Source organism: Cardinium endosymbiont cBtQ1 of Bemisia tabaci (assembly GCF_000689375.1).
Lineage (GTDB): Bacteria > Bacteroidota > Bacteroidia > Cytophagales > Amoebophilaceae > Cardinium.
Genome location: NZ_CBQZ010000001.1, coordinates 57,672 through 288,357, shown reverse-complemented (window position 1 = coordinate 288,357; position 230,686 = coordinate 57,672). Strand labels below are relative to the sequence as shown.

The window sequence follows — 230,686 nt, the reverse complement described above, 5'->3', positions numbered from 1 at the left end:
TACCTATTTCCTTTATTCACTGGAATATCTTCAGCCTCATGCACCCCCTCATGGATAGACTGCATACCATATCTGGTTAACTGATTACAAGAAGTACACCATACAATAAAGCAAGATATTACCGATAGGGCATGAGAAAATTTTTTATACAATTGCAATATACCTATGTTGTGTATGGTCGTTTATTTGTAATAAATGAATGCTTCAATTTTATAAAAATAAAATCGTAAAGTCAATAGATTAACGCTAATCTAAGACGAATTATAGTGGACCGAAAAATTCTAATCTGTCATTCAAATATACAAATGAGCCTTACGTACAAAAAATAGCATTTTGATTTTGATTTTGACTAAAAGTAGCGTAAATTTGTGAGCTAAGTAATTTTTTAGTTATTCAGCCAATTAAACTCTTTTCTTTTAAGCAGTCGTAAAAGTATGGGTATAGTAGATACGAACAGTCATAAAGATTTTTTATTTACGCTGTTAGATGGCACTTCTTTTCATCTTTGTAGTGGCATTCGCCAGGTAGTTTTGGTGGTGAATACGGCTTCGCGCTGTGGATTTGCCCGTCAATTTGATGGCTTACAAAAGCTGCATGACCGGTACCATGTCGATGGTTTTACAGTGCTTGGGGTATCTTCTCAAAGTTTTGGCAAGCAAGAATTTGAAAAGCCTTGTGATATAGGAAGTGCTATACAAAAAGAATGGGGTCCCCTTACTTTTCCGATTACCCAGCTAACAGCTGTTCGTGGGAAATCCATTCATCCATTCTACGCATGGGCCGCTACACAAGTTTCTTGGTGCGGACGGCCAAAATGGAACTTTCATAAATATTTGATAGGAAAAGAAGGCCAATGCATTACGTGGTTTGCCTCTGCAACGGATCCTGTAGCCCCAAAAGTCATAGAAGCAGTAGAGGCTGCACTAAGTGCCGCGTAGCTTGCAACTTTCTTTAAGCCATTTACCTGATTATCCGTTTTCTAAATGTTAAATATATATTTTAATGGACTCTTTGAGCCATATCTTTAAATAGGAATGCAACCATTGTATTATTTATTTAATGTAGGCAAAACAAAAAACTTGGAGTTTTAAATAAAAAAACATATTGTTCTTTTATAGTCTAATTATATAGTCAAGTAATCATTAAAAAATTACTAAAAGTAAAAAAATATGAACGATATGCATCTACAAACCGATAAGACCAGTCTAGACAGCACTAAAACTACTTTTTTTCGTGGTATTTTTGCTTACTTTTTCCCTCAAAAACTTTTTTCTACTTCTTTTTTAATAGGACTGTGCAGCAGTTGCTTACTGTTTAGCACAGGATTTGGATGCAGCAGAAAAAATAGAAATGCACCTAAGTTAGAAAAAGTTTTTCCCAAATCCAATACAAGCAACCACTTTTCTGACCCATTACCATTAAGATTAAGAAGGGAAGTAGACCCGCTATGGGCACCGCTATTACCCTCACAAAGCGTTAAGCGATTACATGTGAAGGACGCACTTACTAAGCAGGAGCCTAGTGGTACCAAACCTACTAGTATAGCATTGGCGCAACCAAACCTATTGGAAAATAGGCTGCAAAAAGCACCATTACCCTCTAAAGATAGTTCAACTAGCTTACCCGTACCTCCATTATCCCTAGAGCAGAAAGATAACCTAATAGTCCTGTTGGCCTTAGAAGAAACTCTATCATCACCTGAGACAGGTGTAGTTGCTAAAGATGATATTAGGACTATTAAGCCAGAGAATACAAACTTACTATCACAGATAAAACCAGGAGGGACTTGTCCTAATATTACTAGTCAAGCTTTGGATGTATATAATATATCCTATACTGATATAGCACTTCACGAGGATATATCAAAAATCGTTAAGTATATAGAAAATTTTATAAGCAATCAAAAAGTCATAGAAAAAATGGAAGAAAACATCTTAGCTCCATTACTACATAGACAAAAAATTGATATAATCCCAATTTCTAAAAATTCACTACAAAAGGAATTCCTGTCAAAGTTGTCAACGTTAACATTGAAAGAAATAAAAGCATTGAAATCAGCATTAAAATTAGAAAGAAGTTATCAGAAAGGCAATGCAGATAAGCCAAATCATGATCTTACTACGCTGACTAAACAAAGCTATTGAATATATTGAATATTTGGGCCGTACCATACAAGAAAATATAGATTGTCAAGAACAAAAACAAAATTGTATCAAATTTATAGAGTGTACCAGAGAACAGGTATCGATTAGTGAGTATATAAAATTAAACAATATAAAAAGAACGTTCTTGGACTTAAAGTCTAAAGCAAGTCACGAACTAAATCTGATGAAAGAATTTAAGACACAATGCATAAACAACAAAAAATTCTTGATAGATATCTTAATGAACATAGAGAAAATAGATAGTCGGTTTAATAATATTAAATCTCAGATGAATCAAGTAAATTTCATGATTGATTTTAATACATTGAAAAATATGATAGCTAATAAGGGCCTCTATCGAAAGGATTGTAAATTTGAACCCAAAACAGAAGAGGAACTCAATCAGGAAGTCGATAAGATTAATTCCTTAATAAACAAGTGTATAACTTGTTTAAAAGAATTAGAGGAAAAAACCATAAACGATATTACACGGACTCATTTGGATAATCGTACAGCAACCAATAGTCTAGAAATGCGATTAAACACTCAAGCAGCGATGACAGAGAGATATAAAAACAACATACTACATTCAAGAAAGAGGATTTCCCAGAAAACAGAAGACTATAAAGAAGAATTAAAAAAGATGGATCCATTAGGAGATGAATAAGCGTAGCCTTAACAAGGCAATTTAGGTACAGTAGTTTAAATGTAATCCTAAAATTGGTAAATTTGTACAAATAAAAATAAAGACTATTATAAACCTACACCAAAAAATAATAAAACCGAAATTAGGATTGTTGGAGTTAGCCAAAATGTTAGGCAATATATCATGGGCCTGTTAAAACATCCAGAATTGAGGGTACTATATAAACAGTATTAAACAAACAGATCATAACCAAGCGGAATTGTATCATACATCGCCTACAACAATTCAAATGTATCATTTAATCCATTGGCTTTGCTCGAGCGAATGACAAACTGTTCCGGTTGACCAGTAGAAGGAGGCATATCCGCATCCATAAATTTCATGTATCGGCCCATAAATTGCAGATGAACCTGATCTAATGCACCATTCCGATGTTTGGCGATAATAACCTCTGCCAAACCCTGTGTAGGATTGCCTAACTCATCCTCTGTTAATCCATAATACTCTGGTCTATATAAAAACAAAACCAGATCTGCATCCTGTTCAATCGAACCAGATTCACGTAAATCAGATAATTGAGGCCGTTTGCTGCCTCCACGGGTTTCTACCGCTCGACTTAATTGTGAAAGTGCCACCACCGCAATATCCAATTCTTTGGCTATGCTTTTAAGGGCACGTGAAATTGAAGCAATCTCTTGCTCACGATTGCCTCCCCCCCTATGGGCATCGCCAGACATGAGCTGTAAGTAGTCAATAACCACTAGCTGAATATTATGCTTGGCCTTAAGTCTTCTGCACTTGGTACGCAATTCAAAAACGGATAGTGCAGGCGTATCATCTACATAAATCGGGGCATTGGAAAGTGCAGCGGTCTTATGCAGCAATTGTTCCCACTCATGATCCATTAACTTACCTTGTTTTATTTTTTCACCCGCTAGCTCTGCCTCAGATGAGATCAATCGATTTACCAATTGTAATGCCCCCATCTCTAAAGAAAAAATAGCTACAGGGGTCTTATAGTCTATAGCTGCATTGCGTAAAGCAGAAAGTACAAAAGCAGTTTTACCCATACCAGGCCTAGCGGCAATAATAATTAAATCAAACTTTTGCCAACCAGAGGTAACACGATCTAAAGCAGTAAACCCAGTGGGGATACCGGTAAGTCCATTGGCAGATGTACGACGATTGGACAAACTATCAAAAGCTTCTACCAATAATGAACGCATTTCTAGATAGCGTTTGCGAATATTTCCATCAGAAACCTCAAATAGTGCCTGTTCGGTACGATCTAATGTATTGAACACATCCATCGTAGGATCGTAGGCATACTTCTGAACCATAATAGAAATTTCTATTAACCTTCTGCGCATGGCATATTCTAAAATAGCTCTAGCATGAAATTCGATATTGGCCGAAGAACTAATACGTGTGGTTAGGTAACTTACATAATAGCTCCCCCCTACTGCAGCTAATTTACCATCTTTACGCAATTGATTGACTACTGTAAGCATATCTACCGGTTCTGAGTCATTAAACAGTCGTACGATGGCTCGATAGATTTCTTGATGAGATTCTTTATAGAAACTCTCAGGTCGTAAAAGATCAATAACACTGACTAGGGACTCTTTTTCCAGCATCAACGCACCTAATACGCCTTCTTCTAAATCTAAAGCGTGGGGAGGATATTTTGCATTGACCGCGACTGTGTCAGGGGTAGAAAGACTAGATGGTTCTACTTCTAAGTTTTTAGTATACGTGGTCATAATAGATGATACTTAAACCAGCCCAAAACTAGGCATGACAGATGATTGGATTATTTGCTAAAGCTCTTATTTTCACGGTTTTAATCATATGTGCCAACCCACTGGCACGCTGAAATCCGATCAATGCATTTATCCCAATTGCTTCTATAAAATAGAGATCTGCCTCTATAATATCTTGCAGAAATTGGCCAGATAATACCTTCAATAACAAACTAATTAACCCTTTTGTAATAGCCGTATTGCTATCGGCTTGAAAAAATAGTCGTTCTGCGATAAGTTTATCGGCTACCCATACCTTAGACATACAGCCTTGTACCAAATAGTGGTCTGTCTTATACAAGGGATCCATAGGGGCCAATGTATCGCCTAAATCAATAAGATAGTCTAGCATAGCGACTCTATCACCGGAGAAAGTGCTAAAGGCATCTATGATTTGGTCTTGATGTTGACGAATGGTCTTACCTACTATTTTTACCATATGAACGGTTTCCTTTATGAATAATTTGTTGCAATATCTCTAAAAATAGGTCAATTTCTTCAATGGTATTATAGACCGCAAAAGAAATTCGGACTAGACCGTCTATCCCAAATCTTTGCATAAGTGGCTGCGTACAACAATGGCCTGTACGAACCGCAATACCTTCGGCATCTAAAAATAGACCTACATCTAAATGGTGCATATTGGTCAAATTAAAGGCAATAATAGCTACTTTATGGCTAGCCGTCCCCACCAATCTTACTTCTGGCATACGCGCCAAAGCAGCCAATGCGTAGGCAAGCAAGCTTTCTTCATGGACAGCTAGTTTGGCATAGCCTATACTTGAAATAAACTTGAGGGCTTCTGAAAAAGAGATAATCGAAGCCAATGGTGGTGTCCCTGTTTCAAATTTATAAGGAGGATCATGATAGCGCACTTCTGTTAGGCTAACTTGTTGGACCATCCCGCCACCTGTTTGATAGGGCGGCATCTTTTCTAACCACTTTTTTTTCCCATATAGAATGCCTAACCCAGTTAGACCATAGACCTTATGGGCAGAAAAGACAAAAAAGTCACAATCTAGGTCGGTAACATTAATGGGCATATGGGCCACGGCCTGTGCACCATCAATGACGACAATGGCACCTTCTTGATGTGCTTGGTCTATAATGGTTTTAATGGGATTAATGGTGCCCAACGTATTGGACACATAGGTTAGTGCAACGATTTTGGTCCGGGGGGAAAAGGTACAATGGGTTAGATCCAATTGTCCTGTATCATCTATAGGAATCACCTTTAAAGTAGCTTTTTGCCGTTTGCAAAGCAATTGCCAAGGAATAAGGTTGGCATGATGCTCCATTTCAGAAATGACTACTTCATCGCCTTCACCCACTGCCATCGTTCCATAAGTGGATGCAATTAAGTTGATACCTTCTGTAGTACCTGAAGTAAAAACAATATTTTCTACCTCAGGGGCATGTACAAATTTTTGCACCGCAGATCGGGTTTGCTCTAAAGCGGTAGTGGCGCGAGCAGCTAAGGCATGCATCCCACGGTGGATATTGGCATTATACTCCTGATAAAAACGGCAGGCAGTATCTATAACTAAAAAAGGCTTATGAACGGTAGCAGCATTGTCAAAATAGACCAGGGGTTTGTTATAAACTTGCTGATTTAGAATAGGGAAAAAAGCCCTAATTTGATCTATATCTAAGGGACGAGCAGCAAACATCGGGAGCAATTTAGTAGGTTAATAGGCAAAATATACTACAATTTTACAAGCTTTGCTACGAGCTTACCGTATACATAATCTTGTAATATGGGTAAAGAAACAGAACCAATGATGGTGCTACCAAACGCTTCCAATAATAATCTTTTGGCTAAAGGAGCTGCTATGCCACGTGATTGCAAATAGAATAGTTGTGCAGGATCCAATTGTCCAGTCGTTGCACCATGGGAACATTTCACATCATCTGCATAGATTTCCAATTGTGGTTTGGCGTAATGGCGGGCCGCATCGGATAGAATAAGGGCATTATTGGTTTGATAAGCATTGGTTTGCTGTGCGGCAGGTGTGAGGTAAATTTTACCACTGAAACTGCCTGTTGACTGACCAGCTAAGATGGATTTATAATGTTGTTGGCTAAAGCTATGGGGTTCACTATGAATCACTTGGATTTGGTGCGCTACTTTTTCTTTTACACCAAGCGTTGATAAACCATATAGCATAGTACGGGCATGACTGCCATTGATCTGCGCTTTAAGGTGCATGCGCAACATACCAGTATCAAAGGCAAATGTATGATGGGTAAAGGTGGTATGGGCTTTTTGATTGCAATAGAGGCTATTGACTTGATAACAAGATGGGGAATCTGTATAAAGGGTATGATACGATAGATGGGCCCTTTCTTCTAATAAAATATGGGTAAAATGGTTGACCAAAGCATAGGGATTATGCGATAAGGTATACCAATTTTCTATTATAGTTGCTTTACTGGCTTGGCTTAAGCTAATCATCAGCTGAGGTACTACATGGCGGGCAGAATCGGTCACAATATGTTGCAGGACAATCACTTTTTGTATATCTTCTGTAACCTCCAGTAGATAGCTTTCTTGAGACAACATTCTATTCAATAGGACAAATAGATCATCACTGGACCGAATATCATCCATATAGGCCGTCAGTACCTCTTTCTGTTTTAGCAGTGGCAGATCTAGTAACTTGTGCAACTCCACGCCCTGAGGGAGGCCATGCAAATCCGCGTATATTCCATCTACAAAAGTCAGGGTTACGGTTTGAATTACATCAGTATATCCACCCACTTCCACTGGGGAACAAGCTTGCTTAGATATAGGATACCCGTAGGGCTGATGGATGCATAACTCAACGATTTCACCCAGGTTGTTATAATGTTCTCTTTGGCTGGCTATAAAATCAGGCTGATTGAGCCTATGAAATGCCCATAGTCTTTCTGAATAGAAAGGATCGGTAAGAGAAAATTTTTTAAAAATATCTGTCAACCAATTTGTAAATGCCTTCATAGATGGTAATTAGGTGAGTTGTGCAATCCAGCTATATCCTTCTTTCTCCAATCGTTTGGCAAGTGTACAATCACCGGATTGTATAATGGTTCCATCATAGAAAATATGGACAAAATCTGGAACCACATGATCCAATAGCCTTTGGTAATGGGTAATCAAGACCATCGCATTGGTTGGACTACGCAACTGATTAATGGCTTCTGATACAATGGTTAACGCATCAATATCTAGACCAGAATCAGTCTCATCCAGGATAGCCAAAGAAGGCGCTAAGAGCGCCATTTGCAACATTTCATTTCTTTTTTTTTCGCCTCCTGAAAAACCTTCATTGAGTGAACGCTGTACCAAGGTATCATCCATACGGAGTAGTTTCCGCTTCTCTTTTAAAAGTTCTAGAAAAGCAACGGCATCTAAAGGGGGTAAGGCGTTCTGTTTCCTTATTTGATTGATGGCTGTTTTTAAAAAATTAGTAGTCGTTACACCGGGAATTTCAACCGGATATTGGAAAGCTAAAAAAAGACCAAGTGCCGCTCTGGCTTCTGGCGTTAGCTGCAATAGATCCTGACCATGTAGCAGTATACTGCCTTGTGTAACTTCATACCCAGCTTTACCAGCTAAAACAGCTGCTAAGGTACTTTTACCTGCACCATTAGGTCCCATAATAGCATGTATCTGACCTGCGCTTACTTGAAGGTTTACGCCATTTAGTACTTTTTTACCCTCTATGTTTACATGTAAATTTGCTATGGTGAGCATGGTCTATTATCCTACTGGTTTAAAAGTAAATGGTATGGTCGCTTCCTAGACTTAACTTAAAGCTACCATCTAGGGAATCTATAAAAGATTTAGCCAATTTGATTATAAATAGTCGGCCCTGAAATATTATTTTTGAATAAATTTATTGAATGGATCTTTTTTTACAATATTTATGGTTTAGCAGGCGCTCTATTTTTCCTACCCAAGATATAGGTATAACTGGTTTTGGATTAAGAATTTTAATTATATAGGTTTTAATTTATGTGATTGTGAGTGTGTTAAGAATAACTTTCTTGTAATCAGTCGTAGGTTATGAGCAATAGCACATAAAATAACGTTAAGTTTATCTCCTAGAATACCTTTCAAATAGTTAACAGATAATTTACCATCGGATTTCATATGACCAATATGCGGTTCAATAGAAGAATCTTCTTTTTATTAGCTTTTTTTTAGTGCAGGCGTTATTCCCCTTTTAGAACCACTTATAAATATATTACATTCACTAACAGGTATATTATTACCCCGGTAGGCTTTATCTACAAAAGCATACTTTACTTTGGTACCAGATAATTGCTCGGCTTGTAATAAACTCTTCTGCAAAGTATGGCCATCGTAAGCATTAGGATGTATTGCTTCTGTTGAAACAATTAAACCTTTTTTATGCGTTACTGTAAATTGTACCTTGCAACCAAACTCATAAGGATGTTTAGACTTACCTTTACTTACACAGTAGACGGATGGTTCATGGATGCTATAAATTTTATCTTTACTTTTTTTGTATTGGTTTATAAGTTTTTTACTTATAGATAGTAGATTGGTAAATTGATTCCGTATTAGATCATCAGAGGATTGTATAGAACGTTCTACATCTCTGACTACTCTACCAAGATAGGTTTTTAATGTTTTAATGCCTTTAGATAAACGTTTATACTGTTTAGCATGAGCATAGCAATCAACTTTACGTTTGATAGATAGACCTAAACGCTGATAAGTTTGACGCAGTTTAATACCTGTTTTCTTGGCTATACTGACCAATTTTTCTCTGGATTTATTAAGCAAAGAAGAGTCAGTTGGGTAACGGATATTTTTCTCCATTACAGTAGTATCAGCTATAACTTTTTCAAGTTCTTTTCGGGTCAGTACTTTTTTTTTAGCGCTAAGTCTATAGTCATAGATAAAATCTTATTGAGACCTTCTTGACCTAATCTATGGCGCCAACGGGTCAATGAACTGGGGTTACAAGGCATCTTAAACTGAAAATAATCATATCCACAAAAGTATTGCCAATAAGGGTTTTCTACCCATCTAACCACTACTTGTTCATCAGAAATATTATACATATGACTGATAATGAGAAGACCTATAATTAAACGAATAGGCAAAGGAGGTTGACCAGGTCCATAGCTAAAACCGCGGTCTAAATCTGATGATAAGGAGTGAAAAGGAATCGAATCAGATAACTGGAATAATGGATGTTTCGGGTTGAGAAAACTAGATAAGCGTTGCTCAAACAAACGCTCAAGGCTATTATTTATTTTCTTAGATTTCATCCTTATTTTGCAAGCTTTTTATACAAAACAACCTAAAAACTGGTTATTAACCATATATAAATTTAACCATTTATTTGCTGATTAACAAATAATTATATGGTATTTCAGGGCCGACTAAATAGTATATAGATTGAAATGACGCAAAATAGTTATGAAAAAATAGCAACCAAGCTACAGGAGCGATTGCGCTAGACCATGCACTTTGCGTTCATTCATTACACAGCCATCAGATCTGCTTCTTTTATGGTTAAAAGATGATTGATTTTATCAATGTAGCCATCTGTAAGATCTTGTAATTTTTTTTCTGCCCTTTTTATAGCATCTTCTGGTATACCATCCTTTTGGGTAGCTTTTAATATTTCTTTATAATCACGGCGAAGATTTCTAATCACTACTCTTCCTTTTTCTGCTTCACTTTTAATGAGTTTTACCAAGGTCTTGCGTCTTTCTTCAGAAGGAGGTGGCAAGGTAACCATTACCATACGTCCATCATTTCTGGTAGAAAATCCAAGTTGACTTTCTGCAATCGCTTTTTCTATATGGGGAATCGTACTTTGTTCCCATGGTTGAACAGTCAAAGTACGCGGATCAATGGTAGCAATCGAAGCCAATTGGTGCAATAAGGTTGGCTGGCCATGATAGCTTACCATCAAATGGTGTAACATAGTAGGAAGTGCGCGTCCAGCATTAATTTTTGCAAAAGCATCTTGTGCATGTATATAAGCTTTATCCATATTACACGCAGCTTGATCTAAATGTTTTTGAATCATTTCCATAAATTAGTAATATATATAAGAAAAATTACCTGGATAGGCCATTGAACCTGTTACCTTACGACTAGCCATTTATTTGAATAAGAACAACAAGGTTATACTATTTTTGTTATAGGATGTAACCATTTAAATGCTACATCTCATCTACATCCATCCCTTCTTCATTTTCTCGTAGATCTATTATTTCTAAGTCTCCATGGCCAACCATATCAAATGTAAAGTAAGCATCTGGTAAGGGAATATTCACAGAAAAACTACAAACTGTACAAATATACCTTGTTTCTTCGTTTTGTACTACTTCCCATCTATGAATTTGTGTGGTAGTACGATCGATCTCCAATGTAATACTTTTACAGCTGCTATCTTCATGAAGAGGCGTTAACTGGACTATGTCTCGCATGATATTTTTGGCTTTATGTACGATACGTTCCCCGACATAAACAGATAAATAGCCTTCTTGATAGAGATTATATAATTCAGCAAAATTCAGATCAGAATCTGTTTTAGTATATTCGCTAATGGTGACTTCTTTTAACGCTTTATCGTATACCCAGACCGTCTCTCCATCTGTTATAGTTTCTTTTTGTTCATAGGATAATCTATATTGTGGCCCTCGAGCAGTGATGCACATTTTAGCATGGCTAATCGTCTCCTCTTCTGGATACTGAATGGTCAAATTATAGGTTGCACTAAAGTTCTCTAGGCTTTGGTAGTAAGCAGAAGTTTTACTTAGAATTTCAAGTGCTTTTTCATCTACTGCTGGAAAAATAGGGAGTATTGAGATAAACCAACCTAACAGCGAGCTAAATAGCTTTACTACTAGAAAGTGACAACGCTTAATGATTTGCATAACCATTCATATAATATATTACTTTAATAAGTATACTAAAAAAGAATAGATCACGAAAAATTAAATAGATTATACTATGCTCTACACGATCCTGCGGAATATTCCAATGGGAAGTCCCTAATTGGCTCTGGCATAAGCGTCTTGAAGGTACTTGGGCACCTCCAACAAGCGCCCAATAGTTGTCTTGCTAAAATTAGTTTATGTAGAGATCTTAATAAAGATAAGCCACTATGTAATAGATCCATACTACTTCATCATAGGATGGAGGAGTATCTAACAATGATATGGACTCTCTTAAGCAATTGCCCAAAATAGATACCAAACAAGTGAAAGATAAAAGCAATGGATATAAAGATTAATGCTAAACGCTAAGTTATAGAAATATTTTAAGTGATTTAAACGCCAATCAACAGATTGCTCATTTTAAAAATTTTGCTTGTCTTCTGACGCAGAAGTGCGTAACTTATACAGAAAATTCTATAGAAGGAACCAAATGATTATTATAATTCTTTTTGATGGATGGCGCTATATAATACCTCATAACATTCAGGATGACTGTTCCAGTTAGCCGCATCAAACGGGGTTCTTCCATATTTATTTTTGACCATGATCTGAATACCTTCACTGGCTACCAATAGTTCAACGAGCTTTAAATGACCTTTAGATGCTGCATAATATAATGGCGTATTGCCATGATGGTTTGTGATGTTGATATTAATGCTTTTATTTGCTAGCAATGCATTAAGTACTTCTAAATGGCCCTCAAATGCAGCATAATGCAATGGCGTATTTTCATATTTATCTTTGATATTCACATCAATATTTATATGTTTTAGCAATAGCTCTGCCATCTCTAAACAGCCGTTGCATGATGCATAATGAAGGGGAGCATAGCTATCTTTATCTATTACATTTACATCAATAGTGGTTGATTCTTCTAACAATACTTTAATCAACGCTACATGCTCCTCAGAAACGGCATAATGTATAGCAGTGTCATAATGGTTATTTTTTGCATTTACATCCATTTTTTTATTCTGCAACAATAGTCTAACCTGTTGCACATCACCTTTAAAAACTGCCAAATGAAGTGGCGTGTTTCCATGGCCATCTCTTTTATTTATATCAATATTTAAATTTTGTTTCGCCATTTGCTCTCGCATATATTTTTGATTTAAAGAAGTTTTGCCAGTATAGTAACCTGGTTGAGCCATTTAAAACATGTTAAAAGCAACCAACTAAAACTGCGTCCATTTTACTGAATTGGAAAAAACAATTTTATTTGCTGGATGGCTTTAAATTTAATAAATTTTTGTAAATTCTAATTTAGATGTGATTCCATTGCCCCTTTAGATGTGATTCCATTCCCCCTATCAAGGGGGTACCTATCTAGCCGTTTTACGGTAATAGGTCTTCAATGCTTGTTGGGCTGCAGTAGTTAATGCCTCTGCTATTTCAGAACCCAAATACTTATTTGCCAGCTTAACATCCACAATAAGGGTTTCCTGAGCCATATACTTTACTTCTTCCAGCATAATATAACCTTCCGAGTGACGTAAGTCATAGAGCCGTTCGGCTAATTTGATAAAAAGAACAGAAAGCTGTATATGATCTTTTTTAATAGCTTCTTTTAAATGATTCTGAACATAAAACAACGAAGGATGGTCTAAATCTTTCCGTTTATCTACGCTTAAAACATTTAATACAAAAGCATAAACACCTAAGTTGTATGATCCTTGATATAAGAAAGTGGTACACAGGTATGGCGGACCAATTCATATAACAAAGAAGCATAAATCACTTTAGGTGAATGGAAAACCCATTCTACTACCAATTTGGCAATACCTACTACACGTACATAAAACAATTGACCTGAGAAATGGCGTTTAAAGCCGAAAGACTGCCTGAGTAATAAAAGTAGATTTGAAATTGTTTTAGCATCAATAGGGTCTACTTCATGGGCAAATTTGCAGACATAGTCATGGAACTGCATTAATACCATCATAGAATCAGCCTGCTCTTTAGAGGTAACAGGCGTCTCTGAGGTGAGGCAATCTATAGGCAGCTTGACCATCATCTTATCACGAATTGCTGCTCCATCAATAGGAAGTACCAACAGCATGGCTTGTTGCTTCCTATTAAAAGGATATTCCAAATAGCCATAATGCGCACGAATCATACTGGATATGGTTTCTTGTTGTAGATCTATAGATATTGGTACTTCTTGGTGATTTTCATAGCTCATTACACCCATTCTATCATCATACAAAGGCTTGACCTTGGGAAGTATATCAGAAGTGATTGCACCATTACGAATGACTAGTCCAATAGCCTGAAAAAGCATAGAGGTAGGATGGCCATCGCCTATAGGATCTGATTGCTTAAACTGCAAAGCAGTCGCATGCAGTTGTATGCCAACCATGGGTGCACTGACACCATCTAACTTTCCACTCACCCGTAAGACAGCCTGCACCAATGAGTAGATAACTTGATGAATATCACATATAATATAAGAAAATGGTGCGCTATTTCTCCCTTTTATTTGCTCTACAAACATGGTAGGTGGATCATCAACCTCTTGGCACAACACAAATTCTACTTGATCAATCAATTTATCTAAGCTAATTTTAGTAAGCTTCAAAAGCGCATGGTCCTTAGCCTTTTCTCTTTTATTGAAATAGGCCACCCAGCCATAAAGTTTATTTATAATACTCTGAAAATCTTGCTTATAAAGAGGCATATTGCTATCTAAAAAGGAGATAGACTCCTCCATTTTACGCACTGCTTTTCCTAAAATAGAACCATAGCCTTTAGGCGCACTACAACTTGTAAAGGGAACCATAGCTGCGTCATAAAGTGCTTCCTTAAGTTTTTGAGCAGTTCGCATTTTTTCTCTATCCTTGAGATAGTCTACCTGTTGAAAAGAGGTATGCATTTTAACTTTAAGGTTAATAAAAATGGCGAAAATAAGTAATCCTAATCCCAAACAGAGCAACAGTAGCCACGCAACGGCTAATGGAGATAGGACCAGCACTAATGGCTGGGTAGGATAGAAAATACTCAAGTAGATAGCTATGCATAACGTGACTGTTAGAACAGTCAGACCAAGATATAGTGGAAGAACGAATAAGGTTACCACCAAATGGGCCAAAAATAAACCTAAATTTAAGAGTAAAGTGGTTTTATGCCACCAATGCCAAAGCACATTGATAGGCAAACAAAAAGATAACCCGATTAGCCAAAATAGCGCAACCATCCAACCTGGAATAGGTGTTATTTTTTTAGAGAGAAACGTACTATACCCTAAAAAGCAAGCACCTACTAATAGTTGTGGTATCAGCCAACAGCTATGGTCGGTAATAGAGGCTATAAAGTAAGCCAGCAAATTAGTAATGACTACATAAATCCCCATCCATGTGAGGGTTGCATGGCTAGGTTGAAGCTTAGCTAAAGTATCTTTCATATGCATGAACCCATTTTTAATCGCTTCTTTTCGTGCTGCCTTTTTACGCATATGCACTTGTTGCATTTGCTTAGATGCATCATCCGTCAGTGGCTGAACCCAGCCTGCACCATCTGGTTGTTTGAATAGATAATGCGCAGCCATCATAGCTATACCATTGGCTAACATGCAAATAAAAGAACCATTGATACCCGTTGTGGGTTCAATCCATTGGTTCCAAGCCAAAATAGATAGTATACCTGTTACCATACCGATCAAAGCCGTACGAGATGTCCCCCGAAAGCCCAAAACAGCTAATACAAAAGGAGCAGTTGCTATAGGAAGCGAGAAGTCTAAACTTAATTTGAGCAAATTCAATAGATCATTACAATAAAAAGTCAACAACATGGCCAATAGACCAATTATTACACTGGTCCATGTAGCCAATCGGAGCTGGTGAGTATAAGGCGGTTGCTTGGGACCGCGTATACTTTGCAGCATATCATGGCTAATCATAATAGCGCAGGCATTGAGTTTAGAATCAGCTGTAGACATAGCCATGGCTAGTAAACTGATGAAAACCATTCCTTTAAAAATAGGTGGTACATTAGCCATGATATGTCCCCAAATAGCTGGTACTGATAATTCTGGTGCACTTACAAAGACAAATAGACCAATTAGAATAATAAAAATGGTGATAATAAAACTGAAAAGAGTAGAATAGAAAAAAACTTTTCTAGCCTGAATCGAGTTGGCAGACATATAGATGCGCTGCATAGTTGGAGGTTCTATATAACCCATTAAAAAACTGAGCAAAAGACATCCCATAGCTACTAAATTTGTATCAAAATGAAATAATCTACTAAATTGAAATTTTTCCTGGCTTTGTAAAAAAGGAATGATTTCTAGAATTGATTTACCTGTGCTTTTAAAAATAAACCATGCTAAAATAGGAATGATGACGGTAAAAGTTATGAATTGCAATAAGTCTGTAAAAACAACTGCACGAATACCGCCGAAACTAGAATAAAGGATAAGGATTAGGGAAACTACAATGGTAATCGCTTTAGGAGACACGCCATCTAAACACATATTGATGGACAAAGACATGGCACTGATTTGCGCAGCAATCATAGCAATCGCATCGCAAATGCCAGATAATGCTGTAATCATGCGTGGATATTTTCCATATACGCTACCCATCGTTTCTGGCATAGAAAGGTGATACATAAACCGACCCATATATAAGGCCAACCTACTGATAATATAAAGATCAAATCCAGCCAAAAGCGTCAAGATGATCCAGTAAAGGCCAAGATTGTGGACTTGCTGTACAGAACGTATCAAACCGCCCCCTCAATAAGCAGTAGCTAATACAGTAGCCACTAAAGTAGCGGTGGCAAATTGTTTATCACCTATAGCATATTGCCGAAAAGAGGTAATTTTTCGACTAAAGTAAATACCTACTACTAAAGTTAGTATAAACGTCAGTTTTGGATTAGAAATTAAGAAAAGAGTATAAAAAGCTCCTTTGTGTTTTAAATTTGTGGGATTGAAAAATAATCATAAAAACCAAAGGAGCCGGATATGAATGTATCAAAATTAGTTGAAATATATTACGCTGTTGATGAATTTCTTATAAAATTTATGCCTTATATGGAATCACATTTGTTACCTACTTCAGATAGAAAACCTACTAGAACATGTTCACTGACTTTGAGCGAAATAATGACAATATTAATTGCTTTTCATGTAATTGGCTTTAGAAATTTTAAGTTGTATTATATTCATTTACAACAATTTCATTCTAATGACTTTTGCAAGTTAGTAAGCTATAGTAGATTTATATCCCTAGTTCAAAGAACAGTAGTTCCATTTTACTTTTTTTCTCAAAGTCTTTCTAAAACGAGAACAGGCTGTTATTTTATGGATTCAACCGCTATAAAGGTTTGTAATATAAAAAGAGCTTATGCTCATAAGTATTAGACAATTGCTAGTAAAGGTAAAACTACTACTGGATGGTTTTACGGAATCAAATTAAACTTGATTGTCAATGATTTAGGAGAAATTATGAATTTTTCTCTTACTACAGGTAAGTCCAATGATAGATGGCCAGTAGAAAACTTATGTAAAAATTTGATCGGAAAAGTATTTGCTGATAAAGGCTACTTGAGTAAAGAATTATTTGAAAAACTTATGGGAAAAGGCATAGAACTGATTACTCAAATCAGAAAAAATATGAAAAATGCTTTCATGCCTATCTGGGATAAGCTAATGCTTCGAAAGAGATCTATCATTGAAACCATTATCGATCAGCTTAAAAATATTAGTCAGATAGAACACTCCAGGCATAGAAGTATACCTAATTTTATTGTCAATTTAATAGCTGGTATTACAGCTTATTCACTAAAAGAGAAAAAACCGGCTATAGCTAATATATATACAACTGGTTTACAATAAGTCTAATCCGAAACTGACGTTATAAGAAAAGAAACCACCATGTAAAATGGTATGTTTAGAAATGGTGCCATATCTCAATTGATTACAAATTAGTACTATAAAACATATTTTATACGAATTATAAATACCAATTTGTATATATACAATACGTTGTTCATTTTTGATAAAAAATAGACCTAAATAAGACATTTTTGTTATTATTTTATATTCCTAGAGATAAAATTATTTTTAACAGGCCAATGTTTCATCGGGCCTGAAATACCATATAATTATTTGTTAACCAATAAAAAATTATTAAATTTGTATTGATTAATCACCAAGTTTTGAGTTGTTTTATATAAAAATTTTGCAAAATAATGCAGTCAATCAACCACTCAATAAAACTGTTTTATTTTTCTGATATAAAAAAAACTCTATTTTTATAGAAGGAATTATTTGGAGTGGTGGCCGAGTGGCTTAAGGTGCCCGCCTGGAAAGTGGGTGTACCCCTAAAAGGGTACCGGGGGTTCGAATCCCCCCTACTCCACCCCTGTATTACAACCTTTATTAGCCGCTATGAAAATAATCGAACAAAGTTCTTCCAGCTATATCAATTACATAAATGACACCACCCATTTTTCACAAAAAGGACACGAACAAGTGGTCTATTTTCAAGACCAAGCAACCGGTTTGCAAGCAATTGTTGCGGTACATGATACTACATTAGGACCTGCTGTTGGAGGAGTACGTTTTTTTGAATACCAAGATGAAAAGGAGGCCCTCAAGGATGTACTCCGTCTTTCCCGGGGCATGACCTACAAAGCATCTATAGCTGGGTTAGACGTCGGTGGTGGTAAAACAGTACTGATGAAGCAAAAAGGGACTGAATTAACTGAACCATTGCTCCGTAAATATGGCGATTTTATCGATCGGCTAGGTGGCCATTACATTACTGCACCTGACTACAATACCACCATGGAACATATGGTATATATTGCCAAATCAACCCGCCACGTTGTAGGCCTTCCACTCGCATTAGGTGGTAGTGGTGATCCTTCAGAACATACCGCCTATGGCGTCTATATTGCCATGAAAGCAGCTGCAAAAAAAATTTTTGGTACAGATAGCTTAGCTGGGAAAAAAATTGGTATAGCGGGGGTAGGTAAGGTTGGCCATTGCTTGGCACAATTATTATGCCAAGCGCAAGCGGTTCTCTATGTAGCTGATATCTGCCCTAATCGGCTTCAAGCGATAGCAGCAGCCTGTAAGGTAGAAGTAGTAGCTATTGAACGTTTGCACAACTGGCCTTTAGACATATATGCCCCATGTGCCTTAGGCGCAGTTTTAAATAGTGAAACCATTCCAATGCTGAATTGTGCCGCTGTGGTCGGTGGAGCCAATAATCAACTAGCTAATCAAGAGAGAGATGGAAAATGGTTGCTTGAAAAAGGTATTGTATATGTACCAGATTTCTTGGCCAATGCAGGTGGATTAATTAACGCGGTTACGGAATTAAAAACAACTTCTCCAGATTTGGTCAAGCAACGTATAGAGCAGCTTTATACCATCTGCCTTGATGTATTAAATCAAGCTGCAGAAACCACACGTCCTACACAAGAAATCGCACAAGAGATGGCTATAGCACGCATCGAAAAGATAAAGAACGCCCAACTGTGTCGATAAAGCAGCTGAATTACAATGGAAAATTTTCTTATTCCTAGACGCTTTGTTCGTATAAAAGCATTACAAAATCTTTATGCATATACGATTGCAAAACAAGTCCATGAAAAAGAGGCTATAGAACAGATAAAAAAAGATTTTGTATGGGATTGCTTTCTAGATGAGCCTAGTCGAAAGGAACAGTTAACCAAAGCAGCAACCAGAGCAGTTGGCCTTTTTCAAGCAGCAATAGCCACTGCGTTACCTACCCATACTTTTGTCTATAAAGAGAATAAAGAAATTGCCGAATCGGTATATAAGCAGCTTTCTTACTATGTAGAAGCATTAAAAAAAGACCAAACTTTTTTACAGCATGGATTTAACCAGTCAAAGGAATACATCTACCTAATTCTTCTCTATACTTTGTTATTACTGGTAGAATGGTACAAATTGGCCAAAGTCGTACATCCTTCATCCGAAGAAGCCGATCATTCACTTAAAAAGCAACTGGCACAAAATTCTTTGTTAGAAGAGTTGTATCACAACAGCAAATGGATCAAGATAATCTATAAAAATGGCATCAGCTGGGCTCAGGATCAAGATCAAGTACAAAATTGGTATAGACAATTTATTCAATCCGAAGAAGCACCAAAAACCTATCTATTACATCCAAATAATAGTATAAAAATTTTGGAGTACGTTGTCCAGCATATTATATTTAGGGAAGGGCCAATAAACGATTTTTTGGCTATGAAAGACCTCTACTGGGACGAGCATAAGGGGATAGTAAAGAAAATTTTAATCCATATCTTTAAAATGCTTTCTACAAAAGACTTTGCTGCGTTTACGCTGTTTTGGGATAATCTAGAAGAGAAATGGGCAACAGAATCAGAATTTTACAGCCGTATTTTGACCATCGTCATAGAGAACCACATCCGTTATGAAGAGATGATTGGTGCCCAAACTCAAAAGTGGGATAAGGACCGTATCCTATTAACAGATAAGTTGATACTCAAATTGGCCTTAGCAGAACTGATTGAATGTAAAGAAATACCTTTTAAGGTATCTATAAATGAGTATATTGAGATAGCTAAATGGTACGGCAGTGCTAAAAGTGGTGCTTTTATAAATGGTGTATTAGAAGGTATTTTAAAAAAAAACCATAATTAAAAATAAAATATTCAACCATTTAAATGATCCAGTCATGGTAAAAAGAACTGAAAATTTAGTCATCCTTGGCTTAGGTTTTTGCTTAGGTGCTTTTGTAGGCATTCTTTCTGCACCTACAAAAGGATCAGTAGCTAGGGACGGTATGATATACAACTTAAAATCATGCAAAAGAAAGTTGCAAGCTTTTATTCTAAAGGTCGTAAGGGATAAAAATGATATAGCTAACAAAGCTAAAACCAGTGGCAAAGAAGTGATTACGGATGTAGTTACTGCTGCCCAAGAGATTTTAAAAGAATTGGACTTGCTTGCAACGGAACTAGAACAAAAAAACCAGTAGCAACCAGGTAAGATGGCTGTTGATCTGGAGGGACGATTCGGAAAGCAAAAGTCCTTATATTGGGTATAGTTAAGAAAATTTATTGGCTTCAGTTTGGCTAACCTCCTGAAGGTAAGGCCATATGCGTTATGGCCCACTATAAATTTTTAGACCAGGTTAAAGCTTTTTTACTACCTGGCTTTAGAAAAATAAATGGTATATCTAATTTTTTGATCTTTGGGTAGTAACGCAATGGATTGGCTTGTTTGGTATAGATGACCAAGTTTTTAACACGCCATACTTTAAGTATAATGGCCATATTATGAAGTAGGTTTTCATCTATCAATAGGTAGTCTACGTCCAGCTTAGCCCCACGCCATCCGTGCCAATCAGACGGAATGGTATGAAGGGTAAGGATTACTTTTTTGTACCAAGTAGCTATGATACCCGCAGTATAATGCTGTAATATACTGTTGTTGGATGGTGGCTCATCATGGCGTAACGATCTGATCCCATCTTTTAAAGTAAAAGATAGTTGATGATTGTTGTAGCAAGTTATCTTACATTTTTTTTGGGCTGCTATAATTGTTTTGATATGGTATACACTATATAATGTTGCGCAAAGGCTGGTTATAATAAGATATATAAGATTTTTATATTGAAAGAAAAGCCAAATCGAAAGCAGCACAATATACAGTAGGCAAACAGTCCGCCTATTTGTATAGCAGAATGTAAGCGTACCCATGGGCCATTTTGCCAACCAATAGACCAGTGCATTGGTTGTAAAAATTAATTTTTCAAGGGTAAAACCAAGTAATGTATTAAGGATAGGGCAATGACTACTTACTAAAAATGCCAAACCAACCATTAGAATGGCAAAAATAGCAGGTACGACCAGCCAATTGGCAATAATAAAATAAAGCGGAAACTGCTTAAAGTAATATAGAATCAGTGGTAATGTACTCACTTGTGCCGTAATAGATAAGGTAGTAGCCGTCCATATTTGCCGTAGGCAATAATGTTCAAGTATTATAAGGCGATGGAGCAGAGGCTGGAGATACAGTATGCCTATCGTTGCCAAGTAGGAAAGTTGAAATGCGCAGTTGAATAATAAAGATGGATCCCATAATAATAAGACAAAAGCAGAAGCAAATAATCCATTGTAACGATTAGATCCTCTACCGCTTAGTAAGCCTATTCTAGCAATAGTAATCATAATCGTTGCACGCAGTATGGGTGGTGCAAAATGACAAAGCCAACTATATAGCCAAAGCAAGAGAAGTGTACAAAGATCTGGTAGGATAAAAAAGCTTACATACCTACATATATATTTAAAAATAATTTTTAGCAGCATGTACAACATACCTACATGCAACCCAGAAATGGCCAATACATGAATGGTACCTGTATCGGCATAGGCTTTTTGTAATCCTGGATCTAAAGTTTCTTTTGCACCCCATAGAAGCGCGGAGATGAGTGCGATGGCTTGATCGTCTTGTAGTTGCTCGTGGAGTCTTTTACTACACCATTCTATGATCATAGCCCTCCAGTTACCATCTTGATTGAATACCTCGGTAGTTAGTACCTTAAAATCTCGATCGATCTGTTTTAAAATATGACGATGTCTAAAAGGATGATAGAAGGCGCTATCATCCTTTTCTAGTTGGATGCGATCAAGTAATAGAATCCGATCGGGTCTCCCATGAATTAGTAACTTATCTCTTTGTTTAGGAATATAATCAGATGATTTAGAAAAATACAATTGTATAGATCCCCTACTATTGTGCCAACCGGAATGGTCTTTTATATGGGTTATAAAGGCTTTACATCTAAATGGAGCATACACTTTTTTAATACAAACGGTATACCCTTCTATCTCTTGGTGAACCTCCATCCACCGCATTGCTTTTCTTTGTTGTGCGGTCTGTAACAATAGATTGCTATAGCCTACTAAAAAAATAAGCAGTAGTCCTATAAAGTTTAACCATTTAAAAGTAGTGACACGAACATGTAGCGCAGCCATCCAATATAGTACACCCAGTGTCAGCAAAAGCAAAAGTGTAGTAAATAAGTCTGTTGGGTAATAGATAGCCAATATAATGCCACCTATATAAAAACATATGAGGCGGAAGAGTGGTAACACAGTAGCGGTTAACATGTATTGATTAATATGTAGAACGCAAGATTTAATCTAAACTAACCTCAACTCGGGATTAGCTTATGAAAAAATATGTTTAAAAAGCTCCTTTGTCTTTTAAATTTTAAGTTGAAAATAAAAACCAAATTAACAAAGGAACTAATGTTGATGTTAAATTAGTCGGCCCTGAAATATTATTTTTGAATAAATTTATTGAATGGATCTTTTTTTACAATATTTATGGTTTAGCAGGCGCTCTATTTTTCCTACCCAAGATATAGGTATAACTGGTTTTGGATTAAGAATTTTAATTATATAGGTTTTAATTTATGTGATTGTGAGTGTGTTAAGAATAACTTTCTTGTAATCAGTCGTAGGTTATGAGCAATAGCACATAAAATAACGTTAAGTTTATCTCCTATATAGTGTCGTCATAAGAAGTTAGCCCATAGATGGATACATCTAATTTGGACAGCTGCCAAGAATGATGCTGTGTTTTTTGCATACCTAGTGGAGATTCCTCTCCATTGCTTAATTTTGAGAAACATATTTTCAACAAGATGTCGGAATTTATATAGATTTTTGTCAAAATCACGCTTTATTTTTCTGTTTTTTTTGGGAGGGATAACAGGAACAATACCTTTTTCTCTAGCATATTTAATGATTTTATCGGTATCATAGGCTCGGTCTGCTAACAAATGCTTTGGAGTTATCCCTTCAATAAGATATGTAGATTGGCTACAATCAGCTCTGGTACCTTCTGTGATAATAGCTCTGACCGGCATACCAGACGCATCCACGGCCAAATGTAGCTTCGTATTAAGCCCCCTTTTGTTCGACTCATAAATTGGTTTCCTCCTTTCGCACCCGTTCCATGCATATGTACTTTTATATAAGTAGAATCAATCATAAGCCATTTAAAATCAGGATTATTAATTAGTCTCTCTAAGATCCTTTCCCATATACCATTATCTCTCCAGCGAGAAAATCTACGATGGGTGTTTTTCCAATCCCCATAGCTAGATGGAAGATCACGCCAAGGAGATCCTGTACGTAAAATCCAAAATACTGCATTAATAAACAGCCTATTATCTTTGGCAACAGCTCCCCAACCTCCTTGTTGACCTGGAAGTAGAGGTGATAAAATAGACCATACTTTGTCTGAAATATCATGACGGTGAATCCATTTAGACATCTTAGGAATATAATTGATCTTATTAATCTAAAAATATAATAAACGTGAGTTTCGGATTAGACTTATTGTAAACCAGTTGTATATATATTATCTATAGCCGGTTTTTTCTCTTTTAGTGAATAAGCTGTAATACCAGCTATTAAATTGACAATAAAATTAGGTATACTTCTATGCCTGGAGTGTTCTATCTGACTAATATTTTTAAGCTGATCGATAATGGTTTCAATGATAGATCTCTTTCGAAGCATTAGCCTATCCCAGATAGGCATGAAAGCATTTTTCATATTTTTTCTGATTTGAGTAATCAGTTCTATGCCTTTTCCCATAAGTTTTTCAAATAATTCTTTACTCAAGTAGCCTTTATCAGCAAATACTTTTCCGATCAAATTTTTACATAAGTTTTCTACTGGCCATCTATCATTGGACTTACCTGTAGTAAGAGAAAAATTCATAATTTCTCCTAAATCATTGACAATCAAGTTTAATTTGATTCCGTAAAACCATCCAGTAGTAGTTTTACCTTTACTAGCAATTGTCTTAAATACTTTATGAGCATAAGCTCTTTTTATATTACAAACCTTTATAGCGGTTGAATCCATAAAATAACAGCCTGTTCTCGTTTTAGAAAGACTTTGAAGAAAAAAAGTAAAATGGAACTACTGTTCTTTGAACTAGGGATATAAATCTACTATAGCTTACTAACTTGACAAAAGTCATTAGAATGAAATTGTTGTAAATGAATATAATACAACTTAAAATTTCTAAAGCCAATTACATGAAAAGCAATTAATATTGTCATTATTTCGCTCAAAATCAGTGAACATGTTCTAGTAGGTTTTCTATCTGAAGTAGGTAACAAATGTGATTCCATATAAGGCATAAATTTTATAAGAAATTCATCAACAGCGTAATATATTTCAACTAATTTTGATACATTCATATCCGGCTCCTTTGGTTTTTATGATTATTTTTCAATCCCACAAATTTAAAACACAAAGGAGCTTTTTATACTCTTTTCTTAATTTCTAATCCAAAACTGACGTTAATACGAACTACAAACCTAATATACAAAATATTTCATGACGACACTATCTAGAATACCTTTCAAATAGTTAACAGATAATTTACCATCGGATTTCATATGACCAATATGCGGTTCAATAGAAGATCTTCTTTTTATTAGCTTTTTTTAGTAGCAGGCGTTATTCCCCTTTTAGAACCACTTATAAATATATTACATTCACTAACAGGTATATTATTACCCCGGTAGGCTTTATCTACAAAAGCATACTTTACTTTGGTACCAGATAATTGCTCGGCTTGTAATAAACTCTTCTGCAAAGTATGGCCATCGTAAGCATTAGGATGTATTGCTTCTGTTGAAACAATTAAACCTTTTTTATGCGTTACTGTAAATTGTACCTTGCAACCAAACTCATAAGGATGTTTAGACTTACCTTTACTTACACAGTAGACGGATGGTTCATGGATGCTATAAATTTTATCTTTACTTTTTTTGTATTGGTTTATAAGTTTTTTACTTATAGATAGTAGATTGGTAAATTGATTCCGTATTAGATCATCAGAGGATTGTATAGAACGTTCTACATCTCTGACTACTCTACCAAGATAGGTTTTTAATGTTTTAATGCCTTTAGATAAACGTTTATACTGTTTAGCATGAGCATAGCAATCAACTTTACGTTTGATAGATAGACCTAAACGCTGATAAGTTTGACGCAGTTTAATACCTGTTTTCTTGGCTATACTGACCAATTTTTCTCTGGATTTATTAAGCAAAGAAGAGTCAGTTGGGTAACGGATATTTTTCTCCATTACAGTAGTATCAGCTATAACTTTTTCAAGTTCTTTTCGGGTCAGTACTTTTTTTTTAGCGCTAAGTCTATAGTCATAGATAAAATCTTATTGAGACCTTCTTGACCTAATCTATGGCGCCAACGGGTCAATGAACTGGGGTTACAAGGCATCTTAAACTGAAAATAATCATATCCACAAAAGTATTGCCAATAAGGGTTTTCTACCCATCTAACCACTACTTGTTCATCAGAAATATTATACATATGACTGATAATGAGAAGACCTATAATTAAACGAATAGGCAAAGGAGGTTGACCAGGTCCATAGCTAAAACCGCGGTCTAAATCTGATGATAAGGAGTGAAAAGGAATCGAATCAGATAACTGGAATAATGGATGTTTCGGGTTGAGAAAACTAGATAAGCGTTGCTCAAACAAACGCTCAAGGCTATTATTTATTTTCTTAGATTTCATCCTTATTTTGCAAGCTTTTTATACAAAACAACCTAAAAACTGGTTATTAACCATATATAAATTTAACCATTTATTTGCTGATTAACAAATAATTATATGGTATTTCAGGGCCGACTAGATAAGCGTTGCTCAAACAGATGAGCAAGACTATTATTTATTATAGCCTATCTTATTGTCTATAATTTATACAATAGATTGAATATCAGAGTTAGATAAGCCAGTAAGAATCGTAATCTCTTCCATAGAGTAGCCTTTTAGAAGCATAGCCCTAGCTATAGAAAGAGCTTTCTCTTTTTCTCCCTCTTGTCTACCTTTTTGTTCACCTTCTCTTCTATATTTTTCTACTGTATTGGCTTCTATTCTCAACCATTTCAAGTGATCTTCATAAGCCATTCTTTCTTCATCCGTCAAGTTTAGCGTATCTAAAACGTGTAATGCTTTTTTCAGGGTATGGATGGCCAACGGTCCTGGTAAGTTATCCTTATTCAGCAAATCATGACGCGTAAGAAAGGCAGTCCAAATATCTAAAGAAGTTTTGATCTTTTTCAATAAACTATTTAGATCTTCCTCTGGATCTTTACTGAACTTGGTTAGCTCTATAGTATGTAACTCTAAATCCCTCAAATAGGGTAATCCCTTCTCTTGTTCTGTAATACGGAATATATTATGATACTTTGGATTATCTGTTATAGATACAAAGTTAAGTATATGAATACCTATCGCTTTATTTAACGTAGAATAATCCTGAGAAACCTTTAATTGATCTGTATACAACTTAGCCCAATAATACAAAGCTCGTTTATCATAATCTGCTTCATCAGTAATTTGGATTTCTATATTAAACCTTTTTCCTGTTTCACTAATTGCTTTAATATCTAGGATAGATAGTTTATCTGTTCTAAAGTTTTTTGGGTTATAAGGGTTTAATAGCGTAACATCTACTACTTGATCTTCTTTTGAAACCGTTGCGTTTATCAAAGCAATCAATAGATCTTTATTTTCCTCTACTCCAAATATTTTTTTAAAGGCTAAATCTACTTTGGGCGTAATCTTTTCCATAAATCACTTTTATCTATTGGTTAATCAGCATAGCTATATACTATATTATGCTGCTTTATCTTTAAGTTGTTCGCATGATGGATTAAACATTTCTTCTAATCCATAACTTGCTAAATTTCTATAGATAAAATAAAAACCTATACGAATCACAGAAATAATAAAATAAATATATTTATATTTGTTTTGCTACTCAAGGGGCTTATTTATTTTCATCATATCCATCAGTTTATTGATATCTTGTATGATGTTTGATGTCGATAACGCATTATTTTCACTTTTTGCTTCGTTTAAATATGATTCTAAATCACGTTGCCCTATTTTCCCACTTGTGTTGTTTATATCATCGTTGATTTGCTTATAAAACTGAATAACCCTCCAGCATGAACCGTGTTCCTTCTTTACTATAACTTTTAGGTCCCTTAATTTTTCTTTTTGTTCATCTGTCAACTGACCATCATTATCTTTTTTACGTATGTCTATTATCATATTTATACGATCTTCTATTGTCTTTAGCATCTTGTCAATACCCAATTTTTTTATATCGGGTATATGTTTATGTACATTCGCTACATTTGATTGAAAATCTAACGTAAACAATTTTATAGGTTCTATAGCCTCTCTTTTTGAGCTTGGCCTGATATTTGGTATTTGTTTTGCTTCTGTTTTCTCAAGAATGATTGATCTACTTGAACATTGAACCGCTTCACCATTATCTGCATGATGCTTAGCCATTGTCGATGTACTATGTGATTCCACTCTCTTTTCTCTATGATCTAATGATCCTAGTTTGGTGAGGCATTCTTTCAAACAGGCTTCCATTTCAAACGCCTCTTGCATCGTTATATCTATAGTTTTTAAGATAGCTTGGTCTTTTAATTTATTTTGCTGGCATGCTTGGTGGTTATTTAATATGCGATCACTATGCATTGGTTTTTTAGTACTTTTAAATTTAGAGGGGATCGTTTCTTTACATGAACGTCCTGTTAAAAGTAGTGTAGCACAACAAAAGAGGGCCTTCCTTAATAAACATTTCATTATAGTTTTTATTTTGTTTTTAGTATACTAACTCGTTCGCTTCTTTTCCCCATTACAATTCTGTAGTCTGCTCTTCATTTATCTCTGCATAGATATGTTCTTCAGGCTGCTCTTTACCTATGGTTGCATAGGAATGATCTTGCATATGCCTATCTTTATTTATCTGGTTATCTTTTATATTTGCATCAATAGGCTCTGCATAGATCGCTTCCTTTTTGTTGTTGTCCGATGGTACTGCATCGATAGGATTGTTATAGGTTCCATCAAATGGTGGATTTGGTATAGATGACATCCCTTGGGATAATAGCCTTCGTACTGCTTGAGAATTACTTTCTAGTTTCTTAAAGGCATCTTCTAGCGCAGCGAGTTTCTCAATCGTTTCTTGTTTTTTTTCTGGGCTAGATATAATGGAGCTATACGCGCTATCTGGTTGTAGTGCTTTTTGATGAGATGACGATAGAGTCTTCGATGTACACGCATTGCCATTTAGTATTAGCACGGAGCTACTGGTTAGCAACCATTTTACCGTATGGGTTGTTTTGTTTTTTATGAATTGCATATGGGTGTTTTTTTTATTTCTAGGTAATTGCTGTTAATTTGATTAATTAATCGGATTAAGATTAAGTGTTGTGGTATTGAAAATGGTACGCAAATTCTGATTTATATCCAAATATATGATAGGGCTTATTTCTATTTTTTTCTAGATCGGTTTATTGTATTTCATGAGGATAGCATAGAGGAGTAACTACAGCCATTTGGGATATCACTGAAAATGTTTTTTTTTCCATCTTCTATGTGACCAAAGCCAACAGTCTGGATTTCGCAGAATATCTGCTTCGAGCTTTTTAGTATAACGTTCTGCAATCTCTTGAACCGGTAGTTGGGCAGGTGTTTCTGCTAATAATATAGGTCTTACTCGATATTTTCCCCGTTTGCTTCGCTCTGTTTGAATGTAAAAAATGGGATGGTTATACTTTTGGGCCAATTTGGCAGCAGTTAAGGTAACAGTGGTCGGTTGGGCTAAGAAGGTAGTATTGCAACTGTTTCGTTTATGAAGTGGAGCTTGGTCTATTAAAAGTGTAGTAGCCTGAGGAGGTCCTTTGTAGGTAGTCAGATGTCTGAATAGGGAAACCATAGGCATGGCTTTTCGTTGAAAACGGCTTCTTATATGCAGTGCCATACGATCTATGCCTTTATGGTGCAAGGGTTGATAGCCTGCATGTATGGTATAAGATGTCTGTAATGCAAGGAGGTTTGCAGCCCATTCCCAATTGCCAAAATGACCCGAAACCAATATAATCGATCGATTTCGCTTATAGAATTGTTCTATAGCTTCTATATCCTCAAGGGTAATGTGTTGTAAAAGCTGTTGAGACGTTATCGTGCAAGCTTTTATTTGTTCTAATAGTAGATCACATAGAGATCGGTAAAATCGTTTTTCTATTTGTTTACGTTCATGAACCGTTTTAGTAGGAAAGGCATGCATTAAATTTTGTACGACTACTTTTTTTCTATAACGGATCAGGTAGTAGACTATTATATAGCATAAATCTGATAAACAATACAATAGAGAAAGCGGTAAAAAAGAAAGTAGATAACATAAAGCGTATACAATAGACATGCCCAAAGGGAAAATTTTGGAAAGTAATTATCCGTTAATCAAATAACCTCAATTCTGGATAGGGGTTAGCAATTAAAAAAATTTAAATTTTTTTGTGTTTTAAATTTGAAAATGAAAAGAATAAACAAATTACCGAGGAAACTGATCATGAATATATCAAAATTAGTTAAAATATACGGTATTTCAATTTCATATAGACAAATAGCAGAATTATGTCTGCTGATGAACAAAATGGATTAAAGAGTTAAATTATAGGATAATGCATAGAAGCAAATTATATTTATCATATTTTTAATGCTTAAACCTTTTTTCAACCAAAAACCAATGACGATACCTTCCTTACCTAAGGATTACAATTTTTTAGAACGAGAAAAACATTGGCAGCGCTTTTGGGAAGCAAAAGCCTTATATAGCTGGGACCCCACATTACCTCGTGCAGATACTTTTGTCGTAGACACTCCCCCCCCTACTATTTCTGGGCAACTGCACATAGGCCATATTTGTAGCTATACACAAGCAGATTTTATGGTCCGATTTCAACGCATGTTGGGTAAAAATATTTTTTATCCCATGGGATTTGATGACAACGGTTTACCTACGGAACGATTGGTAGAAAAACAAAAAGGGGTCCGTGCAGCCCATATGGATAGAGCTACTTTTATAAAATTATGTGAGGAAGTAGTCGTTGAGGAGGAAGAAAAGTTTAGACGTATTTTTAAATCCATAGCCCTTTCTGTTGACTGGAGCTTAGAATATCAGACCATTAGTCCACTTTCTCGTAAGCTTGCACAGCTTTCTTTTTTAGCACTTTTTGAAAAAGGTGCGCTATACCGTAGGGCACAGCCTATGTGGTGGGATCCAGTAGATGGTACCGCTTTGGCACAAGCTGATATGGAAGACAAAACGCGCATGGCCTATATGAATGACATTCTATTTGTTCATGAAACAACTCAAACACCTCTTCCTATTGCTACTACTCGACCAGAATTGTTGCCAGCTTGCGTCGCTGTATTTTACCATCCGGATGACTTGCGTTACCAACATTTAGCCCATACCTATGCGATTACGCCTATATTTAATATCAGGGTCCCTATTTTATCAGATGAACTGGTACAACCCAATAAGGGAACAGGTTTGGTAATGTGCTGCACCTTTGGAGACCAAACAGATGTAGTATGGTGGAAAAAACATCAACTCCCTACTGCCATTATTTTGAATAAACAAGGTAGGATAACCCATGCTGGTCCATTAGAAGGGTTAAAAGTAACAACAGCGCGTGAAAAAATTATTCAAATCTTAAAAGAACAGGCACTTTTGGTCAAACAAACTGCCATACATCAATCTGTAAAATGCGCAGAACGTTCTGGTGCGCCTTTAGAAATCCTTACTACCCCCCAATGGTTTGTACGAACCATTGAGCATAAAGCAGCCCTTTTAGCTAAGATCAATCAACTAAAATGGCATCCTGCTGCGATGCAGCATAGACTGGAAGAGTGGATCAATGGTATTGCTTGGGATTGGTGCATTAGCCGTCAACGTTATTTTGGCGTTCCTTTTCCTGTTTGGTATTCTAAAAGATCTGGTGAAGAAGGGAAAATATTGCTACCCAGATTAGACGAATTACCTGTAGATCCACTTGAGAATCTACCCATGCGCTATACAAGGGAAGAGGTAGAACCAGACTATGATGTAATGGATACTTGGGCAACCAGTAGTATTTCGCCACAGCTTTCTTCCCATGCGATTCATAAAGACTTCAGTGTAGACTATAAGAGGCATCAGCAGTTGTTTCCAATGGATTTGCGGCCTCAAGCCCATGAAATTATACGTACTTGGGCTTTTTATACTTTACTCAAGTCTCATTTGCATGAAGACAGTCTTCCTTGGAAAAACATTATGATCAATGGATGGTGCCTGGCGCCAGACAAACAAAAAATGTCTAAATCTAAAGGCAATGTGCTCCTTCCTGAAAAGTTGTTGGAAACATATGGGGCTGATGTAACCCGCTATTGGGCCGCCAATGCCCGTTTGGGAGTAGATACTTGCTACTCTGACCATGTGATGAAAAATGGGAAACGGCTGGTTACTAAATTGTGGAATGCTGGTAAGTTCCTCTTGAGCCATTTTGATAAAGTAGATGCATTACATCAGCCACTGTCGTTTAATCTATTAAAAATTACCCATACCTTAGATCAATGGCTCTTGCAATCACTAGCCGCCTTGACTGAAAAGGTCTATCTACATTGGCTGGCCTATCGGTATGCAGAGGCTATAGAGTGCGTAGAAAAATTCTTTTGGTCTGTTTTTTGTGATGATTATATCGAAATTAGTAAAACTAGGGTCTACGATACCACGGAGCAAGATAATCAAGGTCAGATTAGTGCCATTATAACCCTTTACCATGTCTTTTATGGTCTATTACAACTTTTTGCACCTATTTTGCCCCACATTACGGAAGAACTTTCCCATGGACTTTATCCACACAAAGGCTCTATACACCAAAGAGGCAATTGGCCTAAATGGCCATTAGAGCTTTCTTTAAGTCAAATGCAGCTGGATCAAGTAGCGCACCTTAGAGAAATCATTAGATTGGTACGCAAAGCCAAAGCAGATGGTAAGCTTTCTATAAAAGCGCCAATCCAGTTACTAACCATTCGGGGTATGGCTTTAGAAGAAGATTTAAAGAAAGAGCTAAAAGCCGTTACAACTGCTACAGACATAGTATTTAGTGATGCAATATTGGATCATACGGGCCTACAAGTAGTAGGCAAACAATGTATGATATGGATCATCTGGAGCTAACCAATCTATAGCTGATTCCTCTATGTCACCTCAAGGTTTATATGTACCGCAACCAACCTATACCATTGATCTCAATACAAGAAAACAGTCATGCAGCCATCTATCTGCATATTCCATTTTGTAAACAAGCATGCCACTATTGTGCCTTTCATTTTAGCACAAATTTAAAGCTTAAATCATTGGTAATAACAAGTATGCTTAAAGAAATTAAGCTGCGTCAGAATGATTTACAAGGTATGCCCATTACCAGCATTTATTTTGGGGGAGGTACGCCTTCTTTATTGTCCCTTCCAGAAATAGACCAACTATTGAATCAACTGGTACTATATTTTCCTATAGCGCCATCAGCAGAGGTTACTTTAGAGGCAAATCCTGATGACATCACTTTAGAAAAATTGCAAGGATGGCACCATATGGGTATCAATAGACTTAGTATAGGGATACAGTCTTTTAATGATACTGTATTGCGTTATATGAATAGAGCTCATACGGGTGCAATGGCACAAAGAAGTATAGCATGGGCACGTGCTGCTGGTTTTAATAATTTAAACATAGACCTTATGTATGGGCTTTCTGTTACTACTACACAGGATTGGTCTGCCGACTTAAGGCAAGTCCTACTGCTGGAACCAGAGCATATTTCTGCCTATTGTTTAACCATTAAACCCAAAACCGTATTAGGTTATTGGCATCAAAAAGGCATTATGGTTGAAGCAGATGAAACACTAACGGTAGAACAGTTTGAGTGGACAGTAGAAACTTTATGTAAACAGGGATATCTGCACTATGAAATTTCTAATTTCTGCAAGCCGGAAAGATATTCTAGACACAATACTAACTACTGGAAATCAGGTCCATATATAGGTATAGGACCTGGTGCACATAGCTATAATCGGTTACAAAGACAATCGAATATTGACCATAATGCACTTTATGTTAAGGCGATTGAATATGGAAAGCTTCCCTATACCGAAGAAATATTAACAATTGCTAATCATGTAAATGAATACATTATGACCAATATTAGAACCTGCTGGGGATGTGATTTTGATTGGATTTATAAAAAATATGCTATTGACTTGATGTATATACAAAAAGATTATTTAAAAAAAATTATACTACGTGGATTGGGCTATATGAACGACCATACACTTTATTTAACAAATAGTGGTAAATTGCTAGCGGATCAAATAGCTAGTGATCTTTTTGTGGAGGATTGATGGTTGAGATGGCATCATCAATCTAATTTTTATCGTTAGATCAATAAGGGTAATATTCATTTTCAATGCGCACTTATTCTAGAATTTTAGATTACGCAGGGCCTTGGAGAAGATGCGCTTTGTATTATTTTTTTGCCATCCTGCTGTCCATTTTTTTTGGATTAGCTACCTATGGTTTAGTGATTCCTTTGCTTAAAATACTATTTAACCAAGAAGAGTTAAACCGTTTATTGCTGGATCAGCAATGTTTCCCAAAACCATACCTCGATATACATTATTTAACCAAATTATTTAATTATTGCTTTATAAGCATCATTATACATCAAGGTAAAATACATGCACTTTTTTGGTTGGCATTTTTATTTATGTTGTCTAACGCAATTAGTGGGTTTTTCAGGTATATAGCAGATGTTACCATGGCTAAAATACGGATAAATCTGGTGCATAATTTACGTTTGGCACTCTTTAAACACATCTTAGTCCTGCCTACACAATACTTTACCCATCAAAAGAAAGGAGATCTAATAGCACGTATTACTGTTGATATTCAGGAAATAGAACATGTAATATCAGATACTTTACGGGTATTTTTAAAAGAACCGACTCAACTCTTTTGCTACATAGCTGTGCTATTTTACATATCGCCAAAACTTAGTCTATTTACCCTACTCTTTTTACCGATTGCTGGATGGGCCATAGCTGAAATTATACAATCCTTGCGTAAATGGACCGATCAAACCCAAAAATCACTGGGCAACTTAATGAATGTAACTGAAGAGACGATAAGCGGTATGCAGGTTATAAAAAATTTTGGGGCCCAGAAATATGCTGTTGATCAGTTTAAGAAAGAAGCGAAGTGGTATGTCGGTACCCATATAGGAGTAGCTAAAAAAAGCTATATGATTGTGCCTATATCTGCATCATTGAGTGTGGGAGCAGTTTCCATTATACTTGCCTACGGTGGCCATTTGCTTCTTTTAGATCGTAGCATGCTTACACCCAGTACCTTTATTGCATACATTATTATTTGTTCCCAAACACTTATACCTATTAAAATGCTTGCAAGATGTATCGGCCATATTCAAAGAGGTATGGCTGCTGGAAGACGTATTTTCGATTTACTAGATGAAAAATCTGAGTCGAAAAAAAATTTAAGAACCCATCCCGCTACTACATTCAAAAGTACGATCACTTTTAAGGATGTTTCTTTTGCTTATAAGGATGCAAAAAAGGTTTTACATCGGGTCAACTTTACGATTCAAAAAGGTGAAACAGTTGCATTGGTTGGTGCTTCTGGATCTGGGAAATCCACTCTTTTATCCCTGCTATCGGGCCTTTATCAGCCAAATCAAGGAGCTATTGAAATAGACGATCTACCTATTTCCCATATTAATGAACCATCGTTACATCGTTTAATAGGCATTGTTGCGCAAGAATCTATTTTATTTCACGATACAATCTTTAATAATATTACCCTCAATAGACCAGGATTTAGCAAGACAGAGGTGATAGAAGCGGCTCGAATAGCTTGTGCACACCATTTTATTATGAGTTTACCCCAAGCATATGATACCATTATTGGAGAAAATGGAAACAAACTCTCTGGTGGTCAAAAACAATGTATTTGTATTGCAAGAGCCATATTAGGCCATCCACCTATCTTAGTTTTAGATGAAGCAACTTCAGCTTTAGATACTGCTTCTGAACGAAGGCTACAACAAAGTCTTGAATTATTTATTAAAAATAAAACCTCTATTGTGGTAGCCCATAGGTTAAGTACCATTTGTCATGCTGATAAAATTATTGTATTAGAGCAAGGCGAAATAGTAGAAGAGGGTACTCCTGCAACGTTATTAACACAAGAAGGACTTTGTAAAAAATTATTTTTAGGGCAAAAACATTAAATAACCTAAACTCTGGATTATAGTTGTTGTAAACCAGTCGTCTATATTAGTTATAGAAGGTTTTCTCTCTTTTAGCCCATAAGCTGTAATACCAGCTATTAAATTGAGACCGTTGCAATAGGTTTTTAGATTTTAGTATAAAAAAGTAATTGTTAATTTTATTAAAAGTTTAACTTGTAATTATTGTTTAGGTTTTGTAATAAAAATTTTATGATATTATTATGTCAATCAAAGTGAGCGGTCAGTTAAGTTTATCAGATATATCAGCTAGTCGTCGTAAATGCAAGCATACCTTTTTTGATCAAATCAATAATCTGATTAACTGGTCATTAGTAGAAAAAGAACTGCGTATTTATTATCCTAAAGGTTTACGTTTATCAGGCAAGCCTGCTTATAGTCCCCTTCTTTTGTTTAAAATGCTATTGCTTGAGCAGTGGTATGGGTTGAGCGATTACCAAGTCGAAGAGGAAGTAAATGATCGTATTACTTTTAGCAGGTTTTGTGGTATATCGATGGATAATTCCGTACCAGATCATAGTGTATTAAGCAGATTTAGGACTGCTCTTACAGAAAAGAAAGCTTTAGATAGATTGTTGAAAATCATAAATGATCAACTATCTAACCATGGTGTTCTGGTTCAGCATGGTGCAGTTATTGACGCCTCTATCACCCCTACTCCTAGACGTCCCAAAGGTAAAAAGAGCTATGATTTGCGTGAGGATGGTACTATATCGGTATCCCATAGTTATCAAAAAGGGGTAGATCAAGAAGCTAGTTGGACCAAAAAAGGTCATGATCTTTACTATGGCTATAAACGCCATGTCCTTGTAGAAAGTAAAGAAGGTTTAGTGCTGGCAGTCACGACTACAAAAGCATCTAGTCATGATGGTGCCCATTTACCTATATTATTGGATAAAGTATCTCTAAAAGACAGGAAGCAGGCTCTATGGAGATAAAGGCTATAGCGGTTTGCCCAACGAAACTTTACTAAAAAACAAGAAATTAAAATCAGCTATTCAAAAGAAAGGTAATAGAAATCATCCCTTATCACCTGCTGCTAAACGGTTTAATAAATTTGTATCTAAGACGCGCTATAAAGTAGAAAGAGTATTTGGAAGTATTAAGAGGTGGTTCCGTAGTTCAGGAGCTAGGTATATAGGCCTTGATAAAACCCATAAGCAACATGTTATGGAATCTATAGCCTATAATTTATATAGAGCTCCAAATATCATTTTAAAGGGTTTTTAGGGGGATGGTATATCTAAAATATACAAATATTAACTTGAAAATCAATAAATAATGAAATTTATGCATCCTTAACCATAAAAACTACAAAAAATACAACTACAACCTTATCAAAAATTATAATAACTATCTATAACAACGGTCTCATAATGCTACTGTTCCTAATCAACTCAAGAAACCAACACAAAAGCCAACTATGATATGGGTATCTCGTCTATTTTATGGTATTCATGAACTGCACCTGAAATTTAAAAGGTATATAAAAAAGTATGTAATTAACTTAAAGAAGGTAACTAAACAGATTATAAACGTCAGTTTTGGATTAGAAATTAAGAAAAGAGTATAAAAAGCTCCTTTGTGTTTTAAATTTGTGGGATTGAAAAATAATCATAAAAACCAAAGGAGCCGGATATGAATGTATCAAAATTAGTTGAAATATATTACGCTGTTGATGAATTTCTTATAAAATTTATGCCTTATATGGAATCATATTTGTTACCTACTTCAGATAGAAAACCTACTAGAACATGTTCACTGACTTTGAGCGAAATAATGACAATATTAATTGCTTTTCATGTAATTGGCTTTAGAAATTTTAAGTTGTATTATATTCATTTACAACAATTTCATTCTAATGACTTTTGCAAGTTAGTAAGCTATAGTAGATTTATATCCCTAGTTCAAAGAACAGTAGTTCCATTTTACTTTTTTTCTCAAAGTCTTTCTAAAACGAGAACAGGCTGTTATTTTATGGATTCAACCGCTATAAAGGTTTGTAATATAAAAAGAGCTTATGCTCATAAAGTATTTAAGACAATTGCTAGTAAAGGTAAAACTACTACTGGATGGTTTTACGGAATCAAATTAAACTTGATTGTCAAATGATTTAGGAGAAATTATGAATTTTTCTCTTACTACAGGTAAGTCCAATGATAGATGGCCAGTAGAAAACTTATGTAAAAATTTGATCGGAAAAGTATTTGCTGATAAAGGCTACTTGAGTAAAGAATTATTTGAAAAACTTATGGGAAAAGGCATAGAACTGATTACTCAAATCAGAAAAAATATGAAAAATGCTTTCATGCCTATCTGGGATAGGCTAATGCTTCGAAAGAGATCTATCATTGAAACCATTATCGATCAGCTTAAAAATATTAGTCAGATAGAACACTCCAGGCATAGAAGTATACCTAATTTTATTGTCAATTTAATAGCTGGTATTACAGCTTATTCACTAAAAGAGAAAAAACCGGCTATAGATAATATATATACAACTGGTTTACAATAAGTCTAATCCGAAACTCACGTTATAACTACATTATCAATACTTCTTCCTTTGCCATTCATAGGGATCTCTATTTAAAAAAGTATTTGTAGATTTGCATGAGGCATCATATATACAGCATGGATATTTTACTTTGCAACCCAACCGTAGCAGTCTAAGAAATTTTGAATAGCTCATATACAACAGCTATTTTACATTCATTAATTTTTATTTTAATCTTGCAGATCAACGATTTTATAGCACTATACCAAAAACAAAAAGTAGTTACCAAACTTACAGACTACCTAAAAGAAGATCCAAAAGATAAAGCCCTCCATCTATATGGCATACAAGGCAGCTTGGATGCTGTATTAATTGCCGCGCTGCACCAAAGTTCTGCCCATTTACAATTAGTGGTAGTTGAAGATAAAGAAGAAGCACTGGCTATGTATGGAGACTTAAAAAACTTATTGCCCAGCTGCTCTGTGCTGCGCTTACCCAGTTTAGAAGAACATAAGGATAAGTATAAAACGATTCAACAGAAACGATCGGCCATCATAGATGCTATAAACGAAAGCAAATTTGCACCATTGATCGTCACACATATCGCCGCACTGCTGGAAAAGATCTTAGACCCATCTCTAGTAGCCACTATGTCTTACAAGATAGCAGTAAATCAAACGCTGTCGATGCAAAGCTTGGAAAGCATGCTTAAACAAAAAGGATTTATAAAGGTAGATTTTGTATACCACACAGGTCAATTTGCCATACGTGGTGGCATTATTGATATATATACGGTCAACCAATCATTCCCTTATCGAATAGAACTATGGGGAGATCAAGTTTCCACCATCCGTATTTTTGATCCCAAAGACCAAAAATCTTTTAAACAAACCAATGTGGCAACGATTGTATCCAACCCAGAAACGAGAACGGAAAAACCATTGCGCTACACTTCTTTTGCAGCTTGTTTACCAACAGGTAGCTCCATTTGGCTAAAAAACAAAGCAAAAATACTGGCACAGCCATCTGGCCCAGATATTCCATCAGGCCCTTCCCATAGTCTAGAAACAATAGAAAGTTTTACAGCATCTATGCTACCCTTTCATCAAATTTTATTTGGATCGGTCACATCTGTTATAGGAGATAACGATCTTACACTACACTACAATACTGAAAAACAACCTCATTTTCAAAAAAAATTTAACCTTCTAGCAGCTGACCTCAATAAAAGAAATCAGCAAAACTACCATGTATGTATTACAGCTGCTTCTGAAGGGCAACTTGCACGACTGAAAACTATTTTAGCAGACACCTCTCCTACAACAACTTTTACACCATTGTTGGTCAGTTTACGGGAAGGGTACATAGATCATACAGGCAAAATAGTCTGCTATAGTGATCATGAAATTTTTAATAGATACTATAGGTACCAACCACCCAAATCCCATGCTACAACAGAAGCTTTACTAGCCGATGCATGCAGGAAACTAGAAATTGGTGATTATGTGGTGCATAGTGACTATGGCATTGGCCGATTTTCTGGCTTACATGCCTTAAACATCCATACACAGAAGCAAGAAGCCATCCGACTGATTTATAAAAACAATGATATAGTCTACGTAAACGTACACGAACTATACAAGATCAGCAAATATACTAGCAAGGATGGCACAACACCTCATATGCATACATTAGGGACCGCTGCCTGGCAACGTAAAAAAAACAGTGTTAAAAAACAGATCAAAGACATTGCCAAGGAACTCATTACACTCTATGCAGAACGAAAAAAAACGAAAGGGTTTGCTTTTGGCAAAAATAGTGTACTAGATGGTGCACTAGCGGCTTCTTTCTGCTATGAAGAAACGCCCGATCAAGCTATAGCCATTGATGCAGTAAAGGAAGACATGGAACGCCCCACCCCTATGGATCGACTGGTGTGTGGCGATGTAGGATTTGGGAAAACAGAAATAGCCATTCGTGCAGCTTTTAAAGCAGCAGCAGATGGCAAGCAAGTGGCTGTACTGGTGCCCACTACTATTTTAGCACTACAACACTATAACGCTTTTATCAACAGACTCGCTGATTTACCCGTTCACGTTGGCTACATCAACCGGTTTAAAACCAAACAAGAAATTCAGCAAACGCTTGCCGATACGGCTTCTGGCAAGGTGGATATTCTTATTGGTACACACAAACTGCTGACGAATAGTGTACAATTTAAAGATTTAGGGTTGTTGATTATTGACGAGGAACAAAAATTTGGTGTAAGTGCGAAAGAAAAATTGAAAAAAATTCGTTTGAATGTAGACACACTCACCTTAACGGCTACACCTATTCCACGCACCCTTCATTTTTCACTGATGGGCGCTAGAGATTTAAGTATACTGCGTACCCCTCCTAACCATAGACTGGCTATCCAAACAAAGGTGCACCGCTTCGATTTTAAAATCATCCAAGCAGCCATAGAAGATGAAATGGCCCGTGGAGGACAAATTTTTTTTGTACACAATAGGGTAAGCAATATCGAGACTATAGCACAAAATTTATCAGACTTATTGCCAACCGCACGCATCTGTATAGCCCATGGTCAAATGGCCGGATCTATGCTAGAGGAAAAAATACTACAGTTTATGGTAGGCCGGTACGACATACTAGTAGCCACCAATATTATAGAATCTGGAATGGATATACCTAATGTAAATACCATTATCATCAATGATAGCCATCTTTTTGGCCTTGCTGATTTACATCAAATGCGTGGAAGAGTAGGTCGTTCTAATGTGCAAGCTTTTTGCTATTTATTGATTCCTGAAGATACAACCCTTAGGCCAGAAGCAAAATTACGACTAGCTGCATTAGAAGAATGTTCTGCATTAGGAGATGGCTTTAAACTGGCTATGAGGGATCTAGACATACGTGGCGCAGGGGATCTACTAGGTGCAGCACAAAGTGGCTTTATATCAGATATTGGTTTTGATACGTATTGTAAAATACTAGAAGAAACAGTAGAAGAGGTAAAACATACTGATTTTCAAACATTGTTTCCCCAAGAAACCAAAAGGGTATACAACGAATGCTCCGTTGAAACAGACTGTGAAGCACTTTTACCACCTGAATATGTGGCTAGTACAACGCAACGGATCACACTTTACACCAGGCTTAATGGGCTTAAAAACATCGATCAATTAACTGAATTTAAAGAAGAGTTAATCGATAGATTTGGTCCATTACCTAGCGCTACAGAAACTTTATTGGAAACCGTACAACTGCGATGGGAAGCAGAACGAATTGGATTTCAAAAAATTTCATTTAAAGGCCAATGCCTATATTGCTACTTAGGAGCTGATTTTCATAAAATGAATTTGAATATGTGGGAAAATATTATGGACTATATGCAACAACATCCAGCTTATTGCCAGCTAAAAAAAATGGGTCAAAACTTGATACTGACGCTTACTGCAGATTTGGATAGTGTCCTTTCAGCAAGAAATCTACTGGCCACTATAGCCATTCCTTAAAATTATAGTAGACTGAAAAAGATAAAAATCAATCATTCTATTGCCCCTATAATTTGGATTGTCTACTTTACACATGGATAGAAGAATTTTTAAAGCATGAAAAGCCCTACAACTGATTCAAAAGCAGTCTACCTTCCTTCTGATGCCATTCAAAGAAGAGCCTACATTGCATCATTGGATGAATATCTAAAAATATATAACGCCTCCGTTAAGGATCCAGCGAAGTTTTGGGAAAAAGTAGCTACAGCGTTTTTTTGGAAAACGAAACCAGCGGGTCCATTTCTTAACTATAATTTTGACCCAAACGAGGGAAATATTTTTATAAAATGGATGGAAGGTGCTACCACCAACATTTGCTATAACCTAGTAGACAAACCCATTCAGGATGGCTATGGAGATAAGATCGCCTATTATTGGGAAGGAAATGAGCCAGGTGAACAAAAGCAAATCACCTATCAAGCCCTGCTAAAGGCTATTTGTAAATGTGCCAATGTTTTAAAGGATCGGGGGATAAAAAAAGGAGACCGGGTAGCCATTTATATGCCGAATACGATAGAGGCCATAGTAGCTATGTTAAGTTGTGCGCGGATTGGTGCGGTCCATGTTGTTGTTTTTGCAGGATTCTCAGCAAACGCACTAGCAGAACGAATCATAGCGGCACAAGCAAAACTCTTGATAACCGCTGATGGAACATTTCGGGGCACAAAGTTTATTGCCCTCAAATCAATTGCAACCCAAGCATTGATACAATGTAAGGCAGCTGCTCACCCACTGAACCATTGTATCGTGTTGAATCGCTTGCAAACTACCCAACACATACCTGAGATTCCTTGGGATGACGCTATAGATTGCGCTTGGGAGAAATTGATGGCTGCTGCCTCAGAAGTATGTACACCTGAATGGGTGGATGGCGAAGATCCCCTATTTATACTTTATACAAGTGGTTCCACTGGCAAACCAAAAGGGATACTCCATACAACAGCCGGATACCTGTTATATACTGCAACGGTATTTAAATATGCCTTTGACTACCATCCAGAAGATATATTTTTCTGTTCTGGAGATTTAGGCTGGATTACAGGTCATACTTTTAATGTTTATGGTGCACTGGCCTGTAAAAGCACTTCTGTTGTATTTGACGGTATTCCAACTTATCCAGACGGAGGGCGCTTCTGGGATTTGATTGATCGGTATAAGGTAACGACATTTTATACAGCTCCTACAGCGATTCGAACCCTTATGCAACTGCCCGTTTCATATGTAACAAAATATAATAGAGCCTCCTTGCGCATACTGGGTTCAGTGGGTGAACCGATTGATCCTTCATCCTGGCGCTGGTTTTACGAAGTAGTGGGATCAAGTCGCTGTCCCATCATTGATACCTTTTGGCAGACAGAAACAGGCGCACCCATTATTTGCCCACTTCCTGGGTCTACACCATTGAAGCCTGGCTCTGCTACACTCCCTTTTTGGGGCATTGTGCCCACCATCGTTGATGAAGATGGTATTGAAATTATAGGTAGAGGAAAAGGCCATCTGGTGATCAAAAATCCCTGGCCAGGAATGGCACGGACCATTGATGGGGATCATCAGCGGTTTCAAGCCACCTATTTTGAGCCATACCATGGGTATTACTATACAGGCGATGGTGCAGAACGTGATGCAGATGGCTATTTTTGGATAACAGGTAGAACAGATGATATGCTGAATTGCTCCGGTCACTTGATATCAACCGCTGAAATTGAATCTGTATTGATGCAACATCCCTCAATAGCAGAAGTGGCTGCCGTCTCTGCCCTTCATGCTATAAAAGGTGAATCCATCCATTGTTTTATTGTCTTAAAACAGGAACAGCTATACAATCATGTAATGGAATCTGAGATCAAAGCCATCATTCGAAAGCAAATAGGGGCCTTTGCCGTTCCGGATCTGGTACAACCTGTACCGGCACTTCCTAAAGTGGGTTCTGGCAAAATAATGCGTCGACTGCTCAGAAAAATAGTACGAGAAGAAGTGCATTTAGGAGATACTTCCACACTAGTAGACCCCAATATTATTGATCAGATACGCGCACTTATTTTACATAAGGCCAAGACGCTGTAACGACCCCATAGGGGCAATCCTATCTATTTTGTATTTTTGTATAGCTTTTAGCAAATTTTCATCTATCCTACTCAAAAGACTTGGATAGATTATTATATAGCAACATGACCCTATACAGATGGAACAAAACACATTTATCTCTAAAAATTATTCTGCTGAAAAAAGCCTACCTAAACCGCTTGGTACGCACAATTCTCAGTTGCCTAGAAAGCTATATATAGAAAGCTACGGCTGTCAAATGAACTTTTCTGATAGTGAAATCGTGGCTTCTATTATGGCCCAACAAGGCTTTATTTTTACAAATCAGCATCATGAAGCAGACCTTATTCTGATCAACACATGTGCCATTCGGGATAAAGCAGAACAAACCATCCGCAATAGGCTATTGCTTTTTAACCAACAAAAAATAAACCAACCAGATCTTATTGTAGGTATATTAGGGTGTATGGCAGAACGGCTTAAAACGCAATTACTAGAAGAAGAAAAAGTAGTTGATTTGGTAGTAGGTCCAGATGGCTACAGAGATCTTCCCCGACTTATTAGTCAAGTAGATCAAGGGTATAAAGCAGTCAATACTTTTCTATCTAAAGAAGAAACCTATGCCGATATTGCCCCTATTCGCTTACACTCCAGTGGGGTAACCGCTTTTATCTCTATTATGAGAGGGTGCAACAATATGTGCTCTTTTTGTATTGTTCCCTTTACCCGAGGGCGCGAAAGAAGTAGAGATCCCTATTCTATAGTCCAAGAAGCCAAAAAATTATTTGAAATAGGCTATAAGGAGATTACGCTTCTAGGACAAAATGTAGACTCCTATAGCTGGCATCCATCTCTCGCATCAGCTACTGACCCACTATTGAATAGAACCAACGATCAGGTGATCCACTTTTCCCAATTACTAGCTATGGTGGCTGAAATTGACCCCACCTTAAGGGTACGTTTTTCTACCTCTCATCCCAAGGATATGAGCGATGAAGTGTTGTATACCATGAAACGTTATCCCAATATCTGTAAGCACATTCACCTTCCTGTGCAAAGTGGCAATAGCCGCATCTTAGCGCTCATGAACCGCACCTATGATCGAACATGGTATCTTGAAAGAATTCAGGCCATTAGAACTATTTTAGGTCCATCTTGTGCCATTTCCTCTGATATGATTGCAGGATTTTGCTCCGAAACAGAAGAAGAACATAACGATACACTCTCTTTAATGGATGAGGTTCAATATGACTTTTCTTTTATGTTTTATTATTCCCAGCGTCCAGGTACATTGGCGGCTAGAAAATACCCAGACGATGTATCAGAAACCATCAAAAAGCGTAGATTAAGTGAAATTATAGCCAAGCAACGTGCACAGGCCTTAATGCACAATCAAAAAAGTATAGATCAAGTTTACGAAGTGTTGATTGAAAAACGTTCCAAGAAATCGGAAGCATTTTTGCAAGGTAGAACCAGTCAAAATAAGATTGTTGTCTTCCCTACAGGGAACTATACAATAGGTAATTATGTAAATGTACAGATTACAAATTGCAATGCAGCTACTTTATTTGGCACAGTAGTATCTCTATAAGATTATGAAAGAAGATCTTCAATACATCAAGCAACGGTTTAATATTATTGGCAATGCACCATTGTTGAATAGAGCGGTTGAGGTAGCCATACAGGTAGCTTCTACTGACTTATCTGTTTTAATTATGGGTGAAAGTGGTACTGGAAAAGAATCTTTTTCAAAAATTATTCATGGACTCAGTCCCTTCCGACATGGTAAATTTATAGCTATTAACTGTGGAGCCATTCCAGAAGGCACAATAGACGCTGAACTTTTTGGCCATGAAAAAGGTTCCTTTACAGGTGCATTAGAAAGCCGAAAAGGCTACTTTGAAGAAGCCAATGGGGGTACCATCTTTCTAGATGAAATAGGTGAAATGCCTTTGGGGACCCAAACCAGACTTTTACGGGTATTAGAATATGGAGAATATATAAAAGTAGGTGGCGCTAGTGTACAAAAAACCAAAGTGCGTGTAGTGGCTGCTACCCATGTAGACTTAGTCCATGCCATTCAACAGCGTAAATTTCGAGAAGACTTGTATTACAGACTCAATACTGTTCCCATTACCATACCCCCTCTCCGTGAACGAGGTGCAGATATTATACAATTGTTTCACAAATTTTCTAGTGATTTTGCTATCAAGTATCGCACTAAACCAATAGAAATCAGTACAGAAGCAAAAGATATTTTATGTACCTACCCATTTCCAGGTAATATCCGTCAATTAAAAAATATTGTAGAACAAATGGCACTTCTTGAAGAAGTAGTAATGGTCACACCAGAGGTATTGGCAAAGTATTTACCAAAAGTACAAAACCATACCTTACCGGTACTTTATAAAAAATGGAACAATAATGAGCTACTTGAAAAAGAATATATTTATCCTATTTTATTTGATTTGAAAAGAGATATCGCAGAATTAAAAGCGTTACTATTTAATTTAATGGGGTCTGGTGCTATAAATCACCCTATTATAAAAGAAGACACACGCCTATTCAGCACCCATAGTGACGCAAAAAATATAGCCAAACAGATCCATCTATTAGAAATAGCACAATCTTTTAAAGAAGATCGCCTAAATTGCACAGACGCATCCCATAAAACAGAAAACCTATCCATTGAAGCCCAAGAACAGGCTTTAATTCGTAGATCCCTGCAAAAAAACCATGGAAATCGTAAAAATGCAGCTGATGATTTAGGGATTTCTGAAAGAACGCTTTATCGAAAAATTAAACAATATGAGATTGAAGAGTTCAATGTTAAACCGTAACCTATACTTTCTATTTAGCCTATTTTGGCTGCATGGTTGTGGTCTTTTTACTTTCTCAGGGGTTTCACTCCCTGGTGATATACAAACTTTTTCTATTCAGGAGTTTTATACAGAGACATCAGATGGACCAACAGATTTACCAAAAAAGCTTACTGAAGCACTTGAATCAAAGATATTACGGCTAACGTCCTTAACCAAACAAGATAAAGATGGTGACATCCAGTACGAAGGGGTGATTAAGTCCTTTTCATATCGTACAACTTTCAGTACCAAAAGCGAGGATAAAGATAATCCTAAAGAAATACAACGCCTAACCATAACCGTAGAAGTTTCCTTCATCAATCCTTCTGATGAAACATCCTCTTTTAATAAAAAATCATTTTCAGCCAGTGCTGATATGCTTTCTACTGAAAATCATAATGAAAAAGAAAATCAATTGATTAAAGAAATCTTCCGTCAACTAGTGGATGATATTTGTAACAAATCCATAGATAATTGGTAAACTTTAAACTGTTTTTACCATGCAAGTTCAAAGACTATTAAAATTACTGAGGCATCCTGCAACATTTTCGCCAGCAGATATACGCGATTTAGAAGCCCTCATCCAAAGCTACCCTTACTTTTACTTAGCCTATGCATTGCTTGCCAAAGCAAGTTATAGACAAGAGAAAGATGTAGAAAAGTATGTGGTTCAGAGGGCTGCTACCTATGCGATTGATCGTACACAATTGCGCAAATGGTTAGAAAACAAACTTTCTATACCTCCAATAGCCAGGAACGCCAATGATAAGGCTATGCAACAAACTGCCACTACTGCTAATAACTATTTAGCAATAATTGCTAAAAAATCCCTTAAAAAGGGTACAAATGAAAATAGCATTAAGCAGTTCAATGTTATTGATACTATTTTAAATAAAAATTTACAGTTTGACCCCTTTCTAGAAGTCACACCATTAAAAGAGGAAGGCTGTATAGATCTTTGTGCACAAGCCACTACTTTAGATGATCGTTTTGCAACTGAAACATTAGCTAAAATAATGGTCCAACAAAAAAAATATAAACGTGCCATTGAAATTTATAACCATTTAATGGCAAAGCATCCTGAAAAAAAATCGTATATTGAGGATATCATTTCTAGCTTAAAAAATGATCTTTAGCTATGTCTATATTCAATCTGCTTACTATATTTATTATTATCGTAGCCATCCTATTGATTGGTGTTATTTTACTGCAAGAGCCTAAAGAACGGATCACACCTTCAGGTGGAAGCGCAGCTTCTATACACCGCATTGGAATCAATCAAAAAGCAGATTTTTTAGAAAAATCTACTTGGGTACTAGTAGGCCTATTGCTTTTTTTAACGCTATTATCTTCTATTTTTCTCAAAAATGCACCACTATCGAACAAGAGTCCTAATTTAGCCAAAGCACAGAGCAAAGAAGCATCAAATAGCGCTATTGCGCCAAGTAGTACGGATGAAGTAGCTACGGCCCATGTAGATCAGCAATCTGGATGCAAGGAAAGAGCTTCCTCTCCTTAGCGCTAATGGTAAAGGTATAAAAGTGGGTATTGTTTTTCACAGTAAAAATAGTTACGCAACTAAAAGCAATGAAGATAAGAAAATCCATATTGGCCTTTTTTTTTCTAGCCTATACATCGGTGGCATATCCATCAAGCGCTGTTGGGTTGGCTACAGGGCCATCTTTGGGTATAGCTGGATTTTATACCACCTTCAAAGAAAAAAATTTAAAAATTTCTATAGACAATCTAGCACTGCAGATAGGATGGTTTGCACAGTTAGATCTTTGGCTTTTATATGCTAAATTAGATGGATTGTTTGTATTAGATTGGTATAGATTGCCGAATACAGAAGATTCTAATTGCTTCAAATATATTCAGGCACCTTTAACAATTGGCATGCCTGTTTTTAATGTATTCCGTCCTCATATTGGTCTTATTTTTCGAATACCTTTAGGCGAGCTATACAAGAATGAGAAATTTAAAGCTAATAAGCTTATAGAAAGCTATAAGAAAAAGATCAATGGCTATACATTAGGCATAGGGATAGCTTTAGGCGATTTTTTAATAGATATTGATTTTGAATTGGGACAATCAAGACTAGACAAAAAGTCTATAAGTTCTAGACTAGCTGATCGAGATAGAGGTTATAGACCTAAGCAACTTGCATTAAAGATACATTACAACTTACTGGGCTAATAAAAAAATCGCCATCTAACATATACCTTTACAAGCCTGGAGCGCCTGGTTGGCTGCTTCTACTAATTCTTCTACGATGTTTGCATTTAAATACTTTTTCCCAAGTTCAACATCTATTGTAAGCGTTTCTTGAGCCATATGCTTTACTTCTTCTAAAGAAGTATAGTCTTTAGCATGACGTAAATCATAAAGTCGTTCAGCAAATTTAATACAAGGTATAAAAAGTTGTTCTCTGTTGATGATCCGTTTAAGGCGACTACCTATATAAAGTCCACATGGCTCCATATCTTGGCGCTTATTGACAGAGATAATATTTTCTATAAAGGAATAAACGTCTATACTATAATTGGCTTTAACATAAGGAAGTGGTAAGCCTCCATAACGTACCAAGCCATAAAGTAAACTAAAATAAACTGGTTTAGGTTGATAAGGTACCCACTTTGCTACTAATTCAGCAATACCTAATGCACGGACATAGAATAATTGTCCTGACGCATGACGCCTAAAACCATAACAACGCCTTATCAATAAAAAAAGTTCATCTAATACAGTCGGACGCATATCAGCCAGTGTGCAAAGACTGTTATAAGCCTTCTTTAAAACGATCATAGATATCTTGAGTTCCTTAGAGCCAATAAAAGTACTTGAAGGTATTATAGCAGCAATCATTTTATCCCGCACAGCAGCTACGTTACAAGGAAGTACTACAAGCATAGGTTTTTTAGGAGAAGTTGGAAACTGTAAATAACCATAATGGGTACGAACAATCTGCTGTATATTACGCTTTTCTATGTTAGCCCATTCTGATTCTTTTTGAACTACACTATGCCAATTGAATTGACTATCTCCCGCAATATTTTGATAACAATTTTTAATTTTAGGTAACGCTTCTTCAGGAATAGCCCCATGACCAATTACTAGGGCTATAGCAGGAAACCGCACATCTGTAGTAGATTTATCTTCAGAAAATCGTGCCAACTCATATTCTAAATAAGTAGTATAGCATTGAATGCTTACAAACCCATTTGAAGTATCTAAACTAGCCATGCTTAGTAGAACAGATGTCAATAAGGAAACTACCTGGTTTACATCACATATAATTTTTTCAGGCAGTTTATCATCTTTAGACCCTATCATGAACTTCGGAATAGTATGCTGCTTACATTCCAATTCTAATCCAACCTCTAGTTTTTGAATTAGCTCATCAAAGCTAACTTTACTTGGTATCAAGATAACATTATTTCTAGATCTAGCTCGTTGCTTTAAAAAAATGTCCCAAATAACAAAATTATTTATAATAAGATTTAAATCTTCCTTATAAATTGGCCTATTGTCTAAATAGGCAATAAATTTTGTTATCCCTTTCATCATCTGATCTATAACAACATCCGCTTCTTTTGGATCATCACGAATGGTTTCTAGATTGGAGTTTAAAGAAAATTCAGTTTGGTTTATTTCCTGTTCTTTAATTTGTTTTTCTTTTAAATAATTTGAATAATCTGTATAGTTAGCTAATTTGTGTTTTTGATAAACGATAATGAAAAAAAGTATTAAGCTTAAGCCCACCAAACATATTAAAAAATTAGACGATTTCAATAATAGATCCGTACCTCTACAATATATGGCGTAAACAATCACCAATAACATAAAGGCTACAAGCTGTCCACTTATACGCAAGGGTAAGATAAATAAAGTTACAGCCAAATGGGCTATAGATAAGGCCAATATAAAGGCTAATGAACCGTGGAGTGTCCCTGACCAATGCCAAAGCACATTTACAGGAAAACAAAAAAGTACACTTAGCAACCAAACTAGCGCCATTTTGGCGGATAATTTTTTTTTGTAGGAATTATTTGTAGGAATTAATTGCATAACCTATGAGCGAAAGACCTGTAACAAATTGAAGTAGATACCAATAGACAGGACCGACATGTATATACGTTAATATAGTAGTCAATATAACATAACATCCTGTAAATCCTATGATCGCGTTATTTGGCTTAATTTTTACCAATTCTTCTTTCTTAAAAAAAGAAGAATTCAATAATAAAAACATGCATACCAAAATAAAAGATAGAGTACGAAAGAACATTTCTAATCTTTTAGCTATAAAAAAACCATCTAAAACGAAAGCATTATACTAAATTGCTCGGATAACAGAAAAAACTTTGAAAATGGTGGGTTAAATACCCAATAGAACTAAAGACGCTAAGAACTATGAAACAATCGATTAGGTAATGGTTAATTATCAGATTATCAGATTTACACACTAGTTAAAAAAATATTAATTACTGATGCTAAAATATACCACTTTTTATTCGCTTATTCAAATTTATTGGGCATAAAAAGGCCATATACCATACAGAAAGATATAAAATACAAACAACTATAACAAGCGGATACTTGTTTACTTTTAAAAAATATATTTCATATATTTGTAGGTGCACATCACACACCTACTGTCCGGTAGTGTAATGGTAACACGTCTGGTTTTGGTCCAGAAGACTCTAGGTTCGAGTCCTAGCCGGACAGCTTTTAAAACAATCATTTACAAACTTAAAAAATAACTTTAAGATGTTTGGTTTGAAGTATCATTGTGGATTAATAAGATTAGGGGTTTCTTTTTTTATATTATTAACGTATTGTAATATAGCGGTAGCAGATAAGACAAAAAGTAAAAAGAAAGAAGTAGCGGTTGTATCTCCTACCATACAAAAAAAACCTAACACAAATGGCACTAATACCATTAGCAAAACTAAGTTGCAACATGAGCTAGAAGCAGAAAATGCACTTGAGCGGGCACGCTTAGAAAAACAACTTTCAGCTATTATTGCTCAAATTGAACAGCTACGTCTTAAGAAGGAGCATCAACGGCTAAACAAGGAAATAGAAAATGAAAATGTGCGCTGCGCACATGATAAAGCTATGCTTTTGTTAAATATGGAGCAAGAAAGGCTTACTATTGAGCTAGGATTGGCGCAAGCTAGGTGTATGAAAGAAATGGAACCGTATCATACCCAGTTAACTGAAATAGATAAAAAAATACAATTAGAAAAAGGCCAAGCACAGCTGCTGCAAGAGACCAGCCATCGGTTAAAAGCAGAAATAGAGGTTTTAGAAGCGACAAATACTCGGCATAAATACATTCAAAAAAAACCTATTTACTTAAAAGACCCATTTATCAAGCAAAGCAATACTTTAGTGCTTTCTGATCGATGTATTGAGTTAAATGGTACCATTACACCTTGGAAAGCAAACTATATTGTAGATCAAATTCATTATTTTAATAACCAAAACAAAGAATATCCTATATTTCTTGTTATTGGCTACTCTCCAGGAGGATATGTAACTGCAGGCTACAATATTTTACAAGCTATAGAGTATAGTAAAGCACCTGTTTACGTAGTCGTAAAATCATTGGCTGCTTCTATGGCAGCTATAATTACTACACTAGCTACTAAGTCTTATGCTTATCCAAATGCTACTATTTTACATCATCAACCTGGTATTTTATTCATGCATCCTCATAGTAATCTCAGAGCAGCAAAAGAAACTTATATGGATTTACATGAAACATGGAAGCGTTTAGGAGGCAGGGTAGCTAAAAAAATGGGGATATCTCTTGAAGCATTCAATAAAAAGCTCTATGAAAAATCTATGTATGGAGATTGGGAAGAGCATGGTGACCGCGCCAAAAAGCTTAAATGGGTGGATTATGTAATCAATGGCATCCAAAATAGTGCCATTAGCAGTTTACCTGATTCATCTGACTATACTTTTGAACAATTCATAAAACACTTTTATAATTCTAATGCAACAAAAGGAATAGAGCCCTCTCCAGAAGAGATCGCATACAATAGACTCGCTCCTCACGATCTAAACTATTCCTACAGACCTGATCACAAAGCTCAGATAATGGATAAATAATACGTTTTATCCATATAGGTGGTATGGCTATTTTTTAGCAGCTAGTCTGCCATAAGTAAATGCCTGTTGGCGTTTATCCTCTCTGGCCAATGTAAAAACTAAATTTAATAAACTAAAACTATAAACGATCAAATAACTAAAGTTCGAAATGATATTATTTGTATATCTATCCTTTCATTCAAATAATTCTAAGTGCATATAATATTCGAATTTTACTGTCGTAGCTACTTGTATATTCTTTCTATAGTTTATTTTGTATATTATACTAGTTCCTTTAGCAATTTATTCCACATGCACAATGCCATTTTATGCATTTTTTCTTATAGCATTATCCTTTTTGCTATTCGTTTTAGTAATTGCTTTCTATTTGAATCTACCTGCTAGTTCATTAGAGGAAGATGACGTAGATAACACGCAATTTCTACATGAAATTAAAGCGATTGAACAATCTATCAAAAGTAAACAAGCATACATAAAAAATATATTAAAGTTTATTTCTATAAAAGAAAAATTAGCTAAACTGATACCAAGTGATGCAGTAATTGGATTTACAGGATGTTATATTATACTTACCACCGTATTAGATTGTATCAATGAGCAGACTATTATTTACTGGTATATATTACAGTTTCTTGTAGGTACCGCTCTTGTAACCTATGCAATAGCGCCAAAAAGTAAAAAACCAGGTTGGAAAATTGGTCTGTTTTGGCTAGTATCCTCTGTTTTTTGTCTTCCTATAAATGTATTATGGCATTGGACAAAGTTGCAAGACCCCCAATTTGCACTAACTCTATCTATAGCACATTTATCCACAACCTTATTTGTATTGCCCCTTTATATAAGCATAAAGCTAGTAGCTGGTGTATTGTGCATCATTTTCTATGCAATGTATAACATAGGCTTAAATACCCTATTGTCATTAAATGATTCTTTATTATATCTACTACTGTTTGGCCTAATCGTTTTTTATATTATCATTTACCATAAGCGCCAAATAACTTCTTATAAAATTTACAACCGTTACGTTAAAAACTACCTAATTCGAGAAGAAAAAAGGCAAGATGAAACTATAAACCCTAATCTAAATGTAGACTCAGCAGCTATTCCTAAAAACAGAAAAAAGTTTGGATCTTTTGTAGAAAAAGGGATGCAAGATGCTACCGAACTTATTTCATACCTAGACAATCGACCCTTTTACAAGCAAGACCTTGAAAGCATTATCAACAATTTTATGACTTTTACTGCTTTTTTAAAACAACGTGCCAGATATATAGAGCACATATTATTAACGCCAAATGAAATTGCTATAGATGAATTGATTGCTAAACTAGAGGCTGTGCTAGAAACTAAAGGACCACCAACTCCAAAGCTAGCTATAGAAATAAAAGACAATACCATTCCTAAAAGAATTACATGTGATATCAATCATATGATTCAATCATTAGTTCCCACTATTTTACACACTGCTAACCTTGATGGTTCAAAAAGTGAACGCATAAGAATGCAATTATATACCACTCAATTAAAATATACGCAAAAGAATACACGAACAGGCACATCCCACTCAGAAATGAACTTTCCAGCTATAGCATTGGTAATCAGCAACGCTACTACTCCTTTAATGATGTTACCCAAAATTAAAAATCATTATGAAGATATTACAGAAGGTAGAGACCTGAAGTGGCACAATAGTCATACAAATGCAGAACATATACATGTAGAAAAACGTGTAATAGAACGAGCCATTCGTGCGCACTACGGCTACCTACGCTTTCCCATTGCTAGGAAAAGACCTATGCTAATGGTAGTGCCTCATAATGTAGTAAATGTTAGAGATGCAATGATTTCTAATATAGGCCCTTTAAATGCACCGATAACCCAAAAAGAAATTGATCAATCCATAGAGGTATTTGTTAAATCGTACAATCAAATATTAGAAATATCTGAAGCACGTAGAGCAGTAATTGATGAAATAGTCCTATTAACAAGGCGGTGCTATGGTTTTCAGCGCCATTCATCTGGGCAATTATTGTATGTCCGTTCGATAGGCATTGCACAGTTGGTTGCAGAATGGATCCGGTTCTATCCAGAACCTGTTTATGTTACTTTACTATATGGTTTAGTCCATTATGCAGATTTACCTCTTTCTTATATTAAAGCCAATTATGATCTGAACATATACTCTTTCGTAGAGAACGTTTTAGCAGTAAATGATCGACAAAGTATGGAACCATGTGGACTTTATATCAAGAATTCGTTTAAACAAGTAATCAACCGAGAACAACTTTTTATACTTTGTATTAAACTGGCTGAACGGCTTTATGACCTACGACATGCTAAAAGCTATATGTATTTAGATGAGTTAAAATGCATGGCTCAAGAAACGCTTACCATAGATATTGAACTAGCAAAGAAATATTTAAATGCTAAAATTGTAGAAGCATTAACAATCGCAGCAGAACAGGCCATAGAGATTTGCAAAGAAAATAATGGTTAACTACTTTATTATCAATAACTTTCCTAAAAGGATACTTTTAATCAGCTCAAATATCAATTTTATTGAATACAATCGCGGATAAGATCCTGAATCCCGACTTGCAATTGAATAGTTGGTTTCCAACCTAGTGTTTCTTTAATTTTTCTCGCATCAAGTGCATAACGTCTATCTTGCCCTATTCTTTCAGAAGTAAAATAAATAAGGGAAGTATAAGATTTTCCATATAATGGTTTTAATTGATCCAGTATTTGGCAAATCATAGATGCGATTTGAAGATTAGTTTGCTCTTCATGGCCACCAATATTATATGATTGGCCACTTTGCCCTTTATGAAAAAGGCAATCAATAGCTCTACAATGGTCTTCCACATGTAGCCAATCTCGAATGCTACTTCCATCTCCATGCAATGGAATAGACTGCTTTTGTAATGCATTTTTCAATACCATGGGAATCAATTTTTCTGGATGTTGATACCGTCCATAATTATTGGTTGATCGGGTAATAACTGTACGGAGCCCATAAGTATGGTTATAAGACTTTACCAAACATTCTGCTGCTGCCTTACTAGCACTATAGGGATTACTTGGTGCGAGCATAGCGGACTCTGTAAACGGTTTATTATGTGCATCTAATGAACCATACACTTCATCTGTAGAAACATATACAAACTGATGATTAGGATTTTGTGACTGATTTGGTCCTTTAAACCAATGGTTATAAGCTGCATGCAACAGCACACCCGTTCCTTCTATATTGGTCTTTATAAAAAGAAAAGGATCGAGAATCGATCTATCTACATGTGATTCAGCAGCGAAGTGAATCACACCATCGAAGTTAAATTTTTGAAACAAGGCTTCAACCAATAAAAAATTGGCAATATCTCCTTCCACAAAATAATAATTTGGTTTTTCTTCAAGTGCAAAAGACCTACGGGCTGAGTAGGTCAACTTATCTAGGTTAACAATATAATAATTAGGGTATTTTGCCAAAAACAATTGAATACAGTGTGCACCTATAAAACCAGCTCCACCCGTTATTAATAACTTTTGCATAGATATAGGTACTTTCAAGGTAATACAAATACCTACCATACCCATATAAAACTATGCTTTAAAGGGCATAGATAGGAATAGAAAAACGATTTATTAGGTAAACGTTACACCAAATAGTGGCGGATTTATATACTTAAGCCAGAAGCGGAGTAGGAGGGATTCGAACCCCCGGTACCTCACGATACATCCGTTTTCGAGACGGATACCTTAAACCACTCAGACACTACTCCAAAAACCATACGCATAAAGTAATGAAAGGATGTTTTGGCTTATTTACTTAACTATGGTTTTAGCGAATTGTATCACTGCATGCAAAACAGCAGGGTGTTCAAGCATGGATTTATACTTTGGAACCGGTATCTTCAAAACATGGGTACTATGAAAAGCGTCTTTGATCAAAACTCTTTTGAAATTGCACTTGGCCTTAGGGAGCATATTAAACGCATGTTGGCTATAAAGGGGAATTTGCATATCATGGTACTGGTTAAGGTGTTTTTTACCCACTACAAAAAAAGTATACATATCATTTAAAGCCTTAAAACGATAGCGTTTTCGACTGGTTAGCAACGCACTAAAATCAGTTTGCCCACCTCCTATGGCCAGTATAGGAATAGGTACATTGGGAAGTGATTTTTTGACCTCACGTAAAAAAGCACTACCCTCTATCAAATCTTTACCACCAGGGAAAAGACATACTGATTGATTGTCTTGTACATTTAAGATAAGTTGCTTTTCAAGATCGGTTTGAGCATAACCAAGATCAAGCGAGAGTTCACGTAGATCATTCAAAACAGGAACTGTCAAATGGTGTGCAAGCATTTCCGCATCTACCCTAGCTCCAGGAACGCCTTCCCATGGCGTAGCTAAGGCCACCAGCCCTTTTATATTAAGGTGTTCATATTTTCTCAGGAAAGCATATGCACGGAGACCACCTTGACTATGACCTATCAAGATAATAGACTTTTGCGCTAAATCTTCTACCTTAGTAGAAAGCTCTTCAAAATTAATTGCACTTTGTTCTTCTATAGAAAGGCTTATACTCTTCATACCTTCCACACTGCTCAAAGCCACGACAGAAACAGCAGGAAAAGCTTGTTCAAGCTTCTCTTTCATCGTATTAAAAGAGGCCGCATGATTGCCCAATCCATGAAATAAGATGATCAATGTATTCGACTGCCTTTTATCCAATTTTCCTTGAACAAAATTTGGAAATAAGAATAAAAAAAAGAGAACTAACGGAAATCTATAAAAGATGTAAGACATAGGTTGATCAACATTAATTTACAAACGTCAGATTATCGCAATAAAAATAAATTTAAAAAATAATAGGCATAATCAATAACAGCAAATGTTCTTGCTTATTTTGTGATTTAGGAAATATTAAAACTGCTTTATTAGCCCCCCAGAAAAAGAATTCCACTTCCTCTGTGAGGATACTAGCGAGCATATCTAATAAAAGCTTTGCATTAAATCCTATTTCTAGCGGCAAGCCTTCGTATATACAAATAAGATTTTCTTTTGCTTCATTAGAGAAATCCAAATCCTCTGCTGAAATAGTCAATTCATTGGTAGTAAGGATCAATTTTACTTGATGGGTAGCTTTATTGGCATAAATAGCAACCCGCTTAAGGGCACTTACCAATGCAGGTTTATTTACAGTAAGTTTACTAGTATGCTCCTTAGGTATCACGTTTTCATAGTCTGGGTATCTTTCATCGACTAACCTAGTGACCACACTAATATTATCGATACTAAATTGGATTTTATGCCGATCAAAAGTAAAGCCTACCTGCTTATCTCTACTACTTATTAGGCCATTTAAAAGCATCAATGCCTTTTTGGGTACAATAATTGGACTTTGTGCAGATACGGTCAGATCTTCACGAAGATAACGAACCAACCGATGACCATCGGTGGCCACAAAAGTAGCCATAGCCTGCGTAAATTCCATATATACACCTGACATAGCAGGTTTTAATTCATCATTACTAGTTGCAAATAGAGTTTTTTGCAAAATGTTTTTCAATACATCCACTTCTACATCTAAAACTATACCATCCTCTAAACCAGCTAGTTGAGGAAAATCATTCGCACTCTCTCCTGCCAATTTATAGTGGCCATTATCTGATTGAATAGAAACTGTATAAGACTTGGGATTAATTTCTAACTTAATAGGCTGTTCTGGCAGGTTCTTAACCGTATCGAGCAACATACGAGCAGGTATGGCTACGCTTACTTGTGCATCCGATTGAATCGTTAAAGCAGCACTAATAGAAGTTTGCAAATCTGATGCTGTAACAACTAAATGATTATGCGTTATCTGAAAAAGAAAATTTTCTAAGATTGGAACAACTGGATTACGGGTGATAACCCCACTAATGGCCGTTAGCTGCTGTGAAAGCAAAGCTGATGATACCGTGAACTCCATAATTACTTTTTTATTTTTCTGATTTAAACGTGGGAATGATACTGGTACCTAAAGAGACGTTTACACATTTTTTAAACATTTTATCTGTTTGCCCAATAGCCAAATCCACGTGGATATCTAAAATTATAGAGAAAGCTTCTATTTCTGTATTTCAGAAATATTATTATAATGTTATTTTAGCTAGATTAAAGTTAAACCTATGCAATTTAATAAAAAAACTTAAAAAGATTTATCGTTTCTCTGCCTTTTCTAATAGAATAAATTCATAATCATAAGGGTTTTTATGATCTGCTTTAAAAGAACTGATGATACGTTGAACCCATTCCTCCCCTATCAAAGGGAAATAGGTATCTCCTGATACCATCAGATGGATTTTTGTTAGGTAAATTTTATGGGCTAAAGGCAAGGTTTGTTCGTAAATTTTTCCCCCTCCTATGACAAATAATTCCAACGCACCTTGCCCTTTTGCTAAGCTTATTGCTTCCTGAATACTACGTACTACATGATAACCCACAACAGACCGATCCATTTTTGTACTAACTACTATACTAATCCGACCGGGTAAAATACGACCAATAGAGTGAAAAGTATGGCTACCCATTAGCAAGTGATGTCCTAATGTTTTTTTTTTAAACTCTTTTAAATCAGCAGGAAGATGCCAAGGAAGGCTATTTTGATTGCCAATAACCCTATTTAAAGACATCGCCACAATAATAGATATAATCATAATGTATCACAAAGAAATATACTTCAATAAAAAAAGGGATTTATTTTGACTTATTCAATAAATACCACTATATTTGTGTAGAAAATAGATTGTATATAATACAATGGGGGATTAGCTCAGCTGGCTAGAGCACTTGCTTTGCAAGCAAGGGGTCATCGGTTCGAATCCGATATTCTCCACTTATAAGGACTGGTACATATTTTATCAGTTTACAAAAAATGCTAAATTATGCACTGAAAGTGCTATTTAGCACTACGCTGCTATAAAAAATCTATTCATTAATCAACACAATAAAGCTTTAAAGTAATTTTGCATTAAGTGTGGCACACAATTTGACGCTGGCCTCTAGTCATGCTATATGATAAAAGTACGATCGCATATTGAACGGAAGCTATTGCAACAGGCAGGCCATATTGTGGCACTTTGTCATGATGTTTTAAAAAATACCATCCAACCAGGTGTTAGTAGCCTAGCCTTAGACGCCATAGTAGAGAAAATCATTCGAAGCAACGGTGCAGATCCTGTATTCAAAGGGTACCTTGGCTTTCCGAATGCTACTTGTATCTCTGTTAACAATAGCGTAGTACATGGTATACCCAACAATCAACTATTGGAGGAGGGCGACATTGTTTCCATCGACATAGGTGTAAAGTATAAAGGGTACATTGGAGACAGTGCTTGGACCTACCCTGTAGGAAATATTTCTGATAAGAAAAAATTTTTATTGGTCCACACTGAAAAAGCTTTATGGGAAGGATTACGCGTCATTAAAGCAGGTACTCATCTATCTACTATTTCTCATGCCATAGGTCAATATGCTACACAACATAAACTAAGCATTGTAAAAGAATTGGGTGGACATGGCGTAGGCACCAGGCTTCACGAACCACCTAAAATTCCAAACTATGGGCAACCTAACCAGGGACCTATTTTAAAAGCTGGTATGGTATTGGCTATAGAACCTATATGCAATTTGGGCCATTCAGCCATTAAAACTTTACAAGATGGTTGGACCATTGTTACCAAAGATGGAAAAGATTCAGCCCACTTTGAACATACCATTGCTGTTGAAGAAGAAGGATATACTATTTTAACTACTTTAATGCAAGACTCCGTTTAACACGGGTACAAATTTTAAGATAAATCATCAAACTTTCACCCTTACGGATCGGATATATCCAACTAGTTGACCCAATATTAGTCCATCAATTGAGCCATCCTTCCGAATGGTTCCTTAACCGTTTTCTATATTAAGCATTATACGCACTAAATAAAATCATGAGGCAGAAGCGCAAACGTTTCGAGGCAAACAAATGGTTGAAACATCTTATAGAGCCAAGACATCCGATTTATAATACTATTAAAGGAAAATGGAATGATTTATATTTTCAAAACAAGCATCCTATTACTGTAGAAATAGGTTGTGGCCATGGTGCCTATACCATAGGACTGGCTAAAATATTTCCAGAAAGAAATTTTATAGGGATTGACATTAAAGGAGACCGGCTGTGGAAAGGTGGAGAAGAGGCCAAAACATATGGCTTAAAAAACGTTGCCTTTCTACGTACACAGGTAACCCACCTTTTGGATTTTTTTGCAGAAAATGAAGTGGCTGAGATTTGGATTACGTTTCCAGATCCTAGACCTAAAACTAGGGATATAAAACGTAGACTAACCAGTATTCGTTTTTTAAACCTATATAAAGCCATACTTATACAAAATGGACCTATTCACCTAAAAACAGATAGCAACTTACTGTTTAACCATACATTAGATTTACTCCAAGAAAAGGGGATAGAACCCCTTAACTATACGACAAATCTATATCGTTCTTCATTAATAGATCACCATTTTGGTATTCAAACTACTTATGAAAAGCGATTCATAGCACAAGGGATGCAGATCTATTATCTATGTTTTATGTTAAAATAACGTCAATTAGGGATTAACTTCTTAGTGGGACTAAACATCTAGTGAGCATTAACTGTAGATAAAAGAGATCTATGAAAAGTATGTATATTGTATCATATAATTATATTATATGGCTGTGATTAGAAATCAATAGATATAAATTATATATGGAAAGGATTACGCCTAAAGTAGATCTAGCGTTCAAGAAAATATTTGGAGTAGAGGAAAACAAAGATCTATTGATTGCGTTAATAAACGCAACGGTTTCAAAAGAAGATCAAGTAGTAGATGTTACGCTATTAAACCCTTATAACCCAAAAAACTTTAGAACAGATAAACTATCCATCCTAGATATTAAAGCAATTAGTGAAAAAGGTAAAAGGTTTAATATAGAAATCCAAATTACTGATGAAGCAGATTATGATAAACGTGCTTTATATTATTGGGCTAAGTTGTATACAGATCAATTAAAGGTTTCTCAGGATTATTCTACATTAAATAAAGCGATAGGTATTCATATACTTAACTTTGTATCTATAACAGATAATCAGAAGTATCATAATGTGTTTCGTATAACAGAACAAGAAAGCGGGTTACCCTATTTTAGGGATTTAGAATTACATACTATAGAGCTAACCAAGTTCAGTAAAGATCCAGAGGAAGATCTAAATAGTTTATTGAAAAAGATTAAAACCTCTTTAGACATTTGGACGGCCTTTCTTACGCGTCATGATTTGCTGAATAAGGATAACCTACCAGGACCGTTGGCCATCCATACCCTGAAAAAGGCATTGCACATTTTAGATACGCTAAACTTGACCGATGAAGAAAGAATGGCTTATGAAGATCACTTGAAATAGTTGAGAATAGAAGCCAATACAGTAGAAAAATATAGAAGAGAAGGTGAACAAAAAGGTAGATTAGAAGGAGAGCAAAAAGGGAGACAAGAAGGGATCCGAATAGGACAAGAAAAAGGAATTTTAATAGGACAAGAAAAAGGTAAGATAGAGGGAAAGATGGAAATCGCTAAATCTATGCTTTTACAAGGTTACTCCATTGAAGATATCGTGCTTATTACTGGTTACTGATATTCAAAATATTAAATAAAACAAACAGAGTTGTATTTCATGGTTCTACAATCTTTTCATTTGATAATGAAAAGATTGATTACTCTATTTTTTTATTAATTTTGTTCCTAATAACCTGAACTCTGGATTAGATTTTCATATTTGCGTATAAAGAAGCTCCTTTGAGTTTTAAATTTAGGTGATTGAAAATTACCTCTAAAAACTAAAGGAGCCAATTATGAATGTAGACAAATTAGTAGAAATATATTATATGGTAGATGAGTTTTTAATAAAATTTATGCCTTATATGGAGAAAAAGCTGTTAACAGAGCCCACAAGAAAACCCACTAGAACTTGTTCTCTTAACTTAAGCGAAATAATGACTATACTAATTGCTTTTCATCTAATAGGTTTTAGAAATTTTAAGATGTATTATATTCATTTAGAGCAATTTCACTCAAGTGAGTTTAGAACATTAGTGAGCTATAATAGATTCATATCACTAGTAAAAAGAACGTTAGTTCCTATGTATTTCTTTACGCATAGTCTTTCTAAGACAAGAACAGGTTGTTATTTTATAGATTCAACAGCCATTAAAGTTTGTAAGGTACAAAGGGCTTGTTCTAACAAAGTATTTAAATCAATAGCTACTAAAGGTAAAACAACGACTGGCTGGTTTTTTGGGTTCAAGTTACATTTGATTGTAAATGATTTAGGTGAAATTATGAATTTTACACTTACCCCAGGTAGGGTCAACGATAGATTCCCTGCAAAAAGTTTATGCAAAAATTTAATCGGTAAAGTATTCTCGGATAAAGGCTATATCAGCAAAGAATTATTTGAAAAACTTATGGAAAAAGGAATAGAGCTCATTACCCATATCAAGAAAAATATGAAAAATGCTTTTATGACATTATGGGATAAATTAATGCTTCGAAAGAGATCCATCATTGAAACCATCATCGATCAGCTTAAAAATATTAGCCAAATAGAACACTCTAGACACAGAAGCATACCTAATTTTATTGTCAATTTAATAGCTGGTATTACTGCTTATGGGCTAAAAGAGAAAAAACCGGCTATAGCTAATATATATACAACTGGTTTACAATAATTCTAATCCAGAGTTCAGGTTACTAACGTTAATTCTTCTTTCAATAAATCTAAAACTATCTTAGTCTTCTCTACTGAGCTAAATTTTCTGACCTTTTTTTTCCCCATTTGATAAAATCCATTTTGAAATAATAAAACTACTAAACTAGGAAACATTTTAAGTCATTTCTTGTCCAGTTTTTTCGGTCCACTATACTACATAAGAGGTAATCCTGTTATTTGTATAGATAAAACCTTGTTTTGTGCTGTGCTATAAAATATAGAAAAAAATTGTATAGGGATTCAAAATGGCATTATCAATGCTAAAAATTTTTATATATACTTGAAATAAATAATCTGAGACCGTTGCAATAGACTTTTAAGATTTGTATTAAACAAGTACTTTTATATTTATGAAATAGTTAATTTTTAGTTTTTATATGAAAGTTTTTATTTAGTTTTTTGATGATATAGTTATGGCAATAAAAACAAGTAGCCAGTTATCTTTTGGAGATATATCAGCTAGTCTCCGTAAATGCAAGCATACTTTTTTTAATCAAATAAATAATCTAATTAATTGGTCATCAGTAGAAAAAGAGCTTTGTATTTATTATCCGAAAGGCTTACGTTTGTCAGGCAAACCTGCCTATAGTCCCCTTCTTTTATTTAAAATGCTTTTGCTTGAACAGTGGTATGGATTAAGTGACTACCAAGTCGAAGAAGAGGTAAATGATCGTATTACATTTAGCAGGTTTTGTGGTATATCGATGGATAATTCAGTTCCAGATCATAGTGTATTAAGCAGATTTAGGACTGCTCTTACGGAAAAGAAGGCTTTAGATAGGTTATTAACAATAATTAATAATCAGTTATCGAGTCATGGTGTACTGGTTCAACATGGTGCAGTTATTGACGCCTCTATAACGCCTACTTCTAGAGGTCCCAAAGGTAAAAAAAGCTATAATTTGCATGAAGATGGTACTATATCGGTATCCCATAGTTATCAAAAAGGGGTAGATCAAGAAGCTAGTTGGACCAAAAAAGGTCATGATCTTTACTATGGCTATAAACGCCATGTCCTTGTAGAAAGTAAAGAAGGTTTAGTGCTGGCAGTCAGTACCACAAAGGCATCTAATCATGATGGTGCCCATTTACCCATATTATTGGATAAAGTATCCTTAAAAGCAGGCAGCAGGCTCTATGGAGATAAAGGCTATAGCGGGTTACCGAACGAAACTTTATTAAAGAAAAAAAGCTTAAAATCAGCTATTCAAAAGAAAGCTACTAAAAACCATCCCTTATCACCTACTGCTAAACGTTTCAATAAATTGGTATCCAAGACGCGCTATAAAGTAGAGCGGGTATTTGGTAATATTAAGCGTTGGTTCCGTAGTGCAGGAGCTCGTTATATAGGACTGGAAAAAACCCATACGCAACATGTTATGGAAGCTATAGCCTATAATTTATATAGGGCCCCAAATATCATTTTAAAGGGTTTTTAGGGGGATGGTATATCTAAAATGAACAAAAATTAACTTGAAAATCAATAAATAATGATTTTTATGCATCCTTAACCATAAAAACCACAAAAAATAACACTAGAAACTTATCAAAAATTACAATAACTATCTATTGCAACGGTCTCAATCTATGGGTGGAAAAATTATTATAGGACTAGATCCTGGAAGTCTGATTATGGGCTTTGGTATTATTCAAGAATCAGCAATAGGTAGCGCTATAAAACTAATAGACTATGGTATTTTGGAGTTAAAAAAATACAAAGGACATATGTTACGAATGCGTCATATCTATTTACACATGGTAGGATTGTTCCAAAAACATACGCCAGATGCAGTAGCTATTGAGTCAATTTTTTATGGATCGAATGTACAATCTATGCTTAAGTTAGGAAGGGCACAAGGAGTAGCGATTGCAGCAGCTTTAGCTTGTGACATGCCTATTACAGAATATGCGCCACGTAAGGTAAAACAAGCGGTTACAGGAAACGGTAATGCGTCTAAGGAACAAGTCGCTGCTATGGTGGGCCATCTCCTTAACTTACCCATTCCATCTACTTTTTTAGATGCTTCAGATGCACTAGCAGTAGCTTTATGCCATAGCCAACAACGTCTATCTTCTACTGCTAAGCCCAAAACCTGGTCTCAATTTATAACCGCACATCCCAATCGCAAGTTATCTGTTTGTTGAGTGTTAACTGGCTGTCCATGCAATATTTTTATTTGATTGATATAGGAAACAAAATTTATAAAAATTTGTTTGATTTTTAGGTCCACTATAAAAAAACAGTACTAATTTTTCAGTACACTATACTGAACCAACTTTTTAGCAACACTATAAAAATTCCCTTAGCGTGCTTTATTTTCCGTTTCCTGACATGACCCCATTTATATTACTATTTCTTTTTTTGTATTTACCTGATTTATAATATTGTTACAAATTGTTTTCATTTCATCAACTACTTGATTTACAACACGTATTTTAAGTATTTCCCCTAATGGAATATAAAAATCTAATGTTTCTTGAGCTATTTTTTTTTGCTTATCAAATGATTGAAATTCAATAGTTTGTAGGTTATGTAACCGGTCAGCTAGTTTTACCATAACTACTCTTATATCTTTATAATCAGATATTTTATCTTTATTTTCTTTTTCTGTAAGCTTTATTTTTTTCGATGATATACAATCCATATTTGTAACCTTGTCAACTATATAAGCTACTTCTTTCCCATATTGATAAGCTATTTGATATAAACAGAATGGTGTGTCTTCTATCGTATCATGGAGTAAAGCTGCAATGATAGCATCCGGATCATTAGTCATCTTTAATAAAATGGTAGCCACTACCAATGGATGTGTGTAAAACAATTCACCTGATTTTCTAAACTGACCTTTATGTATTTTCTTAATTTGTTGTATAGTATTTTGAACAAAAGTTACATCTAAATTCGTTTTTTCTTCTAGTTGAGATAAAAAATACTTTTCTAAAACTAGAGATGATTCAGTTTCTAATGGACCTTCCAATAAAGATAAAGTATCTATTATTTTAGGGCGAATAGATTGTAAATCTATTGGTATTATATACACCACCTGGATATCTGATTCAGTGGTTATGGTTGTGCAATAGCCATAGTGCGCATGTATTATGCGTTGATTTTTATATTCAATTAGCTGAGTTATATCTTTAGGAATGCTAATTTCTAATATATTTCTATCTACCGTATAAGTAGGTTTTATCTTTACAAGATTTTGTGTTGTAGAAAGTATAAAGCCAATTGCCGGAACTATTTTTTTATAGTTTCGGTTGGTTACTACATGTAATGGATAACACAATGTAGTTTCTTGCAAAGATAACGTAAGTAAAAAACCTTTCGATTCTTTTTGTAAATCATTTAGTTTATTTAGAAGTAATTGAATAATTTGCTCACTATCACAATATATAGACTCATATTTTGTTCTGATGTAAACTTGTATTTTTTCTTCTAATCCTAGTGGTTTAAGTGATGCAGCTAGTTTAGTAAACAGTTGATTAATTTCTATAGAGCTTACACTAAGCCGTAAATAGTCTATATTGCTATAGACCTGATTTTTATAGTAGGAAGTAAAAGAATCTAGTTGCTCAATAGATTTCTGTATATAAGGATTTTCTTGAATCGATTGTCTTGATATGTTATTGATAACATTCTTTACACAGTTAAAATAATCTATTGGACTAAAAAAATACTTTTCCTGTAATAGTTGATGTTGTATATTATGTAAATAGTCTAATTCATTTAATCTACAGGTATGGTTTATTTGCTGTTGTTGCGCATATAGTTTTACTATTTTCTTTCGTTTCCTGTAAGAAAAATTAAAAGCAACAAGTAACGACATCGTAAATTGATAACCAACTAGATAATACGAATTATTATAAATATTCCATTGCATAGTACCAAAATGACCCTTAAATATCAACCATCCAACTATAATACTCAACGGCATTAGCCATATCATATTTAAATAATCTATCAATGAGATAAAAAAGATAAGAGAGAGTAGCATCTGTATAACCCATATTATATTTCCTTTAGTAGCTAACACCATGATTGTATTAAAAAATGGTAAACAGTAAGAAACGGTAAAAAGAAAAAATAGTGAAAGATATTTATCTTGAATATTTTGAGGCCACTTATCTTTTATGATTAAAAAGAAGCAAAAAATAATACCTGAAGATAGTAAACTAAGCAAGAGCGTTTGATTAGATGTTATAGCTTGTTGATCAATAAAATTGGGTATAAGAAGATTGCATCCACACAATATTCCAGATAATACATAAGGGGATCCATATTTTTGCACATTATGCTTTATATAAAATAGAATCGTATAAAAATTAAGTATATCTTTGGTTAGTATTTGAAATAAACCAACACTAGTTGGTTTAAACTTTATTATAAATGTATTTACAAAACGGTCCATTACTTCCCATCTTTTGTATGTACACAAGTGAACTAAAAAGAAAATAAATCCGCTACTCAAAGTAGTGATGGGTATAGAGAGTATATTGTATATAGTAGGCAGTAGACTGTTAGAAAATATAAAAATTAATACTGAAGTAATTAGGGAAGCTATAAAAGCTTTTTTATTGGCTTTAAGACCCATAATAGCTGATATAAATGGTACCAGGAGCATTGGTGCTATTAGTTCCAATGCTTTAAATCCCAAATAAGGAATATGAATCATTTTTAATGCTATAAATATTGCTAAAAACCCTGTTAGTAAGGTAGTATATCTTACCCAATAACATTCATTAAAAGTTGTTAATCTTTTTTTACATAAAGGGCTAATTACGTCATGTATCAAAGTTACTCCTGCTATATGAATATAAGAGTCAGCACTGGACATTATAATAGCTAATAAACCAGCTATAGCTAATCCTTTTATCCCTGCTGGTAATAATTCTTGAATGATATGTGGTACAACTATATTGGGTTTTATGGAAGGGTATAAAACGAGTCCTCCTAACCCAATAAGCATAACCAGGAAGCGGAAAGTAGGATCAAACAAGGCAACAATCATATACTTTCTACACAATTGAAGTTTGCTTTTAGCCATAAGCATCCTTTGCACCACCGCAGGATCTACCATACCTATTTGCAATAACCATATCATAAAATAGATTGTGTAACGATAAAATCTTTCATGCCCTAAGATCAAAAATTTTTCTGATGGTACTTTTGTAAATAGTGCTTCTATACTTCCTACATGATATACTACATGATAAGTAATAAGAGGAACAGCAACGATAAATATGAAAAACTGTACCATATCTGTTATGGTAACTGCTTTAATACCCCCTATTGATGTATATAATATTGTAATAAAACCTCCTATTAAAATAGACCAAGTAGAATGTATACCTAGTAAAGGTTCACTAGATAGTGTCGTCATGAAATATTTTATATATTAGGTTTGTAGTTCGTATTATATTTTTAGATTAATAAGATCAATTATATTCCTAAGATGTCTAAATGGATTCACCGTCATGATATTTCAGACAAAGTATGGTCTATTTTATCACCTCTACTTCCAGGTCAACAAGGAGGTTGGGGAGCTGTTGCCAAAGATAATAGGCTGTTTATTAATGCAGTATTTTGGATTTTACGTACAGGATCTCCTTGGCGTGATCTTCCATCTAGCTATGGGGATTGGAAAAACACCCATCGTAGATTTTCTCGCTGGAGAGATAATGGTATATGGGAAAGGATCTTAGAGAGACTAATTAATAATCCTGATTTTAAATGGCTTATGATTGATTCTACTTATATAAAAGTACATATGCATGGAACGGGTGCGAAAGGAGGAAACCAATCTATGAGTCGAACAAAAGGGGGCTTAATACGAAGCTACATTTGGCCGTGGATGCGTCTGGTATGCCGGTCAGAGCTATTATCACAGAAGGTACCAGAGCTGATTGTAGCCAATCTACATATCTTATTGAAGGGATAACTCCAAAGCATTTGTTAGCAGACCGCGCCTATGATACCGATAAAATCATTAAATATGCTAGAGAAAAAGGTATTGTTCCTGTTATCCCTCCCAAAAAAAACAGAAAAATAAAGCGTGATTTTGACAAAAATCTATATAAATTCCGACATCTTGTTGAAAATATGTTTCTCAAAATTAAGCAATGGAGAGGAATCTCCACTAGGTATGCAAAAAACACAGCATCATTCTTGGCAGCTGTCCAAATTAGATGTATCCATCTATGGGCTAACTTCTTATGACGACACTATATAATTATCCCGATAGCTGTTAACTGGATACTGGTATGTATAATCGAGTTCAAAATACTTAAAACCCCGCTAATGATTCTAGCGAATCTACCATAAATCCCCATAATTTCTGCAAAGGTCAAATATTTATCAAAGTAGACCATTTTAGGCACAATAAAGACTGCCCTGATTATATACGCTATGGGAAGAGAAGCTATAGAAATATTAACGATAATACCCTTATTGAATACAGCTGAAGCATCGCTCAATATGCTTCCTGCACCTATATCAGTAGCTAAATAAGTAGCAACTAGTGGAATAAGACCATACATTTTATGTGCAATAGTATATTCTTCTATAGTTTTAGAATTTTTTCCTGCAAAGAGTCCTATTAAAAAAGTAACCAATAAAAAAATATATATGATACTGTGATCTAAATCTATGTAATTCATATTGGTTCATTTTAGTTTTTATACTTAATATTTAATAACCATATATAAATAATATCATCATTAAAAAATTTGGAAAAATATTAATATAAATATCTATAAATCAATAATAATTGAAATGATTTTTATCTCATACTTTATGTTTAATTTAAATAAACTTAATTAGTATTATATTAGTATAATTAATTTTTATAAAAAAACAATATAATTCGTATGGCTCTTTTATATACTATTAATGGAATATCAGGTACTCCTAGACAAGAAGTAACAGATTGTATAGCGCAATATTTTGAGAAAAAGGGTAAACAAATAACGCTTATATCTGATCCGAAGGGGTCTAACTATGGAAAACTAATTAACAACATAGTTCTTCATCATAATATTTTTTTATCTTCTTTTACAGAAGCTTTACTTTATCTTACTTGTAGCAAAGAAATATTTGATAAAGTTGATTGGAGTAAAGATTCCATAGTAGTTTCTAAAGGTTATTTTTTAGAAACATTTGGTTATCAAAATCAAATATCTGATTGGGATCTGGAAGATGCTAGGAAGTTCTTTTTTCTATTCGCTAAACATATGCTAAACATATAAGGTATACTTATCCCTTGGTTTCTATTATACTTACGGAAGATTACACAGCAGCGGAAAAACGCGCTGAAACCAAATTTGAATACAAGAATAATCCAGAAAAATACTTAAATGATTCAAATCGATTTTTGCGCATTAAACAACATCCTATTATTCAAGAAATAGGTATCGAAGTGGTTAATGTAAAAATAAAAAGTAGAGATCCAAGGAAAGTTTTTCAAGAAGAAATAGAACCTATTTTATAGGGCTCTATCGGATCTTTCGCGTCTATAGTTGATTTTGTATATTCCTCCCCCTTATCCGAAATTTTGGTATTATGCGACCATAAGTTTATAAAAGTTCTTAAAAGTATAGGCCTGTTTTTTAGATGGACCAGCGGGAGAAAATGAACAAAAAATTAGGGTTTCACTCACATTCCGCACCAGATAAAAATATTCTTCGCATGAAAAATGTTGAGTTCATTTATTTTCTTTTTTTTGTAATTTTTGGAATGTTTTATTGTATTTGGTTAAGCTGTATAATGACTTAACAACTGTATTTATTGATTGTAAACCAATATTTTTATCTTTTTTTCCAAAAAGGACAGACTTCTCCCCTAAAAAACTACACATTTGTTTTTAATCCATAAATAGCCATGGCTTTTGGTCCAAAATAGCTTATAATCTGTTTAGTTACCTTCTTTAAGTTAATTACATACTTTTTTATATACCCTTTAAATTTCAGGTGCAGTTCATGAATACCATAAAATAGACGAGATACCCATATCATAGTTGGCTTTTGTGTTGGTTTCTTGAGTTGATTAGGAACAGTAGCATTATGCTGTACCAAAGATTGATGTAACCAAAGCTCACTAAAGCTGTAGACCATTAGACATAGCGTCATAACCATCATTAAGGCTTGTATACGACTTGCTTTTTTTAGAAAAACAGAAGATACCTCAAATGCATTTCCTTTAATAAACCTAAATCCTTGTTCTGTTTTGTACTGATCTTTATACTCTAGTAATATGTCATGATCTGTTAAAACTTTGTTATCCAGTTCATTGGTAGCTAAAATAAATCTTCCCTGTTGGGCTTTTAATAGATCTATTTTGGATCTATTGGGTACCATTTCAATAGACAAATTATAGCCTATGATGGTAGGTTGAGCACCTTGCTTAGGCCTGCCTTGGCCATTATATTTAGTAATTTCTTTCACTTGAGTGATGAGCAATTCATGATATTTAATCGATTTACTGATAAAAGTAAGTGCTTTTTCTCCATCAGGTTTACATGAAAATAATTGATTTTCAAATTTATCAATAACTTTACGCATACTATCGTATTCATTATCAATCTTACGCTCCAATGTAGCTACTTCTTTATTATAAGATTGTTCTGAGTATACTAATAACCAGCGTTGGTCTACACCCTTGTATACTTGTCTAAAGGAGCTAATTTTGTATCCGTTCTCCAATATTTGCCACGTGATATCTTTGTCACTTTTTTGTAGATAGACTTTAGATTGGTTAATACTACCAGGAACCCTTGAAAGCCAATGGATAGCTGGATTTTCTATAACACACTTTTCATACATAGCACTATCTGATACAAATAAAAAAGCAGGAGCTGCTTTGAGTTGTTTACAAAATGCGCTCATCCGTTTAGCTGATTGTTGTAAAATAATTTTATCAGAAGCGTTCCCTTTGTGGGCTTCCATCCAAATAGGAAAAGATTTTGCCCCTGTAGTAGCTATATTAAGCACCATTTGTTTTAAATCTGGCCTTCCATCTTTGGAATAACCATGGCTAATTTTAAATTCATTAGTTTGATTATCACTTTTTGAATCTAATGTTGGATGGTCATATTCTCCAAAAACAGTTAAGGTAGTTGTATCTAAACGGGCGGTTTTACCCAATAAGTTAAATGCTGTACCAATCTCAAAAGCTACTTCTGAAAAAAGATTAGTGGGACCATAATCTGAAATAGCATCTAAACATCGACCTAAAGCATGGTCATTAAACATATCTGATCTAACATCAGGTCGAAATAACTTATCAACTGGTTTATTGGATAAGAATTCGGGGAACATATAAAGACGATCGTCCATAAAGCCTAAGCCATTTAGTATCATTGCAGATACACGCTCACCCATAGTTAGCTTAGCTCCTTTTTCTTGGGAGACTGGAAGACGTGCATCTATTTTTGACATCAAGCCAATTTTATCTATTACACTGGAAATGATACCTAAATGATCTAGTACTAAGCTCCCTACAATTTGATCTTCTTGTAACATTACTAAATACTCCTAAAATAAACAAAAGAAGTTTAAACCTAATATCTTACAAAATTTTAATCTAATCTAAAATACAATACTGGTGCGGAATGTGAGTGATTAAGTCCTTCTTGATCTAATCTATGTCGCCAACGGGTCAATGAGCTAGGGTTACAAGGTACCTTAAACTGAAAATAATCATATCCACAAAAGTATTGCCAATAAGGATTTTCTACCCATCTAATCACTACTTGTTCATCAGAAATGTTATACATATGACTGATAATGAGAAGACCTATAATTAAACGAATAGGCAAAGGAGGCTGACCAGGACCATAGCTAAAATCCCGGTCTAAATCTGATGCTAAGGCGTGCCAAGGAATCGAATCAGACAACTGGAATAAAGAATGTTTGGAGTTAAGAAAACTAGATAAGCGCTGCTCAAACAGACGAGCAAGACTATTATTTATTTTCTTAGATTTCATCCTTATTTTGCAAGTTTTTTATACAAAACAACTCTAAAACTGGTGATTAACTAATACAAATTTAGAAACTTATTTGCTGATTAACAAATAATTATATAGTATTTCAGGGACGACTATTTACTCCTCCTTATGGTGTGCCTTTTGTTCTTTCAACTAATCTTCCATCAGGAAATTGTATGGGAGCTTTTAGCCATCTTTCTATATATAATATTACCCATTTCGTATTTGTATGCTTCCTAACCGCCTTAATGATAAGTTCATGATCAATATTATCAAATAAACCTTTGATATCAAATTCTAGTACAAAATTATATTTCCAGCATCTACTACGTGTTATTCCAACTGCGTCAAGTGCTGACTTGTTTGGTCTGTAACTATACGAATTCTCATAAAAATGAGGTTCCAATTCTGGTTCAAATACTAACTTGACTACCATCTGAGCAATTCTATCACTTACAGTCGGAACACCTAGGATTCTTTCACCTCCATCTTTCTTTAATATAGGTACTGCTTTTACTGCTGCAGGATAATAACTACCAGAGGATAGTCTGTTCCATATCTTGTATAAATTGTTCTTTAAATTATTATCAAATTCTCTTATTGTTTGACTATCAATGCTGCTAGAACCAGCATTTGATTTAACTAGTTTATAAGCTTGTAGCACTAAGTGCTTGTTAATAGTAAACGGTTTTTTCTTTACCAAAATTTCCTCCTCTTACGAGTTGTTTAATGTTAATGACTGCTTAAGCTCAATCCATTCGCTCCATTCCCATTACAGAAACTTCTTCACTACTACGGATTGATCCGACCCAGTTTCTTGCATCGGTACTCTGTCCCTTATAGTGTTTGCTATTTGGGGGGCTCCATTAGCATCAAGATGACTGGTTCTCGCAGTTCCTCATATAACCCAAAATTAGAATCATGCTCTCTTTATGCCGGATACCGTCTATACCAGTAATCAGGTAACTTATAGACTTATCATGGAACCGCATTCTATTCCATTTTTGATATCTTGTATGTTCTTCTCGACACGTCAACAAGAGTTCAGTTTCATTCATCTTTCTAATCCACACCTGCTGAATTTATTTCCAGCTTTTCCTTTTGCGCTCAGCACCATCACTCTTAATGACAGCCGACTAAGGTGGTTTGAGACCTGATCCTGAAATCCGATCTCGAAGGGCCTTCCTTCATCTTATATGAAGCTTTTATTATCACTTACTTTTTTTTTCATGTAATACTTATCTACGACACACAATGCGACAGAACCTCTATGATTTAGGCAATCGCTTATAAAATGCGAAACATCCAGAACTTTTTATATAAGTAATATCTAGATAATTTTTTAACATAGCGCTGTCTTTTTTATATAAAATAAAAAAACAAGGCTTATCAATAGGACCTTCTAATAGCCAATTTATATCGACTACCCGCAAGCTTTTCGGTAAGTCAGCATAGAAAAGAGGGGCGGCTGATTTAAAACCAACGGTGGCAAGATATAAACTTTTTCCTTTACAGGCTTTACAAAAATCAACCATTGGTTTTTGGGTATAAGCTTCTACTTTAGGTGCTATACGGATCAAGAATAATGCCAATGTGCAAATATTGACTAACGCAAAGTTACTTATAAAGGGAATAAAACGGAATTGTACAAGAAAATAGTAGGCGGTCCCTATACCTATGGTATAGATAATACCTGGGATACTATCCCAGTAGTTCCATATAACCGATAGCTGTAGTGCGTCTTTTATAGTTTGATTTTGTACAAGACTGATCCATAAGGTTTTATGTAACATCATCCATGGTATAAGCGCTAAAACGCTCCCTATGATTACTCCAATCACTAAAAAAGCCATACCTGAATGGCTATATTGCCTATTGTATATCTGTTGGTGCAAAAACTCAGTTGCAAAAAATATTATGGGGAAATAGGACATAGCACTATAATGCACAATTTTTGTACCAACTAAGGTAAAAATAAGTAACACAACGGCTAATAAAGCTTGCATATTGGCTGCAAAATAACTGTCTTGAATCAATCGTTTTTGTTTTAAAATAAATATCGCAAATAGAGCACTTGGAAAACATCCAAAAAAAAGTACTAAATAATGATAGTACCAAGGTTGGTCATGGGTATCAACCGGTTGATGATAGAGCAATAGATGGTAATCCCAAAATTCTTTAATAAACGTGCATCCATTAGAGCAAATCTCTGGAATAAGCCAACAGGACAGAACCATTGTAGCAATCAATAGCGCTACAACCAATGATTTGAAGGAAACCATACTTCTCTTAAACCAAGTGTAAGATAATCCTAGCGTGGCCAATGGTATGATCAGAGCCATAGGTCCTTTGGTTAATAGTGCACAACCTATAGCTAAACCCGAACCGCCATACAACCATGGATTAGATGGCATCATGCTATGAGATAAAAAATAGATGGCGAGTAGCAAAAAGTAATTAAAAAAAGGATCTATAATAGCTGATTTAAAATAAAAGTGAGGCAAAAAAGAAGTTGCGTACAAGCACATCCATAGAAAGCCAAACCATTGATCTTTGTATTGCTTACCTATATAGTATAGGGTTACAAGGGTTAATAGTCCACAGACCAAATTAGGGAAACGGGCTCCTAGCTCATTAATACCCCAAAAATGCATAGAAACTGCTTGTAACCAAAAGAAAAAAGGTGGTTTTTCATAGAGTGGCTCAAAATTAAAAGTCACTTGACCATAGTGCCCCGTACGTATCATTTCTCTGGTAATTTCGGCAAAATAGAGTTCATCTAAATCAAATAGATGGACCTCCCTTATACCGAGTGCAAAAATGCATCCAAAGCCAATTAGAAAATAAAAAACGATACTATTTTTTAATTGGAAACCTTTTCCCATGGGGGTACAACAAAAAATAGATAGAACGGTCCAACCAACTTGGCCCATTATAATCCATAACATAGATGCATGTCACTACAGCAGCAATCGTACCAATCCAAGCACCTACATAAACATCTGTATAAAAATGTTGACAAAGATAAATTCTTGAATAGACAACCATTAGGGCTATTCCTAACAAAATTAGACTATAAAAAAAATTTTTGCTACTAGACAATAGTTGTAGTACAGATATCAAGGAAAAGATGGTAGCAGCATGACCTGAAGGAAAACTAAAATCTGTTGGTAGCGATACCCCATCTACTAAGTGTAGTGATACATCTACAGGAAGCAAAGCGATAGGTCTTAATTGATCTCTAAAAAAAAGACGTTTTAATAGTTGTACCACTATAGTCATCATGACAAAACTTCCTCCTATAACCATAGTCTTTCTACAAGTTGCATGTAATAAAGTTACTATACATAGCAAAGATAGATAGGTAATTCCATCACCCAACCAAGTAAAATAAGGCGCTATACAATCTAGCATAGGATGATGCCACTGTTTAAGCAAAATAAAAAAAGCAACTTTATCCCATACAAAAAGTGGAAAAACACCGATAACCAATAAAGCAGTAATCAGGTAAAAAAATAAGCTATTTTCATACCAAATTATTTTAATGATTTTTATTTTTTCCATGCCATTTTTTTTGAAACGGTAGCAGTAAAATTAGGTAAAAACCTAAATGAAAAATAAGCTGTAAAAGTAACAGAATAGTATACTACTGATGATGCCAATCTAACGCTTACCTTTGATTTTAATAGTTTTTTACAGCTTGTTGTCTGGCATATTGCATCTAACTAATTACTCATAGAAACTAAAAACTCTTCATTATTACGTGTACCCCTCATTTTCTTAAGTAAGAAATCCATAGCTTCTGTAGAACTCATATCTGCCATAATGTTGCGCAATATCCAAATTCGTGCCAATTCCTCTTTACCTATTAACAACTCTTCATGTCTTGTTCCAGAAGCAGGTACATCAATAGCTGGATAGATACGTTTATTGACTAATTTTCGATCCAGTTGTAGTTCCATATTACCCGTACCCTTGAACTCTTCAAAAATTACCTCATCCATTTTAGATCCTGTATCAATAAGTGCTGTAGCCAAAATGGTCAACGAACCGCCATGCTCTACATTACGAGCTGCACCAAAAAATCGCTGGGGTTTATGCAGTGCATTGGCATCAATACCACCAGAAAGTACTTTACCAGAAGAAGGACTAACCGTATTATGTGCCCGAGCCAATCGGGTAATAGAATCCAAGAGAATAACTACATCACGACCACATTCTACCATCCTCTTTGCTTTTTCTAAAACAATATTAGAAACTTTTACATGCCGTTCAGCTTGTTCATCAAAAGTCGAAGCGATCACTTCTGCTTGCACATTTCTGGACATATCTGTCACTTCTTCAGGACGTTCACCAATTAAAAGAACAATTAAATAAACTTCTGGATGATTGGATGCAATTGCATTGGCAATTTCTTTTAATAGTACTGTCTTACCCGTTTTAGGCTGGGCTACAATCATACCACGTTGCCCCTTACCAATAGGTGAGAATAAGTCCATAATGCGGGTTGAATACTGGCTAGCCCCGTTGGAAATATGTAACTTATTATGTGGAAAAAGTGGAGTAAGGTGTTCAAAGGGGATACGATTGCGTCCCTCTTCCGTGGTCACGCCATTCATATATATTACCTTTAAAAGTGCAAAATATTTTTCTCCTTCTTTCGGTGGGCGTATTTTTCCACGAATGGTATCACCTGTTTTTAGGTTAAACACCTTGATTTGAGAAGGAGATACATAGACATCATCTGGACTAGCTAAATAATGATAATCAGATGAACGCAAAAACCCATAGCCATCTTGCATAATCTCCAGTACACCTTCTCCTTCAATCGTAGTATCTAAATTGTGCTGCGCAACTGTCTCTTTTTTACCTTTTTCAGATGAGGAGATAGCCTCCTTTGGCTCTTTTATAGTAGAAACAGCAGCGTATTCAATAGCTACTGATTTGGCTGACTCGGTAGCACTAATTTCACTATTTTTATCTTCTATATTAGTGTCAATTTGTATTTCTACTGCCTTAGATTTTGTATAACTTTTCTTGGACGACAAAGGTGGGGATACCTCTTTTGGTTGCAGAGGTGCAATAGCCATTGGAGTGTTCTTTTTTTGAGTAATTTCCCTTACAGGTAGTAGTGCTTGCTGGTCTAATATTTTATAAATAAGTTCTTCCTTCGAAAGCGTTTTATAGCTTTTAATTTTAAATTTTTCTGCTAATTCGCGTAACTCAGAAATAAGCTTTTGATTGAGTTCTCCGATATTGTACATGATTGAGTTAGGTGTAAGTTAAATAAATCCTATTAAAATAATAGGCATCATCTTAACTATTTTAACAAATGTGCTTAAAATAGTAGTAGCTTATATTACTGTAGTAGCTATGTAAACGAAGTGTGTGAACATGAATGGAGCAAATACGATCTGCCCGTTGATGATTCATTCATAAAAATATCTTTACATAAAATGCTTCAATAGCACTAAGTAAAATCATTTTAATAATTTATGGTTTTAAACACGTGAAAATTAGCTATTTTTAACTACTAAACAAAAGTAGCATCTATAATTCAAATAAGATATTACCTGCTTATTTAGTCTGATTTTGCTTTTTAAATCTAGTAAGAATGGTCAAAAACAAAGACATTTTTATACCTATATAGAATATATAATATTATAGATGTAATGCGGAAACTTATACTAAAAATCAAACCAAAAGAATGAATACTAACTCAGGACTCTGAATGCAGCCCTGTGACAAAGCAATATGAGCAATAATACAACTATAATTTTAAAAAATCAAACAAAGTATTTTTTTTGTAAAAAAGACAGACTAAGCCTTTAAATTTACTATGATTTTAGGTTAAAAACTTAAATTATAGGGCATCAACATAAATAGTATGATTGAGTTACATCGTATAAGAACAGACAAAAAAGCAATAATAGATGGCTTGCATAAGCGAGGTTTATCTAATGCAGAAGGGCTTATTCAAGCCATATACAACCTGGACATAGAAAAACGGGCTATACAACTTCAATTAGACAACTTATCCGCTACACTGAATAAACTAAATCAGGAAATAGCAGACGTGTTGCGCAAAAAGGATCCAGCAGCTACTTTAGAAGCTAAAAAGGAAGAAAGCAACCAATTAAAAAAAAAGATTAAGCAATTGGCAGAAAAATTTAAAGCACATGGATCAGATCTGTTGGCGCAGCTTTATACGCTTCCAAACTTGCCCCATGAAAGCGTACCAGCGGGGAGCCATGCTGATGATAATGTTATTATCTATCAAACACCACGAATGGTTGTAAAAGGGGGTTCGGCCCACTGGGATTTAGTTAAAAAATATGACTTAGTCGACTTTGAGTTAGGCAATAAAATTACCGGAGCTGGTTTCCCAGTATATAAGGGAAAAGGTGCTAAGCTACAACGTGCTTTAATAAACTTTTTTTTGGATCAAGCATTAAAAGCAGGCTATACCGAAATTCAACCTCCTATTTTGGTAAATGAAGCATCTGCGTATGCAACGGGTCAGCTGCCTGACAAAGAAGGTCAGATGTATCAAATTGCATCAACGCCATTCTATCTAATACCTACTGCAGAAGTCTCGATCACCAACATCTATCGTGATGCGATTATAGCAGAAAGTGCTCTACCAGTTAAACATGTAGGTTATACACCTTGCTTTAGAAGAGAAGCAGGCTCTTGGGGAGCTGATGTACGTGGACTAAATAGGCTGCATCAATTTGATAAGGTAGAATTGGTTCAGATTGCTCATCCGGACTATTCTTATGCAAAGTTAGAAGAAATGTTAACCTATGTACAAGGATTGGTGGAACAACTAGCGCTACCTTACCGTGTTCTAAAGCTTTGTGATGGAGATTTAGGGTTTTGTGCTGCTATGACCTATGACATAGAGGTATATGCTATAGCTCAAGATAAATGGCTAGAAGTGAGCTCAATCAGCAATTTTGAGACCTTCCAATCCAATAGGTTGTCCTTAAGATATAAGGACAAAACAAAAAAAACTTGTCTTTTACATACTTTAAATGGAAGTGGGCTGGCTCTTCCACGTGTACTAGCTGCATTATTAGAATTGAATCAAACCCCAGAAGGGATCCATATTCCAAAGGTCTTACAACCTTATACAGGATTTGATATAATTGACTAAATTTTTCTTACTACAACTTTTTTAAAGGGCCTTTTGCGCTTCTCAAAATGTAGTATGAACATGGCTGTTAACTACCTATGGGAATTTTTTTGGAAGCGCTTTAAGAGGATTGTGTAATCTAAAACCTTAATGGACCTATGATAGGCCTCTTTTTTATCATATACCCAGATTAGCATAACCAAAAATTAATATGTCGTTTATCTAAATCGCAATTTTTGACTTTTACCTTTACGATATCTCCTAATCGGTAACATTTTTTAGACAATTTTCCAACTACTTGAAAGTGCTTCTCCTCAAAAGCATAGACATCATCGGTAAGGTCTGATAGACGCACCATCCCTTCACAACCATTTGATAAGATTTCTATATATATATTCCATTCGGTTATGCCACTGATGATTCCCTCAAATATTTGTTCCTTTAGATTTTGTATAAATTCTACTTGTTTGTATTTGATAGAGGCCCTTTCTGCATTTGCAGCGAGGTATTCTTTTTCTACAGCATATTGGCATTTTTTTTCATAGGATGCTACATCATAGATGTGTGCACCTTTTAAATATTGCTTCAAAAAACGGTGTACCAATAGATCTGGGTACCTTCTGATCGGAGAAGTAAAATGGGTATAATGTGCAAAGGCCAATGCAAAATGTGGATCAGGTTTTGTAGTGTAAAGGGCTTTGGCCATAGATCGGATGGCCATCGATTGGATAATGGGTGCTTCTTTTTTGCCTTGAATAGACTTTTCTAGATCATGCATGGCTTTATATATAGATGTTTTGGATCCATTTATTTTATATCCTAGCTGGTTCACAAATAGAAAAAATTCATTTAACTTGTCCGGGTCTGGATGGCCATGCGTTCTATATATAAAAGTAGGCCCTAATTTTTCCTGTTTTGATTTTAGGTTTGCTGCATAGGTAGCTACTTCCTGATTGGCCAGTAGCATAAACTCCTCAACAAGTTTGTGGGCATCTGTGCGGCACTTTGACGTCACTTTAAGTGGCTTACCATTGGTATCCAAATCAAATACCAACGACCGGGTCTCAAAATTAATCGCTCCTTTCTGCGAGCGCTTTGCATGAAGCTGTTTGGCTAAGTGATTCAATACCGTAAGCGCTTGGTAAAAATCACCTCTTTGACAATCTATGGTCATTTGGGCTTCTTCATAAGAAAACCTTTTATCGGAATAAATAATGGTTTCTCCCAACCATTTATCATAAACTTTTCCTTGTGCATCCAATTCAAAAATAGCTGAAAAGGTTAATTTAGTTTCCTTTGGACGCAAGGAGCATAACCCATTAGAAAGTATTTCCGGTAACATCGGAATACAACGATGTACTAAATATACAGAGGTATTGCGTGCATATGCTTCTTTATCCAGCAAGCTATCTGGTATAACGTAATGACTTACATCTGCAATATGAATACCTACTTGATGGTGGCCATTGGGCAAAGGCTGATAAGAGAGGGCATCATCAAAATCTTTAGCATCTACTGGATCTATGGTAAAAGTAGGTATAGCGCGAAAATCTTTTCTTGTGGTTATTTCTTTTTCGGTAATAACTGTAGGTATATTTTTAATGCTTTCAACTACATGGTCAGGGAAGGTCTCTTTTAAGCCAAACTCAGCCATAATTGCATGCATCTCTACTTCATGTAGGACAGCTTGGCCAAGATGCTGCACCACGGTACCTGTTAATTGCTTATGCGTATTGGGAAAAGAAGTTAATGCAATGACTACCTTGTCATTTTCTTGTAGGATGTCGTTATGTTTTCCCTCTAATGGAACAGTATATGTAGTGCGTTTTTGTTCAAAAATGGCTTGAGGTTGCTTTCCAAAAAGGGTAATGCGCCCAATGATGGGTGCAGTATTGCGCTCAATAATTTCTACTACCACACCCTCTGGTCGTTTACGGCGTTTTCCTGGAAACAAGCAAACTTTAACTAAGTCTTTATCTAGTGCATATAGTAAATTTTTTTGATGCACTAATATATCTATAGATTGATCAGGTACGATAATATAAGCATATTCCTTACGGACATAATCTACTCGACCTATTACATAAATAGGCGCACTGGCATATGCATAACGCCCTCTCTTTAGCTTTTTAATTTTACCTTGTTGCACAAGATTTAATAACGCTTTTTTTAATTTGGTTTTATCTGATTTTGAATTGATCTGTAATATTATACAGAGTTGTTGTATGGTATATGGGTGATGTAGATCTTCTTGTAAGGTCTTACAAATAATCGTAGTATAATTTTGCACTGCTTTTGTCTTATAAAAATCAATATTTTATCTTACAGATACGTATAGAGCAAGGATTCCATCTGTCATTTCAGTTTAATGTGTCAGTTGTATCTTTAAGGTACAAGATATGATTATTTTTTTCAATTGTTTTTATTATAAGATATGTCGCATGTGCAAGGATGAAATCTAAGAAAATAAATAATAGTTGCGATAGACTTTTTGAACGGCTCTGTCGAATTTGTTTCAAAGAAAGGCCTAAATTAGTGTTTTCGTTTAAAACTTAGCCAAGATGTTTGGCATTATAAAAAATTATTGCGATATTTTAGAGGATTTTGTGGTTCAGCAGAGGTAATTTTATTATTTGTGTACATCCAATGTCGTTTTTCTTTAAGGTATAGAGGCTTGGAACTGGCTAAACTTATGGCGCCATAATACGTAAATTTTAAGACAACGGACAGGAGATTAGGCAAAATAAATGTAGATGCGGGAGAACCATTTTAAGTATTTACACAATCTTTTAGAAAGACCCTTTTTATGTCATTTGAAACACCTTTACTCCTAATAGCATTTTTTTTATTGGTTACCCTAGTCATAGGACTATCTTCTATTAAAATACGTATGACGTTTCAAGAATATGCTATAGGGAAAAAAGCATTTTCTACCACTACATTGGTCATTACCTTACTCGCTTCTTATTATGGGGGAGGGATTCTCATCCTAAACGTCACTACATTTTCTTCTAGTAACTTTTTCTGGATAATTTGGAAATTTCTTATAAATGGGCTTCTCTTATTGACCATTAGTTGGTTAGCAGGGTATATGGGTAAGTTTATGTATCATATGTCTATGCCAGAAACAATGGGGCGGATGTATGGAAAATATACACGAATGATTACTGCTTTACTTAGCATCCCTTATCTGATTACTTTTGTTACCATACAAATTAAAGTCATGTCTCAGGCTATAAACATGTGTATTGCTTCGAATTCATATATAGTTACTATAGTTGCTACTACCATTCTTTGTCTATATACAATGTTTGGTGGTATTCATTCAGTTACTATTACCGATGTATGGCAGTTTATAGTTTTTTTTAGCATCATACTTATACTAACGTGGCTCACCTTTAAGCATCTAAATCAACCAATGGTTGAAACCATTTCTTTTTTGAAAATGCAAAAAAAATTTGAATTAAGTATCTCTAATATATTTTTCCCATTTCAAAATAAGTTATTACCTATTCTTTACTATCTATCCGTTATAGCTAATATAGAACCTTCTATTATGCAGGTGGTTTATATGTCTGCTAGCCCTTCCCAAGCCAAAATCGTATTTAGATATGCTGCTTTTGTTTCCTGTATTATTATGGCCTGCATATTATTAATAGGTTTATTTGTGTTTATAAAGATGTCAGATTTACCTAGTATATCGGTTTGGGACTATATTCTAACGACCACCTCTCCCAATATTAGGGCACTGATTTGTGTTTGTTTGTTGGCTATGGCTATGTCCACGGCGGACTCTAAGCTACATACTTCTGCTATTTTGATTGTTTATGATCTATTTGGTAGTATAGTTCGTACCAAAATGGATTCTGTCAAACAGATTTTACTGACGCGCATGACTATCGTGGTAGTATCTATATTTGCTATGCTATTATCGTTCCATGAGCAATTTTTTCCCAATTTGCTTAGTTTGCTTGTTTCAACTACTTGTATATATGCGGTTATAGTAATGGCTCCTTTTATTTTAGCTGTCTTAGGGTTCCGTATTGCGACTCCTATTGCTTTCATGGGCATGGTTACAGGTATATCTACTCTATATGCTTGGCAAAAATGGGTCAGCCCTATGGTAGGACCAACCAGTGGTACTTTTATTTCTATATTGGCAAATGCTTTATTCATGCTGGTGGGGCACTATATTAGAGCGAAAAAATTAGAGAAAATCGTATATTTTAATAAACATTTGTATAAATATTAATAAAACAAGTAATTTTTATGGTGCTAAAAATTTGCAAAAATCTTATTGATTATTAAAAATTTACTCTAATAGAAAATTATAATAAATTTATGGTATTGTTATAATCAGATAAAAAACGAGTACAACAACTGAAAAAAATATAACAGATCATTCAAACTCCTGATACTTTCTAACTAAGTCTATAATCATGTGCATTAAAATCTATCAGAAATACTATAATCTCGTATTAAGGATTAATATAATTTTATCTTTTACTACAGTTTCTTGTAGTACGGGAAATACTGTTTTTTCTGTCAACAAACCCTTACAGAGTATTAATAAATATTTGTTATCTGGTGGCAAATGTTACGAGGCGATTTCGAAGAATTATCCAGATGTAAACCCTAATCTGTTATCTGGAGGAGAATATAAAGTCTATAAGAAGAATGATCAAGATTTAGAGATTGACCAAAAAGTTACTTCTGACCATTCTATAGAGCATATTAAGGAATTAGAACGTACTAATATGTTAAAATGTATTAAAAATTTGGAAAATTCGCTAAGATTGTATAAATCAGATCAAATCGAAATATTTAATAGCCATAGAAAAGAAGATAAAGAACTATTGAATCAGCTCACTTCTATCATACAACAGATCGTGCATATGGATGAAAAAGCGTACTTCTTAGGTCTATCCATAGGATTGGAAAATCGTTGTGTACCAGCTGTTAGATTACTAATAGAAGAGTTTCCTAAAAAATTATATAGTGACCAGAATTTTTTTGAAATTTTATCCACAACAGCCCGTAATATAAAGGAAGATCTACAAAAGACAGATAATGATTATAATATCTTATTTGATTGGGAGATATTGCCTCTACTGTTAGATAGTGGAAAAATAAATCCATCTGTAAGAGATCTTCAAACCGGTAATAATATACTAGATATATTGATTCATAATAATGATATTAATGGAGCCTATCGGCTAATAAAATCTCTTATATCAAAAGGTTCTATTTTTCTTCTAAAATTACTGCAGGATATAGGTTATACTTTAGAAAATCAGTATAGGTTCTATGATTTAAAAGAAATTCCTCGTAACCTAATCAAATTTCTAGAATTAATAGAAGAAGTTCTACCTGACAAAGAATGCACTTATAATTGTTTGCAAAAATATCCCAACAATAAAGATCCTATAACTTGTAAGTATAAAAGGTGTTATATTATTAAGTTTTTAGAAAAACTAAAGTCACATGAGCAAACGAAAAATAAAGCACAGCATAGAACATTCTAGACATAGAAACATACCTAATTTCTTTGTCAATTTAATTGTTGTAATTACAGCTTATTGGACTAAAAGAGAACAAACCTTCTATATCTAATATATATAACTGGTTTAGAATAACTATAATCTAAAATTGAGGTTAGTAACGTATTCTAGATTTTCTTCCATGTATCTAAAATGGTTGCCATTAGAATTGGATTTAAGTAAAACACAACTAGATGTTTGCCTTAGTAAAATCAAAGTGGGAACAGAAGTAATTAAAAAATTTATCAGAAAAAAGTTGTTTTTTAACATAATTCGTTAAGAATAACTATATTTGTTTTTCTGTGTCCTTAAAAGCTATCATGAAGCCAGCGGTCTCTTTATGACTTATCATGATAATGCATCCAAAATTTTTATTTGTTGTATATGGTTCTAGATAAAAATAAAATTGTTCGATTGTTTTTGATATCAACAGGTTTACTTATTTATTTTTATTTCTTTAACCCTAAATCGGAAATGCAACGCGTTGTATCTCCTGCTACTACAGATCAAACAATAGTTCCATTAAGTAAAACAAATGAAGCCAATCGGCTGGCCTCTACTCCTTTTAGGGTGGCACTTCAGGGAGAAGAAAAGGATATCACAGTTGAAAATGAGTTGCTGAAAGTAGTGCTGAGTACAAAAGGTGGTACCATAAAAAAGGTTGTACTAAAGCAGTATAAGGATAAAAACGGGGAAGCGTTGGTCTTATTGGATGAGCAGAGCAGTCATATGGGCATTTCTTTTCCCTATGAGAATTTAAGTATAAATACCAAAGACTTATATTTTCAAACCCAATCCAGACCTGTTTATAAGCTGAAAGAAGCTGAACAAGCTAAAATAGTTTTTCGGCTGGAGTTAAATGGCGCTCAATACTTGGAGCAATCATTTACCTTTTCTGGAAGGAGCTATCAAATCAACTATGACTGGCATGCTGTTGGCATGGAGCCCTATCTTAATTCAACTACTCAGGCTAATTTCCATTGGAATATGGCTATGAAAAGTTTAGAAACGGATACAAAAGCAGATGCTTCTAGAAGTACCGTGCAGTATTATTTACTGGATGAGACTTTTGATAAGTTAAAAGAATCCTCAACAGAAGTTGAAAAAAAGCATATAGCAGTACCCATCAAATGGATGAGTCTTAAGCAACGTTTTTTCTCATCTGCTATTGTTGCTGATGATTCTTTTAAACTAGGAGACCTGTGTATGGAACCATCGGTATCGTCAAATGTTACGAAGTCTGTTGCTTTATCCCTTGCCTTGTCTGACAAAGATAAAGCGGCAGGTCATGGTCAATTCGTCTTGTTCTTTGGGCCCAATGATTATAAAATTCTGAAAAAGGTTACAAAAGGATTTGAGCAAAATATACCTTTGGGGTGGGCTATTGTCAGATGGGTCAATAAAGGGCTGATTATTCCACTTTTTTATTTTTTGGAAAAATATTTTTCTAATTATGGATTAATCATTTTCTTATTGGTTTTTATCATTAAGTTATTATTAGCCCCTCTTGCTTATAGTTCTTTTATCTCTATGGCTAAAATGAAAGTTCTAAAGCCGGAATTGGATAAGATAAAAGAGAAATACAAATATGATGTACAACAAGAACGAATTCAGCAAGCTGCTTTTTGTAAGGAATTGGGTATTAATCCATTAAGTGGTTGTATACCTGCTCTGCTTCAAATGCCTATTCTGTTGGCTATGTTTAATTTTTTCCCTCATGCCATTGCACTGCGGCAAGCTTCTTTTTGGTGGGTAAATGATTTATCAACTTATGATAGCATTATGACCCTGCCTTTTACCATACCATTCTATGGCAATCATGTAAGTTTGTTTACATTACTAATGGCGTTATCAACCATTTTTAGCAACCAAAGTGGTCCAAAAGAGGGACCTATGAAAGTACTATCTTATACAATGCCTTTTGTTTTTATGATTGTCCTGAATACATTTCCTGCTGGATTAAGTTTTTACTATTGCATCTCTAATCTTATGACCTTTTTACAACAAAGATTTATAAATTACTGGGTGGATACAGATGGTATCAAGGAAAAATTGATGGCTAGACAACAAAACGCAAAACAAGGTGGTGCTAAGCTTTCTTTTCAGTCTAGGGTTGCTTCGGCTATTCAAGCCAATAATAAGAAAAAAAATAGATCGTAATGGTATTGCATCGATCTATGATTTTTTTGTACTATTAAGTACTAGATCGAAGTAATCTTCTAGTATTACCTCTATGATTGCACAACTTATAGGACAATTATTATATAAGGAACCTACTTATGTCATTTTAAATGTAGGGGGAGTAGGCTATGGTTTACATATTTCTTTACATACTTTTGACCAAATAAAAAGCTTAGATAGCTGTACTTTATTGACGGTTATGCAAGTAAAAAACGAAGCTGCTACTTTATATGGGTTTTATACACTAGAAGAAAAATCATGGTGGTTGCAACTTATCTCTGTTGGTAGCATTGGTCCTAAGATTGCCCTGACGATCTTATCTTCTCTCAATCCAGCTGTTTTACATAAAGCTATTTTACGTAAGGATGAACGTTTGCTTACCTCCATTAAAGGGGTTGGCGCAAAAGCTGCGCAACGATTGATACTAGAACTCTCGGATAAAGCGCAAAAGTTGCATGATATGCAAGATATATCGGTACTACAACCGACCGAAAGCAAGATAGATCAAGACGCCATAATGGCTTTAATTAAATTGGGCCTTACCCCAAAAATTGCAGAAAAAGCCATTGCAACGGTGCGGGCAGAGACACTTACCCCGCTTACGCTCGAAGCGCTTATTAAAAAAGCCTTACAGCCACATGCGTTCAAATAAAAAACAACTACATGGATGGCTAGCGGTTATTATTTTTTTATATAGATGCAACAAAATCAAACCAGTTAGGATAGCCCATACCGTTTACCAACCATTAACATATAATCAAATGCTTCTTGGTAGCTGTTTTTAATTTTACCTTCTAATATAGCCTCCTTAACTGCCTGCTTAATAAGGCCTACCTGAGGGGATGGTTTTAATCCAAATGTTTGGATAATAATTTCACCCGTAATAACAGGTTGAAAATTTCTAATTTTATCACGTGCTTCGACCTGCCAGACCCGGTGCTGTACCCTATCAAAGTTGGCCAAATATTGTTGCACTTTAACCTCGTTTTTAGAGGTTATATCAGCTCTACACAACAAAAACAAATCCTCTAAATCATCCCCAACTTCATACAAAAGACGCCGTATAGCTGCATCTGTGACCTCCTTGGCCAAAGCTATAGGACGTAGATGCAATCTAACCAATTTTTGTACATAGCCCAATACTTCTTTAGTGATAGGGAAGCGCATTCTTTTAAAAAGCTTAGGCAACATTTTGGCACCCTGCTCTTCGTGTCCATGAAAAGAAAAACCATGTATGGGATCAAATCTTTTAGTCAATGGTTTGGCGATATCATGCAAAACAGCTGCCCAGCGAAGCCATAATTTACTAGAATGATGGGCTAGATTGTCCAAAACTTCAAGGGTATGAAAAAAATTATCTTTATGAGAATGGCATCCAACTTGTTCTTTCCCTGCAAGGTGGTATAATTCTGGTAGTACAACGGATAATAGATTTGCATCAAATAAAAGTTTAAACCCATAAGAAGGCCGATCGGTCATTATTATTTTATGGAGCTCTTCTGATATACGCTCCTGAGCTACAATACCCAATCGATCCCGAACCGCTTTTATGGCGACCCATGTTTCTGGTACTATGGTAAAATAGAGCTGTGTCGACAAGCGTATGGCACGCATGATTCGCAATGGGTCATCTGAAAAGGTTTGATAGGGATTACAAGGGGTTCTAATCAAACCATGGATCAAATCGCTCTGGCCGTTGAATGGATCTATGAATCGTCCATAATCTTCTTTATTTAAAGAGGCCGCCATTGCATTAATGGTAAAGTCTCGACGCATTTGATCATCAGCGAGTGTTCCTGTTGATACACTTGGATGACGAGAAGTCAGCACATAGGATTCTTTCCTGGCGCTTATAAACTCTAAGGCCCACTCATCCCATTGCAACACAGCGGTACCAAAACGTTTAAAAAACGTAACTGGAACACCTTTGTATTGTGCTACAGCTTGTGCAAGTACCATACTATCTCCTACGCACACAATATCAATATCTTTGGCAATACGGCCTAAAAACAAATCGCGCACAAATCCTCCCACCACATAGGTTTCTAATGAAAGGCTATCAGCAATGGCCCCAATTTGACGTAAGATGGGATGATCCAGCATCCCATCCAAGGAAACGATAGACTTTTTAATTTTTACACTATCCAAGATTTTATCGTTTAAATGATCTCTTTTGTTCTATACCTAGCTAAGCAGCAGAAGAACATGATTGTGGGGGTTCCATAGATACTTCCTCTTTGTTTTCGTAAAAAGTAGCTTTTATAGACTCCACTACTCTTTGTATAACCTCCCTATTATTGAGCTCCGAAATGCCTTTTTTTACGGTAACACCTACTTTATTGCCATGACAGGCACCATATACTTTTATACGTTTAAAATTTGATTTAGTACATCCTTCTGCATGTTGTGTATCAACAGGAAGCAACATATCATGTTCAGAATTTTTCTTACAACCAATCAAACCTGCATAAGTAGCATTGAGTTTATCCAACTCCTCTTTATTAATAGAGGGAAACCGATCAAAAAGACTAGAAAAATCAGTTAAAACACCTGCAATAGCAGTAATGGGCAAATCCATTGTCTGAAGTGCTGTAGAAACCTCACGTATAAAATCACTCTGTGGATCTAATGCCTCGGCGCCTGGACATTTTGATTTGATAAAGTAGGAGACTGCTAGTTGGTACAAACTAGGCCATGCTTGGGCTAATTCGGGCATAAATTTAAAAAAATATTTGATTACGGCTTTAGCATAATTTTTTTCTACTCTATCCAAAGTAGATTCTATTTCATTAAATTTTTCCTGGAACTGTTTGATATTTTTCATATGTTCCATTACGGGTGCACCTTTCCATGGTGTACCTATAGTGATTAAATGATTAATATGGATATCTTCTCCTTTTAAATCAGCCACATGGTTTTTAATCAGGGCAAACCCCCGCAATCCCCCTTGACTATGGCCAACAATTACGATATGCCTACCGGGAAGCTTTGCTTTTATTTCTTCATATACTGATTTAGCTTGGTCTGTTATACAACGTGAGGTAGTAGGCGAGACAAAGGACATTAGTCCGCCTTTGCCAGTAGAATCTTTATTCAGACTTGTTGAAGCCAATATGGTAGCATGTGGAAATTCTTCTTTTAAAACTACCTCCATAGTAGCAAAGTCATAAGAGAGCCTATGCAATCCATGCAATAATACAATAGCTTGTTTTTTCTCTTCTACTTTAGCGATTCTTTTCAATTTATTTATTTTGTTTGGATATAGATTAGGATTATCTGACAAACAAAACGTTTCTGTATCAGTTTTTTTTAGTTTATCGGCTGCTGGAATGGCATCACTTTTCCCTAATGAAGCTTTTGAAGTCAATAGTGTTTGGGTATTTAGTGGAAGTGGTACTTTACCTTTGTCATGCTTGCGTACACAATTTTTACTGCTACAACTAACGGCTAGGGCCAAAGAAACCATCAAACTAGATCGACCAATCGAAACAAGGGCCTTAGAAATCCCTATGATGTAGCACATACTGGTAAATTGCCATAAAAACAGTGGCGAAATAAATGGTTAAACGATTTCCTGAATAATTAAATATAGCATTTTTGATCTGTTTTAAAAAAGATGGACCCGATTAGGATGGTACAGGCAATTCCTTGCTTGGCCTTTATCTAACTATTTATTAAATTGCTTCACCCATTTATCAACGCACAAATGTAATCCCTATGAAAAGTTTAAACTATGAAAGCACACCTGCTTAGATTCTAGGTAATATAAAAGTAAAATGGCCATCACAATCAAACCTGTTATAGAAGCATCCTATCTTTCTGGACTTAATGAGATGCAAAAAAAAGCAGTTACCCATACCGAAGGTCCCTCTATTGTGGTAGCAGGTGCTGGCTCTGGTAAAACCAAGGTATTAACCGCCAGAATAGCCCATCTCCTTAAACAAAACAAAGCAGCAGCTGATGAAATTCTTGCTTTAACCTTTACGAACAAAGCGGCTGCTGAAATGCGTGACCGCATCACCCAGGTAGTGGGCAATGGAACTAAAGCAATATGGCTAGGAACTTTTCATAGTGTATTTATGAAACTATTGCGATATGAAGCCAATAGTTTGGGATATCCTTCCAATTTTAGTATTTATGATACAGACGACAGTAAGTCACTTATCAAACAAATTATTAAAGGAATAGACCTTGATGAGAAGGTATACAAACCAAGTGTTATACTAGCACGTATCTCCCATGCCAAAAATAGATTGATTGGCCCAAAGGAGTATGCTGCAGACCCAACCTATCAAAAAGAGGATGCCTATATGCGTATGGCTAGATTCAGTGAAATTTTTATAAAATATACCCATTACTGCTTGCAAGCTGGTGCAATGGATTTTGATGATCTATTGGTACAGACCCACAAGTTGCTATATGATTATCCTGCATTAAGTGAAAAGTATCAACAACAATTTCGCTATATATTTATTGATGAGTTTCAAGATACCAACTTGGTTCAATACCGTATTGCTAAAAAACTAGCTGCCTACCACCAGAATATTTGCGTAGTGGGAGATGATGCACAAAGTATTTATGCATTTAGAGGTGCCGATATTCAAAATATCTTGCATTTTACCCATGACTATCCGGATCATCAAATGATCAAGCTGGAACAAAATTACCGCTCTACCCAACATATTGTGGATGCAGCCAACCGTATCATTAGCTACAATGAAAGACAATTAAAGAAAAAGGTTTGGACCTCCAATCCGATGGGTGCCCCCATTCAGGTACTAAGGACACTGTCAGATATGGAAGAAAGTCGGTTGATCGCAGATAATATTTTAGCAGAAAAATTGAACCACCAACTGCTTTATCGCGATTTTGCTATCTTGTATCGTACCAATAATCAATCCCGAAATTTTGAGGAAGCATTGCGTAAGAAGAATATTCCTTACCGCATCATAGGGGGACTTTCTTTTTACCAACGCAAAGAAATAAAGGATCTTTTAGCCTATTTGCGTTTGGTAGTAAACCATAATGATACGGAAGCTTTTAGAAGGATTATTAACTTCCCTAGAAGGGGAATAGGCACTACTACTATTAATAAAATTTTTTCTATTTCAGCCGAAAAAATGGTCCCCCTCTGGACCGTACTGGGTAATGCAAGTGATTTTTTAAGTGGTACGACTGCAGCGGCTGTAGCCCGTTTTGTAACATTGATTCATACCGCTACCTTAAAGCTAGAAAAAGAAAATGCATATGCTATAGCAGACTATATGGCCAAAGCATCTGGTTTACTTAAGGAACTACATGAAGATAAAACAGTAGAGGGATTAACCCGCTATGAACATATCCAAGAACTGTTAAATAGCATCAAACAGTTTGTAGACCACTCTGACCACCATGATCCAAGCCTAGGCAGTTTTTTACAAGAAGTGTCACTGATTACCAGTGAAGATAAAGAAACTACAAAAGAGGATTCGATTACACTAATGACCATTCATGCTGCTAAAGGGCTAGAATTCAAGTGCGTATATCTGGTAGGCATGGAAGAAGAGCTCTTTCCTTCTTCTATGATGTTGGGCAGCAAAGCAGACTTAGAAGAAGAAAGACGCCTTTTTTACGTAGCTGTTACCCGTGCCCAGCTAAAATTAACCTTATCTTATGCATTAAGCAGATACCGATTTGGTAAATTAGCCAATGTTCAGCCAAGTCGTTTTTTAAAAGAGATGGGTTGGGACAATACAGCAACCAAAGCTATCGCTAAAAGCATAGCGACTGATTCTTCCCGTACTGGTAAGCCTATGGCTACCCAAAAGCAGTCAAACAAAGCGCGCACTATTGGCCCCATATTGGCACCTGCCACACTACGCATTCGGTCTAGTACTGATGCGACTGCTATACAGGTTGGTCATACGGTCCAACATCTTCATTTTGGTGTAGGAAAAGTCTTACAGTTGGTGGAATCTTCAGCCATGCGTAAAGCTGTTATTCTTTTTCATAAATTCGGGGAAAAGACTTTATTGTTAAATTATGCAAAACTAGAAATACTGCCTTCCACCTAAAAAGCCTATTGAATATTATTTATTATAACCCAATAACCCATAATGTACGACTATAATACAACTCGATCGCCTTTAATCCTTAAAGAGTATGGTAGAAACATACAAAAGCTTATGGAGCACATTGCAGCGATTAAGGATAAAACAGTTCGCACGCAAAAGGCCCATAGTATTGTAAATCTGATGGAAGTGGTCAATCCTAAGGCAGGATCCCTTGAAAAACGTTGGGGTGATCTTTTTATTTTATTAGATTACAAGTTAGATATCGACGGCCCCAATCCCAAACCTATTAAACGAGAAAGTAGTCAGCCCCATTATGCCCATATGGCCTTGGTTAAACGAATCAGGTACAAATATTATGGGCGGCATATGGAATCACTCCTGAAAAAGATCATTACCTTGCCCACGCTTAAAGAACAACAGCAAATGGTTATAGCAGTTGGCAAACTTATGCGCCGTTTTAGTAGCACATGGAACAATGATTACATTAGTAATGAAAAAATGATAGAGGATATCAAACGGATGATACCAGATGGTACAACACTTGATGTAGAAATAATACGCACGCTACCAGATGAAGGTGCAAACGGTCAAAAGTTTAGAAGCAAATATCAGGTAAAAACTAGTACGGCTAAAAAGTAGCTGGAGCCCATATTTATAGACTGGTATAAAATTAAAGGAATGGGGAAATTTATTATCCATGGAGGGCGCCAGTTGTCTGGCACCATCAAGCCACAAGGGTCAAAAAATGAAGCACTGCAGGTGATATGTGCCACCTTATTGACTGACCAAGTGGTAACTTTATATAATATTCCCAACATTACAGATGTACAACATGTAATGAAGCTACTGGCCCTACTGGGGGTTAAAATTACGCCATTAGAGGATGGAGGGCATCAGTTTTGTGCGGTGGACCTGGATAAAGAGGTTATCTATACAACAGTATTCCAGCAAACGTACACTAAAGTAAGGGGCTCTATTATGTTACTGGCGCCACTCTTAATCCGTCTTAAAGAAGTAACTATAACAAAACCTGGAGGAGACCGGATTGGACGCAGAGGACTACATGCGCATTTTAAAGGACTTGCACCATTAGGTGTTTCTTTTTACTACGATGGTGCTAAAGCAACTTGGGAAGCCAAATGCGATGCATTGAAGGGTGCTGATGTACTGATGCCAGAAGCATCGGTAACAGGGACCGCGAATTTGATCATGGCTGCCAGCATGGCCAAAGGCAAAACCATTATTTATCCTGCGGCTTGTGAGCCCCATATACAGCAACTTTGCCATATGCTGGTAGCCATGGGTGGGCGCATTACAGGTATTGGCTCTAATTTATTAACGATAGAGGGGGTACCAGCACTCAAAGGGACTGCCCATACCATTTTACCAGATCTATTGGAAATTGGGAGCTTTATTGGATTGGCTGCAGTTACCCAATCCGCACTAACCATTACAGATGTGCCCATTAAGCTTTTTGCACCGGTTTGGTATTGTTTTAAACAATTAGGCATTGTAATAGAAAAGCAGGATAATAGATTGCATATTCCGGTGCAACCCTGCCATGCTATTAAAACAGAAATGGATGGGAACTTAGTAACCCTCTATGATGCCATTTGGCCAGGTATACCTGCTGATTTAATCAGTATTGCGGTTGTAGCTGCAGTACACGCACAAGGTCATATCTTAATCCACCAAAAAATGTTTGAAAGCAGGCTGTTTTTTGTAGATCACTTGATTGAAATGGGTGCACGGCTAGTTTTATGCGATCCACATAGGGTCCATATAGTAGGCTTAGGCCCTGACCATAGGCTGCAGGGTACCCATATGAGTTCAAGTGATATTAGAGCTGGCATTGCTTTATTAATTGCGGCACTAGCTGCAGAAGGCACAAGCACGATTGAAAATATTGGCCAAATTGATCGAGGATATGAATACATTGACCAACGCCTCAATAGCTTAGGCGCATCAATTGAAAGGGTTTAATAGATAAAAAATCTGGTTCTGTCGCGTTTGTAAAATATGTCAACAAGATCTTCAAAAATGCTCATTCCTTCAGCCATTTTAAGCCCCTGCAACAAACCGATGACTAACTGTTTTTAGCTGCTTCTAGTTTATGGAGTTGTTGATCAATATTGCCAGCTGCGCGGTACCACATAATAGTGGTGATCAACAAAAAAACCAATAATATACCTGAAAGGGGTTGCATGCTGCTGGTATGTAGCAATTCCAGTAATCCAATTTGAATCCAAGAAGAACCTGCTTTTCCTAGGCGAGACCCCAATAGATCTACAGCTGCTTTTCCTTTAATTTTTGCCTCTGGATCAAGTGGAATATAAGCCATCTGGGTTGTTTTATCAAAAAACGCATACTTGATAGATTTTGCCATTATATTATGAATGCCACCAAAGACCACAATGTATAAAACCAGCTTAGACCCCATCCAATTCGTTAAACAAGGTGCATGATTTTTACTATAACTCATTAAAAAAAAGAGAGAGCCCATTATCCCAATCATTACAGGTGCAATCTGTGCAGTTCTTTTCCACCCAAATTTTCTCAAAATACCCCCACTAAAAAAAAGAGAGAGCAGCAGCGCAACGATCCCGGTCCAAAAATTTAGTTTTGATATAAAAGTTTGATAATCTACCGCCTTTGGGAAGGCTTCTTTCAGATAGGATTTCCAGGTTCCTTCTACTATATTAATAGATAGTCCACAGGCAACCACTATAATGGCTACATTACCTAAATAGGGCGAAACAGCCACATGTTTCAGACTCTTCCAGAGCGATAAACGTAATTTTTGATCAGGCGCATTACGGCTTACATTTATAAGATTTGGTTTCACCATACGATTGGTAAACCAGTAGGTCAATAAAATGGCTGCGCAACCATAAGCTACATACTTTATTAAGGCTTGTACCGTGTATACAAAGTCACTATGACTATATTTTTTAGTATAGGCTAAGACCAATGGCCCAGTAATAATCAGTGCAACATCTCCTGCAGCAATTAAAATAGCATAGAAACGTTTCGCATCTTGGATTTTACAAACATGGTTTACAAAACTCCAATAGAGTAGCATAAGTGCCACTTGTCCCCAAAGTTCAGCAACTACAAAAAACAATACGTGGATCCAATGGCGGAATGCAGTAATCCAATGCAAATATTTACCACCTGTATACCTACTGAACCAATCCGCCATACCATACGGACTTACTTTGTTTGCATGGGGATACAGGACAAAACCATATAAAAGAATCAGCCCTAAGAAAAAAAGAATCGTACTATAAAAAAGGGTAGATTGCTTTAAGCAATTGTTTAATTTTGTATACAATAAAACGACCCCTATAAAAATAGGAAAAATAATAGATCCTTTTATAATGGGAATAACCTCCGCAGCAGAGGAGTCGGCCGTCACCAAAACAGTATCTTTAAGTGCAGCTAAAATGCAATAGACAAAAGAAATAAGAAATTTTAAAAAAAGAAGGAGAAAAACCTTCTGCTTTTCTCCTTTTCGGATGGGAAAAATAATTTGCAACCATTTTTTTAACCACAGTAAAGAGATAAGATGCACCATAGTGGCTGGCTATATAAAATTTTTATTTTCTAGCCGAATTTAGTAAAAAATTATATATATTCCTTACTGCTGCGAGCTAGCGCAACTTTTACTAGAAAATAGATTAGTCTAATATTGGGTTTTTGCATAATGTTGAAGCTGTCCTGGCTTTATCCCAACTGATTAAAACAAATACATTCACTCTATACTTACATTTTTATGCGTATTATTTCATATTTATCCTTTTTATTTTGTTTACCACCTTGTGCCATAGCTATTGAAGGATCTTCTTCCATGGCTACCCAATTGGCGGATCATTATTTAAAATCATTTGTGGAATCCGTAAACCCTTTGCCAAAAATGGATCCATCTAAGCAAACAAAAAGATTGGATACAACTATTACCGAAATACATCTTTCACCAAAAACAGAGCGGGAGGTAGTATTCAATAAAATTTTTGCCCAAAGTAGTTATTATCAAACGCGCTTCCAACAGAGCCTATTCAACCCATATGGTTGGCATGATTTACATCTTTTTTATGGGACCACTACTGCACCGGGCTACCATTTTTTATCCCGCATCAATAGAACCCTTACGGTCTTAGGAGAAGGGGCACTGGCTTCACTAATAGGTGCACCTATTGCGGATCTGGAAGCCCTTACAAAACGGCAGGAGTTTATAGGTTTGTTGTGCGAAGACAGACCACTCTACAATGGTTTAAAAAGTGCGTTGCAAGATTACCAGCCATCTGAAAAAGCGATGCTTTCTTTTTGGACTGAAACAGATCCGCTGTATGCGAAAGAATATGACAAATATTTGACCAGGCTCTTTTATACCGGTTCTGCTGCTTCCAATAAATCGGCTACGACATTGCAAACCAAAAAAATATGGCTCCGAGATATTTGGAATATTTATAGTAATTATACTTGGTATCCTCTAATAGGGCTGCCTATTGCAGGAATAGTCTATCAATTTATATCTCCTGATACCCATAAAGATGCATTCTCAATGCTGTACCTAAACTGGCTACCTGCATATAATATATACCATACCCACGAAGGAATTAAAGAACTTAAACAAGCAGGTGGTAATACTCATGGTCTTGATGCTGTACTTTATGTTCCGCCTATACTATATACCATACATTCGTTCTATCAATATTACAAAGGGTACCGCAACTACAAAGAATATGCAGGCGTGTTGCACCATCTTGCTTTGCGTATGGCAGATGTGCAGAACTTTTTGATAACGGCTAAAAAGGTCCAGAAATTGGTAGCGCAAAATCCTGCTTTCGCGGCACACTATGGCCTACAACTTGAACCCATCAACAGGCTATTGGCCCGTTTGAACGAGTCCTCTGAAGTAGGGAATCTATTGCGTTATCTAGAGGAGTTGCCCCTCCGTTCTTGGTCCTATATCTGGAATCATGCTGGGAAGCTATTGGCCAGTTACAAGCTTTTTCTAGCCCATAAAGCTGTTTTCCATGATGCCATGTATGCCTTAGGGGAATTAGATGCTTTTCTCTCTATCGCAACCCTTATGGAAGAAACAGCTGCGCTAAATGGGCCACATCGCTATACATTTACCAAATTGTTATCACCTAAAGGATATAGAAAACCTCGATTGGCACTGGTTGAAATGTGGAACCCTATGCTTACCCCTACGACAGCGGTTGGCAATGATCTAACCATGGATGAGGCAAGTAAAACACGCAATGTTATTCTAACTGGTCCCAATGCAGGCGGTAAATCCACCTTTTTAACGGGTGTGGCTACAGCGGTTGTGTTAAGCCAAACCTTTGGTATTGCTCCCGCTAAATCCTGTGAACTAACTCCATTTAGTAAAATAAATACCTATATAGAGATTGCAGATGACATTGCTGCGGGTAAATCACTCTTTATGGCAGAAGTGAATCGTTTTCAGTCTCATTTAAAATTATTAAAACAGTTAAAAAAAGCAGAATTTAGTTTTACTATTTTTGATGAACCCTTTAGTGGCACCAATCCAGTAGAGGGTTCGGCAGCAGAATATTCCGTGTTAAATTATATTGCCGAGTATAGCAACGCCTTTAATATAGTAGCCACCCACTATCCAGTCGTAATGCTTTTAGAGCAACGTGAACCTCAAAAAGGGTTTAAAAACTATAAAGTATTTATCAAATCCATAGGCAAAGATGGCAAGATTCACTACACCTATAAGGTAATTCCTGGTGCTTCGAACCAAACCATTGCCATCGATATACTAGCAGCCCAAGGGTATGCAACTGAAATGTTGGAACAAGCAAGAGATATTATCAACCATCCAGAACAGTACCGCAAAAGCTTTGCAAAATAGTATCCCATCACTTTTATAGCAGCATCCTGCACCAGGTTATGTCATTTTGACACAATCTGCTGCAAGTTAATGCATTTGGCATGGAGTTTGTAGTATACCTGCTTAAATGAAAGTTAAATAGGTAAGGCAACCTAGGCCCTAGGGTCCAATACAAACAAAATAGAAATTAAATATGGGAAAAATAATTGGAATCGATTTAGGAACCACTAACTCCTGTGTTGCCGTTATAGAAGGCAACGAGCCAGTGGTCATTCCTAATAATGAAGGCAAAAGAACTACTCCATCGGTAGTAGCTTTCTTAAATGGTGGACAGGGTGAACGCAAAGTAGGTGATCCTGCCAAACGTCAGGCCATTATCAATCCACATAATACCATAAGCTCGATCAAGCGTTTTATGGGTAAAGGATACAGCAGTGTAGCCAATGAGCTAAATGAAGTGGCTTACAAGGTAGAAAGTGGGGCCAACAATACCGTCCGTGTGCGGATTGGTGATCGCCTCTATACACCGCAAGAAATTTCCGCTATTATCTTGCAAAAGATGAAAAGTTCTGCAGAAGACTACCTAGGCACAACGGTTACAGAAGCAGTTATTACCGTTCCTGCCTATTTCAATGATGCAGAACGGCAAGCCACTAAAGAGGCAGGAGAAATAGCCGGTTTGACGGTAAAACGGATTATTAATGAGCCAACGGCTGCTGCTTTGGCTTATGGCTTAGACAAAAAAAATAAAGATATCACCATTGCAGTATTTGACTTAGGGGGGGGTACTTTTGATATTTCGATCTTAGAACTAGGTGATGGCGTTTTTGAGGTTAAATCTACCAATGGCGATATTCATTTAGGTGGAGATGACTTTGACCAAAAAATAACCGATTGGCTAGCAGATAATTTTCAAAAAGAAGAAGGGGTTGATCTAAGAAAAGACCCAACCGCGCTACAGCGGCTCAGGGAGGCTGCTGAAAAAGCCAAAATAGAACTTTCTAGTGCAACCACTACCGAGATCAATCTACCCTACATTACAGCTATTGATGGGGTCCCTAAACACTTGGTAAAGCAGCTATCTAGGGCGCAGTTTGAAAAACTGGTAGATGACCTGGTAAAACGCACACTTGCCCCTTGTAGGCAAGCTTTAAAAGACGCCTTTGGCGACATTGCTGATCCACAAAACAAAATTCATGAGGTTATTTTAGTGGGTGGGTCTACCCGTATACCAAAGATTCAAGAAGAAGTAGCCCATTTTTTTGGTAAAAAACCTTCTAAAGGTGTGAATCCTGATGAAGTAGTAGCCGTAGGAGCTGCTATCCAAGGAGGGGTCTTAACGGGAGAAGTAAAGGATGTTTTATTGCTTGATGTGATTCCACTATCACTAGGTATTGAAACCTTAGGCGGCGTTTTTACCAAATTGATTGAAGCGAATACTACTATTCCAACGAGAAAGTCAGAGGTTTTTTCTACTGCTTCAGACAATCAATCTTCGGTTATGGTACATGTATTGCAAGGCAACAGACCTATGGCTAAACACAACCGTACCATTGGCCAGTTTCATTTATCTGATATACCACCTGCTCCCAAGGGCGTTCCACAAATAGAAGTTGCTTTTGACGTAGATGCCAATGGTATATTGCATGTTTCGGCAAAGGATAAAGGAACGGGAAAAGAACAAAAAATTCGCATCGAAGCTTCATCTGGTTTAACCGAAGATGAAATCAAACGGATGAAAGAAGAAGCAGAACGCAACGAAGCAGCAGATAAAGCAGAAAAAGAGCAAATAGATAAGATAAACCAAGCCGATTCATTTATATTTGAAGTAGAGAAACAACTCAAAGAATTGGGTGATAAAGTAGAAGAAGCAGATAAGAAACAGGTAGAATCTGCCTTATCGGATTTGAAAAAGGCACATGCTGAAAAAGATGTGGCAGCTATCGATCGTGCATTAGAGCCTCTTGATAAAATGTGGAGCGAGGTAATGGCTAAAGCCTACCAAAAATCGCAGGCTACTCAAAAACCATCTGATCCTACTATGGAGCAAAAAAATGGTAATGAAGACAGTAGCAATGTGACGGATGCAGAGTTTGAAGAGGTAAAATAGTATTTTTAATTCTTTTTTTAGCGGCTTTCTAATTTGATTTTAGAAAGCCGCTTTTTTATATTGCACCGGCTGATAAAAGCCTGTTGCATCCCCTCCTACTGCCCTTTTAAAACCCAATAATAGTTGATTATCTTAGTAGTTTTTTTTAAATTCAAATAGCCTGGGTCTATATATTTCATCATTATATATTTTTTATGCTTAAAACCAAGTATTATTATAACCCTACTACTTGCAGCTATGAGCCCGTCCGCCCTTCTGTATCAACCTTTATTTTACGTACTTTTTCTTTTTTATTTTTTTCGGTACTATTGGCCGCTGGTATGGTACGGTACTATCAAGATCATGTTCCTTCTCCTAAGGAAGCAGCACTGTGGCAAGCCAATGAAAGGCTTAAGGCCTATTACGATGTCGTACAAAAAAAGATAGAAAGTAGTACGGCACTTTTAGCGACTTTGCAACAACGAGATGACGACCTCTATAGGGTTTTATTGAATACGGCCCCGCTTTCTGCTACAGAACGCAATGCGGGCATCGGAGGGGTTAACAAATATGCCCACTTAGGGAAAGATACCTTAATTGCACAAACATTGTCTAAAGTAGATCAGTTGGCCAGCCAACTGGCCATTCAAAATAAATCCTATGATCAAATCATCAGTCTTGCCAAACAGAAAACGGCTAAATTTGCTTCTACGCCTACTTTCCCACCTGTTTCCAAAAAACATTTGAAAAGAATATCTGCTCATTTTGGTAGACGCCTCCATCCAATTTATAAAATATTTAAAATGCATGAAGGAGTTGATTTTTCCGCACCTATGCATACACCCATTTATGCCGCTGCAGGTGGATACATCAAATGGATCAAAAAAGATAAAAAAGGATATGGCCACCATCTGCTTATTGAACATGGCAACGGCTTTAAAACCCACTATGCCCATATGGATACGATTATGGTTAAAGAACGACAACGGATCACGAGAGGGCAACAGATTGGTACAGTTGGTAATTCAGGCGATTCAACAGCTCCCCACCTTCACTATGAGGTCTACTGCAATGGGAAACGTGTAAATCCAATACAATATTTTGTAGGAGAACTTACTGCGGCTGAATATGAAGAAGTCCGTAAACAATCAGCCTATCAAACACAAGCCCTTTGTTCAAACTTTTAGCGATGGGTTAGGGGGTATTAAAGTATGGAAAAAAAGTATTGGACCATTCAAGAGGTGGCTTGCCACTTTGGGGTAGCACCTTCTTTAATACGTTTTTGGGAAAAAGCCTTTAGTGGGATCCTCCAGCCTCATAAAAATAGCAAGGGTGCCAGAAGATATCAAGAAAAAGACATTGCTCAACTACAGTACATCTATACACTGGTTAAAGAAAAAGGATATAGCTTAGCAGGGGCACGTAAGGCAATTCAAAAGCACAGTATCTCCTCCACTATTTCGCCAGGAGAAGTGGTACAACGATTGCATCACTTACGTGCTTTTCTGGTAGCCTTAAAGGCCAATATAGATTAAGTACAATCTATTTTTTTCTAAATGCTTCAAGAGGTTACACAAATAATATTACCTTACAAGAAAGGCGATGCCATTCTGCTCTACGACGACATAGATCAAAATAGTAGTGAAGCTGCAGAAGCATTTATAAAAATAAACTGTAAATTAGATGGATGGATTATGATGGCCAAAATGGCCAGGGCTATTGCATAGCCATATATTTTACCTTTATTTTACCAAAGTCATGCAAGAGCTGAGTGAACAAACCACCATTCGAATACAAAAAAAAGAGCGCCTAGAATCTATGGGCATCAATCCCTATCCAGCTTCCGTTCGCCCCATCAATGCCAAAGCAGCCACTATTCTTGCCGATTACAAAGAAGAAAATAAAGCAAACTATAGCCATGTAGTACTGGCAGGCCGGATTATGGGACGTAGAATTATGGGAGGGGCTTCGTTCGTAGAATTGCAAGATGCAAGTGGGCGGATTCAACTCTATGTACAACGAGATTCCATTTGTCCAGGAGAAGATAAAAGCCACTATAATACCTTTTTTAAGAAATTACTAGATATAGGTGACATCATTGAAATCCAAGGTTTTGTATTTACAACACAAGTGGGTGCCATAGCGGTACATGTGACCTATCTTCAGTTGTTAACCAAGGCACTTACTCCTCTACCGATTGTCAAAGAAGTATCAACCAACGAAGGTGCAAAAATATATGATGCCTTTACAGATCCTGCACAACGGTATCGTCAAAGATATGTGGACTTAATCGTGAATCCAGCGGTACGCAAGGTATTTGAACAACGGGCTAAGTTGATCCACACCATGAAAGACTCCTTGCATCGCAAAGGCTACCTAGAAGTGGAAACCCCTATTCTACAACCCATTTATGGAGGCGCATCGGCACGCCCCTTTGTCACACACCACCATACCCTAGATATGCCCTTATATTTACGGATCTCTAATGAGCTTTATTTAAAGCGGTTAATTATTGGGGGCTATGAGGGCGTCTACGAATTTGCAAAAGATTTTAGAAACGAAGGCATGTCTCGTTTCCACAATCCAGAATTTACCCAAGTAGAACTTTATGTAGCCTATAAAGACTACACCTGGATGATGGACTATGTAGAAGAATTATTAGAAACAGTGGCACTAGCCCTACATGGCAGTACAACCGTTCCGTTTGGTACAGATTTGATCCACTTTCAACGGCCATGGAAACGGTTTAGGATGTTTGAGGCCATTCACCATTTTACGGGATACGATGTAAGCAATATGGACGAAACAGCATTGCGCACAGTGGCCCATCAATTGGCCATAGATATAGCCGATAACTTTGCCAAAGGTAAAATTATAGATGAAATTTTTGGCGCAAAATGTGAACCCTATCTTATTCAACCTACCATTATAACCGACTACCCCGTTGAAATGTCTCCTTTGGCGAAACGACACCGCTCCAATCCGGCTTTAACGGAACGATTTGAGGTAATATGCGCAGGTAAAGAAATCTGCAATGCTTTTTCTGAGTTAAACGATCCCATTGATCAACAGAAAAGATTAGAGGAACAACGTAAACTAGGCGAACGGGGTGATGAAGAAGCGATGGTGGTAGACCATGATTTTCTAAAAGCTTTGCGCTATGGCATGCCCCCAACAGTAGGTATTGGCATAGGGATAGATCGGTTAACGATGATCATGACCAATGTACCATCTATTCAAGATGTCCTATTTTTTCCACAAATGCGTCCTGAAAATCCATAAAAGCTAGACCTCGATGCCATTACCATCCATTACATAAGTCTATGAGTTTAATAAACGACAATCTAAGCTGGTTTAAGCGCAAAAAGAAAGGCATTCTAACCCCTAGTTCTGCCAAAAAAGAGTCGCCCGATGGCCTTTGGGTGAAAACACCAAAAGGAAAGATTATACACAGCAAAGTATTAGAAGAAAATTTACAAGTAGTGCCCGATGATGGCCACCATTTGCCGATTGGTTCAAAGGAATACTTTTCCATTTTGTTTGACGGAAACAATTTTACAGAGCTGAATCCAACCTTCCGATCGGTTGACCCACTCCACTTTATAGACAATAGGCCCTATACCGAACGATTAAAACAGGCAGAAGCAGCAACCGGCTTAACAGATGCGGTACGAACGGCTTATGGTAAGATCGATGCCCTACCCCTTGCCATTGCCTGTATGGATTTTAAATTTATTGGGGGCTCTATGGGGAGTGTAGTAGGTGAAAAAATAGCCCAGCTGGTCAACCACTGTTTGGCCCATCAGACTTCACTGCTGATTATCTCTAAATCAGGTGGTGCACGGATGATGGAGGGCAGCTTTTCCCTGATGCAAATGGCCAAAACAGCTGCGAAATTACGCCAATTGGCCGATGCTAAAATTCCTTATATCTCGCTGCTAACCGACCCAACTACAGGTGGGGTAAGCGCCTCCTACGCGATGCTAGGGGATATTAATATAGCAGAACCAGGGGCGCTCATTGGCTTTGCAGGTCCACGTGTGATTCGAGAAACCGTTGGCAAATCATTACCGAAAGGTTTTCAAACCGCAGAATTTTTATTGGCACATGGCTTCTTGGATATGATTGTAGATAGACGGAAATTAAAGGAAACACTGGTGCTACTCCTGAAGATGTTGGCCTAGCAAAACCAAGACGCTTGATGGCTGGAGTCTATTGATAGGTAACGGTTACGGTACTGCTTGAAAAGGTAAAGTTACCAGTCTGTATAAGCAGCCATTTATTCTAACCAATTATATTAAGATGAAGGTAGTATTATTTAAAGGAGGCAAGTTTGCATTTGATCCATTGCACATAGACAACTTTAAACCAACTAAATCAGTAGCCATATGCTATATGGTATGCAATGGAAAAGTCCTGCTATTGAAAAAGAATGATCCCCCAACAGTAGGCGACCGATGGTGCATGCCAGGCGGCAAACTAGAAAAAAATGAAACGCCCCTTCAAGCAGTAGTAAGGGAAATAAAAGAAGAAACAGCTATTTTACTACTGCCAGAAGCGACTGACTTTATCCAAACCATTTGCATCCGCATCTTTACCCCCAAACAGGATTACCTACTCCACTTATTTAAAGTGGTATTGCCTAGGGCCCAGCCATCGGACTATACTATTGTGCTGAATCACGAACATATGGGTCACCTATGGGCTGATTTAGAAACGGCCAAACAACTCAACCTATTGGCAGGTGGCAAAGCAATATTGGAAGCTTTGCACACGACCACTGGTTGGTAAAAGTAGGGTGGTAACTTTATTTGGGAGGATGAAAGATTAATCTTCCCATTCATCTGGACTAGCTTTTACTTCACTATCTAAGTTGTCACTATTCTCTTGGGGATCCTCACGCATACTAATATTTCTGCTCAACAATTCAGCCTTATGAACTGTTTTTAGGCTATATATACCTTCATCTGCACCCCTAACTTGTTTTATCGCAATCTGCAATATTGAATCGTTATATTCACTACGTAAATCATCAAATTTTTGATCGAAAAATTTTTCTAGTAAAATTACTTTGTCATCGGAATACGTACCTGCAGGTGCGGCTAAAAATTTTTCTAATGCAACGCTCCTTACTTCAGGACTATACTGAGAAGAATTACATAAGAATTTCAATATATCAGACATGGTTTTTTTATGGATACCTTGATCTCTATCATTCAATATACCAAGAACCTCTTCGTTCGATAATTTTTTCTTAAGCTGATTAAAATTAGAACCTTGAATCTGGGATAGCAGAGCTTTTCGATCATCTTGAGGCGGATTTTGACGCGGATTACCACCTGGTTTATTTGGAGACGAAGGTGGTGATACATCATCCTTATTCCCATCATTAGTCCTATTTGAATCTAGCATACCATTTGGATTATCGTTGTTAACTCTTACAGGAACAAGAGATGTTTTTATAGCAAATCGAGGCCAAGTAGAATCTTGTGAAAATGTGCACAAAGAAGCTCCTGTACCATCCGTATTTCCATCACTAGGCCCATTTAAATCTATGAGATTTTCATCCTTTTTCTCAGATAGTTGTTCTTGTACCACAGGACCAGATAAAGGTTGTGCACAATCAGCAGCTCTAGTAGAGCCCTCTTTCTTCTTCTTCTGCTCCTGCTTAGATGTTGTATCCACTACGGATGCCTTTGATGCATCTTCAGCAACAGAATCTTTTGATGGTTCTACAGGAGAGATAGTTGGGATATCTGTATCAGTTGGATCTGTATCCAATAGCGTATCGTCCTCTGCTGAATCTATGGCCAGAACCGGATCCAATTGGTTTAAATCATCACATAGTGCCTCACCTGTAGGGTCGCTGATCTCCTCTATCTTATTGGTTTGCTTGACTTGAGGTGTTGACACATATCCATTACCTATTCCGTTCCTTGGTTTATCTTTAGGAGAAGAGCTACAAATTTCTGCACTAAATAAAAGATAAGCGGCTGGAAACAGTATATTGGGACTTATTAACCCTTTCTTAATAGATTTATATTTCATAGTTTTTTGTTTTTTAATTAGTCGGCCCTGAAATACCATATAATTATTTGTTAATCAGCAAATAAATGGTTAAATTTATATATGGTTAATAACCAGTTTTTAGGTTGTTTTGTATAAAAAGCTTGCAAAATAAGGATGAAATCTAAGAAAATAAATAATAGCCTTGAGCGTTTGTTTGAGCAACGCTTATCTAGTTTTCTCAACCCGAAACATCCATTATTCCAGTTATCTGATTCGATTCCTTTTCACTCCTTATCATCAGATTTAGACCGCGGTTTTAGCTATGGACCTGGTCAACCTCCTTTGCCTATTCGTTTAATTATAGGTCTTCTCATTATCAGTCATATGTATAATATTTCTGATGAACAAGTAGTGGTTAGATGGGTAGAAAACCCTTATTGGCAATACTTTTGTGGATATGATTATTTTCAGTTTAAGATGCCTTGTAACCCCAGTTCATTGACCCGTTGGCGCCATAGATTAGGTCAAGAAGGTCTCAATAAGATTTTATCTATGACTATAGACTTAGCGCTAAAAAAAAAAGTACTGACCCGAAAAGAACTTGAAAAAGTTATAGCTGATACTACTGTAATGGAGAAAAATATCCGTTACCCAACTGACTCTTCTTTGCTTAATAAATCCAGAGAAAAATTGGTCAGTATAGCCAAGAAAACAGGTATTAAACTGCGTCAAACTTATCAGCGTTTAGGTCTATCTATCAAACGTAAAGTTGATTGCTATGCTCATGCTAAACAGTATAAACGTTTATCTAAAGGCATTAAAACATTAAAAACCTATCTTGGTAGAGTAGTCAGAGATGTAGAACGTTCTATACAATCCTCTGATGATCTAATACGGAATCAATTTACCAATCTACTATCTATAAGTAAAAAACTTATAAACCAATCAAAAAAAAGTAAAGATAAAATTTATAGCATCCATGAACCATCCGTCTACTGTGTAAGTAAAGGTAAGTCTAAACATCCTTATGAGTTTGGTTGCAAGGTACAATTTACAGTAACGCATAAAAAAGGTTTAATTGTTTCAACAGAAGCAATACATCCTAATGCTTACGATGGCCATACTTTGCAGAAGAGTTTATTACAAGCCGAGCAATTATCTGGTACCAAAGTAAAGTATGCTTTTGTAGATAAAGCCTACCGGGGTAATAATATACCTGTTAGTGAATGTAATATATTTATAAGTGGTTCTAAAAGGGGAATAACGCCTGCTACTAAAAAAAGCTAATAAAAAGAAGATCTTCTATTGAACCGCATATTGGTCATATGAAATCCGATGGTAAATTATCTGTTAACTATTTGAAAGGTATTCTAGGAGATAAACTTAACGTTATTTTATGTGCTATTGCTCATAACCTACGACTGATTACAAGAAAGTTATTCTTAACACACTCACAATCACATAAATTAAAACCTATATAATTAAAATTCTTAATCCAAAACCAGTTATACCTATATCTTGGGTAGGAAAAATAGAGCGCCTGCTAAACCATAAATATTGTAAAAAAAGATCCATTCAATAAATTTATTCAAAAATAATATTTCAGGGCCGACTAATTATCTTTAACAGTCAAACACGATTTCTTAGCCATTGTTATGCTACTTTTTTCTTCATAAAAAAGTAGCCAAAAAATCAAATGCGCCTGCTATCTACTCCATTATCCAACCAGCTGCTAAAACAGCTGTTGGCGTTTGTATAAAATTTTAATTTTCTGTTAGATAATTTTCGCAATTACTTACCATATCTTCCATCTCTTTAATACGCTTCTCTTCCTGAGGATCTTTTATTGCATTGTTCTCGATCGGTTGATCCAATGACCTATTATCTGTTGGTACATCCAGCGCTGATAAACTACTTGATAGGGTAGCGTGTTCTCCAAAACACTTAGTAAACACTGGCTTTAGAGATATCATACGCTTTCTACGATAATTTATAGGGGTAATTTTAATATTATTCGATTTTGACACTGCTAGTTCTTCTACTGCTCCTTCTGTTGGTTCTTTTACTACTCCTTCTATTCCTTCTTCTTCTCCTAATGGTGCTACTGCCACTGGTACTTTCGCTCGTGCTATTTCTTCAGTCGCTACTTTTTCTGGTGCTAGTTTTGACGATGGAGTCGATACACTTATAGATAACGGCGATCTAGTTGTACGGTATAGAGCCAACCAATATGGATTAACTTCAAATTCTGATAGACCTTCTATTGTATCCAGTGGATCTACTGGCTTGGCTGCCAATGATAAAAGAGGCGCATTAGTGCTATAGCTGCTCAGTTTGTAGTTAGGCATTCTGGTACACACGTCTGCACTAAATAAAAGATAAGCGGCTGTAAATAATATATTTGGAACTACTAGACCTTGCTTAATAGATTTATTTTTATTAAAATTAATTTTCATATTTATTTTTTGTTTTTTAATTGCCTTTAAAGGTTAAGCACTATTATTTGGCCATCCATTGATCATTATTATTTTCAGACTCAGATTCAGTACCTGAGTCACTATCTGAAAGCTCTACTGCAAATCTTCTTGCCAATATAGATACAACGTGGCTATGCTCCTTGGTATTCAAAGGTTTCTCTTCAGGTTTTTTTTCTACCTTCCTAAGATGAACACCGCGTTGAATCTCTTCTAGCAGCTCTGAACGAGGATCTTGAGGCTGTTTTGAACGTTCTTTTTCTGATACCTTCCTAAGATGAACACCGCGTTGAATCTCTTCTAGCAGCTCTGAACGAGGATCTTGAGGCTGTTTTGAACGTTCTTTTTCTGATACCTTCCTAAGGTCAACAGCGCCTCGAATCGCTTCTAGCAGCTCTGAACGAGAATCTTGAGGCTGTTTTGAACGTTCTTTTTCTTGTATCTTATTAAGAGGCTTACTCTTATCCCCTACTCTGTTTGAAGGTGGTCGACCATTATCTACTACAGGAAGAGGCGGTGGTGGTGGTGGTGGTGGTGAAGGATAGGTATTCCCGTCCCCTACCCCATTTAAAGATGATCGACTATTATCTTGGCTAGGAAACGGAGGAGGTAGTGGTGGAACAAACGTATGCCCATCACTAGACCCATTTGAAGATAGCCTACTATTTGAACTATTTTTTTCGACTATCACTGACAGAATTGATTTACGACGTCTACGTTTAGGACGTTTCGGTTCTACTGCCGAATTTAGTATCGGCGATATAACTGATTTATTTGTATCTGAAGGTGTGTGTAAAAGATTCGGTTTATTGACAGAAATTTGGTTAGGCGTACCGCTAGATCTAGCTGTTGATTTACGAAGTCTACGTTTCGGACGTTCCGGTAGCACTTCCGAATCTATAGGTATCTCAGAACATTCATCTTTTACCAAAACATCAGGTGATGGTCTAAGCTCATCAGCACTTTTAGTAGATCCTTCTTCTTGCTTATTCTCCTCTAGACTAGATGTAGTAACCACTGGGAATGCTTTTACTTTATCTTGCACAACGGACTGTTTTAATGGTTCTATAAGAAGAATAGTTGTATCTGTATCCAATAACGGATCGTCCTCTGCTGAATTTATCACTAGAACCGGATCGGATTGCCTTGAATCATCACATAGTGCATCACCTGCAGAGTCACTGATCTCTTCTATCTTATTCGTTTGATTGACTTGAGGCGTTGCTATATATCCATTACCTATTCCGTTCCTTGATTTATGTTTAGGAGAAGAGGTACAAATCTCTGCACTAAATAAAAGATAAGCGGCTGGGAAAAGTATATTTGGACCTATTAGCCCTTTCTTAAAAGATTTAATTTTATTAAATTTGTAGGCCATAGTTGTTTTTTATTTTATATTTATATATTATTGTTTTTATTTTTTTTACTACTTCAAAAGCTACCCGATAAGGCTAGCCTGGATTAATTTGATTCTAGCGCTTTACCTATACCCCTGCTACCTCCTACTGATGGCTTATTTAGGCCATTCAAATAGGCTAAAGGCAGCTGGTATAGAAGAGCCTATTAGTAGACACTCTTTAACTATTTAGATTTGGTGGTATGGCAACAACATAGGCAGTTTTCTGATGGTAGGTACAGCAACTGTGCAAGCCGCCTATCTACTATTCTATAGTAAGCAACTTCACCTAGAAAAAAGACAGGTAATGAGACAGGTCTCAGTAACATGGTACTTGCTTCAGTGTCTTTTATACCCGAAACGCCTGTTGCTACAAACCCATGTTTAATGGTACCAAAAAAAATTAAGAGAACAAAATATTTCTACTACTCATTCCACTGTTTTTTTAAATTTTCTACCATTTCTTTTAGCCGGTCTGCTTCTAAAAATTGCAATGCTTCTGCTGCTTGGTACATTTTATTTTCCAATGCTTGAATGCGCGCTTCTATGGTTTCTTTTTTTCCATAAGGCGCTGTACCATCAGAGACAAGGATAGGGCAATCGCTACCATTATTTACTACTTCCATAAGCGGGGCTACCATTTGATCGTCTAAATCTATAGTGGCTTGTTTTTGGTATACGGAACTAGGGGTAATTTGATGTTGGGCATTATAGTCCATTTGCAAAGCGCGCCTACGCTGGGTTTCGCCTATTGCTTGTTCCATAGATGGGGTAACCTTATCTGCATACATCAACACACGACCTTCTGTATGGCGTGCAACCCGTCCTATGGTTTGAATCAGTGAGCGGGCATTGCGCAAAAATCCTTCTTTATCTGCATCTAAAATAACCATTAAAGAGACCTGTGGCAGGTCTAACCCTTCCCGTAGTAAATTTACCCCTACTAATACATCAAAGGCACCATTCCGTAAGCCATTTAATATGGTGACACGGTCTAATGTTTTGATTTCAGAATGGATATACCGACAACGGATATGGGCATGGACTAAGTAATCGGTCAGTTCTTCTGCCATACGTTTGGTTAAGGTGATAATCAATACCCGTTCCCCTTTTTGTACAACTTCATGGATTGCTTCTAAAATATCGTGCATTTGATGGAGCGTAGGACGGACCTCTATTTCGGGATCTAGCAGCCCTGTTGGCCGTATAATTTGCTCTATCACTAGGCCACGCGCATGCGCTAGTTCATAATCAGCAGGGGTTGCACTAACAAAAATGACTTGGTGGATCAGTTGTTCAAATTCATTAAAATGCAATGGCCGATTATCCATAGCAGATGGCAACCTAAAACCATGTGCTACCAAATTGATTTTTCTAGCCCTATCCCCTCCTGCCATAGCCCTGAATTGGGGAATGGTAACGTGGCTTTCATCTATAACCATCAGGTAGTCTTTAGGAAAATAGTCTAGCAAACAGAATGGCGGCTCTCCAACGGACCGACCATCTATATAACGGGAATAATTTTCAATGCCAGTACAATAACCTAATTCTCGAAGCATTTCCAAGTCTAGTTCGGTCCTTTCCTGCAGCCGTTTGGCTTCTTCAAACTTGCCGATCTCATTAAAATAGTTGACCTGTATATGTAGATCTTGTTGAATCTTGCTTACCGCACCATCTAATACATCTTTGCCCATCACAAATAGATTGGCAGGAAAAACAAATGCTTCTTGGAGCGCTTTTATCTTTCTACCAGAAGCTGGATCTATGACATGGATGGCTTCTAATTCATCTCCCCAAAAGATAAAACGATAGCCATAATCGGCATGGGCTACAAATAAATCAATGGTATCGCCCATTACGCGGAAACGGCCCCGTTTAAATGCACTATCGTCCCGACTATAGAGCATCTCTACAAAATGTTTCAAAAGATCATTGCGCGACAATTGGGAGCCTACCCTAAATAAATGGCTATTATCCTTGAAGGATGCAGGCGCACCAAGTCCATAAATACAAGAAACAGAGGCAACTACAATCACATCTCTGCGGTCACTTAATAGAGCAGCCACTGCACTAAGACGCAATCGTTCTAATTCATCATTAATGGCCAATTCTTTTTCTATATAGATATCACTAGCTGGTAAATAGACCTCTGGTTGGTAATAATCATAGTAGGATACAAAATACTCAACTGCATTGTGGGGAAAAAAAGCACGCAACTCGCTATACAATTGTGCAGCCAATGTTTTATTATGGCTGATCACCAGTGTAGGCCTATTTAAGGCTGCAATTGTATTGGCAATGGTAAAGGTTTTTCCAGATCCCGTAACACCCATCAATACTTGACTGGCTACGCCACGGTTGATGTGTGATACAAGTTCTAAAATTGCTTTTGGCTGATCGCCTGCAGGTTGATAAGGTGATACAATTTTAAATGACATAATGGAAAAGCAAAGGTGGTAAAGAGGGAAATAAAGTAAGAAAAAGGCAGATAATATAGCATTATACGAAATAAGTAAGATAGTGCCAAGGCTAATGCATGGTGTATACAAATAGGAGACATATTTTATGACATCAAGGATTATATTTGTTTTTTTAATTTAAAATCAATACCATTGATGTATAGCCATCCATCTAATTCATTCAATATATCGTTAAAAATAAAAATGGTCTATTCTAAACACTATATGCTTCTGGGCCATCTAATGGTATTTTTATCAGCCTTCCGGAGCTGTTATACAAGCAATAATCCATCTGATCTAAGACCACCTATAGGTAAAATTGCTGATACCAAACCTATAACTAGCCGTAAGCCTAAAAATAATCAAATAGAACAACCGTCAAAGTCAGTTGATCATAAAAAGAACGATGCAGACTTTGATTTTGAAACTACTATTCAAATACTGCGTAAAGTAGCGGATGCAAAAAGAGGCATTAGATGGCATTTATCCGGAGATAACTTGATACGAGAAGTAATAGACAAAAGCAATAGTCTATACGCTGCAGAAGACTATGCGGTGCAAGTCATAAATATATACCGTGCTGCAAAAAAAATATGCGAATTATATGAGCAAAATAGTGCCCCATTTGAAAAAATGGCCCATACATTTATGGAACACTATAAGTATGATGAAAAAGAAACAGAAGACTTTTGGATAGAAGCGCTAAAGGATATAAATAAAAAAGTTGTATCGAAGCTACATCAAATCGTGCTTCCAGAGGAAGAGGTGGACGCTATAAATACAAAACTAAGATTAGCAGAAAATTATGTTGGATTGGATGATACCCATTATAACGTTACGACTGTATTCAAGATAAATGATAAAAAATTTGGATTAGAAGATAAAAAGTGGTTGAAGTTAACAGAAAAACAGAAATCGGCGTTTAGAAACAGAAAATGCGCAGGCTGGTATAACCGTTTAGATTCATTTGAAAAAAAGTTAATTGATGGTTACGTTGACAAATTTTTAGAGGGAAACCATTATATTCCGACCCAAATTCGGAATATTCCAGGATGTAGAAATGGTTATCAAAAAAGGATTCTAGCTTATGATCAACATAATAACCCTACTACGCTAGGCCGCTATTACCATAGTGGCGCATTGGTTTCACCTACCCAATGGAAAGATGAAACCATTACGAAAGATAACTGGGAACAAATTCAACAATTTGTTAAAAACATAGAGGTCATCTCTTTAAATCACAATCTACTTCCGCCTACACTAGGTGGAGAAAAACCTATTGTAGAAGGAACGCGTCGTGTAGTAGGTGATAACCAATTTATGTATATACCCATCAATGAATTGGGTACTTTAACAACGCCTATTTTTAGGCCTCACGTCGATAAGCTTATAGAAGAAAGTATCCATTTTTACAACCCTAAAAAAAATAAAGATAAACGTCATTACCAAGGGCTATGCAAAGCCTTCAAAGAGAGTAATAAAAAAGATCGGCAAAAAGAAATAGAAAAGATCAAAAATCCGAAAGATAAACGCTACTTTAGCAAGTTAAACCTATTAAAAGAAGCTACTGAAAACGCTGATTACGAAAATACATTTATTCATAACGTTACACAATTACATAATAATTACTATGCCACTATTGGGTCAAATTATATTGCATGCAAAGCCCTACTAGGCGAAAGGACGCCTACTTCGTCCGTTTTATTTAGTTGCAAAAGTGGCAAAGACAGAACTGGTTTTATGAGTATTTTAGTGGATGGAAATATGATTTATATGCATGACCCATCATTGGATATAGAAAAGGATACTAAGGTCTATACTAACTTAGCCTACGCTTCCCATTATCAGTTTTTGGCTTCGGTTAACGGAGGAATGGCTGGAAGATTTGGCATGAAACCTGTAAGAAACAACGAAATTTCCCGTAATATTACGAACGAACTCTTTCCAAGAGCAGCCTTGTCTACATCAATCGACTTAAATTAAGTACATAAATGTTGGAATTTTTCTAATTATCGGCATGACCCCTTTATTGGAGTTGCTTTTGTTGCAACTCCTTTATAAATTCGGATAAAATCCGATAAGCTGGATCCGATAGCAAAAGTCATGGACTCCATTTTTATGCATGCTATAGGCGCAAATATATATGATTTTAAAAAATTTTATAGTTGTTACGCTAGTACATCTTTTGTATGTGTCTATAAACATTGACTTAGCTGTGCTTTACCTATATACTTTTCAATCTTTTAGTCTAGTTTTTTAGCGCATCTTAGCCATGTCTTCACCTTTTTTATATATTGATAGAAGGCTAATGGGCGCTTACCTTATAGGTAGCTATCCCATTATATGTAGTAATCTAAATGTGCTGGCCATTGAAGCAATTAATACCATTATGGTCAGTCGAGTGAGTGTTACGGATGCGGTCTCTGCCGTTTTTGCCCATACATTATTTAATATTTTTAAAAAAATTAACGCAGGTATGGCTATGAGTGTATCGCTACTGGTGGCCCATGCAGAACGTAAAAAAAAACATAACCAGCTTAAAAAAATTTTCAACCATGGTCTATTACTCAATACTTTTTTTGCACTTATTTTTAGTATAGTACTCGTCTTACTTTCTTACCATTTAACCTATATTAGCCCATCTCCAGAAATAGCTAACTTAGGAAAAAATTATTTACGAATCATATCTATTGCGCTTATACCCTCTGCTATAAATAGTATAATCAAACGCTATCTGGAAAGGCAGGCTAATGGAAACATTCCATTGCTTTTAAATTTTTGCACACTGATCACCAATTTAATATTTAATTTTATATTGATTTATGGGCAATGTGGCTTCCCAATGGTTGGGTTGAATGGAGCAGCTATTGCTATTGTGCTTTCAGAAACACTTACAGCGGTAGCAGGCACACTGTACTTGCTTTATAAGCCAACACAAAATCACCATATAATGGATCTAAATGTAAGCCACATATCATGGCGATATTTTAGAAAAATAGGGTGGCTCAGTTGGCCAGTCGGACTCCAATTTGGGGTAGAGGGGGCTTATCTGCTCTTTATAGCCATTATAGCAGGTTCGATCAGTATCGAAGCACAAGCAACACATACAATCTTATTAAATATTTCCCAATTAATGACCATTTTTGCAATTGGTTTAGGACAATCTGGCTCCATATTGGTAACCCAACAACATCATCCAAAGAATGGCTGTTTCATAAGAAAAGTAGGATTTATGGCCTGTTCTATGATCGGTATTATTTCCATAATAGTGGGACTAATATTATGCACCATTAGTCCTTATATTATTGGACTGTATAAACCTGTTGATGCGGTAAGGACTTTAGTAAGTCGACTGATTGCACATCTATGCTTTTTCCAATTATTTTATAGTATGTGCTATTGGGGTAGTAGTATGTTACGTGGTTTGCATGATGATGCTTTTTTATTTTTATTAAACATGTTTACTAAACTCCTAGGAGTAGGTATTTGCTATAGCTTGGTTATAAAATATAATTGGAACCTGAATGGCATATGGATTACTTTAATACTGGAGCACATGTTAATCAGTCTTTTATTACTTATTCGGTTTGATTATAAAACCAAACCATCTATTTAATTTGGTACAAATTTACTGGGTTTAAATGGATGGCCATAACGGGCAACCATAGACCAGTAAGGTACAGTAGATAAACCAAATAGAAGATGATCGTTTGATTGCTATCTATTTTTTAGTTGTTTTTCCTGGAAAAATATTTAATTGATTGTACAGATTTTTAAGCTATGGTAAAAGCATTTAGCGCATATTTACTTTTTTTACGTGCAATGTTTGGCAACCCTATTCCATGTCGAATGTTTTTGTCTCGGATTTCCAAAGAATGTATTCAAGTAGGGGTGGATTCTCTTTTTATCGTTTGTATTATTTCCATCTTTATGGGTGGAGCGACCTGTATCCAGCTTGCCTCTCAATTAAGTAATCCATTTATTACAAAAGACTTTATAGGTATTGCGGTACGGAATATGACCATTTCTGAATTAGGGCCAACGGTAATTGGTATTGTTTTTACAGGCAAAATAGGTTCTAGTATGGCCAGCGAGCTGGGCACTATGCGGATTAGTGAGCAGATAGATGCATTGGAGATTATGGGTGTAAATTCCAATAATTATTTGGTTTTACCAAAAATTATTGCTACAGTTTTAATGTATCCATTTCTGGTTATTATTGCTATGTTTCTTTCTATATATGGTGGGTTTCTTTCTTGTAAATGGCTTACTTCCATCCCTCCTCAAGCCTATATCAACGGATTAAGAAATACATTTGATGCATATGATGTTCATGTAGCAATTTATAAATCTTTGGTTTATGGCTTTCTTATCTCTTCCATTGCTTGTTATAAAGGATTTGTTACAAAAGGTGGATCATTAGATGTAGGGAAATCCAGTACAAATGCCGTTACCAATAGTGGTATTGCGATTTTAATCGCAGATTTATTTTTAGTCTATGGTTTACTCAGCCACCGCATCTAAACGGGTTGCACTTTTATGATTTCTTTTGAAAACATTTCTAAATCTTTTAATAATAAAATTATCTTAAATAAAGTCAGTGGTCTATTTAAAACGGGGCAAATCAGTTTGGTAATCGGTTCCAGTGGAACTGGGAAAAGTCTTTTGGTCAAATGTTTACTTGGTTTGATTTTACCGGATGAGGGCTTTTCGCTTTTTGATGGACGTGATTTAGTCTATGGTGATAAGCCACTACAAACCGAAATAAGAAAAAAAGTGGGTATGCTCTTCCAAGGAGGTGCTTTGTTCGATTCTAAAAACATAGAAGAAAATGTCCGTTTCCCGTTAGATGTACTGACCAATATGGGTACAGCAGAAAAGAAAGAGCGTGTCCATGAATGTCTGTCACAGGTAGGCCTTCCAGATGTAGCCCGGAAAATGCCTAATGAGCTAAGTGGTGGTATGAAAAAACGGGCAGGGATCGCTAGAGCGATTGTGAACCATCCTAAATACTTATTTTGTGATGAGCCTAACTCAGGACTAGACCCCCAAACTGCACTTAAAATAGATGAATTAATTGCTGAGGTAACGTATACTTACAATATGACTACAGTAGTAGTAACCCACGATATGAATACTATTTTATCTCTGGGCGATTTTGTCTTATTCTTGCACCAAGGTAAAAAATTGTGGGAGGGCTGTTCTAAAGATATTTTACATACGAATCTAGTGGAACTAGAAGATTTTCTATTTGTTGGCAAGATTAAAGAACTCCTTTTTAAGGAAAAAAGAAAAATAGGGGTAAATAATTAAAATCTATACAATCAAACAGCAAATTGCTGGCAAGATCTTCAACCCAATAGGTACAACTCTAGCGCCAATGATCTACCATTGTTAATGGAAAATGACACATATATTTATTAACTTCTTCTTTTACTTTTTTTATTTTAGATTCATTATCAAAACTATTAATAACACGATCGATCCATTCTACTACCCGTACCATATCAGCCTCCACCAACCCCCTAGTGGTTATAGCAGCCGTTCCTAAGCGGATACCTGAGGTAACTTGTGGCTTCGTACGGTCAAAAGGAATCAAATTTTTATTAGTGGTAATATCTGCTTTTTGTAAAGCGGCTTCTGCTTTTTTACCCGTAATATTTTTACCAGATAGATCCAGCAACAATAAGTGGTTATCTGTTCCTTCAGATATAATTTTATAGCCTCTATCCATCAACTCCTGTGCCATAACTTTAGCATTGCGTTGTACTTGTATGGCATAAGCTTTATAGTCGGTGGTCATCGATTCGTAACAAGCAATAGCCTTAGCAGCTATACTATGCATCAGTGGTCCACCTTGTGTACCAGGGAAAACAGCAGCATCTATTAAAGCAGACATATTTTGAAGTATCCCTTTGGAATTCGTTTTACCAAAAGGATTTTCAAAATCTTTTCCCATGAGTATCATACCTCCTCTAGGGCCTCGTAATGTTTTATGTGTGGTAGTCGTCACAAAATGACAATAAGGAAAAGGATTATTGAGTAGCCCCTGGCTAATAAGGCCAGCAGGATGGGCAATATCTGCCCATAGCAATGCACCTATTTCGTCTGCAATGGCCCGTAGCCGTACATAGTCCCAATCACGGCTATAAGCTGAACCACCACAAATGATCATAGCAGGCTGTACGACTCTTGCTTTTTGTGCTACTTTCTCCCATTCAATAAGTCCTGTTGCTTGGTCAACACCATAAAAAAAGGATTGATACAACTTTCCAGAAAAATTTACAGGAGCGCCATGCGTTAAGTGACCACCATGGGCTAGATCAAATCCCAGTATTTTATCCCCAGGCTTTAAAACGGCCATCATCAAGGCTGCATTGGCCTGTGAACCAGAATGAGGTTGGACATTTACCCAATCTACGTTAAATAATGCCTTAGCCCGGTCAATGGCTAAAGACTCTACTGCATCCACAATATGACACCCCCCATAATAGCGTTTACCTGGAAGACCTTCTGCATATTTATTGGTTAAAATACTGCCTGTCGCAGCTGCTACTTGGGCAGAAACAAAGTTCTCAGAAGCGATTAATTCTAACCCTTCTTCTTGACGTATTTTTTCTTTTGCTATAAGTGAAAAAATAATTGAATCTTGTTTGATCATAGGAGATGTACAATATGGATAGGCCCCTTAGAAGATAAGAAGGAAATTTTTATATACCCCTGCAGTAGAAGGATTACTCCATACCTAAAAGGCTTCTATATAGGGTAATATTAATTTATAAATTTTAGTATCATTTTGATGCATGGCAAGTTCTAATGGCGTAACGCCTTCTTTGTTTTGGATAGATAGACCATTACCCACATATACCAATAGTTTTTTTACCATAGCGGTATAGCGGCATTGAACAGCATAATGTAAAGGAGTTTGACCTAGGTGGTTGGGTACATTTACATCCAACCCAGGATAACGCAATAAAGCATTCACAGTTTCTAGTTGATTGGTAACAACTGCATAATGTAAGGGTGTACTGCCTGTACGATCTTGTATATTTACTTCCAACCAGGGCAGATGGCGCAAAGTTTTTAACAACTTACTTCTTTTATTGGAAACTATAAGATGCAGTGGTGTGGCACCATTAGCTGCTTTAGCATTGATGTTAAAACGACCAGACTTTAATAATATTTGAAAAATAGTTGGGCTATTTTGTTTAACTGCCCAATGCAACGCTGTATATCCATTCTTATCCTCTGTTTCAATAATTTGTTTTTGTTCCAACAACAGTCGAATGATTGGCAGACTTCGTCCCTTAATGGCTAATAATAAAGGACTAGGCGTAACATTACAAATAGCACCTGCTTGCAATAATAATTGCACAAGGTCTTTTCTGTTTTGTTGAATAGCCAATTGTAATGGATGGCATCCTTTATGATTTAAAATATTTGGATCTGCACCAGCTTCTAGCAAAAGCGACACAATTTTTTTATGTCCTCTTTCAATGGCCAGTAACAAAGGTGTATGGCCATTTCTAACGCTTACTTGATTGAGTAAAGATTTGGCTTCAAGCAAGCACGCAACCACTACTGCTTTGGCATATTTAGCCGCATAATGCAATGGACTATATCCTAAAAAATCTTGATTATTAATATTTTTTTTATCAATCAGTAAGGCAGTAACCTTTTGTACATTATTCTCTTGAATCGCTGATACAAGTAGTCTATTCACAGTAGATAGCTGATTGGCCACTGGTACCTCATCTATTGCCAAGCGAGCATAACTAGCTGACCCGCTGATGGATAAAATCCAAAAGCCCATCAATAGGCTTGCATGTTTTATAGAAAAATAAACAAGGGATAATTGTTGCATATCTAATGACTAAATAACACTTTATTTTTTATAGAATTTTATAAAAATAGAATCAATATAACCTACCTATTTAGATAGCTTGTTGATCAAGAAAAATTAAGCTGGATAGAAATTTTTTTACCACCCCCTTCTGAATAGACAAGAAAAAACGAATAAATATATTGGGCTATAGACCGGTAACAACTAATCTAAATATTTGTATTTCCAATGTGCTGCCTCACCATGTTCTGCAATATGATCCATGCGCTCTGTACGTATTTGTACCTCTAATCGCCCATATTTACAAGTTTCAAAGGTAAAATGGAGCGATTCATAGCTACTATCTCTTGGTATACTAATCCAATCTCTCATAATATTACAGATGGGCTTATAAAGATCACTGAGAATAGTAAGCACCTTCCAACAAGCTATTTTTTCTTCTTGAAGTGTTTTACCATCCATACCTGTTAAAATAATTCTAACAGCAGCAAGATCATGTATTTGATCAAAGTCTACCTTTAATCTCTGAATCTTATGCCAAATAGAATAAACAGATTTAATACGTTTTTTTAATATAAAATCAATGCCATGTGCGTGAACAGCAGAATAGACTTCTTCAGCAATAAGATTTAATTTTTGCTCCCTTTGCAACTTGGTCATACCTAACTTAGCCGTAATGGAATAATAACTCAACGTATAAGTATGCTTCAACCAAAAATCGGCCAATTTAGCTTGGATATTATATAACCGCATTCTATGCGAAAGTGGGATATACAAACGCTTTAAGTCAAGTAAGAGCTTAGTACCAGAATAGTAAATCAATGGTGGATGAGCACTTTTTAACAATATGCCAGCACCGTTTACCCGAATAATATCAGCAATTTGTAATAAAATTGCGACAATACGTGGAAGCGTTACATCAGGATGGCTTAGACCGCTAAGAATGGTACGAGAGCGGAATTTACCATGATATACACTACGCAACTCAACTAATATAGCAGCTGTTTCTAAACCAAAATAGTTTTGAATAGCTTTTTTCCGCACCAGTCCTTTTAAAAAAAGTGGTGCTAAGATTACAGCAACAACAGCAGGTAAATTTAAAGAAAGTTCAGTAGCCGCAATAGTAGCTACCCGAATACATTCCCTTAGAAGATACTGACATACTTTTGAATCTTGCACTCCTTTTGCAGAGATCAACCATGAAGAGGCCTCCTGCAACGCTGAAGAGACCTCTTTGATATCCTTTGAATTTTTAGAGACTGCCCTTGCAAGTTGATGGAGGTTCCAATTATTTAGATGAAGTATTTCATTTCTTTTTATCATGCTATACAATCAAAAGTTTTTTTACATAAACCAATGCCAGCATAAGTCCGTTTTGACTGATGGCGCAGCTTAAGTAAAGGTTATAACCTCGCTCTAAAGTTACAATTTTATAAACTGGTATGACCAACTACAGAAAAAGGAACGCCCTAATTTTATAAAACCTATAAAACAAGTCAATCATTATGACTTAGATGAAACACCTTAACATACCAAAATTCAACATTGATAAACATATCAATGTTGAAATGGTATAGTTTTTTCGAACAAAAAATTTTACTTATATCTTTACTTGATTAAAATGAGAGGAATCATTTTTTTACTGCGCTTTTAAGTTAAAAACATAGCATTAAATGGTACCTAGGGCCGGAATCGAACCGGCATGATATTACTATCATTGGTTTTTGAGACCAACGCGTCTACCAATTCCGCCACCTAGGCAAAAAAAGAAAACTACCAACGTGAGTTTCGGATTAGACTTATTGTAAACCAGTTGTATATATATTATCTATAGCCGGTTTTTTCTCTTTTAGTGAATAAGCTGTAATACCAGCTATTAAATTGACAATAAAATTAGGTATACTTCTATGCCTGGAGTGTTCTATCTGACTAATATTTTTAAGCTGATCGATAATGGTTTCAATGATAGATCTCTTTCGAAGCATTAGCCTATCCCAGATAGGCATGAAAGCATTTTTCATATTTTTTCTGATTTGAGTAATCAGTTCTATGCCTTTTCCCATAAGTTTTTCAAATAATTCTTTACTCAAGTAGCCTTTATCAGCAAATACTTTTCCGATCAAATTTTTACATAAGTTTTCTACTGGCCATCTATCATTGGACTTACCTGTAGTAAGAGAAAAATTCATAATTTCTCCTAAATCATTGACAATCAAGTTTAATTTGATTCCGTAAAACCATCCAGTAGTAGTTTTACCTTTACTAGCAATTGTCTTAAATACTTTATGAGCATAAGCTTCTTTTTATATTACAAACCTTTATAGCGGTTGAATCCAATAAAATAACAGCCTGTTCTTCGTTTTAAGAAAGTACTTTGAAGAAAAAAAGTAAAATGGAACTACTGTTCTTTGAACTAGGGATATAAATCTACTATAGCTTACTAACTTGCAAAAGTCATTAGAATGAAATTGTTGTAAATGAATATAATACAACTTAAAATTTCTAAAGCCAATTACATGAAAAGCAATTAATATTGTCATTATTTCGCTCAAAATCAGTGAACATGTTCTAGTAGGTTTTCTATCTGAAGTAGGTAACAAATGTGATTCCATATAAGGCATAAATTTTATAAGAAATTCATCAACAGCGTAATATATTTCAACTAATTTTGATACATTCATATCCGGCTCCTTTGGTTTTTATGATTATTTTTCAATCCCACAAATTTAAAACACAAAGGAGCTTTTTATACTCTTTTCTTAATTTCTAATCCAAAACTGACGTTACCAGTAAGTAAATACCTGTATGTAGTCAGCTTCATCTATTTAAAAAGTGACTAGAGGTCGCGAGTGGATTCGAACCACCGTACGAGGTTTTGCAGACCTCTGCCTAACCACTCGGCCACGCGACCCAAAAGTAACTATTCTTTACTTTCTTTTTTTGTATGCTGCTCTAACTTTTCTTTCAAATTGGCAAAAGCTTCAAAACCTCTAGTAGATGGTGCTTTCTCTATTTTCCCTTTTGCTTCTACTCTTGTTTTACTTTCAACTTTGGCCTCTACCTCTGGATTAAAAAGAATCTGATGTGATAAAATTATTTTTTTATCCGCTTTAGCACATTTTAGTACTTGAAAATCCAACTCCTCTCCAACTTCTGGCTCTTGACCATCCGCTTTAATAAAATGGTGCTGTGCTACCTGTCCTTCTATACCATGGACCAACTCAACAATAGCGCCACGACCTGGAATCTTTTTTACAATAGTCCCTTTATGTAAGGTACCTATTTGAAAGATTTTTTCACACATATCCCATGGGTTTTCTTGTTTTAAACCAAGTGAAAGTCGTCTATTCTCGCGACTAATACCCAACACAATCACTTCTAATTTTTTTCCCAACTTCAAGACGTCAGAAGGATGTGCAACCCGCTTGGTCTCAGAAAGACGAGAAACATGCAAAAGGCCTTCAATACCCGGCTCCAGCTCTATAAAAGCCCCAAAATGGGTTAGGTTTCGGACCACTCCTTCATGGGTAGTGCCTACTGCATAGGTAGATAAGAATCTATCGTGTTCCCAGGGATCGCCAGTCAGTTGTTTGATGCCTAAAGCTATTTTATAATTTTTTCGATCCAATGACAATATACAAGCCTCAATAGTATCACCTATTTTATAATGTTCATTTATATCACGCAAGTATTGCGACCATGATATATCTAAAACATAGACAAACCCTTCAATACCTGGCATCAACTCTATAAAAAGACCATAATCGGCAATATTGGTTATGGTACCTTTAATAGTAGATCCTACTTCTAACGTTTCTGGAAGGGCATCCCATGGATGCTCTTGAAGTTGCTTCATACCCAGAGAAATACGTTTTTTATCTTCATTAAACCCAATCACTACTACCCGTACTCTTTGGCCAAGCGTAAACAGCTCTTCCGGATGATTGACTCTGCTCCAAGCCATATCTAGCTTATGGAGCAAACCATCTACGCCTCCTAAGTCAATAAAAGCACCAAATTTAGTTATGTTTTTAACATAGCCTTCTAGAATTTGCCCCTTTTCAAGGTTGCTAATGATTTCAAGTTTCTGTCCTTCTAACTTTTTTTCAGTTAGTGCTTTATGAGAAACTACTACATTATCATTGGTATGGTTAATTTTAATAACCACTACATCAATGGTTTTACCCACAAAAACATCAAAGTCTAATACAGGCCTAATGTCAATTTGTGAACCAGGTAAAAAGGTTTCAATATCGCAAACTTCTACAATTAACCCTCCTTTGGTCCTGCGTTTAACCAGCCCTTCTAAAACTTCTCCATGTTCCAATGCATGTTGAATTTTTTCCCAGGCCCTTACCAATTTTGCTTTTTTACGAGAAAGTACCAGTTGACCTTTGGTATTTTCTGTTTCTTCTATATATACCTCAACTTCATCACCTAGTTTTAAATCCGGCAGATCTCTAAACTCAGAGGCAGCTATTAAACCATCCGATTTGTATCCAACTCCAACAATAACATCTTTATGGGTAATGCTTATAACCGATCCTTTTACTACTTCATATTGACTAATAGCGCTTAAGGTAGATCCATATAGGGCGGCCATATCTTCTCTTTGTTGATCTGTATATAGGCTGCCTAATTTTTTATTAGGATGCTCATATTGATCCCAGTTGAAAACTCCTTCTGTTGCATGCATAAGGGCGAGGTATTGACTTTATGTTAGTTAAAAACGGCACCACACTATTTGCATAGTGCTATTTTGTCTGGTTAAAAAAATGAAATTAATATACGACTTCTTAGATAAGTGCAATGATCTAGGTATCTAGATTTGCCTTACAGGCCCTAAAGTTACAAAAAAAATATAAGGATTGGTATGATTTACCTATAGTATAGGTAGCTGAATGTACTCACTTTAATGGTATATAGAAAAATATTTAAGCGGTCTACACCCACTTTTCAAAGTAAATGAGCCTTAGTGCATAGAAAAAATATAGGATATACGGTTTAAAGGTATGGCTATACAGGAGTTCTTATTAAAACAGAGGTAGCAACTTGAGCAGTACACTTACCAATAGGGGCCGCAATAGAGGAACCCAAACGCGCACCATCAGCAGCACCATCTGCTATAGCTTCAGAAATAGGGGCACCTTCACAAGCAGCAGAAATACCACCTGCAACCGCACCAATTCCCCCCCCAATACAACCTCCAACAACACCTATACTAATCTCACCAATATTACCAGCCAGATCAGTAACTTTTTCCAAAGGGTTTTTTTCGTCTTGTTTATCAGCTTTCTCCAAAGGTTTTTTTTCATCTTGCTTATCAGCTTTTTCTATAGGCAGTTTTAGGTCAGTTGATGCTGAAGTTTTATATTTTTTCGAACAACTGAACCCAGCCAACCCTAACGCAAGAAGATAAAAAATAGTTGCTACCAATAGTTTATTTAAATAGTTTCTCATTATCATAATATTATTTAATAAAATGGCTTATGATAGTTCTTTTGAGGACTAGCATAAGCCATAGAAGCATTGTACCCAATTCTTAGAGAGAACTCTTCTATTATACTTTATGTTTCAGTCTATGCCTTAGCATCAAAATATACATCATCACCAGACTCATCACCAGACTCATAATCAGAATCATGATCTTTATCTTCTAACACAGTAAAAGGCTCTGAGTCATCTCCAATATGGACTTCATAAGTAGCAATATTAGGTTCCGGATTATCTGTGTGATTATTTGGCGTATCAGCCGCCTGAGTCGAATAATCATAAATCGAAGAAGAAGCCCACTTAACACCATCATAACTTTTAGAACCAATCCATTCTGCAGAAGTAATTAGATACGGTTTAACCCATACTAGGGCAGTAGCAACGCGAGTACAAGCATAATTACCAAAGGTACCGAAAAACTTACTACCATAGGAAGCTAATTCATAGGTATTAACGTAACTAGGGACTGGTCCTATATTATTACCAGTAAAAAGCACATAGACACCATCTAAAAGCACATAGACACCATCAAAGCAAGCACCAGCCATTCCTCCAAGTATACCTCCAGAAAGGTACCCAGCCTTCCCACCAATATAACCAGTCCAATCAATAAACTTTTTAGATCGAAAATCTGCTTGTTCTGCTTGTGTCTGGCTTTCTCCCATAGATTCTGTTCCTGACTGGGCACCCAACCTAGCCTTATTATAACTACCACATCCACTCAATCCCAATGCAGGAAGGCAGAAAATACTTACGATTAATAGTCTACGTAAACGGTTACTTATGATCATACTATACATATATATTTATATTATTTAGGTGATTGAATACTATATACAACTAGGCATATAACCTGATTTACCAGTTTGCAAAAATACATATATAATGCATCATTTCCAAAATATTTGGAATAGTAAGCACTCCAAGGTTTAGCGGGAGGATTGGAAAAGGAACTTGTATTTTAGGACTTCACAAATAGGTAAATACCAATGGTTGGTCTCTTCCAAATGAACCCTATCTAATAGCTATTTCACTATTTGATTTCTAACAACGCTTGTTTATCAACAATCTTCATAAGTTTTTCTTTAAGATCGACTGCTTTAAAGCAATTAGCAAAACCATTTGCTTCTGTTTGAAAGCCATTTTCATCTGGATTCTCAGCTGCATTGACACAAGTTACCAAGATACCCAATGCCAAGTCTGCATTATTTACAATAGAGGTAAGCCACTTTTTAGCTTTTTTAAGCATTTCTTCTTTATAACTTACCACTTCACTGACCAATCCCATTTGTTCTGCATCTTTGGCATCAATACGCTTACCGGTCATTAGATATTCTAATGCGCGGGTCTTACCAAGCAATTGAGTCAGCCGTTGCGTACCTCCAAATCCAGGAATAACCCCGTAAGCAATTTCTGAAAAAGCAAAGATGGCATTCTCAGAAGCAAATCGAAAATGACAAGCCAACGCCAGCTCAAAGCCAGACCCTAAAGCATAGCCATTAACAGCAGCCAAAATAGGCTTAGGACAATCTTCTATAAAAGCCAATACTTCTTGACCATTTTCTGCAAATTTTCTTGCATTTAACTCATTCAACTTGAGCAATTCAGAAACCTCTGTGCCTAGAGAAAAGATCTCTTCTCCTTCTCCAGTAATAATAACACCTTCTATAGCTTCATTATCATATACTTCTTGAATAAGATGACGCAACTCAATAAGTCTTTTATCTGTTAACATAAAGGCTTTTGAATCGGCTTTAAGGGTAATGGTTAAGATACCATCTTCTAGATTACTTTGTAACGATGCTGTTTTGTCCATACTAAACGCAATTTTTTATAGCTTAATTAACCAAGCAGTATGCAAATGCATATTGCGCTTTTTATATCTACACTATTTATTATATCTACACTATTTAACATCTCATTTTATTCCAAAGTTACATACCATCAAATATACAGGATATTTAAATAGTGCAACAATTTTTTGAATAGCAACCCCAATCCCAAATATATAGACTCCATAGACTAAAGGTGTATGGCTGCTCCGTAAGCAGCAGAAACTGCTTCCACAATAGCTTCTGACATAGTCGGATGTGGATGGGTACTATTTTGAATTTCATGTGCGGTCGTTTCTAGTTTACGTGCCACAACTACCTCTGCGATCATTTCTGTGACATGGGCACCTACCATATGTGCCCCAAGCCATTCTCCATACTGGGCATCAAAAATTACCTTTACAAACCCTTCTGGTAGACCAGCTGCCTGTGCTTTTCCAGAAGCAGAAAATGGGAAAATACCTACTTTAACTTTATAACCAGCATCTTTTGCAGACTTTTCCGTATAACCTACAGCAGCTACTTCAGGTTGCATATACATACAAGAAGGTATATTATTGTAATCCAAGGGGTCAGGTGTAAGTCCTGCTATTTTTTCTACACAGACTATACCTTCTGCTGATGCTACATGGGCCAATGCAGGGCCTTTGATAAGGTCTCCAATCGCATAGACACCATTGCAACTGGTTTTATAATAAGCATCGACCGAAATTTTACCTGCCTCCATCAGTATTCCGTTTTCCTCTAAACCTATATTTTCTATATTCGGTTGTACGCCAATAGCGGAAAAAACCAGGTCACTTTCAATCTGTTCGTCACCTGATTGGGAAGTAATATGTGCGACACAAGTGCTTTTTAAGCGATCTACTTTGGTAACTTCTGCAGCTGTATAGACCTTTATCCCTTTTCTTGTAAAAGATTTTAAGATCTGTTTGGATACCTCTTCGTCTTCCAATGGCAATAAACAGGAATTATACTCAATCAAAGTAACTTTTGTACCTATGGTATGGTAAAAGTAGGCAAATTCACATCCAATGGCTCCTCCTCCTACAATCACTATAGAGTCGGGTTGACTCGTACGGGAAAGTGCCTCTCTATAACCTATGATATGCGATCCATCGATAGACAAATGGGGCAACTGACGGCTCCTTGCACCAGTTGCTAAGATAATATGTGGCGCACGGTAAAGATGGGTAACACCTACTGGTGTGGTAACAGAAACAGTACCAGCAGGGAGTAACTTACCACGCCCTTCTAGAATGGTAATTTTATGCTTTTTAAAAAGATAGTGGATGCCCTTAGACATAGTAGCTGCCACATCCCGACTACGTTTTATAATAGATTGAAAATTGGGTCTTGCTTTTATTACTTCAATACCATAAGCGGCAGCATGGTTACAGTAATCAAATACTTGTGCACTTTTTAATAATGCTTTTGTAGGGATACAACCCCAATTTAAACAAACGCCACCAAGGGCTTCTTGTTCTACAACTGCGACCTGCATACCCAATTGAGCCGCTCTAATAGCAGCAACATAGCCACCTGGACCACTTCCGATGACGATAAGATCGTATTCTTGAGACATATGTATTGTTTAGGAATATAGGTAAAAAAAGATAGCTACTGGCATGATAAATCATCATGGTTACCCATTCACTAGTCTATTATACCGAATTGTTCCTTGATGGTATGAATGGCTTGATGGTTTTCTGCCATAATCATGAGTAAGTCAAAAGGAGCAATAACGGTATCTCCTCTTGGAATAAGATGTACGCCATTGCGTTTGATAAGCACAATCAATGCATTTTCTGGAAAACTCAACTGTACAATTTTTTTACCAATAGCCGGAGCATCTTGGGGAACCATTACTTCTATTAGCTCACTATTTACTTCTTTGGATAACTGAATAGTAGGCTCATGTTTGGCCACCGTTGGTGCTTCTAATTTTAGCCACTTGGCAAGGGGCGAAAGGGTGGTGCCTTGAAATAAGATAGAAGTAAGCACAATAAAAAAGACAATATGGTAGATTATATCTGCTTGGTGAATATTATCTAACAATGGATAGGTAGCAAAAACAATAGGAACAGCCCCCCTAAGTCCTACCCAAGAGATAAAAATCTTGTGGCTTACATTTAGTGTTTTAGAAAAAAACAATGAAACAAAGACACTCAACGGACGGGCTACAAACATTAAAAAAATGGAGAGCAATAGACCAATCCCAGCTATAGGTAGAAGTTTATGTGGATAAACCAACAGCCCAAGCATAATAAACATTATAATTTGCATCAACCAAGAAATGCCTTGACAAAATTGAATAATGCTTTTTTTATGTGGAAAATCTTTATTGCCTAAGATTAATCCAACCAAGTAAACGGCAAGAAAGGCATTTCCATGCAAAAAGTGAGTGGCTGAGTAGGTAAAAATAACTACCGCCAACATTAAACCTGGGTAAAGCGAACGATTGGAAAGACGCAGGTTATCGAGCAATACCAGCATGATTTTACCTACTAAGAAGCCCGCTAGCCCTCCTACGATCATCTCTTGAATAAAGATACCGATCGCTTGCATGGGTCCAATAGCTTGCTTGTTAAGCAGCAACGTTTTAAATAAAAACATTAAAAACCAAGCCATCGTATCATTACTCCCCGATTCTAATTCCAGCATGGGACTAAGATTGGCTTTGAGGTGCATATTCTTAGCCCGAATGATCGCAAAAACAGCAGCTGCATCTGTAGAGGCCACAATCGAACCCATCAGTAGCCCTTCTAATAAAGTGAATTGTATATTGCCTCCCCAAAAGTTGGTAAGCGTCCAAATAAATAGTCCGACACTAAAAGTCGTAATTAGAATACCTACAGTCGCCAGTAATATACCATTCCAAAGAATAGGCCGTATATGCTTGTACTCGGTTTCTATGCCTCCTGTAAAAAGAATTAAACTTAGGGTAACAGCACCCAATAATTGAGCAGCTATAGGGTTGTGAAAATCAATATTCCCTAATTTTTCATGGCCTGCAGCCATGCCTACCAATAAAAAGATAATCAACGCTGGAATACCTAATCTGGTAGATAGCTTAGTAATGACAATACTCAAGAAGAGTAAAAAAGAACCGGCAATAAGCAAGCTTTCTGGAACTAAATGCATAGATTTCTATATTAAACAAGGCTAAAGCGATAAACGACAACAGACATACAGAGGTATGCTGTACAATGTTTTTCGAAATTAACGTAAATTTACATAAAAATTAGTGCATCATAGGCTACTATGTTAGATACATAATCTATGTATGCTTACTTCTATGATAGATTTTAACCCTTAACTTAACAAAAAATTAAGTTTTATAGACCACACCAAAGCATCCTATGCGTTATTTTATATACCTATCCTATTTTGGTAAAGCGTATAGTGGCTGGCAAGTACAAAAAAATGGGCCCTCTGTACAACAAGTAGTAGAAACCGCACTGGGCAAGCTACTATCTATAGCTATCACTATTTCAGGGAGCAGTCGAACGGATAAAGGGGTCCATGCCCTGCAACAAGTTGCCCATTTTGACCACATACTGCCTATAGATCTTGTTGATTTGACCTATAGGCTTAATAGGGTTTTGCCATCTGATATCAGCATTACAGCTATTCGTCCTGTAGCATCGGATGCACATGCCCGTTTTGATGCATGTTACCGTAGGTATACCTATACCATTGTTACCCAAAAAGATCCTCTTTATAGGGAGCAATCGGTTTGGCTACGCCGTATGCCGCCACTTGCCTTATTAAATCAGCTTGCAGCTTTATTTTGTTTACAATCCGACTTTGAATTTTTTAGTAAAAAAACAGATGGCGTAAAAACATTCGTATGCAATGTAGAAAAAGTTTCTTGGCTGCAGATGGATCACAAAATTATTTTTCAGATCAAAGCCAATCGTTTTCTACGGGGTATGGTTCGAACCATTGTAGGTACGATCCTTAAAGTAGCGACTGGTAAAATGGATATAGCTACCTTAAAGCAACTGATTAAAGAAAAACCTAGGGTACGTCCCACGCTTACCTTGATGCCACCAGATGGCTTAACATTGGTGGAAGTAGGGTATCCAGAAAGATTATTTATACAAACCCAATGAATCATAACCAAGATCCTATTGTAGCACTTGCTACACCACAAGGAGTGAGTGCGATTGCAGTAGTACGCCTATCTGGACAGGGTGTTATTGGCATCGTCAACCAAATATTTCGGGGCAGTGACCTGACCCAACAAGCTTCTCATACCATTCATTTTGGGGTCATTCAAAAGGGTGAAGCTAAAATTGATGAAGTATTGGTTTCGATTTTTATAGCTCCTCATTCTTTTACCAAAGAAGATGCAGTAGAAATCTCTTGTCATGGCGCTCCCTTTATTGTCACACAACTGATACAACTGCTTGTAGCACAAGGTGTCCGCATAGCTGAACCAGGTGAATTTACCAAGAGGGCCTTTTTAAATGGTCGGTTTGACTTGGCGCAAGCAGAGGCGGTAGCCGACTTAATTGCAGCAGATAGCAGACTAGCCCACCAAACGGCGTTTCATCAAATGCGGGGTGGTTTTTCTTTAGCTTTAGCAGGATTGCGTAAATCGTTGCGCCATTTTGCAGCTATGTTGGCACTAGAACTGGATTTCGCAGAGGAAGACGTAGCCTTTTTAGACAGAGCAGATTTAAAAAAATTGGCTCATGCAGTTATTGAAACTTTAAATAGGCTGATAGATAGTTTTCAAATGGGGAATGCAATCAAACAGGGGGTTTCTGTAGTAATTGTTGGTAAACCCAATGTAGGCAAATCAACATTATTGAATAGATTATTGGAAGAAGAGCGGGCCATTGTTTCACCTATAGCAGGTACTACACGGGATACCATTGAGGGAACCTTACACTTAGGGGGTATACGGTTTAGGTTTGTAGATACAGCTGGTTTACGCGAAACGACCTCAGATGGGATAGAAGCGATAGGCATCGAACGGACCAAAATACAATTAAGCAAAGCCTTTGTAGCACTCTACTTGGTAGATCTATCCAATACGAGCCTTAGACAAGCAGAGGAAGATCTGATTGCTTTGGGTTTAGAAGGATTTCCATTACTTAAAGTTGGCAACAAAATGGATCTTATCCCATCTGCTGATCTAGAACCATTTAAAGGGTATTTGTGGATTGCTGCCCAAACTGGTAAAGGTATAGGGCCACTTAAAGATGAACTTTTGAGACAGATCGCACAAAAGCCCACCGATGGAGTCGGCACTATTGTGGTCAATGCACGCCACTTCGATCGGTTGCAAAAAAGTAAACAAGCCCTAGAAGCAGTTATAATTGGGCTGGAGCAAAAACGATCGAATGAGTTACTAGTTGTAGATCTAAACAGTGCCCTACAGCCACTAGGAGAAATTACCGGAGAAATTACGACAGAGGAAGTGCTGGGCGATATTTTCTCTAAATTTTGCATTGGAAAGTAATGGCCACATTGGTTCAATAACTACGCCCTTTTGTTAATTACCAAATTGCAGATTGACATACCTAACTAATATTTTAGGTGGAATAGATTCTTTCATTATGGATTATCATTGGGTAGTTGTATATCCTTTCGCCTGGGCCATAAATAGTGGACCGCTAACATGGATAACCCATTGACTACTATAGAAACAAAGGTACTACTGTTTGGTCCTACCATAGGCCCCATCCATTTATCCCAAATATATAGGGTACATAGACCTATAGCCATACCCATCAAGACAATAGACGAACGAGTACGAAACCCTAAAACAGCTAAAATAAATGGCGCCACTACTACAACTGCGTATAGGCGAATACTCGGAACAAGACAGCCAACTATATGACGAAAAATATAATCATAATAAGGAGAATAATGATCAAAAATTAGTAATAGCATAGCAAATATAGATATCACTAGAATCGTAATACGCGTCAATAGAATCTGCTTTTCAGAGCCCATTTTAGTACGACATATACTCCCCAATAGGTCATAAATGATCAGAATCGCAGAGGTATGTAGCTTAGAGTCTGCCGTAGACATAGCCATAGCCAACAAACAAAGGCAAATCAGTACCCTAAAGTTGGGAGAGCTACTAGATAGCATATAGTCGAAAACAGCTATATTAGGCATATCTACCATCTTTACAAAGACAAATAAAGCTATTAAGAGTATACACCCCATAATAATACAGGAAATAAAAGCAGCATATCGAAATACGCTCTTGGCTTGGGAAGGGCTAGCAGACATATAGACCACCTGCATAATAGAAGGCTCTATATAGGCTATCGTGGATAGGTAGTAGAGTATAGGCAATAACTTATTTTTAAATGGGAAAAAGATATTAGACATGGTTAAATCAAATTTTTTATGCGTTTGCAAAAAAGAGAGGATTTCAACAGTTGATTTCCCTAAATGGTTAAAAGTAAACCACGTTAGGATAAATATGATGGCAGAAAAAATTATAAATTGCCATACATCGGTAAAAGTAATTGCGTAAATACCACCAAACATTGTATATAAACAAAGAATAACTGTAGCCACTATGGTAACGGTATATGCATTGGAAGAGATACAAATGTTTATAGCCTGAGACATAACATTAATTTGTATAGCAATAAAAATAATCAGATAAGGGATGTTCAGTAAAGCAGTAATAATCCTTGCGTATTTTCCATAGATACGCCCCATTGTTTCAGCCATGGACAGATGATAGATATATCTACCCATATGGCCTGCTAACCAACTAATGATCAAAAAAATAAAGCTATTTACAAAAAGCTGCCAAACAATCCAGAAAAGTCTACTAGAAGAAAATGTAGTCACGCTACGGATGAATATCCCTCCTCCGTAGTAAGTAGCCAATAGCGTAACAACCAACGTAGAAGTCGAAAAAGATTTTGTACCTACAGCATATTCCCGAAAGCTTTTACGTACTTTAATAGAAGATAGGCCTATGACTAGGGTAAGTAACAAAAATAATACTATTAGTAGTAAAGTTATTCCCAATGACATTAAATACTAGAAATAGAGTTTTACGTTTTTATAAAGATCACATAGCAGGGTATTTTTAGGCTAAAATGTAAGTCATCCTGTCGGTATATGCAATATTGAGGTAACTTTTTATTTTATCTTACTCTTATTGATTTGATTGCCTAAACTTACTTTTTGTTAGTTAGTTATTATCTAAGTCTGAAAAATTTTCGATAGGCTAGTAATCGTCTTCACTGATGGTAAACTTACCTCGTGACATAGGAAACTTACTTAAAGAAGTATTGGAGTTTATATTGTAGTTAGCACTATCGTTGTGTTTTTCGCATAGTGCTTTAGCTTTAGCTTTATCATAAGCACAAGAGACGCACATTGGAGAAGGCTTGTCAGGTTCGGGAGGAGGAGAAGGAGGAGGAGTGTCGAAGGTAGAAATAGGGATGTAATTGGACTTCTTAATAGTACAAGCACATCTTTCACTTTTGCCTATGTGATTTAGAAAATTATTTACATGTTTTGTATAATTTTCATCGAAATAGTTATTCGCTTCCATTAATCTTTGGAATAGCGTTATTAGACAGTAAGCAGGTGAATGATTTAATAATTTTATTAGGTTTGGATATGTAGTTTCGTTAAACTTTACTGTAGAATAAGCTATGAGTTTAGATGCTGAATCCATATCATCTTTTTCAAAGAACATATTCAGCATAGCCTTGACATTAGAGCATTCCCCATCGAGTTGCGTATCTATATCTATATTGATTTTATTTTTGTACAGTAACCTTTTAAATATAGTCCAATTAACGCGTAGATCATGCATTGCATTATTCTTTTTATCATACAATATATTATGCGCTAGATCGGGTAAAAAATCATTATATGAGCAACTATTATAAGTCTCTATCACTTGTTCAGCAAGCAATAAAGAACGATATCGCAGTGCTATAGAAAAAACTTTTCTTCCAATTGATAAATCTAAATTAGATAGTATATACTTTATGCCATTACTTAACTCGTTTAGCTGTATTAGCTCTCCAGAACAACTTATTTTTTTTATATTTTCTTCTATTATTTCTATTTTTTTTTCTATATTTTCTTCTATCCTACATGTTTTTAATATTGCGTCATTAAAATATTCTTTATCATTTACAATATTTTCTCGAAATTTTTTTATCATTTCTGTTGTTTCTATAAGTAGCTTACTTCCACATTTATATATATTATCTATTTCTTTAGTAAGATTATTTATTTCTTTAGTAAGATTATTTAATTCACTTTGCAAGTATTCTTTTTTATTTATTAATATTATTTGATTTATTTGTTCCTGATTACGAAATTCCTGTAATTTATTAACCAATTCATTGACTTTATCATTATATGATAATTCTTTATTACGTAGATCTTTTGCGTATAAATCTATTAATCGCAACTCTTTATCATATTTTATTTTTATTTTTTCCGATATGTCTTGTCTTTGCATATCTACTTTTTCTGATAAGCAATTAAATTCTATTGATTGACTATTTATAAGCTTTTTACATTCTTCTATTTTTTCATAAAATAGACATAATTTTTTTTTTAGTTCTTTTATGAAGTTTTCATCTAGCTTTGGTATTAGATCCTTAAACCTTTCAGAAAAAGATTTACTATTTAAGCTATTAAGACACTCGTACATGTGAATATAACCAAACTGGTCATCCAGTATAGATTCGTAACGGAGAAGTTTTCTGCTAAAATCCTGAAAATATTTAGGATCTTTTTTATAAATCTTATAATCACTCACAACTTTTTTTACTTCTTTTTCTAGTTCAGGGAGAATACTATACGAATCTATAGATGTAGAATTACAGATACGATTACGACTATAGGGGGAAGCCCTAGTATTCCTAGAATAGCTAGGATTAGCCAAAACCTTCATATAATCCCTATTACACTCAATACTACAACCACTCATAGCAAAAAAGAAAGCTATATAGATTTTTAAGACCAGACTAAAACATTTGGGATAGATCTTAGTTGACATACGATTATTAACTAAATGTGTAAAACATTCAAGATTTTGATTTATCATATAGTAATAAGTAAAATTTACAGCTATATTTTTAAAAAAGTTTTTTAACCAAAAAAAAGCATGGCATTAATGCAATATAACAAAATAAAACCCCAACTAACCTCCCCCGAAGTATGTATCTGCCCTTAGATAGTGTCGTCATGAAATATTTTGTATATTAGGTTTGTAGTTCGTATTATATTTTTAAATTAATAAGATCAATTATATTCCTAAGATGTCTAAATGGATTCACCGTCATGATATTTCAGACAAAGTATGGTCTATTTTATCACCTCTACTTCCAGGTCAACAAGGAGGTTGGGGAGCTGTTGCCAAAGATAATAGGCTGTTTATTAATGCAGTATTTTGGATTTTACGTACAGGATCTCCTTGGCGTGATCTTCCATCTAGCTATGGGGATTGGAAAAACACCCATCGTAGATTTTCTCGCTGGAGAGATAATGGTATATGGGAAAGGATCTTAGAGAGACTAATTAATAATCCTGATTTTAAATGGCTTATGATTGATTCTACTTAGTCGGCCCTGAAATATTATTTTTGAATAAATTTATTGAATGGATCTTTTTTTACAATATTTATGGTTTAGCAGGCGCTCTATTTTTCCTACCCAAGATATAGGTATAACTGGTTTTGGATTAAGAATTTTAATTATATAGGTTTTAATTTATGTGATTGTGAGTGTGTTAAGAATAACTTTCTTGTAATCAGTCGTAGGTTATGAGCAATAGCACATAAAATAACGTTAAGTTTATCTCCTAGAATACCTTTCAAATAGTTAACAGATAATTTACCATCGGATTTCATATGACCAATATGCGGTTCAATAGAAGATCTTCTTTTTATTAGCTTTTTTTAGTAGCAGGCGTTATTCCCCTTTTAGTAACCACTTATAAATATATTACATTCACTAACAGGTATATTATTACCCGTAGGTCTTATTCTACAAAAGCATACTTTACTTTGGTACCAGATAATTGCTCGGCTTGTAATAAACTCTTCTGCAAAGTATGGCCATCGTAAGCATTAGGATGTATTGCTTCTGTTGAAACAATTAAACCTTTTTTATGCGTTACTGTAAATTGTACCTTGCAACCAAACTCATAAGGATGTTTAGACTTACCTTTACTTACACAGTAGACGGATGGTTCATGGATGCTATAAATTTTATCTTTACTTTTTTTTGATTGGTTTATAAGTTTTTTACTTATAGATAGTAGATTGGTAAATTGATTCCGTATTAGATCATCAGAGGATTGTATAGAACGTTCTACATCTCTGACTACTCTACCAAGATAGGTTTTTAATGTTTTAATGCCTTTTAGATAAACGTTTATACTGTTTAGCATGAGCATAGCAATCAACTTTACGTTTGATAGATAGACCTAAACGCTGATAAGTTTGACGCAGTTTAATACCTGTTTTCTTGGCTATACTGACCTAATTTTTCTCTGGATTTATTAAGCAAAGAAGAGTCTAGTTGGGTAACGGTATATTTTTCTCCATTACTAGTAGTATCAGTATATTAACTTTTCTAAGTTCTTTCGGGTCAGTACTTTTTTTTTAGCGCTAAGTCTATAGTCATAGATAAAATCTTATTGAGACCTTCTTGACCTAATCTATGGCGCCAACGGGTCAATGAACTGGGGTTACAAGGCATCTTAAACTGAAAATAATCATATCCACAAAAGTATTGCCAATAAGGGTTTTCTACCCATCTAACCACTACTTGTTCATCAGAAATATTATACATATGACTGATAATGAGAAGACCTATAATTAAACGAATAGGCAAAGGAGGTTGACCAGGTCCATAGCTAAAACCGCGGTCTAAATCTGATGATAAGGAGTGAAAAGGAATCGAATCAGATAACTGGAATAATGGATGTTTCGGGTTGAGAAAACTAGATAAGCGTTGCTCAAACAAACGCTCAAGGCTATTATTTATTTTCTTAGATTTCATCCTTATTTTGCAAGCTTTTTATACAAAACAACCTAAAAACTGGTTATTAACCATATATAAATTTAACCATTTATTTGCTGATTAACAAATAATTATATGGTATTTCAGGGCCGACTATTTAGATGTTTAGTCCTACTTCAAAATCAACTATATATGCAATAACTCCCCATTTCAGAGTCAATAAACATAAATAGGAACAAACCATCTAATCTATCTATTGCATATACTACTGTAAAAATCCTTACTTTGAATAAATTGGCATGGTGTTTGTTTGAAAGTTAACATCCATACTGTTCCAGCTATATAGCAAAGTATGGGTATAAGTTTATGATTTTGGTCCATGCATATGGAATCCCATAGGGCAAAGCTTGGGCTATCACGGAACAAAGCTATAACCAATATGGTTGGATAAAATCCTAACACTTAGATACCCTGCAAATGGTTGGCCAGATACCAATACAGTATACATACATTTAACCTAAAGTAATAGCAATCATGAACGAAAAAGGAACCATATCGGTACATACTGAACATATTTTTCCGATTATTAAAAAATTTCTTTATTCCGATCAAGACATTTTTTTGAGGGAATTGGTAGCCAACGGTGTAGATGCGGTACAAAAACTTAAAAAGCTAGGCGCTATGGGCCTTTATGAGGGCGCTACTGATAAGCTACAAGTAGAAGTACTGCTTGATCCATCTGCTAAAACACTGACCATTAAAGACCATGGATTAGGTATGACAGCTGATGAAATCAAAGAATATATCAACCAAATTGCTTTCTCTGGTGCGACTGCATTTGTAGAAAAATACAAAGACAAAGTAGGAGAAAATCAATTGATTGGATTTTTTGGACTGGGTTTTTACTCAGCTTTTATGGTAGCTAAAAAAGTTGAAATTATTACAAAATCTTATCAAGTGGACGCCCAAGCAACCCATTGGAGTTGTGATGGTAGCACCCATTTCGAAATATATTCTACTGAAAAAAGTGAAGTAGGTACAGAAGTAATTTTGCATCTTGCAGAAGATGCTGAAGAATTTTTGAAGCCAGAACGTATTCAAGCTATTTTAAACAAACATTGTCGCTTTTTACCGATAGAAATCCTATTTAATCAAAAGGTGATCAATGATCCGATGCCACTATGGATCAAACGACCAGCAGATTTACAATCTGAAGACTATCTTAAGTTTTATCAAGCGCTTTATCCTCTTGCGGAGGATCCACTTTTTTGGATCCATTTAAGCATTGACTATCCATTTACTTTAACAGGCATACTCTACTTTCCTAAAACAGCCAACTATTTTGAGCAGAAAGAAACCATTCAACTTTATGCAAGACAGGTGTTTATTACCAATGATGTAAAAGAAGTTATTCCTGACTTTTTACAGTTGTTACATGGTATTATTGATTCACCAGATATACCGCTGAATGTATCTAGAAGCGCGCTACAAGCAGATGGTAATGTAAAAAAAATTAACACATACATTGCTAAAAAGGTAGCCGAAAAGTTAGAAGCCCTTTTTCAACAAGACCGTAAAGCGTATGAAGCTAAGTGGAATGATATCTCCCTTTTTATCAAGTATGGTATGATAAGAGATCCTAAATTTGATGAAAGGATAGGAGCAATAGTTCTCTTGGAAAGCACAACTGGCCATTACTATACCATAGCTGAATACAAAGATGCAATGGCTAAAAATCAAACTGATAAAAACGAAAATTTGGTTTTGCTCTATACAACAGACCCTAAAAAACATGCTGTCTACATACAATCGGCCCAACAAAAGGGATATGATGTATTGGTCCTAAATAGCCCGATCGATACCAACTTTATCAATTTTGTGGAATACAAATTTGATAAAGTCAAACTCAAAGCTATTGACACCGATACCATCGGTAACCTAATTGAAAAAGAAGCGATCACTGAAAATACCCTTACAAAAGAAGAAAGTGAAACCTTACAGTCTATTTATGAAAAAACGATTGGTGCGGAACAAACTACTTGGAAGGTAGCATCTATGCTACCAGAGGAGTTGCCTGTGGCTTTTATTACCTCTGAACACTTGAAACGTATGACCCAATTTGCACAAGGAAATGAAGCAAAACAAAAGCATTTCCACTCTATGGATGTAGCCATTAACGGAAACCATCCCTTGGCTAAAAAAATCTTAGCTACTAGTGATGAAACTGTTCAAAAAGCACTCGTAGAACAGAGCTATCAATTGGCCTTACTGGCGCAAGGGTTGCTAGAAGGGAAATGGCTAGCTGGATTTATAAAAAATTACACAAATAAATTATTAGAAGAATAATTAGCTAGTAGATCGGTTGAACTTTTCAAGAGCAAATATATAGGCCTCTTCTTATAATGAAGAGGCCTATATATTTGCTTATGGGCCTTAGAACTAAAATCTATTCCAACCATAGGAGAGTTAATAGAAGCCTTTTTGCTTTAACGAGCCCAAAAATTACAACAGGATTCACTTATTTCGCTCCAACAATTTTTTGGTTACCATAAAAAGTATTAAATTTATAGTGGCAAGCCGGTACGGCTAGCTCCTACTGAATCCCCCAGGCCTGGAAAGGAACAAGGGTAAAGTGGTTGTAGCGGCGCGATACTCGGCTTGTTTTTTTTCATGGAATATCCACTGCAACATTCTCAATCCGCAATTTTACCGAGCCTTTTATTTGCGTAATGCATTATATTTTATATGGGTCATATCCTTCTAGGAGGACGCCGAATGCTTCTAAAAAATTTAACCCCTCTTCATCATCCAAGTTTTTATAGGCTGCGTAAGCATCTTTATATATTACTTTTTTAATACCTACACTAAATATCATACGGGCACAAGATAGACAAGGCAAAAGGGTCGTATAAAGGACACCATCTTTTACATTGATATGATGGGTTAATGCATAAAGAATAGCATTTTGTTCTGCATGAATGGTCAAAGAGCAACTCCCTTTTATATTCCGAGCACAACCTGTTTTAGGCCATATTTCATCGCAATTATAGGTGCCTTCTGGAGGACCATTGTATCCTGTGGAAATAATTCGAGCCTCTTTTGTTAATACAACGCCCACTTTTTTTTTAACACAATGGGAGCGTTCCGCCAAGTGAATGGCAAGCGACATAAAAATATGATCGAATGTAGGTCTTTGCATCATTAATTTTTTACACCTGAACGAATGATGAGCTGGATAAAAAATAGTATTACACAGCTTTTGCCTATTTTTACGTTTAGCGCTCAATATTTCTACCAAATCAAAAAAGTAGCCAACCATAAATCTATTAAAATTAATAGAAATATATCACACTACAGATGCATTATTCATAGAACGAGATGGTTGTAATAGATGGATCATATGATGCTCAATTTGTAATTTTTGATATTATGGGAAGTATACCACTATTTGATTGGATAAGCATAAAACGATTATATGAAAAAATCAATAATTAGGAACAGACAAGGTAAAATTCTTACATAAATAAAGACCGTTTTTATATCCTATGCTTTAATGATCTATTGCAACAGACTTGTGATTATTGTAAATGTTTATTATACTTAAGCATTAACGATTAGAGTTTGTACTTATTAAACGTGAGTTTCGGATTAGACTTATTGTAAACCAGTTGTATATATATTATCTATAGCCGGTTTTTTCTCTTTTAGTGAATAAGCTGTAATACCAGCTATTAAATTGACAATAAAATTAGGTATACTTCTATGCCTGGAGTGTTCTATCTGACTAATATTTTTAAGCTGATCGATAATGGTTTCAATGATAGATCTCTTTCGAAGCATTAGCCTATCCCAGATAGGCATGAAAGCATTTTTCATATTTTTTCTGATTTGAGTAATCAGTTCTATGCCTTTTCCCATAAGTTTTTCAAATAATTCTTTACTCAAGTAGCCTTTATCAGCAAATACTTTTCCGATCAAATTTTTACATAAGTTTTCTACTGGCCATCTATCATTGGACTTACCTGTAGTAAGAGAAAAATTCATAATTTCTCCTAAATCATTGACAATCAAGTTTAATTTGATTCCGTAAAACCATCCAGTAGTAGTTTTACCTTTACTAGCAATTGTCTTAAATACTTTATGAGCATAAGCTCTTTTTATATTACAAACCTTTATAGCGGTTGAATCCATAAAATAACAGCCTGTTCTCGTTTTAGAAAGACTTTGAGAAAAAAAGTAAAATGGAACTACTGTTCTTTGAACTAGGGATATAAATCTACTATAGCTTACTAACTTGCAAAAGTCATTAGAATGAAATTGTTGTAAATGAATATAATACAACTTAAAATTTCTAAAGCCAATTACATGAAAAGCAATTAATATTGTCATTATTTCGCTCAAAGTCAGTGAACATGTTCTAGTAGGTTTTCTATCTGAAGTAGGTAACAAATGTGATTCCATATAAGGCATAAATTTTATAAGAAATTCATCAACAGCGTAATATATTTCAACTAATTTTGATACATTCATATCCGGCTCCTTTGGTTTTTATGATTATTTTTCAATCCCACAAATTTAAAACACAAAGGAGCTTTTTATACTCTTTTCTTAATTTCTAATCCAAAACTGACGTTATTAATATTCTTAATGTAAACTAAACCATGAAACAACTATTTATTTATTGCTATCATTCAACTGTTTGGGCCAGCTTCCTTTTTATATTACCTTTAACTGGATGCAGCTATCATCCAAAAAATAATATGATATCTCAACAAAAAATAATAACAGAATACCAAGAAGGAATAGACATATCTCATCATCAAGGAGATATCGACTGGAATCAACTAACGCCTAGTAATAGTAATAAAGCTTTCATTATTGCTAAAGCAACAGAAGGTAAAACCTATCAAGATCCTAAATTTATACAAAACTATAAGAATATATGTACTGCAGGCTTTCAACCTGGTGCCTATCACTTCCTAAGGTTTGGCTCAAGTTCGGCTAAGGATCAAATGGATAATTTTATAGGCCAAATACAAAAAGCACAGGAATCAACTGAACAGACTAAATTGGCTAATAATAAGCCAATTATAGCGTTAGATATAGAGGAAAGAGATGGATCAGACTATAGTTTAGTGAGCAGCGTAGTAGAAGAAAGTGTTGGGTATCTCAAGGAGATAAACATAACTCCTTTCATATAAACAAGACAAAATTTTTGGGATCAACATGTAAAAAACACTCCTGATATAGTTAAAAAGTGTCCGCTGTGGATTGCTAGATACCGAAACACACCACCATCATCAAATGAGTTACCAAATGGTTGGAAAGAATGGAAAATATGGCAATATTCTAATACAGGGCGTGTTGGAGGTATTCAAGATAATGTAGATCTAAATAAGATGCAATGTAATGGTTGAGCCATTTGTATATAAGCAGCTTATGGGGGGGCTATCGCGTTTGTGTTAAAGCAAATCTTAATGCACTTTTTCAAGGTGGAGACCTATACAAAATCAACTACAGATGCGACATACCCCTCAATTGACGTTATTTAATTACACCACTTACAATATTAACTTCTGGTATTAGGGTGATATTAAATTGAAATTTTACTTTTTTTTTGATTTGATTGGCTAGGCTTACAATATCTTTACCAGTAGCGCCTCCATAGTTTACTAGTATAAGCGCATGTGAGCTATAGACCCCTGCATTTCCTTTACGGAATCCCTTAAAACCTGCTGTTTCTATAAGCCAAGCTGCTGAAATTTTCATCTGTTCTTTATCTTCCGTTTTGAAGGCAATTATTGAAGGATATTGCTGCTTAAGCGATTGATAGTGTCCTATAGAGACCAATGGATTCTGAAAAAAACTACCTGAGTTACCCAAAATAGTAGGATCTGGTAGTTTCTGTTTTCGAATGGCAATAATTGCGTCACTTATTGCTTTAAATGACAACTGGTTAACCTTCATTTTTTCCAACATAGCTTGGATGGCCTCATATCTTATAGCAAAAACTTTTTCTTTATGTAAAGCCAAGGTGATATGCGTAATTAAATACTGATTTTGCCATTTTGTTTTGAAAAAGCTTGTTCTATAGCCAAATCCACATGCTGAAGATTTAAAAATTATTTTTTGACCAGTAGATAATGCAATGGCTTCAACAGTATCCAATACATCTTTAAGTTCTATACCATATGCGCCTATATTTTGTATCGGAGCGCCACCAACTGTACCTGGAATCAACGATAGGTTTTCTATACCTCCATATCCTTTGTTGATACAAAATAAAACAAGCCTATGCCACGGTACACCTGCAGCTGCCTTAATCAGAACTTTATGGTGGGTTTCTTCTATGATTTCAATACCTGATAGTTGAACATGCAGTATATAACCAAGGAAGTCTCTGACAAATAATGTATTGCTACCACCACCTAGTATATATAAAGGTCTTTTTCTTATATCTACCGCAGTATAAAAATCCGCTATATCTTTTAAGCTATCAAGCCGAATGTAATGGGCTGCATATGCTGGAACCTTAAAGCTATTTAAAGATTGTAAGGGGTAATTGTTGAGGCAATACATGGTAAAGTTGTGTAGTTTTATCGCGTCTATAATTGATGTACTATTTCAACAAAAGTAAGCCATTTTCCATTTTAGATAAGGACTAGAGCGTGGTAAAATAGGTTGGTTGCTAGATCATTTAGCATCTACAGTTGATTTTATATGGCCCTCCCTTGTCTTACAATTTAGCTATTATACAACCCGACCCTCTCTTAGAGAAATGCACGATACTTGTTTTTTAGCTCTGCTTAAAAGAAAAAGAGCATTGCATGTAGACAAATAATAAAAATTAAATACAAGGCACCAAAACCCTTACCTTTCTATCCCAATGCTTCCGTCCACTATAAGTGTTACCCCTAGATTACCCGCTGCTAAAAAGTGGGGTTAACCTATGCTAATTTAATAGAAAAAAAATATATAATTCAGTTATTTTTATTATATTATATTCCAGGGTCTTCATACGTTTTATCCAAATCTTAATCCATCTATGCCACTCTATAACATCCCCTTATTTATGGCATTGGCTTTTTTGTTCGTGACCCTTACCATAGGCCTTTGCATGAGCCAAAAGTCGACTACGTTCCGTGCATATGCAATAGGTACGAAGCAATTTCATACAGCTACCTTAATAGCTACTGTTTTAGCTACCTCCTTTGGAGGGGGATTTTTCATGCGTGAGCTACCGAAGATGTATGCTCAGGGGATACTCTATATATTTTTTACGGTTGCAGGAGGGATAGTAAGATGCTATATAATAAGCCTGCTGGCGTTGCATATGGGGCCATTTATGGAGCACCTTTCTACGTCAGAGACCATAGGTATGATCTATGGCCAGTATATAAGGATGGTTACGGCTTTATTGACTACCGGTTGTTGTATTGGTGTGGTCGCTATTCAAATCAATGTGATGTCTTGCGCCATTGGCATGTGTATGGATACAACGACCCCTTCTATTCTAACTGTTTTGGCCACCTTAACGCTGATTAGCTATGCTGTTTTTGGAGGTATTCGTGCCATTACCATTACCGACCTATTCCAACTGGCAACTTTTACAATTGTTCTACCTTTTCTTCTTAAGCTTCTATTTGTAAAAATAGATCAATCATTTTTAGAAATGATAAAGTTTCTGCAAAAAGAAGAAACATTTCAATGCAAGAACTTATTTAAATTTGATAAAAAGTATTGGATCCATTTATTCAATCATTTACATTGGGTATTGTCCTTCAGTCCTGCAGTTATACAACGTTTTTATATGTCCAGTGGCCCCATTCAAGCTAAAAAGGTTTTCTCGCGTGCAGTGCTTTTTAAAGCCATTATATGGATAGGTATCGCTTTGATTGCACTGTTTGTTTTTGTCGGCAATCCAATGCTACACAGAAAAGAGATTTGGTCCTATATCCTAGCGGATATGTCGCCTTTTTACAAAGGATATGTAGCCATTAGTATATTGGCCATGACCATGTCTACTGCTGATTCTCATTTGCAGACTGCTTCTATTATGATCAGCCATGATATGGTGGAAAGCATGCGCAACCTACAAGCACCACCTTATATGCACAAGCTTAGACTGGCTAAATTAGCTACACTGGTTACCGGTCTATTGGCTATGATCGTAACGGTTTACTACTCTGATCTATTTGCATTAAGTACATTTGTTTTTGAATGGCTTTGTGGATTTTTTACAGCTAGCGTGATCCCTCTTTTTATTTTAACTGTTTTAGGTTTTCGGGGTACTACCCGTACCGCTTTCATGGGCATGACTACAGGTATGGTGGTCATCCTGATTTGGAACCATTGGATCAAACCTAAAATAGCAATAGATGGTACAATTATTGCTTTCGCCGCTAATGGTTTGGCTACAATGGCGGCACACTATCTGCTGCCACAACCACCTAGTACGGGATGGGCTGAGCCAGATGCGCAACAAAAAAGAATGATGGAGCTGATACGGGCATTTAAAAAATATAGAAAAAATATAGATCTAGAATAATGGGTTCCAATAGACTAATGGTTGTACAAGCAGGTATAAGCCATCTGTTTAGACAATGGTCTTGCTTTAAGGGGAAGAACTTTTTGTGCTGCTTAGAAGGTAAGCCATATAAAATGGCAAAGACCACTATTTTGCAAAAACAGCGCCATCACTAAAGCCCAAACAGCCTTTAAATTGGCGTAAAAAGTCAAGGTGATTTTCAGAAAATAAGCGTAAATCATCAATTTGGTAAAGGAGCATAGCGATCCGTTCTATGCCCATGCCAAAGGCAAAGCCACTATATTGCTCTGGATCGATCTGGCAATTGGTTAAAACATTCGGATCAATCATACCTGCACCCAATATCTCTACCCAACCGGACTGTTTACATACGGTACATCCCTTCCCTTGGCATAGTCTACAATGTATATCTACCTCTGCACTGGGCTCTGTAAAAGGGAAATAAGAGGCCCTAAAGCGGAGCTTAGTAGCCCGGCCAAACATTGCTTCTACAAAATGATAGATGGTACCCTTTAGGTCACTAAAGGTCACAGCTGTGTCTATATACATGCCATCTACTTGATGAAAAAAACAATGCGACCGTGCAGAAATAGCCTCATTTCTAAAGACACGTCCTACCGCAATAGATCGAATAGGGGGACTTTGGTCCGTACAGGTTGAAATCTGTACAGAAGTGGTATGGGTACGCAACAACTGAACTGGATTAAGTTGTAAAAAGAATGTATCCTGCAGATCACGGGCCGGGTGGTTTTCTGGGAAGTTTAATGCACCAAAGTTGTGCCAGTTGCCTACAATTTCTGGTCCTTCTGCCAGATTAAAGCCGATACGCTGGAATATAGAGCTAATCTTGTTTTGAACAATGGTTAAAGGATGTAGACTACCTATCGCCGGGCCAAAAGCAGGAAGGGTTACATCAACTGGTTGCTGTATAGCTGGAGCAACGGCTTCTAGTATGCTTGCTGCACTTTTAAATTTTTTTTCTGCTTCATTTTTTAACCCGTTTAATAGGGGACCTATTGTTTTTTTTGCTGCAATAGGAAGCTGCTTGAAGGTTTCAAATAGAGCCGCAATAGAGCCCTTTTTGCCAATAAAATCTTGACGAAAACGTTCTAATGTTGCTTTATCCTCAATAAGTATAGTGTTCATTTTTTCCCGTAGTTGGGCAATTTGATCCATCATAATATTACAATTACCATTTATATGCTAGGCCAACCATAAGGTTGAATTTTTGATCTGGATACTGGGTGTAACAAATATCTGTACGATTGAGCAGATTAGTAGCCATTAAAAATGCCACAAACTTTTTAAAAATAAAATAATCAATCCCTACAGAAAGATTGATGCGCACGGGGATTGGCATGGAATGCCCATTTATATCTTTTACAAAAGTTGCACCATTTAGATGTAGCTTACTGGTTAATAAAACTTTTGAATGGGGAATATAGGTAAAGGTAGGTTTTAGTTTGTATCTTGGTTTATGGTACCACCAGATGGGTGCGGGTCCATTTCCAACATATGGATAGCAAGTTCCTTTTATGGTTATATAGTATTTTGGCAGACGATAGTCAACCAGTCCTATTACTTTTACCAGATTATAGTCCTGTGGATTATAAGCTAGTCTAATCTGTTGCCCATCTTCAACGATTCTAGATTGGTTTTTAAGTTGCCGATAGGCTATATGGAGGCGATAAGAAAGATTAGGTCCAATGGTACCTTTGCTGCCACCATACAATTTGAAGTATTGATGGGGGTGGGATAACTTCCAATTGGAAGCTATAAAAGGATTTTTGGCTACTAGATCATGTAGGTGCAATGGCACTACACTTCCGCCTACACCCATACCCTGTATGCCTATATAAGGGGTAAAGCAAGGGGACATTCCATACCCTATTTTGACCATAGGATAAAGATCAAAATTAAGTATTGGTGGCGAAACCGGATCATTATGGTAAGCCATCCTTAACCCGACTTTTAGCTGCATAGCTTTATATAAGTGTAGGCAAAGGCTAGGCGTAGCCGAGAAAATAAGCCGTGTTTGTCGCGCTGTACCGTTTACATAGCGGGCTATAGCATGGTAGCTAGCTACTTTTAAAAACCAATTATCCAACTGTTTAACCCACTTATAGTGGAAGGTACATAACTTTTCATTTATATCTTTATTATGATAACCAATTATTTTTACATTTACTTGCCCATCTTGAATAGAAGATTCTCCAGCTCGTTTAACCCACACACCTATCTTGCCTTGATGTAGCATACAGTGATGGGAGTGACTATATTTGTGCCAAGCAGGCTGATAATTTAAATGGGGCTGGAAGCGCCATGACCCAACGTCATACCTACCTTGTAAAGTAAACGAACCTTCTTTTAAATTTTTGCGCCATAATGGTGGAACAAAAGAGAGGTCAGTCGACCAAATACCTTTCGAGAAGGGTATTTGGTCTAATCCAACCGCTAGGTAAGGAAGCAACGATGTACAGACCCCTATTTTGCAATAGTGGTGAAAAGAAGGACCCCTTTCTTTCTGTTTTAAACAAAAAGGAAGGTATAATTGGGGGGCAGGATGAAATAATATAGCCTTTAGTTTTAATGCGTTTAAGGTTTTTAAAGGCTTATTCAGACGTTTTATAGTAGGTGTAGACGCTTTGAAAAATAGCCTTTGCGCCTGGGTTACTCTATTCTTTTTTTGTTTTTCAATGACAAATTCCGCATCTTTTATGGCGCCTGCTTTCGTTTCTGCATGAGATAGTGGGGCAGAGATCAAAAAAAATAAAGCGATGCATAAACGAGTATATTGCATTTTAATGATCATTAAATCTTTAAAAAGTAATTTATAGGATAGCCATCTAAACAAGATGCGATTGTCTAAAGATTTCATTATCCAATCTACAGAGGTTGCAATAGATTATGTTACTGCAACCTTCGCACTACTGCTAGATGATGCGGTTCAGCTGCCAGATCCATCGGAGTAAGGCCATTTGCATTCCTTACATTCACATCAACATCTGGTCTACCTAGTAAGATTTCTACAATACTTCTACGACCCGAATGCGCTGCTAGATGAAGAGGGGTATTACCAGCCTCATTTTGTACATTGATATCAATTGTTGATATACCGAATAACATTAAGAATAATAAGGATTCTAGATGATTATGTGCAACGGCCAGGTGCAGCGCAGTATTACCACTTGCATTTCGTGCATTGACATTCGTACTTGGTTCCCTTAGCAAGGTTACTATATTTTGTAGATTATCATCTATAACGGCTAAATGGAGCCCAGTATTACCAACAGTATTTCCAGCATTATTAAGACGTACCCCGATCGCGTTGGCTGGATGATTACTGTTATTCATGCCAAATGGGTTATGACCGGTATCAAATTTATTTGGTAAGTGACCATACCTGCCTGTTAAGTTACTGCAAGCAGCAGTAAAAAATAGAACCATCCCAGTTACTATAGCCATTGTGTAAGAAGACCTGACGGGTGTGATAGATTGGATATATGTAATCATAAAAGTGTATAGCTTCTTTTTAATTGAAATATATCTATAATTTTTTTGTTATCATAATGATGGGTATTATCCAGTTATTGTTACTGGCTATATTAGAATAAACCAAATAAAAAAAATACAACCAAAAACGAGGATACTTAACAAAAAATATAGTAGAAGAATAAGAATTATAGACACTATTAGGATGGTTACACCAACTAGTCTAACCCATAGAGACTGGATACGGTAACTTACGGTAAGATGCATTTGTTTATCCCAAGTAGTTATTTTATGTTTTTTTAGGTTTTTATAACCTCTGTACATAGCAAATAAATATATGATCGGGAGACCTAACCCTTGCCCCTTGAAGAGAACCAACATTTCGCGCTTAAATGCCTTTTGAAAATTAATAGAACGGCCTGAGGCATCTATTATTTTTATACCGAAAAGCTGTTTACCAGGTGTATTACCAAAACAAGCCTGACATGCAGCATAACCTAGCCTGAATAATAATTCAACAAATAATACGATTAAGCATGATATAGAATACTTAATAAGTGTATGAATATAATCCGTAGTCATAAGATACGGAGCAAGGAAACCAGATAAGCGGGCGCGGTAGTCTTCTGAATTTAATAAATCTATTTTATCGCCCAGTAGTGCAATAGATATATACCTAGAGCTAACAATGTACCTAATGATATAACATATAAAAAAAGGAAAAAAAAGGAATCAATCATCTTTGCTGCCCATCTGCACCATGCATGTCAAGCTGTTATTTTTTCAGGTTCAATCCAATTGGTATCTTGCATAAGATTATAAATTTTAAAATTTTGTTGCACTAAAATTAGGTTTGTAAACAGCTATGGCCATTGCTTACCCAAACTTCTAAAGAATATTAATAAATAGTCGGCCCTGAAATACCATATAATTATTTGTTAATCAGCAAATAAATGGTTAAATTTATATATGGTTAATAACCAGTTTTTAGGTTGTTTTGTATAAAAAGCTTGCAAAATAAGGATGAAATCTAAGAAAATAAATAATAGCCTTGAGCGTTTGTTTGAGCAACGCTTATCTAGTTTTCTCAACCCGAAACATCCATTATTCCAGTTATCTGATTCGATTCCTTTTCACTCCTTAGCATCAGATTTAGACCGCGGTTTTAGCTATGGACCTGGTCAACCTCCTTTGCCTATTCGTTTAATTATAGGTCTTCTCATTATCAGTCATATGTATAATATTTCTGATGAACAAGTAGTGGTTAGATGGGTAGAAAACCCTTATTGGCAATACTTTTGTGGATATGATTATTTTCAGTTTAAGATGCCTTGTAACCCCAGTTCATTGACCCGTTGGCGCCATAGATTAGGTCAAGAAGGTCTCAATAAGATTTTATCTATGACTATAGACTTAGCGCTAAAAAAAAAAGTAGTGACCCGAAAAGAACTTGAAAAAGTTATAGCTGATACTACTGTAATGGAGAAAAATATCCGTTACCCAACTGACTCTTCTTTGCTTAATAAATCCAGAAGAAAAATTGGTCAGTATAGCCAAGAAAACAGGTATTAAACTGCGTCAAACTTATCAGCGTTTAGGTCTATCTATCAAACGTAAAGTTGATTGCTATGCTCATGCTAAACAGTATAAACGTTTATACTAAAGGCATTAAAACATTAAAAACCTATCTTGGTAGAGTAGTCAGAGATGTAGAACGTTCTATACAATCCTCTGATGATCTAATACGGAATCTAATTTACCAATCTACTATCTATAAAGTAAAAACTTATAAACCAATACAAAAAAAGTAAAGATAAAATTTATAGCATCCATGAACCATCCGTCTACTGTGTAAGTAAAGGTAAGTCTAAACATCCTTATGAGTTTGGTTGCAAGGTACAATTTACAGTAACGCATAAAAAAGGTTTAATTGTTTCAACAGAAGCAATACATCCTAATGCTTACGATGGCCATACTTTGCAGAAGAGTTTATTACAAGCCGAGCAATTATCTGGTACCAAAGTAAAGTATGCTTTTGTAGATAAAGCCTACCGGGGTAATAATATACCTGTTAGTGAATGTAATATATTTATAAGTGGTTCTAAAAGGGGAATAACGCCTGCTCTAAAAAAAGCTATAAAAAGAAGATCTTCTATTGAACCGCATATTGGTCATATGAAATCCGATGGTAAATTATCTGTTAACTATTTGAAAGGTATTCTAGGAGATAAACTTAACGTTATTTTATGTGCTATTGCTCATAACCTACGACTGATTACAAGAAAGTTATTCTTAACACACTCACAATCACATAAATTAAAACCTATATAATTAAAATTCTTAATCCAAAACCAGTTATACCTATATCTTGGGTAGGAAAAATAGAGCGCCTGCTAAACCATAAATATTGTAAAAAAAGATCCATTCAATAAATTTATTCAAAAATAATATTTCAGGGCCGACTAAATAAGTTGACCTACGGGAAAACCAGCATCCCCTAATATTTCTTTAAAAGATGCTCAGAGGTTATGATACAATTATATATACCATTACAGGTCAATATATAAAATATCAGCGATCTTGTAAAACCCTATTCTAAAACCACATTCACCATTTTATTAGCCACTACTACGACATTTTTAATTACTTTACCTGCGGTCCATTTTTGGATCACCTCATGGACCAATACTGCTTCTTTTATAGCCATAGGTGAAGCATTATAATCAAAAACCATTTTGGTCCGTAGCTTACCATTGACTGCAATGCGATACTCAAAGCTTTTTTCTGCTAAATAGGTTTCATTCCAAATAGGAAACGACACTTCCGTAATACTACCGGTTTTGCCTATACTTTCCCATAGCTCAGCAGCTATATAAGGTGCAAAAGGTTCCAATAATAGAATAAAATCTTCTACCACAGACTGGGTTACTTTTTCAAAAGTAGACAACCTATTGAGCCCAATCATTAAACTACTTATAGCGGTATTAAAAGAACATTTTTTAATCGACTCTGTTACATTTTTAGTGGTTTGATGTATTATTTTAACCATTTCTTGGTTAGATGGCAGATGGTTAGGCGTCCACAACGCTTTTGCATGATGTACAAAACGCCATACCTTATTTAAAAAGCGAAAGACCCCTTCTATACCACACAAGTCCCATGGTTTAGATTGTTCTAATGGTCCTAAAAACATCAAATAGAGCCGTAAAGCATCAGCACCATATTGAGCAATTACACCATCTGGGTCTACTACGTTGTATTTCGACTTAGACATTTTTTCCATTTTTTTCCCACATATATACTTACCTTCCTCCAATAGGAAACGCGCATCGGCAAATTCAGAACGCCAACTTTTTAAAGCTTCTAGGTCTAAAACATCCTTTTTGACAAATGCTGTTGGAATATATATAGGTACGACATCATATTGCGCTATAAGCCCCGCACTGACCAATACATTTTCATCCTTTAAACGATATACTATTGCTGTAAACTTTTGAATGATGCCTTGATGGAGTAATTTCGGAAATGGTTCATTGATATGAATATGGCCTAAATCATATAATAATTTGGTCCAAAAGCGTGCATAAAGGAGATGGCCTGTTGCATGTTCTGCACCACCTATATAGAAGTCTACCCCCTTCCAATAGGCTTCTTTTTCCTTGCTTAACAAAGTTTCCCCATTGTGGGGATCCATATAGCGCAAAAAATACCAACTAGAACCTGCCCAACCCGGCATTGTATGAAGGTCTAAAGGATATCCTTCCGGTGTAGACCAATGGAAGGCATTGGCCAATGGTGGTGCACCAGATGGGTTTGGTCTATAACTACTTACTGGTGGCAACAAAAGAGGCAGCTGGTCCTGCGAAAGGCCATAAGGAAGACCATCTTCTTTATAGTATATTGGAAAAGGCTCTCCCCAATAACGTTGGCGACTAAAGATAGGATCCTGTAGTCTATAGTTCACTTTATATTGTCCAATTTTGTTCTGGATAAGTTTTTGCATAACCTTTTCAGCCGCTTCTGGTACAGAAAGGCCATTTAGAAAATCAGAATTAATCATCTTTCCTTCAGCTGCTTCATATGGACCATCTTCCATAAGGAAGGTACTTTCTATCACAGGAAAAGTGAGTAAGTCAAAAGATTGCGCAAATATATAATCTCGCTTATCATGGGCAGGAACCCCCATAATAGCCCCTCTACCATATCTGGGCAATACATAATCTGCCACCCAGATAGGCAATGGGGCACCTGTAAAGGGATGTATGACACAAGTGCCAACAAATAGACCACTTAAAAAGGTAGTTTCTGCAAGACGGCTTCGATCTGAACGATTTTTGGATTGCTCGATATAAGCAATAAGTGCTGTGTCACCTGTTTGATTTGCCATAGCACGCACCCAAGGATGCTCAGGCGCTAAGGCAATAAAACAAACACCAAAAATGGTCTCAGGTCTAGTGGTAAAAACGGTAATGGTCTCTCCTTTTTGCCCTTGTACCCTAAAGGTAATCTCTGCACCTTGGGACTTACCCAACCAATTGCGTTGCATCTCCTTGGTAGAAAGAGGCCAATCTAACCTGTCTAAATCTATTAACAAGCGCTCTGCATAAGCGGTCATACGCAAACTCCACTGTTTCATTTTTTTCCGTGTCACTGGATAACCTCCTCTTTCAGAAAAACCATCCTTGACTTCTTCATTGGCCAAAACAGTACCTAAGGCTTCACACCAGTTTACCATGCTATCTTTTAAATAGGCTAAGCGATAATGCAACAGTTGGACTTGTTTTTCTGTCTCAGAAAATGCATTCCATTCCTTAGCTGAAAAAATAGGGGTATGGTCGTCACAAGCCGCTTGGACTTTGGTATTACCATGATCAATAAATTCTTGAATAAGGGCATGAATAGGGGCAGCCTTTTGTGTAGCAGTATTGTACCAGCTATTGAACATTTCTAAAAATATCCACTGTGTCCATTTATAATATTCAGGCTCACTAGTATTTACTGATTTATCCCAATCAAAGTCTAAGGCAATTTGTTTGAGTTGTACGATATATTTTTCTATATTTTTTGCAGTGGTAACAGCAGGATGTTGACCGGTTTGAATGGCATGTTGTTCAGCAGGAAGGCCAAAAGCATCAAATCCCATTGGATTCATAACGTGGTATCCACTATGCTTATAATACCTAGATAATATATCTGAAGCAACATACCCCATATAGTGGCCTACATGGAGGCCTGATCCTGAAGGATAAGGGAACATATTCAATATATAATACTTGGGTAAATGGTTCGTAGTAAGGGACCTATCTGCTGTAACAGATTTTTGTTGCTTCCATTTATTCTGCCATTTTTGCTCTATCTCGGTAAAAATATAGGGTTGCATATATAAAATATGGTTGGGTAATCGGTAAAACGAATAATAGATTGGTATAGTCGCTACACCTGTATCAAAGTGTAGCAAAGGCTTAATCTGAAAAATAAAACAGCTTTTTTACATTTTAGCTTTTAAATAGCAATTTAACTTAAAATTAATAAGAAAACATTATAGTGGACGTAAAAATCAGACAAATTTCAATTTATCCTAAAGTCACGTATAACCCCTGCATACATCTGCGGCACACTAACCCATAAAACTACCCAGTAGTCGTTTTACCTTTAGCAGCGATTGATTTAAAAACTTTGTGGCGATAAGCTCTTTTGGTATTACAACTAATTTTCATACATTCATTATAGAATCCGTTGGTAACTTGTTTTTTATTTTCATTTCGAAAATTTAAAACACAAGGGAGCTTTTTAAGCTTTTCTTTACTGCCTAATTCAGAAGTGATATTGTTAACGATGGCGTTGGAAAATGGATCTATCAAACTAAAAAGAAGGTTATGGGTGATTGCACAGGGATTCTATTTTTATCAATTAAATATGAGTGTATTTCCTATGGTACTAGATTTTTACCAAAAGAAATTCGCAAGCAATAAATAATAGTTATCATGCATACAAAACATACATCGTACTTTAAATCTTTCCATATTCCATCAGGAATAGCCATCTGTTGTTCATTAATGACTTCCTCTTGTAACCAATTAACTAGATATGGTATGAATAGTAGTAGCAGTGAACAAGATTTAGCATCACATACAGAACAAATACAAATGAATTTTGTACCTACTGCATATTTCTGGAATTCTCTTCATATTGCAGCAGAACAAGGTGATATACAAAAGGTAAACCAACTATGTTCAGACCCACGTGTTGATGTCAATAAACAAGATGACCTTGGTGACACGCCACTTCATCTTGCAGCAGGAAAAGGCCATATAGAAGTAGTCAGAAAACTACTATCAATGCGTAATATTGCGGTAAATAAGGAAAATATTTTTGGTGAGATTCCTCTCGATTTAGCATTAGACAATGATCATGAAGAAGTGGTTGCATTATTATTAGTATATGGTACTGATAGCAGCCAATAAAAACAATACATAAGTAATCATTATGGATATAAAAAATAAATTAGCGTTTAAATCTGTTCTTAAGGTATCAAGAATACCTATCTGTTTTTTATTGACTACTGCTTGTAATCAATTAACTAGATATGGCATGAATAGTAGTAGCAGTGAAGAAGATTCAGAATCAGATACAGAGCAAATAGAAATGAATTTTGTACCTACTGCACATTTCTGGGATTCTCTGCATATTGCAACAGAAAAAGGTGATATAGAAAGGGTCAACCAACTATGTTCAGATTCAGGTGTTGATGTCAATACAAAAAATGACTTTGACAACACCCCACTCCATCTTGCAGCAAACAATGGTCATATAAGCGTAGTCAGAAAACTACTATCAGTTACTAACATGGTAAATGAGGAAAATGTTTTTGGTAAGACTCCCCTTGATTTAGCATTACAAAATGGTCATGAAGAAGTAGTTGCACTATTACGATCAGCTGGTGCAGTTAGTAGCCAATACAAACAATAGATAAAACCATATCAGATCATAAAGCTAATCAGTCAGTAAAGACTGCTTCCAATGGTAACTTGAACAGTTACCATTATAGAATAAATCAATTATAGACACAAGCGAATCAATGTAATGCCCACCCCCCACAAGCTTTTTCTACTAGATGGTATGTCACTGATCTATAGAGCGCATTTTGCGCTTGGAAAGGTAGCTACTACTACGGCACATGGCATTAAAACAGGGGCTATACTCGGCTTTGTGAATACCTTGGTAAAGGTACTGCAAGAAGAGAAGCCTACCCACCTGATCGTTGCCTTTGACGGAAAAGAAAAAACCTTTCGACATGAGCTATTTCCCGCCTATAAATCCCACCGGCCAGCTCAACCAGAAGAGATCTCTATAGCCATTCCATACATCAAAGCCATTCTAGAAGGGTTTGGTATTGTATCGATAACCGCTAATGGGTATGAGGCGGATGACCTACTGGGTACATTAGCCAAAAAGGCAGCGATAATGGGATGTACGACCTACATCATGTCCACAGACAAAGACTTAGCTCAGATGGTACAATATAATATTTACCTCTATAAACCGAGTAACAATGGCCAAAAGTCAACTATACTTGGTGAAAAAGAAATCTTAGCACAATGGGAAATTAGTAGACCTGAACAAGTAAAAGATATTTTAGCATTAGAAGGAGATCCTTCTGATTTTATTCCAGGCATTCCTTCTATTGGGAAAAAAACTGCCCGAAAGCTTATAAAAGAATTTGATAATCTTGAAAATATATTGGCACATAGCCATGTACTAACGGGTAAGTTAAAAGCAAACCTTATCCAATATGCAGATCAAGGTATACTTTCCAAACAACTGGCTACCATTCGAACAGATGTGCCCATTACGCTAGATTTAGAAAAATGCCATTACCAGGTGCCCAACAAGGACAAATTAGAATCTTTATTTACTTTACTGGAATTTAAGCAACTTAAGGAGCGGTTATTTGGTAAACCAAACCGAGAAAAAGAACACAACCCAATGGCTGGTTTATTCGATCCTATCAACCCCATTGCGCACAACCCAGAAGATGATTAGTCTAATGATCATATCCTCGATAGGCAAGGGAATCCTACTCAGTTAATCAACATGAATCGTATAAGGAAGGATGGCTTGTACGCCACAGGGTTTAGATAGCAATTGGTAATGATTCAGTATAGGATATTCTTGCACTAAGGAATGAAGTACTTCCATTTTGATGTTACCACTAGTATAGTTTAGCAACTGTTCTAGTTTTGTTTTAGGACGAGGCAAATAACAAACACTATATTTGTGGGTTAACTGGGCCAAAGCAGCGGCTTTAGCAATAGCTGCTTCCAGTCCGCCGAGCGCATCGACTAGGCCATTGCTTTGAGCCATTGCACCAGTATATACCCTACCACCTGCTAATTTTTCCACAGAGGCCAGATGCAGCCCACGCCCATTGGCAACTTTACGTAAAAAATCATCATAACCTTGTTGCAACATTTTATATATAAATCTAGACTCCTGCTCAGAACAACTTACCCTAGGTTCTAAAAAATCTGCAGAAGGAGCTGTCTTTACCACATCACGGTAGATACCTATTTTATGCATCAATGCAGTGGGATCAAATAGCATACCAAAAATACCAATCGAACCTGTAATGGTAGTAGGTTGTGCAAAAATATAATTACATGGGGCAGCAATATAATACCCCCCAGAAGCAGCCACGTTAGACATAGAAGCGACAACTGGCTTAACAGCTTTAAGTTCCTCTATTGCTTTCCATATAATATCTGAAGCGGCTACACTCCCCCCTGGTGAATGAATGCGCAATACTACGGCCTTTATATTGCTATCTTCTCGAATAGCCTTTATCGTTTTAATAAAATCACGGGCACCTATATATCCGATACCACTGGATCCATCCACAATTTCGCCTTCAGCGATTACAACGGCAATTTGATTGTCCGAGTTAGATGCGCTTTCTGAAGTGGTATAATGGTTATAGTTGATAAAAGAAGGAGATTTTAGTTTTTCTTTTAACAAGCTTTTCGCATCTGTTGCATAGCCTACCTTGGTAATTAAATTGGCCCGAAGGGCATCATTGGGAAGTACTGCTGAAAGATTATTGGCATGGGCTTTTAGCACTGAAACTGCTATACTTCTAGCACTACCTACTTTAGTTAAAAAGTGATCATACATAGAGTCAAGGTATGCCTTTGTTTGATTTTTACTTTCTTCACTCATTTTGGTCAAACAGAAGGGCTCCACCGCATCCTTACAGGCTCCAATACGAAATATTATAGGCCTTATAGAAATATGCTCAAAAAGTTTTGTATAGAAGTCAATCGTTGCAGATAAGCCTTTGAATGCCAAGAAACCACTAGGATTTAGAATAATTTCATCTGCTACAGACGCTAAATAATAGGACTTTTGGGTAAAATTATCTCCATATGCGATAATGGTTTTACCTTGCGCTTTAAAAGCCAACAAAGCTTCCCTTATTTCTTCTAAAGTAGCCCAGCCGCTATATAAATAAGATAAATCTAAATAAATAGCGCGAATACGATTATCGTTGGTTGCTTCATGAATGGCCTTTGTAACTTTTTTAAAATTGACTGTTCCCTTATTAGATCGAAATAATCCATTCGGCATCTTTTCAACCACTCGGCCCTCCATATTGAATGATAGCACTGAATTACTTGCTACTTCCCTGATATCCGTAGCAGTTAATTTTGAAAAGACAAAAAGAACTATATAGAATAAAGATAATAAAGAGATGAAGCATCCTACAGCAATGGTAAATACCTGTTTAATAAAAGATTTTATCCCCATTTTGATTATAAAAAAGTCTATTGCGTAATAGCTGGAGCGCACAAAACGGGCAAAGAAATGTATTGTATAGTCCTATAGTATACGGTACGGTTTGTACGTTTGGTGCGCTAGGGTGGGCCTGCGTGGACTTGAACCACGGACCTCTACATTATCAGTGTAGCGCTCTAACCAACTGAGCTACAGACCCTAAAATCTATTAATTTTTTACAGAAAATATTGGCAATACAAGCAACAAAAAAACAGACCTATTAGGGCCAAACCTATTATAGGGTTTCCATAAATCATCTAAACTGGATGGCAACAGGACTAAAGAATCCTATTGTACCGGATAAAGACCTTTTATTTAATGCTAAAAAATTAGTTAAGTGCACCAACACAACTAAATTACGTATATATTCTGTATATAGCCAATAAATAGCTATAATAATATAGTTATTTTAAGCTACTTTGTACCATTGCTGAGCGGCAGCAATCTTTTTATCCATAGAAAATACTAAATTTTAAGCGTAGATTTGTAAAAGATCGCCAACCACCCCTAAATTTCCTTTTTAGTAACCCACCAACAGGTGGGCACAAAGATTAAATTCAAAGAGCTAAAAACATATTCACCCTATTTATGTTACAAATTGGCAACTGTTTATTAAGTGGTTTTCCACTTTTACTGGCACCCATGGAAGATGTTAGTGATCCTCCTTTTCGTGCCATATGCAAGGCACATGGGGCAGATCTGATGTATACGGAATTTATTTCCTCTGAAGGACTGATTAGAGATGCTGCTAAAAGTATAAAAAAATTGGAAATATATGAAGCAGAACGTCCTATTGGGATACAAATTTTTGGCGATGTTATAGAAGTGATGCGGACTGCTGCTGCTATTGTAGAAAGGGCGCAACCCACTTTATTAGACATCAACTATGGTTGCCCTGTTAAGCAGGTAGCTTGTAAAGGAGCAGGCGCTGGTATTCTTTTAGATCTTCCTAAGATGCAGGCAATGGCGGCAGAAATCGTCAAACAAGTCTCCATTCCTGTTACCGTCAAAACGCGATTAGGATGGGACCATCAATCGATTAAAATTTTAGAAGTAGTGCAACGTCTTCAAGATGTTGGCGTACAGGCTGTAACCATTCATGGAAGGACCAAACAACAAATGTACAAAGGATTAGCAGACTGGAGCTATATTGGAGCGGTAAAAGCAGATCCGAGTATTCATATTCCTATTTTTGGGAACGGAGATATTGACAGTCCTACTAAAGCGGTTGCGTATAAAGATAAATATGGGGTAGATGGCATTATGATTGGCCGTGCCAGCATTGGCTATCCTTGGATTTTTAGAGAAATCAAACATTATCATGCAACAGGTAACCTCCTCCCTCCTCCTACCCTAGCAGAGCGGATTGAAACTGTAAAAAAACATTTGACCCATGCTATAGCGTGGAAGGGAGAACGAACGGGCATATTAGAAATGAGGCGCCATTATGCCAATTATTTTCGAGGTGTGACTGGGATAAAACAGTATCGATCTAACTTGGTAACTGCTAATGATTGTAAGACTATAGGTGACCTACTAGATGAAATGATGCAAAAGAGATCTGATGGAGACTAGTTTCTACCGGTGCTGCCATGGCCTCCCGATCCCCTATCGGTTTGGTCTAGCATCGGTACCACTGTCCAACGAATCGATTCATATTTGGCAACCACGAGCTGCGCAATTCTATCTCCATCTTGTACGACAAAGGGTTGATCAGCGCAATTGATAAGCAATATTTTTATTTCCCCCCTATAGTCTTCATCAATTGTTCCGGGACTATTTAAGACTGTAATGCCATGGTGCAATGCCAATCCGCTACGTGGCCTTATTTGCGCTTCATAGCCTTGTGGTAAGGCAATAGAAATACCGGTAGCAATCAGCCTCCTTTGTAGAGGAGCCAATGTAATGGGAAGATCAATAAAAGCACGCAAATCCATTCCGCTAGCCCCTAATGTAGCATAAACAGGCAATGGATGGTGTGAGTGGTTAACAATGTTAACGTTCATACAATACCATTTATCTTTTACTTTTTACAGCAACTTTACAGAATAAGACCGTTGCCATAGAAGGAGAACAATGTATAAACATGAGTTCTGGATTTATTTAACTGATTTTCATCTATTTAAATAAATAATACAACTAGTTTTTTTACTGAAAAATAGACGTTTTATCTACTATTATCACGAACCATACATTATAATAATTTGATAATCATATATATATAATACGTTTATATACAGCTATATTTTATATATATTTTGTATATATAATATAAAACTGATAATCAATAATAAAGAAACAATTTAATCCAGAACTGACGTTATAACAGATTTATTAAAAAAACTGATTATCAATTTTTTAAATAAGCACAACAGTACTTACTTTTGTCTTTTTAGTGCTTTTTCTAAAAGGGTAACGCATGATGCATAACCAAATTTTTTGGCTACATCAAGGGCAGTCTCACCATCGTTATTTTTTGAATTAATATCAATTCCTCTCGTTCCAAGTAATAAATTAAGCGCTTCTACATGATTATGGAATATTGGCAAAGTAAGAGGTGTATCGCCATTAATATTTTTTACATTTAATTGAATACCTGGAACCTTTAGTAAGATTTTTAGTACCTCTACATCACCAAATGATGCTGCATAATGCAGCGGAGTCGAACCATCTGTATCTCTTGCATTAACTTCAATACCTGGAGCGTTTACGAATAGGTTTACCACTTGTGTATCGGCAAATCGCACTGCATAATGCAGCGGAGTCGAACCATCTGTATCTCTTGCATTGACTTGAATACCTGGAGCGTTTAGTAATTTTATAACCTCTGATCGACAACCTTTTTGCGCTGCATGATGCAGTTTAGTACAACCAATATCATTTTGTTCAGATTGTGCATTGTTAAGGAGTGTATTGCTCGATGCTTCTTTATTTTTATTGGAATCAAGAGCAGTGGTAGTTGTATCATTACTAGGACATTTTGCAGCTACAGATGAAAATAATAAAATTGAATAATATATTTTTTTCATATCTCTAAATATAATTTATGTCTATTAAAATGTTATATGGAAGAATACAGAGTCAGAAAATAATATATAAAAAATTTTGGATAATCGATATACCTTAAACTTTTAATAAAATTTAATCTAGGTTTTTTACTCTAAAAATTTAAAAACCTATTACAATGGCCTTAGCATACATTTTATACCTATTTTACAATAGATTCAAAGTGGCTTGCAAAGGCAAGTAGCTTGGCTTCTTCAAAATAATTACCAATCACTTGGATACCAATGGGTAAATCCTTTTGATCTACACCATTTGGCAAAGAAATAGCTGGTAGGCCAGCTACCGATGCCAATACCGTATAGAGATCGCTCCAATACATGGATAAAGGATCACTGACAAAGCTATTTACCTTAAAAGCAGTAGTTGTAGTGGTAGGCAGTATGATAAAATCATAATGGCTCAAGATGTCTTGCATGGCTTTTTTAATCATGTTACGTACTTTTAATGCTTTAATGTAGTGTGTTTCACACTGAGATGCACTGAGCACAAATGATCCAAGCATAATCCGTTTTTTCACTTCCTTAGCAAAACCTTCTGTTCTGGTCTTTATATAGACCTCTTCTAAGGTTGTAGCATGGCTACTTCGGTAGCCGTAACGAATACCATCAAAACGAGCAAGGTTCGTGCTTGCCTCTGCATTGACCAATATATAATAAGTTGGTAGGGCATATTTGAGTAATTCAAAATGGACATTGTCTACTTGATGTCCCTCTTTTTTTAACCGTTCTAGCCCATGTAATGTATGGTCTTTTATTTCTGGCTGTAAACCTCCATGGCTAAGTGTTTCTACTAAACAGGCTACTTTATAACGACCTGAATGATGCAATACACTAGTATAAGAGGGCACCTCCCTAGCCGATGCAGTGCTATCAAATGCATCAGGTCCAGCTATTACTTCCAGCACACTTGCACAGTCTTCTACTGTATGGGCTAAAATGCCAGCTGTATCAAAGGAAGAAGCATAGGCAACTAGACCATGCCTAGAAATTCTACCATAAGAAGGTTTCAGACCTACAAGGCCACAAAATGCAGCCGGTTGTCTAACCGACCCACCTGTATCCGTTCCAATCGAAACATGACACATTTTTGCCTTTACGGCTGCTGCAGATCCACCTGAAGAACCACCGGCAACTCTTGTTGTATCTAAAGGATTTAGTACAGTACCAAAATAAGCATTCTCTGAAGAAGAGCCCATGCCAAATTCATCACAATTTTGATGGCCAATAATCAACGCATCAGCTGCCAAGAGCCGCTCCGTAAGGGTTGCATGAAATGGAGAAATATAATTGGTCAAAATTTTACTACCAGCCTGTAATGGATGATCTTTGTAAGCAATCATATCTTTTAATCCCACCACCATCCCTGCCAAAGGACCTCCTTTATTTTGTGCTATTTTTTGATTGACTAAAACAGCCTTTTCTATTATTTCCTCATCATAAACATTCACAAAGGCATTTAAATTTTTTTGTGTTTCAATATGTTGCAAGAGCTGATCAACTACTTGCATAGCAGTAACTTTTTTTGATGCACATAACAACCGAAGTAGGCTAAAAGAATAGGCAGAATGGAGCATATAAAAGAGAAAATTATAAAAATAAAAATTAAGGTTTCTGAAAATCAATCTGCTCTTTAAGACCTTGGCAATCAGTGAGTGCTATTTCTACTGAACCTACTGCTAGATTAACTTTCAATTTTAGAGGAACTTTGTTGGCATCGTCTGAAATATATGCTTCTACTGGGCGCTCTCCGGAAAATATACTATCCTCAATAGGCACCAAGGGTGCAAAAACCAACGCGGATGTTTTGCCCAATTTGGTCTCAATCTTCTTTCTTCCAAGAAATAAAATGCCAACATCTTTATAAATCTGTTGGTCATACAATACAGTGACCGTAAGCTTATCACCTGGTTTTAGTTTTGTAGCATCAATAGAACGCAATGCATAATAACCACTGATTAAGTCTTTGATGTTTTGAACACTAGAGAGGGGATGATAGGTAACTTCAGGTTCCATATTATGGGTACCTTCAGCCACTTCTACCCTGGCTTGATTGGATGCGTAATCAAAATCAATTTGCTCTTGTCTTACATAACCATTTTCTTGAAGATGGGTGACACATCTATGTGGCCGCAGTAGATTCGAAAGATCAGCTTCTAAATAACTTTCCCATGTGTCCAACACTTTAAACCCTAAAACAGCCAATGCATTACTAGAAACACCCTTTACTTGAACTTTATAGCAAAGGTGTCCATTTAGCTTATGCAACTGCTCATCTACATACATGGTAGCAGTACCCGCATGGATAAAACTGTAACAAACTTGATACTCTAACCGTTCCCCTAGAAGAAAAGGAGGTTGAACTGTGCCAGCAGCTTTAGCATATATACCACGTAAAAAAGTACTCATTAGGCAACAGACAAAAAACTTCTTTACATATCTTATTACCACCATACCCATCAAAATATTAGCTTAATTAGAAAAATAACTAGTTGGTAAAATGTATAATTTTACAACAAAAAAAACAGTTGACCAAATAAAATAGACAAGAGGTTAGCAGGGAATCAAGCTATTCATAAAATAAAAAGCTAGCAATAGGAAAAAAAGAGATAAAAAACTATCTTGGCTAAGTCCTCAATGGGGGCTATACTATAAGTTGATGTAATCAATACTATAGTCAATACTTTCAAACAGCTAACAGCTATAATATATTTAAAAAAATGAATTTAAGAAAATATCCTAGTCATACGCTTGCACTGCTTCTTTTCTGTGGATCTACCTGTAACAATCAATATATCAGTCAAGAAGAAGAGGGGTACTACACCCAGAACGACTTTCAGCTGAGTAGAATAGAATCATTCGAAAAAACAATTTCTATACTAGAATCACCTGATGTGATTAGTGATTTTAGAAAAAAGTTAGAAAATAGAACGAAGAAATGGTGCATAACTGATACAGAAGAAAAACCAGATGAGCTTTGGAACAATTTTTTTAAGGAAGAAATAGAAGAAAAAATAATAAAAAAGCTGCAACAAAACCACAGTATCGATACTAACCTTCTGGAAAGCTACTATGATTGCCTCGGGAAACTGTTCAAAGCGCCTACAAAAGAAAATGAAAAAGAGTTAACCGCCTCAATGAAAAAGCTACAAGCTAATACTACGCTAATGCAAGCATTTAAAACTTGTATAGCAGAAAAATATGGTAACCCAAAAACCATTAAGCTTACTAAGACCATACTAGCATACCAAGAGTGTCTATATTTCATACAAAATAAGCCAGAGAGCAATTATATGCTGCATAATAAGCTAAACAGGCTTCAACGTTATTTGGTAAAATGGAAAAAAGATGGGCATAAAACGGGGCAACAACTATGGCAATCAATCCAGGAAGAAAAACAGATAAATAAAGTACTACATAGCGCTAAGCTCTATAAATATGAAAAAAATAAAAATGCGATTGCAACGAGCTTAAGGCTGCTTGATCAATTGGCCAATGATCTGTATAGTTTAAGTTATGAAGATTTACTATCAACATTACCGCATGGCATTAGCAAATTAAATGGTATTTTATGGGAACTAGAATTTAAAAAAATAGATGACATCAAATTACTAACGAGCTATCTTAAACCTATAGGAGATTTTTACAGTAGTATGAATATAAATATATACCAATATTAACGGATTGAACTATAATGTATTATTGGTATATTTTTTGCGCCTTGTAAGGGTTGCATGGTATGCCATGCAGGTGAAATTTCAATCTATACAAGTATTTCATTGCCATATGCTTTATCCTTTAGTAACGGGCTTTTAAAACAGTATAAAGCCGCCTCCAGCCATGGATAAAATTTATGATTTATTAAAAAAACATTGGGGCTATACTTCCTTTAGACCTTTTCAAGAAGCAATCATTAAGGGTATTTTAGATAGCAAAGACCTATTGGTTTTTTTACCTACTGGAAGTGGAAAATCGCTTTGTTTTCAATTACCAGCTTTACGGAAAAGAGGTTTGACCTTAGTAGTTACGCCCCTTATTGCGCTTATGAAAGATCAAGTAACACAACTTACGCAAAAAGGTATTCAAGCAGAAGCTATTTTTTCAGGGATGTCTAGTTTGGAAATAGAACGAAGACTAGATAATTGTGTATATGGTACGGTTAAATTATTGTATGTATCCCCAGAACGCTTACAGACTGACCTCTTTAAACTGCGTGCGGCTACTATGGCTATTACCACCTTAGTAGTAGATGAGGCCCACTGTATTTCACAATGGGGATACGATTTTAGACCCTCTTATTTAGAAATTGCCCACTTTAAGCAAACGATTCCAAAGGCCAATACGGTGGCCTTTACAGCTACTGCCACTAAAACGGTTAAACAGGATATTCAAGATTGTTTGCAACTAAACCATCCTCTTCTTTTTGCACAAACTTTTCATAGGCCTAATCTAGTCTACTGGGTACGCAAAACAGATCAAAAAGAAACACAACTACTAAAGGCATTACAACAGAGTACTGGACCAGCTATTATTTATGTAAATACACGCAAAAAAGCAGAAGCCATCGCTACCTTTTTGCAAAAAAATGGTATTACGAGTGCATTTTACCATGCTGGTTTAACGACGACTGATCGAGCTACAAAACAAGCTTTATGGAGCGAAAATAAAGTACGAACCATGGTTGCGACAGCTGCTTTTGGTATGGGGATTGATAAAGCAGACGTTTCCTTAGTAATGCATTTAGATCTACCTACTTCCCTAGAAGCCTATTGTCAAGAAGCAGGAAGGGCAGGTCGCAATAATGCTACAGCCTACGCTATTCTTTGGTATGATGGACAAGACATTGCACATTTAAAACAAAAGTGGAAAGAAAGTTACCCTACTATTGATCAAGTTAGAAAAGTTTACCAACATTTGGTTAATTACTATAAAATCGCAGTAGGCTCTCATGCTTTCGTTACCTATGATTTTGATTTAGAGGACTTTAAACAAACAACTGGTCTGTACGCAAAAGAAGCCTACTATGGCATCAAAGCATTAGAGTCAGAGGGTTTTATACAACTTAACGAAGCCTATTACCAACCTTCTAGAGTCTATTTTTTGCTATCTAGGGAAGCATTGTATGCGTTTCAACTTCGTCATCCGGTTTATGACTTATGTATTAAAGCCCTTTTAAGGCTCTATGGTGGTACACTGTTTACACCGTATTGTAAAATTATTGAAAAAAAAATAGCCCAGTTTATCCAGCTTACGGAATACAAAATAGCGGAGCAATTACATGCCCTACATCGACTCAAGATTCTAGAATACCTTCCACAAAAAGCCAGTCCACAAATTACTTTCTTAACACCACGTTATCTTGCCGCTGAATTGCCATTGCCTATTCATAAAATTGAGCAAAAAAATAAAATAGCCTATCAGCAAATAGAAGCTGTTATACAATATGTTACGAACGATCGATGGTGCCGCTTGGCTACATTATTAGATTATTTTGATGAAGCTGAAACGACTTGCAACCAATGCGATATTTGTAAAAAAAAGAGAACCGAAGCTATAAACCATTCTGTGATGCTAGAAGGCCGCGATTACATCATGGATGCCATTAGAAATGGCAAACAGGACCTTAAAAAGATAATAGAAACAGTTGATTATGATAAAGAAAAAGAAATCTTACATATTATAAGAACAATGCTAGATGCAAAAGAAATATATTATCAAAAGCCTGGCCAACTACAAATCAATGAAGCTTCAAAGCCGCTACATGGATAAGCTTCATGCTATCTGTTGAATATATAATAGAAGTGGCCTACTTTTTTTGAAAAGCGGATAAAATCCACCCCCCTCCTATTACATCTTCTTCTTCATAAAAAACAGCAGCTTGACCTGGTGTAACCGCATGTACACCGGTACCAAAAAATACATGCATTTGATTACCTACCTGCTCAATTACAGCAGGGGTGCCAGGATCATTATACCGAACTTTGGTAAGGGTATCCAACTTCTTACCTTTAAGGTCTATATATTTAGATAGATTGAGTTGGTGTACATACATACCATCTCGAAGCAACTGATCAAAAGTACCCAACACTACTTGATTCGTTTCCTTGCGTATAGCTGTTACATATACTGGATAGCCTAAAGCAATATTCAATCCTTTACGCTGACCAATGGTATAAAAAGGATATCCTTCATGATGGCCGACCACGGTACCATCTTCTAAGATAAATGTACCACCTTTAACCCGTTCTTCTAATCCAGGAAGCTGTCGTTTTAAGAATCGACGATAATCATTATCGGGAATAAAACATATTTCGTATGACTCAGACTTATGCACCAAGTCGGTAAAGCCACGTTCAGCAGCAAATGCGCGAATAAAAGATTTTGTATACCCACCCAACGGAAGTAAAGTCCTACTTAGACTTTCTTGAGAAACGCCCCATAGGGCATATGATTGGTCTTTCTTACCATCTAATCCCTTAGAAATAATATAACGGCCTCCCGATGGGCGTACTTTTGCGTAATGACCGGTTGCTAAGTAATCACAATTTAATTTATTGGCACGTTGTAAAAGGGCATCCCATTTAATATGGGTATTGCACAATACGCATGGATTAGGGGTTCTACCAGCCAAATATTCAGCTTTAAAATGGTCAATTACATAGCTACCAAATGCTTCCCTTATGTCTAAAACAATATGAGGAAATCCCAACTCAACCGCTACATTCCTGGCATCATTGATGGCGTCTAAACTACAACAGCCCGTTTCTTTTTTTTTACCACCACTAGTTGTATAATTCCATGTTTTCATGGTAATACCTACTACTTCATATCCTTGCTCATGTAACATTACAGCCGCTACAGAACTATCTATGCCACCACTCATGGCTACTAATACACGGCCTTTTTTGCTCATCTAATCTAGTTAAACTTTAAATCTATTAAAGATATTATATAATTTAGGGGACAACAAGCTCGACTATTTAGTAGATTAAAAAAAGGTGATACATACTTATCTATTACCTGTAAGCGATATATAGTGCCTATAGGCAACAGATAAGCATAAAATAGCTAATGCGACAGCAAGCGACCCAAATAGTGTTCTTTGGTTATAAAAGAACGAGGTTATGGGCCAACCGCAATACGCTTGAATGCGGTAACGGTTAAAGATGGTGCAACCGTTTGAAGGTATTGGGCAACGGTTAACTTAGTATTTTTCACAAATGGCTGTTGCAACAGTGTATTTTCTTGAAAAAACTTATGTAACCTGCCTTGTGTTATTTTCTCTACTTTATCATCCTTATGCCCCTCATTTATAACTTGTGCATGGATAATAGCGGACTCCCTTGCTACTATAGCAGGGTCAACTTGATCTTTATCAAGTGCTACTGGTGCCATGGCAGCTATTTGCATAGCTACATCTCTACCTGCAATGCGCACTTGTTCACCTTGCGCACCTTCTAATCCTACTAGAACGGCTAAACGGTTACCAGTATGGATATAAGCAACTGTTGTTTCAGCTGTCAAGGTTTCATAACTGGAAATGGTAATTTTTTCACCAATGGTACCAGTAGATGCCACAATAGCTTCTTGGACCGTTTGATTGCCCAATGGTAAAGTTTGTAAATCCTCTATAGAGGTAGGCCTGTGTGCTACTGCAACTGCTAAAATAGATTGACCCAACTGCAAAAACGATTCGTTTTTAGCTACAAAATCTGTTTCACAGTTCAGCACCAACAAAAACGAGACCTTATGATCCAAACCCACAGCAGCAAAAGCAGCTCCTTCACTTGTATGATATGTAGCACGATCTACAGATATTTTTTGCCCTTTTTTTCTAAGAAAATCAATTGCTTGTGTAAAATCACCCTGTGCTTCCATCAGGGCTTTTTTACAATCCATCATTCCTGCACCTGTTTTTTGTCTTAGTGCAGCTACATCCTGCGCGGTAACGACCATATGTTATAAAATATTCAAATGAGGTAATAGTTATTTTTACTTTTCGGGTTGATCTTTAAGGGATACGGTAGGGGTTACGTCTTTTCTGTTAACTGACTGATCTTTAAGGGAGGCAGTAGCCTGTACTACTTTTGTTTTAGCTGCAGGAGTAGAAAATTTAGACCGGGAAGAACCTTTTTTCTTGATTACCACACCTTGCACTACTTTTAGACCTCTTTCAGGGACTACTTTATTAGCTGAATGACCAACTGCTTCTTCTTGTTGAGGGATGGTTGCTGCTTTCTCTTTTTTATAGGATTCTACGCCTTCTTTAATTGCATCAGCAAGATAACGCACTACTATATCGACAGAACGGCATGCATCATCATTACCAGGAATAGGAAAATCAACTATATCTGGATTTGTATTGGTATCTACAAGCGCAAAAACTGGAATCCCTAATTTTCTGGCTTCCCTAACAGCAATATGTTCTTCCTTGATATCAATTACAAACAATGCAGAGGGTAGCCTAGTAACATTTACCAATCCCTGCAATATTCTATTAAGCTTTTCTTGCTCCCGCGCAATAACCAATCTTTCTTTTTTGGCCAAACTTTTGTAGGCAAGTGTATGCATATTTTTCTCTATGGTAAGCATACGCCTCAATAACTTTCGCGTATTTAGAAAATTAGTCAGTGTGCCACCAAGCCACCGTTCTGTAACATAGGGCATACCTAAATCTTTCGCAGTCTGCTCTACAAAAGATTTAATCTGCTTTTTAGTAGCGACAAAGAGAATTTTTTTTCCAGCTTGCGCGATTGCATTTAGTTGCAAAGAAGCTTTCTGCATACAGTCTATCGTCTTATTTAAGTCGATAATATGTATGCCATTTTGTTTCATAAAAATAAAGGGAGCCATCTTAGGATGCCATTTTCTAGTCAAATGACCAAAATGGACGCCGGCATCAAGTAGTGCTTTAAATTCTAATTGCATCATTATGGGTAATAAGAAATAATAACTGTAGGCTTAACGTTTGGTAAACTGGAATCTCTTTCTGGACTTTTTATGACCATATTTCTTACGCTCCACGACCCTAGCATCCCTAGTTAGAAAACCTTCTTTCTTTAGTATAGGTCTATTGTTTTCTAAGTCTAATTTGCAAAGTGCCCTAGCAAGACCCAAACGAATGGCCTCAGCTTGGCCACGCATTCCCCCACCGGTAACATTAATCTTTAAATTATACTGGCCTACTATATTTAACTTTTCCAAAGGCTGCTGAACGATTAAGCTAATTTCTTCTACTGGGAAATAACCTGTAAGCGACTTATGATTAATGGTAATAGCACCTGTCCCTTTAACAAGATATACCCTAGCTACGGCGGTCTTTCTTCGACCTACTGCGTTAACTGTTTCCATCCGTTAATGATTAATATTTTAGAGTAATCGCGGTTGGTTGTTGAGCCGCATAGGGATGAATAGATGATGCACAAACATGTAAATTATGGAGCAACTTTCTTCCTAATCTATTTTTAGGCAACATTCCTTTTACCGCATGTTCTATTATACGCTTGGGATTCGAAGCTTGAACTTCTTGAGGCGTAGCATGCTTTAATCCACCGGGATAGCCTGAATAAGTGGTATAGATCTTTTCTCTCCATTTATTACCTGATAAAGCTACTTTTTCGGCATTCAAAACAATTACATGATCACCCCCATCTAAATGAGGGGTAAAATTAGTCTTGTGTTTACCACGAATAAGGTAAGCAACCTGGCTAGCCAACCTACCTAACGGCTGAGAGGAGGCATCAACAACAACCCATTGTTTATTGACACCCTGCTTGTTCGCATATTTTGTCTTATAACTAATATAATCCACGCTTTTTAAAGAAAAAGTTGAACCAACAAAAAAATTTTGAGGACGGTAAAGAAAAATAACTAACAGGTTCAAATATACTTTTTTATTGTGTAAAACACAAATAGAAAGCCATCGAACCAACCTATAATAGCTCCTGATAAAGGATACTACCGCACAACTACTTCTGTAAAGGAATTCAAAGATAAGTATTTTTGTGCTAAGTTTCTAACTTCTAAGGGGGTTATATTGCGTACATGATGGTAAAATGCAGTATAATAATTTTGATCTAAGCCATGAAGATAGGCTCCTTGAAATTTTTCCATGATTGAAAAGGGATCGTTAATCATAGTTAAAAAATGACCTAGTAAGTAATTTTTAACATTTTCCAAAGCCTCTTGGGAAACTTGTTCATTCTGTAATATTGCAATTTCTTTATAAATCTCTTGAATGGTTTCTTCTGTGACTGCTTGGGCTACCTCTGTGGTAATAACAAGATAACCAGCGTGTAACAACGCAACTATACTCGAGTGAATGGCATAGGTATAGCCTTTGTCTTCCCGAATATTTTGTACCAACCGCGCACCAAAATACCCACCTAAAAGGGTATTGACCACCATCATTGGTAAAAAATCTGCTTCGTTTTTAAGGAACAACTTTTTACCGATTACAATAGCAGACTGAAGATGTTTTCCATCCACTATATGGACTTTTTCAGGAAGATGATCAGATGGGACGGATACTACTTGTAAGCTTTTTTGATAAGGTAAACAGGCTAAGGACTGTTTAATAGATGCTAAGGCTGATGGAGTAACTTGTCCACTAACAAAAGCAGTACAATCCGAAAAAAAGAGCTGTTTATAATGGTGGTGTAGATCTTCCGGTTGAATTTGATCTACATCTTGTAAGGTTAGATGTCTACCATAGGGATGTGATACTGTGAAGAGTGCCGTACAAAATCGCTTATAGGCTACCTGATGGTTCTTTTTATCAGCTATTTGAATAGCCTGTACTTTAAGATGCTTTAACCGTTGGAGTGATTTCTCAGGGAAACTAGGGATTAATAGAATCTCTACCAATAAGTCTAAGAGGGGATTAAGATGGCTAACAAGCGTAGAAAGCGAGAGGATACAAAAATCTTTCTGTACACGCGTACCAATGGTTGCACCATAATAGTCAATGATATGGGCAATCTCTTGACTGCTTTTTGTTGTGGTTCCCTCTAATAACATAGCAGTTGTAAAATAGGCAGCACCAGGTTGTAATGCATAGCAACTACCAGATTTAAAAATGAGCTCTAACTCTATAATGGGTTGAGTGCCCATGTTTAAGACATAAAGGGGAACTTGATTTTGAAGTAAGTGGCTTTCTGGCCATGGAAAACAGATAGGATCAATTTCTTTAAACGGTGGTGGAATGGTTCTATCGAGCATAAAAAATAGACTTAAAATTTATTACATTTAGAATGGACAACGCACATAAAGGGTAGCTCTTTTCTACGCAACTTATTGGACTACAAACAAAAGTACAAAATCAATGCGATGAAACGATATAAGCTTATACTTTATATACTATGAAAGCATTTATAGTTGGATTATTGGATTTACTTTTTCCTCCTATATGTGTAGGATGCAATGATAGACTTGTACAGGGAGAAACTTTGATCTGTACGGTCTGTTTTAACGGATTTCCAGAAACAGATTCCCATACATTAATAGATAATGTTACGACGAATCATTTTGTAGGTAAAGCCTCAATAACCTACGGATTTGCGCTGTACAGACTAAGAAAGAAAAGTCATCTTGAACAGGCACTATGTGCAATGAAGTATAAAAATCAACCGAAAATTGGCTATATATTAGGACAACGTTATGGTAATATCTTAGATAAAGCGCCTATCATGGAAAGTATCGATGCTATTGCAGCAGTTCCATTACATCCCAAAAGATTTAAAGAACGAGGCTATAACCAAAGTGATTTTTTTGCCAAAGGGCTTTCTGATGTATTAGACATACCTTTATATGAAGGATGTATAGAACGAATACGCTATACGCCATCCCAAACAACCAAAAACAAAAGTGAACGCATCACCAATCTTCAAGGTGCCTTTAAAGCAAGGGACCCGGATCTACTAAGAGATAAACATATCCTATTGGTAGACGACATTCTCACTACGGGGGCTACATTAGCCTCTTGCACGAATACACTTTTAGGAGCAGGTGCAGGAAAAGTAAGTATTGCAACCATAGCAATAGTAGAATCTTAGCTGTAAAACGGGATATTTAGTCTTAGTAAGAAGTGGCATAGTGGCACGAAAAATGGGCATCATTATAATTAGATCCTTTGAGATAAGGGAAAAATCTATACAAAATCAATTACAGAACGCCAGAGAACCAATAAGCTTAGGTATAGATTTTATGCTTGACCAGAAATTGTTTCAGCAACTACTTCGTCTACAACAGAAGTAGTTTTTTTCTTTTTCCTACGCCGAGGAGTCTTAACGACCTTGGTTTCTTTTGTGTAGATATCATTGTAATCTACTAATTCAATCATACACATAGCAGCATTATCTCCAGCACGATTGGCTAACTTAATGATGCGTGTATAACCACCTGGACGTTGTTCAATCTTCTCAGCAATATGATTAAAGAGCTCTTTTACAGGTACTTTATCTTGAAAATGAGAAAAAACAATTCTTCTAGCATGCGTAGTATCTTGCTTTGCTCTAGTAAGAATAGGTTCAATAAATGAACGCAATACTTTCCCTTTAGCCAAAGTAGTCACAATACGCTTATGCATAACAAGGGACTTGGATAAATTCATAAGCAATGCTTTTCTATGACCTACAGGCCTACCCAGCCGATTAATTTTATTTCTGTGCCTCATTGATTTATACTAATACAATTTTACTTAAAATGTACTACAGAATTAACTTTAAATAAAAACTATCCATCTAACCTATATCTAGAGAGATCCATACCAATCTTTAGATGCTTTTCTGCCAAAAGTTGATCAATTTCATCACGTGACTTACGACCAAAGTTTCTAAACTTCATAGTATCAAAATCTTTTACTGTCACAAGATCTTCTAAAGTTTCAATACCTGCTGATTTAAGACAATTTAATACACGAGAAGAACACTGTAGCTCACTAATATGGGTTCTAAGATCTTTCTGCATGGCCACTGTTTCTTCATCTAATATTTGAACTATTTCATCATCTGGTGATTGCACAACAATTTCCTGACCAGATAACAAGTTAAGGTGTTGAATCATTAACTTAGCTGCTTCCCGAACGCTTTCTTCTGGACTTATAGAACCATCTGTTTTTACTTCAAATGTCAATTGCTCATAATCGGTACGTTGCTCCACACGCATATTCTCAACACGATACTGTACACTTACAATAGGAGAAAAGATGGCATCAATAGGAATAAGATCCAAGATTGATTCTTTAGGTTTATGCTCCTCAGCTGAAAGATAGCCCCTATGCTTCATTATATGAAGTTCTATATCAAAAGTGGCTGATGAATCAAGCCTACAAATCAATAAATCTGGATTTAAAACTTCAAAAAAAGAAGTAGCTTCTGCAATATCACCTGCACGAAACTCAGGTTTACTAACCCGAACAGAAATAACATCATTGCCACCTTCTAAAATTTTCTTTAAGCGGACTTGCTTAAGGTTTAAAATGATTTCTACTAAATCTTCTTGTACCCCTTCAATCGTAGAAAACTCATGACGAACACCAGGAATTTTAATGGAAACAATAGCGTACCCTTCTAAAGAAGATAATAATACACGCCTAAGTGTATTACCAATAGTAGTACCATACCCCTTTTCAAGTGGACGAAAACTAAAAATACCATGAAAAGAATCAACTTGCTCCACAAATATTTTCTCTGGCATTTGAAAGGCTAATAAGGACATATAGAATCTTTATTTGATTTAAAAAGGAAAAAACAGAAGGACTATTTAGAATGGAGCTCCACAATGCTTCGTTCATTAATTTCTTCTGGTATTTCAGAACGCTGCGGAAAGGAAAGAAACTTACCTACCATCAATGATGCATCCCACTCCAACCAACTATATTTATTAGATGGATTATTTGCTACATTATGAACAATCAGAGCCATTTTTTCTGCCTTCTTTGCTATGCCTATTATTTGGCCAGGCTTCAAAGTATAGGAAGGAATATCTACTGTTTTGGCATTTACTGTAATATGCCTATGGGATACCATCTGCCTTGCTTCGCCTCGTGTAGTGGCAATGCCTAGCCTATAAACTGTATTATCTAAACGGGCCTCTAGCCGCTGAAGGATTAGCTCACCGGTAATACCTTTACTTTTAGTAGCTTTTTCACAAAGATTTTTAAACTGACGTTGTAATAACCCATAGGTGTACTTTGCTTTTTGTTGCTCCATTAATTGAAGCCCAAATTGAGAACGCCTTTTACGTCTTCTACCATGCTGCCCTGGTGGATAATTTTTTTTCTGTAATACCTTACCAACAGATGAACCAAATATCGGACTGTTATATCTTCTTGCGACCTTGGCTTTTGGACCACGATATCTTGCCATACGCTATATTTCTTCTAGTATAAAATAGTAAATTGTATTATTTATGGACGCCTACGCTTAGGTGGCCTGCAACCATTGTGCGGAAGAGGCGTAACATCTTTTATAGAGATTACCTCTACAGAATGATCTTGAAGGGCACGAATGGCTGATTCACGCCCAATGCCTGGCCCCTTTACAAATACATTCACCCGGCGTAAACCCAACGCATAAGCAGCTTTTGCACAGTCTGCTGATGCCATTTGGGCAGCATAGGGTGTGTTTTTTTTAGATCCCTTAAAGCCCATCTTACCAGAAGAAGACCAAGCAATCACTTGACCAACTTCATTTGTAATTGAAATAATAAGGTTATTAAAAGTAGCTTGGATATGTGCCTGTCCCTCTTTACCAACTTTTACAACTCTTTTTTTAACTTTATTTTTTCCTATATTTTTCATAGTAATGCTCTATAAACTTTCTTTAAAGACAAGAAAGGATACTACCTAATGACAAATTAGACTTTATTTGGTAGCTTTCTTTTTATTCGCAATTGTTTTAGGTTTTCCTTTACGTGTCCTAGCATTGGTCTTAGTGCGCTGCCCACGAACGGGCAAACCCATTTGATGTCTATGGCCCCTATAACACTTAATCTCAACCAACCGCTTAATATTCAATCGAATTTCGGACTTTAAGTCGCCTTCTATCTTATATACACCACGAATAGCTGTTCTGATGGCTTTTAACTCATCATCTGTCCAAGTAGAGACACGCCGGTCTTTATCCATTTGAACTGCTTGAAGAATCTTATTTGCAGAACTTCTGCCAATTCCATATATATATGTAAGCGCAATTTCTCCACGCTTGTTATCTGGAATATCTACACCTAATACCCTAGCCATACTTTATCCTTGTCTTTGTTTAAATTTAGGCTGCTTTTTATTAATCACATATAATACACCTTTCCGACGTACAATTTTGCAATCTACACTTCTTTTTCTAATAGATGTTTTAACTTTCATAACTAGTGTAACTGTTCAGTTGCTTTGTATCTATGGACTATCCTGGCTTGTGTCAAATCATAAGGAGTTAACTCCATCCTAACAGAGTCACCAGGAAGAATTTTAATATAATTTTTACGCATCTTCCCAGAAATATGGGCCCTAACAATATGACCATTTTTAAGCGCAACCTTGAATACTGCATTGGGCAATGCTTCTTGCACTATTCCACCTTGTTCAATAGGAGGTATCTTAGCCATATTATCTTATATAATCTTATTTTACTTTTGCTTATATACTTGTATTTGTACTTTTTACAAAGAGAACCATCATATAATAAACAAGGACCTTTCTGGAACTAATATACTAAATTTATAGCAAATAGCTCTAAAAATATGGAAACTTTATTAAAAACTTACTACTGCAACCTAGCACCTTTGTTAATAATTACTTCATATCGACGCATTAACAAATAGCTTTCAACTTGCTGAAGGGTTTCAAGCATCGAACTGACCATAATCAATAAAGAAGTGCCACCAAAGAATCTATAAAAAGGGAAACTTAATCCAACTATACGGGCAAAAGCAGGTAAAATAGCAATAACTGCCAAGAAAATAGCGCCTGGCAAGGTAATTCTGTCTAATATACCATCTAAAAAACGGGCCGTTGCATTGCCAGAGGTGACACCAGGAATAAAGCTATTGGCACGTTTCATATCTTCTGCTATTTGAACAGGGTTGACTGTAATAGCGGTATAAAAAAAGGTAAAAACAATAATCAAAAAAGCAAACAAAAAATTAAATAACCAACTGGTATCATCCCGCAACATACCACTAATGAGATCCAACCAAGCAAATTTATCCTTCCAAAAACCTAAAAGACATGAAATGCAAAAAATCAAAAGGTTCGCAAAGATAATAGGCATTACACCTGCACTACTTAACTTAAATGGTATATACTGGCGCTGTCCTCCATATATGGTACTGGTGCTCAACTGCCTGGCATATTGAATAGGAACCCTACGTGTAGCTTGTGTAAAAGCAACTAACGCAAGTACAATTAAAAACAATACGAATAGCTCTAATACAAATAAAAAAATACCCTTACTACCACGGTATACCGCTTCTTGGTATAAAGCAGCAGGAAAAGAGGATACAATACCCACCATCATTAACATGGTTACACCATTGCCAATCCCTTTATCGGTAATCTTTTCCCCTAGCCACATACAAAATATGGCACCTGCTGTTAAAATAACGATAGAAATAAAAATAAAAAAAGTACGACTTATAGAAACATTTCCACTACCTGTAGCAATAAATAAATATTGAAAAGACTGAAAAATAGCGATAAAAATAGTAAAAATACGAGAAATTTGCGCAATTTTACGCTTCCCCATTTCTCCATCACGTTGTATCTTTTGAATTTTTGGCCAGGCAATGGACAAAAGCTGCATAATAATGGAGGCGGAGATATAAGGGGTAACGCCTACTGAAAAAATGGAAACCTGGCTAAGTGAACCACCTAAAAAACTATCGAGCAAGCCAAAAACGCGCTTTGCATGACCAGAAATTTGGGTTACATCTATACCAGGCAAAACAATGATACTACCTATACGGAAAAGCAATAAAAAAAATAATGTATTCCTTATACGAATGCGTAGTTCTTTTATTAAAAATATATCCTTAATAACCTTAAATAACTTATTCATATATTGACAACATGGTAACTTCTCCACCAAGATTTTGAATGGCTTGTAAAGCAGTAGCTGAGCAACGATGTGCGGCAACTGAAAGTTTAAGGTTTAACTGGCCATTGCCTAATATTTTATATTTTTCATACTTACCGATTACATTATGCTTTCTTAAGAAAATATGATCTATAGAAGAAACACGATGCTTTTCTGCCAAGGCTTGCAAAGTAGAAAGATTTAAAGGTGTAAACTGGATTCTAGTGGGACATTTAAATCCATACATAGGAATACGCCTCTGGAGTGGTTGTTGACCTCCTTCAAAACCAATCTTTCTTTTATAACCAGATCTAGATTGTGCACCATTATAACCACGTGTAGCCGTTCCACCTTTACCGGAACCCTGCCCTCTACCTACGCGCTTTTTACGCTTTAAAGCACCTATTGCTGGTTTAAGTGTATGTAATTCCATAAGCTATTATATCTTTTCTGTAACCACTAAGTGGTTGACTTTATGTACCATACCCCATATTTGAGGAGTAGCCGCAACCACAACAGCTTTATTAATCCGCCCTAATCCAAGGGCTTGAATGGTTGCTTTTTGGGATTTAGGACGTTTGATTAAACTTCGCACCTGGGTAATTTTAATTTGTTCCATAAGATCTTATCCATTAAAAAGCTTATCTAAAGTGATTCCACGCTGCTTGGCAATGGTTATGGGATCACGCAATTGTAACAATGCTTTAAAAGTTGCCTTAACTACATTGTGCGGATTAGAAGAGCCTTGGGACTTAGACAAAACGTTTTTAATACCTACGCTTTCTAAGACGATACGGACACCACCACCTGCAATTACGCCAGTACCAGAAGCTGCTGGTTGAATCAAGACATTGCCACCACCATATTTGCCCACTGAACTATGTGGAATGGTATCACGTAAGATAGGAACTTTGATTAGGTTGCGCTTGGCTGCTTCTACACCTTTAGCAATAGCATCTGTTAACTCTTTTGCTTTGCCAAGGCCATATCCTACAACACCATCGCCATTTCCAACTACTACAACTGCAGAAGAACTAAATCTGCGGCCACCTTCTACTACTTTGGTAACGCGCTTAATGGCTACTACTTTCTCCTCAAGATTATAATTACTGGCTCTGAGTTTTCTACCACTTAACATCATTTTTAACTAAAATTTAAGACCGTTTGCTCGAGCACCTTCAGCCAATGCTTTAACTTTACCATGATAAGTATACCCAGAACGATCAAAGACAATATGGGTAATACCTTTAGCCAACGCTTGTTGGGCAATTGCTTTTCCTAATTCTAATGCTCCAGCAACATTATTTTTACTAATTTTTAACTTATACAACGAAGAAGAAAGTAGCGTTTCGCCTGTTTCATCATTAATAAGCTGGGCATATATACAAGTATTACTCTTAAAAAGCGAAAGACGTGGCTGAGCCAAGGTTCCATGCAAACGCTTTCTAATGCTTCTCCTAACTTTAAGTCTTCTTGCTACTTTGTTATCCTTTATTTTCATTTTTTTACTATATAGGAATATAAAAATAGGCCAACATATACATGCTACTTTTTAGTAGACTTTCCAACCTTACGCCGCACTACTTCACCTAAACGCCTGACACCTTTGCCTTTATAAGGTTCAACTTTTCTTAGAGAACGGATTTTTGCAGCTACTTGACCCAAAAGCTGCTTATCTATACATTCTAAATGAACCAATGGATTTTTGCCTTTAGGCAATTCGGCTGTAGCCATTACTTCCTCTGGTAAGACCAAAGCAATATCATGAGAATAACCTAAACTCAATTCTAAGAGGCTACCTTGGACATTGGCTTTGTAACCAACACCTACCAACTCTAAGGTACACTTAAAGCCAACGCTAACCCCTACCACCATATTATAAATCAAAGCTCTATAAAGACCATAAAGGGCTTTAGATTTTTTAGCATCAACGGGTATCAGCTTAACCAACCCTTGGGAAATCTCAACCATAATGGTTGAATCAATTTGCTGTTGCAGTAGACCTTTAGGACCTTTAACCTGTATGACTCCACCATCTAGGGCCGATATGGTAACGGCTGGCGGTAGATTAATGGGCTGCTTCCCTATTCTTGACATTTTTCCTAATTTTAGTAAACATAACAAAGTACTTCACCACCAACATGAACTTTACGGGCTTCTTTATCAGTCATAATACCCTTGGAGGTGGACAATATGGCTATTCCCAATCCATTAATAACAGTAGGCATAGCAGCAGCAGTAGAATATTTACGCAACCCTGGCTTACTGACGCGTTTTAAATGTACAATAGCAGGTTGCTTTGTAAAAGCATCATATTTTAGGGCAATTTTGATAACTGGCTGAACACTATCTGGCTTAGAGACTAGCTTATATCCTCGTATATACCCTTTCTCTTGCAAGACTTCTGTAAGCTTTGTTTTTGTTTTTGAAGCGGGAATTTCTACTACCCTATGCTTGGCACTAATGGCGTTTCTAATTCTAGTAAGATAATCAGCTATTGGATCTGTAGTCATGGTGATTATATATTAACAAATAATAAAAACAGGTATATAGACTTATAGGTTAGCTGACTACCAACTTGCTTTCCGTATACCTGGTAACTTCCCTTCTAAAGCCCATTTTCTAAAGACTAACCGGGAAATACCAAATCTTCTGATATATCCACGGGCTCTACCGGTTATACTACACCTATTACGCAATCTAACTGAGGAACTATTTTTGGGAAGTTTATCGAGTGCCATATAGTTACCCTGCTCTTTTAATGCAGCTCTTTTAGCGGCATATTTGGCTACCAAATGTCTTCTTTTCTTATCTCTTGCTTTGACTGATTCTTTTGCCATAACCTTTTAATTTAATCTTGCACCATATTAAAGGGCATCCCTAAAGCTTTTAAAAGTTGAAATGCGGTTTCATTGTTTTGAGCAGTTGTAACAAAAGTTATGTTCATACCGTTGATCTTGATTACTTTATCAATACTAATCTCTGGAAATATAATTTGCTCTTGAATCCCTACGTTATAGTTGCCTTTTCCATCAAACCCGTTGGCCTTCAATCCCCAAAAATTTCTAATCCTAGGAAGTGCAATGGATATAAAACGATCAAGAAATTCATACATAAGCCTGCCGCGTAAGGTAACTTTTACACCAATAGGCATACCTTCTCTAAGCTTGAAATTAGAAACTGATTTTTTAGCACGGGTAGCCACGGCACACTGCCCAGCAATAGCAGTTAATTCTTCTAATCCAAGCTGAATTAATTTTTTATTGGATGCACCATCACCTAACCCTTGATTGATACATATTTTATGTAACCTGGGGACTTGCATAACCGATTTGTATCCGAATAAATCCTTAAGCGAAGGAATAACTTCCGCAAAATATTTTTCTTGTAATCTAGGCTTAACCATTTTTTATAAAATTTCCTGTTTTTTTAGCATAGCGCTGGAGCTTACCGGCTTCATTATACTTTCTCCCTACACGAGTAGCAGATCCGCTTACTGCATCCATTAACATCAGATTACTAATATGAATAGAAGAGGGTAGCCTTTGGATGGTTCCTTTAGGATGCTCAGTAGAAGGCTTTAAATGTCTAACTACTATATTCATACCTTCAACAACAGCCCGATATTTTTTAGGGAATACTTTTAAAACAGTTCCTTGCTCGTTTCTGTGTTTACCAGTCAAAATTTTTACACGGTCTCCTGTTCGAATATGAATCTTAAAACTTTTTTTTATTGTTTTCTTCATGCTTTATAGTACTTCGTCAGCTAAAGAGGCTATTTTCATAAATTTATTATCTCGAACTTCTCGAGCTACTGGGCCAAAAACACCGGTTCCTTTGGGCTCATTGTTGTTTTCAATTAAAACAATAGCATTGTCTTCAAAGCGAATGTAAGAACCATCTTTACGCCTTACTTCTTTTCGAGTACGAACCACAACGGCTTTGGAAATAGTACCCTTTTTAAGGGCACTAGAAGGGTTAGCTGTTTTTACGGTTACTACAATTTTATCACCAACTTGGGCATAACGCTTACGGGTTCCACCCAAAACGCGAATGCAAAGGGCTGTTTTTGCACCACTGTTATCAGCTACTTTTAGTATCGATTCCTGTTGTATCATTTTTACTTAGCTCTTTCTATGATTTGAACCAATCTCCATCTCTTTTTTTTACTTAAAGGACGGGTTTCCATAATTTTTACCAGATCACCAATACTACAGCTGTTTTCTTCATCATGTGCCATAAATTTGGTGGATGTTTTTACAAACTTACCATATACGGGGTGTATAGCTTTGGTATCTGTTACAACGGTTATGGTCTTATGGGCTTTATTACTGGTAACCCTTCCTACCTTTTCTTTTCTTCTATTTCTCAGCATAGTGGTTACGATTCTGATGGTTGCTTCGAAAACTGTTCTGAGCTGTTTTTAACCTTGCAATAGATTTTCTAGCCGCTCTTATTTTCATCGGATGCTCAATTGGAGAAACCGAATGGGCAAGCCTCAATTTAAGTAAATAATCTAAAGCTTCTTTTAATTTATTATTTTGCTCTTTAGAAGAAAGCAACTGAATTTCTTTGTACTTCATTTTAAAAACTTATTACTTATTAAATAGTTTGTTAAAGTAATAGGTTAACCATAGGCAAAAAACTTTTCAATAACTGAAACCTACTCCTACTGCACATAATCTCTACGGACTACAAAGTGGGCCTTAATAGGTAATTTATGCATAGCAAGACGCATGGCACGCGCTGCGACTTCTTTAGATACACCATCTAACTCAAAGAGAATTCTACCAGGCTTAACAACGGCTACAAAAGAATCGGGAGCACCTTTACCTTTACCCATCCTTACTTCAGCTGGCTTTTTGGTTAAGGACTTATCTGGAAAGATTCTATTCCAAACCTGCCCTTGCCGTTTCATTTCTCTTGTAATGGCAATACGCATGGCCTCAATTTGCCTAGCAGTAATATATGAGGGTTCTAATGCCTTCAGCCCAAAGGTACCAAATTCTAATGAATTTCCTTTCATTGATAAGCCTTTTATTCTTCCTTTCTGCGTTTTTCTGTAACGTACTCGTTTTGGTTGTAACATTTTTTATTATAGAATGCAAAAATTAATATGGTTGCAATGCAGGGCTTAACTACCTTCGCTCCTTGGAAGCAAGCCCCCCCTCTCTCCTACTTTAGGAGGCTTACCAACTGAACGCTGGAGATGATTAACGGTAACATCTCCCTTAGAAATCCAAACTTTAATGCCTATTCTTCCATAAATGGTATGGGCTTCGACCGCTGTATAGTCTATATCATTACGAAGGGTATGGAGTGGAACAGATCCCTCTTTAAACTCATCCGACCTAGCCATTTCAGCGCCATCTAATCTACCGGAAACCTTAATTTTAACACCTTGCGCACCAGAACGGATCACGGCAGCTATAGCTTGCTTTACTACACGCTTATAAGGCATACGACCTCTAATCTGTTGGGCAATTTGCAAAGCAACCAGCTTAGCTTCCAGATCTGGTTTTTTTATTTCAACAATATTAAGTTCAACTTCCTTGCTGGTTAGCTTTTTTAACTCTTCCTTTACCTTATCAACTTCTGCACCGGACTTCCCAATAACAATACCTGGGCGAGCAGTTCGAATGGTAATGGTAATTTTTTTACCGGCACGTTCTATAAGTATTCTAGCAACACTAGCTTTGGCTATTCGCGCATCTAGATAAGTACGTATTTTTTCGTCCTCCATTAATTTTTCTACATAGGAGGATTTTGATGCAAACCAACTAGAATCTGGCTTACGAATAAACCCAACTCTAAAACCGACGGGATTAACTTTTTGACCCATTGTAGTATTATTAATGTGGTTACGTTGTTGTACTTGAAACAGTCTGATGTGGCAGCGGAATAGAATTTTGTAAAGTATCTACCACCATAACAACATGGCTAGATCGTTTTCTAATTCTATGTGCGACACCCCTTGGTGCGGGCATAATTCTTTTTAACATACCAGCTCTATCTACTGTTATTTTTTTCACAAAAATTGCGCCATCTTCGAAGGCAGCTGCATGATTATTTTGCCAGTTTGAAATAGCAGAAAGTAAAAGTTTTCTCAACTGAAGCGCAGCTTGTTGTGGCTTGCTTTGCAAAATAGCTAATGCAGTAGCCACGCTTTTTCCCCTAATAAGTGCCGCTAATGGTCCAACCTTACGTTCAGATATAGGGAGCTTCCTTAATTTTGCTATTGCCTGCATAGTTTAAATTATCTTTTTAGAGGTATGTCCTTTAAAAGTTCTTGTTAAGGCAAATTCACCAACTTTATGACTTACCATTGACTCTGTAATAAAAACAGGAATAAATTTATGGCCATTGTGTACTGCAAGAGTATGGCCTACAAAATCTGGCGTAATGGTTGACCGCCTAGACCAGGTTTTAACCACTGTTTTTTTACCGGACGCATTGAGCACATCTATCTTACGTTGTAGATGATGGGCTACATAAGGTCCTTTTTTTATAGATCTACCCATTATTTTTTCTTTTTACTAATGATCAGTCTAGTGGAATATTTATTGCGGTTGCGTGTTTTTTTACCTTTTGCATATAATCCTTTAAAAGATCTAGGATGGCCTCCAGAAGCTTTTCCTTCACCACCACCCATTGGATGATCCACAGGGTTCATTACAACGGCCCGTACACGAGGTCTTTTACCCATCCAGCGACTTCTACCTGCTTTGGCAATGGTAACATTACCATGGTCGCTATTGGAAACAGCTCCAATAGTAGCCATACAATGGTCTAATACCAACCGCCTTTCACCAGAAGGCAACTTAATGGTCACATACTTACCACTTTTAGAAAGCAACTGCGCATATGCGCCTGCACTTCTTGCCAATGCCGCACCACGTCCAGGGGCTAGTTCAATGTTATGGATAATCGTTCCCAACGGAATATCTTTCATTTCCATAGCATTACCTAGCTCTATGGGTACATTTGATCCTGCTACAACCTTAGCACCTACTTTAAGTCCTTCTGGTGCTATAATATAGGTTTTCTCACCATCTACATAATGAAGTAGGGCTATATATGCAGTGCGCATAGGATCATACTGAATAGAATGGACAAATGCAGGAACAGCTATTTTTTTCCTTTTAAAATCAATAAGACGGGCACGCCGCTTGTGTCCACCGCCTCTATGGGGAACGGTAATCCTACCACGATTATTCCGACCGGCTGTACGCTTGGTTTTTACTAAGAGTGATTTCTCTGGTTTACGCGCAGTAATAACAGTAGAGAAATCTGGCGCTATTCTAAAACGCTGACCGGGTGTAGTGGGGTTAAGTTTTTTTAATGGCATAACTAAATCAACTAACAGCTATAAAATTCAATGCAAAAGGCTAGAAATTGCCATAAAAATCTATGACATCCCCTGCCTTAAGCGTTACAAGTACTTTCTTATAGGAAGGCCGTTTTCCTTTTATTACACACGATTTAGTATGGCGCGTTATTGGTTTACCTGCATAACGCATGGTATTAATTTTATCAACGGTAACACCATAAAAGCGTTCAATCTCTTTTTGTATTTGGTGTTTATTGGCGCGATCATCTACGATTAAACCATATATACCACGCTTATTAAGTGCTGACATTTTTTCTGTTACCAAAGGCTTCTTTAGGACACTCATCTTTTATTGTGTTAATTTTTCTACTATAGGCATTATAGCTGTTTCCATAATTAACAATTTTTTGGCATGCAAAAGATCATAGGTATTAACATGGTCGACACAAAGTACTTTGGCTTGTTTTACATTCTTACTAGATAGTACAATATTTTTATCTACACTAGGTATAATCAATAATGTTTTTTGATCTAGAAAAGATAAATTTTGAAGCATACCTAAATAACTTTTTGTTTTTGGTGCTTCAAAAGAAAAGGACTCTAAAATAGAGATATGGTTTGCCTTAGCTTTATAGGTCAAGGCAGACTTTCTGGCCAATTTTTTTACCTTACGGTTTAATTTAAAACTATAATCTCTTGGCCTTGGACCAAAAATACGCCCCCCTCCTCTGAATAAAGGAGACTTAATATCACCAGCCCTCGCTGCTCCAGTTCCTTTTTGTCTTTTAATTTTTCTTCTAGAACCACTTACTGCATTGCGCTCCTTTGATTGGTGGGTACCTTGACGTCTACCGGCCAAAATAGCCTTTACATCCAAATAAATGGCATGGTCATTGGGCTCAATACCAAACACTTCCTTTGGCAATTGAACAGAACGACCTACTTCTTCCCCTGTATATTTTAATACTGATAGGTTCATTTTACTTCTCCAAAATTACGTAACCATTATTTGCACCAGGGACTGCTCCATGGAGTACAATTAGATTTTTCTCTGGCAAAACTTTTATCACCTGAAGGTTGGTCACCTTCACTCTGTTGCCACCTGTTCTTCCAGCCATACGCATTCCTTTGAATACACGGGAAGGAAAAGAAGCTGCCCCAACAGAACCAGGTGCTCTTTCTCGATTGTGCTGACCATGAGAACGGCTACCAACGCCACTAAACCCATGGCGCTTTACAACACCTTGAAAGCCTTTGCCCTTGGAGGTACCAACTACGTCTATAAATTGCCCTTCGACAAAAACATCTTCTATGCGAATCACTTGACCCAATGCAATTTGCTGCCATACCGCGTCATCATCACATCTAAACTCCACTTGCTTCCGCTTAGGTGTAGTAGAAGCTTTAGCAAAATGGCCAATAAGAGACCTAGAAGTATTTTTTTCTTTTTTATCGTCATAAGACAATTGAACAGCCTGATATCCATCTATGGACTTTGTTCTAAGCTGTGTCACTATACAGGGACCACCCTGAATGATGGTACATGCTTTTTTGTGACCCTTACCATCATACAAACTGGTCATTCCAATTTTTTTTCCTATGATTCCAATCATAATTTAAATACTAATCATACCCACTTAATCGCTCTAAAACCAGCCAAAAAACTAGGAAGGATATAACAGCGAAAGGACAAATTTAAACAAAATTTAGGCTAAATCAAATGGTTTACCTTAAACCGCTACTACATCTAGGATGCGGATGAACCAAAGATATAAAAATTAACGCATAAAGAAAAAGGAGTAGATAACTTACATATAAATAGTGTACTATACACAAAACTTAATCTAAATGGGCGCTAACTGGATATAGCCAAACTATAAATAGTTGGTATAGGGCATGGTGGCTTTAAAAGTGCAAAAAACATCCACTGCCAATGGACCTAAATAAAAACCTATAAAACTACGCGTCATTATAAGGCTGTTGTATTATATATCATTTTACGAGGCGTAATTTTATACGAGGCGCTCTTAATATTTATCTATACCCAATGTTTGTATAATAATCTAAATGGTATTATAATTGGGATATAACAACTCTTAAAAATTTAGAAACTACCATGCAAATGAAAAAAATATTTTCTTTATTGCTACTAGCCCTATCTACTACCGCACAAAGATGTGACTTTCTTGATAGTTCTATCGATAGCAATTATCGTATCGGTAATGCTAAAAGGCAAAAACAAAATTTAGCCGATATCATTACTAATGGGAACCTAGAAATCATTAAAACTGATTATGAAAGTGGAATTCCTTCAGATGATGAAACTAAAAACAGCTTAGAAAGAAAATATCCTACGTTAAATACAGACGATATTAAAATTGTCGCATATGGTATTAGTACTATAGATATATCTAACCAATTCTACGTACGAATTTATTCAACTGGTAAGTATACAGGTGAGGTACACCTTAACTGCACGATTAAACGAAAAAAACAAAAACTAAGCGATATTATTACTATTACGGACCTAGGAATAATTGATACTGATACTAAAAGTGAAATTCCTTCAGAGAATGAGATTAAAAATATGTTAAAAAGAAAATATCCTACGTTAAATACAGACGATATTACAGTTGGTCCATCTCTTACTCTTTATAACAAGGTACGGATTCATTCAATATTTTCTGGTAATTATACAGGTGATATACTACTTGGCTACACGATTAAACAAAAACAAAATAAATGGAGTAGTTACTTCAATAAAAATTTTGGAGATTTTTCTGCCAAGAAAAATAACTTTAACGATTCAAAGCAAAATAATTGGAGTAGTTATTGGGGTGATTTTGATAGGAATTTTTACTGGTATAGGACAACTAACGATTTTAACTATTCAACGAAAAATAATGAGAATAGTTATTTTGATAATTCTTCTAGCAATTTTCGCCATTCGTTTTCGAAACCCAACTATTCTAACGATTCAAGAAAAAATAACTCGCGTAGTTCTTCTGATAAAAATTTTGGCAATTCCTCTTCTAAAACTAAGGATTCAAAGAAGGTGCATCTGCTGAAGATGTAAAGAAGACTTATAGAAAACCCGCTGTCAAATGGCATCCAGACACATATAACAATCGTAATAACAACGCAACAAAAGAAGAGAAAAGAGACGCTGAAAATAAATTCAAGGAAATAAATAACGCACATACATTAATAAACAACCATTTAGAGATGTGTAAAAAGCAAAAATAAAACACACCCCTACGGCTAACAACACAGGACCTGGCTAAACTTATATCTTCCTTATTATGTTGCGAAGCTATTGCTAATCTACTTTAGGAAGGCCAGTAGATAAAATGATAAATTTTATCCTACTGGCTTGCATTATTAAAAAAGTACAATATAAAAGTCCTTTTTACCGCTGCGCTAAAGAAGATCGATGTGTAATAAAAGATAAAAACCGGATTATAGATTATAACATGGCCTCTAAGTAACCCTCTGGGAGCGCTACGGTAACTTTCTTTGCTGTTGTATTAACGTTGATAAGAAATGGTGTACAATAGGGAATCAAGAGCTCTTTTTTAGGATGGTCAATAGCCATTATATATTGATCCCGCATGCGATAGATGGATTGTATGCTGCCCAGCGGACCTAAGGCAATATCTTCTACTACCGCCCCTACCAAACTATAAGGCAACATAGTTTGCTGCCATTTCGGCTGAAGCGCTATAGGAAGAAATATGGATAGATTGCGGAGTGTATAAGCTTCGGTTTTAGATGGGATAAGATCCAAGTGTATAATCGCTTTGCCTGCTTTATGAGTAATATTTTTAATGGTATAAGGTACCTTTACGTTATCTATCTCTACAAAAAGAGCGGGTAGTTTAGCTAGTTCAGCTGCACTGTAGGCTACAAATAAAGCTACTAACCCACCATCTTTTCCAATGGGCTTTTTAAAGGCCCCAATTTGGAAATATTCCTCTTTTTGAATGGCTTCATAAAACAGTTCTATAGGGTATAAGGACATATCCAGCAGCCATTAACTTAGTTAATCAAAAAGTATCATATCGCTTACCAGAGCACTTTATTTAAACTTTAAAGTGGGTAAGAAGATTTTACCCTATTCATTAAGTGGAGCTGGAGGGAATCGAACCCTCGTCCGAACAAGCAAACCGCAACGCTTTCTACATGCTTAGCAACTGTTTATTGTCGGCGCAACCAAGGTCAGTCACCTACCTGATGTTACGCTTATGCGCGGTTGTGATTTATGCGGCCATCACGCACCTGGCCACACTAGTGTCATCCATCGATGCCCCTATGCTGATCCGACAACACAAAAACCAGCGGGACAAATTCCCCTTAATCTATCGATTAAGCAGCCATACGCAATTCGTCGTCCTCTTCTTCTTTTCGTCGAAGCGCAACAAATTTGCAACGGCGGGAATTATTGATTACAGCTAAGTTGCCGTTTAGGGATTGTGTAAGTTTTATAGTAGAGGTAATACTTACAACACCTCGCATGCTTACATTGGATTTAATCTTCCCGTCAATTCCAGTCAGCCCCAATCTGTTTGACTGATATAGGGTATAGCACTCCTAACATGGTTTAAATTTAATACTTTTTATGGGTCCAACCAAATCTACTTTTTAGACAACAAAGGGGAAGACCATATAAAATCAACTACAGATTAGAAGAGCACCGAACGGCCTCGCTTTTCTGAAAAAAATAACTATATTTGTGTTCTTGATTGGGTTCTTAGCTCAGCTGGTTAGAGCATCTGTTTTACACACAGAAGGCCGTAGGTTCGAATCCTACAGGGCCCACGCTGCTTATGGATTTTTGCTATTAAACTTAAATTTTAGATCGTATGGCTGTTAGATTGCAACGCAAAGCAAGAAAAAATAAAATAAAAGCAGCACAACGCAAAGCTGCCATCAAGCGTCTTATGTTTGTGCCCGTTATTAAATGTTTAGATGTAGCAGCAATACGTAAAAGTTTTGCTGACCGTACCACCGTTTAATTTCTTTTTGATCTATAGTATATTCACATAAAATTGTTGTATAAAGCAGGTCAGATTCCTAAGCTATAGCTTCTTTCATATGGCTGTTTATAATTTTTTCCTGCTTGCTTCTAATACTTTTTGTCTTATCTGGAAAATTGAAGAAAGCTTAAAAAAATTGCGCCTTCAATTGCATCCTCATTTTTTAACAGATTTTAAAAATGCCAATCTATCGTCAAAAGATAGAATGCGGCAGTCTTTAGCGGTAAGAATAGCCCTTTGCTGCTTATTAGAAAAATTAAATTTACCTATTTTAAGGCTTACTAAAAATGAACAAGGTAGCCCTATTTTAGGTAATAGTAGTTTTTACCTTAGTTTTACCCATACCCGTTATTTAGCTGCAGTAGCATTATCTACCACTTACCCTATAGGGGTTGACATAGAAATGGTAAAATCCAAGTTGCATACAATACAAAAAAGGTATTTAAATAGAGAAGAAATTGAAAGTGCCAATGGCTCCTTGGAAAAATTGGCCATCTATTGGTCTGCAAAAGAAGCACTGTATAAACGTTTCAATAAGCAGCCAATCCCTACTTTCAAGGATATTTTTGTAGAGCCTTTTCCATTAGCAGCCAAGGGGGAAATTATAGCCCGTTTGCATCAAAAAAAGTATACAATGGGCTATCAGCAAATAGTAGACAGAGCACTACCGAGACATGTTTTGGTATATTGTGCGCACGAACTAAGGGTGTAAATCATATTTTAGTAAGGCGATCAGAGATAATAATCTCCCTCCTAAAGTGGTAGTTGACAAAACTAGACAAATTTTAAGACGACAAGGGGGAAAACTATACAAAATCAAACAGAGACGCGACAGCCCCAATAAAATTCCTAAAAATTTGTCTTAAAAATGAGTCCACTACCGATTTAAAAATGCGTTAAGGTTGAACGATCCATAGATTGATGGAAGTCCCCAACGGCACCTTGGTGGCTGGCATAGGGTTTTGTTGTATCACGCTACCGATGGGTGCGTCACGCTTTTTAAGATGATGCACCACACCTATCCGCATGCCTTGCTCTAATAATGTGACATGTGCTTCTTCTAAAGCCATTGCTCTTACATCTGGTACTTCAATAATTTGTTCACCTAATCCAGCGCCAACGACTAAGTCAATAGTTGATCCCTTATGAATAGATTTTCCAGCAGGTATAGGATGGTGATCATGCCATTGTTCCAAAACAGCATATTTTGTAATGTCAGGGACATATTTGATGTTACCTAACTTTAGTCCTTTGTTCTTTAGGAGAAGTTGAGCCTGCCTAATAGAACCCTCAATAAGGTGGGGCATAGATACAAGTGGAGGATTTTCTGCATTTAAGGTTAAATAGATCTTTCGTTTTGGCTTTACCCAACCACCTGCTGCTGGAAATTGTTGCAAAACAGTAAAAGGGGGTAGTTCTGCTGCGTAACTGCTGTTGTCTGTTATAATGTAACGCAAATCGTATTTGCTGAGTGCTCCATCCAATGCTTCTAAAGGCATACCCGTTAGATCAGGTACTTGAACCATTTTACCTTGATGGGTAATATAAGGCAATGCTATATAAAAAAATATATATAGCATACTGATAAACAAGCAAAATATGTAAATAAGATGTTGTAATATCTTTATTGGCTTTTTTTTATGCATCTATCTAAGCTTAGCGTTTCTGTAGAACCCGCAAAATTTCTTTTGGTCCATCCATATTGGATAATGGCATGTATAAAATCAAATGGTGTATAACCGTTTAAAGCACATTGGTGAAAAATACAGGTAGCTGGTGTCATAGCAGGCAGTGCATTGATTTCAATAATCCATACCTCTATTTTTTGATGGGGATAGATTTTTACAAAAGCATCTATTCTGGCATAACCTTGTATATTTAAAACCCTTGCTATATTTGCGAGTTCACGCTTGACCCTTTTGCTGATTATAGCAGCTACTTTGGCATTATGATCAAAGCGTGCTGGGGTAATATTGTGGCCTTCCCCTGCTAAGAATTTTTCTTCTAATGAAAGTATGGCATCTACTGCTACCGTTTCTGAGGGTTCAAATAGTTCATATAAGGTTTTACCATTATGATCTATATGGGTTAGTAACCCTGTTGTAGTTTCTAAACAGGCCAATGCTGCTTGATCTTTTTCAATCAGTGCCTCTAGTAGAATTTTTTTTTGTTGGGGAATATAGTCTGCTACTTGTAACCCCAAGGTTTGCATCACTTCGTCAGACATTAATGGTTTACTTCTAAAAGCAGCAGATGCATAAGCAGTCAACATAGCACTATTGGCAATGCGCATGACCCCTGCACTGCAACCATCATCTACAGGTTTGGCAATAATTGGATAGGTAAACAGATTGGCTACAGTATGGATCGTAATAAGCTGATCATCATCCCAATCTTTTTGGGTAACCAGAAGCTGTTGTGCAACCTGAAAGCCTTTTTTAGCTAAAAATTGATTGGTTGCATATTTATCGATCGTTAAAGCCGTAGTAGCTATACCAGATCCGTTGTAAGGTATATCATACTTTTCTAGTATCTTTTGCAGGGTTCCATCTTCTCCAGGCCTACCATGCAAAGCGATAAAAACAAAATCTATTCTTTCTTTTAAAGCAGAAAAGGTAACCTCTTCTGGGCTAAAAATAGCATCTTTTGCATAATTTTTAGTGATGGAAGCGGCTTCTTGTCTTATAGCGGTTAATAATGCTTCTGCTGCTCTAAATTTAGTTCGATGTAAAAGCGCATCGTGCACATCATCTGCATTATCTTTTAACAATAGCGCAGCAGGTAGTATAAAAATCCGATAGGCCTCCGTAGAGCCAGATAGAAAAAGGGGAAGTGCCTCGTATTGGTTAGAGGCAGCTAATTTACTGTAGATATTCCGCCCACTTTCTAATGAGACATGCCGTTCGGGTGTAAACCCACCCATTAGTACACCTATTTTTTTATGCATCTTTTTCATTCCATCTGCTAGATGGCAAAAACCATCTATTCCACTTTACTGATCTCATAACGTCAATCCTGGATTAGAAAGTAAAAAAGCTCCTTGGTAGTTGAAATTTGAGGATTTAAAACAAGTAACCAAATTACCAAAGGAGCCGATTGTGAATCTATTAAAATTAGTTGAAATATATTACGCTGTTGATGAATTTTTAAGAAATTTGTTCCCTGTAGGGAACAAATGGTTAAATGTATAAATGAAAAGCACCTCTTATTGGATTATCCCATAAACGCATCATGTTGCAACAGATAAAATTTTTTAAAATGTCTATTTTAGCTTATTTTTGATCTTCTAAATCAAATTTTTCATCATACATAACACAATGAACAGATATAAAATAAAATCCTTCCTTTTTTCTGCCCTTTGGGGTATGGCTGTTTTAAATAGTGGCGGCGCATCTTGTTCTAAGGAAAAAAAACTAAAAGACCTAACAGACCAGGAATTGATTCAAAACCTTCAAGAAACTATGAAAGAATGCCTGAGTAGGGAGGGATCTCGACAAGGCGCATCAGAAAAAGAGATCGAGGATAATATAAAAATTATAGAGGAAAAATTCAAGTCGGATTTCGACGCTTTCCAAAAAAGATGAATAGACATATCTGTTCAAAACTGTGGTAAAAATCTGTTTTTTGAAACAGTTACAAGGCGTTTTTTAGCGTAAAAGCTCAACTTTTGTAATGAAATTCATTAAAAAGTTAGAAAAAACGCCTTTTCTACCACAGTGCTGAACAACTACCACTTACCGCTGAAAAAACAGTATTCGTCCCTCTAGTTCCTTTAATGTTAATCAACTGTTTTTCTTTTTATCTGTAAACCAATGTATTTACACAGAGCTTTTTTATTTCAATAATATGGACAGATGGCTAAACAGATGCCGTCCTATTGCCCAAAACAAAGCTTAGTCACGCCAGCCTCTTTTTGTACTCCTACAGCTAACGGCAGTTCGTCTTTAAACAGTGGATTGCTTTGGTCCTTTATAAGTGACTGGTAGATCAAATCAGCAACGCTATTCATAGCTTCTGTTTGGGCTGGAAAGGGTGCCATCACGTAGAGCCGTTCCGCTGCTCTTGTAAAAGCAACATAAAGTAAATTTAGGTTATCTAGATGGATTTGCATCTGTTCCAAATAGTAGGCTTTGGCGTAATGGGTTTCTTTTAAATCTACCCCATAGCTTATAGGCCATATAGGAAAATGAGCAGATTGGGCTTGGTCAACAGACCATAAAATGGGTCCATTTTGTGGTGGATGATCCAAATGCCAATTGCAAAAAGGGATAATGACTACTTTAAATGCAAGTCCTTTAGATTGGTGGATGGTCATTACTTTAATCACATTTTCATGATGACTTGTAGGCAATGGTATGGCACGTCCTCTCTTTTCCCACCAAACCAAAAAGTCTGCTATAGAATCAGATTTTGTAAGACTAAAATTTAAAACAACACTTTGAAAAAAAGATAAAACATCTGCAAAATCAGAAGGATTTTTAAATAAAGAGGTGATCAGTAGCGCTACACAAGGATAGACAGATAGATTTTTTAAAAAGTCTTTTTGTGCCCAAAATGGCTGGGGGAATAAATTTTTAATGGAAGTTGCATCTACTACCCTATAAAATCTATCGTGATCTCCAATGGCTAGATCATGGTGCAGACAATGCCAATAGGCCTGCACCCAGGCTGCTTTATTGATTAGATCATCCTCATCATTAAGATAATATAATGAATGGATCAATACTTTTACCGCTATATGGCTCCATAAAGCATAAGCATGATCCGATCGTACCTCATAGCGACCAGTGGTATGGCTGGTTTGCCAGCCATTGGTTATCAAAGCGGCTTCACTATTATTGCGCACCAATAGGACAATATCGTTTGCTGGGATCTCTTCTTTTTGCAACTGTTCTAGCAGATCCATACAGCTTTTTTGTGCATGGACTTTAAAATCCATAGGATCACCTGCTCTATCTGTTTGGTCAGAGGGAAACAGGTACAATCCTACATGGCCTCCTTTTTGCCCATTGGTTTGTTGGACCACATCGCCATAGGCCCGTCTCATTTGGGCCCACTCATATGACAATGCATCAATAGGATGAAAATTAGCGCTGCTTTCAAGGTAGTCAACCAACCGGTTGGCAGCTGTTTTAAAGAAATAATTATTAAATAATACAATAGCCTCTTGGCTGCGCCTATTGGTAGTTAAATAATGAAGGGTACTTTCCTTAAACTCTCCTTCTACTTGATGGTTCAAAAGTTTCCAATTGCTGCCACGCCAACGGTAAATAGATTGCTTGACATCTCCTACTAATAGACTACTATAGCCTTGGGCCAGGCTATTACGCAACAATGGTTTGATATTCATCCATTGAAAAAGAGAAAGATCTTGAAATTCATCTATCAGAAAATGATGAAATGAATGGCCTGTCTTTCGGTATAAAAAGGAAGCATCGCTTTCCTGAATGGCTTGGTAAAGCAAGGTAGAAATATCTGACATAAAAGAGACATTGTTTTTAGATCGATATCGTTCCAACCCTATGAGCAATGCGCCTATCATGCCAAAAGCATAGGTAAAACGGGCAGCTACTAGCGCTGTTCTATAGGCTAACCCGTCTCTTTCATACAAATCTATAGCCTCTACAAGTAAAGGATGGAGCAATTGCTCCACTACCCTACCAAGGGCATTGTGTTTTTTTTCGCTGTACCAGCTGGTTAGATCATCTTTTGCTATAACAGCTCGTTTGGTTGGCGTAAATCCTTTCTTGCTAGCCAATTTTAAAAAATAACCTATTACCCCTTTGGTACCATAGGTAAAGTCTATCGGTACAAGGTTCTCTTGGTGCAATATGGTCAAGGCAGCTTGACCAATTTTTTGCATGCTTCGTTCGAAGGAATCGACACATGCTTGTGTAGCCAACACAAAGTGGGGCCATGCTTTTTGTTGCTGAAAAGCCCTTAATAATGGCTTTTCATATAGCTTAAATGATTCATTAAAAAGTGATGTACCCAGCTCCTGAATGTTGCTTCTAATATTCCAGCTTTTACCAACCAATAGTTTCGTAAGGGCAAAATCTACCATCCATTGTTGCAAGAATGGATCATCTAAGGTAAATAGCTCTTCTACGGTCTGTTTTAAAGCCAATCGTTCATCCATTTCAACCGAGAAATGGTGCTGTAAACCGAGTACTTTAGCAAAGGACTGAATCATTCTATGGAAGAAACGATCAATCGTAGTAACCGCGCAATCACCATAGTGATAAACCATCATCGATAATACTTCCTTGCTGCGCACCTGCAGCTGAGTAGAGGTCCATCCTTCCTGGTATAGTGTTTCTTGTAAAACGGTTGCTTCGCCAATAGATAAGCTATACAAATAGGCTAAAATGCGTTGCTTCATCTCTTGGGTAGCACGATTGGTAAAGGTTACCGCTAAAATATTCTTAAAAGCATCTGGATAACGCAAAGCCCACTGAATATAACGGGTTACCAATATATGGGTTTTACCAGCACCTGCAGAAGCACGATAAATAGCCAATTCAGCCATAACATTTCCTTTAACAAACAACTAGATGAATAACTTGCATATATTGCTTTGATCTGTTCAAAAGATGGCTATACTGGTTCCGTTCAATTAGACCGGTAACAGTAGGCTTTTGTATACTGCAAAATACCCTTCGTTATATTGATCATCATTTTGCACCCAAGGCAACTCGTTTTTTTTAAATAAGTCTTCAAATTCAACTGCATCAAGTGCTTCGCCACGCAATACCAGATCAGAATAATCCATAGCAAATTGAATAATGTTTCGAAACCCACCAAGGGTCAAGGATAGTGCATCTTCCCGTGCAATACCTATCTTTTCTATCCTTTCTGCCAGAAAGGGAAAATGGTGCGAGAAAGTATTATTATAAATCGTAAAAATAAGCTTAGCTTGTGTAAAAAGAGGATGATCTTGATAGAGTTTTTTCCAAAAAATAGGTATAAGCGCCGTTATCCAATCATGACAATGTACAATATCCGCTTGCCACTCTAATTTTTTAAGCGTTTCCATTACACCCATACAGAAAAAAATCATACGCAAGTCATTGTCCTCAAAAAAATTATTATTTTGGTCCTTAAAAACCGATCTTCTACTGCCAAATAGGTCGTTGTTGTCTACAAAATAGACCTGTAACCGCGTATTAGGTATCGTGCTTACTTTTACAGAAATGGAATGATCTACATCATTTACTGACACAATAGAACCTGATAAACGCAATACTTCATGTAGTCTATTCATGCGATCATTGATGGTACCAAATTTAGGTACTACAATCCGTACGTCTATCTGTTTGCTTTGCATGGCTTCAGGTAGCTTGCGTACACAACTTGATACAAGGGAAGTTTCCAAAAAAGGAGCTATTTCACTTGCTACATATAGTATCCTTTGTAGAGACATCATGGAAGATACTTTTGAAGGTCAGATTAGAACAAGCATATTAGCAAACTAGCTCTAAATATAATGTTTTTTCTTTTTTTTAAACAACTCATGTTCAATATTTTTTATTTTAATCTCTTATGAATGTACATAGATTGGTACAATTTAAGACGGTTGCAATAGACTGACAGTATAATTCTTGTTAATTTTATAGATTTGCTTTTTGTTATTTTTCATATTGTAGGGAACAGGGTTAGTAATGGTATTATGTATTGAAAGTTAATTTGATTAACTTTAGAGAAGGGGAAACTTTATACCAAGTAAGTATATATACGGGACATAATCATTTTTTTAATATTTAGTTCAATTTTAAAACCTAAGCAATGGAAAAAAACAGAAAAATTTTATTAAAAAGTACGGTAACATATGCTTCTATAGCATCTCTTGTAGTTGCATGCTTTGATCAAAGTAGACAAAGACCTCTTTTAATGGGAAACAGGGATAGCAAAAAAATAAAAAGCTATGCAAATATAACGAATCAAAATAATAAACGATTGAAGAAAGACTAAGCCCAATCCTTAGATGTTTATATAAAAACAAAACAGACCAAATCTGTTTTAGCAGATACATATGAAGCGTCTAATAACCAAAAATATATTGATCTTGATCTATCTCAGCAGATGCTAGATAATGTAAACAGCGAGACAAGTACATCAGATTCTATTGCATTAACAAAAACAGCTCTACATTCAACCGACGGACTAGAAAAAACAGCCCCTACAATAGAAAATAATCAAGAAGAGTCTATGTATATGGACATTATTGATTACAAACCTCAGCCTATTTCTGATGAGCCTAATAGTAACTATTCCACTGATAACGAACCTATTTATGAAGAAGTTATTGATACAGAGTCCTATTATGAAACGCCGCGGAGCAATAGCAACCACCCAAAGCATACTGATCAAAAGTTCCCGATATATCTAGCACAAGCGGATAAAAATGAAGCGCACATTTATGAAAATGGAAGCTGTACTAATCAATATGAAGAACCTATTTATGAAGAAATAGATTCGATAAGCGAACCGAAAAATAATAAAAATGAAAAGCTTAGTGATCAAAATAGATCACCAGTATCTAAAAAACAGGTCAAGAATATTAGGGATATTTTCAAAACAGTTCTTAAACATATAACCTAAAATCTACTTTCAATTTTAAGGTTCTGTGGCGTATATATATTTATTTGTTATAGAGATCCCCTTGATTCTGTATCTTTTATTCTTATCCATTGAGAAATGTATAAGCAATAAAATTACCCAGATAATTTATTTTTATAACGCAGATAATATCCGTAAGAAACAAAGGCCACAGAACCTTTAAGTCCAGCAAACTGGTTTATTCACCTCCACATTCCCTGATTCCTTCTAAAATGCTACTTTCTTGTAGAGACTGCTCTGCTGGATCTTGAATCGGTAGATCCGTATTACAATCATTTAAATTTGGAGATCCTCCATTTATCCAAGCCGTTAACCAGAAGTTGCCTACTTCTTTAATAACCTGAACTCTGGATTAGATTTTCATATTTGCGTATAAAGAAGCTCCTTTGAGTTTTAAATTTAGGTGATTGAAAATTACCTCTAAAAACTAAAGGAGCCAATTATGAATGTAGACAAATTAGTAGAAATATATTATATTGTAGATGAGTTTTTAATAAAATTTATGCCTTATATGGAGAAAAAGCTGTTAACAGAGCCCACAAGAAAACCCACTAGAACTTGTTCTCTTAACTTAAGCGAAATAATGACTATACTAATTGCTTTTCATCTAATAGGTTTTAGAAATTTTAAGATGTATTATATTCATTTAGAGCAATTTCACTCAAGTGAGTTTAGAACATTAGTGAGCTATAATAGATTCATATCACTAGTAAAAAGAACGTTAGTTCCTATGTATTTCTTTACGCATAGTCTTTCTAAGACAAGAACAGGTTGTTATTTTATAGATTCAACAGCCATTAAAGTTTGTAAGGTACAAAGGGCTTGTTCTAACAAAGTATTTAAATCAATAGCTACTAAAGGTAAAACAACGACTGGCTGGTTTTTTGGGTTCAAGTTACATTTGATTGTAAATGATTTAGGTGAAATTATGAATTTTACACTTACCCCAGGTAGGGTCAAGGATAGATTCCCTGCAAAAAGTTTATGCAAAAATTTAATCGGTAAAGTATTCTCGGATAAAGGCTATATCAGCAAAGAATTATTTGAAAAACTTATGGAAAAAGGAATAGAGCTCATTACCCATATCAAGAAAAATATGAAAAATGCTTTTATGACATTATGGGATAAATTAATGCTTCGAAAGAGATCCATCATTGAAACCATTATCGATCAGCTTAAAAATATTAGCCAAATAGAACACTCTAGACACAGAAGCATACCTAATTTTATTGTCAATTTAATAGCTGGTATTACTGCTTATGGGCTAAAAGAGAAAAAACCGGCTATAGCTAATATATATACAACTGGTTTACAATAATTCTAATCCAGAGTTCAGGTTAATAGACTGTTGCAAACGTACTTCAATCTGTCCTTGTAGTGCTTGATGGTAGATCGTAGCAAATGCAACTGAATATTCTTTTTTGAGTAGCGGACCATCTTGTTCAAAACTATATTTTGCTACCATAGGATATTTTGCTGAAAGCTCCTTTTCTAGATTGAGTACTTCTTGAACCAATTCATGAGATGCTAATACAATATCCCAAATATGGCTTAATAGATCTTTTATATAAACAGCCTGTCCGACAAAAAGATTATAGCTATCAAAAAATAAAATAGGGAGGCGGGTTTCCCATAAAGCATGAATCCCTTCTTGGTTCGTCATCTGTCCATTATAGTTTTCTGTAGTGTGTAAGGGAACATGCGCATCGGCAATATAGTGGCCTAAATCTGCTGATTTTTTTAGAATTTTAGCGATATCCTTATCCCTAAAAGCCTCTGTTAATTCTTTGTGTACATGGAGTATAGCCCAAGGGAGTTGACCATGTGTCTCTACCACTTTAGCACCATACCTTTCGACAGCTTGCTCCAATAAAAGCTTTTGCCGATCTAATAGAATAGCCTCGTAATGCTCCATATCTATAAAGTGTTTTAAGGCTTCACCTTTGACCACATATCTACATTTATCTGGATTTATAGACTTTTCGGTTAAAAATGTGAGATGTGCTTTATAAAAAGCAAACATAGCTGGTGGTAGCGTAGTAATAGCATAGCGATTAATCTACTTATGTGCAAAAAAACCCCAAGACCAACCTTCTAAAGGAAGAAAAAAGGTCAACCAAAACCAATGAATGGTTTGACTAGATACCAAAAATTGCTTTTTCATTTTCTAAACAAGAAAATTTTAATACACCCATCAAATGGGAGAATCTACTCGATTATAGTAATGCAATCTTAATTGTATTATCATTAAATGATTAATTTAACCTCATAAACTTTTAATCTAATAAACGTACCATAATATAACCTAATTTGTGTAATGCGTAGTGGTTGTTACACCAAATATAGGATTAGTTCTTGCTTTTTATAATCGGACAAAAAAGGTATAGCCCCCCCTACGAACCACATCACTAAGTCAATTTAATACGCATTGCTTCTCGTACCATTTCCATGGTTTCTTTTGCCAATTGAGCTGCTTTTGCAGTACCATGATGTAGGATTTCTTTTACCATTCTAATATCTAAACAATTCCTTTTTTCTCTGATTGGTGCCAAAAAAAGTTGTAAACTATCGTTTAAGATATTTTTAATGACTACATCACCTAGCCCTCCGCGCCTATAGTGGGCTTTTAAGGAGGAAATAGCTTCTTGATCAGTATGAAAAGCATCCAAATAAGCAAATACAACATTGCCTTCTACACGACCAGGATGGCTGGCTTTAATATGATCAGGGTCTGTATACATTTGAAAGACTTTTTGTTTGATCATTTCTGGTGGATCGGAGAGCGCAATGGCATTGCCCAATGATTTACTGCACTTGGATTTACCATCTATACCTACTAACCTAGATGTTTTACTTAGAACTGCTTTACATTCTTTTAAGGCTTGGGTACGATAGATTCTATTAAAGCGTCTAACAATTTCATTGGTCTGTTCAATCATAGGCAACTGATCATCGCCAACAGGTACCCATTCTGCTTGAAATAGCGTAATGTCTGCCGCTTGACTAATCGGATAACAGAGAAACCCTAGCGGCATGGCTTCATGGTATCCTTTTTGGTGCATTTCATGTTTTACAGTGGGGTTTCTGCTTAATCTGCTCAAAGTAACAAGATTTAGGTAATAGATCGTTAATTCTGCAATTTCTGGTATGCGCGATTGAATGAAAATAGTTGTCTGGTTGGGATCAATGCCAACACTTAAGTAATCCTTTACAACTTCAATAATATGTTTGGTAATTTTTTCTGGATGATCAAAATGATCTGTTAAAGCCTGTAGATCTGCCACTAAGATGTACTGGTCGTATGCATGTTGTAATTGGATTCTGTTCTGTAAGGAGCCTATGTAATGACCTAAGTGGAGGTTACCAGTTGGTCTATCACCGGTTAAAATTTTTTGTTTCATACTTTGGGTAGACATAATGGAAGAACGCTTTATCCAATTTTGGCCTTATATAGGCCATGTAATATATATAACCAAAGGCTACAAAAAAGTCCTTCAATATGCATCATAACGATTAATACTGTACATATGATAATGAACAAATAGCGCGCTCGATTCGCTTGAAAAGACAACCCTTGAAATTTTAAAGCTATAAATGGAATATTGGCAACCAATAGATAAGAAAGTAGTATTGTTAATAAAGGCAATACCATCGGCTGGGTTAAACCATTTACCAAAAAGGGATAAAGGGAACGCTCTAGCATTATAGGCAATATAGCTATTAGCATGGCATTAGCAGGTGTAGGGAGCCCTATAAATTGACCTACTTGTCTGGGATCTACATTAAACTTAGATAGCCTAAGCGCAGAAAAAATAATGATTAACAAAGCGAAATAAGGACGATATGGACAAGTTTCATAGGTTTTAATCAACATATAGCAGATTGCTCCAGGTACCATGCCAAAAGTAATAAGATCTGCCAATGTATCTAATTGCTTACCAAAGGACGATTGCGCACGTAGTATTTTAGCAGCAAAACCATCTAAAAAATCAAAAAAAGCACCTAGAAATATACTGTAAGCAGCATATATCAAATGGCCATTTAGCGCCAATAAGGTACCTACCGCACCGATGCTTAGGTTTAAAAGCGATAAGCAATTGGGAATATGTTTTTTCATATTTGCATTCATTTAAATAAAGGACGACGTAATGTCTATTCATTAGACTCTTTCCATTATAGCACCAACTGAAATTTAAATATAATTAATTTATGATCTATATTAAAAATGTCAATTCGGGATGGCTTTGTTGCATGAATAGGGTTAATTTTTTTCTTTGGGATTTTTTGCATTTTTTCCATTTCCTAGCCTAGATTTTTTAAATGGTCCATATATTTTAGTGCACCATTTCTATCTACAGGGGCATCTTAACTGGCTTAGTGTTAAATTTCTTAATGCATAAAGCCAACACTATTTTAGTCTTTGCTGACAAACTAAAATGGCCAATTTTATTGCTTCCCATTTGAAGCCCTGCGTTTAATCTTATAAAAAATTAAATACTAGGAGATAAAATTAATATTTTGTCTCCTAGTGCTTTAGTCTAGTACACTTTTTTATGTTCCATCCGCTTGTGTAAACATGATAAAATAAGTAAATTGCTACCTTTGTAAAATAACTAGTTTGGTGATGTAGCTCAGTCGGTAGAGCATCGGACTGAAAATCCGTGGGCCGGAGGTTCGAGTCCTCTCATCACCACTTTATACCTTACATCTAAGCCTAGGACTAATTTCTAAGCCTGTTTGGCTTTGGTAAGCTACAGCCCTTTTTCGATCCACTTGTCTGCTTTAGCATAGTGTAGATGGTGCGTATGGTAAATATTAGCTTACCTTTTATGGCATTTTGCTTTAGCATGGCACCAAGTTTTATGATCCCTAGTTTTGTAGCCTGATTCACTCATACAAAGATGCTCAATCAACTTTTTACCAGAATTTTTACTTCAAAAAAAGAAAAACAACTTCGTTTTTACAATCAAAAAGTACAAGAAATCAATCAAATTTATGGATCATTACAGCCCCTTTCCCATGATGCATTACGGGAAAAAGTTACAGCGATTCGTCAAGAGATAACTGCCTATTTACAGCCCATTAGGTCCGAAATAGCACAACTCAATAAGTCAGGGGATGAACCATCGGGCGATGCTTTGGCTATAGCTAATAGAAGGATAGACCAATACAAACGGTTGGAGCAGTTAAAAAAGCAACACAAAGCAGCATTGGCAACCATTTTAGACCAAGTATTGGTACCTGTTTTTGCTATTGTAAAAGAGACCGCGCGCCGTTTTAGGGATCATAACCAGTTAATGGTGTCGCTCCATCCGCATGATCAAGCTATTGCGGCCACTAAGTCTTATGTGACCATAGAAGGCGATAAAGCCATTTGGCAGAATCAATGGCAGGTAAGTGGCCATAGGGTTGTTTGGGAAATGGTACACTACGATGTTCAATTGATAGGCGGAATGGTTTTACACCAAGGGAAAATAGCTGAAATGGCTACAGGCGAAGGTAAAACTTTAATTACAACCTTAGCAGCATTCCTAAATGCATTAAGCCATCAAGGCGTCCATGTAGTTACCGTCAATGACTACTTGGCCAAAAGAGATGCCGAATGGATGGCGCCTATTTTTGAATTTCATGGCTTTACAGTGGATTGTATAGACAACTATATGGCCTACTCCACTGGACGGCAACGTGCCTATCAGGCAGATATTATATTTGGTACCAATAATGAATTTGGCTTTGACTACCTTAGGGATAATATGGTAACAGATGCGAGCGATTTGGTCCAACGTGCACACTATTTTGCTATTGTAGATGAAGTTGATTCTGTACTTATTGATGATGCTAGAACACCGCTTATTATTTCAGGTCCCGTAGAAGAGAGTGACGAGCATATTTATAAAGAGTTGGCGCCTAAGATTGCACAATTGTATACCCTACAAAAGCAACTAGTGATTAAGTTTCTACAAGAAGCCAAGCAAAAAATAAAAGAAGGCGATATAGAAGCAGGAGGACTCGCGCTTTTTCGTGCCTACAGAGGCTTACCTAGATATAAACCTTTAATTAAATTCCTTAGTGAAAAAGGCATGCGTCAGATCTTAGATAAGATAGAGTCTTACTACATACAAGAAAATGCTAAGATGATGCCTCAAGCAGATGAACCCCTTTTCTTTTCCATTGATGAAAGAAACAACAATGTTGAAATCACTGAAAAAGGGTTGGCCTATTTAACAGAGCAAGAAAATAATCCTTCTTTTTTTACATTACCAGACGTAGCAGCCCATATTGCAGCTATTGAGAATGACACTACCTTAACCCATGAAGAAAGCATTGCGCAACGTTCTTATTTTCAGCAAACCTATAAGGTAAAAGCACAACGCATTCATGCCTTACATCAATTGTTAAAAGCCTATTCCTTATTTGAGAAAGATGTAGCCTATATTGTAGCTAAAGGGAAGGTAAAAATTGTAGATGAACAAACCGGTCGGGTGTTAGAGGGTCGTAGATATTCAGATGGTCTACATCAAGCCTTAGAAGCGAAAGAGGGGGTTCATATTGAAAAACCTTCTCAGACCTATGCCTCTATTACCCTTCAAAGCTACTTCCATATGTATGATAAGCTAGCCGGTATGACGGGTACAGCTGAGACAGATTCAGAAGAATTTTGGGATATTTATGGTCTTGCGGTAGTACCTATTCCAACCCATAGACCATTGCTACGGGAAGACAGGGAAGATAAAATCTATAAAACAGCACGAGAAAAATTTAATGCGATCATTGAAGAAATTGTCGCCTTATCTACCCAAGGAAGACCAGTTTTGGTGGGTACTACTTCAGTAGAAATATCTGAATTAGTAAGTAAAATGCTTGCTTTGCGCAAAATTTCCCATCAAATTTTAAATGCAAAACACCATCAAAAAGAAGCAGAAATAGTAGCGCAAGCCGGTATGGCGGGTACCGTTACGATTGCCACCAATATGGCAGGCCGTGGTACCGATATTAAATTGACTCAACCTTCAAAAGCAGCCGGTGGGTTGGCTATTATTGGTACGGAACGTCATGAGTCCAGGCGTGTAGATAGACAGTTGCGTGGCCGTTCTGGACGACAAGGTGATCCAGGTTCTTCTCAATTTTTTCTTTCCTTAGAGGATAATTTAATGCGCCTCTTTGGTTCTGATAGAATTGCTGCTATAATGGATAGAATTGGTTTAGAAGAGGGAGAAGTTATTCAGCATAGCATGGTAAGTAGGTCTATCGAAAGGGCACAAAAAAAAGTAGAACAGAATAACTTTGCCATGCGGAAACGTTTGTTAGAGTATGACCGTGAAATGGGTACCCATCGCAATGCCGTCTACCAAAGACGGACCCACGCCTTATTAGGCGAAGGCGTTGAGGTGGATATTATGAATATGCTCTATGATACGATAACCAACATTATAGAGCATGAAAATAGTAAATTAGAAGCAAGCGTCCTAAATCCTATTTTTTTCGCTGTATTTGGCATTTCAGATGCTTTTTCAACATCATTTTTTGTAGGTAAGAAAAAAGAAGCCCTTATAGAGGATATTTATCAGCGGTTGACAGCGCTATATTACGAACGGATTACAACATTACAGGAAGGGTTATTTTCCTATTTTAAGCAGTCGACTGTAGGCAAGAGTCATAGCTTAGAAGCCCCTTTTTTTGACGGTAAAATGTATATTAACGCCACTGTTGATCCTGTTACTTTTATGGCTTCCCGTGGAAGAAGATTGGTTAAAAATTTAGAATGCATGGTTGTGCTGCATGTAATTGATCAACACTGGAAAAGCCATTTGCGCACTATGGACGATTTAAAACAATCGGTACAAAATGCTATTTATGAGCGGCAAGACCCTATTATAACCTTTAAGTTTGAAGCCTACCATTTATTTAGAAAATTTATGGCCACGGTAAGTCAAGAAATTATTACTTTCTTGTTTCATGCGCCGCTTTATGCACAGTTGCCATTGAAGAACCCTATGGAAGAGCCATTGGGTAAAAAGGAATAGATATTAAAAATAAGCTGTTGCCGCATCTGGAGTTGTTTTGGTATAGCGTCCCGCCTTACCTTACATTTTGGGTCTTATACAACTATTGGGTTAAGCGTATTTTTAACGTTCATCACTGCCTCTGGTTTCTTTTAACTCATTGACAATAAAGTATAATTTAAAAGTGTAAAGCCACCGAGTAGTGGCTTTACCTTTAGTAACAATTGATTTAACAATTGATTTAACAATTTTGTACGCAACTGCTTAAGCGTTAGTGCTATTAGAGACTGCTTGTCGCAACCACTCAGCAATATCTGTCGCACCATGTTCTTCTGCATACATTAAAGCAGTCTTATTTTGGTTATCTGTTGCCTTTAAGTCTGCGGTTTTTTCTATCAACAATTTAGCAATTTCTTTGCTATTATACATTGCTGCATACATTAAAGAATTTTTCCTTTGGTTATCTGTTTCATTCGGATCTGCTTTTTGTTCCATCAATAGATTGAAAACATATATTTTATCATGTTTTGCTGCATACATCAAAGCAGTCTTTCCGTTGTTATCTTTTTGATGCACATCAGCTTTACTGCTGAACAACAATTTGATAACATTGTTTTTATTATATTCTATCGCATGCATCAAAGCAGTCATTCCTTTGTTATCTTTTACATTTAGATTTGCGCCTTTTTCTATCAATAAATGGGCAATATCTTCTCTTTCATAGGTTAATGCTACTGTATACATCAGAGCAGTCTTTCCTGTAATACTATTTGTTACATCCAAATCTGCCTTGTTCTTTATCAATAAATCGGCAATATCTTTATTATTGTGTATTACTGCATGCATCAAAGCAGTGTTTCCGGTAAATGAATCTTTTACATCTAGACTTGCCCCTTTTTCTATCAATAAACGGGCAACAGGTATGCTATTATACTTTGTTGCAAGCATTAAAGCAGTCCTTCCTCCTTTGTAATCTTGTATATCTATAGTGGCATTATGCTTTATCAATAAATTGGCCAGCTCTACATTATTACATCTTGCTGCATGCATTAAAGTGGTTTTTCCTTCTTCACCTTGTATGTCCAGCTGTGCCCCTTTTTCTATTAATACCTTAGCAACATCTGTACTATTATTTTTTCCTGTATAGATTAAGGCAGTATTACCTTGTGAATCTTGTACATTCAGCTTTGGGTTGTTTGCGAGCAACACTGCAATGACCTCTTTTCTATTTTTATTTACTGCATACATTAAAGCTGTGGCACCTTGGTCATCTTGTATATCTATAGTGGCATTATGCTTTATCAATAAATCGGCCAGCTCTACATTATTATATCTTGCTGCATGCATTAAAGCTGTGGCACCTTGGTCATCTTGTATATCCAGATCTGCGTGGTCATCTATCAATTGCCTAACATCTTCTATAGTACCATTTACCGATGCCGCGATCAAGGGTGCCACTCCATATGGCGCTTTCCTACTTATAGTATTGCTCTTAGTTGTATGAGATGGCTCTAGCGTTGATGGACTGGTTGATGGTGCAGCAGTGGTACTGCTGTTACTTAATTCAGTTGTGGTGGGTAACACTGTTGTGGTTGATAAGCCTGGGGATGTAGTTGTGAAGTTGGTGCCATTTGACCCAGTAGTGTTGGAGGGCGCTGCCGTGGCTGTACTAGCAAGATTATATCCCAATAGACCAACACCTGCAAGTGCAACTGCCCCTATCGCTGCCCCATAAATGTATTGCTGTCGGTTTCTATTATAGGCCCTTCTTGTATCACCTAAAGTAGGCCGATGTATGGCTTGCTTGCTCTCTACACAAGCAGAAAAAGTGTTTAAGCTTAAGAGCCCGATGCATAGGCCGACCTTACCGTTTATCTTCTTCATAGAAATGATATTTAAAATATTAAAAACATATTACCAACAATAAGCAAAGTGCTTTCAATAGAATAAAATGGCTTCCATATTATGGCCCTCTGCTTAAAAAATTAAGACAAAAAGAAACCTTAAATAAAGATTAACACTAAGTTAGACCGAAGTATCTCTCTGTCCCCTATAGTTTATACTTAGTAAAAAATAAATACAATTCCAAATGAGACAACTGCCTTGGTAGGCCTATACAATGTTTTATATTTGACTAGCTCTTATCCATAGCCTGCGCAATTTTTGCTTTAATAGCTGCTTCTATCTTATTAAAAAGTTCTGGATGGCCATTTAAGAGCTCCTTGCTGGCCTCTCTTCCTTGGGCGAGCTTATGGTCTTCATAGGAAAACCAAGATCCAGCTTTCTTTACTACACCTAATTCTACGCCAATATCAATAAGTTCGCCAACTTTAGAAATCCCTTCTCCATAGACAATATCAAACTCAACCACTCGAAAAGGAGGTGCTACTTTGTTTTTTACAATCTTAACCCGAGTGCGTTTCCCTGATACGGTTCCATCACTCTCCTTTAGTGAGGTCATACTACGGATATCCAGCCGTACAGAGGCATAAAATTTTAATGCATTCCCACCTGTAGTGGTTTCTGGGTTACCAAATAGGACACCAATTTTTTCCCTAAGTTGATTGATAAAAATGCAAGCACATCCTGTTTTATTAATCGTTCCGGTAAGTTTGCGTAAGGCTTGTGACATCAAACGTGCCTGTAATCCCATTTTGCTATCACCCATATCCCCCTCTAGTTCACTACGTGGCACTAGTGCGGCTACAGAATCAACAACTAAGATATCTATGCTACCAGAACGAATCAGATGTTCGGCTATTTCTAGCGCTTGTTCCCCATCATCTGGTTGGGCGATAAGCAAATTTTCCGTATCTATGCCCAAACGCTCCGCATAGCTTTTATCAAAAGCATGTTCGGCATCAATAAATGCAGCTAACCCACCTTTTTTTTGGGCCTCTGCAATACAGTGTAAAGAAAGTGTGGTTTTCCCAGAAGATTCTGGTCCATAAATTTCAATAATTCTGCCACGTGGTATGCCACCTATGCCTAGTGCTAGGTCTAAACCGAGAGAACCTGTGGAAATGACTGGAACATCTACTACATGATTGTCACTTAACCGCATAACTGCTCCGCGTCCATATGTTTTTTCTAACTTGTCAATGGTAATTTGTAACGCTTTTAATTTTTCTGTATTATCCGTCATAGTCTAAGTTTAAAAAAATAGAAATTCCCTAAATTGTGTAGTAGCTTAATAGTTTGTTTATGAACAAAGCCATCTGCAGTTAACGAAATAATTAGATGATCAATAGCATGTATTGGCCAAGTAGGCCAATTGATCCCTAAACATACTACATTTATTTGACATGGCATCATCATAGCCAATACTTTGTATCGAAGCTATAAGCGTTGTTTTATATCTTATGGCTTTGGTAGGTCTTCAAATTTTTAGTCTAATAAGGTGTTGAAAACGTATTGCTTAGAGAAGAAAAAGCTGATTATACAATTTATTTTATACCTATTGCTATCTATTTATGCAAGCTTCTTGCATGCAGCTGTTGGTAAACCTCTACCCATTAAAGAAGTCATTGTAGGCGTGAACCATATGCATAAAAAGGCATTGCAAAAACATTCTATTTATCAGCCCTATACTACCTTTCTAGGTATGCCCATCAAAAAATGGCTTTATCAGTGGGGCAATCACCATTTTAATCTTGAAAAGATAAAAAACGACTGTGCAGCTATTGAAGCAACCTATGGCTATCGAATCCGTAAAGCCTCTAATAAAAAAGAAAAAATTAAGCTTATGGCCACACGGGATAAAGCTATTAAACGAAAAGAAAATCTAGCAAAAAATGGAAACCGTCTCATGCGTATGGGTGAAAAACCCTTATACTATGACCCAATCTATGTGCACCATAATGAAAAAATATTTTTAAACTATCTTCATTCCAAAGGCTATTTAGATGCTGAAATTATTACTAAAACTGATTTGAAAAAATCAAGTATACGTGTAACCTATTCCATAAAGCCAAAAAATTTATATAAAATTATTTCAACAAGGTTACAAGCAAGCGATCAAGCCATCGACACCCTATTGGCCAACCATAGTAATGAAAGTTTGATTAAAATAGGCGATCCTTATGGCTATCAAAATTTTGTCAACGAGCAAGAACGTATTATAAACCTATTGTCAGATAATGGTTATTTTGAATTTAATGAACAATATGTACACTTTATAGCTGATCGATCAGACGGTGACCATACTATAGCGGTAACTACTGTAGTAGATCTACCTGATCCTAAAATGGCCTACCATAAAACAAAGATAGGACGTATTGTAGTGGATCTAACTACCCAACAGGATCATGCTTCGAGTATAACCTGTGTACTAACCAAAGTATGTCAAGGTCTTTATTTTTTAGTTCCATCAGATGGATATCCCTTAGATGACATAGCTGCTAAAATACCGCTTCGACCTGGAGATTTGTACAACAAAAGTAAGATTTTAGAAACCTACGAGCGGCTCCATCGCATTGCTACATTTGGGTCTATTGCTATTCTACCCAAAATAGAAGGGGATGAATTAGTCATTTATATTCATGCCAAGCCTGATGAGCGCATAAGATTCCAAATAGAAATTGGCGGACAATGTGTCAATCTGAACCTTAATAAACTCCGTCCTGCCATCAAATTAAATCCCATTATAAAGCGCGTTGGAGGGCTAGGTATACTGCAGATAGAGGCCAGTGTTGCTCTAAGAGAGGATTTTGTAACCCAAAGATTTCACCGGAATATTACCTACGGATTGCGTGGTAAATTTACTACGCCATGTTTTATACTTTTTTTATCAAGAAAAACCAATCTAATGGTGGAAAAGTTTAATCCAACCACCACTATGGCTATCGATTATAGTTTTACTAAAAATCCTGTTTACAGTAGCAAAAAAATAGATGCAGGATTAAATTATGATTGGTATAGTAAACATGTCTTATACCAATGCTCCCCTTTTAAAGTGACATTTGACTACCCTCAAGTTCTAGATAACTCAAAAACAAACCAATCGCATATAAAATTACCATCTTTTTTGACTAGCATGGGATGCATACTTACCATACGAGCAGCCACGCCTACGTTATATTTCAATCCGCTGGTCAGCTATAGATGGATGGTTTCAATCGATATAGAGCATGGAGGGCTCTATGAACATCTTTTTCTGATGAAGAAAATTTTACCTAAGGAGATTCAACTGTATAAGTATCTTAAAATTGAGATGGGTTATCGACATGCTTTTGATCTTACAGCCTACACGACACTAGTTTACCAATCTAAATTAGGTGCTGTTAAGGGATACAAAGCAACTGATAAAGTGCCCCTAGACAAACAATATACAATAGGAGGATATGGTAGCGTGCGCGCTTGGGATAGAGGAGTGGTTGGACCTGGTCTGTATGAAAGCGAGGAAAATAACAACGAAATACAAAAAGGTGATTTGCTTTTACTAGGCAATATAGAACTACGTCGAAAGTTGATTGGCTATTTAGAGGGAGCGATTTTCCTAGATATAGGTAATACTTGGAAGCTAGGAAAAGATGCGCCATTAAAAATGAAATTTAAATTTCATAAATTTTACAAAGCTTTTGCAGTAGGAGGTGGTTTTGGATTAAGATTAAATTTGTACAATATTTTTATACTTTGTGGGGATCTGGCATTCCCATTATATAGGCCTTCTGGAAGCAAACTACAGAAGCTAAAACCCATTTTTAATTTAAATATTGGCTATCCTTTTTAAGATTGCCATATACTTGTTATACGACATAAAATAAGGTATGCCATACCTTTTAAATAGGATGTAATCATATGCAGCAAAATACAATAGCACTAAGGTTAAACATTACTGAAGTAAATGTAATTATTAAAGCTTTGTCTGAAAAGCCTTTTCGGGAAGTATATGAATTAATAGGAAAAATTCACGAACAATCCAATGCACAACTCAAATCACATTGCACGCAAGTTCAAACCAATAAGCCCATCGATACCTGTCGTTTACATGATAAAGAATAATTTTATATTTTTACTTTCATCTATTCTTGCTTGTATATGCACATTCATCAACTTTTAGTAGCTGCCATGGATGTAGTAAAATCAGTCATCTATTATGACGGACAAAGGTTACTGGAATGTATCTTAGTAGTTGTATCCATTTTTTCCCATTTTTTAGAAGCACGCCAAAATATTTGGAGCAAAATTTTAGCCTTTCCTATAGCTTTAACGAATATCTATGTTTACTCAGTTAGACAGCTTTATGGAAAAGTGATCTATAGTATCGTTTTTATATTCTTCAACGTATATGCCTATCTAAAATGGAAAGGAACCTTGCATCGAAAACCGTTACAAGTGAGCAGAATATCCTATAAAATGCTTTTATCTATTACTGGGCTGAGTATGTTGGGTAGCATGGCGTGGAGCTTTATAGCATATATATATCTTAATAAATTGTCATTTATATCTACATATGGCGATACTTGTTATATGTTTTTAGGTTTTATGGATAAGTGGCTGATGTCGCATAAAAAATTAGAACGATGGATGATTGCGATTTTTCGTTATATCATCTTCTCCTTAGCTTGCTATCAAAAAGGCGCTATCATCTTGAGTATACAGTACCTGATTCTATCAGCTATAGGGATTTATGGTCAAATACAATGGTACATAGCTTACAAAGCAATGAAAATATAAGTGAATCTGCTTTGAATAGGTCATACATAAGATCATATATTAAGTTTAGATTAGCTCTTGAATGGCTGGCTTGAATCTAAAAACCCTCTTTATCGTACCCATGTATGGCTGTAATCATTATAAGCATGCATGTAATTAGAGAAAAAAACAGTAAATTCGAGCCATTAATCCCCAATGTCTGAACTGTATTGGGATTTTCATAAGGTCTATTGCATAAGTCAATAGACCTTATGAAGGATAAATGAATAGCATCCTCTTGTACAACAGAAGTTATAGAGCAGGAGGGAGTCTATTCTAGAGTGGTATATAAATATAACTTACGAAATCTTAGTAAAATGCCTTGTGGTAGGAAAAGAAAAAGACAAAACGTAGCTACACATAAGCGTAAAAAGCGTCTTAGGTTAAATAGACATAAAAAGAAAAATAGATAGCACTTAAGTGCCAAGAAGCATTATTATCTACTTTGCTTAACTATTTATTAAATAGGCTACTGATTGCTTTCTAGGTTTTTGTAAAAGCGTAAACAAAATGAGCACGTGGGTAACGAATTAATAATTAATAGTACAGATAATAATTGTAGAATAGCACTTCTAAAAGATGGAAATCTTTTTGAGTATCAGGTAGAAAAAGAAGACAACAAATTCAAAGTAGGCGATATTTATTTGGGAATTATTAAAAAGGTAGTTCCCAGTTTAAATGCAAGTTTTGTAGATGTAGGATACAAAAAAGATGCTTTTTTGCATTATTTAGATCTTGGTCCGCAGTTTAATTCTTTAAAAAATGCGATTCAAGTAGTTAGGCATCAGCAAGGTAATGTAAAAAATCTAGTTGATTTTGTAGTTGAGCCCTCTATAGACAAGCTTGGTAAAATTGGAGATGTACTGACAAAAGGGCAAGAAGTATTGGTACAAATTGTCAAAGAGCCTATTTCTAGTAAAGGGCCTCGTATAGCTTCCGAGCTAACTTTACCTGGTCGTTACATGATACTTATACCTTTTATAGATACGATTAGTATTTCTAAGAAAATTACAAATGCTGAAGAAAGAGAGCGACTAAACCGTTTAATCGCTTCTATTAAGCCAAAAAATTTTGGTATAATTGTGCGTACGGTAGCAAAAGGAATTGATGTCGCTACATTAGACAGAGATCTTAAAGATCTTATCAATAAATGGAAAAAGGGAATAGAGCAACTGGTTAATGCATTACCTGGGGAAAAAGTTATAGGTGAGGTAAATAGAGCCTATACTATTTTACGGGATATGCTCAACGAGTCTTTCGACAGTATTGTTGTGGACGACCAACTTCTTTATGCTGAAATAAAACAGTATATACATACAATTGCACCCGACAAGGAGAAGATTCTTAAACTTCACCAAAGCAAGATTAAGCTTTTTGAACAGTGGGGTATAGAACGTCAATTGAAAACCCTTTTTGGCCAAACCGTTGGTATAGAGGGGGGAGGCTATTTAGTTATTGAGCATACTGAAGCCATGCATGTTATTGATGTGAACAGTGGCAATAGGACATTAGATGAAGAAGGGCAAGGGAGAATGGCTTTAAATGTCAATTTAGCCGCTGCACAAGAAATTGCACGGCAATTGCGTTTGCGGGATATGGGAGGCATTATTGTAGTGGATTTTATAGATATTAAGGACATAGAAGATCGTAAGCTCCTTTATCAAAAAATGAAGGAGCTGATGAAAGAAGATCGTGCGAAAACTTCTGTTTTACCATTGTCCAAGTTTAGTATTATGCAAATCACACGGCAACGGGTCCGACCAGAAATGAATGTAGTTACAAGAGAGCTTTGCCCATCTTGTAATGGAACAGGAAAAATTGATGCTTCTATATTGGTTTCAGAAAGAATTGAAGAAAGCTTGCGTCTTGTTTTGATGAATCAAAATGAAAAAGGTATAAGACTTTTAGTCCATCCTTATCTCTATGCTTACTTTACCAAAAATTTATTCTCTAAGAGATTTAGATGGTTTATAAAATATGGTAAGTGGGTTACATTGATTGAAGATTCTTCAATGGCGGTAACAGATTATAAATTTGTCAACCGAAATCAAGAAGAAATAGAACTTTATTAGTGCTTTTTATACTTTTATTACCAATGGTTTTGGCTTATTATAAGCCAAAACCATTTTTCTTACTCCCTATAAGTCGGTAACAAAGCAGGCTGACATCCTAGCTGTGAAAAACATCTGTTTGGCTAGATGGTTGGATTAGGCTTGTATAATTGAAAGGGAACCATTAGATTAATATTGAGCACAATAAAGAGGTGCACAACCATCTAAAAACTAAAACAAATAAGGTTAATTAAGATGCGATACTTTCATTATACATCGGTAGCTAACCTAGTTAACTTATTTTTTTATTTTGATTAGCATGGACATGGAACTTAGATAGATAAAGGCTGAAGGCGGTAAAAGCAATAAAAAAGTTAACGCAACGAATAATAAAATTTATGGGAACCACTAACCTACCTAAACGTAGCAAAGCATCTACCTTACTGGCAACCATTTTAGGTATAATTTTTTGCTTATTTACCTATCCAAGTAAAGGAAAAGATAAAGAAATCGAAAGTCTTTCCACAATTATACAAAATACAGAGGAGTATTGCAAAAAAGCATTAAAAAAAAGTTTTACTTTAAAACATTTAGATCATCAAGGCCTCTATCGGCTTCAACAGGCAGCAATAGCGGGTGGTGTGGCTATATGCAACGCAAAAAATCAAAGACAAATTCCCCAAACATTGGGGGAAATCAATTTTTTTAAAATTATAGATCACTTGCAGTATGATCGGCCGATTGATCCAATCATAAATGATACCCCTTATATAAAATTTTGGTCATATGATTTGTCCCATCAAAGCTGGCATAAAGCCAGTCTCATATCCTATTTGCAACAACCCGACACCCAGATAAATAGCGACGCTTCCGCTACGGCTACAAAAAAAACAATTTTAACAGATCAGAATAACTTATTGGATGATCAGCCTGTAGTTACAGATGGGCTATTGGAAGAATTGCTGGGTGTTCACACACTTACCACTCATGCAGAGCAAGCAAAAAGTATATGGGCTAAATTTTCATTTGATTGCTCCCTAGGGGTTGGAGCTGTTTTCCATACCAATCGGTTGGAACAAATGCAACTACTCCAAAGGCAAAACAATACTTACTTTTTTAGGACTAAGACAGGTGAAGTATACAAACCCAATTGGTTCCACAATACCCTTTATAAAGTCACAGATTTTGATCCATTTGATTCTATAGAATATAGCGACACTGAAAAGACAAAATTTCAAGGAAAAGGGTTAGGCGTGCCTGTTACATTAGCGATACAATATCTTTGTAGCCAGCGACTGTTCATAGGTTTGGGTAGAGAAATGATCTTTAATGCTACCAGTAGATTGACCCATTATCACAACCACATACCCTGTAAGGCATATCATATGGATCAAAAATGGTCTGCACAGGGAAGATGGTTTGCCAAATGTGGGTGGTATGCGTTTGGCAATGAAAAGCATAGATTCTTTGGGGATATTCGGCTATTTTATGTGCGTCATTTGGGTAGTAATTTGGCTAAGTTGGTAACCTTTGGCCCCTATTTACATCAAACAGTTGCCTATAATTTCGGTCTAGGATACGAGCAGCAGCTGACGGATTACCTTTCATACACCATGCGTTTTGCTATGGAATTACAAAGATTTAAACAATTTGCCTATAAAATTTACAATATTCAATACAGACAACCGGCTATTTATCTCCAAGTAGGTCTTTCTATGCGATGTACTAAGTATAATACTGATAACCATTTTAAAAACAGATCCTACCATACTAAAAACCATACATTAAACGACCCAAACAAGCTGAATGGTCTACAAGATTTGTTGGATTTAGATTAATGCTTTCTTGTAAATATTTGGTTATTCCAATCATATGTATTATTATAATACAGCTAGTTGTTATGCAGATGGTTCAATTTTTATAAAAAACTAGTAACTGCTCGTTAAGCAATTAGCTAACTTTTTAGCTTGTTTCATGTCCAGGGGACTTAACTAAAGTCTACAACTATTCAATTTTAAATTATACCACATTTAACATATTATTGTCATGAAAATTAAAATTGCATTGCTTGGCTTATTCTTTGCCAATAATATCGTACATCCTATATACGCGGATCCATTAGAGCATCGATTAGAAGTAGACAAAACCAACACACCTCTAATAATTGAGCAGGATCATGTAAAAGTAAAAGAATCCCAAGAAGAGGAAGCTAAATCTGAACATTTAATAAAATTAGGTGCTGCTATTACAATGGAGCCTGCTGTAGTGTACCAGAACAAAAAATGGTCGCCTAAAAACAGCATTAGTGCAAATCTAACCTTCAAAGCAGAGGTGCCAAACGCTTGGTGTAACCAAACTGCAATCTTCAATATTGCTGCTGCTTGCAAAGAAGACAACACTAAGCTGAGTAGTGCCACTGTTACCATTGGAAAAATGACAACGATTGGCTGTGCTTCTACTATTTTGTCTTATGAAAAAGCAGATGGTGCTTTACTTATTTCTCCAGGAAAAAATGTGTTACAAATAAAAAATCAGCATACCTTTGACTGGTTCCGAATTGGCTATGCCATTGAGAAGCCTATTGCGTTGCAAATAGGATTGTTTGATAAAACTCAACCAGAGAAAGAAAAATCAACATCAAAAGAGAAAGAAGAGAAAAAAGAAGAAGGGAACGGTAAAAAAGAAAAGGAAGAAAAAAAGGGGAAAGGGCCTATTCAATTAGATAACCTAGAAGATAAGGAACGTCCTTTTAAAATTAAAAATGGTTTGCCCTCCTTTGGGTTAAACCTAAGCGTGGTTACAGATGACCTTAATATTAGCCTAAGTGGGTTAGGTCGTTTCACAGACTACACACATAGTACTGACCCTAATGCAAAAAATTTGCCTAATAAACTAGCTGTTACCTATGGTGGACATTTAGGTGTTCAGTATCAGGTAGTACCTAAAAAGTTTACCATCACAGGACAAGGGGCTTATGTACATGGGTTGGGTGATTACCTACCGGGTCTTGCAGGGATTCAAAGTGATGACGAGCGGAAAGAAATGTGTGCAGCCTACTATGTAGATAAGGATAAAGATAAATTGTCTTTTATAAATGCATGGGGATTTGGCGCTGCTTTAACCTGCTGTGTAACACCTAAGTGGACGCTATCTATAAGAGGCTCTTATCTTACTACTCCAGAAGATTCCGAGAAGCCGGCTTCAGCGTTTCGTAATAAATGGAACCTAGTTCCGAATCTAGCCTATGCGTTCAATAAGTACTTCACCTTTTCTGGTGGGTATAATGTAGAAGAAGAGTATAAAGTAGATAACAAAAAAAACAAGGGAGCCGTACACAAATTCTCTGGGAGTATAAAATTTAGCTTGTAGCATCACTAGAAGAGACATGGTTGAGAACCTTATATAAACTTTAGTTGTATATAGAGATGGGATTTACCTAGTTTGAAGGTGGTAACCCATAAAGCTAGCTATTACCCCTAATCATAAATTAAAAATTAATATGCATAAAAACATAATAAAAGCCACTGTAATGCTAAGCTTAGGATTTGTAGTAAGCAGTATTATTTTTGTTTTAGGACTATACTACACCCGTTCAAATGTAGTAGCATCTGTTAGTGTAAAAGGGCTTTCAGAAAGGGAAGTCGATGCCAATCTAGGTATATGGACCATTCCGTTTGAGGCAGTAGATAGTGATTTAGAGGGCGTCAATAGGAAAATCAAAAAACAAACAGAAATATTACTTGCTTTTCTAAAGCAACAAGGTTTTATAGATAAAGAAATTATACATGGTACCCCAGAATTTCGCTATCTTGGAAAAAATGAGGCACAGCCTGTAGGGAGCTCAATAAAGATGGAAATCGTTGTACATACATCCAATGTATTTTTACTATATGAAACTGTACAAAAGTCTCAAGAGCTCATGAAACTAGGTGTTTGCATAACCTATCATAGATGGGATGGACCAGCTAAATTTATCTTCACAGATTTAAATAAAATTAAGCCATCTATGATTCAAGAGGCTACCATCAATGCTAGAAAAGCGGCAAAGCAGTTTACTATTGATGCAAATGTTCCTTTAGGCAGATTGCGTAGCGCTTCTCAAGGTGCTTTTTCTATAGAAGATACCCATATTCCTACTAAAAAACGGGTCCGTGTAGTAACTCAGATGCAATATGCTATTCAATAACCAATACCTGTTCGAATAGTTCGTTTATTATTTTGTCTGCTTAGATTTATACGAAGTTTTTGCTTATAATATCCCAGAATAGTTAAAAATATAGCGCAATACCTCCTCTAAAGCGATAGATCTATATTAAGCGTATATTGTTAAATTGATGCCATAAAAAGTATGAATGGGTTAGATGTTTTACTCATTATACCCCTTATTTGGGGCAGCTATAATGGGTTTAAAAAAGGGTTTATCGTAGAGCTAATTGCTTGTGCTCTAGTGGTATTGGGTTGCATAAAAGGTGTTCCTTTATTTTATACATTGCTACCGATCATAAAAAACAAAATACCTGCTTTAGCTACTTTCCTTCCTATTTGCTTGGCCGTTCTGATGCTTTTTATAGGAGGAGGAGTAATTTATTTCCTAATAAAATTAATAAAAGGCATTTTAGTGATTGCTGTGCTGGGTATATTTGATAACCTACTAGGGGCACTATTCGGGCTGTGTAAAGTCGCATTCTTTATCAGCTTATTGATCTACTATTGGCGCCTTTTACAGCTTACTCCTTTACCCAGTATCTATACAGATAATAGCCTGTTGTTCCCATTATTAGAAGCTATTGTTCCAAAGATTTTACAGTCTGTTACGGGTAAGCTCTATCTGCTTAGCGCATGGCCTTCATTAAAAGTGAAATGTCATTGATCCCCTCATAGCACATCGTGCAAATAAAGTATCTGTTCACAACAATCGTCAATAAAGCATTTTATCACACTTTTTTCTTGATAAAAAAGTGTAAAAAAAATCAAGCCCTGGGTAAAAAGTTTCTAAAAACGCTCCTTACAGCTGGAAAAACAGAACTTGCCCGCTACGCGGGCTTTGAACAGGCTGTTTTTCTATTCAGCTATAAGGAGCGTTTTCTGATCACAACTATTTTACAAGGGGCGTTGTTTATTTTTTGCCTACGCTGCCACACCACAGCCATTGCAAAAAAAGCTGTACAAAGCTGTTTGCTCTACTTTTTTATCCCAGGCGTTGATTTTTACTAGTAATGTGATTTAGAAGCTCTTTTTCGTTGATTAGGATCCAATATAGCTTTTCGTAAACGGATAGATTGCGGTGTAACCTCTACACGTTCATCATGTTTTATATAAGTAATTGCTTCTTCTAATGTCATCACAATCGGTGGACTTAATCGGATGGATTCGTCTGAGCTTGATGCGCGCATATTCGTAAGCTGTTTTCCTTTTAATAAGTTTACTTCTAGATCATTATCCCTATTGTGTTCTCCTACAATCATCCCACCGTAGACCTTTTCACCTGGACCGATAAACATTTTACCTCGGTCTGCTAAATTAAAAAGAGCATAGGCAACTGCATCGCCCATACCCATTGCAATCAGTACCCCATTGCGCCGGCCAGTAATGGTTCCACGATAGGGACCATAACTATGGAAGGTCCTATTCATAATACCGGTACCCCTAGTTTCAGTAAGAAAAGTGCCATAATAACCAATTAACCCACGTGATGGCCCAACAAAAACAATACGTGTTTTGCCCCCACCTACTGGACGCAGGTCGTTCATCTCTGCTTTTCGCACATTCATAGATTCAATTACAGTGCCTGAAAATGCATCATCTACTTCTATTTGTATTTCTTCTAATGGCTCTAGTTTTTCACCATTAGGTCCTAATTTAATCAATACACGAGGTCTACTAATGGAAAGTTCAAATCCCTCTCTTCTCATAGTTTCTATTAAAACCCCTAACTGTAATTCACCACGTCCTGCTACTTCAAAAGAATCTTTATTAGGACTTTCTGTTACTTGGATTGATACGTTTGATTCAAGTTCACGCATAAGCCTATCACGTAGGGCATTAAAAGTGACCTTATTGCCTTCTTTTCCAGCGAGTGGAGAATCATTTACTGAAAAATTAATGGCCAGTGTAGGTGGATCTATAGGAGTCGCAGGTAAAGCTTTGATCACTGTAGGCGCACAAATAGTATCCGCTACGTTGGCCCGTTGCATCCCTGCAATGGCAATAATATCACCAGCATATGCTGTTTCAATGGGTACATGTTCCATACCCCGGAAAGCCATAATTTTTGTAACCTTACCATTTTCTACCACTGCATTATCCTTATTCAGTGCTTTAATGGCCTGCTGTACTTTCAAGCTACCCGTGAAGATACGTCCTGTGAGCATACGACCTAAATAAGGGTCATATTCCCTTGCTGTTATAAGCATGGAAAAATCATCATTTAAATCTACAGTTGGGGCAGGTACATGGTCTAGGATTAGATCAAATAAGGGGGATAAATCTTTTCGTTCACCATCTAATGTTCTACTAGCCCAACCTGCTCTGCCAGAAGCATAGGCGGTAGGAAAGTTAAATTGCGCCTCTGTAGCCTCAAGTGCCATAAACAGTTCTAAGATTTCATCTTCCACTTCTTCTACACGCGCATCCGCACGATCAATCTTATTAACCACTACAATAGGACGTAATCCTAGCTTTAAAGCTTTACTTAAAACGAATTTAGTTTGGGGCATGGTTCCTTCTGCAGCATCTACCAATAAGACTACACCATCTACCATACTCAAGATGCGTTCTACTTCTCCGCCAAAGTCAGCATGGCCAGGTGTGTCTACAATATTGATGCGGGTATCTTTCCAAACTAAAGAGGTACACTTGGCCAAAATCGTAATGCCACGTTCTCGCTCTAAATCATTAGAGTCCATAACCCGCTCGGCTACTTCCTGATGGGATCTAAATGTTCCACTTTGCTTTAATAAGTTGTCTAATAAGGTAGTTTTTCCGTGGTCTACGTGTGCTATAATGGCAATATTACGTAACGATTGCATGAAATCTTTTAATTTAATGGCCGGCCCCTAGGCTAGGGGTAGTTTAAATAACGTTAATTAAAAAGAAGAGTAGTCATCTATTATATTTATTGTGCTTCATTGTGGTAGAAAGAGAATAAGTCTAAAGATACCGACTAAACTCCTACAAAGATAAGGAGAAGGTGATAACATATCTATAGAAAAGAATGGCTAATTGTATTTTATACATTCTTAAAAAAGCATTAAAGCAATCGTCAATATATACCCTATTGGGATATAGGGTTTTTACCAACTATTCCTCAAGAAAGCTACTTTAGAACCTATGACCTCAAAGCATTCCTTCATCAGAAAAACTGAAATAATTTCTATCTGTAAATATAATATGGTCTAAAACGGCTATATCAAGCAATTTCCCAGCTTTGTCAAGGGAGTTAGTTAATTCAATATCAGCAGTACTTGGAACCGTATTGCCAGAAGGATGATTGTGTGCCAATATAATAGAAACAGCTTGATGGTCTAGCACCAATCTAAATAAGCACTTAGCATCTACAATAGTTCTACTAGTGCCCCCAGTGCTGACCTTTATTTTCTTGATAAGATAGTTTGCCCTATTGAGCAACAAGATCCAGAACTCCTCTATAGATTTATCGGTTAAATCTGGCTGTAGTAGTTTATAAGCTTTAAAAGAACTGTTAACCAGTTCTTTTTTTCGAAATGGCTCATCGGTTCGCCTACGAGTAAGTTCCATAGCACAAACAATAGCAATTGCCTTTGCTGCCCCTATACCCCTAAACCGCTGTAATTCTTGTACAGAACGTTTGGCCAACTCTTGAAGACTATTGCCATTCATTTTTAAGATATGCTGTGCCAGCATTACAACACTTGTGTTACGTGTACCAGAGCCTATAAGAACAGCTAAAAGCTCCGCATCGGTTAAGGCTGCCGCTCCCTTTTGTAGTAGCTTCTCCCTTGGCCGATCTTGAGGCGCCCAGTCTTGAATCTTGAGCGGAACTGTTGCGTACATCTCTGGTGCCATATCATTTAAGCAATTAGGCTACAGCTGCAGTTAACCTATTGACATATCTAGCGAGCTTAGCTTTACTATTGGCACTTTTATTTTTGTGCAGAATATTTTTTGCTGCTAGCCTATCTAACATAGAAAAAACCTTAGGTAACAACTGCTCTGCAGCGGTTTTATCTGTAAAATTACCCACCTTTTTCATAAAGGTTCTACATGTTTTTAGCTGATAACGATTGCGAAGATACTTAGTATGATTTGATCTTATGCGTTTTTCAGCTGATTTGTGATTTGCCATATGAATGGAATTAAATGTTTTAAATGCTTTCTTTGCGTACAAGATACTACTTTTTTACATATCATTCAATTATTTGATGTCCAAGATATACCCAACCAAAACACTCGTATTACTCCTGAGAAAAAAGTGATATATTAGTGATATATTAACGTCAATTCTAATCCAGAATTGACGTTTTTAGGGTTCCGTACTTCCTCCTTTGCTGCTTTAGTAGGTATAGTTACCGGCCTGCTAGCATAGCTTGGATGAAGTTGCTTACTCTAAATTACTCGCTTACTCTGATGGTTCATCCCATGAAATTAGATTGTTTTTTAACTGGTATAATTAGCTACATAACATATTAAATTTTCTCATGATTATGAAGATAAAATACTATACCAAGTTTTTCAGTTTTGGGTTACCAACCTATATGGTTGGTTGTTTGCTTTTCGCTTGTAGTAAGTTAAATGGCAGCTATGACTATTACAAAAGGAAAATAAACCCGGATTCTGGCGAAGATAGGCCTTCTAAACGTAGTAAACCTGCTATCCCATCAGCTTCATCTTTGAGTCAGCTGACTCAAGAACTTTTTGAAGCAATACAACAAAGTAATGTAAATGAAGTAAAAAAATTGTTACAAGATAAGTTTTTTGAGGGGGTAGGTATTGTAAACCTCTGTGAGACTGATCCAGACGGAAATACATGTCTACATATAGCAGCAAGTATAAATAAAGGGAATGAAAATGCGGAAGCAACTATTATGGCGTTTTTATTAGATAAGATGAGGCCTTTACTCTTAAGCAAGAACTCCATCGATATTTGCAAAATAAAGGGAAAACTATTAGATTTCTTAAAGGGCTGGAAAAGTAACGAAGATGATATAGAAACAGAGAACACAAAAATACAACAAGAACGTAGTAATAGTAATAGTGAATTATTACGTAAGAGTTATGCTCACGAAACACCTCTGATGGTTGCCATGAAAAAAGGGAACTTAAGCGTGCTCAAGTGTTTGTTACAGACTACCCATAAGTGTGCTGGATTCCAACTTACTTGCCACAATAATAAGGACAAGCTAGATTTTTTAGATATAGCACTAAGCATCGCAATACAAAGCAAGGATGATGCCAAATTGGATTTGGTCTTAGACGAGTTCAAGCAGTGTATTACCCTCCACCCTTATAGCCATTTTGGAAACACTAAATGTATGGCTGAACAACAAGCACTATCATTTTTTACCAGTAAATCCAAACTCTTATTTAACTTAGCATGTAGAGAAGAGACCTCAGATTGTTATAAGAAATTACTTAAAAAAATAAATAATATTGTAGGATTTAGTGATTTTATATTCTCTTTTTTACGATTCCATACTACTAATAAAGGTGATGGTTACCTTCTGCGTTTTATGCAACACAATCTACCAAAAGATGAATTTAAAAGTAAAATGGTACAATATCTATCTGAAAGGTTGAGTTTAAATAACAGTCCAGAATTGATGGAACACATGCTCAAGTTTGTAAAAGAATGCAGCCATGTAGAACAATTTAGAACTAGCAGCGAAACTTGGCGTCCTCT

At 36.2% G+C, this 230,686-nt stretch carries 184 protein-coding genes, 9 tRNA genes, 1 other RNA gene and 19 pseudogenes (2 of these 213 only partly in view); 93 read left to right on the top strand and 120 right to left on the bottom strand.

Features of this window, described 5'->3' with window-relative positions:
- Nucleotides 1-65: the 5' end (the start) of an ankyrin repeat domain-containing protein gene (locus CHV_RS01325; protein ID WP_051602129.1), read on the bottom strand. Its footprint begins 883 nt before the window's first position; the window shows 65 of its 948 coding nt (coding positions 1-65); its start codon is at nt 63-65; the stop codon falls past the left edge of the window.
- Between the two features lie 369 nt (nt 66-434).
- Here CHV_RS01325 and CHV_RS01320 point away from each other — a divergent pair, with 369 nt between their 5' ends.
- From CHV_RS01320 to CHV_RS05730, 3 genes are all read left to right on the top strand, one after another.
- Complete coding sequence (locus tag CHV_RS01320; protein ID WP_034576589.1) at nt 435-938, top strand: glutathione peroxidase; 504 nt, start codon at nt 435-437, stop codon at nt 936-938.
- Nucleotides 939-1,169: 231 nt separating this feature from the next.
- The gene (locus CHV_RS01315; protein ID WP_130721305.1) at nt 1,170-2,144 is read left to right on the top strand and encodes a hypothetical protein; all 975 of its coding nucleotides are present in this window, start codon (nt 1,170-1,172) and stop codon (nt 2,142-2,144) included.
- 13 nt (nt 2,145-2,157) lie between these two features.
- Nucleotides 2,158-2,811: a hypothetical protein gene (locus tag CHV_RS05730; RefSeq protein ID WP_034576584.1), complete on the top strand. Its 654-nt coding sequence runs from the start codon at nt 2,158-2,160 to the stop codon at nt 2,809-2,811.
- 254 nt (nt 2,812-3,065) lie between these two features.
- On the opposite strand, the gene dnaB is transcribed toward CHV_RS05730, so the two are convergent.
- From dnaB to CHV_RS01255, 11 genes and pseudogenes are all read right to left on the bottom strand, one after another.
- A complete protein-coding gene (gene dnaB, locus CHV_RS01305) occupies nt 3,066-4,553 on the bottom strand; it encodes a replicative DNA helicase (protein ID WP_034576583.1) in 1,488 nt (495 codons plus the stop codon).
- Nucleotides 4,554-4,581: 28 nt separating this feature from the next.
- Complete coding sequence (locus CHV_RS01300) at nt 4,582-5,031, bottom strand: SufE family protein (protein WP_034576581.1); 450 nt, start codon at nt 5,029-5,031, stop codon at nt 4,582-4,584.
- Nucleotides 5,012-6,262, bottom strand: a complete 1,251-nt coding sequence (locus CHV_RS01295; RefSeq protein ID WP_034576580.1) for an aminotransferase class V-fold PLP-dependent enzyme — start codon at nt 6,260-6,262, stop codon at nt 5,012-5,014. The genes CHV_RS01300 and CHV_RS01295 overlap by 20 nt, the downstream gene beginning before the upstream one ends.
- A gap of 35 nt (nt 6,263-6,297) precedes the next feature.
- Entirely contained in the window at nt 6,298-7,572 is a 1,275-nt protein-coding gene (locus tag CHV_RS01290) for a SufB/SufD family protein (RefSeq protein WP_034576578.1), read from the bottom strand.
- Between the two features lie 9 nt (nt 7,573-7,581).
- Nucleotides 7,582-8,328, bottom strand: coding sequence for a Fe-S cluster assembly ATPase SufC (gene sufC, locus CHV_RS01285; RefSeq protein WP_034576575.1), 747 nt, complete (start codon nt 8,326-8,328; stop codon nt 7,582-7,584).
- A 142-nt stretch (nt 8,329-8,470) separates the two neighbouring features.
- Nucleotides 8,471-9,878, bottom strand: a pseudogene (locus CHV_RS05140) (IS5-like element ISCca5 family transposase).
- Between the two features lie 215 nt (nt 9,879-10,093).
- A complete protein-coding gene (gene frr, locus CHV_RS01275) occupies nt 10,094-10,648 on the bottom strand; it encodes a ribosome recycling factor (protein ID WP_223245660.1) in 555 nt (184 codons plus the stop codon).
- 136 nt (nt 10,649-10,784) lie between these two features.
- Nucleotides 10,785-11,501 carry an outer membrane lipoprotein periplasmic chaperone LolA1 gene (lolA1, locus tag CHV_RS01270; protein ID WP_165393805.1) on the bottom strand — a complete coding sequence of 239 codons (717 nt, stop codon included), beginning with the start codon at nt 11,499-11,501 and terminating at the stop codon, nt 10,785-10,787.
- A gap of 500 nt (nt 11,502-12,001) precedes the next feature.
- Nucleotides 12,002-12,715, bottom strand: a complete 714-nt coding sequence (locus tag CHV_RS01265; protein ID WP_051602127.1) for an ankyrin repeat domain-containing protein — start codon at nt 12,713-12,715, stop codon at nt 12,002-12,004.
- 171 nt (nt 12,716-12,886) lie between these two features.
- Complete coding sequence (locus CHV_RS05725; protein WP_034576567.1) at nt 12,887-13,156, bottom strand: HD domain-containing protein; 270 nt, start codon at nt 13,154-13,156, stop codon at nt 12,887-12,889.
- A 65-nt stretch (nt 13,157-13,221) separates the two neighbouring features.
- Complete coding sequence (locus CHV_RS01255) at nt 13,222-16,290, bottom strand: sodium:solute symporter family protein (RefSeq protein ID WP_223245659.1); 3,069 nt, start codon at nt 16,288-16,290, stop codon at nt 13,222-13,224.
- 240 nt (nt 16,291-16,530) lie between these two features.
- On the opposite strand from CHV_RS01255, the pseudogene CHV_RS05135 reads away from it, so the two are divergent.
- From CHV_RS05135 to CHV_RS01225, 5 genes and pseudogenes are all read left to right on the top strand, one after another.
- A pseudogene (locus CHV_RS05135) lies at nt 16,531-17,403 on the top strand (IS982-like element ISCca4 family transposase).
- A 437-nt stretch (nt 17,404-17,840) separates the two neighbouring features.
- Nucleotides 17,841-17,929 (top strand) — tRNA-Ser (locus CHV_RS01240).
- A gap of 29 nt (nt 17,930-17,958) precedes the next feature.
- A complete protein-coding gene (locus CHV_RS01235) occupies nt 17,959-19,065 on the top strand; it encodes a Glu/Leu/Phe/Val family dehydrogenase (protein WP_034577056.1) in 1,107 nt (368 codons plus the stop codon).
- Between the two features lie 15 nt (nt 19,066-19,080).
- Entirely contained in the window at nt 19,081-20,211 is a 1,131-nt protein-coding gene (locus tag CHV_RS01230) for a transcription antitermination protein NusB (RefSeq protein WP_034576561.1), read from the top strand.
- 34 nt (nt 20,212-20,245) lie between these two features.
- Nucleotides 20,246-20,548 (top strand): YtxH domain-containing protein, encoded by a 303-nt coding sequence (locus CHV_RS01225; protein WP_034576559.1) that lies wholly within the window; start codon nt 20,246-20,248, stop codon nt 20,546-20,548.
- A 136-nt stretch (nt 20,549-20,684) separates the two neighbouring features.
- Here the strand turns inward: CHV_RS01225 and CHV_RS01220 are convergent, their stop codons facing one another.
- The 9 genes and pseudogenes from CHV_RS01220 to CHV_RS01180 all read right to left on the bottom strand — a co-directional run bounded on the left by CHV_RS01220 (nt 20,685) and on the right by CHV_RS01180 (nt 29,865).
- Nucleotides 20,685-22,685, bottom strand: coding sequence for a ComEC/Rec2 family competence protein (locus tag CHV_RS01220; RefSeq protein WP_034576558.1), 2,001 nt, complete (start codon nt 22,683-22,685; stop codon nt 20,685-20,687).
- Nucleotides 22,686-22,874: 189 nt separating this feature from the next.
- Nucleotides 22,875-23,086, bottom strand: a pseudogene (locus tag CHV_RS05835) (IS5-like element ISCca5 family transposase); the annotation flags it as partial.
- Between the two features lie 9 nt (nt 23,087-23,095).
- Nucleotides 23,096-23,859, bottom strand: a protein-coding gene (locus tag CHV_RS05130; protein ID WP_130721316.1) for an IS5 family transposase whose coding sequence is annotated in 2 segments (ribosomal slippage) — nt 23,096-23,487 and nt 23,487-23,859 — 765 coding nt in all. Because the reading frame shifts where the segments join, the coding sequence is not laid out codon by codon here.
- A 62-nt stretch (nt 23,860-23,921) separates the two neighbouring features.
- Nucleotides 23,922-24,799: pseudogene (locus tag CHV_RS01205) on the bottom strand (IS982-like element ISCca4 family transposase).
- A gap of 153 nt (nt 24,800-24,952) precedes the next feature.
- Nucleotides 24,953-26,150: pseudogene (locus CHV_RS05125) on the bottom strand (IS5-like element ISCca5 family transposase); the annotation flags it as partial.
- A 183-nt stretch (nt 26,151-26,333) separates the two neighbouring features.
- Nucleotides 26,334-27,209, bottom strand: coding sequence for an Rpn family recombination-promoting nuclease/putative transposase (locus tag CHV_RS01195; RefSeq protein WP_034576556.1), 876 nt, complete (start codon nt 27,207-27,209; stop codon nt 26,334-26,336).
- Nucleotides 27,210-27,395: 186 nt separating this feature from the next.
- On the bottom strand, nt 27,396-28,244 hold the full coding sequence (locus CHV_RS01190; protein ID WP_034576555.1) for a hypothetical protein: 849 nt from the start codon (nt 28,242-28,244) through the stop codon (nt 27,396-27,398).
- 52 nt (nt 28,245-28,296) lie between these two features.
- Nucleotides 28,297-28,803 (bottom strand): hypothetical protein, encoded by a 507-nt coding sequence (locus CHV_RS01185; RefSeq protein ID WP_034576553.1) that lies wholly within the window; start codon nt 28,801-28,803, stop codon nt 28,297-28,299.
- 204 nt (nt 28,804-29,007) lie between these two features.
- On the bottom strand, nt 29,008-29,865 hold the full coding sequence (locus tag CHV_RS01180) for a lysophospholipid acyltransferase family protein (protein ID WP_034576551.1): 858 nt from the start codon (nt 29,863-29,865) through the stop codon (nt 29,008-29,010).
- A 324-nt stretch (nt 29,866-30,189) separates the two neighbouring features.
- Here CHV_RS01180 and CHV_RS01175 point away from each other — a divergent pair, with 324 nt between their 5' ends.
- From CHV_RS01175 to CHV_RS01110, 14 genes and pseudogenes are all read left to right on the top strand, one after another.
- Nucleotides 30,190-32,667, top strand: coding sequence for a valine--tRNA ligase (locus CHV_RS01175; protein ID WP_051602123.1), 2,478 nt, complete (start codon nt 30,190-30,192; stop codon nt 32,665-32,667).
- Between the two features lie 41 nt (nt 32,668-32,708).
- Nucleotides 32,709-33,887 (top strand): radical SAM family heme chaperone HemW, encoded by a 1,179-nt coding sequence (gene hemW / locus CHV_RS01170; protein WP_051602122.1) that lies wholly within the window; start codon nt 32,709-32,711, stop codon nt 33,885-33,887.
- 65 nt (nt 33,888-33,952) lie between these two features.
- Nucleotides 33,953-35,791, top strand: coding sequence for an ABC transporter ATP-binding protein (locus CHV_RS01165; protein ID WP_034576549.1), 1,839 nt, complete (start codon nt 33,953-33,955; stop codon nt 35,789-35,791).
- 280 nt (nt 35,792-36,071) lie between these two features.
- Nucleotides 36,072-37,039: pseudogene (locus CHV_RS01160) on the top strand (IS5-like element ISCca7 family transposase).
- 142 nt (nt 37,040-37,181) lie between these two features.
- Nucleotides 37,182-37,382: pseudogene (locus CHV_RS05830) on the top strand (IS1634 family transposase); the annotation flags it as partial.
- A gap of 65 nt (nt 37,383-37,447) precedes the next feature.
- Nucleotides 37,448-38,324: pseudogene (locus CHV_RS05120) on the top strand (IS982-like element ISCca4 family transposase).
- Between the two features lie 161 nt (nt 38,325-38,485).
- On the top strand, nt 38,486-41,821 hold the full coding sequence (mfd, locus tag CHV_RS01145; RefSeq protein ID WP_130721394.1) for a transcription-repair coupling factor: 3,336 nt from the start codon (nt 38,486-38,488) through the stop codon (nt 41,819-41,821).
- A 96-nt stretch (nt 41,822-41,917) separates the two neighbouring features.
- Nucleotides 41,918-43,924 carry an acetate--CoA ligase gene (gene acs, locus CHV_RS01140; protein WP_034576544.1) on the top strand — a complete coding sequence of 669 codons (2,007 nt, stop codon included), beginning with the start codon at nt 41,918-41,920 and terminating at the stop codon, nt 43,922-43,924.
- A gap of 118 nt (nt 43,925-44,042) precedes the next feature.
- Nucleotides 44,043-45,494, top strand: coding sequence for a tRNA (N6-isopentenyl adenosine(37)-C2)-methylthiotransferase MiaB (gene miaB / locus CHV_RS01135; RefSeq protein WP_420888354.1), 1,452 nt, complete (start codon nt 44,043-44,045; stop codon nt 45,492-45,494).
- 4 nt (nt 45,495-45,498) lie between these two features.
- Nucleotides 45,499-46,743 carry a sigma-54 interaction domain-containing protein gene (locus CHV_RS01130; RefSeq protein WP_034576539.1) on the top strand — a complete coding sequence of 415 codons (1,245 nt, stop codon included), beginning with the start codon at nt 45,499-45,501 and terminating at the stop codon, nt 46,741-46,743.
- Nucleotides 46,730-47,245 (top strand): LPS assembly lipoprotein LptE, encoded by a 516-nt coding sequence (gene lptE / locus CHV_RS01125; RefSeq protein WP_034576536.1) that lies wholly within the window; start codon nt 46,730-46,732, stop codon nt 47,243-47,245. The genes CHV_RS01130 and lptE overlap by 14 nt, the downstream gene beginning before the upstream one ends.
- Nucleotides 47,246-47,264: 19 nt before the next feature.
- Nucleotides 47,265-47,900 carry a hypothetical protein gene (locus tag CHV_RS01120; protein WP_034576534.1) on the top strand — a complete coding sequence of 212 codons (636 nt, stop codon included), beginning with the start codon at nt 47,265-47,267 and terminating at the stop codon, nt 47,898-47,900.
- A gap of 2 nt (nt 47,901-47,902) precedes the next feature.
- Nucleotides 47,903-48,283 carry a preprotein translocase subunit SecG gene (gene secG, locus CHV_RS04645; RefSeq protein ID WP_051602120.1) on the top strand — a complete coding sequence of 127 codons (381 nt, stop codon included), beginning with the start codon at nt 47,903-47,905 and terminating at the stop codon, nt 48,281-48,283.
- A 68-nt stretch (nt 48,284-48,351) separates the two neighbouring features.
- A complete protein-coding gene (locus tag CHV_RS01110) occupies nt 48,352-48,960 on the top strand; it encodes a hypothetical protein (RefSeq protein WP_034576531.1) in 609 nt (202 codons plus the stop codon).
- 15 nt (nt 48,961-48,975) lie between these two features.
- Here the strand turns inward: CHV_RS01110 and CHV_RS01105 are convergent, their stop codons facing one another.
- Nucleotides 48,976-50,781, bottom strand: a complete 1,806-nt coding sequence (locus CHV_RS01105) for a hypothetical protein (RefSeq protein ID WP_130721393.1) — start codon at nt 50,779-50,781, stop codon at nt 48,976-48,978.
- Between the two features lie 639 nt (nt 50,782-51,420).
- On the opposite strand from CHV_RS01105, the gene CHV_RS01100 reads away from it, so the two are divergent.
- The 3 genes from CHV_RS01100 (at nt 51,421) to CHV_RS01090 (ending at nt 55,384) form a co-directional block, all read left to right on the top strand.
- Nucleotides 51,421-51,492 (top strand) — tRNA-Gln (locus tag CHV_RS01100).
- A gap of 42 nt (nt 51,493-51,534) precedes the next feature.
- Nucleotides 51,535-52,887, top strand: coding sequence for an ATP-dependent Clp protease proteolytic subunit (locus tag CHV_RS05115; RefSeq protein ID WP_084303081.1), 1,353 nt, complete (start codon nt 51,535-51,537; stop codon nt 52,885-52,887).
- 337 nt (nt 52,888-53,224) lie between these two features.
- Nucleotides 53,225-55,384, top strand: coding sequence for a hypothetical protein (locus CHV_RS01090; RefSeq protein WP_130721392.1), 2,160 nt, complete (start codon nt 53,225-53,227; stop codon nt 55,382-55,384).
- Between the two features lie 59 nt (nt 55,385-55,443).
- Here CHV_RS01090 and rfbB read toward each other — a convergent pair whose 3' ends face one another.
- From rfbB to CHV_RS01065, 5 genes are all read right to left on the bottom strand, one after another.
- Complete coding sequence (rfbB, locus tag CHV_RS01085; protein ID WP_084303080.1) at nt 55,444-56,481, bottom strand: dTDP-glucose 4,6-dehydratase; 1,038 nt, start codon at nt 56,479-56,481, stop codon at nt 55,444-55,446.
- Between the two features lie 100 nt (nt 56,482-56,581).
- Nucleotides 56,582-56,666, bottom strand: a tRNA-Ser gene (locus tag CHV_RS01080).
- Between the two features lie 43 nt (nt 56,667-56,709).
- Nucleotides 56,710-57,699 carry a lipase family alpha/beta hydrolase gene (locus tag CHV_RS01075; RefSeq protein WP_130721391.1) on the bottom strand — a complete coding sequence of 330 codons (990 nt, stop codon included), beginning with the start codon at nt 57,697-57,699 and terminating at the stop codon, nt 56,710-56,712.
- A 52-nt stretch (nt 57,700-57,751) separates the two neighbouring features.
- Nucleotides 57,752-58,864, bottom strand: coding sequence for a DNA polymerase III subunit beta (dnaN, locus tag CHV_RS01070; RefSeq protein ID WP_034576525.1), 1,113 nt, complete (start codon nt 58,862-58,864; stop codon nt 57,752-57,754).
- Between the two features lie 229 nt (nt 58,865-59,093).
- A complete protein-coding gene (locus CHV_RS01065) occupies nt 59,094-59,591 on the bottom strand; it encodes a dihydrofolate reductase (protein WP_034576523.1) in 498 nt (165 codons plus the stop codon).
- Between the two features lie 105 nt (nt 59,592-59,696).
- Here CHV_RS01065 and CHV_RS01060 point away from each other — a divergent pair.
- The 7 genes and pseudogenes from CHV_RS01060 to ruvC all read left to right on the top strand — a co-directional run bounded on the left by CHV_RS01060 (nt 59,697) and on the right by ruvC (nt 65,869).
- Nucleotides 59,697-59,770, top strand: a tRNA-Ala gene (locus tag CHV_RS01060).
- Nucleotides 59,771-59,949: 179 nt separating this feature from the next.
- Nucleotides 59,950-60,711: a type I methionyl aminopeptidase gene (map, locus tag CHV_RS01055; RefSeq protein WP_034576521.1), complete on the top strand. Its 762-nt coding sequence runs from the start codon at nt 59,950-59,952 to the stop codon at nt 60,709-60,711.
- Between the two features lie 158 nt (nt 60,712-60,869).
- Entirely contained in the window at nt 60,870-61,523 is a 654-nt protein-coding gene (trmB, locus tag CHV_RS01050) for a tRNA (guanosine(46)-N7)-methyltransferase TrmB (RefSeq protein WP_130721387.1), read from the top strand.
- Between the two features lie 146 nt (nt 61,524-61,669).
- Nucleotides 61,670-62,590: pseudogene (locus tag CHV_RS01045) on the top strand (Rpn family recombination-promoting nuclease/putative transposase).
- A 217-nt stretch (nt 62,591-62,807) separates the two neighbouring features.
- Complete coding sequence (locus CHV_RS01040) at nt 62,808-63,683, top strand: IS982-like element ISCca1 family transposase (protein WP_034576518.1); 876 nt, start codon at nt 62,808-62,810, stop codon at nt 63,681-63,683.
- A gap of 454 nt (nt 63,684-64,137) precedes the next feature.
- Nucleotides 64,138-65,163, top strand: coding sequence for an IS5-like element ISCca3 family transposase (locus CHV_RS01035; protein WP_034576516.1), 1,026 nt, complete (start codon nt 64,138-64,140; stop codon nt 65,161-65,163).
- A 148-nt stretch (nt 65,164-65,311) separates the two neighbouring features.
- A complete protein-coding gene (gene ruvC / locus CHV_RS01030) occupies nt 65,312-65,869 on the top strand; it encodes a crossover junction endodeoxyribonuclease RuvC (RefSeq protein WP_034576514.1) in 558 nt (185 codons plus the stop codon).
- A gap of 197 nt (nt 65,870-66,066) precedes the next feature.
- Here ruvC and CHV_RS01025 read toward each other — a convergent pair whose 3' ends face one another.
- On the bottom strand, nt 66,067-69,030 hold the full coding sequence (locus CHV_RS01025) for a sodium:solute symporter family protein (protein ID WP_223245673.1): 2,964 nt from the start codon (nt 69,028-69,030) through the stop codon (nt 66,067-66,069).
- Here CHV_RS01025 and CHV_RS05715 point away from each other — a divergent pair.
- A complete protein-coding gene (locus CHV_RS05715; RefSeq protein WP_223245677.1) occupies nt 68,966-69,124 on the top strand; it encodes a hypothetical protein in 159 nt (52 codons plus the stop codon). The genes CHV_RS01025 and CHV_RS05715 overlap by 65 nt on opposite strands.
- Before the next feature lie 53 nt (nt 69,125-69,177).
- Nucleotides 69,178-69,941, top strand: a protein-coding gene (locus CHV_RS05110; RefSeq protein WP_130721366.1) for an IS5 family transposase whose coding sequence is annotated in 2 segments (ribosomal slippage) — nt 69,178-69,550 and nt 69,550-69,941 — 765 coding nt in all. Because the reading frame shifts where the segments join, the coding sequence is not laid out codon by codon here.
- Nucleotides 69,942-69,946: 5 nt separating this feature from the next.
- Here CHV_RS05110 and CHV_RS01010 read toward each other — a convergent pair.
- Entirely contained in the window at nt 69,947-70,381 is a 435-nt protein-coding gene (locus tag CHV_RS01010; protein WP_034576506.1) for an SLC5/6 family protein, read from the bottom strand.
- 210 nt (nt 70,382-70,591) lie between these two features.
- On the opposite strand from CHV_RS01010, the gene CHV_RS01005 reads away from it, so the two are divergent.
- Together CHV_RS01005 and CHV_RS01000 are read left to right on the top strand one after the other, a co-directional pair.
- Nucleotides 70,592-70,969: a hypothetical protein gene (locus CHV_RS01005; protein ID WP_034576504.1), complete on the top strand. Its 378-nt coding sequence runs from the start codon at nt 70,592-70,594 to the stop codon at nt 70,967-70,969.
- 14 nt (nt 70,970-70,983) lie between these two features.
- The gene (locus CHV_RS01000) at nt 70,984-71,211 is read left to right on the top strand and encodes a hypothetical protein (protein WP_034576502.1); all 228 of its coding nucleotides are present in this window, start codon (nt 70,984-70,986) and stop codon (nt 71,209-71,211) included.
- 358 nt (nt 71,212-71,569) lie between these two features.
- On the opposite strand, the gene CHV_RS00995 is transcribed toward CHV_RS01000, so the two are convergent.
- The 6 genes and pseudogenes from CHV_RS00995 to rho all read right to left on the bottom strand — a co-directional run bounded on the left by CHV_RS00995 (nt 71,570) and on the right by rho (nt 78,968).
- Nucleotides 71,570-73,240 carry an IS1634-like element ISCca6 family transposase gene (locus CHV_RS00995; protein WP_034576500.1) on the bottom strand — a complete coding sequence of 557 codons (1,671 nt, stop codon included), beginning with the start codon at nt 73,238-73,240 and terminating at the stop codon, nt 71,570-71,572.
- Nucleotides 73,241-73,338: 98 nt separating this feature from the next.
- Nucleotides 73,339-73,704, bottom strand: a pseudogene (locus CHV_RS00990) (transposase); the annotation flags it as partial.
- 127 nt (nt 73,705-73,831) lie between these two features.
- Nucleotides 73,832-74,407 carry a reverse transcriptase domain-containing protein gene (locus CHV_RS00985; protein WP_034577038.1) on the bottom strand — a complete coding sequence of 192 codons (576 nt, stop codon included), beginning with the start codon at nt 74,405-74,407 and terminating at the stop codon, nt 73,832-73,834.
- Between the two features lie 565 nt (nt 74,408-74,972).
- Entirely contained in the window at nt 74,973-76,589 is a 1,617-nt protein-coding gene (locus tag CHV_RS00980; protein ID WP_034576498.1) for an ArnT family glycosyltransferase, read from the bottom strand.
- The gene (locus tag CHV_RS00975) at nt 76,561-77,268 is read right to left on the bottom strand and encodes a phosphatase PAP2 family protein (protein ID WP_034576496.1); all 708 of its coding nucleotides are present in this window, start codon (nt 77,266-77,268) and stop codon (nt 76,561-76,563) included. Before CHV_RS00975 ends, CHV_RS00980 begins: the two co-directional genes overlap by 29 nt.
- 161 nt (nt 77,269-77,429) lie before the next feature.
- Entirely contained in the window at nt 77,430-78,968 is a 1,539-nt protein-coding gene (gene rho / locus CHV_RS00970) for a transcription termination factor Rho (RefSeq protein ID WP_034576495.1), read from the bottom strand.
- A gap of 623 nt (nt 78,969-79,591) precedes the next feature.
- On the opposite strand from rho, the gene serS reads away from it, so the two are divergent.
- Complete coding sequence (gene serS, locus CHV_RS00965; RefSeq protein ID WP_034576492.1) at nt 79,592-80,863, top strand: serine--tRNA ligase; 1,272 nt, start codon at nt 79,592-79,594, stop codon at nt 80,861-80,863.
- Nucleotides 80,864-81,032: 169 nt separating this feature from the next.
- On the opposite strand, the gene rnr is transcribed toward serS, so the two are convergent.
- Nucleotides 81,033-83,132, bottom strand: a complete 2,100-nt coding sequence (rnr, locus tag CHV_RS00960; RefSeq protein ID WP_051602117.1) for a ribonuclease R — start codon at nt 83,130-83,132, stop codon at nt 81,033-81,035.
- Nucleotides 83,133-83,426: 294 nt separating this feature from the next.
- Between rnr and CHV_RS05525 the strand changes: the two are divergent.
- From CHV_RS05525 to ruvA, 6 genes and pseudogenes are all read left to right on the top strand, one after another.
- A pseudogene (locus CHV_RS05525) lies at nt 83,427-83,522 on the top strand (IS6 family transposase); the annotation flags it as partial.
- A 126-nt stretch (nt 83,523-83,648) separates the two neighbouring features.
- On the top strand, nt 83,649-85,094 hold the full coding sequence (locus tag CHV_RS00955; protein WP_034576491.1) for a sodium:solute symporter family protein: 1,446 nt from the start codon (nt 83,649-83,651) through the stop codon (nt 85,092-85,094).
- Nucleotides 85,095-85,419: 325 nt separating this feature from the next.
- Nucleotides 85,420-86,367, top strand: coding sequence for a hypothetical protein (locus CHV_RS05690; protein ID WP_165393803.1), 948 nt, complete (start codon nt 85,420-85,422; stop codon nt 86,365-86,367).
- Nucleotides 86,354-86,489: pseudogene (locus CHV_RS05825) on the top strand (IS982 family transposase); the annotation flags it as partial. The gene CHV_RS05690 and the pseudogene CHV_RS05825, both read left to right, overlap by 14 nt.
- Before the next feature lie 277 nt (nt 86,490-86,766).
- Nucleotides 86,767-88,542: a membrane protein insertase YidC gene (yidC, locus tag CHV_RS00945; RefSeq protein WP_034576488.1), complete on the top strand. Its 1,776-nt coding sequence runs from the start codon at nt 86,767-86,769 to the stop codon at nt 88,540-88,542.
- A 73-nt stretch (nt 88,543-88,615) separates the two neighbouring features.
- Complete coding sequence (ruvA, locus tag CHV_RS00940; protein WP_034576485.1) at nt 88,616-89,215, top strand: Holliday junction branch migration protein RuvA; 600 nt, start codon at nt 88,616-88,618, stop codon at nt 89,213-89,215.
- 65 nt (nt 89,216-89,280) lie between these two features.
- On the opposite strand, the gene CHV_RS00935 is transcribed toward ruvA, so the two are convergent.
- Both CHV_RS00935 and CHV_RS00930 read right to left on the bottom strand, forming a co-directional pair.
- Entirely contained in the window at nt 89,281-90,666 is a 1,386-nt protein-coding gene (locus CHV_RS00935; RefSeq protein ID WP_034577035.1) for a CCA tRNA nucleotidyltransferase, read from the bottom strand.
- Nucleotides 90,667-90,751: 85 nt separating this feature from the next.
- Entirely contained in the window at nt 90,752-92,086 is a 1,335-nt protein-coding gene (locus CHV_RS00930) for an esterase/lipase family protein (protein ID WP_034576483.1), read from the bottom strand.
- A gap of 253 nt (nt 92,087-92,339) precedes the next feature.
- On the opposite strand from CHV_RS00930, the gene CHV_RS00925 reads away from it, so the two are divergent.
- The 3 genes from CHV_RS00925 to murA are packed head-to-tail and all read left to right on the top strand — an operon-like array spanning nt 92,340 to nt 96,599.
- Nucleotides 92,340-94,616 carry an ATP-dependent helicase gene (locus tag CHV_RS00925; RefSeq protein ID WP_051602116.1) on the top strand — a complete coding sequence of 759 codons (2,277 nt, stop codon included), beginning with the start codon at nt 92,340-92,342 and terminating at the stop codon, nt 94,614-94,616.
- Nucleotides 94,617-94,658: 42 nt separating this feature from the next.
- Entirely contained in the window at nt 94,659-95,255 is a 597-nt protein-coding gene (locus CHV_RS00920; protein WP_034576480.1) for a DUF4290 domain-containing protein, read from the top strand.
- Nucleotides 95,256-95,294: 39 nt separating this feature from the next.
- The gene (gene murA / locus CHV_RS00915) at nt 95,295-96,599 is read left to right on the top strand and encodes a UDP-N-acetylglucosamine 1-carboxyvinyltransferase (protein WP_034576478.1); all 1,305 of its coding nucleotides are present in this window, start codon (nt 95,295-95,297) and stop codon (nt 96,597-96,599) included.
- A 103-nt stretch (nt 96,600-96,702) separates the two neighbouring features.
- Here murA and CHV_RS00910 read toward each other — a convergent pair whose 3' ends face one another.
- Nucleotides 96,703-98,193 carry an Npt1/Npt2 family nucleotide transporter gene (locus CHV_RS00910; protein ID WP_051602115.1) on the bottom strand — a complete coding sequence of 497 codons (1,491 nt, stop codon included), beginning with the start codon at nt 98,191-98,193 and terminating at the stop codon, nt 96,703-96,705.
- Nucleotides 98,194-98,505: 312 nt separating this feature from the next.
- Here CHV_RS00910 and CHV_RS00905 point away from each other — a divergent pair, with 312 nt between their 5' ends.
- The 8 genes from CHV_RS00905 (at nt 98,506) to CHV_RS00875 (ending at nt 107,365) form a co-directional block, all read left to right on the top strand.
- Nucleotides 98,506-100,506 carry a MutS-related protein gene (locus CHV_RS00905; protein WP_191321617.1) on the top strand — a complete coding sequence of 667 codons (2,001 nt, stop codon included), beginning with the start codon at nt 98,506-98,508 and terminating at the stop codon, nt 100,504-100,506.
- A gap of 172 nt (nt 100,507-100,678) precedes the next feature.
- Nucleotides 100,679-102,595: a molecular chaperone DnaK gene (gene dnaK, locus CHV_RS00900; RefSeq protein WP_034576474.1), complete on the top strand. Its 1,917-nt coding sequence runs from the start codon at nt 100,679-100,681 to the stop codon at nt 102,593-102,595.
- Nucleotides 102,596-102,789: 194 nt separating this feature from the next.
- On the top strand, nt 102,790-103,761 hold the full coding sequence (locus tag CHV_RS00895) for a M23 family metallopeptidase (RefSeq protein ID WP_034576473.1): 972 nt from the start codon (nt 102,790-102,792) through the stop codon (nt 103,759-103,761).
- Nucleotides 103,762-103,785: 24 nt separating this feature from the next.
- Complete coding sequence (locus CHV_RS00890) at nt 103,786-104,109, top strand: MerR family transcriptional regulator (protein WP_034576471.1); 324 nt, start codon at nt 103,786-103,788, stop codon at nt 104,107-104,109.
- A gap of 21 nt (nt 104,110-104,130) precedes the next feature.
- Complete coding sequence (locus CHV_RS05520; RefSeq protein ID WP_156933581.1) at nt 104,131-104,301, top strand: hypothetical protein; 171 nt, start codon at nt 104,131-104,133, stop codon at nt 104,299-104,301.
- A gap of 31 nt (nt 104,302-104,332) precedes the next feature.
- On the top strand, nt 104,333-105,856 hold the full coding sequence (lysS, locus tag CHV_RS00885) for a lysine--tRNA ligase (protein ID WP_034576470.1): 1,524 nt from the start codon (nt 104,333-104,335) through the stop codon (nt 105,854-105,856).
- A gap of 41 nt (nt 105,857-105,897) precedes the next feature.
- A complete protein-coding gene (gene accD / locus CHV_RS00880; RefSeq protein WP_034576469.1) occupies nt 105,898-106,758 on the top strand; it encodes an acetyl-CoA carboxylase, carboxyltransferase subunit beta in 861 nt (286 codons plus the stop codon).
- A gap of 118 nt (nt 106,759-106,876) precedes the next feature.
- Nucleotides 106,877-107,365, top strand: a complete 489-nt coding sequence (locus tag CHV_RS00875; protein WP_034576467.1) for an NUDIX domain-containing protein — start codon at nt 106,877-106,879, stop codon at nt 107,363-107,365.
- Between the two features lie 36 nt (nt 107,366-107,401).
- Here the strand turns inward: CHV_RS00875 and CHV_RS00870 are convergent, their stop codons facing one another.
- Nucleotides 107,402-108,622, bottom strand: coding sequence for a hypothetical protein (locus CHV_RS00870; protein ID WP_130721365.1), 1,221 nt, complete (start codon nt 108,620-108,622; stop codon nt 107,402-107,404).
- A 135-nt stretch (nt 108,623-108,757) separates the two neighbouring features.
- On the opposite strand from CHV_RS00870, the pseudogene CHV_RS00865 reads away from it, so the two are divergent.
- A pseudogene (locus tag CHV_RS00865) lies at nt 108,758-110,165 on the top strand (IS5-like element ISCca5 family transposase).
- 181 nt (nt 110,166-110,346) lie between these two features.
- On the opposite strand, the gene CHV_RS00860 reads toward CHV_RS00865, so the two are convergent.
- From CHV_RS00860 to uvrB, 3 genes are all read right to left on the bottom strand, one after another.
- Nucleotides 110,347-111,039 (bottom strand): hypothetical protein, encoded by a 693-nt coding sequence (locus CHV_RS00860; RefSeq protein ID WP_034576462.1) that lies wholly within the window; start codon nt 111,037-111,039, stop codon nt 110,347-110,349.
- A gap of 43 nt (nt 111,040-111,082) precedes the next feature.
- Entirely contained in the window at nt 111,083-112,435 is a 1,353-nt protein-coding gene (locus CHV_RS00855) for a WH2 domain-containing protein (protein WP_034576461.1), read from the bottom strand.
- 443 nt (nt 112,436-112,878) lie between these two features.
- Nucleotides 112,879-114,891, bottom strand: a complete 2,013-nt coding sequence (gene uvrB / locus CHV_RS00850; RefSeq protein ID WP_034576459.1) for an excinuclease ABC subunit UvrB — start codon at nt 114,889-114,891, stop codon at nt 112,879-112,881.
- A 264-nt stretch (nt 114,892-115,155) separates the two neighbouring features.
- Between uvrB and CHV_RS00845 the strand changes: the two genes are divergently transcribed.
- From CHV_RS00845 to CHV_RS00830, 4 genes are all read left to right on the top strand, one after another.
- Nucleotides 115,156-116,895, top strand: a complete 1,740-nt coding sequence (locus CHV_RS00845; protein WP_165393841.1) for a tyrosine-protein phosphatase — start codon at nt 115,156-115,158, stop codon at nt 116,893-116,895.
- Between the two features lie 289 nt (nt 116,896-117,184).
- Nucleotides 117,185-118,528, top strand: a complete 1,344-nt coding sequence (locus tag CHV_RS00840) for an MATE family efflux transporter (protein ID WP_084303075.1) — start codon at nt 117,185-117,187, stop codon at nt 118,526-118,528.
- Nucleotides 118,529-118,761: 233 nt separating this feature from the next.
- Entirely contained in the window at nt 118,762-119,436 is a 675-nt protein-coding gene (locus CHV_RS00835) for an MlaE family ABC transporter permease (RefSeq protein ID WP_223245656.1), read from the top strand.
- A gap of 15 nt (nt 119,437-119,451) precedes the next feature.
- On the top strand, nt 119,452-120,225 hold the full coding sequence (locus CHV_RS00830) for an ABC transporter ATP-binding protein (RefSeq protein WP_034576450.1): 774 nt from the start codon (nt 119,452-119,454) through the stop codon (nt 120,223-120,225).
- 58 nt (nt 120,226-120,283) lie between these two features.
- Here the strand turns inward: CHV_RS00830 and CHV_RS00825 are convergent, their stop codons facing one another.
- The 12 genes and pseudogenes from CHV_RS00825 to CHV_RS00770 form a co-directional block, all read right to left on the bottom strand.
- A complete protein-coding gene (locus CHV_RS00825; protein WP_034577030.1) occupies nt 120,284-121,570 on the bottom strand; it encodes a serine hydroxymethyltransferase in 1,287 nt (428 codons plus the stop codon).
- An 87-nt stretch (nt 121,571-121,657) separates the two neighbouring features.
- Complete coding sequence (locus tag CHV_RS00820) at nt 121,658-122,776, bottom strand: ankyrin repeat domain-containing protein (protein ID WP_084303073.1); 1,119 nt, start codon at nt 122,774-122,776, stop codon at nt 121,658-121,660.
- A gap of 183 nt (nt 122,777-122,959) precedes the next feature.
- Complete coding sequence (locus CHV_RS00815) at nt 122,960-124,078, bottom strand: HD domain-containing protein (protein WP_034576446.1); 1,119 nt, start codon at nt 124,076-124,078, stop codon at nt 122,960-122,962.
- 351 nt (nt 124,079-124,429) lie between these two features.
- Nucleotides 124,430-124,516 (bottom strand) — tRNA-Leu (locus tag CHV_RS00810).
- 38 nt (nt 124,517-124,554) lie between these two features.
- Nucleotides 124,555-125,436: pseudogene (locus CHV_RS05105) on the bottom strand (IS982 family transposase).
- Between the two features lie 159 nt (nt 125,437-125,595).
- Nucleotides 125,596-125,666, bottom strand: a tRNA-Cys gene (locus CHV_RS00800).
- A 9-nt stretch (nt 125,667-125,675) separates the two neighbouring features.
- Nucleotides 125,676-127,451: a 30S ribosomal protein S1 gene (locus CHV_RS00795; RefSeq protein ID WP_034576445.1), complete on the bottom strand. Its 1,776-nt coding sequence runs from the start codon at nt 127,449-127,451 to the stop codon at nt 125,676-125,678.
- A 320-nt stretch (nt 127,452-127,771) separates the two neighbouring features.
- Nucleotides 127,772-128,221, bottom strand: coding sequence for a hypothetical protein (locus CHV_RS00790; protein ID WP_130721362.1), 450 nt, complete (start codon nt 128,219-128,221; stop codon nt 127,772-127,774).
- A gap of 113 nt (nt 128,222-128,334) precedes the next feature.
- Nucleotides 128,335-129,039, bottom strand: a complete 705-nt coding sequence (locus tag CHV_RS00785) for a hypothetical protein (protein WP_034576442.1) — start codon at nt 129,037-129,039, stop codon at nt 128,335-128,337.
- Nucleotides 129,040-129,281: 242 nt separating this feature from the next.
- Nucleotides 129,282-130,064, bottom strand: coding sequence for an enoyl-CoA hydratase/isomerase family protein (locus CHV_RS00780; protein WP_034576441.1), 783 nt, complete (start codon nt 130,062-130,064; stop codon nt 129,282-129,284).
- A gap of 206 nt (nt 130,065-130,270) precedes the next feature.
- Complete coding sequence (gene lpdA / locus CHV_RS00775; protein ID WP_034576439.1) at nt 130,271-131,665, bottom strand: dihydrolipoyl dehydrogenase; 1,395 nt, start codon at nt 131,663-131,665, stop codon at nt 130,271-130,273.
- Nucleotides 131,666-131,736: 71 nt separating this feature from the next.
- A complete protein-coding gene (locus CHV_RS00770) occupies nt 131,737-133,224 on the bottom strand; it encodes a potassium/proton antiporter (RefSeq protein WP_034576438.1) in 1,488 nt (495 codons plus the stop codon).
- A 218-nt stretch (nt 133,225-133,442) separates the two neighbouring features.
- Between CHV_RS00770 and truA the strand changes: the two genes are divergently transcribed.
- Both truA and mnmE read left to right on the top strand, forming a co-directional pair.
- The gene (truA, locus tag CHV_RS00765; protein WP_034576437.1) at nt 133,443-134,198 is read left to right on the top strand and encodes a tRNA pseudouridine(38-40) synthase TruA; all 756 of its coding nucleotides are present in this window, start codon (nt 133,443-133,445) and stop codon (nt 134,196-134,198) included.
- Entirely contained in the window at nt 134,195-135,556 is a 1,362-nt protein-coding gene (gene mnmE, locus CHV_RS00760; protein WP_034576435.1) for a tRNA uridine-5-carboxymethylaminomethyl(34) synthesis GTPase MnmE, read from the top strand. Before truA ends, mnmE begins: the two co-directional genes overlap by 4 nt.
- 95 nt (nt 135,557-135,651) lie before the next feature.
- On the opposite strand, the gene CHV_RS00755 is transcribed toward mnmE, so the two are convergent.
- Together CHV_RS00755 and CHV_RS00750 are read right to left on the bottom strand one after the other, a co-directional pair.
- On the bottom strand, nt 135,652-137,106 hold the full coding sequence (locus tag CHV_RS00755) for a sodium:solute symporter family protein (RefSeq protein ID WP_034576433.1): 1,455 nt from the start codon (nt 137,104-137,106) through the stop codon (nt 135,652-135,654).
- A gap of 196 nt (nt 137,107-137,302) precedes the next feature.
- Nucleotides 137,303-139,102, bottom strand: coding sequence for a hypothetical protein (locus CHV_RS00750; protein WP_130721361.1), 1,800 nt, complete (start codon nt 139,100-139,102; stop codon nt 137,303-137,305).
- Between the two features lie 262 nt (nt 139,103-139,364).
- On the opposite strand from CHV_RS00750, the pseudogene CHV_RS00745 reads away from it, so the two are divergent.
- Nucleotides 139,365-139,664: pseudogene (locus CHV_RS00745) on the top strand (IS5 family transposase); the annotation flags it as partial.
- A gap of 33 nt (nt 139,665-139,697) precedes the next feature.
- Here CHV_RS00745 and CHV_RS05100 read toward each other — a convergent pair.
- Nucleotides 139,698-141,110 (bottom strand): annotated as a pseudogene (locus tag CHV_RS05100) (IS5 family transposase).
- 495 nt (nt 141,111-141,605) lie between these two features.
- On the opposite strand from CHV_RS05100, the gene htpG reads away from it, so the two are divergent.
- A complete protein-coding gene (gene htpG / locus CHV_RS00730; RefSeq protein WP_034576428.1) occupies nt 141,606-143,417 on the top strand; it encodes a molecular chaperone HtpG in 1,812 nt (603 codons plus the stop codon).
- Nucleotides 143,418-143,805: 388 nt separating this feature from the next.
- On the opposite strand, the gene CHV_RS00725 is transcribed toward htpG, so the two are convergent.
- Both CHV_RS00725 and CHV_RS00720 read right to left on the bottom strand, forming a co-directional pair.
- Nucleotides 143,806-144,273, bottom strand: a complete 468-nt coding sequence (locus tag CHV_RS00725) for a deoxycytidylate deaminase (protein ID WP_084303093.1) — start codon at nt 144,271-144,273, stop codon at nt 143,806-143,808.
- A gap of 452 nt (nt 144,274-144,725) precedes the next feature.
- Nucleotides 144,726-145,601, bottom strand: a complete 876-nt coding sequence (locus CHV_RS00720; protein ID WP_034576256.1) for an IS982-like element ISCca4 family transposase — start codon at nt 145,599-145,601, stop codon at nt 144,726-144,728.
- 131 nt (nt 145,602-145,732) lie between these two features.
- On the opposite strand from CHV_RS00720, the pseudogene CHV_RS00715 reads away from it, so the two are divergent.
- Nucleotides 145,733-146,488 (top strand): annotated as a pseudogene (locus CHV_RS00715) (glycoside hydrolase family 25 protein).
- 127 nt (nt 146,489-146,615) lie between these two features.
- On the opposite strand, the gene murB reads toward CHV_RS00715, so the two are convergent.
- On the bottom strand, nt 146,616-147,650 hold the full coding sequence (gene murB / locus CHV_RS00710; RefSeq protein ID WP_034576425.1) for a UDP-N-acetylmuramate dehydrogenase: 1,035 nt from the start codon (nt 147,648-147,650) through the stop codon (nt 146,616-146,618).
- 538 nt (nt 147,651-148,188) lie between these two features.
- Between murB and CHV_RS00705 the strand changes: the two genes are divergently transcribed.
- Entirely contained in the window at nt 148,189-149,619 is a 1,431-nt protein-coding gene (locus tag CHV_RS00705; RefSeq protein WP_191321616.1) for a sodium:solute symporter family protein, read from the top strand.
- A gap of 126 nt (nt 149,620-149,745) precedes the next feature.
- Here CHV_RS00705 and pheS read toward each other — a convergent pair whose 3' ends face one another.
- The 4 genes from pheS to CHV_RS05820 form a co-directional block, all read right to left on the bottom strand.
- Nucleotides 149,746-150,798, bottom strand: coding sequence for a phenylalanine--tRNA ligase subunit alpha (gene pheS / locus CHV_RS00700; protein WP_034576422.1), 1,053 nt, complete (start codon nt 150,796-150,798; stop codon nt 149,746-149,748).
- Between the two features lie 10 nt (nt 150,799-150,808).
- Entirely contained in the window at nt 150,809-152,497 is a 1,689-nt protein-coding gene (locus CHV_RS00695) for a hypothetical protein (protein WP_034576421.1), read from the bottom strand.
- 32 nt (nt 152,498-152,529) lie between these two features.
- Nucleotides 152,530-153,066: an ankyrin repeat domain-containing protein gene (locus CHV_RS00690; protein WP_191321615.1), complete on the bottom strand. Its 537-nt coding sequence runs from the start codon at nt 153,064-153,066 to the stop codon at nt 152,530-152,532.
- A 153-nt stretch (nt 153,067-153,219) separates the two neighbouring features.
- Nucleotides 153,220-153,693, bottom strand: a complete 474-nt coding sequence (locus tag CHV_RS05820; RefSeq protein WP_034576418.1) for an RDD family protein — start codon at nt 153,691-153,693, stop codon at nt 153,220-153,222.
- Between the two features lie 441 nt (nt 153,694-154,134).
- Here CHV_RS05820 and CHV_RS05090 point away from each other — a divergent pair.
- Nucleotides 154,135-155,543 (top strand): annotated as a pseudogene (locus CHV_RS05090) (IS5-like element ISCca5 family transposase).
- A 158-nt stretch (nt 155,544-155,701) separates the two neighbouring features.
- Here CHV_RS05090 and leuS read toward each other — a convergent pair.
- Nucleotides 155,702-158,491, bottom strand: a complete 2,790-nt coding sequence (gene leuS / locus CHV_RS00670; RefSeq protein WP_034576415.1) for a leucine--tRNA ligase — start codon at nt 158,489-158,491, stop codon at nt 155,702-155,704.
- Between the two features lie 604 nt (nt 158,492-159,095).
- Between leuS and CHV_RS00660 the strand changes: the two genes are divergently transcribed.
- The 3 genes from CHV_RS00660 to CHV_RS00650 all read left to right on the top strand — a co-directional run bounded on the left by CHV_RS00660 (nt 159,096) and on the right by CHV_RS00650 (nt 161,154).
- Nucleotides 159,096-159,575, top strand: coding sequence for an ankyrin repeat domain-containing protein (locus CHV_RS00660; protein WP_084303071.1), 480 nt, complete (start codon nt 159,096-159,098; stop codon nt 159,573-159,575).
- 22 nt (nt 159,576-159,597) lie between these two features.
- Nucleotides 159,598-160,080 (top strand): ankyrin repeat domain-containing protein, encoded by a 483-nt coding sequence (locus CHV_RS04615; protein WP_051602107.1) that lies wholly within the window; start codon nt 159,598-159,600, stop codon nt 160,078-160,080.
- Between the two features lie 114 nt (nt 160,081-160,194).
- Nucleotides 160,195-161,154, top strand: coding sequence for a 5'-3' exonuclease (locus CHV_RS00650; protein WP_084303070.1), 960 nt, complete (start codon nt 160,195-160,197; stop codon nt 161,152-161,154).
- 42 nt (nt 161,155-161,196) lie between these two features.
- Here the strand turns inward: CHV_RS00650 and sppA are convergent, their stop codons facing one another.
- Both sppA and CHV_RS00640 read right to left on the bottom strand, forming a co-directional pair.
- The gene (sppA, locus tag CHV_RS00645) at nt 161,197-162,915 is read right to left on the bottom strand and encodes a signal peptide peptidase SppA (RefSeq protein ID WP_034576411.1); all 1,719 of its coding nucleotides are present in this window, start codon (nt 162,913-162,915) and stop codon (nt 161,197-161,199) included.
- A 113-nt stretch (nt 162,916-163,028) separates the two neighbouring features.
- Nucleotides 163,029-163,102, bottom strand: a tRNA-Ile gene (locus tag CHV_RS00640).
- A gap of 429 nt (nt 163,103-163,531) precedes the next feature.
- On the opposite strand from CHV_RS00640, the gene dusB reads away from it, so the two are divergent.
- Nucleotides 163,532-164,518, top strand: a complete 987-nt coding sequence (gene dusB, locus CHV_RS00635; RefSeq protein ID WP_034576409.1) for a tRNA dihydrouridine synthase DusB — start codon at nt 163,532-163,534, stop codon at nt 164,516-164,518.
- Here dusB and dut read toward each other — a convergent pair.
- The 4 genes from dut to CHV_RS00615 all read right to left on the bottom strand — a co-directional run bounded on the left by dut (nt 164,515) and on the right by CHV_RS00615 (nt 168,414).
- Nucleotides 164,515-164,949, bottom strand: coding sequence for a dUTP diphosphatase (gene dut / locus CHV_RS00630; RefSeq protein WP_034576408.1), 435 nt, complete (start codon nt 164,947-164,949; stop codon nt 164,515-164,517). The two genes, dusB and dut, sit on opposite strands and share 4 nt — an antisense overlap.
- A 372-nt stretch (nt 164,950-165,321) precedes the next feature.
- Nucleotides 165,322-165,972 (bottom strand): ankyrin repeat domain-containing protein, encoded by a 651-nt coding sequence (locus CHV_RS00625; protein ID WP_051602106.1) that lies wholly within the window; start codon nt 165,970-165,972, stop codon nt 165,322-165,324.
- Nucleotides 165,973-166,151: 179 nt separating this feature from the next.
- Complete coding sequence (gene gatA / locus CHV_RS00620) at nt 166,152-167,582, bottom strand: Asp-tRNA(Asn)/Glu-tRNA(Gln) amidotransferase subunit GatA (protein ID WP_034576406.1); 1,431 nt, start codon at nt 167,580-167,582, stop codon at nt 166,152-166,154.
- Nucleotides 167,583-167,610: 28 nt separating this feature from the next.
- Complete coding sequence (locus CHV_RS00615; RefSeq protein ID WP_165393837.1) at nt 167,611-168,414, bottom strand: DUF3108 domain-containing protein; 804 nt, start codon at nt 168,412-168,414, stop codon at nt 167,611-167,613.
- A 311-nt stretch (nt 168,415-168,725) separates the two neighbouring features.
- Here CHV_RS00615 and CHV_RS00610 point away from each other — a divergent pair, with 311 nt between their 5' ends.
- Nucleotides 168,726-169,685, top strand: a complete 960-nt coding sequence (locus CHV_RS00610; RefSeq protein ID WP_034576402.1) for a hypothetical protein — start codon at nt 168,726-168,728, stop codon at nt 169,683-169,685.
- A 160-nt stretch (nt 169,686-169,845) separates the two neighbouring features.
- Nucleotides 169,846-171,774, top strand: coding sequence for a RecQ family ATP-dependent DNA helicase (locus tag CHV_RS00605; RefSeq protein ID WP_034576401.1), 1,929 nt, complete (start codon nt 169,846-169,848; stop codon nt 171,772-171,774).
- 37 nt (nt 171,775-171,811) lie between these two features.
- Here the strand turns inward: CHV_RS00605 and mnmA are convergent, their stop codons facing one another.
- The 6 genes from mnmA to CHV_RS00575 all read right to left on the bottom strand — a co-directional run bounded on the left by mnmA (nt 171,812) and on the right by CHV_RS00575 (nt 177,225).
- Nucleotides 171,812-172,918 carry a tRNA 2-thiouridine(34) synthase MnmA gene (gene mnmA, locus CHV_RS00600; protein ID WP_034576398.1) on the bottom strand — a complete coding sequence of 369 codons (1,107 nt, stop codon included), beginning with the start codon at nt 172,916-172,918 and terminating at the stop codon, nt 171,812-171,814.
- Nucleotides 172,919-173,127: 209 nt separating this feature from the next.
- Complete coding sequence (gene tsf / locus CHV_RS00595; protein WP_034576396.1) at nt 173,128-173,961, bottom strand: translation elongation factor Ts; 834 nt, start codon at nt 173,959-173,961, stop codon at nt 173,128-173,130.
- Nucleotides 173,962-173,997: 36 nt separating this feature from the next.
- Nucleotides 173,998-174,936, bottom strand: coding sequence for a 30S ribosomal protein S2 (gene rpsB / locus CHV_RS00590; protein WP_034576395.1), 939 nt, complete (start codon nt 174,934-174,936; stop codon nt 173,998-174,000).
- A gap of 30 nt (nt 174,937-174,966) precedes the next feature.
- Nucleotides 174,967-175,356, bottom strand: coding sequence for a 30S ribosomal protein S9 (gene rpsI, locus CHV_RS00585; protein ID WP_034576393.1), 390 nt, complete (start codon nt 175,354-175,356; stop codon nt 174,967-174,969).
- Nucleotides 175,357-175,366: 10 nt separating this feature from the next.
- Nucleotides 175,367-175,816 (bottom strand): 50S ribosomal protein L13, encoded by a 450-nt coding sequence (rplM, locus tag CHV_RS00580; protein WP_034577018.1) that lies wholly within the window; start codon nt 175,814-175,816, stop codon nt 175,367-175,369.
- Nucleotides 175,817-175,962: 146 nt separating this feature from the next.
- A complete protein-coding gene (locus CHV_RS00575; protein ID WP_034576392.1) occupies nt 175,963-177,225 on the bottom strand; it encodes a M16 family metallopeptidase in 1,263 nt (420 codons plus the stop codon).
- A 140-nt stretch (nt 177,226-177,365) separates the two neighbouring features.
- Between CHV_RS00575 and CHV_RS00570 the strand changes: the two genes are divergently transcribed.
- On the top strand, nt 177,366-178,058 hold the full coding sequence (locus CHV_RS00570; protein ID WP_034576390.1) for a ComF family protein: 693 nt from the start codon (nt 177,366-177,368) through the stop codon (nt 178,056-178,058).
- Nucleotides 178,059-178,207: 149 nt separating this feature from the next.
- Here the strand turns inward: CHV_RS00570 and rplQ are convergent, their stop codons facing one another.
- The 28 genes from rplQ to rplC all read right to left on the bottom strand — a co-directional run bounded on the left by rplQ (nt 178,208) and on the right by rplC (nt 192,017).
- Entirely contained in the window at nt 178,208-178,678 is a 471-nt protein-coding gene (rplQ, locus tag CHV_RS00565; protein WP_034576389.1) for a 50S ribosomal protein L17, read from the bottom strand.
- Between the two features lie 59 nt (nt 178,679-178,737).
- Complete coding sequence (locus tag CHV_RS00560) at nt 178,738-179,721, bottom strand: DNA-directed RNA polymerase subunit alpha (RefSeq protein WP_034576388.1); 984 nt, start codon at nt 179,719-179,721, stop codon at nt 178,738-178,740.
- Between the two features lie 41 nt (nt 179,722-179,762).
- Nucleotides 179,763-180,371 (bottom strand): 30S ribosomal protein S4, encoded by a 609-nt coding sequence (gene rpsD, locus CHV_RS00555; protein WP_034576386.1) that lies wholly within the window; start codon nt 180,369-180,371, stop codon nt 179,763-179,765.
- A 41-nt stretch (nt 180,372-180,412) separates the two neighbouring features.
- Nucleotides 180,413-180,805 carry a 30S ribosomal protein S11 gene (gene rpsK / locus CHV_RS00550; protein WP_034576384.1) on the bottom strand — a complete coding sequence of 131 codons (393 nt, stop codon included), beginning with the start codon at nt 180,803-180,805 and terminating at the stop codon, nt 180,413-180,415.
- A 63-nt stretch (nt 180,806-180,868) separates the two neighbouring features.
- Nucleotides 180,869-181,246, bottom strand: coding sequence for a 30S ribosomal protein S13 (rpsM, locus tag CHV_RS00545; protein WP_014934281.1), 378 nt, complete (start codon nt 181,244-181,246; stop codon nt 180,869-180,871).
- A gap of 3 nt (nt 181,247-181,249) precedes the next feature.
- Nucleotides 181,250-181,366 (bottom strand): 50S ribosomal protein L36, encoded by a 117-nt coding sequence (rpmJ, locus tag CHV_RS00540; protein ID WP_034576383.1) that lies wholly within the window; start codon nt 181,364-181,366, stop codon nt 181,250-181,252.
- A gap of 2 nt (nt 181,367-181,368) precedes the next feature.
- Nucleotides 181,369-181,605, bottom strand: a complete 237-nt coding sequence (gene infA / locus CHV_RS00535) for a translation initiation factor IF-1 (protein WP_014934283.1) — start codon at nt 181,603-181,605, stop codon at nt 181,369-181,371.
- 158 nt (nt 181,606-181,763) lie between these two features.
- Nucleotides 181,764-183,056 (bottom strand): preprotein translocase subunit SecY, encoded by a 1,293-nt coding sequence (gene secY / locus CHV_RS00530; RefSeq protein WP_034576381.1) that lies wholly within the window; start codon nt 183,054-183,056, stop codon nt 181,764-181,766.
- Complete coding sequence (gene rplO, locus CHV_RS00525; protein ID WP_034576380.1) at nt 183,049-183,507, bottom strand: 50S ribosomal protein L15; 459 nt, start codon at nt 183,505-183,507, stop codon at nt 183,049-183,051. Before rplO ends, secY begins: the two co-directional genes overlap by 8 nt.
- Nucleotides 183,508-183,513: 6 nt before the next feature.
- Entirely contained in the window at nt 183,514-183,693 is a 180-nt protein-coding gene (gene rpmD / locus CHV_RS00520) for a 50S ribosomal protein L30 (protein WP_034576378.1), read from the bottom strand.
- Nucleotides 183,694-183,699: 6 nt separating this feature from the next.
- Nucleotides 183,700-184,215, bottom strand: a complete 516-nt coding sequence (rpsE, locus tag CHV_RS00515) for a 30S ribosomal protein S5 (RefSeq protein ID WP_034576376.1) — start codon at nt 184,213-184,215, stop codon at nt 183,700-183,702.
- A gap of 6 nt (nt 184,216-184,221) precedes the next feature.
- A complete protein-coding gene (rplR, locus tag CHV_RS00510) occupies nt 184,222-184,569 on the bottom strand; it encodes a 50S ribosomal protein L18 (protein ID WP_130721415.1) in 348 nt (115 codons plus the stop codon).
- Between the two features lie 50 nt (nt 184,570-184,619).
- A complete protein-coding gene (rplF, locus tag CHV_RS00505; protein WP_034577015.1) occupies nt 184,620-185,171 on the bottom strand; it encodes a 50S ribosomal protein L6 in 552 nt (183 codons plus the stop codon).
- A gap of 11 nt (nt 185,172-185,182) precedes the next feature.
- The gene (gene rpsH, locus CHV_RS00500; protein WP_034576372.1) at nt 185,183-185,587 is read right to left on the bottom strand and encodes a 30S ribosomal protein S8; all 405 of its coding nucleotides are present in this window, start codon (nt 185,585-185,587) and stop codon (nt 185,183-185,185) included.
- Between the two features lie 57 nt (nt 185,588-185,644).
- Nucleotides 185,645-185,914 carry a 30S ribosomal protein S14 gene (gene rpsN, locus CHV_RS00495; RefSeq protein WP_034576371.1) on the bottom strand — a complete coding sequence of 90 codons (270 nt, stop codon included), beginning with the start codon at nt 185,912-185,914 and terminating at the stop codon, nt 185,645-185,647.
- An 11-nt stretch (nt 185,915-185,925) separates the two neighbouring features.
- Complete coding sequence (gene rplE / locus CHV_RS00490) at nt 185,926-186,480, bottom strand: 50S ribosomal protein L5 (protein WP_014934292.1); 555 nt, start codon at nt 186,478-186,480, stop codon at nt 185,926-185,928.
- The gene (gene rplX / locus CHV_RS00485; RefSeq protein ID WP_034576369.1) at nt 186,473-186,820 is read right to left on the bottom strand and encodes a 50S ribosomal protein L24; all 348 of its coding nucleotides are present in this window, start codon (nt 186,818-186,820) and stop codon (nt 186,473-186,475) included. The genes rplE and rplX overlap by 8 nt, the downstream gene beginning before the upstream one ends.
- Nucleotides 186,821-186,823: 3 nt before the next feature.
- Nucleotides 186,824-187,192 (bottom strand): 50S ribosomal protein L14, encoded by a 369-nt coding sequence (gene rplN, locus CHV_RS00480; protein WP_034576367.1) that lies wholly within the window; start codon nt 187,190-187,192, stop codon nt 186,824-186,826.
- Between the two features lie 2 nt (nt 187,193-187,194).
- Nucleotides 187,195-187,449 (bottom strand): 30S ribosomal protein S17, encoded by a 255-nt coding sequence (gene rpsQ / locus CHV_RS00475; protein ID WP_034576365.1) that lies wholly within the window; start codon nt 187,447-187,449, stop codon nt 187,195-187,197.
- A complete protein-coding gene (rpmC, locus tag CHV_RS00470; protein ID WP_034576363.1) occupies nt 187,436-187,657 on the bottom strand; it encodes a 50S ribosomal protein L29 in 222 nt (73 codons plus the stop codon). The genes rpsQ and rpmC overlap by 14 nt, the downstream gene beginning before the upstream one ends.
- An 86-nt stretch (nt 187,658-187,743) precedes the next feature.
- On the bottom strand, nt 187,744-188,163 hold the full coding sequence (gene rplP, locus CHV_RS00465; RefSeq protein WP_034576362.1) for a 50S ribosomal protein L16: 420 nt from the start codon (nt 188,161-188,163) through the stop codon (nt 187,744-187,746).
- Between the two features lie 45 nt (nt 188,164-188,208).
- Entirely contained in the window at nt 188,209-188,916 is a 708-nt protein-coding gene (gene rpsC, locus CHV_RS00460; RefSeq protein WP_034576361.1) for a 30S ribosomal protein S3, read from the bottom strand.
- A 19-nt stretch (nt 188,917-188,935) separates the two neighbouring features.
- Nucleotides 188,936-189,322 carry a 50S ribosomal protein L22 gene (gene rplV, locus CHV_RS00455; protein ID WP_034576359.1) on the bottom strand — a complete coding sequence of 129 codons (387 nt, stop codon included), beginning with the start codon at nt 189,320-189,322 and terminating at the stop codon, nt 188,936-188,938.
- Between the two features lie 3 nt (nt 189,323-189,325).
- A complete protein-coding gene (rpsS, locus tag CHV_RS00450) occupies nt 189,326-189,595 on the bottom strand; it encodes a 30S ribosomal protein S19 (protein ID WP_034576356.1) in 270 nt (89 codons plus the stop codon).
- Nucleotides 189,595-190,422 (bottom strand): 50S ribosomal protein L2, encoded by an 828-nt coding sequence (rplB, locus tag CHV_RS00445; protein WP_034576354.1) that lies wholly within the window; start codon nt 190,420-190,422, stop codon nt 189,595-189,597. Before rplB ends, rpsS begins: the two co-directional genes overlap by 1 nt.
- 40 nt (nt 190,423-190,462) lie before the next feature.
- On the bottom strand, nt 190,463-190,750 hold the full coding sequence (gene rplW, locus CHV_RS00440; RefSeq protein ID WP_034576350.1) for a 50S ribosomal protein L23: 288 nt from the start codon (nt 190,748-190,750) through the stop codon (nt 190,463-190,465).
- 3 nt (nt 190,751-190,753) lie between these two features.
- On the bottom strand, nt 190,754-191,383 hold the full coding sequence (gene rplD / locus CHV_RS00435) for a 50S ribosomal protein L4 (protein ID WP_034576348.1): 630 nt from the start codon (nt 191,381-191,383) through the stop codon (nt 190,754-190,756).
- Between the two features lies 1 nt (nt 191,384).
- Entirely contained in the window at nt 191,385-192,017 is a 633-nt protein-coding gene (gene rplC / locus CHV_RS00430; protein ID WP_034576346.1) for a 50S ribosomal protein L3, read from the bottom strand.
- A 503-nt stretch (nt 192,018-192,520) separates the two neighbouring features.
- On the opposite strand from rplC, the gene CHV_RS00425 reads away from it, so the two are divergent.
- Both CHV_RS00425 and CHV_RS05815 read left to right on the top strand, forming a co-directional pair.
- Nucleotides 192,521-193,480 (top strand): hypothetical protein, encoded by a 960-nt coding sequence (locus CHV_RS00425; protein ID WP_034576345.1) that lies wholly within the window; start codon nt 192,521-192,523, stop codon nt 193,478-193,480.
- 29 nt (nt 193,481-193,509) lie between these two features.
- A pseudogene (locus tag CHV_RS05815) lies at nt 193,510-193,650 on the top strand (hypothetical protein); the annotation flags it as partial.
- Between the two features lie 220 nt (nt 193,651-193,870).
- Here CHV_RS05815 and CHV_RS00420 read toward each other — a convergent pair.
- Together CHV_RS00420 and ssrA are read right to left on the bottom strand one after the other, a co-directional pair.
- Nucleotides 193,871-194,425, bottom strand: a complete 555-nt coding sequence (locus tag CHV_RS00420) for a ribosome maturation factor RimM (RefSeq protein ID WP_034576343.1) — start codon at nt 194,423-194,425, stop codon at nt 193,871-193,873.
- A gap of 102 nt (nt 194,426-194,527) precedes the next feature.
- Nucleotides 194,528-194,962, bottom strand: a transfer-messenger RNA (tmRNA) gene (gene ssrA / locus CHV_RS05080).
- 186 nt (nt 194,963-195,148) lie between these two features.
- On the opposite strand from ssrA, the gene CHV_RS00415 reads away from it, so the two are divergent.
- From CHV_RS00415 to CHV_RS00410, 3 genes are all read left to right on the top strand, one after another.
- Nucleotides 195,149-195,222 (top strand) — tRNA-Val (locus CHV_RS00415).
- A gap of 44 nt (nt 195,223-195,266) precedes the next feature.
- A complete protein-coding gene (locus CHV_RS05685; RefSeq protein WP_165393835.1) occupies nt 195,267-195,419 on the top strand; it encodes a hypothetical protein in 153 nt (50 codons plus the stop codon).
- Between the two features lie 157 nt (nt 195,420-195,576).
- The gene (locus CHV_RS00410) at nt 195,577-196,152 is read left to right on the top strand and encodes a 4'-phosphopantetheinyl transferase family protein (protein WP_223245654.1); all 576 of its coding nucleotides are present in this window, start codon (nt 195,577-195,579) and stop codon (nt 196,150-196,152) included.
- A gap of 184 nt (nt 196,153-196,336) precedes the next feature.
- Here CHV_RS00410 and CHV_RS00405 read toward each other — a convergent pair whose 3' ends face one another.
- Nucleotides 196,337-197,020 (bottom strand): PASTA domain-containing protein, encoded by a 684-nt coding sequence (locus tag CHV_RS00405; RefSeq protein WP_165393834.1) that lies wholly within the window; start codon nt 197,018-197,020, stop codon nt 196,337-196,339.
- A 44-nt stretch (nt 197,021-197,064) separates the two neighbouring features.
- Nucleotides 197,065-198,396 carry a D-alanine--D-alanine ligase family protein gene (locus tag CHV_RS00400; RefSeq protein WP_223245653.1) on the bottom strand — a complete coding sequence of 444 codons (1,332 nt, stop codon included), beginning with the start codon at nt 198,394-198,396 and terminating at the stop codon, nt 197,065-197,067.
- A 409-nt stretch (nt 198,397-198,805) separates the two neighbouring features.
- Here CHV_RS00400 and CHV_RS00395 point away from each other — a divergent pair, with 409 nt between their 5' ends.
- A complete protein-coding gene (locus CHV_RS00395; RefSeq protein ID WP_034576339.1) occupies nt 198,806-199,024 on the top strand; it encodes a hypothetical protein in 219 nt (72 codons plus the stop codon).
- A gap of 290 nt (nt 199,025-199,314) precedes the next feature.
- Here CHV_RS00395 and CHV_RS00390 read toward each other — a convergent pair whose 3' ends face one another.
- Nucleotides 199,315-201,990, bottom strand: a complete 2,676-nt coding sequence (locus CHV_RS00390; protein WP_130721356.1) for a UvrD-helicase domain-containing protein — start codon at nt 201,988-201,990, stop codon at nt 199,315-199,317.
- A gap of 66 nt (nt 201,991-202,056) precedes the next feature.
- Entirely contained in the window at nt 202,057-202,866 is an 810-nt protein-coding gene (locus tag CHV_RS00385) for a glycogen/starch synthase (protein ID WP_084303068.1), read from the bottom strand.
- A gap of 656 nt (nt 202,867-203,522) precedes the next feature.
- Between CHV_RS00385 and CHV_RS00375 the strand changes: the two genes are divergently transcribed.
- Both CHV_RS00375 and CHV_RS00370 read left to right on the top strand, forming a co-directional pair.
- The gene (locus tag CHV_RS00375; protein WP_034576331.1) at nt 203,523-204,041 is read left to right on the top strand and encodes a hypothetical protein; all 519 of its coding nucleotides are present in this window, start codon (nt 203,523-203,525) and stop codon (nt 204,039-204,041) included.
- A gap of 460 nt (nt 204,042-204,501) precedes the next feature.
- Entirely contained in the window at nt 204,502-205,377 is an 876-nt protein-coding gene (locus CHV_RS00370; RefSeq protein WP_034576329.1) for an IS982-like element ISCca1 family transposase, read from the top strand.
- Here CHV_RS00370 and CHV_RS00365 read toward each other — a convergent pair.
- The 3 genes from CHV_RS00365 to pssA all read right to left on the bottom strand — a co-directional run bounded on the left by CHV_RS00365 (nt 205,369) and on the right by pssA (nt 208,176).
- On the bottom strand, nt 205,369-206,082 hold the full coding sequence (locus tag CHV_RS00365) for a zinc dependent phospholipase C family protein (protein WP_051602105.1): 714 nt from the start codon (nt 206,080-206,082) through the stop codon (nt 205,369-205,371). The genes CHV_RS00370 and CHV_RS00365 overlap by 9 nt on opposite strands.
- Before the next feature lie 385 nt (nt 206,083-206,467).
- Entirely contained in the window at nt 206,468-207,460 is a 993-nt protein-coding gene (trpS, locus tag CHV_RS00360) for a tryptophan--tRNA ligase (protein ID WP_034577013.1), read from the bottom strand.
- Between the two features lie 29 nt (nt 207,461-207,489).
- Nucleotides 207,490-208,176: a CDP-diacylglycerol--serine O-phosphatidyltransferase gene (gene pssA, locus CHV_RS00355; RefSeq protein WP_223245652.1), complete on the bottom strand. Its 687-nt coding sequence runs from the start codon at nt 208,174-208,176 to the stop codon at nt 207,490-207,492.
- A gap of 503 nt (nt 208,177-208,679) precedes the next feature.
- On the opposite strand from pssA, the gene CHV_RS00350 reads away from it, so the two are divergent.
- Nucleotides 208,680-208,752, top strand: a tRNA-Phe gene (locus CHV_RS00350).
- A 208-nt stretch (nt 208,753-208,960) separates the two neighbouring features.
- Nucleotides 208,961-212,083 carry a preprotein translocase subunit SecA gene (gene secA, locus CHV_RS00345; RefSeq protein ID WP_051602104.1) on the top strand — a complete coding sequence of 1,041 codons (3,123 nt, stop codon included), beginning with the start codon at nt 208,961-208,963 and terminating at the stop codon, nt 212,081-212,083.
- A gap of 243 nt (nt 212,084-212,326) precedes the next feature.
- On the opposite strand, the gene CHV_RS00340 is transcribed toward secA, so the two are convergent.
- Both CHV_RS00340 and recA read right to left on the bottom strand, forming a co-directional pair.
- Nucleotides 212,327-213,946 (bottom strand): ankyrin repeat domain-containing protein, encoded by a 1,620-nt coding sequence (locus CHV_RS00340; protein WP_034576325.1) that lies wholly within the window; start codon nt 213,944-213,946, stop codon nt 212,327-212,329.
- Between the two features lie 250 nt (nt 213,947-214,196).
- Nucleotides 214,197-215,207, bottom strand: a complete 1,011-nt coding sequence (gene recA, locus CHV_RS00335; protein WP_034576324.1) for a recombinase RecA — start codon at nt 215,205-215,207, stop codon at nt 214,197-214,199.
- 255 nt (nt 215,208-215,462) lie between these two features.
- Here recA and CHV_RS00330 point away from each other — a divergent pair, with 255 nt between their 5' ends.
- The 9 genes from CHV_RS00330 (at nt 215,463) to CHV_RS00290 (ending at nt 226,023) form a co-directional block, all read left to right on the top strand.
- Nucleotides 215,463-217,793, top strand: coding sequence for a BamA/TamA family outer membrane protein (locus CHV_RS00330; RefSeq protein ID WP_156933579.1), 2,331 nt, complete (start codon nt 215,463-215,465; stop codon nt 217,791-217,793).
- A 68-nt stretch (nt 217,794-217,861) separates the two neighbouring features.
- The gene (locus tag CHV_RS00325; RefSeq protein WP_034576321.1) at nt 217,862-218,065 is read left to right on the top strand and encodes a hypothetical protein; all 204 of its coding nucleotides are present in this window, start codon (nt 217,862-217,864) and stop codon (nt 218,063-218,065) included.
- Nucleotides 218,066-218,131: 66 nt separating this feature from the next.
- The gene (locus CHV_RS00320) at nt 218,132-218,740 is read left to right on the top strand and encodes a nicotinamide mononucleotide transporter family protein (RefSeq protein WP_165393832.1); all 609 of its coding nucleotides are present in this window, start codon (nt 218,132-218,134) and stop codon (nt 218,738-218,740) included.
- A 536-nt stretch (nt 218,741-219,276) separates the two neighbouring features.
- Complete coding sequence (locus CHV_RS00315; RefSeq protein ID WP_034576319.1) at nt 219,277-220,830, top strand: Rne/Rng family ribonuclease; 1,554 nt, start codon at nt 219,277-219,279, stop codon at nt 220,828-220,830.
- Nucleotides 220,831-221,207: 377 nt separating this feature from the next.
- Complete coding sequence (locus CHV_RS00310) at nt 221,208-222,647, top strand: hypothetical protein (RefSeq protein ID WP_034576317.1); 1,440 nt, start codon at nt 221,208-221,210, stop codon at nt 222,645-222,647.
- Nucleotides 222,648-222,855: 208 nt separating this feature from the next.
- Nucleotides 222,856-224,178, top strand: a complete 1,323-nt coding sequence (locus tag CHV_RS00305; protein ID WP_034576315.1) for a hypothetical protein — start codon at nt 222,856-222,858, stop codon at nt 224,176-224,178.
- Nucleotides 224,179-224,308: 130 nt separating this feature from the next.
- Complete coding sequence (locus CHV_RS00300; protein ID WP_034576314.1) at nt 224,309-224,995, top strand: SIMPL domain-containing protein; 687 nt, start codon at nt 224,309-224,311, stop codon at nt 224,993-224,995.
- Nucleotides 224,996-225,157: 162 nt separating this feature from the next.
- Nucleotides 225,158-225,679: a CvpA family protein gene (locus tag CHV_RS00295; protein ID WP_034576312.1), complete on the top strand. Its 522-nt coding sequence runs from the start codon at nt 225,158-225,160 to the stop codon at nt 225,677-225,679.
- A gap of 77 nt (nt 225,680-225,756) precedes the next feature.
- Nucleotides 225,757-226,023 (top strand): hypothetical protein, encoded by a 267-nt coding sequence (locus CHV_RS00290; protein ID WP_034576308.1) that lies wholly within the window; start codon nt 225,757-225,759, stop codon nt 226,021-226,023.
- Here CHV_RS00290 and typA read toward each other — a convergent pair.
- The 3 genes from typA to rpsT form a co-directional block, all read right to left on the bottom strand.
- Complete coding sequence (gene typA / locus CHV_RS00285; protein WP_034576306.1) at nt 226,020-227,837, bottom strand: translational GTPase TypA; 1,818 nt, start codon at nt 227,835-227,837, stop codon at nt 226,020-226,022. The two genes, CHV_RS00290 and typA, sit on opposite strands and share 4 nt — an antisense overlap.
- Before the next feature lie 307 nt (nt 227,838-228,144).
- Complete coding sequence (gene radC / locus CHV_RS00280) at nt 228,145-228,840, bottom strand: RadC family protein (protein ID WP_223245651.1); 696 nt, start codon at nt 228,838-228,840, stop codon at nt 228,145-228,147.
- Between the two features lie 25 nt (nt 228,841-228,865).
- Nucleotides 228,866-229,132 carry a 30S ribosomal protein S20 gene (gene rpsT, locus CHV_RS00275; protein WP_034576301.1) on the bottom strand — a complete coding sequence of 89 codons (267 nt, stop codon included), beginning with the start codon at nt 229,130-229,132 and terminating at the stop codon, nt 228,866-228,868.
- A gap of 409 nt (nt 229,133-229,541) precedes the next feature.
- On the opposite strand from rpsT, the gene CHV_RS00270 reads away from it, so the two are divergent.
- Nucleotides 229,542-230,686, top strand: the 5' portion of a protein-coding gene (locus CHV_RS00270) for an ankyrin repeat domain-containing protein (RefSeq protein ID WP_130721355.1). Its footprint extends 208 nt past the window's final position; the window shows 1,145 of its 1,353 coding nt (coding positions 1-1,145); it begins with the start codon at nt 229,542-229,544; the stop codon falls past the right edge of the window.

What these genes read in the sequence shown, in the direction of transcription:
- CHV_RS01320 (WP_034576589.1), top strand. Translation starts at nt 435, where the DNA reads ATGGGTATAGTAGATACGAACAGTCATAAAGATTTTTTATTTACGCTG.
- CHV_RS01315 (WP_130721305.1), top strand. Translation starts at nt 1,170, where the DNA reads ATGAACGATATGCATCTACAAACCGATAAGACCAGTCTAGACAGCACT.
- dnaB (WP_034576583.1), bottom strand. Translation starts at nt 4,553, where the DNA reads ATGACCACGTATACTAAAAACTTAGAAGTAGAACCATCTAGTCTTTCT.
- CHV_RS01300 (WP_034576581.1), bottom strand. Translation starts at nt 5,031, where the DNA reads ATGGTAAAAATAGTAGGTAAGACCATTCGTCAACATCAAGACCAAATC.
- CHV_RS01295 (WP_034576580.1), bottom strand. Translation starts at nt 6,262, where the DNA reads ATGTTTGCTGCTCGTCCCTTAGATATAGATCAAATTAGGGCTTTTTTC.
- CHV_RS01290 (WP_034576578.1), bottom strand. Translation starts at nt 7,572, where the DNA reads ATGAAGGCATTTACAAATTGGTTGACAGATATTTTTAAAAAATTTTCT.
- sufC (WP_034576575.1), bottom strand. Translation starts at nt 8,328, where the DNA reads ATGCTCACCATAGCAAATTTACATGTAAACATAGAGGGTAAAAAAGTA.
- frr (WP_223245660.1), bottom strand. Translation starts at nt 10,648, where the DNA reads ATGATTCAAAAACATTTAGATCAAGCTGCGTGTAATATGGATAAAGCT.
- lolA1 (WP_165393805.1), bottom strand. Translation starts at nt 11,501, where the DNA reads ATGCAAATCATTAAGCGTTGTCACTTTCTAGTAGTAAAGCTATTTAGC.
- CHV_RS01265 (WP_051602127.1), bottom strand. Translation starts at nt 12,715, where the DNA reads ATGGCTCAACCAGGTTACTATACTGGCAAAACTTCTTTAAATCAAAAA.
- CHV_RS01235 (WP_034577056.1), top strand. Translation starts at nt 17,959, where the DNA reads ATGAAAATAATCGAACAAAGTTCTTCCAGCTATATCAATTACATAAAT.
- CHV_RS01230 (WP_034576561.1), top strand. Translation starts at nt 19,081, where the DNA reads ATGGAAAATTTTCTTATTCCTAGACGCTTTGTTCGTATAAAAGCATTA.
- CHV_RS01225 (WP_034576559.1), top strand. Translation starts at nt 20,246, where the DNA reads ATGGTAAAAAGAACTGAAAATTTAGTCATCCTTGGCTTAGGTTTTTGC.
- CHV_RS01220 (WP_034576558.1), bottom strand. Translation starts at nt 22,685, where the DNA reads ATGTTAACCGCTACTGTGTTACCACTCTTCCGCCTCATATGTTTTTAT.
- CHV_RS01195 (WP_034576556.1), bottom strand. Translation starts at nt 27,209, where the DNA reads ATGGAAAAGATTACGCCCAAAGTAGATTTAGCCTTTAAAAAAATATTT.
- CHV_RS01190 (WP_034576555.1), bottom strand. Translation starts at nt 28,244, where the DNA reads ATGAAATGTTTATTAAGGAAGGCCCTCTTTTGTTGTGCTACACTACTT.
- CHV_RS01185 (WP_034576553.1), bottom strand. Translation starts at nt 28,803, where the DNA reads ATGCAATTCATAAAAAACAAAACAACCCATACGGTAAAATGGTTGCTA.
- CHV_RS01180 (WP_034576551.1), bottom strand. Translation starts at nt 29,865, where the DNA reads ATGTCTATTGTATACGCTTTATGTTATCTACTTTCTTTTTTACCGCTT.
- CHV_RS01175 (WP_051602123.1), top strand. Translation starts at nt 30,190, where the DNA reads ATGACGATACCTTCCTTACCTAAGGATTACAATTTTTTAGAACGAGAA.
- hemW (WP_051602122.1), top strand. Translation starts at nt 32,709, where the DNA reads ATGTACCGCAACCAACCTATACCATTGATCTCAATACAAGAAAACAGT.
- CHV_RS01165 (WP_034576549.1), top strand. Translation starts at nt 33,953, where the DNA reads ATGCGCACTTATTCTAGAATTTTAGATTACGCAGGGCCTTGGAGAAGA.
- acs (WP_034576544.1), top strand. Translation starts at nt 41,918, where the DNA reads ATGAAAAGCCCTACAACTGATTCAAAAGCAGTCTACCTTCCTTCTGAT.
- miaB (WP_420888354.1), top strand. Translation starts at nt 44,043, where the DNA reads ATGGAACAAAACACATTTATCTCTAAAAATTATTCTGCTGAAAAAAGC.
- CHV_RS01130 (WP_034576539.1), top strand. Translation starts at nt 45,499, where the DNA reads ATGAAAGAAGATCTTCAATACATCAAGCAACGGTTTAATATTATTGGC.
- lptE (WP_034576536.1), top strand. Translation starts at nt 46,730, where the DNA reads ATGTTAAACCGTAACCTATACTTTCTATTTAGCCTATTTTGGCTGCAT.
- CHV_RS01120 (WP_034576534.1), top strand. Translation starts at nt 47,265, where the DNA reads ATGCAAGTTCAAAGACTATTAAAATTACTGAGGCATCCTGCAACATTT.
- secG (WP_051602120.1), top strand. Translation starts at nt 47,903, where the DNA reads ATGTCTATATTCAATCTGCTTACTATATTTATTATTATCGTAGCCATC.
- CHV_RS01110 (WP_034576531.1), top strand. Translation starts at nt 48,352, where the DNA reads ATGAAGATAAGAAAATCCATATTGGCCTTTTTTTTTCTAGCCTATACA.
- CHV_RS01105 (WP_130721393.1), bottom strand. Translation starts at nt 50,781, where the DNA reads ATGGCGCTAGTTTGGTTGCTAAGTGTACTTTTTTGTTTTCCTGTAAAT.
- CHV_RS05115 (WP_084303081.1), top strand. Translation starts at nt 51,535, where the DNA reads ATGTTTGGTTTGAAGTATCATTGTGGATTAATAAGATTAGGGGTTTCT.
- rfbB (WP_084303080.1), bottom strand. Translation starts at nt 56,481, where the DNA reads ATGGGTATGGTAGGTATTTGTATTACCTTGAAAGTACCTATATCTATG.
- CHV_RS01075 (WP_130721391.1), bottom strand. Translation starts at nt 57,699, where the DNA reads ATGTCTTACATCTTTTATAGATTTCCGTTAGTTCTCTTTTTTTTATTC.
- dnaN (WP_034576525.1), bottom strand. Translation starts at nt 58,864, where the DNA reads ATGGAGTTCACGGTATCATCAGCTTTGCTTTCACAGCAGCTAACGGCC.
- CHV_RS01065 (WP_034576523.1), bottom strand. Translation starts at nt 59,591, where the DNA reads ATGATTATATCTATTATTGTGGCGATGTCTTTAAATAGGGTTATTGGC.
- map (WP_034576521.1), top strand. Translation starts at nt 59,950, where the DNA reads ATGATAAAAGTACGATCGCATATTGAACGGAAGCTATTGCAACAGGCA.
- trmB (WP_130721387.1), top strand. Translation starts at nt 60,870, where the DNA reads ATGAGGCAGAAGCGCAAACGTTTCGAGGCAAACAAATGGTTGAAACAT.
- CHV_RS01040 (WP_034576518.1), top strand. Translation starts at nt 62,808, where the DNA reads ATGAATGTAGACAAATTAGTAGAAATATATTATATGGTAGATGAGTTT.
- CHV_RS01035 (WP_034576516.1), top strand. Translation starts at nt 64,138, where the DNA reads ATGGCAATAAAAACAAGTAGCCAGTTATCTTTTGGAGATATATCAGCT.
- ruvC (WP_034576514.1), top strand. Translation starts at nt 65,312, where the DNA reads ATGGGTGGAAAAATTATTATAGGACTAGATCCTGGAAGTCTGATTATG.
- CHV_RS05715 (WP_223245677.1), top strand. Translation starts at nt 68,966, where the DNA reads ATGAAAAACTGTACCATATCTGTTATGGTAACTGCTTTAATACCCCCT.
- CHV_RS01010 (WP_034576506.1), bottom strand. Translation starts at nt 70,381, where the DNA reads ATGAATTACATAGATTTAGATCACAGTATCATATATATTTTTTTATTG.
- CHV_RS01005 (WP_034576504.1), top strand. Translation starts at nt 70,592, where the DNA reads ATGGCTCTTTTATATACTATTAATGGAATATCAGGTACTCCTAGACAA.
- CHV_RS00995 (WP_034576500.1), bottom strand. Translation starts at nt 73,240, where the DNA reads ATGTTACAAGAAGATCAAATTGTAGGGAGCTTAGTACTAGATCATTTA.
- CHV_RS00980 (WP_034576498.1), bottom strand. Translation starts at nt 76,589, where the DNA reads ATGGGAAAAGGTTTCCAATTAAAAAATAGTATCGTTTTTTATTTTCTA.
- CHV_RS00975 (WP_034576496.1), bottom strand. Translation starts at nt 77,268, where the DNA reads ATGGAAAAAATAAAAATCATTAAAATAATTTGGTATGAAAATAGCTTA.
- rho (WP_034576495.1), bottom strand. Translation starts at nt 78,968, where the DNA reads ATGTACAATATCGGAGAACTCAATCAAAAGCTTATTTCTGAGTTACGC.
- serS (WP_034576492.1), top strand. Translation starts at nt 79,592, where the DNA reads ATGATTGAGTTACATCGTATAAGAACAGACAAAAAAGCAATAATAGAT.
- CHV_RS00955 (WP_034576491.1), top strand. Translation starts at nt 83,649, where the DNA reads ATGTCATTTGAAACACCTTTACTCCTAATAGCATTTTTTTTATTGGTT.
- yidC (WP_034576488.1), top strand. Translation starts at nt 86,767, where the DNA reads ATGGTTCTAGATAAAAATAAAATTGTTCGATTGTTTTTGATATCAACA.
- ruvA (WP_034576485.1), top strand. Translation starts at nt 88,616, where the DNA reads ATGATTGCACAACTTATAGGACAATTATTATATAAGGAACCTACTTAT.
- CHV_RS00935 (WP_034577035.1), bottom strand. Translation starts at nt 90,666, where the DNA reads ATGCTGGATCATCCCATCTTACGTCAAATTGGGGCCATTGCTGATAGC.
- CHV_RS00930 (WP_034576483.1), bottom strand. Translation starts at nt 92,086, where the DNA reads ATGTGCTACATCATAGGGATTTCTAAGGCCCTTGTTTCGATTGGTCGA.
- CHV_RS00925 (WP_051602116.1), top strand. Translation starts at nt 92,340, where the DNA reads ATGGCCATCACAATCAAACCTGTTATAGAAGCATCCTATCTTTCTGGA.
- CHV_RS00920 (WP_034576480.1), top strand. Translation starts at nt 94,659, where the DNA reads ATGTACGACTATAATACAACTCGATCGCCTTTAATCCTTAAAGAGTAT.
- murA (WP_034576478.1), top strand. Translation starts at nt 95,295, where the DNA reads ATGGGGAAATTTATTATCCATGGAGGGCGCCAGTTGTCTGGCACCATC.
- CHV_RS00910 (WP_051602115.1), bottom strand. Translation starts at nt 98,193, where the DNA reads ATGGTGCATCTTATCTCTTTACTGTGGTTAAAAAAATGGTTGCAAATT.
- dnaK (WP_034576474.1), top strand. Translation starts at nt 100,679, where the DNA reads ATGGGAAAAATAATTGGAATCGATTTAGGAACCACTAACTCCTGTGTT.
- CHV_RS00895 (WP_034576473.1), top strand. Translation starts at nt 102,790, where the DNA reads ATGCTTAAAACCAAGTATTATTATAACCCTACTACTTGCAGCTATGAG.
- CHV_RS00890 (WP_034576471.1), top strand. Translation starts at nt 103,786, where the DNA reads ATGGAAAAAAAGTATTGGACCATTCAAGAGGTGGCTTGCCACTTTGGG.
- CHV_RS05520 (WP_156933581.1), top strand. Translation starts at nt 104,131, where the DNA reads ATGCTTCAAGAGGTTACACAAATAATATTACCTTACAAGAAAGGCGAT.
- lysS (WP_034576470.1), top strand. Translation starts at nt 104,333, where the DNA reads ATGCAAGAGCTGAGTGAACAAACCACCATTCGAATACAAAAAAAAGAG.
- accD (WP_034576469.1), top strand. Translation starts at nt 105,898, where the DNA reads ATGAGTTTAATAAACGACAATCTAAGCTGGTTTAAGCGCAAAAAGAAA.
- CHV_RS00875 (WP_034576467.1), top strand. Translation starts at nt 106,877, where the DNA reads ATGAAGGTAGTATTATTTAAAGGAGGCAAGTTTGCATTTGATCCATTG.
- CHV_RS00870 (WP_130721365.1), bottom strand. Translation starts at nt 108,622, where the DNA reads ATGAAATATAAATCTATTAAGAAAGGGTTAATAAGTCCCAATATACTG.
- CHV_RS00860 (WP_034576462.1), bottom strand. Translation starts at nt 111,039, where the DNA reads ATGAAAATTAATTTTAATAAAAATAAATCTATTAAGCAAGGTCTAGTA.
- CHV_RS00855 (WP_034576461.1), bottom strand. Translation starts at nt 112,435, where the DNA reads ATGGCCTACAAATTTAATAAAATTAAATCTTTTAAGAAAGGGCTAATA.
- uvrB (WP_034576459.1), bottom strand. Translation starts at nt 114,891, where the DNA reads ATGTCATTTAAAATTGTATCACCTTATCAACCTGCAGGCGATCAGCCA.
- CHV_RS00845 (WP_165393841.1), top strand. Translation starts at nt 115,156, where the DNA reads ATGGTATTTTTATCAGCCTTCCGGAGCTGTTATACAAGCAATAATCCA.
- CHV_RS00840 (WP_084303075.1), top strand. Translation starts at nt 117,185, where the DNA reads ATGTCTTCACCTTTTTTATATATTGATAGAAGGCTAATGGGCGCTTAC.
- CHV_RS00835 (WP_223245656.1), top strand. Translation starts at nt 118,762, where the DNA reads ATGTTTTTGTCTCGGATTTCCAAAGAATGTATTCAAGTAGGGGTGGAT.
- CHV_RS00830 (WP_034576450.1), top strand. Translation starts at nt 119,452, where the DNA reads ATGATTTCTTTTGAAAACATTTCTAAATCTTTTAATAATAAAATTATC.
- CHV_RS00820 (WP_084303073.1), bottom strand. Translation starts at nt 122,776, where the DNA reads ATGCAACAATTATCCCTTGTTTATTTTTCTATAAAACATGCAAGCCTA.
- CHV_RS00815 (WP_034576446.1), bottom strand. Translation starts at nt 124,078, where the DNA reads ATGATAAAAAGAAATGAAATACTTCATCTAAATAATTGGAACCTCCAT.
- CHV_RS00795 (WP_034576445.1), bottom strand. Translation starts at nt 127,451, where the DNA reads ATGCATGCAACAGAAGGAGTTTTCAACTGGGATCAATATGAGCATCCT.
- CHV_RS00790 (WP_130721362.1), bottom strand. Translation starts at nt 128,221, where the DNA reads ATGATAATGAGAAACTATTTAAATAAACTATTGGTAGCAACTATTTTT.
- CHV_RS00785 (WP_034576442.1), bottom strand. Translation starts at nt 129,039, where the DNA reads ATGATCATAAGTAACCGTTTACGTAGACTATTAATCGTAAGTATTTTC.
- CHV_RS00780 (WP_034576441.1), bottom strand. Translation starts at nt 130,064, where the DNA reads ATGGACAAAACAGCATCGTTACAAAGTAATCTAGAAGATGGTATCTTA.
- lpdA (WP_034576439.1), bottom strand. Translation starts at nt 131,665, where the DNA reads ATGTCTCAAGAATACGATCTTATCGTCATCGGAAGTGGTCCAGGTGGC.
- CHV_RS00770 (WP_034576438.1), bottom strand. Translation starts at nt 133,224, where the DNA reads ATGCATTTAGTTCCAGAAAGCTTGCTTATTGCCGGTTCTTTTTTACTC.
- truA (WP_034576437.1), top strand. Translation starts at nt 133,443, where the DNA reads ATGCGTTATTTTATATACCTATCCTATTTTGGTAAAGCGTATAGTGGC.
- mnmE (WP_034576435.1), top strand. Translation starts at nt 134,195, where the DNA reads ATGAATCATAACCAAGATCCTATTGTAGCACTTGCTACACCACAAGGA.
- CHV_RS00755 (WP_034576433.1), bottom strand. Translation starts at nt 137,106, where the DNA reads ATGTCATTGGGAATAACTTTACTACTAATAGTATTATTTTTGTTACTT.
- CHV_RS00750 (WP_130721361.1), bottom strand. Translation starts at nt 139,102, where the DNA reads ATGTCAACTAAGATCTATCCCAAATGTTTTAGTCTGGTCTTAAAAATC.
- htpG (WP_034576428.1), top strand. Translation starts at nt 141,606, where the DNA reads ATGAACGAAAAAGGAACCATATCGGTACATACTGAACATATTTTTCCG.
- CHV_RS00725 (WP_084303093.1), bottom strand. Translation starts at nt 144,273, where the DNA reads ATGATGCAAAGACCTACATTCGATCATATTTTTATGTCGCTTGCCATT.
- CHV_RS00720 (WP_034576256.1), bottom strand. Translation starts at nt 145,601, where the DNA reads ATGAATGTATCAAAATTAGTTGAAATATATTACGCTGTTGATGAATTT.
- murB (WP_034576425.1), bottom strand. Translation starts at nt 147,650, where the DNA reads ATGTATTGCCTCAACAATTACCCCTTACAATCTTTAAATAGCTTTAAG.
- CHV_RS00705 (WP_191321616.1), top strand. Translation starts at nt 148,189, where the DNA reads ATGAGCCAAAAGTCGACTACGTTCCGTGCATATGCAATAGGTACGAAG.
- pheS (WP_034576422.1), bottom strand. Translation starts at nt 150,798, where the DNA reads ATGATGGATCAAATTGCCCAACTACGGGAAAAAATGAACACTATACTT.
- CHV_RS00695 (WP_034576421.1), bottom strand. Translation starts at nt 152,497, where the DNA reads ATGAAATCTTTAGACAATCGCATCTTGTTTAGATGGCTATCCTATAAA.
- CHV_RS00690 (WP_191321615.1), bottom strand. Translation starts at nt 153,066, where the DNA reads ATGGTTCTATTTTTTACTGCTGCTTGCAGTAACTTAACAGGCAGGTAT.
- CHV_RS05820 (WP_034576418.1), bottom strand. Translation starts at nt 153,693, where the DNA reads ATGACTACGGATTATATTCATACACTTATTAAGTATTCTATATCATGC.
- leuS (WP_034576415.1), bottom strand. Translation starts at nt 158,491, where the DNA reads ATGCAACCCTATATTTTTACCGAGATAGAGCAAAAATGGCAGAATAAA.
- CHV_RS00660 (WP_084303071.1), top strand. Translation starts at nt 159,096, where the DNA reads ATGCATACAAAACATACATCGTACTTTAAATCTTTCCATATTCCATCA.
- CHV_RS04615 (WP_051602107.1), top strand. Translation starts at nt 159,598, where the DNA reads ATGGATATAAAAAATAAATTAGCGTTTAAATCTGTTCTTAAGGTATCA.
- CHV_RS00650 (WP_084303070.1), top strand. Translation starts at nt 160,195, where the DNA reads ATGCCCACCCCCCACAAGCTTTTTCTACTAGATGGTATGTCACTGATC.
- sppA (WP_034576411.1), bottom strand. Translation starts at nt 162,915, where the DNA reads ATGGGGATAAAATCTTTTATTAAACAGGTATTTACCATTGCTGTAGGA.
- dusB (WP_034576409.1), top strand. Translation starts at nt 163,532, where the DNA reads ATGTTACAAATTGGCAACTGTTTATTAAGTGGTTTTCCACTTTTACTG.
- dut (WP_034576408.1), bottom strand. Translation starts at nt 164,949, where the DNA reads ATGAACGTTAACATTGTTAACCACTCACACCATCCATTGCCTGTTTAT.
- CHV_RS00625 (WP_051602106.1), bottom strand. Translation starts at nt 165,972, where the DNA reads ATGAAAAAAATATATTATTCAATTTTATTATTTTCATCTGTAGCTGCA.
- gatA (WP_034576406.1), bottom strand. Translation starts at nt 167,582, where the DNA reads ATGCTCCATTCTGCCTATTCTTTTAGCCTACTTCGGTTGTTATGTGCA.
- CHV_RS00615 (WP_165393837.1), bottom strand. Translation starts at nt 168,414, where the DNA reads ATGAGTACTTTTTTACGTGGTATATATGCTAAAGCTGCTGGCACAGTT.
- CHV_RS00610 (WP_034576402.1), top strand. Translation starts at nt 168,726, where the DNA reads ATGAATTTAAGAAAATATCCTAGTCATACGCTTGCACTGCTTCTTTTC.
- CHV_RS00605 (WP_034576401.1), top strand. Translation starts at nt 169,846, where the DNA reads ATGGATAAAATTTATGATTTATTAAAAAAACATTGGGGCTATACTTCC.
- mnmA (WP_034576398.1), bottom strand. Translation starts at nt 172,918, where the DNA reads ATGAGCAAAAAAGGCCGTGTATTAGTAGCCATGAGTGGTGGCATAGAT.
- tsf (WP_034576396.1), bottom strand. Translation starts at nt 173,961, where the DNA reads ATGGTCGTTACCGCGCAGGATGTAGCTGCACTAAGACAAAAAACAGGT.
- rpsB (WP_034576395.1), bottom strand. Translation starts at nt 174,936, where the DNA reads ATGATGCAATTAGAATTTAAAGCACTACTTGATGCCGGCGTCCATTTT.
- rpsI (WP_034576393.1), bottom strand. Translation starts at nt 175,356, where the DNA reads ATGGAAACAGTTAACGCAGTAGGTCGAAGAAAGACCGCCGTAGCTAGG.
- CHV_RS00575 (WP_034576392.1), bottom strand. Translation starts at nt 177,225, where the DNA reads ATGCTCGATAGAACCATTCCACCACCGTTTAAAGAAATTGATCCTATC.
- CHV_RS00570 (WP_034576390.1), top strand. Translation starts at nt 177,366, where the DNA reads ATGAAAGCATTTATAGTTGGATTATTGGATTTACTTTTTCCTCCTATA.
- rplQ (WP_034576389.1), bottom strand. Translation starts at nt 178,678, where the DNA reads ATGAGGCACAGAAATAAAATTAATCGGCTGGGTAGGCCTGTAGGTCAT.
- CHV_RS00560 (WP_034576388.1), bottom strand. Translation starts at nt 179,721, where the DNA reads ATGTCCTTATTAGCCTTTCAAATGCCAGAGAAAATATTTGTGGAGCAA.
- rpsD (WP_034576386.1), bottom strand. Translation starts at nt 180,371, where the DNA reads ATGGCAAGATATCGTGGTCCAAAAGCCAAGGTCGCAAGAAGATATAAC.
- rpsK (WP_034576384.1), bottom strand. Translation starts at nt 180,805, where the DNA reads ATGAAAAATATAGGAAAAAATAAAGTTAAAAAAAGAGTTGTAAAAGTT.
- rpsM (WP_014934281.1), bottom strand. Translation starts at nt 181,246, where the DNA reads ATGGCTAGGGTATTAGGTGTAGATATTCCAGATAACAAGCGTGGAGAA.
- rpmJ (WP_034576383.1), bottom strand. Translation starts at nt 181,366, where the DNA reads ATGAAAGTTAAAACATCTATTAGAAAAAGAAGTGTAGATTGCAAAATT.
- infA (WP_014934283.1), bottom strand. Translation starts at nt 181,605, where the DNA reads ATGGCTAAGATACCTCCTATTGAACAAGGTGGAATAGTGCAAGAAGCA.
- secY (WP_034576381.1), bottom strand. Translation starts at nt 183,056, where the DNA reads ATGAATAAGTTATTTAAGGTTATTAAGGATATATTTTTAATAAAAGAA.
- rplO (WP_034576380.1), bottom strand. Translation starts at nt 183,507, where the DNA reads ATGGAATTACATACACTTAAACCAGCAATAGGTGCTTTAAAGCGTAAA.
- rpmD (WP_034576378.1), bottom strand. Translation starts at nt 183,693, where the DNA reads ATGGAACAAATTAAAATTACCCAGGTGCGAAGTTTAATCAAACGTCCT.
- rpsE (WP_034576376.1), bottom strand. Translation starts at nt 184,215, where the DNA reads ATGATGTTAAGTGGTAGAAAACTCAGAGCCAGTAATTATAATCTTGAG.
- rplF (WP_034577015.1), bottom strand. Translation starts at nt 185,171, where the DNA reads ATGTCAAGAATAGGGAAGCAGCCCATTAATCTACCGCCAGCCGTTACC.
- rpsH (WP_034576372.1), bottom strand. Translation starts at nt 185,587, where the DNA reads ATGACTACAGATCCAATAGCTGATTATCTTACTAGAATTAGAAACGCC.
- rpsN (WP_034576371.1), bottom strand. Translation starts at nt 185,914, where the DNA reads ATGGCAAAAGAATCAGTCAAAGCAAGAGATAAGAAAAGAAGACATTTG.
- rplE (WP_014934292.1), bottom strand. Translation starts at nt 186,480, where the DNA reads ATGGTTAAGCCTAGATTACAAGAAAAATATTTTGCGGAAGTTATTCCT.
- rplX (WP_034576369.1), bottom strand. Translation starts at nt 186,820, where the DNA reads ATGAAGAAAACAATAAAAAAAAGTTTTAAGATTCATATTCGAACAGGA.
- rplN (WP_034576367.1), bottom strand. Translation starts at nt 187,192, where the DNA reads ATGATACAACAGGAATCGATACTAAAAGTAGCTGATAACAGTGGTGCA.
- rpsQ (WP_034576365.1), bottom strand. Translation starts at nt 187,449, where the DNA reads ATGCTGAGAAATAGAAGAAAAGAAAAGGTAGGAAGGGTTACCAGTAAT.
- rpmC (WP_034576363.1), bottom strand. Translation starts at nt 187,657, where the DNA reads ATGAAGTACAAAGAAATTCAGTTGCTTTCTTCTAAAGAGCAAAATAAT.
- rplP (WP_034576362.1), bottom strand. Translation starts at nt 188,163, where the DNA reads ATGTTACAACCAAAACGAGTACGTTACAGAAAAACGCAGAAAGGAAGA.
- rpsC (WP_034576361.1), bottom strand. Translation starts at nt 188,916, where the DNA reads ATGGGTCAAAAAGTTAATCCCGTCGGTTTTAGAGTTGGGTTTATTCGT.
- rplV (WP_034576359.1), bottom strand. Translation starts at nt 189,322, where the DNA reads ATGCAGGCAATAGCAAAATTAAGGAAGCTCCCTATATCTGAACGTAAG.
- rpsS (WP_034576356.1), bottom strand. Translation starts at nt 189,595, where the DNA reads ATGGGTAGATCTATAAAAAAAGGACCTTATGTAGCCCATCATCTACAA.
- rplB (WP_034576354.1), bottom strand. Translation starts at nt 190,422, where the DNA reads ATGCCATTAAAAAAACTTAACCCCACTACACCCGGTCAGCGTTTTAGA.
- rplW (WP_034576350.1), bottom strand. Translation starts at nt 190,750, where the DNA reads ATGAGTGTCCTAAAGAAGCCTTTGGTAACAGAAAAAATGTCAGCACTT.
- rplD (WP_034576348.1), bottom strand. Translation starts at nt 191,383, where the DNA reads ATGAACCTATCAGTATTAAAATATACAGGGGAAGAAGTAGGTCGTTCT.
- rplC (WP_034576346.1), bottom strand. Translation starts at nt 192,017, where the DNA reads ATGATTGGAATCATAGGAAAAAAAATTGGAATGACCAGTTTGTATGAT.
- CHV_RS00425 (WP_034576345.1), top strand. Translation starts at nt 192,521, where the DNA reads ATGCAAATGAAAAAAATATTTTCTTTATTGCTACTAGCCCTATCTACT.
- CHV_RS00420 (WP_034576343.1), bottom strand. Translation starts at nt 194,425, where the DNA reads ATGTCCTTATACCCTATAGAACTGTTTTATGAAGCCATTCAAAAAGAG.
- CHV_RS05685 (WP_165393835.1), top strand. Translation starts at nt 195,267, where the DNA reads ATGGCTGTTAGATTGCAACGCAAAGCAAGAAAAAATAAAATAAAAGCA.
- CHV_RS00405 (WP_165393834.1), bottom strand. Translation starts at nt 197,020, where the DNA reads ATGCTATATATATTTTTTTATATAGCATTGCCTTATATTACCCATCAA.
- CHV_RS00400 (WP_223245653.1), bottom strand. Translation starts at nt 198,396, where the DNA reads ATGAAAAAGATGCATAAAAAAATAGGTGTACTAATGGGTGGGTTTACA.
- CHV_RS00395 (WP_034576339.1), top strand. Translation starts at nt 198,806, where the DNA reads ATGGCTGTTTTAAATAGTGGCGGCGCATCTTGTTCTAAGGAAAAAAAA.
- CHV_RS00385 (WP_084303068.1), bottom strand. Translation starts at nt 202,866, where the DNA reads ATGATGTCTCTACAAAGGATACTATATGTAGCAAGTGAAATAGCTCCT.
- CHV_RS00375 (WP_034576331.1), top strand. Translation starts at nt 203,523, where the DNA reads ATGCTAGATAATGTAAACAGCGAGACAAGTACATCAGATTCTATTGCA.
- CHV_RS00370 (WP_034576329.1), top strand. Translation starts at nt 204,502, where the DNA reads ATGAATGTAGACAAATTAGTAGAAATATATTATATTGTAGATGAGTTT.
- CHV_RS00365 (WP_051602105.1), bottom strand. Translation starts at nt 206,082, where the DNA reads ATGTTTGCTTTTTATAAAGCACATCTCACATTTTTAACCGAAAAGTCT.
- trpS (WP_034577013.1), bottom strand. Translation starts at nt 207,460, where the DNA reads ATGAAACAAAAAATTTTAACCGGTGATAGACCAACTGGTAACCTCCAC.
- pssA (WP_223245652.1), bottom strand. Translation starts at nt 208,176, where the DNA reads ATGAAAAAACATATTCCCAATTGCTTATCGCTTTTAAACCTAAGCATC.
- secA (WP_051602104.1), top strand. Translation starts at nt 208,961, where the DNA reads ATGCTCAATCAACTTTTTACCAGAATTTTTACTTCAAAAAAAGAAAAA.
- CHV_RS00340 (WP_034576325.1), bottom strand. Translation starts at nt 213,946, where the DNA reads ATGAAGAAGATAAACGGTAAGGTCGGCCTATGCATCGGGCTCTTAAGC.
- recA (WP_034576324.1), bottom strand. Translation starts at nt 215,207, where the DNA reads ATGACGGATAATACAGAAAAATTAAAAGCGTTACAAATTACCATTGAC.
- CHV_RS00325 (WP_034576321.1), top strand. Translation starts at nt 217,862, where the DNA reads ATGCAGCAAAATACAATAGCACTAAGGTTAAACATTACTGAAGTAAAT.
- CHV_RS00320 (WP_165393832.1), top strand. Translation starts at nt 218,132, where the DNA reads ATGGATGTAGTAAAATCAGTCATCTATTATGACGGACAAAGGTTACTG.
- CHV_RS00310 (WP_034576317.1), top strand. Translation starts at nt 221,208, where the DNA reads ATGGGAACCACTAACCTACCTAAACGTAGCAAAGCATCTACCTTACTG.
- CHV_RS00305 (WP_034576315.1), top strand. Translation starts at nt 222,856, where the DNA reads ATGAAAATTAAAATTGCATTGCTTGGCTTATTCTTTGCCAATAATATC.
- CHV_RS00300 (WP_034576314.1), top strand. Translation starts at nt 224,309, where the DNA reads ATGCATAAAAACATAATAAAAGCCACTGTAATGCTAAGCTTAGGATTT.
- CHV_RS00295 (WP_034576312.1), top strand. Translation starts at nt 225,158, where the DNA reads ATGAATGGGTTAGATGTTTTACTCATTATACCCCTTATTTGGGGCAGC.
- typA (WP_034576306.1), bottom strand. Translation starts at nt 227,837, where the DNA reads ATGCAATCGTTACGTAATATTGCCATTATAGCACACGTAGACCACGGA.
- radC (WP_223245651.1), bottom strand. Translation starts at nt 228,840, where the DNA reads ATGTACGCAACAGTTCCGCTCAAGATTCAAGACTGGGCGCCTCAAGAT.
- rpsT (WP_034576301.1), bottom strand. Translation starts at nt 229,132, where the DNA reads ATGGCAAATCACAAATCAGCTGAAAAACGCATAAGATCAAATCATACT.